This window comes from Rhizobium sp. NLR22b, from assembly GCF_019685295.1.
Taxonomy (GTDB): Bacteria; Pseudomonadota; Alphaproteobacteria; order Rhizobiales; family Rhizobiaceae; genus Rhizobium.
In genome coordinates, this window is the sequence record NZ_JABDWM010000012.1 from 55,063 (window position 1) to 228,715 (window position 173,653).

General features: G+C 61.3%; 163 protein-coding genes, 9 pseudogenes and 3 riboswitches. Of the genes and pseudogenes, 90 read left to right on the forward strand and 82 right to left on the reverse strand.

The features are described 5' to 3' along the window. Window positions 1-188 precede the first annotated feature (188 nt). On the reverse strand, window positions 189-1,580 hold the full coding sequence (gene fumC / locus HJC00_RS19690; protein ID WP_210631069.1) for a class II fumarate hydratase: 1,392 nt from the start codon (window positions 1,578-1,580) through the stop codon (window positions 189-191). Between fumC and HJC00_RS19695 the strand changes: the two genes are divergently transcribed. Together HJC00_RS19695 and HJC00_RS19700 are read left to right on the forward strand one after the other, a co-directional pair. Continuing rightward, window positions 1,579-1,908 carry a hypothetical protein gene (locus HJC00_RS19695; protein ID WP_221164542.1) on the forward strand — a complete coding sequence of 110 codons (330 nt, stop codon included), beginning with the start codon at window positions 1,579-1,581 and terminating at the stop codon, window positions 1,906-1,908. The two genes, fumC and HJC00_RS19695, sit on opposite strands and share 2 nt — an antisense overlap. Before the next feature lie 75 nt (window positions 1,909-1,983). Continuing rightward, entirely contained in the window at window positions 1,984-3,885 is a 1,902-nt protein-coding gene (locus HJC00_RS19700; protein ID WP_221164511.1) for a murein L,D-transpeptidase, read from the forward strand. A gap of 318 nt (window positions 3,886-4,203) precedes the next feature. Here the strand turns inward: HJC00_RS19700 and HJC00_RS19705 are convergent, their stop codons facing one another. Then, on the reverse strand, window positions 4,204-4,908 hold the full coding sequence (locus HJC00_RS19705; protein WP_210631071.1) for an HAD family hydrolase: 705 nt from the start codon (window positions 4,906-4,908) through the stop codon (window positions 4,204-4,206). A gap of 267 nt (window positions 4,909-5,175) precedes the next feature. Here HJC00_RS19705 and rpiA point away from each other — a divergent pair, with 267 nt between their 5' ends. From rpiA to HJC00_RS19720, 3 genes are all read left to right on the forward strand, one after another. After that, entirely contained in the window at window positions 5,176-5,874 is a 699-nt protein-coding gene (gene rpiA, locus HJC00_RS19710) for a ribose-5-phosphate isomerase RpiA (protein WP_221147595.1), read from the forward strand. 15 nt (window positions 5,875-5,889) lie between these two features. Then, window positions 5,890-6,447 carry a DUF2059 domain-containing protein gene (locus HJC00_RS19715; RefSeq protein ID WP_210631073.1) on the forward strand — a complete coding sequence of 186 codons (558 nt, stop codon included), beginning with the start codon at window positions 5,890-5,892 and terminating at the stop codon, window positions 6,445-6,447. A 94-nt stretch (window positions 6,448-6,541) separates the two neighbouring features. Continuing rightward, on the forward strand, window positions 6,542-6,826 hold the full coding sequence (locus HJC00_RS19720) for an acylphosphatase (RefSeq protein ID WP_221164512.1): 285 nt from the start codon (window positions 6,542-6,544) through the stop codon (window positions 6,824-6,826). A gap of 39 nt (window positions 6,827-6,865) precedes the next feature. Here the strand turns inward: HJC00_RS19720 and HJC00_RS19725 are convergent, their stop codons facing one another. Next, window positions 6,866-7,084: a hypothetical protein gene (locus tag HJC00_RS19725; RefSeq protein ID WP_247241728.1), complete on the reverse strand. Its 219-nt coding sequence runs from the start codon at window positions 7,082-7,084 to the stop codon at window positions 6,866-6,868. Window positions 7,085-7,286: 202 nt separating this feature from the next. On the opposite strand from HJC00_RS19725, the gene gor reads away from it, so the two are divergent. Further along, window positions 7,287-8,672 (forward strand): glutathione-disulfide reductase, encoded by a 1,386-nt coding sequence (gene gor / locus HJC00_RS19730; protein WP_221147597.1) that lies wholly within the window; start codon window positions 7,287-7,289, stop codon window positions 8,670-8,672. Window positions 8,673-8,681: 9 nt separating this feature from the next. Here the strand turns inward: gor and HJC00_RS19735 are convergent, their stop codons facing one another. Beyond that, window positions 8,682-9,971, reverse strand: a complete 1,290-nt coding sequence (locus HJC00_RS19735) for a VWA domain-containing protein (protein ID WP_210631077.1) — start codon at window positions 9,969-9,971, stop codon at window positions 8,682-8,684. Window positions 9,972-10,159: 188 nt separating this feature from the next. On the opposite strand from HJC00_RS19735, the gene HJC00_RS19740 reads away from it, so the two are divergent. Then, a complete protein-coding gene (locus tag HJC00_RS19740) occupies window positions 10,160-11,533 on the forward strand; it encodes a class II 3-deoxy-7-phosphoheptulonate synthase (protein ID WP_210631078.1) in 1,374 nt (457 codons plus the stop codon). Window positions 11,534-11,587: 54 nt separating this feature from the next. On the opposite strand, the pseudogene HJC00_RS19745 reads toward HJC00_RS19740, so the two are convergent. Next, window positions 11,588-13,413, reverse strand: a pseudogene (locus HJC00_RS19745) (ABC transporter ATP-binding protein). Window positions 13,414-13,719: 306 nt separating this feature from the next. On the opposite strand from HJC00_RS19745, the gene HJC00_RS19750 reads away from it, so the two are divergent. Next, complete coding sequence (locus HJC00_RS19750) at window positions 13,720-14,121, forward strand: GFA family protein (RefSeq protein ID WP_210631080.1); 402 nt, start codon at window positions 13,720-13,722, stop codon at window positions 14,119-14,121. Between the two features lie 17 nt (window positions 14,122-14,138). On the opposite strand, the gene HJC00_RS19755 is transcribed toward HJC00_RS19750, so the two are convergent. Beyond that, complete coding sequence (locus HJC00_RS19755; RefSeq protein WP_221164513.1) at window positions 14,139-14,669, reverse strand: DUF1003 domain-containing protein; 531 nt, start codon at window positions 14,667-14,669, stop codon at window positions 14,139-14,141. 189 nt (window positions 14,670-14,858) lie between these two features. Here HJC00_RS19755 and HJC00_RS19760 point away from each other — a divergent pair, with 189 nt between their 5' ends. Both HJC00_RS19760 and HJC00_RS19765 read left to right on the forward strand, forming a co-directional pair. Further along, on the forward strand, window positions 14,859-16,538 hold the full coding sequence (locus HJC00_RS19760; protein ID WP_221147600.1) for an NAD+ synthase: 1,680 nt from the start codon (window positions 14,859-14,861) through the stop codon (window positions 16,536-16,538). Between the two features lie 26 nt (window positions 16,539-16,564). Next, window positions 16,565-17,395 (forward strand): hypothetical protein, encoded by an 831-nt coding sequence (locus HJC00_RS19765; RefSeq protein WP_221164514.1) that lies wholly within the window; start codon window positions 16,565-16,567, stop codon window positions 17,393-17,395. Between the two features lie 678 nt (window positions 17,396-18,073). Here HJC00_RS19765 and HJC00_RS19770 read toward each other — a convergent pair. The 3 genes from HJC00_RS19770 to HJC00_RS19780 all read right to left on the reverse strand — a co-directional run bounded on the left by HJC00_RS19770 (window position 18,074) and on the right by HJC00_RS19780 (window position 21,991). Next, on the reverse strand, window positions 18,074-19,141 hold the full coding sequence (locus HJC00_RS19770) for a 3-deoxy-7-phosphoheptulonate synthase (RefSeq protein WP_221164515.1): 1,068 nt from the start codon (window positions 19,139-19,141) through the stop codon (window positions 18,074-18,076). A 332-nt stretch (window positions 19,142-19,473) separates the two neighbouring features. Further along, entirely contained in the window at window positions 19,474-20,055 is a 582-nt protein-coding gene (locus HJC00_RS19775) for a hypothetical protein (RefSeq protein ID WP_221147603.1), read from the reverse strand. A 58-nt stretch (window positions 20,056-20,113) separates the two neighbouring features. After that, a complete protein-coding gene (locus HJC00_RS19780; RefSeq protein WP_221155837.1) occupies window positions 20,114-21,991 on the reverse strand; it encodes a HAMP domain-containing methyl-accepting chemotaxis protein in 1,878 nt (625 codons plus the stop codon). Window positions 21,992-22,313: 322 nt separating this feature from the next. Further along, a riboswitch (cobalamin riboswitch) is annotated at window positions 22,314-22,501 on the forward strand. A gap of 41 nt (window positions 22,502-22,542) precedes the next feature. On the opposite strand from HJC00_RS19780, the gene bluB reads away from it, so the two are divergent. After that, complete coding sequence (bluB, locus tag HJC00_RS19785) at window positions 22,543-23,232, forward strand: 5,6-dimethylbenzimidazole synthase (protein WP_221155811.1); 690 nt, start codon at window positions 22,543-22,545, stop codon at window positions 23,230-23,232. Between the two features lie 3 nt (window positions 23,233-23,235). Here the strand turns inward: bluB and HJC00_RS19790 are convergent, their stop codons facing one another. Continuing rightward, window positions 23,236-24,333: a DUF2865 domain-containing protein gene (locus tag HJC00_RS19790; RefSeq protein ID WP_210631089.1), complete on the reverse strand. Its 1,098-nt coding sequence runs from the start codon at window positions 24,331-24,333 to the stop codon at window positions 23,236-23,238. 259 nt (window positions 24,334-24,592) lie between these two features. On the opposite strand from HJC00_RS19790, the gene HJC00_RS19795 reads away from it, so the two are divergent. The 3 genes from HJC00_RS19795 (at window position 24,593) to HJC00_RS19805 (ending at window position 26,638) form a co-directional block, all read left to right on the forward strand. Continuing rightward, window positions 24,593-24,955 (forward strand): YciI family protein, encoded by a 363-nt coding sequence (locus HJC00_RS19795; protein WP_221164516.1) that lies wholly within the window; start codon window positions 24,593-24,595, stop codon window positions 24,953-24,955. After that, the gene (locus HJC00_RS19800; protein WP_221155809.1) at window positions 24,952-26,187 is read left to right on the forward strand and encodes an RNA polymerase sigma factor; all 1,236 of its coding nucleotides are present in this window, start codon (window positions 24,952-24,954) and stop codon (window positions 26,185-26,187) included. Before HJC00_RS19795 ends, HJC00_RS19800 begins: the two co-directional genes overlap by 4 nt. Window positions 26,188-26,266: 79 nt before the next feature. Beyond that, the gene (locus HJC00_RS19805; protein WP_210631092.1) at window positions 26,267-26,638 is read left to right on the forward strand and encodes a VOC family protein; all 372 of its coding nucleotides are present in this window, start codon (window positions 26,267-26,269) and stop codon (window positions 26,636-26,638) included. 102 nt (window positions 26,639-26,740) lie between these two features. On the opposite strand, the gene HJC00_RS19810 is transcribed toward HJC00_RS19805, so the two are convergent. Beyond that, window positions 26,741-27,337, reverse strand: a complete 597-nt coding sequence (locus HJC00_RS19810; protein WP_221155807.1) for a demethoxyubiquinone hydroxylase family protein — start codon at window positions 27,335-27,337, stop codon at window positions 26,741-26,743. Between the two features lie 151 nt (window positions 27,338-27,488). Here HJC00_RS19810 and HJC00_RS19815 point away from each other — a divergent pair, with 151 nt between their 5' ends. Next, window positions 27,489-28,019, forward strand: a complete 531-nt coding sequence (locus tag HJC00_RS19815) for a ribonuclease H (RefSeq protein ID WP_221155806.1) — start codon at window positions 27,489-27,491, stop codon at window positions 28,017-28,019. A 171-nt stretch (window positions 28,020-28,190) separates the two neighbouring features. On the opposite strand, the gene HJC00_RS19820 is transcribed toward HJC00_RS19815, so the two are convergent. Continuing rightward, window positions 28,191-28,832 (reverse strand): GntR family transcriptional regulator, encoded by a 642-nt coding sequence (locus HJC00_RS19820; RefSeq protein ID WP_221164517.1) that lies wholly within the window; start codon window positions 28,830-28,832, stop codon window positions 28,191-28,193. A 175-nt stretch (window positions 28,833-29,007) separates the two neighbouring features. Here HJC00_RS19820 and HJC00_RS19825 point away from each other — a divergent pair, with 175 nt between their 5' ends. From HJC00_RS19825 to HJC00_RS19850, 6 genes are read left to right on the forward strand one after another with little or no spacing between them, the layout of a single operon-like run. Further along, window positions 29,008-30,432 carry a M20 family metallopeptidase gene (locus HJC00_RS19825; protein ID WP_221147611.1) on the forward strand — a complete coding sequence of 475 codons (1,425 nt, stop codon included), beginning with the start codon at window positions 29,008-29,010 and terminating at the stop codon, window positions 30,430-30,432. Continuing rightward, a complete protein-coding gene (locus HJC00_RS19830) occupies window positions 30,392-30,736 on the forward strand; it encodes a hypothetical protein (protein ID WP_221164518.1) in 345 nt (114 codons plus the stop codon). The genes HJC00_RS19825 and HJC00_RS19830 overlap by 41 nt, the downstream gene beginning before the upstream one ends. Further along, window positions 30,733-31,452, forward strand: coding sequence for an ABC transporter permease (locus HJC00_RS19835; RefSeq protein ID WP_210631098.1), 720 nt, complete (start codon window positions 30,733-30,735; stop codon window positions 31,450-31,452). The genes HJC00_RS19830 and HJC00_RS19835 overlap by 4 nt, the downstream gene beginning before the upstream one ends. Then, the gene (locus tag HJC00_RS19840; protein WP_210631099.1) at window positions 31,452-32,192 is read left to right on the forward strand and encodes an ABC transporter permease; all 741 of its coding nucleotides are present in this window, start codon (window positions 31,452-31,454) and stop codon (window positions 32,190-32,192) included. The genes HJC00_RS19835 and HJC00_RS19840 overlap by 1 nt, the downstream gene beginning before the upstream one ends. Continuing rightward, window positions 32,189-32,956: an ABC transporter ATP-binding protein gene (locus HJC00_RS19845; protein WP_221164519.1), complete on the forward strand. Its 768-nt coding sequence runs from the start codon at window positions 32,189-32,191 to the stop codon at window positions 32,954-32,956. Before HJC00_RS19840 ends, HJC00_RS19845 begins: the two co-directional genes overlap by 4 nt. Before the next feature lie 34 nt (window positions 32,957-32,990). Then, window positions 32,991-33,848: a transporter substrate-binding domain-containing protein gene (locus HJC00_RS19850; protein ID WP_221164520.1), complete on the forward strand. Its 858-nt coding sequence runs from the start codon at window positions 32,991-32,993 to the stop codon at window positions 33,846-33,848. Window positions 33,849-33,927: 79 nt separating this feature from the next. Here HJC00_RS19850 and HJC00_RS19855 read toward each other — a convergent pair whose 3' ends face one another. Then, entirely contained in the window at window positions 33,928-36,240 is a 2,313-nt protein-coding gene (locus HJC00_RS19855) for an NADP-dependent malic enzyme (RefSeq protein ID WP_210631102.1), read from the reverse strand. 240 nt (window positions 36,241-36,480) lie between these two features. On the opposite strand from HJC00_RS19855, the gene HJC00_RS19860 reads away from it, so the two are divergent. Then, window positions 36,481-37,920: an FAD-binding oxidoreductase gene (locus HJC00_RS19860; RefSeq protein ID WP_210631103.1), complete on the forward strand. Its 1,440-nt coding sequence runs from the start codon at window positions 36,481-36,483 to the stop codon at window positions 37,918-37,920. A 202-nt stretch (window positions 37,921-38,122) separates the two neighbouring features. Here the strand turns inward: HJC00_RS19860 and HJC00_RS19865 are convergent, their stop codons facing one another. The 3 genes from HJC00_RS19865 to HJC00_RS19875 form a co-directional block, all read right to left on the reverse strand. Then, a complete protein-coding gene (locus HJC00_RS19865; RefSeq protein WP_311044184.1) occupies window positions 38,123-38,947 on the reverse strand; it encodes an SAM-dependent methyltransferase in 825 nt (274 codons plus the stop codon). Between the two features lie 271 nt (window positions 38,948-39,218). After that, complete coding sequence (locus HJC00_RS19870; RefSeq protein WP_210631615.1) at window positions 39,219-39,968, reverse strand: histidine phosphatase family protein; 750 nt, start codon at window positions 39,966-39,968, stop codon at window positions 39,219-39,221. A 184-nt stretch (window positions 39,969-40,152) separates the two neighbouring features. Next, complete coding sequence (locus tag HJC00_RS19875; RefSeq protein WP_405047674.1) at window positions 40,153-40,641, reverse strand: hypothetical protein; 489 nt, start codon at window positions 40,639-40,641, stop codon at window positions 40,153-40,155. Window positions 40,642-40,758: 117 nt separating this feature from the next. Here HJC00_RS19875 and HJC00_RS19880 point away from each other — a divergent pair, with 117 nt between their 5' ends. Both HJC00_RS19880 and HJC00_RS19885 read left to right on the forward strand, forming a co-directional pair. After that, complete coding sequence (locus tag HJC00_RS19880) at window positions 40,759-41,571, forward strand: UDP-2,3-diacylglucosamine diphosphatase (RefSeq protein ID WP_210631617.1); 813 nt, start codon at window positions 40,759-40,761, stop codon at window positions 41,569-41,571. A 164-nt stretch (window positions 41,572-41,735) separates the two neighbouring features. Continuing rightward, entirely contained in the window at window positions 41,736-42,953 is a 1,218-nt protein-coding gene (locus HJC00_RS19885) for an MFS transporter (protein WP_221164522.1), read from the forward strand. On the opposite strand, the gene dgcA is transcribed toward HJC00_RS19885, so the two are convergent. Continuing rightward, window positions 42,905-43,888 carry an N-acetyl-D-Glu racemase DgcA gene (dgcA, locus tag HJC00_RS19890; protein ID WP_210631106.1) on the reverse strand — a complete coding sequence of 328 codons (984 nt, stop codon included), beginning with the start codon at window positions 43,886-43,888 and terminating at the stop codon, window positions 42,905-42,907. The genes HJC00_RS19885 and dgcA overlap by 49 nt on opposite strands. Window positions 43,889-43,985: 97 nt before the next feature. Here dgcA and HJC00_RS19895 point away from each other — a divergent pair, with 97 nt between their 5' ends. The 5 genes and pseudogenes from HJC00_RS19895 (at window position 43,986) to HJC00_RS19915 (ending at window position 49,417) form a co-directional block, all read left to right on the forward strand. Then, complete coding sequence (locus HJC00_RS19895) at window positions 43,986-45,155, forward strand: MlaE family lipid ABC transporter permease subunit (protein WP_210631107.1); 1,170 nt, start codon at window positions 43,986-43,988, stop codon at window positions 45,153-45,155. A 1-nt stretch (window position 45,156) separates the two neighbouring features. After that, window positions 45,157-46,002: an ABC transporter ATP-binding protein gene (locus tag HJC00_RS19900; RefSeq protein ID WP_210631108.1), complete on the forward strand. Its 846-nt coding sequence runs from the start codon at window positions 45,157-45,159 to the stop codon at window positions 46,000-46,002. A gap of 8 nt (window positions 46,003-46,010) precedes the next feature. Next, a complete protein-coding gene (locus HJC00_RS19905; RefSeq protein WP_210631109.1) occupies window positions 46,011-47,381 on the forward strand; it encodes an MlaD family protein in 1,371 nt (456 codons plus the stop codon). A gap of 25 nt (window positions 47,382-47,406) precedes the next feature. Next, entirely contained in the window at window positions 47,407-48,018 is a 612-nt protein-coding gene (locus tag HJC00_RS19910) for an ABC-type transport auxiliary lipoprotein family protein (protein WP_221147617.1), read from the forward strand. Window positions 48,019-48,164: 146 nt separating this feature from the next. Then, window positions 48,165-49,417: pseudogene (locus HJC00_RS19915) on the forward strand (sensor domain-containing diguanylate cyclase). 37 nt (window positions 49,418-49,454) lie between these two features. Here the strand turns inward: HJC00_RS19915 and HJC00_RS19920 are convergent. The 3 genes from HJC00_RS19920 to HJC00_RS19930 form a co-directional block, all read right to left on the reverse strand. Further along, a complete protein-coding gene (locus tag HJC00_RS19920; protein ID WP_210631112.1) occupies window positions 49,455-50,330 on the reverse strand; it encodes a D-alanyl-D-alanine carboxypeptidase family protein in 876 nt (291 codons plus the stop codon). A gap of 358 nt (window positions 50,331-50,688) precedes the next feature. Then, window positions 50,689-51,249, reverse strand: coding sequence for a cysteine hydrolase family protein (locus HJC00_RS19925; RefSeq protein WP_210631113.1), 561 nt, complete (start codon window positions 51,247-51,249; stop codon window positions 50,689-50,691). A 104-nt stretch (window positions 51,250-51,353) separates the two neighbouring features. After that, window positions 51,354-58,460: a hypothetical protein gene (locus HJC00_RS19930; protein WP_221164523.1), complete on the reverse strand. Its 7,107-nt coding sequence runs from the start codon at window positions 58,458-58,460 to the stop codon at window positions 51,354-51,356. 463 nt (window positions 58,461-58,923) lie between these two features. On the opposite strand from HJC00_RS19930, the gene HJC00_RS19935 reads away from it, so the two are divergent. Both HJC00_RS19935 and HJC00_RS19940 read left to right on the forward strand, forming a co-directional pair. Then, window positions 58,924-59,307: an Hpt domain-containing protein gene (locus HJC00_RS19935; protein WP_210631115.1), complete on the forward strand. Its 384-nt coding sequence runs from the start codon at window positions 58,924-58,926 to the stop codon at window positions 59,305-59,307. 206 nt (window positions 59,308-59,513) lie between these two features. Continuing rightward, window positions 59,514-59,834, forward strand: coding sequence for a 2Fe-2S iron-sulfur cluster-binding protein (locus HJC00_RS19940; protein ID WP_009993280.1), 321 nt, complete (start codon window positions 59,514-59,516; stop codon window positions 59,832-59,834). A 357-nt stretch (window positions 59,835-60,191) separates the two neighbouring features. Here the strand turns inward: HJC00_RS19940 and HJC00_RS19945 are convergent, their stop codons facing one another. Then, window positions 60,192-60,818, reverse strand: coding sequence for a DUF922 domain-containing Zn-dependent protease (locus HJC00_RS19945; protein WP_210631116.1), 627 nt, complete (start codon window positions 60,816-60,818; stop codon window positions 60,192-60,194). Between the two features lie 102 nt (window positions 60,819-60,920). Between HJC00_RS19945 and folP the strand changes: the two genes are divergently transcribed. The 3 genes from folP to folK are packed head-to-tail and all read left to right on the forward strand — an operon-like array spanning window position 60,921 to window position 62,663. Then, window positions 60,921-61,790, forward strand: a complete 870-nt coding sequence (gene folP, locus HJC00_RS19950; protein ID WP_221155795.1) for a dihydropteroate synthase — start codon at window positions 60,921-60,923, stop codon at window positions 61,788-61,790. Next, complete coding sequence (gene folB, locus HJC00_RS19955) at window positions 61,787-62,152, forward strand: dihydroneopterin aldolase (protein WP_008525873.1); 366 nt, start codon at window positions 61,787-61,789, stop codon at window positions 62,150-62,152. The genes folP and folB overlap by 4 nt, the downstream gene beginning before the upstream one ends. After that, entirely contained in the window at window positions 62,145-62,663 is a 519-nt protein-coding gene (gene folK, locus HJC00_RS19960; RefSeq protein WP_221164538.1) for a 2-amino-4-hydroxy-6-hydroxymethyldihydropteridine diphosphokinase, read from the forward strand. Before folB ends, folK begins: the two co-directional genes overlap by 8 nt. Window positions 62,664-62,724: 61 nt before the next feature. Here folK and HJC00_RS19965 read toward each other — a convergent pair whose 3' ends face one another. The 4 genes from HJC00_RS19965 to HJC00_RS19980 form a co-directional block, all read right to left on the reverse strand. Further along, window positions 62,725-63,276, reverse strand: a complete 552-nt coding sequence (locus HJC00_RS19965; protein WP_011425593.1) for a hypothetical protein — start codon at window positions 63,274-63,276, stop codon at window positions 62,725-62,727. Between the two features lie 209 nt (window positions 63,277-63,485). Then, window positions 63,486-64,565 (reverse strand): YcjF family protein, encoded by a 1,080-nt coding sequence (locus HJC00_RS19970; RefSeq protein WP_210631118.1) that lies wholly within the window; start codon window positions 64,563-64,565, stop codon window positions 63,486-63,488. Further along, window positions 64,562-66,037 carry a YcjX family protein gene (locus tag HJC00_RS19975; RefSeq protein ID WP_210631119.1) on the reverse strand — a complete coding sequence of 492 codons (1,476 nt, stop codon included), beginning with the start codon at window positions 66,035-66,037 and terminating at the stop codon, window positions 64,562-64,564. Before HJC00_RS19975 ends, HJC00_RS19970 begins: the two co-directional genes overlap by 4 nt. Before the next feature lie 75 nt (window positions 66,038-66,112). Continuing rightward, window positions 66,113-66,607 (reverse strand): histidine phosphatase family protein, encoded by a 495-nt coding sequence (locus tag HJC00_RS19980; RefSeq protein WP_210631120.1) that lies wholly within the window; start codon window positions 66,605-66,607, stop codon window positions 66,113-66,115. A gap of 275 nt (window positions 66,608-66,882) precedes the next feature. Here HJC00_RS19980 and dksA point away from each other — a divergent pair, with 275 nt between their 5' ends. Continuing rightward, window positions 66,883-67,302, forward strand: coding sequence for an RNA polymerase-binding protein DksA (dksA, locus tag HJC00_RS19985; RefSeq protein WP_008525884.1), 420 nt, complete (start codon window positions 66,883-66,885; stop codon window positions 67,300-67,302). A 91-nt stretch (window positions 67,303-67,393) separates the two neighbouring features. On the opposite strand, the gene HJC00_RS19990 is transcribed toward dksA, so the two are convergent. Together HJC00_RS19990 and HJC00_RS19995 are read right to left on the reverse strand one after the other, a co-directional pair. Next, the gene (locus HJC00_RS19990) at window positions 67,394-68,029 is read right to left on the reverse strand and encodes a DUF1062 domain-containing protein (protein ID WP_221147622.1); all 636 of its coding nucleotides are present in this window, start codon (window positions 68,027-68,029) and stop codon (window positions 67,394-67,396) included. A 401-nt stretch (window positions 68,030-68,430) separates the two neighbouring features. Continuing rightward, window positions 68,431-69,459: a flagellar biosynthetic protein FliO gene (locus HJC00_RS19995; protein ID WP_221164524.1), complete on the reverse strand. Its 1,029-nt coding sequence runs from the start codon at window positions 69,457-69,459 to the stop codon at window positions 68,431-68,433. A gap of 305 nt (window positions 69,460-69,764) precedes the next feature. On the opposite strand from HJC00_RS19995, the gene cckA reads away from it, so the two are divergent. After that, window positions 69,765-72,365: a cell cycle histidine kinase CckA gene (cckA, locus tag HJC00_RS20000; protein ID WP_210631123.1), complete on the forward strand. Its 2,601-nt coding sequence runs from the start codon at window positions 69,765-69,767 to the stop codon at window positions 72,363-72,365. A gap of 262 nt (window positions 72,366-72,627) precedes the next feature. Here cckA and HJC00_RS20005 read toward each other — a convergent pair whose 3' ends face one another. After that, the gene (locus HJC00_RS20005; RefSeq protein ID WP_064806159.1) at window positions 72,628-73,554 is read right to left on the reverse strand and encodes a pseudouridine-5'-phosphate glycosidase; all 927 of its coding nucleotides are present in this window, start codon (window positions 73,552-73,554) and stop codon (window positions 72,628-72,630) included. A gap of 89 nt (window positions 73,555-73,643) precedes the next feature. Then, entirely contained in the window at window positions 73,644-74,588 is a 945-nt protein-coding gene (locus HJC00_RS20010) for a carbohydrate kinase family protein (protein WP_221147624.1), read from the reverse strand. Window positions 74,589-74,818: 230 nt separating this feature from the next. On the opposite strand from HJC00_RS20010, the gene recA reads away from it, so the two are divergent. After that, window positions 74,819-75,907, forward strand: coding sequence for a recombinase RecA (recA, locus tag HJC00_RS20015; protein ID WP_011425583.1), 1,089 nt, complete (start codon window positions 74,819-74,821; stop codon window positions 75,905-75,907). 155 nt (window positions 75,908-76,062) lie between these two features. Further along, the gene (gene alaS / locus HJC00_RS20020) at window positions 76,063-78,717 is read left to right on the forward strand and encodes an alanine--tRNA ligase (RefSeq protein ID WP_221123381.1); all 2,655 of its coding nucleotides are present in this window, start codon (window positions 76,063-76,065) and stop codon (window positions 78,715-78,717) included. Between the two features lie 91 nt (window positions 78,718-78,808). Here alaS and HJC00_RS32700 read toward each other — a convergent pair. Next, window positions 78,809-78,919, reverse strand: a pseudogene (locus tag HJC00_RS32700) (LysE family translocator); the annotation flags it as partial. A gap of 1 nt (window position 78,920) precedes the next feature. Here HJC00_RS32700 and HJC00_RS20025 point away from each other — a divergent pair. Then, window positions 78,921-79,319 (forward strand): annotated as a pseudogene (locus tag HJC00_RS20025) (GyrI-like domain-containing protein); the annotation flags it as partial. A 49-nt stretch (window positions 79,320-79,368) separates the two neighbouring features. On the opposite strand, the gene HJC00_RS20030 reads toward HJC00_RS20025, so the two are convergent. From HJC00_RS20030 to HJC00_RS20040, 3 genes are all read right to left on the reverse strand, one after another. Next, on the reverse strand, window positions 79,369-79,995 hold the full coding sequence (locus tag HJC00_RS20030) for a glutathione S-transferase family protein (RefSeq protein WP_221164525.1): 627 nt from the start codon (window positions 79,993-79,995) through the stop codon (window positions 79,369-79,371). A gap of 88 nt (window positions 79,996-80,083) precedes the next feature. Next, window positions 80,084-80,530 carry a GNAT family N-acetyltransferase gene (locus tag HJC00_RS20035; protein WP_210631127.1) on the reverse strand — a complete coding sequence of 149 codons (447 nt, stop codon included), beginning with the start codon at window positions 80,528-80,530 and terminating at the stop codon, window positions 80,084-80,086. 69 nt (window positions 80,531-80,599) lie between these two features. Further along, window positions 80,600-81,811 carry an NADP-dependent isocitrate dehydrogenase gene (locus tag HJC00_RS20040; protein ID WP_088674229.1) on the reverse strand — a complete coding sequence of 404 codons (1,212 nt, stop codon included), beginning with the start codon at window positions 81,809-81,811 and terminating at the stop codon, window positions 80,600-80,602. A gap of 193 nt (window positions 81,812-82,004) precedes the next feature. Here HJC00_RS20040 and HJC00_RS20045 point away from each other — a divergent pair, with 193 nt between their 5' ends. The 10 genes and pseudogenes from HJC00_RS20045 (at window position 82,005) to HJC00_RS20090 (ending at window position 92,182) form a co-directional block, all read left to right on the forward strand. Then, a complete protein-coding gene (locus HJC00_RS20045; RefSeq protein WP_221123380.1) occupies window positions 82,005-82,547 on the forward strand; it encodes a hypothetical protein in 543 nt (180 codons plus the stop codon). An 88-nt stretch (window positions 82,548-82,635) separates the two neighbouring features. Further along, window positions 82,636-84,416: pseudogene (locus HJC00_RS20050) on the forward strand (FUSC family protein). Window positions 84,417-84,420: 4 nt separating this feature from the next. Further along, window positions 84,421-85,251 carry an RNA methyltransferase gene (locus tag HJC00_RS20055; protein WP_210631131.1) on the forward strand — a complete coding sequence of 277 codons (831 nt, stop codon included), beginning with the start codon at window positions 84,421-84,423 and terminating at the stop codon, window positions 85,249-85,251. Next, a complete protein-coding gene (gene murI / locus HJC00_RS20060) occupies window positions 85,232-86,032 on the forward strand; it encodes a glutamate racemase (protein ID WP_210631132.1) in 801 nt (266 codons plus the stop codon). Before HJC00_RS20055 ends, murI begins: the two co-directional genes overlap by 20 nt. 128 nt (window positions 86,033-86,160) lie before the next feature. Then, entirely contained in the window at window positions 86,161-87,672 is a 1,512-nt protein-coding gene (locus tag HJC00_RS20065) for an ATP-binding protein (protein ID WP_221123378.1), read from the forward strand. Between the two features lie 225 nt (window positions 87,673-87,897). Then, window positions 87,898-88,515 carry a 30S ribosomal protein S4 gene (rpsD, locus tag HJC00_RS20070; protein ID WP_064685423.1) on the forward strand — a complete coding sequence of 206 codons (618 nt, stop codon included), beginning with the start codon at window positions 87,898-87,900 and terminating at the stop codon, window positions 88,513-88,515. A 72-nt stretch (window positions 88,516-88,587) separates the two neighbouring features. Then, the gene (locus HJC00_RS20075) at window positions 88,588-89,517 is read left to right on the forward strand and encodes a glutaminase (RefSeq protein WP_210631134.1); all 930 of its coding nucleotides are present in this window, start codon (window positions 88,588-88,590) and stop codon (window positions 89,515-89,517) included. Between the two features lie 58 nt (window positions 89,518-89,575). Beyond that, window positions 89,576-90,460: a tRNA 2-thiocytidine(32) synthetase TtcA gene (ttcA, locus tag HJC00_RS20080; RefSeq protein WP_210631135.1), complete on the forward strand. Its 885-nt coding sequence runs from the start codon at window positions 89,576-89,578 to the stop codon at window positions 90,458-90,460. Window positions 90,461-90,496: 36 nt separating this feature from the next. Next, the gene (locus HJC00_RS20085) at window positions 90,497-91,324 is read left to right on the forward strand and encodes an inositol monophosphatase family protein (protein ID WP_210631136.1); all 828 of its coding nucleotides are present in this window, start codon (window positions 90,497-90,499) and stop codon (window positions 91,322-91,324) included. A gap of 33 nt (window positions 91,325-91,357) precedes the next feature. Continuing rightward, complete coding sequence (locus tag HJC00_RS20090) at window positions 91,358-92,182, forward strand: inositol monophosphatase family protein (protein ID WP_221123377.1); 825 nt, start codon at window positions 91,358-91,360, stop codon at window positions 92,180-92,182. A gap of 43 nt (window positions 92,183-92,225) precedes the next feature. On the opposite strand, the gene HJC00_RS20095 is transcribed toward HJC00_RS20090, so the two are convergent. The 5 genes and pseudogenes from HJC00_RS20095 to HJC00_RS20115 form a co-directional block, all read right to left on the reverse strand. Beyond that, window positions 92,226-92,699, reverse strand: coding sequence for a GNAT family N-acetyltransferase (locus HJC00_RS20095; RefSeq protein ID WP_221147626.1), 474 nt, complete (start codon window positions 92,697-92,699; stop codon window positions 92,226-92,228). Window positions 92,700-92,733: 34 nt separating this feature from the next. Further along, window positions 92,734-94,014 (reverse strand): multidrug effflux MFS transporter, encoded by a 1,281-nt coding sequence (locus HJC00_RS20100; RefSeq protein WP_210631139.1) that lies wholly within the window; start codon window positions 94,012-94,014, stop codon window positions 92,734-92,736. 35 nt (window positions 94,015-94,049) lie between these two features. Further along, window positions 94,050-95,257, reverse strand: a pseudogene (locus HJC00_RS20105) (multidrug effflux MFS transporter). Between the two features lie 142 nt (window positions 95,258-95,399). After that, on the reverse strand, window positions 95,400-95,735 hold the full coding sequence (gene grxD / locus HJC00_RS20110) for a Grx4 family monothiol glutaredoxin (protein ID WP_210631140.1): 336 nt from the start codon (window positions 95,733-95,735) through the stop codon (window positions 95,400-95,402). A 169-nt stretch (window positions 95,736-95,904) separates the two neighbouring features. Continuing rightward, on the reverse strand, window positions 95,905-96,135 hold the full coding sequence (locus HJC00_RS20115; RefSeq protein WP_210631141.1) for a hypothetical protein: 231 nt from the start codon (window positions 96,133-96,135) through the stop codon (window positions 95,905-95,907). A 164-nt stretch (window positions 96,136-96,299) separates the two neighbouring features. Here HJC00_RS20115 and HJC00_RS20120 point away from each other — a divergent pair, with 164 nt between their 5' ends. Then, window positions 96,300-97,490 carry a hypothetical protein gene (locus HJC00_RS20120; protein WP_210631142.1) on the forward strand — a complete coding sequence of 397 codons (1,191 nt, stop codon included), beginning with the start codon at window positions 96,300-96,302 and terminating at the stop codon, window positions 97,488-97,490. A gap of 92 nt (window positions 97,491-97,582) precedes the next feature. On the opposite strand, the gene HJC00_RS20125 is transcribed toward HJC00_RS20120, so the two are convergent. The 4 genes from HJC00_RS20125 to HJC00_RS20140 are packed head-to-tail and all read right to left on the reverse strand — an operon-like array spanning window position 97,583 to window position 100,781. Further along, complete coding sequence (locus HJC00_RS20125; protein WP_221147629.1) at window positions 97,583-98,299, reverse strand: transporter substrate-binding domain-containing protein; 717 nt, start codon at window positions 98,297-98,299, stop codon at window positions 97,583-97,585. 13 nt (window positions 98,300-98,312) lie between these two features. Next, window positions 98,313-99,077, reverse strand: coding sequence for a 4-hydroxy-2-oxoheptanedioate aldolase (gene hpaI, locus HJC00_RS20130; RefSeq protein WP_210631144.1), 765 nt, complete (start codon window positions 99,075-99,077; stop codon window positions 98,313-98,315). A 7-nt stretch (window positions 99,078-99,084) separates the two neighbouring features. Then, window positions 99,085-99,867, reverse strand: coding sequence for a 2-oxo-hept-4-ene-1,7-dioate hydratase (hpaH, locus tag HJC00_RS20135; RefSeq protein WP_210631145.1), 783 nt, complete (start codon window positions 99,865-99,867; stop codon window positions 99,085-99,087). Window positions 99,868-99,887: 20 nt separating this feature from the next. After that, complete coding sequence (locus tag HJC00_RS20140) at window positions 99,888-100,781, reverse strand: dioxygenase (RefSeq protein ID WP_221164526.1); 894 nt, start codon at window positions 100,779-100,781, stop codon at window positions 99,888-99,890. Between the two features lie 252 nt (window positions 100,782-101,033). On the opposite strand from HJC00_RS20140, the gene HJC00_RS20145 reads away from it, so the two are divergent. The 10 genes from HJC00_RS20145 to HJC00_RS20190 are packed head-to-tail and all read left to right on the forward strand — an operon-like array spanning window position 101,034 to window position 108,400. Next, the gene (locus HJC00_RS20145) at window positions 101,034-101,768 is read left to right on the forward strand and encodes a GntR family transcriptional regulator (protein ID WP_210631147.1); all 735 of its coding nucleotides are present in this window, start codon (window positions 101,034-101,036) and stop codon (window positions 101,766-101,768) included. Continuing rightward, window positions 101,768-102,589, forward strand: coding sequence for a sugar phosphate isomerase/epimerase (locus tag HJC00_RS20150; RefSeq protein ID WP_221164539.1), 822 nt, complete (start codon window positions 101,768-101,770; stop codon window positions 102,587-102,589). Before HJC00_RS20145 ends, HJC00_RS20150 begins: the two co-directional genes overlap by 1 nt. Before the next feature lie 48 nt (window positions 102,590-102,637). Then, a complete protein-coding gene (locus HJC00_RS20155; RefSeq protein WP_210631149.1) occupies window positions 102,638-103,306 on the forward strand; it encodes an amino acid ABC transporter permease in 669 nt (222 codons plus the stop codon). A gap of 9 nt (window positions 103,307-103,315) precedes the next feature. After that, entirely contained in the window at window positions 103,316-103,966 is a 651-nt protein-coding gene (locus HJC00_RS20160) for an amino acid ABC transporter permease (protein WP_221164527.1), read from the forward strand. A 42-nt stretch (window positions 103,967-104,008) separates the two neighbouring features. Beyond that, window positions 104,009-104,833, forward strand: coding sequence for a transporter substrate-binding domain-containing protein (locus HJC00_RS20165; RefSeq protein WP_210631151.1), 825 nt, complete (start codon window positions 104,009-104,011; stop codon window positions 104,831-104,833). Window positions 104,834-104,840: 7 nt separating this feature from the next. Then, entirely contained in the window at window positions 104,841-105,614 is a 774-nt protein-coding gene (locus tag HJC00_RS20170; RefSeq protein WP_282615049.1) for an amino acid ABC transporter ATP-binding protein, read from the forward strand. An 18-nt stretch (window positions 105,615-105,632) separates the two neighbouring features. Continuing rightward, window positions 105,633-106,493, forward strand: coding sequence for a shikimate dehydrogenase (locus HJC00_RS20175; RefSeq protein WP_210631152.1), 861 nt, complete (start codon window positions 105,633-105,635; stop codon window positions 106,491-106,493). A gap of 15 nt (window positions 106,494-106,508) precedes the next feature. Then, window positions 106,509-106,877, forward strand: coding sequence for a 5-carboxymethyl-2-hydroxymuconate Delta-isomerase (locus HJC00_RS20180; RefSeq protein WP_210631153.1), 369 nt, complete (start codon window positions 106,509-106,511; stop codon window positions 106,875-106,877). Window positions 106,878-106,909: 32 nt separating this feature from the next. Beyond that, window positions 106,910-107,359 (forward strand): type II 3-dehydroquinate dehydratase, encoded by a 450-nt coding sequence (aroQ, locus tag HJC00_RS20185; RefSeq protein ID WP_210631154.1) that lies wholly within the window; start codon window positions 106,910-106,912, stop codon window positions 107,357-107,359. 3 nt (window positions 107,360-107,362) lie between these two features. Further along, on the forward strand, window positions 107,363-108,400 hold the full coding sequence (locus HJC00_RS20190) for a Gfo/Idh/MocA family protein (protein ID WP_210631155.1): 1,038 nt from the start codon (window positions 107,363-107,365) through the stop codon (window positions 108,398-108,400). 237 nt (window positions 108,401-108,637) lie between these two features. On the opposite strand, the gene HJC00_RS20195 is transcribed toward HJC00_RS20190, so the two are convergent. From HJC00_RS20195 to HJC00_RS20210, 4 genes are all read right to left on the reverse strand, one after another. Continuing rightward, entirely contained in the window at window positions 108,638-108,871 is a 234-nt protein-coding gene (locus HJC00_RS20195; RefSeq protein ID WP_210631156.1) for a BolA/IbaG family iron-sulfur metabolism protein, read from the reverse strand. Window positions 108,872-108,889: 18 nt separating this feature from the next. Next, entirely contained in the window at window positions 108,890-111,121 is a 2,232-nt protein-coding gene (purL, locus tag HJC00_RS20200; RefSeq protein ID WP_221164528.1) for a phosphoribosylformylglycinamidine synthase subunit PurL, read from the reverse strand. Between the two features lie 121 nt (window positions 111,122-111,242). Beyond that, window positions 111,243-111,821 (reverse strand): acyloxyacyl hydrolase, encoded by a 579-nt coding sequence (locus tag HJC00_RS20205; RefSeq protein ID WP_221164529.1) that lies wholly within the window; start codon window positions 111,819-111,821, stop codon window positions 111,243-111,245. Window positions 111,822-111,943: 122 nt separating this feature from the next. After that, window positions 111,944-113,362, reverse strand: coding sequence for a PLP-dependent aminotransferase family protein (locus tag HJC00_RS20210; protein ID WP_210631159.1), 1,419 nt, complete (start codon window positions 113,360-113,362; stop codon window positions 111,944-111,946). A gap of 80 nt (window positions 113,363-113,442) precedes the next feature. Here HJC00_RS20210 and HJC00_RS20215 point away from each other — a divergent pair, with 80 nt between their 5' ends. After that, a complete protein-coding gene (locus HJC00_RS20215; protein ID WP_221124333.1) occupies window positions 113,443-113,697 on the forward strand; it encodes a DUF1127 domain-containing protein in 255 nt (84 codons plus the stop codon). A gap of 21 nt (window positions 113,698-113,718) precedes the next feature. Here the strand turns inward: HJC00_RS20215 and HJC00_RS20220 are convergent, their stop codons facing one another. From HJC00_RS20220 to HJC00_RS20250, 7 genes are all read right to left on the reverse strand, one after another. Beyond that, window positions 113,719-114,117, reverse strand: a complete 399-nt coding sequence (locus HJC00_RS20220; protein ID WP_210631161.1) for a hypothetical protein — start codon at window positions 114,115-114,117, stop codon at window positions 113,719-113,721. A gap of 89 nt (window positions 114,118-114,206) precedes the next feature. Further along, window positions 114,207-114,878, reverse strand: coding sequence for a phosphoribosylformylglycinamidine synthase subunit PurQ (purQ, locus tag HJC00_RS20225; RefSeq protein WP_221124335.1), 672 nt, complete (start codon window positions 114,876-114,878; stop codon window positions 114,207-114,209). Next, window positions 114,875-115,429, reverse strand: a complete 555-nt coding sequence (locus HJC00_RS20230; RefSeq protein WP_210631163.1) for an RNA 2'-phosphotransferase — start codon at window positions 115,427-115,429, stop codon at window positions 114,875-114,877. Before HJC00_RS20230 ends, purQ begins: the two co-directional genes overlap by 4 nt. Window positions 115,430-115,477: 48 nt before the next feature. Then, window positions 115,478-115,720, reverse strand: coding sequence for a phosphoribosylformylglycinamidine synthase subunit PurS (gene purS / locus HJC00_RS20235; protein ID WP_011425539.1), 243 nt, complete (start codon window positions 115,718-115,720; stop codon window positions 115,478-115,480). Between the two features lie 35 nt (window positions 115,721-115,755). Continuing rightward, entirely contained in the window at window positions 115,756-116,520 is a 765-nt protein-coding gene (purC, locus tag HJC00_RS20240; RefSeq protein ID WP_085780082.1) for a phosphoribosylaminoimidazolesuccinocarboxamide synthase, read from the reverse strand. A 293-nt stretch (window positions 116,521-116,813) separates the two neighbouring features. Continuing rightward, window positions 116,814-119,108 (reverse strand): bifunctional diguanylate cyclase/phosphodiesterase, encoded by a 2,295-nt coding sequence (locus HJC00_RS20245; RefSeq protein WP_221164530.1) that lies wholly within the window; start codon window positions 119,106-119,108, stop codon window positions 116,814-116,816. A 94-nt stretch (window positions 119,109-119,202) separates the two neighbouring features. Further along, on the reverse strand, window positions 119,203-119,757 hold the full coding sequence (locus tag HJC00_RS20250) for an alpha/beta hydrolase (protein WP_210631165.1): 555 nt from the start codon (window positions 119,755-119,757) through the stop codon (window positions 119,203-119,205). 172 nt (window positions 119,758-119,929) lie between these two features. Between HJC00_RS20250 and HJC00_RS20255 the strand changes: the two genes are divergently transcribed. Together HJC00_RS20255 and HJC00_RS20260 are read left to right on the forward strand one after the other, a co-directional pair. Continuing rightward, entirely contained in the window at window positions 119,930-120,733 is an 804-nt protein-coding gene (locus HJC00_RS20255; RefSeq protein ID WP_210631166.1) for a DUF2189 domain-containing protein, read from the forward strand. Between the two features lie 100 nt (window positions 120,734-120,833). Further along, complete coding sequence (locus tag HJC00_RS20260) at window positions 120,834-121,316, forward strand: low affinity iron permease family protein (RefSeq protein ID WP_221164531.1); 483 nt, start codon at window positions 120,834-120,836, stop codon at window positions 121,314-121,316. A 269-nt stretch (window positions 121,317-121,585) separates the two neighbouring features. On the opposite strand, the gene purB is transcribed toward HJC00_RS20260, so the two are convergent. The 5 genes from purB to HJC00_RS20285 form a co-directional block, all read right to left on the reverse strand. Then, window positions 121,586-122,893, reverse strand: coding sequence for an adenylosuccinate lyase (purB, locus tag HJC00_RS20265; RefSeq protein WP_221155785.1), 1,308 nt, complete (start codon window positions 122,891-122,893; stop codon window positions 121,586-121,588). A 150-nt stretch (window positions 122,894-123,043) separates the two neighbouring features. Continuing rightward, window positions 123,044-123,529, reverse strand: a complete 486-nt coding sequence (locus HJC00_RS20270; protein ID WP_210631169.1) for a hypothetical protein — start codon at window positions 123,527-123,529, stop codon at window positions 123,044-123,046. 17 nt (window positions 123,530-123,546) lie between these two features. Further along, window positions 123,547-124,269: a DUF2259 domain-containing protein gene (locus HJC00_RS20275; RefSeq protein WP_210631170.1), complete on the reverse strand. Its 723-nt coding sequence runs from the start codon at window positions 124,267-124,269 to the stop codon at window positions 123,547-123,549. Then, window positions 124,266-124,943, reverse strand: coding sequence for a ribulose-phosphate 3-epimerase (gene rpe, locus HJC00_RS20280; protein ID WP_210631171.1), 678 nt, complete (start codon window positions 124,941-124,943; stop codon window positions 124,266-124,268). Before rpe ends, HJC00_RS20275 begins: the two co-directional genes overlap by 4 nt. A gap of 63 nt (window positions 124,944-125,006) precedes the next feature. Beyond that, complete coding sequence (locus HJC00_RS20285) at window positions 125,007-126,089, reverse strand: ABC transporter substrate-binding protein (protein WP_210631172.1); 1,083 nt, start codon at window positions 126,087-126,089, stop codon at window positions 125,007-125,009. A 286-nt stretch (window positions 126,090-126,375) separates the two neighbouring features. Here HJC00_RS20285 and HJC00_RS20290 point away from each other — a divergent pair, with 286 nt between their 5' ends. After that, a complete protein-coding gene (locus HJC00_RS20290) occupies window positions 126,376-126,870 on the forward strand; it encodes a flavin reductase (protein ID WP_210631173.1) in 495 nt (164 codons plus the stop codon). A 31-nt stretch (window positions 126,871-126,901) separates the two neighbouring features. Then, a complete protein-coding gene (locus HJC00_RS20295; RefSeq protein WP_038689192.1) occupies window positions 126,902-127,222 on the forward strand; it encodes a TfoX/Sxy family protein in 321 nt (106 codons plus the stop codon). A 41-nt stretch (window positions 127,223-127,263) separates the two neighbouring features. Here HJC00_RS20295 and HJC00_RS20300 read toward each other — a convergent pair whose 3' ends face one another. From HJC00_RS20300 to HJC00_RS20320, 5 genes are all read right to left on the reverse strand, one after another. Beyond that, a complete protein-coding gene (locus tag HJC00_RS20300) occupies window positions 127,264-127,692 on the reverse strand; it encodes an NUDIX domain-containing protein (protein ID WP_210631174.1) in 429 nt (142 codons plus the stop codon). Between the two features lie 7 nt (window positions 127,693-127,699). Continuing rightward, the gene (locus tag HJC00_RS20305; RefSeq protein WP_210631175.1) at window positions 127,700-129,199 is read right to left on the reverse strand and encodes a DEAD/DEAH box helicase; all 1,500 of its coding nucleotides are present in this window, start codon (window positions 129,197-129,199) and stop codon (window positions 127,700-127,702) included. 157 nt (window positions 129,200-129,356) lie between these two features. Next, the gene (locus HJC00_RS20310; RefSeq protein WP_210631176.1) at window positions 129,357-130,670 is read right to left on the reverse strand and encodes a M23 family metallopeptidase; all 1,314 of its coding nucleotides are present in this window, start codon (window positions 130,668-130,670) and stop codon (window positions 129,357-129,359) included. Between the two features lie 139 nt (window positions 130,671-130,809). Then, entirely contained in the window at window positions 130,810-131,637 is an 828-nt protein-coding gene (locus tag HJC00_RS20315; protein ID WP_221164532.1) for a ferritin-like domain-containing protein, read from the reverse strand. Further along, window positions 131,634-132,107: a peroxiredoxin gene (locus HJC00_RS20320; RefSeq protein ID WP_210631178.1), complete on the reverse strand. Its 474-nt coding sequence runs from the start codon at window positions 132,105-132,107 to the stop codon at window positions 131,634-131,636. The genes HJC00_RS20315 and HJC00_RS20320 overlap by 4 nt, the downstream gene beginning before the upstream one ends. A 125-nt stretch (window positions 132,108-132,232) precedes the next feature. Between HJC00_RS20320 and HJC00_RS20325 the strand changes: the two genes are divergently transcribed. After that, a complete protein-coding gene (locus tag HJC00_RS20325) occupies window positions 132,233-135,631 on the forward strand; it encodes an AsmA-like C-terminal domain-containing protein (RefSeq protein WP_221164533.1) in 3,399 nt (1,132 codons plus the stop codon). Between the two features lie 12 nt (window positions 135,632-135,643). On the opposite strand, the gene HJC00_RS20330 is transcribed toward HJC00_RS20325, so the two are convergent. Then, window positions 135,644-137,305 carry an alpha-amylase family protein gene (locus HJC00_RS20330; protein ID WP_210631180.1) on the reverse strand — a complete coding sequence of 554 codons (1,662 nt, stop codon included), beginning with the start codon at window positions 137,303-137,305 and terminating at the stop codon, window positions 135,644-135,646. A 13-nt stretch (window positions 137,306-137,318) separates the two neighbouring features. Here HJC00_RS20330 and HJC00_RS33035 point away from each other — a divergent pair, with 13 nt between their 5' ends. Beyond that, window positions 137,319-137,783, forward strand: coding sequence for a hypothetical protein (locus tag HJC00_RS33035; RefSeq protein ID WP_311043531.1), 465 nt, complete (start codon window positions 137,319-137,321; stop codon window positions 137,781-137,783). Window positions 137,784-137,848: 65 nt separating this feature from the next. On the opposite strand, the gene tyrS is transcribed toward HJC00_RS33035, so the two are convergent. Next, on the reverse strand, window positions 137,849-139,105 hold the full coding sequence (tyrS, locus tag HJC00_RS20340; protein WP_210631181.1) for a tyrosine--tRNA ligase: 1,257 nt from the start codon (window positions 139,103-139,105) through the stop codon (window positions 137,849-137,851). A 131-nt stretch (window positions 139,106-139,236) separates the two neighbouring features. Here tyrS and HJC00_RS20345 point away from each other — a divergent pair, with 131 nt between their 5' ends. After that, the gene (locus HJC00_RS20345; RefSeq protein WP_221164534.1) at window positions 139,237-140,349 is read left to right on the forward strand and encodes an anhydro-N-acetylmuramic acid kinase; all 1,113 of its coding nucleotides are present in this window, start codon (window positions 139,237-139,239) and stop codon (window positions 140,347-140,349) included. A gap of 61 nt (window positions 140,350-140,410) precedes the next feature. Here HJC00_RS20345 and HJC00_RS20350 read toward each other — a convergent pair whose 3' ends face one another. Next, window positions 140,411-141,088: an alpha/beta hydrolase gene (locus tag HJC00_RS20350; protein ID WP_064705075.1), complete on the reverse strand. Its 678-nt coding sequence runs from the start codon at window positions 141,086-141,088 to the stop codon at window positions 140,411-140,413. A gap of 217 nt (window positions 141,089-141,305) precedes the next feature. On the opposite strand from HJC00_RS20350, the gene HJC00_RS20355 reads away from it, so the two are divergent. From HJC00_RS20355 to sufA, 8 genes are all read left to right on the forward strand, one after another. After that, a complete protein-coding gene (locus HJC00_RS20355; protein ID WP_221123371.1) occupies window positions 141,306-142,472 on the forward strand; it encodes a cysteine desulfurase family protein in 1,167 nt (388 codons plus the stop codon). 162 nt (window positions 142,473-142,634) lie between these two features. Beyond that, complete coding sequence (gene sufB, locus HJC00_RS20360; RefSeq protein ID WP_064705073.1) at window positions 142,635-144,104, forward strand: Fe-S cluster assembly protein SufB; 1,470 nt, start codon at window positions 142,635-142,637, stop codon at window positions 144,102-144,104. Window position 144,105: 1 nt separating this feature from the next. After that, window positions 144,106-144,375, forward strand: coding sequence for a hypothetical protein (locus HJC00_RS20365; RefSeq protein ID WP_210631184.1), 270 nt, complete (start codon window positions 144,106-144,108; stop codon window positions 144,373-144,375). Window positions 144,376-144,504: 129 nt separating this feature from the next. After that, window positions 144,505-145,260 carry a Fe-S cluster assembly ATPase SufC gene (gene sufC, locus HJC00_RS20370; protein WP_210631185.1) on the forward strand — a complete coding sequence of 252 codons (756 nt, stop codon included), beginning with the start codon at window positions 144,505-144,507 and terminating at the stop codon, window positions 145,258-145,260. Between the two features lie 24 nt (window positions 145,261-145,284). Continuing rightward, window positions 145,285-146,559, forward strand: coding sequence for a Fe-S cluster assembly protein SufD (gene sufD / locus HJC00_RS20375; RefSeq protein WP_210631186.1), 1,275 nt, complete (start codon window positions 145,285-145,287; stop codon window positions 146,557-146,559). 13 nt (window positions 146,560-146,572) lie between these two features. Then, window positions 146,573-147,814: a cysteine desulfurase gene (locus HJC00_RS20380; protein WP_221164535.1), complete on the forward strand. Its 1,242-nt coding sequence runs from the start codon at window positions 146,573-146,575 to the stop codon at window positions 147,812-147,814. Window positions 147,815-147,826: 12 nt separating this feature from the next. Then, entirely contained in the window at window positions 147,827-148,207 is a 381-nt protein-coding gene (locus tag HJC00_RS20385) for an SUF system Fe-S cluster assembly protein (RefSeq protein ID WP_210631188.1), read from the forward strand. 113 nt (window positions 148,208-148,320) lie between these two features. Then, window positions 148,321-148,713, forward strand: a complete 393-nt coding sequence (sufA, locus tag HJC00_RS20390; RefSeq protein WP_210631189.1) for a Fe-S cluster assembly scaffold SufA — start codon at window positions 148,321-148,323, stop codon at window positions 148,711-148,713. 677 nt (window positions 148,714-149,390) lie between these two features. Here the strand turns inward: sufA and HJC00_RS20395 are convergent. The 5 genes from HJC00_RS20395 to HJC00_RS20415 all read right to left on the reverse strand — a co-directional run bounded on the left by HJC00_RS20395 (window position 149,391) and on the right by HJC00_RS20415 (window position 152,914). Next, window positions 149,391-149,696 carry a flagellar basal body rod protein FlgC gene (locus tag HJC00_RS20395; protein WP_210631190.1) on the reverse strand — a complete coding sequence of 102 codons (306 nt, stop codon included), beginning with the start codon at window positions 149,694-149,696 and terminating at the stop codon, window positions 149,391-149,393. 192 nt (window positions 149,697-149,888) lie between these two features. After that, the gene (locus tag HJC00_RS20400) at window positions 149,889-150,680 is read right to left on the reverse strand and encodes an amino acid ABC transporter ATP-binding protein (RefSeq protein ID WP_210631191.1); all 792 of its coding nucleotides are present in this window, start codon (window positions 150,678-150,680) and stop codon (window positions 149,889-149,891) included. Further along, window positions 150,677-151,345 (reverse strand): amino acid ABC transporter permease, encoded by a 669-nt coding sequence (locus tag HJC00_RS20405; RefSeq protein WP_210631192.1) that lies wholly within the window; start codon window positions 151,343-151,345, stop codon window positions 150,677-150,679. The genes HJC00_RS20400 and HJC00_RS20405 overlap by 4 nt, the downstream gene beginning before the upstream one ends. After that, window positions 151,342-151,983 (reverse strand): amino acid ABC transporter permease, encoded by a 642-nt coding sequence (locus tag HJC00_RS20410; protein ID WP_210631193.1) that lies wholly within the window; start codon window positions 151,981-151,983, stop codon window positions 151,342-151,344. The genes HJC00_RS20405 and HJC00_RS20410 overlap by 4 nt, the downstream gene beginning before the upstream one ends. Before the next feature lie 97 nt (window positions 151,984-152,080). Next, a complete protein-coding gene (locus tag HJC00_RS20415; RefSeq protein WP_405047675.1) occupies window positions 152,081-152,914 on the reverse strand; it encodes a transporter substrate-binding domain-containing protein in 834 nt (277 codons plus the stop codon). A gap of 223 nt (window positions 152,915-153,137) precedes the next feature. Between HJC00_RS20415 and hutC the strand changes: the two genes are divergently transcribed. The 4 genes from hutC (at window position 153,138) to HJC00_RS20435 (ending at window position 156,810) form a co-directional block, all read left to right on the forward strand. Further along, window positions 153,138-153,845: a histidine utilization repressor gene (gene hutC / locus HJC00_RS20420; RefSeq protein WP_221164540.1), complete on the forward strand. Its 708-nt coding sequence runs from the start codon at window positions 153,138-153,140 to the stop codon at window positions 153,843-153,845. 29 nt (window positions 153,846-153,874) lie between these two features. Further along, the gene (locus HJC00_RS20425) at window positions 153,875-154,804 is read left to right on the forward strand and encodes a LysR substrate-binding domain-containing protein (RefSeq protein WP_221147770.1); all 930 of its coding nucleotides are present in this window, start codon (window positions 153,875-153,877) and stop codon (window positions 154,802-154,804) included. Between the two features lie 114 nt (window positions 154,805-154,918). Continuing rightward, window positions 154,919-156,274: an LLM class flavin-dependent oxidoreductase gene (locus HJC00_RS20430; protein WP_210631196.1), complete on the forward strand. Its 1,356-nt coding sequence runs from the start codon at window positions 154,919-154,921 to the stop codon at window positions 156,272-156,274. Beyond that, the gene (locus HJC00_RS20435; protein ID WP_210631197.1) at window positions 156,271-156,810 is read left to right on the forward strand and encodes a flavin reductase family protein; all 540 of its coding nucleotides are present in this window, start codon (window positions 156,271-156,273) and stop codon (window positions 156,808-156,810) included. The genes HJC00_RS20430 and HJC00_RS20435 overlap by 4 nt, the downstream gene beginning before the upstream one ends. Here HJC00_RS20435 and HJC00_RS20440 read toward each other — a convergent pair. Then, a complete protein-coding gene (locus HJC00_RS20440) occupies window positions 156,787-157,950 on the reverse strand; it encodes an aminotransferase (RefSeq protein ID WP_210631198.1) in 1,164 nt (387 codons plus the stop codon). The genes HJC00_RS20435 and HJC00_RS20440 overlap by 24 nt on opposite strands. 96 nt (window positions 157,951-158,046) lie before the next feature. Here HJC00_RS20440 and HJC00_RS20445 point away from each other — a divergent pair. Continuing rightward, window positions 158,047-158,358, forward strand: a pseudogene (locus HJC00_RS20445) (arginase family protein); the annotation flags it as partial. Here the strand turns inward: HJC00_RS20445 and HJC00_RS32705 are convergent. The 5 genes and pseudogenes from HJC00_RS32705 to gcvT all read right to left on the reverse strand — a co-directional run. Then, window positions 158,294-158,518: pseudogene (locus HJC00_RS32705) on the reverse strand (hypothetical protein); the annotation flags it as partial. The pseudogenes HJC00_RS20445 and HJC00_RS32705 sit on opposite strands and share 65 nt — an antisense overlap. After that, the gene (locus tag HJC00_RS20450) at window positions 158,517-159,557 is read right to left on the reverse strand and encodes a GH25 family lysozyme (RefSeq protein ID WP_210631199.1); all 1,041 of its coding nucleotides are present in this window, start codon (window positions 159,555-159,557) and stop codon (window positions 158,517-158,519) included. The pseudogene HJC00_RS32705 and the gene HJC00_RS20450, both read right to left, overlap by 2 nt. Before the next feature lie 209 nt (window positions 159,558-159,766). Beyond that, complete coding sequence (gene gcvP, locus HJC00_RS20455) at window positions 159,767-162,631, reverse strand: aminomethyl-transferring glycine dehydrogenase (RefSeq protein ID WP_221123370.1); 2,865 nt, start codon at window positions 162,629-162,631, stop codon at window positions 159,767-159,769. Then, window positions 162,631-162,993 (reverse strand): glycine cleavage system protein GcvH, encoded by a 363-nt coding sequence (gene gcvH, locus HJC00_RS20460; protein ID WP_210631201.1) that lies wholly within the window; start codon window positions 162,991-162,993, stop codon window positions 162,631-162,633. Before gcvH ends, gcvP begins: the two co-directional genes overlap by 1 nt. A gap of 27 nt (window positions 162,994-163,020) precedes the next feature. Next, complete coding sequence (gene gcvT, locus HJC00_RS20465; RefSeq protein WP_221164536.1) at window positions 163,021-164,157, reverse strand: glycine cleavage system aminomethyltransferase GcvT; 1,137 nt, start codon at window positions 164,155-164,157, stop codon at window positions 163,021-163,023. 75 nt (window positions 164,158-164,232) lie between these two features. Next, window positions 164,233-164,313, reverse strand: a riboswitch (glycine riboswitch). Beyond that, a riboswitch (glycine riboswitch) is annotated at window positions 164,314-164,406 on the reverse strand. It lies immediately after the preceding riboswitch. A 158-nt stretch (window positions 164,407-164,564) separates the two neighbouring features. Between gcvT and HJC00_RS20470 the strand changes: the two genes are divergently transcribed. Together HJC00_RS20470 and HJC00_RS20475 are read left to right on the forward strand one after the other, a co-directional pair. Beyond that, a complete protein-coding gene (locus HJC00_RS20470; protein WP_221123368.1) occupies window positions 164,565-164,945 on the forward strand; it encodes a hypothetical protein in 381 nt (126 codons plus the stop codon). A gap of 72 nt (window positions 164,946-165,017) precedes the next feature. Then, complete coding sequence (locus HJC00_RS20475) at window positions 165,018-166,085, forward strand: copper chaperone PCu(A)C (RefSeq protein ID WP_221164537.1); 1,068 nt, start codon at window positions 165,018-165,020, stop codon at window positions 166,083-166,085. A gap of 62 nt (window positions 166,086-166,147) precedes the next feature. On the opposite strand, the gene HJC00_RS20480 is transcribed toward HJC00_RS20475, so the two are convergent. After that, complete coding sequence (locus HJC00_RS20480) at window positions 166,148-166,414, reverse strand: hypothetical protein (RefSeq protein WP_210631205.1); 267 nt, start codon at window positions 166,412-166,414, stop codon at window positions 166,148-166,150. Window positions 166,415-166,533: 119 nt separating this feature from the next. Between HJC00_RS20480 and crcB the strand changes: the two genes are divergently transcribed. The 7 genes from crcB (at window position 166,534) to HJC00_RS20515 (ending at window position 172,047) form a co-directional block, all read left to right on the forward strand. Next, window positions 166,534-166,911 carry a fluoride efflux transporter CrcB gene (crcB, locus tag HJC00_RS20485; protein WP_210631206.1) on the forward strand — a complete coding sequence of 126 codons (378 nt, stop codon included), beginning with the start codon at window positions 166,534-166,536 and terminating at the stop codon, window positions 166,909-166,911. A gap of 87 nt (window positions 166,912-166,998) precedes the next feature. Continuing rightward, entirely contained in the window at window positions 166,999-167,997 is a 999-nt protein-coding gene (locus tag HJC00_RS20490; protein WP_210631207.1) for an RluA family pseudouridine synthase, read from the forward strand. Continuing rightward, a complete protein-coding gene (locus HJC00_RS20495; protein ID WP_210631208.1) occupies window positions 167,994-168,647 on the forward strand; it encodes an HAD-IA family hydrolase in 654 nt (217 codons plus the stop codon). The genes HJC00_RS20490 and HJC00_RS20495 overlap by 4 nt, the downstream gene beginning before the upstream one ends. 9 nt (window positions 168,648-168,656) lie before the next feature. After that, on the forward strand, window positions 168,657-169,442 hold the full coding sequence (locus HJC00_RS20500; RefSeq protein ID WP_221147769.1) for an ATP12 family chaperone protein: 786 nt from the start codon (window positions 168,657-168,659) through the stop codon (window positions 169,440-169,442). 66 nt (window positions 169,443-169,508) lie between these two features. After that, window positions 169,509-169,967: a hypothetical protein gene (locus HJC00_RS20505; protein WP_210631210.1), complete on the forward strand. Its 459-nt coding sequence runs from the start codon at window positions 169,509-169,511 to the stop codon at window positions 169,965-169,967. Window positions 169,968-170,003: 36 nt separating this feature from the next. Further along, a complete protein-coding gene (locus HJC00_RS20510; protein WP_210631211.1) occupies window positions 170,004-171,536 on the forward strand; it encodes an acyl-CoA carboxylase subunit beta in 1,533 nt (510 codons plus the stop codon). A gap of 118 nt (window positions 171,537-171,654) precedes the next feature. Beyond that, window positions 171,655-172,047 carry a DoxX family protein gene (locus HJC00_RS20515; RefSeq protein ID WP_210631212.1) on the forward strand — a complete coding sequence of 131 codons (393 nt, stop codon included), beginning with the start codon at window positions 171,655-171,657 and terminating at the stop codon, window positions 172,045-172,047. 48 nt (window positions 172,048-172,095) lie between these two features. On the opposite strand, the gene sugE is transcribed toward HJC00_RS20515, so the two are convergent. The 4 genes and pseudogenes from sugE to HJC00_RS20535 form a co-directional block, all read right to left on the reverse strand. Continuing rightward, entirely contained in the window at window positions 172,096-172,410 is a 315-nt protein-coding gene (gene sugE / locus HJC00_RS20520; protein ID WP_210631213.1) for a quaternary ammonium compound efflux SMR transporter SugE, read from the reverse strand. 165 nt (window positions 172,411-172,575) lie between these two features. After that, window positions 172,576-173,043 carry a YaiI/YqxD family protein gene (locus tag HJC00_RS20525; protein ID WP_210631214.1) on the reverse strand — a complete coding sequence of 156 codons (468 nt, stop codon included), beginning with the start codon at window positions 173,041-173,043 and terminating at the stop codon, window positions 172,576-172,578. A gap of 10 nt (window positions 173,044-173,053) precedes the next feature. Next, window positions 173,054-173,527: a GNAT family N-acetyltransferase gene (locus HJC00_RS20530; RefSeq protein WP_210631215.1), complete on the reverse strand. Its 474-nt coding sequence runs from the start codon at window positions 173,525-173,527 to the stop codon at window positions 173,054-173,056. Beyond that, window positions 173,527-173,653, reverse strand: a pseudogene (locus HJC00_RS20535) (S-(hydroxymethyl)glutathione dehydrogenase); the annotation flags it as partial. The pseudogene HJC00_RS20535 and the gene HJC00_RS20530, both read right to left, overlap by 1 nt.

Consider the following 173,653-nt stretch of genomic DNA (forward strand, 5'->3'; position numbering starts at 1 on the left):
GGGGTTCCCCGTCCGATGCCAGCAGGGGCGACCGCGATGGCAAGAAATATGAGGGCGCCTACTCACCCCCTCATTCCTGTGCTCGTCACAGGAATGAGGGAGCAAGTGCCAAGCTTGCCCGCTCCCTCTTGCTTCGACCATGGAGAAGAAGGAACGAGTGGAGAAGAGGAGCAGACCTCCTTAACCGATTACTTCGGCCCGATCATCGTCTCCGGACGCACGATCGCGTCATATTCTTCCGATGTCACCAGTCCGCTGGCAAGTGCCTCTTCCTTCAGCGTCGTGCCGTTCTTGTGCGCCGTTTTGGCGATCTTGGCGGCGGCGTCGTAGCCGATCTTGGGGGCGAGGGCGGTGACCAGCATCAGTGAGCGTTCGAGGCCGGCCTTGATGTTGTCCTCGCGCGCCTCGATGCCGACGACGCAGTTGTCGGTGAAGGAGACGGCGGCGTCTGCGAGCAGCTGCACCGACTGCAGGAAGTTATAGGCCATCATCGGATTGTAGACGTTGAGCTCGAAATGGCCCTGGCTGTCGGCGAAGGTCAGTGCGGCGTGGTTGCCGAAGATGTGGATGCAGACCTGCGTCAGGGCTTCGCATTGGGTGGGGTTCACCTTGCCGGGCATGATCGAGGAGCCGGGCTCGTTTTCCGGCAGCGCCAGCTCCCCCAGGCCGGCGCGCGGGCCGGAGCCAAGCAGGCGGATGTCGTTGGCGATCTTGAAGAGAGCGGCAGCCGCCGCATTGATGGCGCCGTGGCTGAACACCATGCTGTCATGGGAGGCGAGCGCCTCGAATTTGTTCGGCGCGCTAACGAAGGGCATGCCGGTGATATCGGCGATCTCCTCGGCGACTTTCTCGGCAAAGCCGACCGGCGCGTTGAGGCCGGTGCCGACGGCGGTGCCGCCCTGGGCGAGTTCGCAGAGGCCGGGCAGGGTCATCTCGATGCGCTTGATGGCCGAGCCGAGCTGGGCGGCGTAGCCGGAAAATTCCTGGCCGAGCGTCAGTGGTGTGGCATCCTGAGTATGGGTGCGGCCGATCTTGATGATATGGCTGAACTCGGTGACCTTCATGTCGAGGGCGGCATGCAGGTGCTTCAGTGAGGGCAGCAGGTGGTGAGCGATCCGCTCGGCGCAGGCGATGTGCATGGCCGTCGGGTAGGTGTCGTTCGACGACTGGCTCATATTAACGTGATCGTTCGGGTGCACGGGCTTTTTGGAACCCATGACTCCGCCGAGCATTTCTATGGCACGATTGGAGATGACTTCATTGGCGTTCATGTTGGATTGCGTGCCGGAGCCGGTCTGCCAGACGACCAGCGGAAAATGGTCGTCGAGCTTGCCGTCGATCACTTCCTGGGCGGCATCGACGATGGCGTTGCCCAGCGCCGGATCGAGCTGGCCGAGCGACATGTTGGCGCGGGCGGCCGCCTGTTTGACGATGCCGAGCGCGCGAAGGATCGACAGCGGCTGCTTTTCCCAGCCGATCTTGAAATTGCCGAGCGAACGCTGCGCCTGGGCGCCCCAATATCGGTCGGCGGCGACTTCGATGGGGCCAAAAGTATCGGTTTCGGTGCGGGTTGCGGTCATGAGCCTTGCCTTCCTGTCACATGCTGTTTTCTGGCATCTTCGAAAGATGTGGTCTTATAGGTTGGAAACCAGAGCAAGAAAACCGAATGCCGTGCGAAATATTGATGATCACAGTCATGTTTGTGCCTGCCGGGTGGCGTGCTTTTTCGGCCACGTTGGAAATTTTATGCATCGGCGCGTTTTTGCCACACTGGTCCGGCGGCGAAAATTCGGTAAAAAATTAACTAATAATTTCATAATTTTGTGTGAACTGCTGTGCGGCGCCGCGCAGGATTCCTCTCACATGAAATTGAGTCCGCCGGCGCTGGCGGCGAAGGCCGGTTTCTGATCAATGAGGCCCTACGCTGCTTGAGTTTCGCGGGATTTGAGCTGAGAACAGCATGACATCGGGACTGGAATATATATGACGTTCGTTTTGAAAAGCGCGGTATCCGCATTGGCAGTTTCCTGCGGTCTGGCAATGATGGCCGCTCCCGCGCATGCCTATACGCTGATGGATATGCTTCGCGGCGACAGGCAGCGGACCCAGAGCACCATTTTCATGGATCAGATGCCGCCCGGGCGTGTGGCGCCGCGTGGCGGCGAAGGTGGATCGCTTGGCGGACTTGACCCGGAGGCGCCGCTGCCGAAGGTGAGCGGTCCGCGTTATTATACCTACAAGACCGAAGCCCTGCAGTTCGTCGATACCAGCAAGTTCGCCGATCCGATCGTCACTGGTGCGGTTGCTGAGGTTTCGCCGGCGGGCGATTCCGAACCGGTGGTGCAGCGCCGTTTCCTGGCGCAGGCCAAGGTTCGCGCCAATTCCGACGTCGCCAAGGCACTCGAAACCTATTACAGCGATAGCCGTAATCCGCTCGTCTGGGTCGACGGCAACCAGATCAGCGAACGCGCCCAGTCGGCAATGGCGGCGCTGGCCGATGCGGCTTCCGTGGGCCTCGACCCTGCCGATTACGCCGTGCAGGCGCCGGCGGTCGATCCGGCCAATCCTGATCCTGCCGCGCGTGACCGGGCGCTGACGCAATTCGAGCTGGAACTTTCGGCCAAGGTGCTTGCCTTCGTGCAGGACACGGTCCGCGGCCGCATCGATCCGAACAAGATTTCGGGTTATCACGATTTCCAGCGCAAGGCGGTCAAACTGGCGCCGGTGCTGAAGCTTGCCCGCATGAGCCCGAATGCCGGCGCCTATATCGCCAGCCGGTCGCCCGATAGCCCGCAGTTCGAGGCGCTGAAGGCGGAGCTCGCCAAGCTTCGCGCCGCTGATAGCAATGAGGAGCAGGTCGTCATTTCGCTCCAAGGGCTGCTCAGACCCGGCGACAGCTCGTCCGAGATCGCCAATATCGTCAAGGCGCTGCAGAAGCACGGGTCCGAGACGCTGAAGGCTGATCACGCGGCGACGTTTGCAGCCTACGCCGGCGGCAGCGACTATTCGCCCGACATCGTCTCGCTGGTCGAGGACTTCCAGAAAGAGCACGGTCTGAAGCCAGATGGCGTCATCGGCCAGGCGACGGTGCGCGCCATGACCGGCGGCGACACCAATGCCTCGAAGATCGACAAGCTCGTCGTTGCCATGGAACAGGTGCGCTGGCTGCCGGAAGATCTTGGTTCCCGCTACGTCATGATCAATCAGCCGGCCTACATGGCCTATTACCATAATGACGGCAAGGAGCAGCTGTCGATGCGCGTGGTGGTCGGCGGCAAGAACAACCAGACCTATTTCTTCAACGACGAGATCGAGACGGTGGAGTTCAACCCGTTCTGGGGCGTGCCGCAGTCGATCATCATCAACGAAATGCTGCCGAAGCTGCGCTCGGACCCCAACTACCTCGATCAGCTCGGTTATGAGGTTGAGGTGAATGGCCATGCTGTCGCCTCGTCCAGCGTCGACTGGTACGGCTCGACCGCGAATGTTTCGGTGCGCCAGCCGCCAAGCGGCGATAACGCCCTCGGCGAACTGAAGATCCTGTTCCCGAACAGCCACGCGATCTATATGCACGATACGCCCTCGAAGAGCTTCTTCAAGCGCGACATGCGAGCGCTGAGCCACGGCTGCGTGCGCCTTGCCAATCCGCGCGCGATGGCAGCCGCCGTGCTCGGCACGACGGCGGACGATGTCGCCAAGCAGATCGCGAGCGGCCAGAATCATGCGGTGAAGGTGCCGCAGAAGATCCCGGTCTACGTCTCCTATTTCACCGCCTGGCCGAACAAGGATGGCGTGGTGGAGTATTTCGACGACGTCTACGGCCGTGACGCCTATGTCGACAAGGCTTTCGATGCGACGACCAAGGCGCGTGGGGCGCAGATCTGACGCCTAATTTTGTGATGGTTTGACGGGCGGTTTTCGGGCCGCCCGTTTTGTTTTTGAGGTTGTGAGTAGTGAGCCTTGGCAGATTGGCGCCACAAACTCGTCCCTCATTCCTATGCTTGTCACAGGAATCCAGCAGACGCGTTTCCACGCGGCGGAAGAATCGCAGCCTGTCGGTACATGGTTCCGCTGCTGCCAGCGATCTCCCCAGCAAGTCGCGCGTATTGTTCCCGACTCTAAAGTCTTATCGGCTTGCGGACGGAAGCCGGCTGGATTCCTTTGACAAGCACAGGAATGAGGGAGGATAGGCGAGCGGAGAACTCAAACAGCAATCTTCTCCGCAAACTCCCGCAGCAATCTCTCCACCAGTTCCGGCGTCAGTTCATCGTAGTGGGTGATGATGACATCCGGATCGAGGCTTGAGACCGGTACATCCGAATAGCCGAAAGGCACGGCGATCGACGGCACGGCGGCGTTTCTGGCCACGGCGATATCGTTGATGCTGTCGCCGATCATCACGGTTCGGGAAATATCGCCGCCGGCGCGCTCGATGGTGCCGGTGAGATGGCGGGCGTCGGGTTTGCGGTATTGGAAGGTGTCGCCGCCGGTGACTGCTTCGAAATAGCTGTGGAGGTCGAGCTTGTCGAGTAGGCCGAGCGCGAGGCTCTCCATCTTGTTGGTGCAGACGGCGAGGCGGTAGCCAGCGGATTTCAGGCGGTTCATGGCGGCGACCAGACCGGGATAGGGTTCCGTATGGCCGGGCATGTTGCCTGCATAATGGGCGACGAAGCGTTCCACCAGCAGCGGCAGGTCGTCTCCAGCGAGCGAATGGCCGCGCAGCCGGCAGGCGCGCTCGATCATAACCCGCGCGCCCTGGCCGACGAGATGGGTAAGATCGTCATAACTGACCGGGTCGAGGCCGAGGGCTGCGACCGTATGATTCAGGCTTTCGACCAGATCGGCATGGGTGTCGAGAAGGGTGCCGTCGAGATCGAAGACGACGAGCGGAGCGGGGGCAGGGGTCAAGGGTTTGCCTCTTTGTGCGATGGGCGTCTTGCGAGCGGCGTTCGATCGACGAGGTGTCATTCCTGGGAAAGACGCGTCATTCCCGAGAACGATGATATTGCTCCTGAGGTAGGCGATCGCGCGACGGAAAGCAACGGCCTGAGGATTAGCGGGAAGGCCGCAGGCGTTTGTTTCGGCTTTTCATTTTCCGTGATGATTTTGACTTTCGTTTGCCAGGCGAGCCGTGTAAACAGCACATCCAACGCAATAATTCGGAGCTGGCGGCGCATGGATGCCCGCGAAATGAAGATCAAGGCCGCCGAGGCCGCGCTCGCCCATGTCGAAAGCGGGATGCGTCTCGGCATTGGAACCGGGAGTACGGCGGAAGAATTCGTCCGCCTGCTGGCGGAGAAGGTCGCAGGCGGCTTCCAGGTCGAAGGTGTTCCGACGTCCGAACGAACGGCGCGCCTCTGTGTCGAGCTCGGTGTTCCGCTAAAGTCGCTTGACGAGCTGCCGGCTCTCGATATGACGGTCGACGGCGCCGATGAGATCGATCCGGCGCTCAGGCTGATCAAGGGCGGCGGCGGCGCGCTGCTGCGCGAGAAGATCGTCGCTGCGGCTTCGCAGAGGATGATCGTCATCGCTGACGAGAGCAAGCTGGTCGAGACACTCGGCGCCTTTGCGCTGCCGATCGAGGTCAATCCGTTCGGCCTCGTCTCGACGCGGATGGCAATCGAAAAAGTTGCGGCCCGGCTCGGCCTTTCCGGCGAACTCAGCCTGCGCCAATCCGGTGACGGAGAGTTTACCACGGACGGCGGCCATCACATCATCGATGCATTTTTTGGCCGCATTCCTGATGCAGAGGCGCTGTCGAGCGAGCTGAATTCCATACCCGGCGTCGTCGAACACGGGCTCTTCATCAATATGGCGGCACTTGCGATCATTGCCGGTCCTGCGGGTGCGCGCACGCTGCAGGCAAACAGATAACAGGAGCATACACTCATGATGAACATTGCAGGTCTTGGCCGTCTTGCCGCTGCGACCGTGGTTCTTTCCGGTCTTGCCTTCGGCTCCGCCGTCAAGGCGCAGGAAGTTTCCGAAGAGCAGCTGAAGGCTGCGCGCGCGGCGATCGACGCGATCGGTGCTACGGCCCAGTTCGACAATATCCTGCCCGGTCTTGCCGAACGCCTGAAGGCCGGCCTGATCCAGGATTCGCCGAACTACCAGGACATCATCTCGTCGACCGTTGATGCGCAGGCGCTGGCACTGGCGCCGCGCCGCGGCGATCTCGAGAAGGAAGCAGCACTTACATACGCCAAGGCCTTCACGGTCGATGAGCTGAAGGCGATCGCCGCCTTCTACACGTCCGACGTCGGCAAGAAGCTGCTGAAGGACGGCCCGGTCGCCTCGCGCGAGACAGCCAAGGCCGCGGATATCTGGGCCCAGGGCATTTCGCGCGACCTGGAAAAGCAGAGCAACGCCGAGCTGTCCAAGGTCATCAAGGCACCGCCACCGGCGACCGACAGCCCGGTTGCTCCGGCTCCCGCTGCCCAGCAGTAAGGCCTGCCTCATCGAATTTGCAAAAGCCCGGCATCGCCCGGGCTTTTTTGTTATGATGGATCCGGCAATAGCGGCGAGCTCTTGGTGAGGCTACATGTCCGATCATTACGAGGCAGTGCGAGTGCGGATATCGGGCAGAGTCCAAGGTGTCGGTTTTCGCCTGTGGACACGCGATCAGGCCTTGCAGCTCGGAGTAACGGGTTGGGTGCGCAATGAAGCGGACGGATCCGTCTCCGCTCTGATCGCCGGAGCCGGTAGCGCGATCTCGACGATGTTGGAGTGCTTGAAGCGTGGTCCTGCAGGGGCATCGGTCTCAAGCATAGAGACGGAAACGGCTGAACTTGAGGATATGCTGACGGGTTTCCGCGTTACCGGCTGACGGCCGCAAATCCCCGAGAGCCAAACACGCTGCTGGCGATCAGCCCCAATCCTTGGAACTCTTGGCCAATCGCCACATGCCAGTCTCATCCGGCTCCACGCGTTTGTTGCCGCGGTAGAAGATCGGCAGTCCGGTTTTCTTGTCCATGGCAAAGCGGCTCGGCGTAAATTTCTCGTTCTCGTGGCCCTGGATGGCGAGGTTCAGCGCTTCCTTGAATTTGCCGGCCTTGCACAGGTTGGCGAAGAGAGTTTGATCCATCTTTTGCTCCGGCATCCTTTCAGTCTCGTGCATTGCCTGCCAGCCTCCGTCGACGGGGTCAACCGTAAACGGTGACCGGGTCAGATTCCGGCCAATATTCGGCAATGGAGTACAGGAAGACGCGGGAGCGGGGCTTTTGTTTTCGTGACGATCGCCCCTATATCAGGAACGTCCTTCCTGCGATTCCCTTCCGGAGCTTCTTATGTCTTCCTATGATTACGACCTTTTCGTCATCGGCGGTGGTTCCGGAGGCGTGCGCGCTGCGCGCGTTGCCGCCTCGCTCGGCAAGAAGGTGGCGATCGCCGAGGAATACCGCTATGGCGGCACCTGCGTCATCCGCGGCTGCGTGCCGAAGAAACTCTTCGTCTATGCTTCGCAGTTCCACGAGCACTTCGAGGATGCAGCGGGTTTCGGCTGGACGGTCGGCCGAAGCAGCTTCGATTGGAAGAAGCTGGTCGCCGCCAAGGATGCGGAAATCGCGCGGTTGGAAGGCCTCTACAAGAAGGGGCTCGCCGGCGCCAATGCCGAGATCCTGGAAACGCGCGCCGAACTCGTCGATGCCCATACGCTGCGGCTCGTGAAAACAGGGCAGACGGTGACGGCCAAGACGATCGTGATCGCGACCGGCGGACGCCCGAACCCGCATGTCGCGCTTCCCGGACACGAGCTTTGCATTTCCTCCAATGACGCCTTTCATCTCGAGGAACTGCCAAAATCGATCGTGATCGCAGGCGGCGGTTACATCGCCGTCGAATTCGCCAATATCTTCCATGGTCTCGGCGTGGCGACGACACTGATCTATCGTGGCGCCGAAATCCTGTCTCGCTTCGACGAGGATCTGAGGCGGGGCCTGCACGAGGCAATGGTCGCCAAGGGCATCCGCATCCTCTGCCACGATACGCTGCGGCAGGTTTCCAAGGCCGACGATGGACTGGTGCTGGAGACGCTGAACAGCGGCACGCTGCAGGCCGATGTCGTCATGCTGGCCCTCGGGCGCGATCCGAATACGGAAGGTCTCGGTCTCGAGGCAGCCGGCGTAGCCGTCGACGAGCGCGGCGCCATCATCGTCGACGATTATTCCCGTACCAATGTCGAAAATATCTATGCTCTCGGTGATGTCACTAATCGAGTACAACTGACGCCGGTGGCGATTCACGAAGCGATGTGCTTCATCGAGACCGAGTACAAGAACAATCCGACCCGGCCGGACCATGAACTCATCCCCACCGCCGTCTTCTCACAGCCCGAGATTGGCACCGTCGGCCTGTCGGAAGAAGAGGCGGGCAAGCGGCACAGTGAGCTCGAAGTATACCGCGCGCAGTTCCGACCACTGAAAGCGACGCTTTCCGGCCGGCCCGAGCGGATGATCATGAAACTGATCGTCGATTCTGCGAGCCGAAAGGTTGTGGGGGCTCATATCCTCGGGCACGATGCCGGCGAGATGGCGCAGTTGCTCGGCGTCACGCTCAAGGCCGGCTGCACCAAGGACGATTTCGACCGGACGATGGCGCTGCACCCGACAGCGGCCGAAGAGCTCGTCACCATGTATGCGCCGAGCTATCGAATCCGCGACGGAAAGCGCTTCTAGGCAAGACTCTCAACTGGTGATGCGCGGCGCACGGATGACTTTGAGGAAAAGAGCCTTCATAGCATCGGCGATGCCTTCGGTCGGCGTCACCTCGAAATAGAGGCCCGGCGAGGCGCATTCCTGCATCTTGGTCGGGATCTGGCTCTGGAAGGGGCTGATCCAGGTATTGTACCAGCTGTTTTTCGGGAGAGGCAGGTAGGTCGTGTAAAGTACCGCGATCCTTATGCCCTTATCCTTCAGCGGCTTGCAGAAGGAGGTGTCGATCGGTTCCTGGCAACGCTTGCCGGTGAGTTTCTTGGTGCAGCCCTTCGGCTTCTCGCTGTCACCGACCCCATCCGAGACAAAGAACAGGATCTTCTGCGGCGTCGTTGAGGTGCTGCCGTCTCCGGGGGTAGTAATGATGTCTTTCATCTGTGTCAGCGCGTTGTCAAAGCTCGTCTGCTGGTCGTTGTTGTAGCCCTGATATGGAATGGTCATCAGGTCGACGGCGTCGGTGTAGGTGCGCACCTTGTCGAGGTCATCCGTCGGCTCGGATATGGTCGTGAGCTTCGCATCTTCGGCCTTGGTGCCGAAAGTATAGACGCCCATTTGGAATTGATTGGAGGAAACCCGCGTCGCTTTTGCGGTCTGCGTCAATTCCTTGGTCGCCTGGCGCACGACGTCGATACGCATGCTGACGCCGAGCTTCTTGGCAAGATTGTAGTAGTTGTTTTTGTTTTGAGTTTCGTGGCAGGCGAAGGCGCAGCTGTCACTGGTGTTCTTTTCCATCGTCGAGACGTCTTTGGCGGTGGCGCCGACGCCCATCGACGGCGTGTTGTCCAGCAGGATGTAGAAATCCATGAAAGAAGCCGTCTGATACTCGGCTGTCGCCGTGCCCGAGATTGTGATCGAATCCCGGCCGAGAACGCGCATGAAGGTGGTCGGCACGTTCGCCGTAAAAGAAACCTGAGAGTTCAGCTTGTTTGCGGCCTTGGTGACGTCGATGCCGAGATCGACTTGAATGCCGGTCAGCTCGCCTGACATCTGGGACATGAATATGTTACGGGCGTCGGTGCTGCCAAGCGATATCGTGCCGTTGCCGCTCATCGTCATCGCGGCGGCGACCGCGCCCGATTTTTCGGCGATCGAACCGACGGCAGCGGCATCGGCGGCGGCGTAGAGCTGCGTCCTCAGACTCAGTGCGTGGGCCACATCCACCGCCATGCCGGCCGCACCCACGAGCGGCACCATAAGCAATGCGGTCATGATGCCGAAATTGCCCGAGCGGTCCAAAATGAAGCCGGGCGGAAGGATCGCCATGACATGTCCCCAATGTTGAAACTCCTTCGGGTTCTACATGCAAAATCTGAAATATGGGGAAATCGACATGGTATATGCTGGTTTAAAGCGGCCGGTGATTGGCCTTTGCAAGCTTGATCTAAAGGTCTATAAGCCGCCGGATATTAAGACAGGGCATCCGAGGATTGGATGTGAGTGAGGTTAGTAAGATGGCAGAGAACTGGACCCCGAGCAGCTGGCGGCAAAAACCGATCCTGCAGGTTCCCGAATATCCCGATGCAGCCGCTTTGGCGGCAACAGAGGCCACTCTCGCCAGCTATCCGCCGCTCGTCTTCGCAGGCGAAGCGCGCCGTCTGAAGAAGCATCTCGCCAATGTCGCTGAGGGCAATGGTTTCCTGCTGCAGGGTGGCGACTGCGCCGAGAGCTTCGCCGAACACGGCGCCGACAACATCCGCGACTTCTTCCGCGCTTTCCTGCAGATGGCCGTCGTGCTGACCTTCGGGGCGCAGCTGCCGGTCGTCAAGGTCGGCCGCATCGCCGGTCAGTTCGCCAAGCCGCGCTCCTCGAATGTCGAGAAGCAGGGTGACGTGACGCTTCCGGCCTATCGCGGCGACATCATCAACGGCATCGAGTTTACCGAGGAGTCGCGGATTCCGAACCCCGAACGCCAGGCCATGGCCTACCGCCAGTCGGCCGCGACGCTGAATCTTCTGCGCGCCTTCGCGATGGGCGGCTACGCCAATCTCGAAAACGTGCATCAGTGGATGCTCGGCTTCGTCAAGGACAGCCCGCAGGGCGAGCGTTACCGCAAACTTGCCGACCGCATCAGCGAAACCATGGATTTCATGAAGGCGATCGGCATCACTTCGGAAAATCACCCGAGCCTGCGCGAGACCGATTTCTTCACCAGCCATGAGGCGCTGCTGCTCGGCTACGAGGAGGCGCTGACCCGCGTCGATTCCACCTCGGGCGACTGGTATGCCACGTCGGGCCACATGATCTGGATCGGCGACCGCACGCGCCAGGCCGACCATGCGCATGTCGAATATTGCCGCGGGATCAAGAACCCGATCGGACTGAAATGCGGCCCGTCGCTGCAGGCCGACGATCTGCTGCAACTGATCGACATTCTGAACCCCTCGAACGAGGCCGGGCGTCTGACGCTGATCTGCCGCTTCGGACACGAAAAGGTCGCCGAAAACCTGCCGCGCCTCATCCGCGCCGTCGAGCGCGAGGGCCGCAAGGTCGTCTGGTCGTGCGATCCGATGCACGGCAACACGATCACGCTTAACAACTACAAGACACGTCCCTTCGAGCGGATCCTGTCGGAAGTCGAAAGCTTCTTCCAGATCCACCGCGCCGAAGGCACGCATCCCGGCGGCATCCATGTCGAGATGACCGGCAAGGACGTGACGGAATGCACCGGCGGTGCCCGGGCCGTCACCGCCGACGATCTGCAGGACCGCTACCACACGCATTGCGATCCGCGCCTCAACTCCGACCAGGCGCTCGAACTCGCCTTCCTGCTTGCCGAGCGCATGAAGGGCGGCCGAGATGAGAAGCGCATGGTTGCAAACGGCTAAGCCAGCCGGAAACGTGATAAAAAACCCGGCGCGATGCCGGGTTTTTTGTTGCCTTCAGATGCTCGCCTGAATGCTGTGCAGGTTGGCATAGACACCGCCCTGCGCCATCAGATCATCATGCGTGCCCTGTTCGACGATGCCGTCGCCGGTCAGGACCAGGATGCGGTCGGCATGTCGCACTGTCGACAGCCGGTGGGCGATGACCAGGGTGGTGCGGCCGTTAGCGCCTGCTGCACCGCCCGTTCGCTCTCGTTGTCGAGGGCGCTGGTCGCCTCGTCGAAGATCAGGATTTCCGGATCTTTCAGGAAGGCGCGGGCGATCGTGATGCGCTGGCGCTGGCCTCCTGACAGTTTGACGCCGCGCTGGCCGATATCGGTATCATAGCCATTGGGCAGGGCCATGATGAAGTCGTGCGCATTGGCGGCGCGGGCAGCCGCCTCCAGCTCGGCATCGGTCGCATCCGGCCTGCCGTAGCGGAGGTTTTCCGCGACGGTGCCGGCAAAGAGATAGACGTCCTGCTGCACCACGCCGACATGGCGCCGGAGCGAGGCCAGCGTCACGTCGCGGATATCGATTCCGTCGATGCGGATCGCTCCGGCGTCGATATCGTAGAAGCGCGGTATGAGCGCGCAGAGCGTGCTCTTGCCGACCCCCGAAGGCCCGACCAGGGCGACGAATTCTCCGGGGGCGATGGTGAGGGAAAGCCGCTCCAGCACCCTGGGACCATCGGCTTCGTAGCCGAAGGCGACGTCGGAAAAACTGATCTCGCCCCTCGGCACCGGCATCGGACGGGCGTTCGGCCGGTCGGTGATATCGGGATCGATCTCCAGGATTTCCATGGCTCTGATGAAGCCGGTATAGCCTTCCTGCCAGAGGCGCACGAAATTGGCGAGCCGCTGCACGGGATCAACCAGCACGCCGACGCAGAGCAGGAAGGTCAGCATATCCGGGACGGTCAGGTCCGCCGCCAGGATGCGCAAGCCTCCTGCGATGATTACCAATATGGTAACGAGCTGGGCGAAGGTTTCGGTGCCGACCGAAAACCACGCCTCGCTGCGGTAGCCTTCGGCGCGGCTTTGCAGAAAACGCTGGTTTTGCGCGGCGAAGCGCTGCCGTTCCAGTGCCTCGTTGGCGAAGGACTGGACGACACGGATGCCGGCGAGCGCATCTTCGACACGCTCGTTGACGGCGGCGATCTGCCGCTTGCTGGCTTCGAGCGCACGGTTCATGCGCCGGTTGAAATAGAGCGCATAGACCACTGCCACCGGAGTGAGCAGCAGGATGAGAGTCGCCAGCAGCGGATCGATGAAGAACAAGACCAGCATGGCCCCGCCATATTTCAGAACGGCAATGGAGAGATCCTCCGGGCCGTGGTGAAAGAGCTCGCCCAGCCAGAGGGAGTCATTGGTGATGCGGCTCATTAGCTGGCCGGTGCGCTGGCGGTCGTAGAAGCTGAACGAGAGTTTCTGGCAATGCTCGAAGAGTTCCTGCCGCACTGTCGCTTCGATGCGGGCGCCCATGACATGGCCGCGATAATCGACGAAGAAGATCGCCGCTATCTGGACCGCGAGAACGGCAAGCATCACACCGCCCATCGCAAGGATCTGAGCGAAGGCCTGCGGGGTGTCCGGTAGAGCAAGAAGCCGGCTCGTGACGATGTTGGCGCAGAGCGGCAAGGCAACCGCCGTGCCGGCGACGAGGATGGCGCAAAGCAGATCCGCAAGTAGCAACGGCAGATGCGGACGGTAATAGGAGATGAATTTGCGCATTCGCGACCGGCGCCGCTCGCGGTCGGCGGCGTTCCAATCGTCCCGGAAGAGGTTCAGAAAGAGGTTATGGCGTCGCGAGCTTTTCCTCGCGCGGGAGAACGGAGTATGCATGAAGCAGAATGTCCTTGTGGGCGATGTTTCCTTTCTGTTTGGACAGGGTCGCTCTCATTTCAGTCTCCCGGCGGTTGAATAAATCGAGGCTATAGTATCACCGAGAACGGCGTCCGGTTCAACGCGGTGACGATAGGAGATGGGCCGGTGTGGTCGATGGGCAACAGCGAGGGGTCGCCAGCCATGCTTGGGCGAGTGCCGCTTTTGGCGTGCACCTTCAAGATTTCTGATCGCTCGTTCAGGGGAATGGATTTGACGGCAGGGCCGAGTGGCCGCACTTTCTCCAGGAGCGAGGAGAGAACGATCATGCGCGAACAAAACACAGGCGGCTGCCTTTGCGGCGCCGTGCGATATTCAATCGCGGCGAAGCCAGGACCGGTGGTTGGCTGCCATTGCTCGCAATGCCGCCGGCAGACGGGATTTTACTATGCCGCGGTCAACGTGCCGCGCGCCTCTCTTTCGATCGAGGGAGCAGAAGCCATCCGCTGGTATCGGTCCAGCGAAGAGGCGCAGCGCGGCTTCTGCTCGAATTGCGGCTCGGCATTGTTCTGGCAGGGTGACGGACGATCGGAAGTCTCGGTGATGGCAGGCACTTTCGACGAACCGAGCGGCCTCACCTTCAGCCACCATATCTACTGCGCCGACAAGGGCGATTTCTACGAGATATCAGACGGTCTGCCGCAATATGACAGGTATCCGCCTGGTTGATGTGAGGATGCCTCGCGTCAGGTCTTGGTCGCGAGCGCGGCAGTGAGACGCGCGACGTCTTCGCGCAGCGCCGTCAGTTCGGTCAGCACGCTCATGTCGATCTTCTGATGCAGCGAGAGCACTTCGAGTTCGGCCTTGAGGTTGACTTCGTAATCCTTGGCGGCCTCGAAGCGGTCGCGCTCGGCCTGGCGGTTCTGCGACATCATGATGATGGGCGCCTGGATGGCGGCGAGCATTGACAGGATCAGGTTCAGGAAGACGAAGGGGTAGGGGTCGAAAGCGCCACTCGCCAAAACGATGGTATTGATCACCGTCCAGACGACGAGGAAGGCCAGGAAGCCGAGGATGAATGACCATGAGCCGCCGACACGGGCGATGCTGTCGGCGACACGTTCTCCAAACGAGGCCTCGGCAGAAAAGGCGGCGTTGACGTCGGTCGAGATGATCTTGCGCTCGTGCGCTTTCGCCAGCACGCGCTTTTCGGTGTCGCCGAGTTCTTCGGCCGGTTTGTCGAAATGATGGTGCACGAAATTCGAGAGATTATTCATGGCCTGTTTCCGATGACCGTTATCGATGTTGCCGCTTTCGCGCGTCAGTATTCCGCTCCGCCGGTAAATTGCAATGCATCGGTGCCGTAAGCCTTCAGCGCGCCTGTTCACAAAAAATTCGTGAGCCCGATGCAACGCTTTGGCCGCGAACGTGTTGCGGTAACGGGAGCCGCAGGCTAAACAGATGACATGACACAGGAAAACGCTCTCTCCGATATCTTCCGCATCGCGATCGGCCAGCTCAATCCAACGGTCGGCGATGTCGCCGGCAATCTTGCCAAGGCACGTGAAGCGCGCGCCGAGGCAGCCCGAGAGGGCGCGCACCTACTCGCGTTGACCGAGCTTTTCATCTCCGGCTATCCGCCGGAGGACCTGGTGCTGAAGCCGGCCTTCATCCGCGCCTGCTGGAACGCGGTGGAAAGCCTTGCGGCCGACACCGCCGATGGCGGGCCGGGCGTCATCATCGGATTCCCCAGGCAGGATGAGACGGGGCGCTATAATTCTGTTGCCGTGCTCGACGGCGGCAAGGTCGTCGCGGTGCGCGACAAGGTCGATCTGCCGAATTACGGCGAGTTCGACGAGAAGCGGGTCTTCGTGCAGGGGGCCATGCCGGGGCCGGTGAATTTCCGCGGCGTGCGGCTCGGCATTCCGATCTGTGAAGATATTTGGGGCGAACTCGGCGTTTGCGAGACGCTTGCCGAAAGCGGGGCGGAGATACTGCTGTCGCCCAATGGTTCTCCCTATTATCGAGGCAAGGTGGATATCCGGCATCAGGTGGTGCTGAAGCAGGTGCTGGAGACCGGCCTGCCGCTGATCTATGCCGCCCAGCTCGGAGGCCAGGACGAGCTCGTGTTCGATGGGGCGAGCTTCGCCTTCAACGCCGACAAATCGCTCGCCTTCCAGATGAGCCAGTTCGAGACGGCGCTTGCAGTGACGACCTGGAAACGTCGGGAAGCAGGTTGGCACTGCGCCGAAGGGCCGATGGCGCGTATCCCCGAAGGCGAGGAGGCCGATTACCGCGCCTGCCTGCTCGGCTTCCGCGACTACGTCAACAAGAACGGCTTCAAAACCGTCGTTCTCGGCCTTTCCGGCGGCATCGACTCGGCGATCTGCACAGCGATCGCGGTCGATGCTCTCGGAGAGGAGCGGGTGCGAACGGTCATGCTGCCCTATCGCTACACCTCGGAAGATTCACTGAAGGATGCAGCCGACTGCGCCAAGGCGCTCGGTTGCCGTTATGACATCGTACCGATCGAGCAGCCAGTAACCGGATTCAGCAGCGCGCTGTCCAACCTCTTCGAGGGTACAGAGAGTGGTATCACCGAGGAGAACTTGCAGAGCCGCGCGCGCGGCGTCATCCTGATGGCGATCTCCAACAAGTTCGGCGCGATGGTGGTGACGACGGGCAACAAATCGGAAATGTCGGTCGGCTACGCCACGCTCTATGGTGACATGAACGGTGGCTTCAATCCGATCAAGGACCTCTACAAGATGCAGGTCTATGCGCTGGCGCGCTGGCGCAACGAGAATGTGCCGCCGACTGCGCTGGGGCCGTCGGGCGAGGTAATCCCGCAGAATATCATCGACAAGGCGCCATCGGCCGAGCTGCGTCCCGATCAGAAGGACCAGGACTCGCTGCCTCCTTATCCCGTTCTCGACGATATTCTCGAGTGCCTGGTGGAGAAGGAGATGGCGGTTGAGGAGATCGTCGCGCGCGGCCATGACGTCGCGACCGTTCACCGGGTAGAGCACCTGCTCTATCTCGCCGAATACAAGCGCCGGCAATCGGCGCCGGGCGTGAAGATCACCAAGAAGAACTTCGGCCGCGACCGGCGCTATCCGATCACCAACCGATTCCGCGATCGCTGACGTAATCGACATATCGGGGAGGCAATATGCGAAGCTCGGTCGAGATCTACAATGTCAGGACGGGCAGGGCTCGCGAGGTCTGGCAGACGGACAGGCTGGTGGAAGCGCCGAACTTCTCGCCCGATGGTTCCTATCTCCTGCTCAACGGCGACGGGCTGCTCTTCCGGCTGCCGCTCAATGGCGGCGAGGTAGTCAAGGTCGATACCGGCTTTGCCGTCAACTGCAACAATGACCATGGTATCTCGCCTGATGGCACCGAGATCGTCATCTCCGACAAGACCGAATTCGGCAAGTCAGCGATCTATATCCTGCCGATCGAAGGCGGCACGCCGCGGCTCGTCACTCAAAACCAGCCATCCTACTGGCACGGCTGGTCGCCGGACGGGCGTCAGCTGGCCTATTGCGGCATTCGCGACGACCTCTTCGATATCTATACCATCTCCGTCGATGGCGGCGTCGAGACGCGGCTGACCCATGGCGAGGGCCGTAACGACGGGCCGGATTATTCCGCCGACGGGCAATGGATCTATTTCAACTCCAGCCGCACCGGGCTGATGCAGATCTGGCGCATCCACCCCGATGGCACGGGTCTCCAACAGGTGACTTCGGATGATCAAGGGAACTGGTTCGCCCATCCGTCACCCAGCAATGACAAGGTGCTGATCCTGTCCTACGATCCATCGGTTTTCGACCATCCGCGCGACCTCGACGTGCGGCTGCGGCTGATGGATATGGACGGTGGCAACCTGAAGACGCTGTTCGAGCTATTCGGCGGGCAGGGCACGATCAACGTGCCGAACTGGTCCCCCGATGGCGAGGAATTCGCCTATGTACGGTATTTTCCGGCGAAATCTTGAGAGGGCGCACCGCCAGTTCATGATGGCGGGATGGGCAGTCACTGATTAGCGGGGGCCGTTTCGGCCGGACACAATGTTTCAGAAGCGCGGTGCACAGTAACTCTTGAGTGCCCTCCGATGCTTTGTAGTTGCACCGAAACAGACTCACCCCCGGAAGGGGGAAATTTTGAATCAATACTTGAAACTGTGGTCGGTCCCGACTGAAATGCCACTACGGTCGTCTCCGGTCGACCATACTTGGATGTGAACGAATAGAACACGATCGAGGCGAACTCATCAACGCCTCCATCTCGTGTTTTCGTCACCGCGACGATTTGGTTGTTATCGCAAACGACAAGACTAACTTCTGCGCCATCAACATACCATTGACCGGGCAGCTCAGGTGAAAGCACCCTTACGTTCCAACCCCGCTCGCTTGAGATGCGCCTGGCCTCATCTAACGAGCTACCTAATTTAAAAACGCTTGGGCTATCAGCTGTGTCAGCCTTGGCGAGCTCGGCACTGAATCCCAAGGTTGACGCTATACAACAGGCTAAAAGCAAGCGAGCAGGAGCGGCAATCAAGTTTCTTGTCCTCAAAATATTCAGTCATACGGCGTACGATTGCATCGATGCCGCCGACTCCACAAGCCATTTTTGAATGGGCGGCGGGTCTGCCCGCCGCGTTGAATGCGGCCGCCTAAGCCGCAACAACGGCCTTGCGGCGGTCGCGGACAGCCTTGGCGAGATCCTCAAGTACTTCCACCGACATATCCCAGCCGATGCAGCCATCGGTGATGGACTGGCCGTAGACCAGCGGCTTGCCGGGCGTGAGATCCTGGCGCCCGGCGACGAGGTTGCTTTCGATCATCATACCCTTGATGTGGTGATTGCCGGCGGCAATCTGTCCGGAAACGTCCTTAACCACTCGTGGTTGGTTCATCGGATCCTTGCTGCTGTTGGCGTGACTTGCGTCGATGAGGATGCGTGGATCGACATCAAACTTGATGGCATCACCGACAACGGCTTCGACATCGGCCGCCTCATAGTTCGGGCGCTTGCCGCCGCGCAGAATGATATGGCAGTCCTCATTGCCCTTTGTCGAGGCGATTGCCGCCTGTCCGTCCTTGGTGACGGCCGGGAAGTGATGCGGTTGTGAAGCAGCCAGGATCGCGTCGATCGCGACGCGAGCGCCTCCATCGGTGCCGTTCTTGAAACCGATCGGGCAGGAGAGTCCGGAGGCGAGCTGGCGGTGGATCTGGCTCTCGGTCGTGCGCGCGCCGATCGCACCCCAGCTGACGAGATCGGCGATGTATTGCGGCGTGATCGTCTCAAGGAATTCGACGCCGGCGGGTAGGCCCATCGCGTTGATGTCGAGCAGCAGGCGTCTGGCAATTCTCAGCCCTTCCTCGATACGGTAGCTGCCATCGAGATGCGGGTCGTTCATCAAGCCCTTCCAGCCGACCGTGGTGCGGGGCTTTTCGAAATAGACGCGCATGACGATTTCCAGATCGCTGGAGAAGCGCTGTCGCTGCTCGGCCAACCGCGCGGCATATTCGCGTGCGGCAACCGGATCGTGGATGGAGCAGGGGCCGATGACGACGATCAGGCGATCGTCTTCACCCTTGAGAATTTGATGGATGGCATTGCGATTGCTGGTCACCGTCTCGCTGACTGAAGCGGTTCGGGGAATTTCCGCGATGATATCGGCGGGTTTGGTCAGCGGGGTGATCTCGAGAATACGCAGATCATCGATGGTGTCGGGCACGGCATGGCTCCTGTTTGGTCGTACCGTGCGGAAGAAAAAAGCCGCCAGGTAGACTAGCGGCTGTTCGGGTGGTCGTCGCGTCGAATTCAGTTACGCACGGGCCCGCATCCGCTGGGAGCAGCGGTACGAATAAAATCGCGAGGCGTAGATTGAAGTCGTGGACATGGCGCGTATGTAGCGTCGCCGCCGTCCATTGTCACGCAAAATTTGCAAGCTGAAACCACCGTTCGAGGGAGCGGCTTCCTGGTTCGGGAGGCAAAGCCTATGGCCCGGAAGCGTCCACTTCCGGGCCATATGGTCTATAATTCGCGCGAAAAATGCGCATGCCGCAATCAGAGGGCGTCGACGTTCACGCCGACGGTGACCGCGCCGATCGGCGTTCCCGCTTCGTCCGAGATCGTGATGCTTGCCTGCGACTGCAGTGTCTGGGTCGATTCGTCCTTCTCGATCTCGTCGACGAAGACGGCATCCTTGCCGGCGCCGAAGGACTTCTGGAATTTCGCCTCGTCGCCCTGCCAGTAGTCGGAGGTGACGTCGCTTTGACCGACATTCAGCCCTTTTGCGTCCATGACAAAGATCTCGGTAATCTTGCCGCCAGACGCTTCTTTCTTCGCCTGAAGGAATTTCGACAGCGCATTGCCAAGCACGCCATCGATCATGGAATGGTCGGAACCGTCGACCTCGCCACGCCATTTCTTGTCGAGAGCGTCGATGTCGGCTTCGCTCAGCTTGGCGTTCGCAGTGTCCTGCGCCTTGATGGCCTCGATGATGGCGGGATCGTTCAGCCAGGGCTTCACGTCGCTCTTCACGTAGTCGGCGATAGGGGCAAGCTTGGCATCCTCAGCCATCGATACGCTCATGGGCGCGACGATAGCGGCAGAGGTGAAAAGCAATGCGGTCACAACTCTCTTCATAACTGTTCCCTTCCTGTGATCAGTTGCTGAAAAATAAAGTCTCGTCGGGGGGGCGGCGTCAGAACTCCTCCCAGGCACCGGGAGAAGCGGCAACGGCTGCATTTCCTGCAAGCCGCGGCACGACGGTTCTGGTTTCCGGACGAGATTGACTGGCGCTCGGCTGGACCGGCCTGGGCTGACTCGCCAAGGATGCGCCGACGAGGAACCGGCCGGCCGAATCCTGCAGCCGGCGTCCCTGCGACAGCAGTTCCTGGCAGGCCGCGTTCGTTTCTTCGACCATCACCGCGTTCTGCTGCGTCGCATGATCCATCTGGTTGATCGCGCCGTTGATTTCCTGCAGACCGGTCGCCTGCTCGCGATAGGACTGAACGAGGGTAGCGATGCTGTCGCTGATGCGGTTGATCTGCTCCTCGATCTTCAGGAGAGCGTCGCCGGTCTCGTTCACCAGCCCGACGCCGGCAGCAACCTCTTGGCCGGAAACGTTGATCAGGTTCTTGATTTCCTTTGCCGCATTTGCCGAGCGCTGGGCGAGTTCACGAACCTCCTGTGCGACAACCGCAAATCCCTTGCCGGCCTCGCCGGCACGTGCGGCCTCGACGCCGGCATTCAGCGCCAGCAGATTCGTCTGGAATGCGATTTCGTCGATGACGCCGATGATGCGGCCGATCTGACTGGAGGAGGTTTGGATCCGGTCCATCGCGCCGATCGCGTCGCGCACCACCGTCGCCGAGACGTGAGCACCTCGCTTGGTTTCCTCGACCAATTGTCCAGCATTTTCAGCCCGCTGCGACGATGTTTTGACTGTCGTCGTCACTTCATCTAGTGCCGCAGCGGTCTGTTCCAGTGCTGCCGCCTGCTGTTCGGTCCGTTTGGCCAGCTGATCTGCGGAGGAAGCCAGCTCGCTCGATCCGCCCTCAACCGCGACGGAAGCGATCTTTATCTCTGTCAGCGCGGCTGCGACGGCCTGGACCATGTTGTTGAAGTCCTGCCGCAATTTATCGAATTCAGGGCCGAGATCGGCAAGCTGGATCGAGAAGTCGCCGGCGGCCAGTCTTTCCAATGCGTTCGCAAGAGTGGTCATCACCAGCCGTTGCCTGTTGCCGGCTTCTTCCGTCAGCAATGCGTTGCGGGCCCGTTCGGCGTCGAACGAGGCGGTCTGCTCGGCAGTGACTTGCTCTCTTTCGACCTTTGCGATCGCCTCGTGACGGAAGACCTCCAGCGCACGGGCGAGGAAGCCGATTTCGTCGCCATTCTCCTTGTAGGCGACGGAGGAGGCGAGGTCGCCATTCTGCAGCGCGCCAATTCGTTTGCTGAGGATCCTGAGCGGCCTGCCAACGAGGCTGCGCATGGCGAGGAGGAAAGCGATGACGGCGAGAACGGTGATGGCGGACTGCGTGAGCAGCGAAACGAGGACCTTCTGGCGGACTTCGGAAGTGATTTTTTCGACAGACCAGTTCGTGACGATGTAGCCGGTTGTCTTGCCCGACTTGTCCAGCGGCAGCGGCGCGATAATCGTGACCAAACCGGCGGACATTCCGCTGTCATCGATCGTCGTTTTGTCGGGTTTTGCGCTGAGGCGGGTCGCCAGGTCGGCCGGCGTTGGCAAACCGGAAACGCCGTCGCGGGTCCAGCTGTCGACGGCAGCGAGCTCTGCGTTGAATGCGGCAAATTGCACAAGATCGAGCGAGGGATCGTCACGATACAGCGAATAAGCCTCGCGAACGGCGTTCGCCTTGCCCCATTTGACGCCGCCGGCGGCCAGAGATGCAAACTGCTCCGCATCCTTGGACCAATTTGCGTGGGCGCCGTCAACCAGCGCCCGGGTTTCATACATCCATGTATAGGTGGCCAAGGCGGAAATGCCGCAGAGATTGACGGCAACGATAATCGCCGCCAGCTTGGCTGTCAGGGGCATCGTTTTCAAGAATTGGAACATCCGTGGAGCCTGGAATTGCGGCTCGGTCGACCATCTTCGCGACCGGCACATCAGCGCGGCATCGACGCTGACGGTCACATCACGAGCGCTCATGCCCATGTCGGAGTTTGCGACCCAAAACGCGCAAAGGCAGTGTGGATTTGATGTGTGAATAAATCATAAAGTAGAGGAGGATGGGCGGGCACACAGAGGCTGTTTCCTCCTGCGACCAAAAGATCGCCGAGGAGGGGGTTGTCTGCCCGGTGATCCGCCCCTCGATCAGCCATATGCAGCCGTGGTTTCAGGTTCGGTCTGCGTGCACTTGCCGCCGCGTCGGTTTCCTGAAATAGATGCGCCGTCAGGTGCCCGCCGTCCAGGCGGGAGAATCGGGAATCCGGTGCAAGGCCGGAACGTGCCCAACGCTGTAAGGCCGACGTCTGCCGCTTCATCGCGCCACTGGCTTTTGCCGGGAAGGCTGCGGCAGATGGATGAAGCCAAGTCAGAAGACCGGCCTGGCGAGATAGACCCAACCCGCGCGGACGGCGGGCGGTTGCGTTGTTGGGGATTTGACGATGCGACCCTTTGATGCGGATGCCCTTTCGGCGGCGTCCGGTTTTTCGCTGGCCGAGCGCGAAGCCGTGTATCACGCGATCATGACGCGGCGTGACGTGCGCAGCCAGTTCCTGCCCGATCCGTTGCCCGACGACGTCGTGGCGCGGCTCCTGACAGCCGCCCATCATGCGCCGTCGGTCGGCTTCATGCAGCCATGGAATTTCATTCTGGTGAATAGTCCAGCTGTCCGTGCGCGCGTGCGCGACGCCTTTGCCAAGGCCAACGAAGAGGCGGCGTCGATGTTCGAAGGCGAGCGGCGGCAGGCCTATCGGTCCCTCAAGCTCGAAGGCATCGTGGAGGCGCCGCTCGGCATATGCGTGACCTGCGATCCCACTCGCGGCGGCAGCGTGGTGCTGGGACGGACGCACAATCCGCGGATGGATTCCTATTCGACCGTTTGCGCCATCCAGAACCTCTGGCTTGCGGCCCGCGCCGAAGGGGTCGGCATCGGCTGGGTCAGCATCTTTCGTGAAGGCGACCTGAAATCAATTCTCGGCATACCCGAGCATATCGAGGTGGTCGCTTGGCTCTGCGCCGGCTTTGTCGATCGGCTTTATGATGAACCGGAACTCTCGGTCAAAGGCTGGCGGCAGCGGCTGCCGCTCGAGGAACTGGTTTTCCACGACGGATGGGGACGCAACGACCCTTAGCAATTACTGCTGTTGTGGTTGCGGGCCCGGCGTCGCCGGATTGGCAAGGTCGATCGAGCCCTGGTCGCCAGCAAGGAATTGCGGGCCGACCTGACGGACCTTGTTCTGCGTGGGGTCGTAGGGACGCTCGGGAACGGATGGCTGCGGCGGGACTGCTGCTGCCGCAGTATCTTTCGCCGGCGGATTGGTGCGGACCGTCGTGATCGAGCCCTGCTGCGGCGGTTCGCCCAGGGTCTGCTTGCCGCGCATCTCCTCGTAATAGGCGGTCAGATTGCAGGCGCAGGTATTTTTCTCGCCGGGAGCGCGGTTCTTGTAGGCAAAGGCGTTCTTCATGGCGCTATAGGGCGCGCCTGTTGCGACCGAGATCATGTTCGAGGCTTCGGTGCTGGTCACGTCGCGATAGAAGAGCTCGGTCTCGATGCCGGGGCACATCTTGGCGCAGGTCTGCGCATCGCGGCCGAAATCGACCGAGGTGGTGTTCGAACTGATCGGGAAGAAGCCGCCGTCGCAGCTGCGAACGCAAATGGTGCTGACCGGCGAAAACATTTCGGCCCTCGGCAGGCCGTAAAATGGATCGGCCTCTTCACCGCCGCCAAGCGGGATGAAGGTGTCGGTGCGCATCGCCTGTTCCTCGACGCTTGGGGCAGGATCGCTGGCGCTGCGCTCGGTCGGGGCATAGAAATTGTCGCTGCTGCAGCCATTGCGTTCGAGGGCCGCCGTCAATTCCCGGCGCGCGTCGTCATCGCCGGCCTGGCTGCGCAACTCGTCGCGCTGATCCTGGAGATAACGGATATTGTCGACCATCCGGGCTTCGGCATCAGAAAGCTCGGCGCAAAAATCGGCATTCTCGCCGCCGATCACCACCATGCTACCCGAGGTGCAGCCATAGCTGCGCAGATCGTTGCGGACCTTGCGCAGCTCGAGGTTCTGCTCGGCGATTGCGCTGGCATATTGGCGCGCTTCCTGCCCGTTATTGTTGCCGATCGATCGTGGTAGGTCGGCCAGGCGACCACGCAGGTCGTTGCAGACGGCGCTGCTCTGTGCGGCAGCCGGCGATGCCAGCGCAAGCACAAGAGCAAGAGACAGGTTTCGGCGTTTCACGGCATCGTCCGGAAGTGAGAAAGTGTCGATCGGTCAAAGGTGGCGTCCATTCGCCGTACCTTGTCTCTTAAGGTATTTCTCTTAATAAGCTTGGATCAATTCCTAGCGCATTTTCGGGATTTTATCCAGAAGATGCGGGCAACAGCGTTGCCCCGGCGACGGACACTGCAGCCGTTAACAGCAGTTCCCTTCTTCATCCGAATTGTTATTCTCCCAGCTCGCTCCTGCTGGGGATTGGTTTTCACTGGGGATAAAGCAAATGCGCTACATGCTGATGCTGCATGCGGACGAAGCTGCCGGGAAGTCCATAGCGCCCGAGGACATGGCGCGCTTCATGGGCCAGATGTATGCCTATCAGCAAGCGCTGGAGAAAGCGGCAGCATTCGTCTCCAGCAATGCCCTGGTCGGTTCCTCTGAGGCGAGTGTCGTTCGCGTTCAAGGGAATGACGTCAGTGTTCTGGACGGCCCTTATGCGGATATTCGCGAACAGTTCGGTGGGTACTTTATCATAGACGTTGCCGATATGGACGAAGCCAACAAATGGGCGGCGCGCTGCCCTGCTGCGTCCTGGGGAACGGTTGAGGTTCGTCGCATCAGGGATGCGTCGGAACATGCAGGATGACGGTTTCGGGTTCCACCGTTGCCCGAGGTGTAGCAGAGCGAGTGGCGCGCGAGAGCTATGGTCGCCTCGTCGCCTATCTTGGCGCGCGCTTGGGTGATATCGCGTCCGCCGAGGATGCGCTCGCGACTGCTTTCCTCACGGCTCTCGAAAAATGGCCTGTCGATGGCGTGCCCGATAACCCCGATGCCTGGCTGTTGACGATCGCGCGCAGGCGCAAGCTCGACGACTGGCGCAAGGACAAAGTGAAGGCGAAGAGCGCCGATCGTCTTACCCTCATCGCCGAGGAACTCTCGGCAGCGGCGGAAATGGATGAGGAAATTGCGGACAGGCGACTGGCGCTCATGTTTGCCTGCGCACATCCCGGCATCGATGCCTCCGCGCGAACGCCGCTGATCCTCCAGACCGTGCTGGGCCTGACCGCTGCAGACATCGCCGCGCGGTTTCTCGTCTCTCCGAGGGCCATGGGCCAGAGGCTCGTAAGAGCCAAGGCGAGGATCAGGGATGGGAAAATTCCGTTCCTCGTGCCGGAAAAGGAGGAACTATCGCACCGGCTGCCGCCGATACTCGCCTCCATCTACGCCGCCTATACCAGCGGGTGGATGGACATCGACAGGGCGGAAGCGCTTGGACAAGAGGCAATCTGGCTTGCAAGCGTGGTTGTATCCCTGCTTCCGCATGAGCCGGAGCCGAAAGGTCTTCTTGCGCTGATGCTTTATACGGAGGCGCGGCGATCATCCCGCAGGGCCCCCGACGGTGCATTCGTACCGCTGGACAGCCAGGATGTCGGACTTTGGGATCACGATCAATTGCGCCTCGCCGAGGGTCTCCTGCGAGAAGCCAACGCAAAGGGTCCGACTGGCCGCTACCAGATAGAGGCGGCCATCCAATCTGCCCATGTCGCGCGCCGTTTGAGCGGCATCTCAAACTGGCAGGACGTCGTTTCCCTCTATGACGTGCTGGGCAGGATTGCTCCGTCGCCCGTCGTGACGCTCAATCGGTCCGTGGCTCTCGTGCGGATAGGGCAGGCAGACGCGGCTCTTGGTGACATACATGCGCTTGCCGGCGATCCGCGAATGGCCGACTACCTGCCGTACTGGACGGCCCGCGCGCAGATTTGCGCCGAGCTAGGCAGGCATGTCGAGGCGGCGGAAGCTTTCACGGTCGCTATCGGATTGTGTTGGTCGGAGGCAGAACGGCGCCACCTCGAAGAACAGCGCTCAAAAGTTTTGTGATGACCGCAAGCTTTTTTGCGCGGCCTGTCGAAATCGAGAACTCCTGCACGACATCCATTTGTCCAACAAGGAGTACAACATGACCACCACTTCAATAACTGTCCAGAGCATCTTCGCCTCCGCCACCGTTTCCAACTTTGACGAGGCGCTCATCTGGTATGAAAAGCTCATGGGACGCCCCGCAGATAGCAAACCGATAGCGGGCATGGCTCAGTGGCGTAACATGGGCGGGGCCGGCCTGCAGGTCTGGAAGGATGACAAACGCGCCGGCAACGGGATCATAACGATCGTCGTCCGCGAGCTCGAGGTTGAGCTCGAAAGGCTTTCGCGTCAGGGCTTGCAACTCGCCAACAAAATCGAAGGCGACTTTGGGCTCGTGGCTCAGATATTCGACGGTGAGGGCAACCGGATCAACCTGGCCGAGCCTCCCAAGCCACCTGCGAAGAACTGACTTCGCCGTCTCCAGACCATTGAGCCCTTTGGCCCAGAGCAATGCCTGCTTTGGGCCAAGACCGGTGATGACTGAATGGCGCCAGAAGCGGCTGCCAGACCATCAAACACCCTTGGAGCGGGCTATTTCGGCACGCATCCAGCTTGAGTCTCCCCATGTCGAGAGCCAGATCATCTGGTCCGTGAGCGCGGCGATGACTGGCAGAAGCAGGGCGTGGCCGATGCCGCGTTTCGTCTGGTTCCTCTCGGCCTCCCTGAGATGCGCCAACTCCTCTTCTTGGATCGAAGCGATGAGGCCGTGAAGCTGTGGATCGCGGCTCTTGAGGAAGATCAATTGATCTTCGAGATGGCGGTGAACTGTGCTTTCAACCGCCTCGGTGCAGACCCAGATCATGTTACGCCCGCCGAGGGCCGTCAGGAAACCGAGCAGATAACCGCCGAGGCTCCAGAATGCCATGACGCGACATGGCTTGGCATTCCTGGATGGCATCGCGTCGCGAAACAGGCGGCAATGCTCGATCTCGTCGTCCCGCATTTCGCGAAGTGCGGGCCCGATCTCAGGAAACAGCCGACGGGCCATCCAGATCTGTGCCCCGTAGATGCGAATTGCGCCGAATTCGCCGGCGTGATTGACCTTGAGAATACGGCGAACGGTTACGGCATGATCCCGCTTGCCGGCCCTGCTCAACGGATTGTCCATGGCGCTGCCCCTCACAGTTTCCCATCGGCAGTAGGCGCTGTCGGCCCCACGGTCGTCAATAGTTGACACAAGGGAACGTTCAATTCCAATGTCGGCTTCGGGTGGCCGTCGCAAATCGCGCCGGTCCGGGCGGGGCGCAGCGAAGGCGAAAATGGCGGGCATTTCCAATGAGCTAGGCTCCCCCACAACGACGGCCGGACTACCGAAAAGCCACGGTCTCCACGTCTTTGTGGACGGTTGTTATGACCCCGGTTCCGGGCACGGAGGCTGGGCCTTCGTCGCCTATCGCGAGGCTGCGGAAATCGCGTCCAGCTTCGGCGGTATGCGTGATTCCGCCAATAATTCGATGGAATTGACCGCCGTCTTGAAGGCAATCATGTGGATCAATAGCGAAGCAACGGGCGAAGCCGCGACCATCTGGTCGGATTCGATCTATGCCGTCAAAGGCTGCAACGACAGGCGGCACATTTGGAAGAATAACGGCTGGAAGAAAAGCAGTCCGAATGGGAACGCCCGAAGCCGGACGATCGCTAATGCGGAACTCTGGAAAGCGGTCGATCTTCAATTCTCGCAGAACGCCCTGGTGACCATTGCCTGGTGCAAGGGCCATTCCGGCATAGCCGGCAACGAACGCGCGGATGAGCTTGCGTATGGAGGGCGGCTGTCGGTACGAGGTGCATGATATGGGGATATCAACTGGCTGCGGATGGTTGAGATGGCACGGCGCCAAAACTCCAGGCGGTTCCATTGCATAAAAGCCACGAGGTCATGCCGGAGGTGGCGAAAAATGCACCCTCCAGCGATTTCCGGTTATCCCAAGTTCCAGCAACAGCTGCCGCGTCATCGAGGCCGATCAAGCTTGAAGAATGTGCCTGCGCGTCAGCTCCATCAGACCATCGGTGTCGCGTCTCTCTATCGCATCGACCATCTGTTGATGTTCGCGACCGGATTGCTCGATGCGGGCGCGCGTTCGCCACTGCGACACCGGCGCAGAGGATGTCCGCTGCCGAATCTCCGTGATCAGTTCCACGAGTTCCTGGTTGCCTGCGAGAGCAAGCAGATGGCGGTGGAAGGCGAGATTGGCTTCGTAAAGTTCAAGCATGGTGCCGTTCAGCACCAGATCGTCGAAGCGTGAAGCTAGAACCCGCAAGTTCGCAATATCCGTCTCGCTCGCATTCGCGATGATGCGGTCGCTGACGGCGACTTCGAGGATGACGCGAATGTCGCTGACCTCCTGGGCGCGGCGCCCGTCTTGCTCATGGACATGATAACCTCGATTGGGGACATGCTCCACCAGTCGCTTCTGCACCAATCTGTCGAGAGCTCTGCGGACCTCGGGTCGCGTACAGTTATACCGCCTTTCGAGATCGATCTGCTTCAACCAGGTTCCAGGCGGGAGACGGCCGGCAAGGATATCCTGGAGAATGAGTTCGGTCACATCGGAGGTTTGCGGCTCTTGTGCTTGCGCCGTCGCTCCGCTTTTCAGCGAATTCATGTAGTTCTCCCCAGCCCGATTTCGGCGATGACTATCATAGCTCTCCCCAGGCCAACAACGAGGCCGATTGACAGCCTGAAAAATATTCCAAGCTCATGGCTTGCGTGTCCGATTCAATTGGAGCATAAAATTGGCGCCAATTTGATTACCATTATACGAGGCGGATTGTATATCCATGCAGAACTCCGATGCGGTTTGGGAAATAGTCGAGAGAAAGCGCGCGTCGTTCTTCGAGTTGAGTGATCGCATCTGGGATATTCCCGAGACCAATTACCTCGAATATCAATCCGCCGAAGAGCACGCCCGCATGCTGGAAAGGGAAGGCTTTCGTGTCGAGCGCGGCATTGCCGGTCTGCCGACAGCAGTCATGGGAGAGGCAGGCGAGGGTGGCCCGGTCATTGCAATTCTTGGCGAGTTCGACGCGCTGCCGGGACTGAGCCAGGAGGCCGGTATTGCCGAGCAGCGCCCCTTGGTCGACGGCGGCAATGGTCATGGCTGTGGCCATAACATGCTCGGAGCCGGATCCATGCTCGCTGCCGCCGCGATCAAGGATTTCCTGGCCGAAAGCGGCTTGAAGGGAAGGGTGCGCTATTACGGATGCCCGGCCGAGGAAGGCGGCTCTTCGAAGGGCTTCATGGTGCGCGCCGGCGTTTTCAACGACGTCGATATCGCGATCTCCTGGCATCCGGCAGCCTTTGCCGGGGTCAATAACCCCATTTCGCTCGCCTGCAATGAGATCAATTTCCATTTTTCGGGCCGCGCATCGCATGCCTCCGCCACACCGCATCTCGGCCGTAGCGCTCTCGATGCGGTGGAGCTTATGAATGTCGGCGTCAACTATATGCGCGAGCACATGCCTTCGACCGCGCGCATCCACTATGCTATCACTGATGCGGGCGGCGGGGCGCCTAACGTCGTGCAGGCGCGCGCGACGGTACGCTATCTCGTCCGCGCGAGGACCTTGCCGGAACTCCTGTCTCTGGTCGCCCGCGTCAAGAAGGTTGCCGAAGGTGCGGCTCTGATGACCGAGACGGCCGTCCGCAGTGAAATCGTCAGCGGCGACGCCAACCTCGTCGGCAATACACCACTCGAAGAATGCATGTTCTCGCATCTGCAGCGCCTTGGCCCGCCCGTGTTCGATGACGCGGATCGAGAAATGGCCCGCAAGTTCCAGCAGACCTTCAATGCAGAGGATATCGCAGCGTCCTATGGTCGTTTCGCGCTGAAACCGAAGGAGGACCAGCCGCTCTGCGAGGAGATTTTTCCGTTGAATGCCGGTGACGGCACATTGGTCGGTTCCACCGATGTCGGGACCGTCAGCTGGGTGGTGCCGACCGTGCAGATGCGAGGAGCTACCTATGCTGTCGGAACGCCAGGACATTCCTGGCAGCTGGTTGCGCAAGGGAAGCTGCCGGCTGCCCACAAGGGAACCGAACACGCGGCCAAGGTGATGGCGAGCACGGCCGCCGATCTCATCGGTAACCCCGGATTGATCGAAGCTGCCAAGGCCGATCACAGGGCGCGTCTGGAGCGTACGCCTTTCATCAATCCGATCCCGGATGACGTTGAGCCGCCATTGCCGGAGCAGGCTGATGCCTAACCAGGACTTGCAGCCCGATCGTGAACGCCTGACAGCGCTTATCCGCGAGTTTGCCCGTCGGGTGAAATTGTCCGGAACGCGGGAGGAGCTCGTGAGCTTTCTGCATCTGAAGGACCGGCCGGTGTCTCCTCTGCCGATGCTCGGCGAACGGCCGAATTTGAACGACAAGTCCAAGGCCGATCCGGTGATTGCCGGAATCGGCGAAGCCCTCAAAGGCAAGACGGTCGGCGTCGTTCAGTCAACCAGCCACGCTATGACAATGTCAGTTCCTGCAAAAACATGCTCTTCCGGGGCAGCAACATGAGCCAGCCTGGTTTTTTCGAGCTTGCCGGCTTCGGTCCGGATGGCTGGGGCCATGCTCTTCTAGCCGGAGCGTGGATGACCATCCTTGTTGCAATCGCCGGCTATGCCGTCGGCGCCTGTATTGGGACGCTTGGGGCATGGGCCAAGATTGCAGGTAACGGCTTTGCTCGCGCAGTCGCCGACGCTTATACAACGGTGCTGCGGGGCATTCCCGATCTGCTGGTCATCTATCTCTTCTATTTCGGCGGTAGCGCCGTGGTTACGGCGGTGGGCCGGCTTTTCGGCGCCGAAGGTTTCCTCGGCTTTCCGGGCTTTCTTGCCGGCTCCCTCGCCGTGGGCGTCACCTCCGGCGCTCAGTTCACGGAAGTGCTGCGAGGTGGTTTCAAGGCGGTCCATCCGGGTGAGATCGAGGCGGCTATCGCCTGCGGCATGCCGCGCTGGCTTCGTCTGCGGCGGATCGTTGCGCCGCTGACCCTACGTCACGCGCTTCCCGGTCTCGGCAATGTCTGGCAGGTCGTCCTGAAGGAGTCGGCACTGGTATCGATCACCGGTGTTGCCGAGCTCCTGCGCCAAGCCCAGGTCGGCGCGGGGTCGACCGGGCTTCCATTCGATTTCTACCTGATGGCCGGCGCGATCTACCTGATGATCTCGACAGTTTCGAGCCTCGTCATCCGGCAGGCGGAGCGGCGCCTGTCGCGCGGCGTGAGGAGGGCGTGATGGACTGGCCCTTTCTCCAGGAAACATTTCTGAGCCTGGTCTTCGCAATTCCGCTGACGCTCGAGCTTGCCGTGACGTCGATCTGCCTTGGGGCCATTCTGGCGATGCTGCTGGCGCTTGCCCGCCTCTCCTGTGTGGCAGCGCTGGACTGGTTCGCGCGGCTCTATGTCTTTGTCTTCCGCGGCACGCCGCTCTTGGTGCAGATATTTCTCATCTATTATGGTCTCGGTCAGTTTCCAGCCATACGGCACAGCGTCTTCTGGCCGTTTCTCCGCGATCCTTACTGGTGCGCGGTTCTGGCGCTGACCTTGAATACCGCGGCCTACGCCAGCGAGATCATTCGCGGCGGCATGCTCTCGGTACCGCACGGTCAAGTCGAGGCTGCCCGCGCCTGCGGCATGAACCGTTTTCTGATGTTTCGCCGGATCGTCCTGCCGCTGGCAATCCGACAGGCATTGCCCGGATACGGCAACGAGATGATCTCGATGGTCAAGGCGACATCGCTTGCCTCGATCATTACGCTGATGGAGGTAACCGGAGTTGCCGCGAAGATCATCTCCGAGACCTACCGGGCAATCGAGGTCTTCGTTGTCTCCGGGGCCATCTATCTCGCCCTCAATTTCTTGCTGACGCGTCTCATTCAATTCGCCGAGTACAGGCTTAGCCCGCATTTGCGCGCGCCTCCTCCCGTCAACCGAGAGAATGCCGTTGTGGCGACCCCTGCAGGAGAACATCGATGACGGCTACACCAATCGCCCTCAGCGTGCGCGACATGCACAAGAGCTTCGGGCCTGTACAAGTCATCAAGGGCATCTCCCTTGATGCTTTGGAAGGCGATGTCGTCTCCATTGTCGGTTCGTCCGGCTCCGGGAAATCGACGTTCCTGCGTTGCATCAATCTGCTGGAAACGCCGGATTCCGGTGAAGTGACCGTTGCCGGCGAAACGATCTCGATGCAGCGCAGTGCCGGCGGCGCACACCGCGCGACGGATCGATGGCAGGTCGACCGTATCCGCTCTCAGCTCGGCATGGTGTTCCAGAGTTTCAATCTCTGGTCTCACAAGACGGTCCTGGAAAACCTTATCGAGGCGCCGATCCATGTTCAGCGCCGTTCACGCGCCGAATGCATCGAGGAAGCTGAAGCTTTGCTCGCTAAAGTCGGCATCGCCGATAAACGCAATTTCTATCCCGCTCATCTTTCCGGCGGCCAGCAGCAGCGCGCCGCCATTGCCCGCGCGCTGGCCATGCATCCAAAGGTGATGCTCTTCGATGAGCCGACATCGGCGCTCGATCCGGAGCTTGTGGGAGAGGTTCTGCGCGTCATGCGCGCCTTGGCAGAGGAAGGGCGCACCATGCTGGTCGTCACACATGAGATGGGATTTGCGCGCGACGTCTCCAGCCGCGTTGTCTTTTTACACAAGGGTGTGGTCGAGGAAGAGGGCAAACCTCAGGATGTCTTCTCGAATTCGAAGTCGGAGCGCTTCCGCCAGTTCATCAATCAATAGTTCATCAGGCTCAATCAAGAAGGGGAACTCAAGTATGAAATACCTGACCGCAATCATGGCCGCGATCACTATGGTCGCCACCTTAGCCATTTCCACGGCGGCACGCACCGAGGAGAAGAACTGGACACATGTGACGATTGCGACCGAGGGAGCGTTTCGGCCGTGGAACTTCACCAAGGCAGACGGTAGCCTGGATGGTTACGAAATCGAGCTGATCAAGTATTTTTGCGCCCATATGAAGGTCGAATGCACGACCGTGATCCAGCCTTTTGACGGTATGATCCCGGCCCTGAATGCCGGAAAGTTCGACGCAATCATTTCGGGGATGTCTGCAACCGCCAAGCGTGAGGAGGTCATTGCCTTCAGTGATTCCTACGGCACGACCGGGCAGACCTTTGCGACATTGAAAGACTCCCCGCTTGCCACTCTGCCTTTGAAGGGAGAGGTGTTTTCGCTCGCAACGGACGAGGCCGGCGCTGTCGCTGCGCTGAAGCAGCTCGAGCCGTTGCTCAAGGGCAAGACAATCGGCGTGCAGACTGCATCGATCGCCGCGACCTTCCTCGACAAATATTTGAAGGGCGTCGTCGATATCCGTGAGTACAAGACGACGGAACAGCACGATCTCGATCTGAAGGCCGGTCGCGTCGACCTCGTCATGGCGTCGATGGCATATCTCTCGACAGCGGCGGCAAAGCCGGGCAACGAGGACTTGATCGTCACAGGCCCTCGTTTCCAGGGCGGCATGCTCGGGCGAGGCAGCTCGGTTGGTTTGCGTAAGGAGGATATCAAACTGAAAGCCATGTTCAATGACGCGATCGCAGCAGCCAAGGCGGACGGCACGATCGTCAAGCTATCGCAGAAGTGGTTCGGCTTTGACGTAACGCCGAGGTAAAACGCGGCAGGATGCCAGCACTTGCGAAATATCTCGGCGAGTGCTGGTTATCCGTGAATCTCCTGGTCGCAAAGCCGGCTTATGCCGGCTGCGATGCCTCGACGACGGCGAGTGCGGCCATGTTGACGACGCCGCGGGAAGTGACCGAGGGAGCAAGAATGTGAGCGGGCAGGGCGGCGCCGAGCAGGATCGGGCCGACATGCAGTCCGTCTGTCATCGACTTCACCACGCCGAAGGTAATGTTGGCGGCGTCGAGGTTCGGGAAGACGAGCAAGTTCGCCTCGTCATGCAGCGTCGTATCCGGCATGACCCGCTTGCGCAGCGCTTCGGTGATGGCGCTTTCGCCGTGCATTTCGCCGTCGACTTCAAGATCGGGCGCGGTTTCACGAATGAGTTGCAGGGCGTTGCGCATCTTGGTCGCACTTTCGGATTCGCGCGAGCCGAAATTGGAATGCGAGACGAGGGCGGCGCGCGGCGTGATGCCGAAGCGGCGAATTTCCTCGGCCGCCATCACCGTCGCCTCGGCGACCTCTTCTGCGCTCGGGTTGAAGGTCACGTAAGTGTCGGTGAAGAAGGTGGCGCCGCGCTGCGAGATCATCAAGCTGAGGGCCGAGAAATCGCGGACATTCTTGCGCTTGCCGATGATCTGGCGGACGTCGCGGAGGTGCTTTTCGTAGCGGCCTTCCAGGCCGCAGATCAGCGCATCGGCCTCGCCGCGCCTCAGCGCCAGCGCGCCAATGACGGTCGTGTTGGTGCGCACGATGGTGCGGGCGGCTTCCGGAATGACGCCGCGGCGGCCGACGAGCGAGAAATAGAGATCGACATATTCGCGGAAGCGCGGATCGTCTTCCGGGTTGATGACCTCGAAATCCTGCAGTGGCCGGATGCGCAGACCGTAGCGCTTGAGGCGTGTCTCGATGACCTGCGGGCGGCCGATCAGAATCGGTTTGGCCAAGCCTTCCTCAAGCAGCACCTGGGCGGCGCGCAGCACGCGCTCATCCTCGCCTTCGGAGAAGATGACGCGCTTGCGCTCGGCGGCCTTTGCCGCAGTGAAGATCGGCTTCATGACGAAGCCGGAGCGGAAGACGAAGCGGTTCAACTGATCGAGGTAGGCGTCGAAATCCTGGATCGGGCGGCGCGCGACGCCGCTCTGTTCGGCGGCCTTGGCGACGGCAGGGGCGATGCGCAGGATGAGGCGCGGATCGAAGGGGGAAGGGATCAGATAGTCGGGGCCGAAGACCGGGGTCTCGCCGGAATAGGCGCGAGCAGCGACATCGGAGGGTTCTTCGCGGGCAAGCGCTGCGATGGCGCGCACGGCGGCCATCTTCATTTCCTCGTTGATCGTCTCGGCGCCGCAATCGAGCGCGCCGCGGAAGATGTAGGGGAAGCAGAGGACGTTGTTGACCTGGTTGGCGAAGTCCGAGCGGCCGGTGCAGATCATTGCGTCGGGGCGGGCAGCGCGGGCGAGATCCGGCATGATCTCCGGCGTGGGATTGGCGAGCGCCATGATCAGCGGCTTGTCGGCCATCTGCGCCAGCAGCTCCGGCTTCAGGACGCCGGCGGCCGAGAGACCGAGGAAGACATCGGCGCCGCCGATATTTTCGGCGAGCGTGCGCGTGTCGCTCTTCTGGGCATAGACGGACTTCCATTCGTCCATCAGTTCGGTGCGGCCCTCATAGACGAGGCCTTCGATATCGTGGACCCAGATATTTTCGCGCTTGGCGCCGAGCGTCACCAGCAGATTGAGGCAAGCAAGGGCGGCCGCACCCGCGCCCGAGGCGACGATCTTGACGTTATCGATCGCCTTGCCGGCGAGTTCCAGCCCGTTCAGGATCGCGGCGGCAACGATGATCGCGGTGCCGTGCTGGTCGTCGTGGAAGACCGGGATTTTCATCTTCTCGCGCAGGCGCCGCTCGACCTCGAAACATTCCGGCGCCTTGATGTCTTCAAGGTTGATGCCGCCGAAGGTCGGCTCCAGCGAGGAAACGGTCGAGACCATCTGTTCGACGCTCGCGGCGTCGATCTCGATGTCGAAGACGTCGATACCGGCGAATTTCTTGAAGAGCACGGCCTTGCCCTCCATGACCGGCTTCGAAGCCAGCGGCCCGATATTGCCGAGTCCGAGCACGGCGGTGCCGTTGGAAATCACGGCGACGAGATTGGCGCGCGAGGTATATTCGGCTGCCATTTCCGGGTTGTCCCGGATGGCAAGGCAGGGGGCGGCGACACCCGGCGAATAGGCGAGCGCGAGATCGCGCTGGTTACCGAGCGGCTTGGTCGCCTGGATCTCCAGCTTGCCGGGGCGGGGATAGCGATGGAAGAAGAGCGCCTGCTCGTCGAGATCGCCGCCCGGCAGGTTCTTGTCCGTCTTGGATTTATCCTGGTGATCCATTGCCGCCTCCGTGCACGTCTTTTTCTGGAGTTCCCTCCATACATCAATCGGATACGGGCGACAGTATGGAAATGAGGGCTGGAAGAAGTTTTCGCGAGACGGGCGTGTCCCACGACGCCGCAGGCCGGCCGAGTATCGGCATCGCCAGTACTAATCCTTTTGGAAAACTTGTTTGACGCCCCCTGCGAGCGCAAGATGCTGGCCGCGACGGTGCGGGGCGCCGGTCGCATGGAGGAAATCATGGACAATTTGAACCTCACGACCCTGCAGCGGGGTCAGACGATGGTCAATGACGTGGCCATGGATGCGTTTGCCGCCGGTTTTCGCGGCAGTCTCCTGACCAGCAACGACGTGAATTACGGCGAGGCGCGGGCGATCTGGAATGCGATGATCGATCGCCGGCCGGGGCTGATTGCGCGCTGCGCAGGGGCAGCTGATGTCGTGCGCGCGGTGCGTCTTGCGCGCGATAACAATCTGCTCGTTTCGGTGCGCGGCGGCGGGCACGGCATTGCCGGCAATGCCGTCTGCGAGGGTGGTGTTGTCATCGACCTGTCGCCAATGAAGTCCGTGCGGGTCGATCCCGAGACGCGCCGCGCCAGGATCGAGCCGGGCGCTACGCTCGGCGACGTCGACAAGGAAACCATGGCTTTCGGGCTGGTGCTGCCGACCGGCATCAATTCCACGACCGGCATAGCCGGCCTGACGCTCGGCGGCGGTTTCGGCTGGCTCACCCGGAAATTCGGGCTGACCCTCGACAATCTGATTTCGGTGGATGTGGTGACGGCCGATGGCGAACTGGTGAAGGCGAGCGAGACCGAGCGGCCGGACCTGTTCTGGGCCCTGCGCGGCGGCGGCGGCAATTTCGGCGTCGTGACCTCCTTCGAATTCCAGCTCAACCCGCTCCATCCCGAAGTTTTCGCCGGACTGGTGGTGCATCCCTTCGCCGATGCGGAAAAAGTTCTCAGAGAGTATCGCGAGGCGCTGGAAACAGCACCCGACGAGCTGACCTGCTGGGTGGTGATGCGCCAGGCGCCGCCGCTGCCGTTCCTGCCGGCTGAATGGCACGGCAAGGAAATCGTGGTGCTCGCCATGTGCTATTGCGGGGACATGGCGGCGGGCGAAAAGGCGGCGGCGAGATTGCGTGGGATCGGAAAGCCGATCGCCGACATCGTCGGCCCGATGCCATTCATCGGCTGGCAGCAGGCATTCGACCCGCTTCTAACGCCCGGCGCCCGTAACTACTGGAAGAGCCAGGATTTCGCCTCCCTCTCCGATGCGGCGATCGAGGTTCTCACCAATGCCGTGCGGAAGTTGCCAGGGCCGGAATGCGAAATATTCATCGGCCATGTCGGCGGCGCCGCCGGCCGCGTGCCGACCGAAGCCACAGCATTTCCACAGCGCAGTTCGCATTTTGTCATGAATGTCCATGCACGCTGGCGGGAATCCGAGATGGACGGAAACTGCATCGGCTGGGCACGCGAACTCTTTGAGGCAACCAAACCGCATGCTGTGGGTACTGCCTACATCAACTTCATGCCGGAGGACGAGACCGATCGGGTCGAAATGGCTTACGGGGCCAATTATGCGCGCCTTTCCGAAATCAAGCTGCGCTACGATCCGAACAATCTGTTCCGGATGAACCAGAATGTGAAGCCGATGGCGGCCGTGCGGGCTGCGTGACGGGCCGCGACGCGCGTCGGCTCAAGCGGTCTGGTCAGGCACGAGTATTGGACCGATGGAGGCAGGTGATTGGCAAGCCACCAATGTCGACGCTGTACCTCAATTGGAACGCTTCTTGTCGCAGGAGACAGGCCTTTGCGACAGGTTTGCGAAATTAGGCTGCCGCACTTCAAGCGCTGGCAGCTTTTCGCGGAATTGCGAATTACGCGGCAACTGTGGTTGGAGCTGCGGAATCGTTGGAGAACCATACGTCGCGGAAGATCGCGGCGGCGCTTTCGTCGGGTTTGCGATCTCTGGTGAGCCAGGCGGAGCGGATGGTTCGTGCGCCGGTGCGATCCGGGACTCTAAGGCTCTGGCGAGGGTCACTTGCGCCAATGCAGGGAATGAACCAAGCTGGCATTAATGGCTGCGCCGAGAATTCCGATTGACCTCGAGTGATGAGCATCGTGACGGCAACATCCTCGTTCGGGCGCCAAGGAAAGATCATACGACCGCCTGGACGCAATGATTCGAGCCAATGTGCTGGCGGGGCCACAACGCCGGCATTCACGTAGATCACGTCGGATGACGGCAGCGTCAGCACAGTAGCGTCACCATGAGTAACCGAAACCCCTTCGAAGGGAACGAGGTTCTCACGCGCACGCTCAGCAAGATTGTCATCGATTTCAAAGGCATGCACGCTGCCGTATGGGAGCGTCAACATCGAGAGCATTGCGGTGTAGTAGCCAGTGCCTGCTCCGATATGGGTCACCACTTCGCCGCGCTGTGGATTCACGCTCCCGAGCCAACCTGCATGCAACAGGGGCTCGCCGTTGTTGATGCCCTTCGTCCGATCAAGTGCGACCAGCACGTTCTGATTAACATGCACCGGATCGTCGCTCGGAGTTTCAATGTAGCGATGCCGGTAGGATTTCTTCCAAGGATGGACGGCGATATGCCACGGACCGGGACCAAGGAAGGCTTCGCGGGGTACAAGGTCGAAAATGCGTTCATACCGTTCATTCGGCGAGCCTGTGGCCGCGGCCATCATCCTTGCGTTTAGCCGACGGACTTCTTGCAGTACGAGACTTGATCTCCTCGTCATTTCGACATCTCTCCTTCATCGTCTCCGAACCGTCATGCGGATGGCAGTGTTGAAATAGAGCTTTCAGAATGTCTCACGAGCTATTTCGGGAAAATGAACCATCTGCAACTCTGTGCCGCAAGTGAATATGGCACCAATCTCTGCTTGAATTCACATTTGCCTGGGACTGGCCGAACCTCGTGCACATGGATGAGTGCGCGAACTCAGAAACGGTTTACCCACCGCACTTCGGCGTCATCGTCACGTCAGCGCCATAGGCATCGCGCAGTTTATCCTCCTGTCCCGGCTGCCGGTCGGCGGCCTGGTGGAGCAGGATCGTGTCGTAGCCCTGCAAACGCGTTCCCTCGATCAGCGTGACGTCGGAATTCCCAGGATTGTCGGATCGCTCGAACCAGTCGACGGAGTGGTGCAGGAAATTCATTTCGACCGCGCGGTTGGTGACGCCATGGCCGACGATCGCGACATTGTGGTCGCCGGTCTCGGCTTCGCGCATGACGGTCTGGAGGAAGAGACGCACCCGCTGCGCCACGTCCGCCCGGCTTTCGCCGTCCGGCGGCCGTGCATAGAACTTGCCGCTGTTGTTGCGGAGCCTCGCCCATTTTTCGAATTCCTCGGGGAATTTCTGTTTCTGCTCGGCATGATCGTAGATTTCGGTGAAGAGGCCGAAATCCTGCTCGCGCAGAAGATAATCTTCCCTGACATCGCCGACGAAGTTTTCCGGCAGCACTTCGAGCAGCGCATCCTTGCTCTGGCGCGTGCGCAGGAACGGCGAATACCAGATATGCAGCTTCTGGAATCCCTCGCTCGGCAGCCCTCTCAGGTACGAGGCGATGACAGCGCCTGCCTCCGCCGCCTGGCGATAGCCCCACTCGGTCAACGGCACGTTATGATCGCCGAACTGACGGTAGGCCTGTTCGTTGATGTTGCCGAGGGATTCGCCGTGGCGAACGAGAAAGAGACGCATCGGCCATCCCCGCTTCATCGGATATGGAATCGTCGTCATCATGAACGCGCTCGATTGGCAGGGCAATATCGTCGGTCGGAAAAGGGGGCGAGCGTCTGGTCGCCGCTTGCCCCAATCCGCTTGGCCCGTCGATCTTGTTCACTCGGTTCCAAAATCAAGGAGCGAGGGAGGGTCTTCCGCGCTATCAGCGGCCCTGGAAGATCTTGACGAGCTTTGGCGTAAACCGGTGAGCCTTGATGTCGAGCAGATCCTGATACGTGGCCCGACCGGAGATCGCGGCCGCCAGATATCGCTGGCAGGCGACCCTCGGAGCGTCCTTGTCAGAGACGTTTGTCACGATCCCGGCGGTGCGACGCGCATTTGCATCGAAATCCTTTGCGCACACTTTGACGAACTCATTTCTCGCTCTGGTGCTGCCTTGCAGCAACGTGACGGTCGCATCATAATCCTGCTGCGTCGGTGCACAGCCTGCAAGTATTGCAATAGAAATCATTATCGTCGCGGTGCGGACATGCATCATCAACCCCCAAGGATACGCCAAATCGGCACCTGCTGTTAATTTGATTCTCGGCATGCGGGAAAGATCTAGAACCTCGCGGCACGAAATTATGGTGATCGGATTTCCGATTTCGGTTTTGCGACCTTCGTGACCGACGGGATCGGCGTTTACCATCCAGACGGTATGGGTCGGTCTGCAGGGCTTTTCCCCAGCTTGTCATCTTCCTGAAACACGAGTCTGGTTTTGGAGGGCTAGATGAAAGATGGGGCACGAGCACTGTTCGTGACAAACATGATGGAACCCAGACATTTCCGCACGCTCTTCATTTCCGATATTCATCTCGGCTCGAAGGCCGCGAAGGCTGATTTCCTGCTCGATTTCCTGCGCTACCACGAGGCAGACACCATCGTGCTCGTCGGCGATATCGTCGACGGCTGGCGTCTGAAACGCAGCTGGTACTGGCCGCAGGTCTGCAACGACGTCGTCCAGAAGCTGTTGCGCAAGGCGCGCAAGGGCACGCGCGTCGTTTATATCCCAGGCAATCACGACGAATTTCTGCGCGACTTCCCGGGCATGCATTTCGGCGGCATCGAGGTCGTCGAGCGTATGATGTATGACGGCGCGGACGGCAAGAGATACCTGATCCTGCACGGCGACGAGTTCGATGTCGTCGTCCGCAACGCCCGCCTGCTCGCCTATCTCGGCGACTGGGCCTATGATACGGCGATCCGCATCAACATCCTGCTCGCGGCCGTACGCCGCCGCCTCGGCATGCCTTATTGGTCGTTCTCCGCCTGGGCGAAGCTGCAGGTCAAGCACGCGGTCAATTTCATCGGCGAGTTCGAGCGCGTCGTCGCCGAAGAGGCCCGCAAGAGCGGCGCCGACGGCGTGATCTGCGGCCACATCCACCACGCCATGATCCAGGATATGGACGGCATTCGCTACATCAACACGGGTGACTGGGTGGAAAGCTGCACGGCGGTTGCCGAACATGCCGACGGCACCTTCGAACTGATCACCTGGCGGGCGCTTGCCACCGCCGTACCGGCGCTTACCGCCATCGAGAGTACCGAAGAGGCGGAACTCGCCCCGCAGGCGGCGTGATTTTACGGCCGTCGCTGTCGCGGCGGCTCGCCGGCAATTTAGCCGTTACCGCGAGGTAACAGGCCATATTTATTTTCTAAAACGTTTCCGGACGGCTATTTCTCGCAATAGTCGCCCCCCGGGTGGTGTGTTAGGAAAACATCCAGTTTCCTTCAGGTCCACAGATGATTCCCGCTCAACATTCCCCGGGTGAGGGAGCGCCGCCGCGCTTCCGGCTGCTCAGTGCGCTGTCTTATTGCGCGCCGCTGCTCGTCAATGGCGTCGTGCTGCCATTCTTCCCGGTATGGCTGGAAACCCATAGTCTCAGCGACCATGAAATCGGCATTATCCTCGCCATACCGATGGTGGTTCGAGTCTTGGTGGCGCCTGTCGTCGCCATGATCGCCGACCGCATGAAGGAGCGCGCCACCGTGCTGCTCTGGTCGGGGAGCCTGTCGCTGCTGACGGCGATCGCACTTTACTGGTCGACCAGCTTCTGGCCGGTGACAATCGTCTTCGCGCTGCAGGGCGCCAGCTTTGCGCCCTATGTGCCCGTGGTCGAATCGATCGTCATTTCAGGCGTGCGGCGTTGGGGGCTCGATTATGGGTCGATGCGCGTGTGGGGCTCCATCGCCTTCATCGTCTCGACGCTGGTCGGCGGTCAGCTGATCAGCCGGTGGGGCGGCGGCATGGTGCTCATCGTCATGGTGTTCGGCTTCATGATGACGGTAGTGATGGCGATCTTCTGTCCGCGTATCGGGCCGACCCGGCGGCGCGGTCTGCCGATCGACCTTCCTGCCGCCACCGGCAGCGGCCTGCGCGAACCGCATTTGCTGCTGCTTCTGATCGGCGTCGCCATCCAGCAGTCGAGCCATGCCGTGCTCAATGCTTTCTCCTCGATCTATTGGCATCAGCTCGGCTTTTCCGGCACGCAAGTCGGCCTGCTCTGGAGCGCCGGCGTTGCCTCGGAGGTGACGGTGTTCTTTCTGTCGAAGCGGCTCAATCGGCGCTTCACTGCCTGGACCCTAATCCGCTTCGGCTGCGCCGTCAGCGTCTGCCGCTGGATCCTGTTTCCCATGAATGCCGGCTTTGCCGGCTTCCTTCTGCTGCAATGCTTCCACGGCTTCACCTATGCCTTCGTGCATACCGGCGTGCAGCGGCGGATCGTGGCGACAGTGCAGGAGACGCAGGAGGCCTCGGCGCAGGGCGCCTATTTCTTTTATGTCGGCATGGCGATGGGGTTAATGACCATCGCTTCGGGTTATCTCCACGCTTGGCTCGGTCTCGTCAGTTATTACGTCATGGCGCTCGTCGCTCTTACGGGCCTCGGGATCGTCATCTCAGCCTATTATCTTCAGCCCCAGAGGGCGCTTTCCGGCGGAAAGACCAGGGAAGCGGCGTAGCGCAGGCCGGGCTCGCGGTCGTGGGCAAGCAGCAGCGGGCCGTCGAGATCGACAAAATCGGCATTCTGCGCGAGCAGCACGGCCGGCGCCATGGCGAGCGAGGTGCCGACCATGCAGCCGATCATGATCGAAATGCCGAGTCTCTCGGCTTCGGTCTTCATTGCCAAGGCCTCGGTGAGGCCGCCTGTCTTGTCGAGCTTGATATTGATCGCATCATAGCGGTCGGCAAGGCTTGCGAGATCGCCGGTGTGGTGCACACTCTCGTCGGCGCAGACCAGCAGCGGGCGGCGGATTTCGGCAAGCAGCGCATCGCGGCCCGCTGGCAGCGGTTGCTCGACGAGGGCAACACCCGCCTCTGCGGCGATCTGCAGATGACGTTCCAGCACCGCCTCCGGCCAGCCCTCATTGGCGTCGAGAATGATCGCAGCTTCGGGTGCCGCCGCGCGGACGGCGCGGATGCGGCTTTCATCGTCGCCGGTTCCCACCTTGACCTTGAGCAGAGCGCGACCGGCATGTTCGCGCGCCTGCGCGGCCATTACGTCCGGCTCACCGAGCGAGATGGTGTAGGCTGTCGTGAGCGGTTTGAGCGATGTGAGGCCGAGGCGGGCGGCGACCGTTTGGCCCGTCCGTTTTGCTTCGAGATCCCAGAGAGCGCAATCAACCGCGTTGCGTGCCGCACCCGGCGGCATCGCCGACAAGAGATCGTCGCGCGAAATGCCGGATTCGATCAGCGGGCGCGCCGCCTCGATCTGGGCGAAGACGCTCTCCATGGTCTCACCGTAGCGGCGGTAGGGCACACATTCGCCGTGCCCTTGCGCGCCTTCTTCCGTGACTGTGCAGGTAATGACCTCGGCCTTCGTCTTCGCGCCGCGCGAGATGGTGAAGGTCCCGGCAATCGGAAAGGAATTCATCTGGATATCGAGGGTGCGCGGCATTATTGCTATCCTGCGAGCATGGAAATTGGACGTTGCTTCTGTATATTGACGCGCCGGCGGCGATCCGCTTCGCGAGTCGGCAATGTCGCCGTAAGCCTTGAAAGACACAAGTATCTTGAACGCCGAGAATCGCAACGCCGCCTCACTGCAAGTGGACGACCGGCCAGATGGTTCGGGGCAGCATGTTCGTCTCAGCGGCAATTGGCGCAGCGCCTATGTGCATCTTGTGCTGCGCGACTTCGATAAGCTTCGGCGAGAGAAGATCGGCAATCTGACGCTGGACCTTTCTGATGTATCGGACATCGATACTGCCGGTATCTGGCTTCTTTGCCGGCTAAAGAAGGAGGAGGAAGCGGCCGGGCGCACGGTGCGCTTCGTCGGCACCAATCCGCATATCGACGAAATGCTGGAGATGTTTTCGGAGGAGCCAGCCAAACCGGAGCCGGAACAGAAGGAGAAGGTCTCGCTTGCCGCGCGCATCTTGGCGCCGATCGGCAAGATGACTTACGACATCTGGGACAATCTCGCCGCCTCGATGTATATCCTCGGCTCGGCGGTGCGCGGCGCGCAAATGAAGCTCGGCCGCGGCAGCGGCGTCTCGCCGGCCTCGATCGTCAACCAGATCGATCACATGGGTGTGCGTGCCGTTCCGATCATTCTGCTGATGTCATTTCTGATCGGTGCGATCATCGCCCAGCAGGGTGCCTTCCAGCTGCGTTATTTCGGGGCGGAGGTGTTCGTTGTCGATCTGGTTGGAATTCTGCAGCTGCGCGAAATCGGCGTGCTGCTGACCTCGATCATGATTGCCGGTCGTTCCGGCAGCGCGATTACCGCCGAAATCGGCTCGATGAAGATGCGCGAGGAGATCGACGCGCTGAAGGTGATGGGGCTGAACCCGATCGGCGTGCTGATCTTCCCGCGGCTGGTGGCGCTGACCATTGCATTGCCGCTGCTGACGGTGTTGGCGAACTTCGCGTCGCTGGCGGGGGCTGCGGTCGTCGCCTGGGGCTATTCCGGCATCACTTTCGCCAATTTCCTGGCGCGGCTGCACGAGGCTATTACGCTGTCGACCGTGCTGTCGGGCATGATCAAGGCGCCGTTCATGGCGCTCGTCATCGGCATCGTCGCCGCCGTCGAGGGGCTGAAGGTCGGCGGCAGTGCGGAGTCGCTCGGTCAGCATGTGACGGCCTCGGTGGTGAAGGCGATTTTCGTCGTCATCCTGATGGACGGGCTTTTTGCGATGTTCTATGCAGCGATCGATTTCTAGCATGGCGGGCAGCGTGGACGAGCAACCGATAGAAAGCGAAGGACAGGGCAGGGATGTCGTGCTTTCGGCGCGCGACGTCACCGTCGCCTTTGGCTCCAAGGTGGTGCTCGACAAACTGAACCTCGATATCTATCGCGGCGAGATCCTCGGCTTCGTCGGCGCGTCGGGCACCGGCAAATCGGTGCTGATGCGCACGGTGCTGCGGCTGCTGCCGCGCCGCTCCGGCACGATCAAGATCCTCGGCCAGGACTTCGACGAGCTCAATGAGCCGCAGCGCAACGCGCTCGACATGCGGCTCGGCGTGCTCTTCCAGCAGGGCGCTTTGTTTTCGTCGCTGACCGTCAAGGAAAATATCCAGGTGCCGATGCGCGAATATCTCGACCTGCCGCGCTCGCTGATGGATGAGCTGGCGCACTTGAAGATCCGCATGGTGGGGCTTGCGGCCGACGCCGCCGACAAATATCCGTCCGAGCTTTCGGGCGGCATGATCAAGCGCGCCGCGCTTGCCCGCGCCCTGGCGCTCGATCCCGAGCTCGTCTTTCTGGACGAGCCGACTTCAGGTCTCGATCCGATCGGCGCGGCCGAGTTCGACGAACTCATCGCCAATCTGCGCGATAGTCTCGGACTGACCGTCTATATGGTGACGCACGATCTCGACAGCCTGTTTTCGGTTTGTGACCGTATTGCCGTGCTCGGAAAGAAGCGGGTAATGGTGGAAGGCACGATCGACGACATGCTGGCCTATGACGATCCGTGGGTGCAGGCCTATTTCAAAGGTAAACGGGCACGGTCGATCGTGCCGCAGGACAATGGCGCGCGGCACGGCAACGGCAGCGGCGGGAAGTGATCGGATAGATGGAAACCAAAGCCAATTATACGATTGTCGGTTTTTTCACGGTGCTGGTGATCGCGGCCGCCTTCGGCTTCGTCTACTGGATGGCCGAATATGGCCGCGGTGGCCCGATGACGGAGCTGATCGTGCGTATTCCCGGCTCGGCGAACGGGCTCAGCGTCGGCTCGCCCGTGCGCTTCAATGGTATCCAGGTGGGCTCGGTGCAGACGCTGTCGATCGATGCCGACGATCCGCAATATTCGCTGGCCTTCACCCAGGTGCGCGCGGACGCACCGATCTACCCCTCCACCAAGGCCGCCCTTGAAATTCAGGGCCTGACGGGGGCCGCCTATATCGAACTGTCGGGCGGCCGCAAGGGTGAGGAGAGTATCCTCAAACATGCGATCGAAAACGGCAAACGCGCCGTCATCGTGGCCGACCAGTCGAGCGTCACCAATCTTCTGGCGACCGCGGACAAGATCCTCGATCGCGCCAATGACGCGGTCGGCGAACTTCAGGGTTTCATCGAAGATTCGCGTGCTCCGCTGACCCAGACGTTCAAGAATGCCGAAACCTTCTCGGATGCGCTGGCCAAGAATTCCGACAATATCGACTCCTTCCTGCAGAGCGTCGGTGAGCTCTCCAATACGGTGAAGGCGGTTTCCGGGCGTCTCGATTCGACGCTCCAGGCTGTGGAATCGCTGGTCAAGGCGGTCGACGCTCAGAAGATCGACAATATCGTCTCCAATGCCGAGAAGATCACTGCCAATGTCGCCGACGCCTCGGGCGATCTCAAGGGCGCGATCCAGAAGTTCGACGAGACGGCCACCACCTTCAACGATTTCGGCAAGCAGGCGCAGGCGACGCTCGATCGCGTCGACACGCTCGTCGCCCAGATCGACCCGGCGAAGATCAAGGGTTCCGTCGACGATATCTCGCAGGCCACAAAGGATGCACGTGCGGCAGTCGCCTCGATCCGCGACGTCGCCAACACGGTTTCGTTGCGCCAGAAGGATATCGACCAGACAATTCAAGACGTGTCGCAGCTTGCCAACAAGCTGAATTCAGCCTCGACACGTATCGACGGCATTCTCATCAAGGTCGATGCGTTGCTCGGCACCGACAATACGCAATCTCTGTTTACCGAGGCGCGCGCGACGCTCGAATCGTTTAAGAAGGTCGCGGACAATCTGAATTCGCGCATCGGTCCGATCGCCGACAATCTACAGAAATTCTCGAGCGGCGGCTTGCGCGACGTGCAGACTCTCATCAATGACATGCGCGGAACCGTGAGCAATCTCAACGATACGATCAGCAACTTCGACCGCAATCCGCAACGCCTGATCTTCGGCGGGGACACGGTCAAGCAGTACGACGGCCGGACGCGGCGTTAACAGGGGAAGTCAGGGGTAGCCTAATATGGTCGCATCGCATCTGCTGTCGCGCCGTTCTTGGATCAGGGGAACGGCGATCGCGCTGCCGCTGACGGCGCTGATCCTTTCCGGGTGCGGTACCACTGCCAAGAACGACACCTATGACCTGTCGGGCGCCGTCGATGGCGATGGGCCCGCGGCCAAATCCCGCCAGATCCTGATTGCCACCCCGACGGCGCTGAGGGCGCTCGACAGCGACCAAATCGTCATCCGCGTCTCGTCCTCGGAAATCCAGAATCTGTCGCGAGCGCAGTGGGGCGACAAGCTGCCGCGCATGGTGCAATCGAAACTGGTCGAGGCCTTCGAGAATTCGGGCAAACTCGGCGGCGTCGGGATGCCGGGCCAGGGGCTTGCAATCGATTACCAGGTCGTCACCGACATCCGCTCATTCGAGATCGACGCTTCGAGCGGCAACCTGGCGGTGGTGGAAATTTCCGCCAAGATTCTGAACGACCGAAATGGCTCGGTGCACGCTCAGAAGGTGTTCCGCGCCACGGCCCCGGCGGGCGGCGACAATACGGGCTTTGTCAAAGGTCTCGACCGCGCCTTTTCGGCGGTAGTTTCGGAGATCGTAAGCTGGACCCTGCGTTCAATCTGAGAGGGCGTTTCGCGACTGCCGCGTCAACATCAAGGGTTGCGGGTTCCAAAAAAATTGGGCGCCACGAGGTTGAGGCGTTCGTCGTATTAAATTTCTTCACGAATTTGTGGAATGCCTCGTGTTAGCGCTGTCAGGAGGCATGCTGCATGGTGGTCGCACGAGTATTCGGAAAGTCGTCATCGGAAGCGCTTCAGCGAGAAAAGGACCGGCTGGCCGCGTTGCAGCAGCTCGATCTGCTCGACACGCCGAGGGACGAGGGATTCGAGCGGATCGTCCGCCTGATAAAGCAGATCTTTTCCGTCGACATCGGCATCGTGTCGCTGATCGATGCGCACCGGCAATGGTACAAGGCCTGTTCCGGCATGTCGGCCGACGAGGTGTCGCTGGAAGACACGTTCTGCCGCTGCGTAGTCGACTGTGATGAGCCCGTTATCGTTCCGGATGCCAGCAAGGATCTCCGCTTTGCAAGGCATCCAGCGGTCACGGGCGAGGACCATATCCGCTTTTATGCCGGCGTTCCGCTTAGAACGAAGGCTGGCCACATGATCGGAACCGTGTGCGCCATCGATCGCCGCCGAGATCATTCGGCAGCAAGGACCTCGGTCTTCTCGAGGAATTGGCGGGAGCGGCGATGGACCGCATCGAGCTCGTGCAGTCTGCCGCCACCGACAGTCTGACCGAGGCGATGACGCGGCGTGCATTCAAGCAGGAAGCCGATCAGCTGATTTCGCTCGCGCTGCGGCGTCAGCACGACCTGTCATGCATCGTTTTCGATATCGATCACTTCAAGCAGGTGAACGATGGGCACGGGCATGCCACAGGAGACGCGGTTCTCAAGGCGGTCGCATCGATCTGCAGGTCGACGCTTCGCGCCGGTGATTTGTTTGGCCGTATCGGGGGCGAGGAATTCGCCGTCGTTCTGCCGCATGTCGATCGGGAAGGAGCGGCGGCCGTCGCCGAAAAACTCAGGGCCGCCATCGCCTCGCAGGTCATTTTCGGCCATCACGGCTCTCTGAACGTCACGGCAAGCCTCGGAACGTCGGCGCTTTCGATCGTCAGCAAAGACATCGAAACGCTGCTCGCTCAGGCGGATGCGGCGATGTATCAGGCAAAGCAGAGTGGGCGCAACCGCTGCGTCTCATCGAGTTCCATTCACGCCGACCACGCCATCGGCGCGCGGCGGCGCGTGCTGAAGGCAGGTGCGATCCTGTTCAACGACCGGCGCTCGACCATCGACTGCACGGTGAAATCGATCGGCGTGGAGAGCGCCGGCATTTCGGTCTCCAGTACAGCGGGCATTCCTTTGGAATTCATTCTTGCCATCAAGGGCGAAGGTTTTGAAACCAATTGCCGGGTAATTGCGCAAGACCGGCAAAACCTGGAGGTGGCTTTCCGGTAGCGAAAGTGCGCCGCGCCCTTTCAGCTTGGCTTGCCGGTTATTTCGTCGGTTGCGCGTCGGTCATCGTCGCTGCAGGCTGGCTGCCTGGGGTGGTGGAGGCGGTGGCGGTTGGTGATGAGGGCAGGGTGCTGTCGAGGAGGCTCGCCATTTTGTCGTCGCGCAGGCTTGCAGTCTTTTCACCCATGACGACGCCGACGACGCGGCGGCCATCCTTCAACGCCGAGGTCACGACATTGTAGCCCGATGCATCGGTATAGCCTGTCTTGATGCCGTCGACACCGTCATAGCGATACATCAGATTGTTGTGGCCGCGCAGTTTCATGCCTCGGAACTGAAAGCCGCGCATCGAGAAGAGCTTGAATTCCTCGGGGAAGTCCCGCATCAGCGAAAGGCCGAGCGTGGCCATGTCACGCGCCGTGGTAACCTGCTCCGGATCGGGAAGGCCCGATGGGTTCTTGAAGACCGTGTCCTGCATCCCCAGCTGGCGCGCCTTGTCGGTCATCGCTCTGGCGAAAGCCTGTTCGGAGTCGCCGAGCTGTTCAGCGATTGCCACGGCGGAATCGTTGGCAGACAGCACGACGATGCTTTCGACCGCTTCACGCAGCGTCACCTTGCGGCCAGCGCCGACGGCAAGCTTGAAGGGTTCCTTGCTCTCGGCGTTTTCCGACATGGTGAGCTTCTGATCCCAGGTGAGGCGTCCATCATGCAGCGCCTCGAATGCGAGATAGAGCGTCATCATCTTGGTCAGCGACGCGGGATAGTTGAGATCGTCCTGGTTGGAAGCTTCAAGAACCTTGCCAGACTGCGCATCGATGACGAAGCTTGCCTGACCGGCTTCTGCCGGAATGAAAGCGCCCATCAGCAGGGTGGAGGAGAGCGCGATGGCAAGGAGCCGGGATGTCGTCGTGGTCATCGGTATTGCTGTCTCTTTCGTTGCACGGCCGAGGAGCCGTTGGCTTTAAACGCAAGCGGATCGAAAAAGTTTGTGACGGAATGAAGGAAGGCGGGCAAATAAAAAAGGCCCATCCACAGATGATACCTTTTGTCCCGGGCCCTGCGGTTTTGACAATCGCGCGCATGGCACGTCTAAATTCGTCATGAGCATGAAGCGCGCCTTTCACACGAATTTTCCGCTGCACTTCGAATTGCTGCAGGCGTGGGGGGGGCGATCATGGTCGAAACGGCTGCAGGAGGCGCCAGGAGATCGACCAGGCGCTGATCGGACCGATTACCTGCTTCCGATTTGATGTCAGGCGTTGTTGCCAGAGCCTTTACGAAAAGGCAATGTCGACGGCGGGGCGGACCTCCACCGTCGCGTCACCCGCATCGAAACCATCAAGCGTTTCGTTGTGGTGGGCGACAATCTCGGAGAAACTGAAGGTCGCCGTGTCGCCGGTTGTGTGGCCGTCGGCAACCAAGGTCACGTCATAACCGAGCGAAACGGCACGCCTGACGGTCGTGTCGACGCAGAATTGCGACATGCAGCCGCCGACAACGAGGTGGGTAATCGAACGTTCTTGCAAGCGGTCGGCAAGATCGGTCCCGAAGAAGGAGTCGGCGCTCGTCTTGCGCACGACGACCTCACCTGTTTGCGGTGCAATTTCGCGGCGCAGCGCCCATCCTGGCGTGTCTACGGCCAATCGATGGCCGCTATCGCCATCATGTTGCACCAGCACGATCGGCACGCCCGCCTGTCGCGCCTTTTCCTTGAGCAATGCCAGTCGAGCAACGGTCTCATCAAGTGCGGAATCGACCTGTGGTTGGCGGTCCGGCATGGCCTTTCCCGAGAGAATTGCATTCTGCACGTCGATAATCAAAAGGGCCTTGGTCATTTCGTTCGCGGTTCCGGGCTGGGGAGCAGAGCATACCCCCGTCATCAGTGAAAGCCGCCTGACACATGTTCAGGCGGCTTCAGCTCCACGATATCGGCCAGACTCTATCTCAGCCTGCCCGCTGCATGGGCGAGCATGGTGTAAACCTTCCCCGTATCCGAGGTCAGATAGGACTGTGTGACTGTCTGGTTCGGGTCGGTTCGGGCGACGTCGGCGAGCAGCTTTTCGAAATCGCCGATATAGCGGTCGACAGCGGTGCGGAATTCCGGTTCGCGGTCGTATTTGCGCTTGATCTCGTCGAAGGTCTGCTGGCCCTTCAGCGTGTAGAGGCGGCGGGTGAAGACGTCGCGCTCACCGCGCTGGTAGCGGCGCCAGAGATCGACCGACGCATCGTGATCAATGGCCCGGGCGATATCGACGGAGAGCGAATTCAGCGATTCCACGACATGGCGCGGATTGCGGCTGTCGTTGCTGCGTGCGGCCGGTGCGGCGGTTTCCGCCGGGCGGGCGGGAGCACGGGTCGGCGCTTGGTCCGCGGCCTCTTCACGGGATGCGCCCCGCAGAAGATCGCTGATCCAGCCGCCACTTTCCCGGGCCGGTTCCTGGCGGCCCAATTCCTGGCGAGTGGGAGCTGGCTGCTGAGCGGCCCGCTGAGGAGCGGCGGCCGGAGCGGACGGCGCAATCGTACCGCGCAGACCCGCCGCTTCGATCGGCGCAGGCGCTGACGGCTGCGGCGGCTGAGCTGCGACCGGCGGAGTCGGGCGCGGAGCCGGCTGCGCCTGGGCAAGCGAGCGGGCGGCAGGCTCGGAGATTTCCAGCTGCTGGCTGGAGCGGCCGACAAGCTGCGAGATATCCTGCAGGGCCTTGATCTGTTCGGCGACGGCGCGGCGCATGGCCGAGGCGCTTTCCTTGGCTTCCTCGGGCAGGTCGAAGGCGCCGCGCTTCAGTTCGGCGCGGGTGGCGTCGAGCTCGTTGCGGATGTCGGCAGCGGAGCGGCGGATGTCCTCGGTGGCGCCGGAGAAGCGGCCGACGGCATCCTCGATCGCCTCGCGCAGCGATTCCCGCATGTGCTGGGCGGCACCGTCGGAGGCGCGGCCGGCTTCGCCGAGCATGCGCTCGACTTCCGACAGCGAGGCGGTGAGGCCGCCGCGAATACGGTTGGAGAGATCACCGGAACGGCGCTCGACATTGGCGAAGGTGCTGTCGATCGTCGTGTTGGCCTCGTCGCCGGCGCGGGTGATCGCCTCGCGCATCGTCTCGGCGGCCTCCTGTGCGCGCTTCTCGGTTTCCGTCAGAACGCGGCCGATATCGGCGAAGGACGACTGCACGCCCTGGCGCAGATTGCCGGTGACCTGGTTGGAGCGCTGCTCGGCCCGCTCAAACACGGTTTCAATCATGCCGCCGAGGCCGCGCATGGTCTTTTCGATCTCGTCGGAGCGCTGGACCAGGCTGACGGAGAGGGCCTGCAGCGCACCTTCACGCTCCTCGAGCGTCGAGGCGAGGTTGGATTGGGCAGCACCCAGAAGCTGTGAGGCCTGAGTCAGAACCTTGGAGTGTTCGTCGAAGCGGCCGATGATGCTGCCGACTTGGGCCAGCGTCTGGCCAGATATGTCGGATAGGCGGTCGACCTTGCCTTCGAGAAGCCTGGTCGAGGCATTGACCATTTCGGCAGCCTTGGTGGCGGAGTCGGCAAAGCGGGTCGTGGTTTCGCCGAGACGCCCGTCGACGCTCGTCAACTGTTCGGCGGCGCGGTTCATCATCATCGCCATCGCCGCGCTGCTTTCCGACATGCGCTGAACCAGGCCGTTGACGTTGCCGACCAGGCTGTTCTCGATGGCGCTGACGGCGTTGGCGACATTCTCGGTGCGGGCGGCAACGGCGCTGGCGAGCGCTTCGTTCTCGGCGCGCAGGCGGTCGGCGCTGAGATTGGCTGCGGCGGTAATGCGGGCAGCGGCCTGCTCGCCGGCATCGGTGTAGCGATCGATGATCGGGCGGGCGGTTTCGTCGAGAATGCGGGTCAATTCGACAGAGCGGCCTGATAGCATCGAGTTGAGGTCGCGGGTGCGTTCCTCAAGCGTCGAGCGGATCGAGTTGCCACGCGCTTCGAGCGCCCGGTCGACGTCGGAGAGGGAAGTATCGATCTCGCGGACGCGCTCCTCGAGATTGGAGCGAATGGCGCTGCTGCGGGCTTCGAGCGCCCGCTCGACATCCGCCATGGTGGCGGAAATCTCGCTGCCGGCCCCGGACAGGGTCGTGCGGATGGCATTGCCGCGTGCCTCGAGCGACTGGCCGGCATCCGACAGGGCCTTGGAAATGGCATTGACCTGGGTCCCGACGACCGTCTCGGCCTCGGCGACCTTGTTGACGATTGCATTGCCGGCTTCCGAGAAGGTCTGGGCGACGGCAGCGGCCTGAGTTGCCAGGCGGTTCTGCGCTTCGGCAACCCGCGTGACGATCTGCGACGAGCGCTCATCCATGGTGCGGGTGAATTCGTCGCTTTTCGCATTGAGATCCTCGGCGAACTGCTGGCCGGTCTTGCCAAGCAGTTCCGTCGTTCTCGTCGCTTCGCCTTCCATTCCCTGGGCTGCTTCGGCCACCGCGCTGCGCAACGTCGAGGCGAGGCCGGCGGCCTTGCCCTCGATGGTGCGGTTGACGGCTTCGAGGCCGACGGTCAAGGCACGATCCATGGTGGACAGGCGTTCCTCGATGCGTTCGTTGCCGCGGTCAAGGGTTTCGCCGAGACTTGCCGTGCGGCCCTCGATGGCGCCTGCAAGTGTGGTCGTGCGGCTGTCCAGCGTCTCGGCCAGACTGGCCGTGCGGCTGTCGATTGCCTGCGTAAGATTGGCGGCGCTGCCTTCGAGCGTCGTCGAGATGCGTTGAGTGGCGTCGTCACCGAGTGCGCCAAGTCGGGAAATGCCGTTGGCAAGCACGCCGGAGAGCTGGCTGCTGGCGGCTTCGATCTTTTCGGCAACGCCGCCGACGCCGTCGCGGATGCGGGTCTCGATCGCTGTAAGGCCGGATTCCATGCGAGAACCTGTTTCTTCAAGGCGTCCAGCAAGGTTCTCGACCGACTGGTCGAGATGGGCGGAGAGGTTCTGTGCGGAGCTCGAGATCGTGTTCGCCGCCTCCTGGAAGCGGCCGGCGATCTGGCCGGCGCCGGCGCGCATGCGATCTTCCAGCGTCTGGGCGCCGGCATCGATCGCCTGGCGGATCGAGGCTTCTCGGTCTTCCAGCGACATTTCGAGCATGCTGACGCTCGTCGCCACCGAAGTGCCGATGTTGGTCGCCTGTTCGGTGAGTGTATCGCTGATCTGCGCATGCGCCTGGCTCAGCGACAGCTCGATGGCATTGCCGCGGTCCTCGAGCGTCGTGCGGATCCGCTCATGGGCGGAAGCAAGCCCGCCTTCGATGCGTGCCGCGGCCTCCTCGGCCAGACCCCCAAGCCGCGCATGGGCGTCGCTGAGGCGGCCCTCGATGCGGCCGGTCAAGCCGCCGACGAGATCCTCAAAGCGGGCGCCGCCCGCATCGAGAATGCCCGAAAGAGCCGCGCTGTGCTCGGAGAGCGCCGATTCAAGCCGCCGCTGATTGTCGGCATAGGCGTTGTGGATGGCATCCGTCTTGTCGGCAAACGCGCCGGCAACACGGGCCTCGGCACTGGTGACGGCCTCCATGATCGCATTGCTGCGGGCTTCGAGGGCGCTGTCGAATCGGCTCTGGTTGTCATCGAGCGAAATGGCGAGCGCCATGGTCTTTTCGTCGAGCCTATCTGTGAGCCGGTCATGGCTTGCCGTTACGGCACCGACAAGCGCGGCTGCGCGATGTCCCAGGGCTTCCTCGAGGCGGACCTGCCCTTCGTTCAGCGAGGCGGCCAACGCGCTGGCCTTCTGGTCGAGCACGCCATTCAGGCGTTCATGTGTGCCGGAGACCGCATTGGTGATCGCATCGGCGCCTGATGTCAGCGTCTCCTCGAGACGGCTCTGGCTCTCGTTCAGCGATATGGCAAGGGCCATCGCCCGATCGTCGAGCGTCTCGGACAGGCGGTCATGGGTGGTGGAAACCGCATTGAGGAAGGATTCCGAGCGGCTCTCCAGCGTGTCCTGCAGGCGGCTCTGGCCTTCGTTCAAGGAGGCGGTCAGTGCCGATGCCTTCTCGTCAAGGGTTTCGGCGATGCGCTCATGCGTACCGGAGACGGCCTTGAGGAAAGCTTCGGAGCGGGCTGCCAGCGTGTCTTCGATCCGCGTCTGATTCTCATTGAGCGAGATTGCGAGCGCCATCGCTTTCTCGTCCAGCGTTTCCGACAGGCGATCATGGGTGCCGGAGACTGCATTCAGCAGCGCTGCCGACCGGGTCTGCAGCGTGTCCTCGATGCGGGCCTGGCCTTCGGTCAGTGACATGGCAAGCGCCATCGCCTTTTCGTCGAGCGTCTCGGCGAGGCGGTCATGAGTGCCGGATACAGCATCCAGCAGGGCCGCGGAGCGGCTTTGGAGCGTATTTTCGATGCGTGACTGGGTCTCGCTCAGCGAGTTGGCAAAAGCTGCCGCCTTACCTTCCAGCGTCTCGGCAAACAGGTCATGAGTGCCGGAAACGGCGTTCAGCAGGCCCGCCGAACCGGTTGCGAGCGTTTGCTCGATGCGGGTCTGGCTCTCGTTCAAGGAAATGGCAAGCGCCATCGCCTTTTCATCAAGGGTTTCGGCAAGCCGGTCGCTCGTGCCGGACACACTGTTCAACAATGCTTCGGCGCGGGTTCCAAGCGCGTCTTCGATGCGGGCATGGCGCTCGTCGAGCGAAGCCGTCAGGGCTGCTGCCTTGGTATCCAGCGTTTCCGACAGCCGATCATGCGTGCCTGAGACGGCGTTGAGGAAAGCCGCGGAACGGGTCTCCAGCGTGTCTTCGATGCGGCTCTGGCTTTCGTTCAAGGAGATGGCGAGCGCCATCGCCTTTTCATCAAGGGTTTCGGAGAGGCGGTCATGGGTGCCGGAAACGGCGGTGAGCAGCGCCTCGGAGCGGGTTTCGAGCGTATCCTCGATGCGGGCCTGGCTCTCGTTCAGGGAAATGGCAAGTGCCATCGCCTTTTCGTCAAGCGTTTCCGCAAGACGGTCATGGGTGCCGGAAACGGCGTTGATGATAGCGTCGGAGCGGGTCGTCAGCGCTTCCTCGAAGCGGCCGTGATGGGTGGTTAGCGCGTCGATCAGCGCTCCGCCGCGCTCCGACATGACGCTGTCAATACGCTCATGGGCTGTGCCAACCGCGTCCCGGATTTCTGCTGCGCGCGCTGTCAATACGCTGGTGAGTTCCTCTGCGCGGCCGCCGAAGGCCGTCGTGACCTGCTCGGTGCCGGCGGCAACGGCGGCGGTCAAATCGGTAGTGGTTGTGCGCAGCGTATCGCGGAATTCGGCCGAGCGGGCCTGAAGATTGTTCTGCAGATCGGAGGTGCCTGATGCAAGCGCCAGCGCGATGTCCGACGTGGCGCTCTGCAGCGCCGAGGTCAGCTCGCCGGTGCGGCTGGTGAGTGCGGTGGTGATTTCTTCCGTGCGGCTGTTGAGCGTGCTCTCCAGCACTTCATGACCGGTTGCGAGCGCAGTCGCGAGCGCCAGCGACTGGTCGGTCATCGAGGAGCCGAGCCGGTCGATGCTGGAAGTCAAAATGCCCTCGATCGAATCCGAACCGCCGGTCAGGGTTTCGTTGATGCGGGCAAGGCTCTCCATCAGCTTGGTGTCGAGCGAGCCGGTGCGCTTGTCGAAAGCGCTGGTGAATTCGGCGACACGCTCGTCGAAGGCGGTCGACAGCTGGGCAACGGTCGTCTGCAGGCGTTCTTCGAAGAAGCCCGAGCGCAGGTCGAGATCCATGACGGCGTCGTCGGCGGTGCTCTGCAGGCTCTGGCGGAAGCTTGCGCCCTTCTCATCGAGCGCGCTGTTCAGCTTGGACAGCACGTCGTCCAGCGTCCCGCCGATGGTGCGTTCGCCCGATGTCAGGCTCTCGTTGATCTCGCGGGTGCGGGCGATCAGGATCTCGTTCAGCTGATGCGTGCGCTCGTTCAGCGCCGCGTTCAGCTTCTCGGTGCTGCTGTCCATGGTCGAGGCGCGCGTCTCGAACTGGCTGAGCAGTCTTTCGCCGTGTTCGTTGAGGTTGACGGAGAGCGCCTCGAGGCGGTTATCGAATTCGGTGGCGAGCGCAAAACCGGAGGCGTTCAGTGTCTGGAGGAGGCTGTCGGTCTTGGCGGCAAGCAGGCTGCCCATCGACTGCAGGGCGCTGTCCGATTTTTCCAGGATCGTCGCTGCGCGCGTGTCGATCAGCGAGGCAAAGGCTTCACCCGATGTGGCGAGCCGCACGGCGATCTCTTCGGTCGCCAGCGACAGTTCTTCCTTCAGCTGGTCGTGGACGCTGCCGATCGAGGTGCGGATGCGGTCGGCATGATTGACGATCGCCTCCCGCTCCGAGCCGAGTTCATGGACAAGACCGCGCACGCGCAGCTCGTTGTCCGCATAGGAGCGTTCCAGCGCGTTGACTTCGGAATGGACCAGCGTTTCCAGCTCGGAAGCGCGCGCGATGGTGCGCTCGATGCCTTCGTTCATGGCCGAGACCTCGCGGCGCACCGCCTGGCCAACGGTCATGATGCGTTCGGAGGCGATTGTTTCCGGCTCCGCCAGGCGCAATGCCACCTCTGCCATGGAGCGGGCGGCGTTGCGCATGTCCTGGGCGCGGGAGATCATGATGGCGAAAGCATAGAACAACATCACCGGAATGATGATGCCGACCAGGCCGGCAATGACGCCGGGCAGGGCGACGAGATCGGCGATCGAGCGGATCTGCCAGATCTGCGGCGCATAAAGCAGCGACATCAGGCCGAGGCCCGCCATGACCCAAAGCACGGAAAACAGGGTAGCGGTGCGCATGGCCGAGCGGCTGGAAGCGCCGTCGAAGGATTTCAGGATCGAGGCGGGCGTATTGCGGCTGGCATCATTGGCGGGCGCGAAGGCCGAAGCCCTGGAAGCCTGCTCGGCCCCGGCGCCGCGGCGGCTGCGGCGCCGCGCTTCTTCCTGGGCCTGCTGATTGCGCGCATTCGATGGATCAGACACATTACCCTCCGGCGCCTGGGGCGCGTCGCCGTGGCGAGACGGCACATTGTCCTTGCCAAAGTCGATCTGGAGCGCCTCGTCCAATGCCTTGAACGCCTTGTCCTCGATCGACTCATTATATTTGTTATTCGCCATTCGGTTACGCCTCGTTACTGTCGGCCGGCCCGGCAGCGCACCCCCGGCTTCCGCCTGCCCGGGAACAACTTTGCCGTTGCGGCCCTCCATCCCAACCGCGGACGGATAAGCATGTCATTTCAGAGTAGATAGCCGCTTTTTCAAACGGAAGGTATCAAAACACTACCATTATCCACTCACTCGGCAAAGGCGCGTGCCATAAACCCGCTCCACCAGTATCGTAGTGACACATCTGGGCTCTGCACACAATTAATGAAGGCTTGAGATTCATGGCTCGTTAACCCGTTGTTAACACCTTTGAATCCGAGGCCCTGCTTAAAAACCAATAATTTAGTGATATTTAACGGATGTTAACCATATGGTGAGATTTTCGCGCCCGATGTGCCGGAATTTAACGCGATGGCCACCCTCCCGACGCAGAACTGTAGCAAGTGCGGACGACCTGAGACGGGAGAAATGGCAAATGGCGGCCCAGCTGGCAGCATTGAAGATCGTATTCGAGGCGCCTGATAATGCAAAGGGGCCGTGCCCCTCGAAGGTCCGGCCGATCGATCTCGTCCATCTCGCAAAGCAGACGATGGGCGACAAGTCTCTGGAAATCGAAGTCCTTCAGATGTTTGCGCGCCAGGCGCGGGCGTGCCTCCAGGATATGGCGAGCGGTGAGACCGTGCGTGTCGGCGCGGCCGCGCATCGGCTGAAAGGTGCGGCGAGTTCGGTTGGCGCATTCCACGTGTCGCAGACGGCTGAAGTCGTCGAGGAGACCGGCGGCGATGCCAGCGCGATGGCGGCGCTCGGCGCTGCCGTTCTCGATGCCGAGAATTTCATTCTCAAGCTCTGCCGCGGCTGACCTCCAACTTTTCTTTCGTTGATCGAGCGAGGCCCGTTGCTTCATTGCGGAACCACGGGTCTTTTTGCGACGCCCCAGATGACGCTTTGAAGACGGCGGGCGAGGGCCGGATCTGCGAGGTTAGGGTGGATTTCCGAATGTTGACTGACGCGTCGAATTGTCGGAAGAAACTCCGCCCACCCATTTGAAGACCGGAAATAGTCCTGATGCCCAAACTTACCATCGTCGCCTTCGACGGCACGCGCTTCGACCTCGACGTCGACCAAGGCTCCACCGTGATGGAGAATGCCGTGCGCAATTCGGTGCCCGGCATCGAGGCCGAATGCGGCGGCGCCTGCGCCTGCGCCACCTGTCACGTCTATGTCGACGAGGAATGGACGGAAAAGGTCGGCCAGCCGGAAGCGATGGAAGAGGATATGCTCGACTTCGCCTTCGACGTGCGCCCAACCTCGCGGCTCTCCTGTCAGATCCGGATGAAGGCCGCTTATGACGGGCTCATCGTGCACGTGCCCGAACGCCAGGCCTGAGGCGCTCTGCGTTTCGGGCCAGCGCATCGGTCCGAAAATCGGAATCGATTTTCGGAGGCGAATATCCGGCATCATCACCACAAAAAAGACGCCTCGCGCGCTGGTGCGAGCGAGGCGAGGCGGGCGCATTGCCAACGGATGAGGGAGGAACATCCGCGGCTTCGGAACGCGCCAGGAGAACCCAACGAGGAAAGTCCAGATGCCGTACCTGAACTTTCGAATGTGTTCATATTAACGCGTTCCGGTTGAGTCTGCCAGAATGAAAAATGACCATTAAAACGCTGGGGAAGGGGTAAGTTTCGCACAAGTTTCGTTGCGCAGCTAAGTTTTTCCGCTCGTCACCAGCTCGAAAAGGCCTTAATTTCCGCCGGCTCGACCATTGATTCGATTTTTCAGCAATCTCAGCATGCGCTTCTGGAAGTTGACCGCCTCAACCCGATCGAATCGCGCCTGCAGCCGATCGTGCTCCTCTATGCCGCGAGTTGATTCGTTGGAGACGAGCTCCTGCATGGCCTCGCAGTTGCGCTGCTGCGGCAATGCGCGGATGGCGCGCTCCATGGCGCGGGCCTGGTCTCTGGCGATTTCGGCATGACGCTCCTCATGGCGCTTGATGTCGCTCGACAGTGCGTCCCATATCATCGACAGTTCCTTGCTGGCGCCTCTGCGGCTGTTCCAGCGCGGCAGTATGACCTGGGTGTGAACGGTGACCTTGACATTGCCGACGCGGCATCGGCCATTATCCTGGATATAGGTGGCCTCGCCGCCGAAGCGGATCTTGGTGGCGCCGGGATGGCGTGCCGACGAACCGCTCGCCGTCGGGCCGCGCCGGCTGAGCTCCCGGTCGAGCTCATCGGCGGTTTTGCCGCGGATGTCGAAATAGGAATAACTTTTCGATGCGATCACTTCGGCTGCCGCTGGACTGCTGACGGAAAGAGCAATGGAAAAGGCGACAGGAAGGCACATATAACGCATTGCAAGCGGCATTCTGAACGCAACCCATGTTGAAATCGGCAGGAGCTTGGGGCATAGCCACCGTAAGCGCAATATCGGATGGCGGCTTTTTTCGTCATCAATAGGACAAGTCTGGTGACAGGGCTCGAAGGCAGTTTCTGGCGTGTCGGCCATGGCCGGGAAATCGAACTCGGCGGTCGTTCGGCGATCATGGCGATCATCAATGTTACGCCGGACTCCTTCTCCGACGGCGGACGTTTTGAAACCGTCGATGCCGCCGTCGAACATGCATTGCAGGCGGTCAGCGATGGTGCTGCGATCATTGACATCGGTGGCGAATCGACCCGGCCTGGTGCGTTGTCGGTCAGCCCTTCGGAAGAGCAGGCGCGGGTGTTGCCCGTCATCGAGGCGCTGCGCGGTCGCACCGAGGCGCTGATCTCGATCGATACCTATCGTGCCGAGACGGCGCGGCTTGCCGTCGGCGCCGGCGCCCATATCGTCAACGACGTCTTCGGACTGCAGAAAGATGCAGGTATTGCGGATGTGGCCGCGGCCAGCGGCGCGGGGCTCTGCATCATGCATACCGGCCGTGACAGGGTTAAACTTGCCGATGTGATCGCGGACCAGGCGCATTTCCTCGAACGGTCGCTGGCGATCGCCGCCGCGGCCGGAGTCAACATCGACCAGATCGTGCTCGATCCGGGTTTCGGCTTCGCCAAGGAGATGGCTGAGGAGAACCTGGAGCTGATGGCGCGGTTTTCCGAACTGTCGCGCTTCGGCCTGCCGCTGCTTGCCGGCACGTCACGCAAGCGCTTCCTTGGCGCGGTGACGGGGCGCGAGGCGCTGGAGAGGGATGTGGCGACAGCCGCATCAAGCGCGCTGCTCAGGCTTCAGGGGGCTGCGGTTTTCCGGGTGCACAATGTCGCAATCAACAGGGATGCGCTTGCTGTCGCCGATGCTATGCTCAATGCGCGCCAGGAATTCGAGAGGAAGCGGCCGACATGACCACCTACACGATCACGCTGCAGAACTGCGCCTTCTTCGCGCGCCACGGCGTGCATGACGAGGAGGAATTCCTCGGCCAGCGCTTCTTCGTCGACGCCGAGCTCGATGTGGTTGCCGGCGAAGCGCTGGAAAGCGATTCGATCAACGACACCGTCAATTACGGCATTGCCTTCACGGTGATCGAGGAGATCGTCACTGGCAAGCGCCGCTACCTCATCGAAGCCCTGGCGCTCGATATCGCCAAGGGCCTCTGTCAGACATTCCCGCAGGTGCGCCGGGCGAAGATCACGGTGCGCAAGCCGAATGCGCCAGTGCCAGGCGTGCTCGATTTCGTGCAGGTGAGTGTTGAACATTTTGCCTGAGGCTGAATCACAATCGGCCACACTCGGCCTCGGCGGCAATATCGGCGATCCGGTAAAGGCGATGGCCGCGGCGCTGCAGAGGCTGGACGGGCGCGACGACTGTCGTGTCACCGCCGTATCGCGGCTCTATCGCACGCCGCCTTGGGGCAAAACGGACCAATCGTTCTTCTTCAACGCCTGCGCAGCCGTCGAAACCCGGCTCTCTCCGGAGGCGTTGCTCGATGTCTGTCTTTCGATAGAGCGTGAGATGAAACGCGAGCGTATCGAGCGCTGGGGACCGCGCACGCTCGATATCGACGTGCTGACCTATGGCAATGTCGTCCAGCAGGCGCCGCGGCTGGAGCTGCCGCATCCCCGTATGACCGACCGCGGTTTCGTCCTGATGCCGCTTGCCGATATCGCCCCGGGCCTTCTCGCCAAGGGCAGGACAGTCAGTGAGTGGCTGCAGGAGGCCGATGTGGCCGGCATCGAGGTCGCCGATGATAGCGGCGACTGGTGGCGCAGCGCCTGAGGCTCTGAAACGCGAACGGCGGGAAACCCGCCGCTTCAGGAAAACCCGTCATCCAGTCGGTCTACTGGATGGAGCCGACGGCCATTTCGTCGACCTGACGAGTCAATGTCAGGCCGATAACCGGGATCATCTGGCTTTCGACCTTGACCGACACGGTAACGTTCATCGTCTTGTCGTCACGCACGCGGGCGATCATCGCGCCATTCAGCTTGGCGCGGTTAATGCCGACCACGACCGTATCCTCGGTGACGGCGCCGGAGACGACGTCAAGACCCTTGCCGGCGGCGCCGTCGAGGAACTTGCCCTTGTAGGTGGAGCCCGACTGCGAGATGACGGCGCTCATCGGCTGCTTGAAGACGCCGACGCGGCAGGTTCCATCGAGCTTGATGCCGGCAGTGCTGTCGCCGGTGGGTTCACCGGTCAGGTTGCAGGTGAATTTCGTGCCCTTGTACTTGCCGGCGACGATCTCGCCCGGGCCCTTCCAGGAGCCGGTGACGGATTCGAAGAAGGCCTTGTCGCGGGTTGCGGCAGTGGCTGCCGGAGCGACGTCTGCGACAGGAGACAATGCCGCGGCGGCGAGGCCGCATAAGAAGAGAAACTGGCGCGAATACATGGATTTTCCTTGGCAAACACCACTCACGAACTGGTGCCAAGTTTTGCCGAAGAATGGTTAATCCTTCCTTTCGATTGTGCCGAAATGCGAGTGATTGGATTTCTGTCGTGCCGCGCGGATTTTAGGATCCGGCGGCTACAGTGTTGAATCTGCTTAACTTCGCCAACTTCACCTACGGGAAGGTGAGAGCTGCGGAATCACCTCGTCGCTTAAGGATTGTTGCCGCGCGGCGACATTGAAGGTGTGAGGTCGCCGATAAAATCGCCGATTCCCGGTCGCTTCACCGCACGAAAGGCAAGCGGGCGACAGAGATCCATCGCCGCGATTCCGATGCGAGCGGTCATCAGGCCGTTGATCACGCCTTCGCCGAGTCGAGCCGATAGCTTCGAGGCCAGCCCATGGCCGAGCACCTGCTGGACGAGACTGTCGCCGACAGCGATCGAGCCGGTGACGGCGAGATGGGCCAGCACGTCACGCAGGAGGCGGCACATGCCGAGCGTGCCGGGGCGGCCTCCGTAAAGCTCGGCCATGGCGCGGATGAGGCGCACGGACTCGTAGAGCACATAAAGCAGATCGACGATCGCGCGCGGGCTGACGGCGGTAACGATCGAGACGCGCTTGGAGGCGTTGACGATGAGCGCCCGCGCTTTGCGGTCGAGTGGGGCCAGGAGTTCGCGTTCGGCCAAGGCGATCAGATGCGGGGGGTCGATGACCTCGCCCTCGGTCGCCTTCAGCGTCGCGCGGCCCTTCGATGTCTCGGGGCTGGCCGCAAGAAGCGTGGTGAGGCGCGCAACGACGGCGCGCGCTTTCGCCGGCCGTGTTTCGAGGATCGCCGCCTCTGCTTCCGCCTTGATCGCTTGAACAGCGGCAAGGCGCATCATGCCCGCGGTCTCGCGGATGACGAGGGCAAGAACGGCGAGAATGCCGATCGCCAGCACGCCAAGAGCTGCATAACCCAGCCAGTCGGCGCGGGTGAAGAGATTGCGGATCAGCCGGTCGGTCCAGAGGCCGATGCCGAGCGATAGCAGGATCCCGAAGGCGCCTAGTGCGATCTTGCCGAAGGAGGTGCGCCGCTTGCGTGGCGTCGCCACCGGCACTGCGCTCGCATCCCTGTCGGGATTGATGAAGGGATCCTCCTCGTCAGGCGTCAAGACGATGTCTTCCGAGAAGCTTTCCGGTCTGCGTCGGCCTTGCTGTTGCCGACCATTGTCGCGCGGCACGGCAGCCTCATCCTCATAGGCGAAGGCGGCGGGTGGCCGTTGCGGCAAATCGGAGGGGGGCTTACTCATGCGAGACGGTCTCCGAACAGGAACTGCATGGCGCGGTCAAGGCGGATATGCGGCACCGACAGCTTGATGCCGCCGCCGGTCTCCTCGAGATGCGGCGGGCGGAATCGGACGACGTTAACGTCGGGCAGGGTATCGGCGGTCTCGCCGGAAGCGATGCGGTCGAACAGGCTTTCCGGATCCAGCGGCAGGTCTCCGGGGAAGATCGCGGTCTTTTTCTGGCCGTCGAATCGCTCGCCGGCAATGGTTTCACCCTCCATCGGCGTGCCGACGATGACAGGCAGTTCATGGCCGTCGCGTTTGACCGATGCCTCGCGCGTGGCGCGCACGGAAGCGAGCGCCATCACGTCGATTCCGGCTCCGGCCATGCCGATGCGGGCGATGGCGCGATCGACGAGGCGGCGGGTCAGCGCATCGAGCCGATCATGGCTCTCATGATGGAGATGGTCGGCCTTGGTGGCGGCGACCAGCACACGGTCGATACGGCGCCCCAGCAGCGACGAGAGCAGCGAGTTGGTGCCGGGGCGGAAGCAGGCGAGCACGTCGGTCAGCGCGCGCTCCAGATCCTGGACGGCTTCGGGGCCGCGGTTCATGGCCTGCAGCGCGTCGACCAGCACGATCTGCCGGTCGAGCCGGGCGAAATGCTCGCGGAAGAACGGTTTGACGACCACGGATTTATAGGCCTCGTAACGCCGCTCCATCATCGTCCAGAGCGAGCCGCGATGGGGACGCGCGCCCGGCGGCAGGACGAGCGGGGCGAAAGTCAGTGCCGGCGAGCCGTCGAGATCGCCGGGCAGAAGCAGACGCCCGGGCGGCAAAGTGGAGAGTGAGCGTTCGTCGGCCTTGCAGGCCTTGAGGTAATCGGCAAAGGCGGTGGCAAGCGCGCGGGCTGCCATCTCGTCGGCGCCGGCATTTATATCGGCGGCACGTGTCAGAGCCAACCATTCCCGCGACAGTTCGGAGCGCACGCCGTTTTGCGCAAGCGCAATCGTTTCCTCGCTGAACGTGCGGTAATCCTTGCCGAGCAGCGGCAGGTCGAGCAACCATTCGCCTGGATAATCGACGATATCGATTGACAGCCTGCCAGGCGAGAACAGGCGGTTCCACCCGCTGGCGCTCTGATAATCGACCGTAATGCGCAGTTCGGAAATGGCGCGCGTGGAATCCGGCCAGACGCGGTCCTTCACCAGCGCCCGGATATGATCCTCATATTGGAAACGGGGCACGGCATCATCGGGCTGAGGCTCCAGCCGCACGGCCGAAACGCGTCCCGACTGCACCGGCTCGAACAGCGGCAGCCGGCCGCCATGCAGGAGATTGTGGACAAGCGAGGAGATGAAGACCGTCTTACCGGAGCGGGAGAGGCCGGTGACGCCGAGCCGCACGGTCGGATTGACGAGGCCGCTTGCCCTGTCGGCGAGATTATCAAACGCGATGCGGGCGTCGTCGGCGAGGGATGTCAGGCGTGGCGGCAAGGCGCAATTCCGGTTGATGACTGCCGGCAATATAGGAAGACTGCACCGCCCGAAAAAGAAGCGGAGCGAAAGACTTCAGACGACGAGAAAATCGATCAGGCGCCAGCCGCTGGCGGAAGCATCGAAATCGACAACGGCAAGACCTGCCGTTGGAAAGCCGGCGGGAAGGGCGTTTACCATGGCCTCGCGGCCGATCAGCGCCTCGAGCGCCTGCTCGATCGTCGGGTTGTGGCCGACCAGCATGACGGCGGCATTATCCTGCGCATCGACGATTTCGACATAGGTATCGACCGTGGCGTTGTAGAGCGCGTCGATGTAACTCACGTCGAGTGTCAAACCCATTGCCCGATGGACGGCGTCGGCGGTGTCGCGGCAGCGAAGCGCCGTCGAACTGATCAGAAGATCGGGACGGTAGCCCTTGGCGGCGGCTTTGTCGGCGATAACCTCGGCATCGCCGTAGCCTTTTTCGTTGAGCGGGCGGTCGAAATCGCGCTGTCCGGGTTCGGCCCAGGCGGCCTCGGCGTGACGCAGGAGATAGATGCGATTGGGCGGAGGCAGGGGTACGGTCATGGGTAAATCCGGGATCGGCGGGTCTTTTCAGTAGCGGTTGCGATCATCCGCCGTCAACCGCCAGCCATGCCGCAACGGCCCAAAACGTGGGCGACCACAAGGCGTTTTGAAGACGAGACGAAAATTGCGAACGCGAATAATCATGAGAAAATAGTCCCTTAGCCAAAAATTGTAACAGATTTAAAAATCTGTTTAGCTGTCGTATTTGGCTTGAATCGCGGCTAGCGCTTGGGATATACACCCGCCCAGATGAGATGTTCTTCAGGAGAATCGCGTTGAGTGAGAAGATCGATCTTAGCAATTACGTTCCCTCGGAAGAGGAAGAATTCATGAACGTAAACCAGCGTGCCTACTTCAGGGCAAAGCTGGTCGCCTGGAAAAACGATATCCTTAGAGAAGCGCGCGAAACACTCGACCATCTGGCCGAAGAAAGCGCAAACCATCCCGATCTCGCCGACAGGGCGTCGTCGGAAACCGACAGGGCGATCGAACTTCGCGCCCGCGATCGGCAGAGAAAACTGATCTCCAAGATCGACGCGGCGCTGCAGCGCATCGAAGACGGCACCTACGGCTATTGCGAGGAAACCGGCGAACCGATCGGTCTCAAGCGTCTCGACGCCCGTCCGATCGCGACGCTGTCGATCGAGGCGCAGGAGCGCCACGAACGTCGCGAAAAGGTCTACCGCGACGAATGACCATTCCCATGCAGAGATGAGACACATTCAGCGCCGCGATCCGATCGCGGCGCTTTTTGTTGAGCCATCTCCCGATGTGTCGAAGAGGCGGTTACGGGAAAGCGTCCGTCGCCAGAGCTTTCCAGAATGGTTCCCGCTCCGCCTCCGTGGCGAGATCGATTGTGACGAGGGTGCCATTCATGATCCGCCGCCGCATGATGTCGGCCCGCTCGGGCTCTGTTCGACAGAGGCCCCGATCGTGAAGAGCCTGCAGGCGGGAGCGTGATATCTTCAACTCGCTGGCCAGCAGCCGATCCAGGCGCATGCTTGCTGGAAACGGGGCCGTAAGTTCGATTTCCAGGCTCGTCCAGCCTGTGGTCTCGTGCCGAATCTCCTTGGTGATGTCGAATTCGGCGAACTCGTCCACACGCTGTGACTTGCGCCGCAGCGCATCAAGATTGAAGGTTTCCGCCCGAATCCAGCTCGGGTCGTTGGACTGCAGCGCGTCGAGAATCATCGGATCGACGTCTCGAATATTTCGGCGTTCGAAGATCGGGCGGTTCCATGTCCTTTCGCAGATCAGGCATTTGTAGATCAGCCAGGCGTCGAGCTTGCGACCGTTTGCATTAAGCCGGATCTTGCCGCTGGATCGGAAAGCTCTGAGGCCCCCGCATCCGCCGCAGGCAATCCATGGCTGCGGCGCCGTCTTGGGAGTGATGGTCCATCGGACCCGAAGTGTCTTGCACATATCGTCTTGGTCTTCCGTTCGGAAGTCCACCAAGATGGTGCATGAGAAAACCCTTGCGGGCGCGGTATGGCGATGTCGTGGGCGGCTGAAGAGCTGAGACAGCGGAGCACATGGCACATTGTAACAATGCCAAACCGGTCTCTCGCCACCACCCGATGAACATGTTCGCATGCCGCCAGCGCGTCGCTTGCGACAATACGGGTAAAACTGGGGTGAGACCGGTATTTACTTAGGCAAAGTCTACCTCGAATGCGCCAATGCTCTTCAGCCCGATCGATAGCAAATGATCAGCGTGATAGGGAGTCCCCGAGGCATCGGTGACGTGAAAGCCGCAGCATTGCGGCTTTTATGCAACTTCATGACGAAGGCTGAGCGACAGCAACCGGATGTAAGCGTTTGTCTTACTTGTCGCGATTGACGCTCATTTCGCCGAAGATGCGGGCAACTTCTTTCTGCAGTTCGGTATCGGCACCGGTGATGGGGGCAAGTTCGGGATCACGGCGCGGCTGGTTGGCCGGCTGCGGCGCGGCCTGACGAGGGCCCTGATTTGCCGGGGCCGGCACGATGCGCTCGGCCGTCAAATTGTTTGACATTTCCTCTTCCAGCACCCGTTGGAAATCACGGCGGATCGCCGCTGCCGATTGCACAGCCGCATCGTCCTCGGCCGTAGCGGCAGCGGCGCGCGGCGCCGGCATATCCGGGGCGGAGACCTCGGGCTCGATGCGCTGCTGAGGCAGCACGCGCTGGCGGGCGGCATCCAGGATTTCGGCGGCGCTTGCGGTATCGCGGAACGATGCCGGCTGCGCGCCGGCGGCAGCAGAGGGGCGCTCCGGGGTGCGCGCTTGGGGCGGGACAGCGCGTAGGGATTGGTCGTGTTCGGTCGATAGAGGTACCGTCGCCGGTTCTGGCGGAAGAGGGCCGGTGGCCACCGGCGGCGGCATGGTGGGCGCGGCCGATGGTTCGGGGCGCGGCCGCGGCTCCGATGCGGTGGGCGCAGCGAAGGGGGGGCCGGCGGCCGGCTCGGCGCGGGGTGTGACCGGCGCACGGGCGGCGGAAACAGGCGGTGTTTCCGGCCGCGGGACTGAAATCGGCCGCTCGGCGGCAGGCTCCGGGCGTGAGAGGCTTTCCGGCTGCTCGGTCGTCTGCGGCAGGATCCGGCTTTCAATGACGATATCGGTCGGGCCACCGATCATGATAAGATGCTCGACATCATCTCGGCGCACCAGCACCAGCCGGCGGCGGGCGTCGACGGCTGCCGCGTCCAGCACCTGCAGGCGGGGCTGACGGTTGCGACCGCCGCGTACAAAGGGCGACGGGGCGCGGCCTCGCATCAGCCAGAGTGCCAGAATGAGCAGGAGGAGCGCCAGGCCAACGCCACCGGCCGCAAGCAGGAAACGGCTGCCATAGGCTGCGACAAGATCATCGAACATAGTCACTCACTCCATTTCACATTCGGCACATATTGACGACTTTTCCGTCCCTTAGGCAAGGGCAGCCGGCCCTGTCCAGCCATGCACGAATGCGATTTCGTGTTATGCCGAATTGCAGCTGCCGGCGTCGCGCGCAGGCAGCTGCCGCAGGCATCAGCCGCAGATGGCGCTCTTGCCTGTGAATTCAAGCGGTCTTGCCGGCGACCGGTGTTTTTGCCGGCTTGGCAAATTGCTAAGAAGGAAAGAGCGCCTGATTCCCGCTTCTTATTCGTGCTACGAGGTGGGGGGGCATATGCGAGGAATATATGACGAAACCGCGTCAGGTCGACGACTATAACGCACCGCTTGTGGATCGTGGGGGGCGTTCTGGCACGGTTTTGCGCATTCTTCTCCTGGCGCTCGTGCTGATCGCGGCCGCCGGGGCTTTTGTCGTCTTCAAGCGATCGCTCGACAACGAGATGGTGCTCGGCGGTCTAGGCGTTCTCGCCATGGTCGGCATCTTCTTCCTGGTATCTTCCGTCATCGGCTTCATCGAGGTGATGCCGCAGCGCCAGTCCGACAGCCTGGCGCGCGCCTTCCTCAACAGCCACCCGGATGGCACGCTGATCACCGACGAAAAGGGCCGTATCATCTATGCCAACGCCGCCTATGGCGCGCTCACCGGCGCGCGCAAGGCAACAGAAGTGCAGACGCTGGAAACGCTGCTGTCGCGGCATCGCGAATCCAACGAGGCGCTCTACCGGCTGGTCAACGGTCTGCGCGAGGGCAAGGAGGGCCGGGAGGAATTCCGCCTGCTGCGCGCCGTCGGGCCCGGCAGCAACAGCTCGGGCGCGCATTGGTACCGGCTGAAGGTGCGGCTGCTGCAGCCGGAGGATGATGGCGGCAAGCCGCTTCAGATCTGGCAGATCACCGACATTACCGCCGAACGCGACGATCAGGAGCGCTTCTTCAAGGAGCTGCAGAATGCGATCGACTATCTCGATCACGCTCCGGCCGGTTTCTTCTCTGCCGGCAGGAAGGGCGAAATCTTCTACCTGAACGCGACACTTGCCGAGTGGCTGGGCCTCGACCTGACCAAGTTCCTGCCCGGCTCGATGTCGATTGGCGATCTGGTGGCGGGCGAGGGGCTGGCGCTGATCCAGTCGGTGCAGGCCGAGCCCGGCCTGAAAAAAACCGTGACGCTGGATCTCGATCTGCGCAAGACCAACGGCCAGAGCCTGCCGGTGCAGATCATCCACAGCGTCACCTCGATGCGCGACGGCGCTCCAGGCGAAAGCCGGACGATCGTGCTGGCGCGCGGAAAGAGCAGCGAGAGCGGCCAGTCCGCTTCGGCCGCCGCCATGCGCTTCACCCGCTTCTTCAACAATACGCCGATGGCGATCGCCTCGGTCGACGGCGATGGACGCATCCTGCGCACCAACGCTCCGTTCCTGAAGCTGTTCTCCGGCATCGTCTCGCGCGACGACCTGGAAAAGGCGCCGTATCTCGAAACCATCGTGCAGGAGAGCGACCGGCCGCAACTGGCCGCGGCGCTGACGGCCGCCAAGGACCGGCAGGGTGACATCCCGCCGCTCGACACCCGCACGCCGACCGACGAGGCGCGCTATTTCCGCTTCTATGTCAACGCCGTCATCGACCAGAGCGACGAGGCGCCGGAAGAAGCGGCGATCGTCTATGCCGTCGAGGTGACCGAGCAGAAGGCGCTGGAAGCGCAAATGGCGCAGACGCAAAAGATGAACGCTGTCGGAACGCTCGCCGGTGGTATTGCACATGACTTCAACAACGTCCTGACGGCGATCCTGCTTTCTTCCGATCACCTGCTGCTGCAGGCGCGTCCTTCCGATGCAAGCTTCGCCGATCTGATGGAAATCAAGCGCAACGCCAACCGCGCCGCGGTGCTGGTGCGCCAGTTGCTCGCCTTCTCACGTAAGCAGACGATGCGGCCCTCGGTGCTGAACCTCACCGATGTCGTCGGCGACCTGCGCATGCTGGTCGACCGGCTGCTCTCCGGCACCAATGTCAAGCTCGATGTGCAATATGGCCGCGATCTCTGGCCCGTCAAAACGGACCTTTCGCAATTCGAGCAGGTGCTAATCAATCTCTGCGTCAATGCGCGCGACGCAATGCCCGACGGCGGCACGCTGACGCTGCGCACCCGTAATCTGACTGCAGCCGACGTCGCGGCCTTCAACTATTCCTACATGCCGGCCGAGGACATGGTGCTGGTCGAAGTCGCCGATACCGGGACAGGCATCGCGCCCGAGATCATGGACAAGATTTTCGAGCCCTTCTTCACCACCAAGGATGTCGGCAAGGGCACCGGGCTTGGTCTCGCCATGGTCTACGGCATCGTCAAGCAGTCCGGCGGCTACATCCAGCCAGAATCCGAAGTCGGCAAAGGCACGACCTTCCGGGTCTTCCTGCCGCGCCACATCCCGGAGCCGGCGATTGCCGCGGAGGCGGGTTCGATCGACAGTGCCATCAATGAAGTCCCAGCCGCGCCCGCGGTGACCGCGCAGCAGCCGGAGGACCTGACCGGCTCGGCCGTCGTCCTTCTCGTCGAAGACGAGGAAGCGGTGCGCCGCGGCGGCAAGCGCATGCTGGAAACGCGCGGCTACACCGTGCATGAGGCGGGCTCGGGCGTCGAGGCGCTGAGCATCATGGAGGAGCTCGAGGGCAAGGTCGACATTGTCGTTTCCGACGTGGTCATGCCCGAAATGGACGGCCCGACGCTGCTGCGCGAGTTGCGAAAGAATTATCCCGACCTGAAATTCATCTTCGTCTCCGGCTATGCCGAGGACGCCTTTGCCCGCAATCTGCCCCCGGATGCGAAATTCGGATTTTTGCCCAAGCCGTTCTCGCTGAAGCAGCTTGCCGTGGTGGTGAAGGAAACGTTGGATAGCTAATTACGGCTTGATGGTTTCCGGAGAGAGCACACTGTGTGGCACCCGCTCTGTCCTGCCGGACATCTCCCCCACAAGGGGGGAGCTCGATGAGCGGCTTAGCCGTCCCACACAGCCACCGCTTTGCCGAGCTACAACGCCTATTGTTTTGGTAAACCTTGGGTCCAGCCAATCTCCCACCTGTGGGGGAGATGCCCGGCAGGGCAGAGGGGCGGCTCAACGGCACTATCTATCTGTATGGCGGGACCGGCCCGGCCGTCAAAAATTACTCACCCAAAGCCACGGCAATCTCCGCCGCAAGCCTTGCATTGTTCTCCACCAGAGCGATGTTCGTCTTCAGGCTCTGACCATCCGTCAGGTCGAAGATGGTCGAGAGCAGATAAGGCGTCACCGCCTTGCCGGTCACTTCGTCGCGCTCGGCGCTATCAAGTGCCCGCTCGATATAGATTTCCATCTCTTCACGCGCGATTTCGTCGGCTTCCGGCACCGGATTGGCGACGAGCATGCCGCCGTCGATGCCGAGCTGTTCGCGCACCGTCTGGAAATTGGCGATGGCCGCCGGGCTGTTCAGCGAGAGCGGGCTGCGGATACCTGATGAACGCGACCAGAAGGCTGGGAATTCTTCGCTCTCATAGGTGACCACGGGCACGCCGCGCGTCTCCAGCACTTCAAGCGTCTTTGGAATGTCGAGGATTGCCTTGGCGCCGGCGCAGACGACGATAACGCCGGTGCGCGCGAGCTCTTCGAGATCGGCTGATATATCGAAGCTTTCCTCGGCGCCGCGATGCACGCCGCCGATGCCGCCTGTGGCGAAGACACGAATGCCGGCGCGGGCCGCCGCGATCATCGTCGCCGCGACCGTGGTGGCGCCGGTGCGGCGCTCGGCGATCGCGAAGGCGAGATCGGCCCGCGACACCTTCATCACCTCAGTTGCCTTGGCAAGCTGCTCCAGTTGCGCAGCTTCAAGGCCGATATGCAGCGTGCCGTGGATGACCGCGATCGTTGCCGGCACGGCGCCCTGTTCGCGAATGATCGTCTCGACGCTGCGCGCCATTTCGATATTGCCGGGATAGGGCATGCCATGCGTGATGATGGTCGATTCCAGCGCCACCAGCGGTGCGCCGCGCTGCTTGGCGCTGGCGACCTCCTTCGAATAGGCGATCGGCAGAAGAGGGGAGATGGGCTTGGTCATGATCTTGTCCTGTGATCGGCGGAGCATGAAACCGAAAAGCGTGGGCGGTTTTCGAACGGCATCATGCTCAACTCTTTAATTCAGTCGCTTCAATGTAGAATTCTGACCTCGGGAACAAGGGCAAGTGCCTCGTTCAAGAGATCCGGCGTCAGATTTTCGTTGACGGCGTGCCGTGACTGCACCGTGAGCGCTGCCGCCGCCGCGCCGTGGCGAATGGCCTCCTCAAGCGGCAGGCCAAATATCAAGGCGGCGAGCGTGCCGGCGGCAAGGGAATCGCCGGCGCCCGTGACATCGGCGACGGTGTCGGCGATTGGCGGCTGCAGCGCCACGGCGCGGTCTTTGCAAATCGCAACAAGCTCGCGCCGGCCGCGGGTGACCACGGCGTTTCTGATGCCGATCTCGTTCAGGAGCGGCGGCCAACCGCCCGAATCCTCCGGCTGCACGCCGGTAACGGCAGCGGCTTCGGCCTCGTTCAGGAACAGATAGTCGATATCCGCGATGCAGGGTTTCAGCCGGACCACCTTGGCCGGCGAGATTGCGATGGCCGCGACGGGTTTGGCCAGGGAGTTCGCCTTGGCGACGATCGCCGCGATCGTCTCTTCCGGCAGATTGGCGTCGACGAGAATGAAATCATGCGCGGCGAAGGCCTCGCGCACCCAGCGGATGGACAGGCGCCGCGGCACGAAGAAGCGGTAGAGATCCATGTCGGCAAGGGCGATCACGAGGTCGCCGTTCTTCTCGATGATCGCTGTGTAGCTCGGCGTCTTGCGGTCGAGGAAGACGAAGGGCCGGTCGTCGATGCCGGCGAAATCGGCGGCTTCGCCGACCATTTCGCCGAAGGGATCGCCGCCGCGCGGCGAGATCATCGTCACGTGAAAGCCCAGTCTTGCAAGGTTGCGCGCCGCATTGAAACCGCCGCCGCCCGGCTCCTCGATCCAGGTGCCGGGGTTGCTGGCCCCTGGCGCCGTTTCGCCGGAGATGCGGCCACGCCTGTCGATATGGGCGCCGCCGAGAACGAGAATCTTTTTCATCAACTCACCCGCTTCTCATAACCCGGGAAAGGCGAATCGAAGCGGTCCGCCTGGCTGCGACAAAGCCGGCTCATAAGGCCTAAGCCGTTGCTTTGCATTGATAAAACAAATGTAGAACACGGGCCGTTTTACCTTTTTCTTTCAAATGTTTGTACGCCTATTGCGGGAATGGAACAAATAGGGTACAAACTCGACATTGCTTGAGCGGCTTCAATAACCTAAAGGTGGATCGGATGTCTCAGAATTCATTGCGGCTGGTAGAGGACAAATCGGTGGACAAAAGCAAGGCGCTTGAAGCGGCACTCTCACAGATTGAGCGGTCGTTCGGCAAGGGCTCGATTATGAAACTCGGTTCCAACGAGAACGTTGTCGAGATCGAGACGGTTTCGACGGGCTCGCTTGGTCTTGATATCGCCCTCGGCATCGGCGGTCTGCCGAAGGGCCGTATCATTGAAATCTATGGGCCGGAAAGCTCGGGCAAAACAACGCTTGCGCTGCAAACCATTGCGGAATCGCAGAAGAAGGGCGGCATCTGCGCTTTCGTCGATGCTGAACACGCGCTCGACCCGGTCTATGCCCGCAAGCTTGGCGTCGATCTGCAGAACCTTCTGATCTCGCAGCCAGACACCGGCGAGCAGGCGCTCGAAATCACCGACACGCTGGTGCGCTCCGGCGCCGTCGACGTTCTCGTCGTCGACTCGGTCGCCGCGCTGACGCCGCGCGCCGAAATCGAAGGCGAGATGGGCGACAGCCTGCCGGGCATGCAAGCCCGCCTGATGAGCCAGGCGCTGCGCAAGCTGACCGCTTCGATCTCCAAGTCGAACTGCATGGTGATCTTCATCAACCAGATCCGCATGAAGATCGGCGTCATGTTCGGTTCGCCGGAGACAACGACGGGCGGCAATGCGCTGAAATTCTATGCGTCCGTGCGCCTCGACATTCGCCGCATCGGCTCGGTCAAGGAGCGCGAAGAGGTGGTCGGCAACCAGACCCGCGTCAAAGTCGTCAAGAACAAGATGGCGCCTCCCTTCAAGCAGGTCGAGTTCGACATCATGTATGGCGAAGGCGTGTCGAAGACAGGCGAACTCGTCGATCTCGGCGTCAAGGCCGGTATCGTCGAGAAGTCGGGCGCCTGGTTCTCCTATAACAGCCAGCGTCTCGGCCAGGGCCGCGAAAACGCCAAAACCTTCCTGCGCGACAATCCGGATCTCGCTCGGGAGATCGAGCTGGCGCTGCGCCAGAATGCCGGCCTGATCGCCGATCGTTTCCTGCAGAATGGCGGTCCGGATGCCGATGACGGCGATGCCGCCGCGGAAATGTAATTTTCGCGCTTGAACTTGATCTGATATCTCAGCCGGCTGCATTCCCTTATCAGAATGCGGCCGGTTTTGTTTGTCGGCTGGACAGTGGCGGAGGCGAACGTTAAAAGCCGATGGATTTGTATTTACCGGCCTCGGGCAGCATTGAAGGGCATAGAATGAGCGGCGTGAACGATATCCGGTCGACCTTCCTCGACTATTTCAAGAAGAACGGCCACGAGATCGTTCCGTCCAGTCCGCTCGTGCCGCGCAACGACCCGACGCTGATGTTCACCAATGCCGGCATGGTGCAATTCAAGAACGTCTTCACCGGCCTGGAAAAACGTCCTTATGCGACGGCGACAACCTCGCAGAAGTGCGTGCGCGCCGGCGGCAAGCATAATGACCTCGACAATGTCGGCTATACCGCGCGTCACCTGACCTTCTTCGAAATGCTCGGCAATTTCTCCTTCGGCGACTATTTCAAGGAGAATGCGATCGAGCTTGCCTGGAAGCTGGTGACCGAAGGGTTCGGCCTGCCGAAGCATCGTCTGCTGGTGACCGTCTATTCCGAAGACGAGGAAGCTGCGGCTTTGTGGAAGAAGATCGCCGGTTTCTCCGACGACAAGATCATCCGCATCCCGACCTCCGACAACTTCTGGCAGATGGGCGATACCGGCCCCTGCGGCCCGTGCTCGGAAATCTTCATTGACCAGGGCGAGAATGTCTGGGGCGGCCCTCCCGGTTCGCCCGAGGAAGACGGTGACCGGTTCCTGGAATTCTGGAACCTGGTTTTCATGCAGTTCGAGCAGACCGAGCCGGGGGTTCGCAATCCGCTGCCGCGTCCGTCGATCGACACCGGCATGGGTCTGGAGCGCATGGCCTGCATCCTCCAGGGCGTTCAGAGCGTCTTCGATACCGATCTTTTCCGCATGCTGACCGGCACCATCGAGGACACGATAGGAGTCAAGGCGGAAGGCAGTGCCAGCCACCGCGTCATCGCCGACCATCTGCGCTCCTCGGCCTTCCTGATCGCCGACGGCGTGCTGCCGTCGAATGAGGGCCGAGGCTATGTGCTGCGCCGTATCATGCGTCGCGCCATGCGGCACGCCCAGCTTCTCGGCGCCAAGGAGCCGCTGATGTACAAGCTGCTGCCGACGCTGGTGCAGGAGATGGGCCGCGCTTATCCGGAACTCGTGCGCGCCGAGGCGCTGATCTCAGAGACGCTGAAGCTTGAAGAAGGCCGCTTCCGCAAGACGCTGGAGCGTGGCCTGTCGCTGCTGTCGGATGCGACCACAGATCTCGGCAAGGGCGACATGCTGGATGGCGAGACCGCCTTCAAGCTTTACGACACCTACGGCTTCCCGCTCGACCTGACGCAAGACGCCCTGCGCGCTCGCGAGATCGGCGTCGACATCGCGGGCTTCACCGATGCCATGGAGCGCCAGAAGGCCGAAGCCCGCTCGCATTGGGCCGGCTCCGGCGAGAAGGCAACCGAAACCGTCTGGTTCGAGCTTAAGGAAAAGCATGGCGCAACCGAGTTCCTCGGTTACGACACAGAGAGCGCTGAAGGCGTGGTGCAGGCGATCGTCAAAGACAGCGCCGTTGCCGACGAAGCCAAGGCCGGCGACAAGGTGCAGATCGTCGTCAACCAGACGCCGTTCTATGGAGAATCCGGCGGTCAGATGGGCGATACCGGCGTCATCTCCTCGGACCACGGCAAGATCGAGATATCGGACACGCAGAAGAAGGGCGAGGGCCTCTTCGTGCATACCGGCACCGTCGTCCAAGGTGCCTTCAAGACCGGCGATGCTGTCGTTCTGACTGTCGACCATGCACGCCGTTCGCGTCTGCGCGCCAACCATTCGGCAACCCACCTGCTGCACGAGGCGCTGCGCGAAGTGCTCGGAACCCACGTTGCCCAGAAGGGCTCGCTGGTTGCGCCCGAGCGCCTGCGTTTCGACGTTTCGCATCCCAAGCCGATGTCGGCCGAGGAGTTGAAGGTGGTCGAGGACATGGCAAACGAGATCGTGCTGCAGAATGCGCCCGTCACGACCCGCCTGATGAGCGTCGACGACGCGATCGCCGAAGGCGCGATGGCGCTCTTCGGCGAGAAATACGGCGATGAGGTGCGCGTCGTTTCGATGGGCACGGGTCTGCACGGCGCAAAAAGCAACAGGCCTTACTCGGTCGAACTTTGTGGTGGCACGCATGTGTCGGCGACCGGTCAGATCGGCCTCGTGCGCATCCTCGGCGAAAGCGCCGTCGGCGCCGGTGTTCGCCGTATCGAAGCGGTGACCGGTGAATCGGCGCGCGAATATCTCGCCGAGCAGGATGATCGCGTGAAGACGCTCGCTGCCTCGCTGAAGGTGCAGCCTTCGGAAGTTCTGTCGCGCGTCGAAGCGCTGATGGACGAGCGCCGCAAGCTCGAAAAGGAACTGGCCGACGCCAAGCGCAAGCTCGCCATGGGCGGCGGGCAGGGCGGCTCTGCCGATGCGGTGCGCGAGGTCGCTGGAGTGAAATTCCTCGGTAAGGCCGTGGCCGGCGTCGATCCGAAGGACCTGAAGGGTCTTGCCGATGACGGCAAGGCCAGCATCGGTTCCGGCATCGTGACGCTGATCGGTGTATCCGAAGATGGCAAGGCGAGCGCCGTCGTTGCGGTGACGCCGGATCTCGTTGAGCGTTTCAGTGCTGTCGATCTGGTGCGTGTCGCCTCGGCCGCCCTCGGCGGCAAAGGCGGCGGCGGACGTCCCGACATGGCGCAGGCCGGCGGTCCGAACGGCGCCAAGGCTGATGAGGCGCTCGAGGCTGTTGCAGCGGCACTTGCAGGCTGATCGTCGAGCGTGAGAACTGTTTGAAAGAGCAGCCGGCTGCGAGATCTTGGATTTCGCAGCCGGTTTTGTTTTCGCTGCGCGGCGGCGGCGGTCAGTTTCTCGTCTGCAGTGCGAAACGGCACGCGAGCCCGGTAAAGACTGTTGCGAGCATATATTGCGGCAGTTTCGGGAAACGGCGCATCGAGCCAAGCCGTGAACGGATCTACATGCAGATCGGCAAAGCCTTCGAGACGTTGTTCGGCACACTTTCCGCCCGCGGCCTTGGCAGACCCGCTATGCGGATGATCGGCGTCTATGTCGATGACCCGGACATCGTGCCGGCTGAGAAGCTGCGCTCGATCGCCTGCGTCACGAGTGGTTCGGACGTTCCAGCCGAGGCGCCGTTCGAGCGGCGCAGTTTCGACGGTGGCGACTATGCCGTGCTACGCCACAAAGGTCCCTATGCCGACATGTATAAGGCCTATCAGTGGCTCTACGCGGAGTGGCTGCCAAAGTCAGGACGGCAGCTGAAGGACAGCATCATGTTCGAGGAGTATCTGAACAACCCGCGCGAGGTGCCGCCGACCGAACTGATGACGGATATTCACATGCCGCTCGCCTGACGGCGGACATCCCCGACGCGGCGGCTTGGCCGTCGCGCCGGATTGAACGTCAGGCGGCCTGTATCGTCTTGCCGGCCTCGTCGTCCAGGTCATTGGCGCGTTTGTAGGCTTCCCGCTCGCTGATGCGGCCGAAATAATCGATGAAGGCCTGGCGCTTTTCAATGCTGCCGAAACCGAGGCCCCAGCCGATATGGGCGCCGACATAGACGTCGGCGGCGGTGAAGCGTTCGCCGGTGACATAGGTCGAGCCGGAGACGGCCATTTCGAGCGTGTTCATGACGTCGCCGAAACCGCCGCAGCCGGCCATGCGCAGGCGTTCGGCGGGAATTTCGAAGCCGAGCGCTTTCATCGTTACCGCCGATTCAAGAGGGCCGGCGGCAAAGAACAACCAGCGGTAATAGGCGGCGCGCTCCTCCGGCCTCGGCGCCAGACCCTTTTCCGGAAAGGTTTCGGCAAGATAGGCGCAGATCGCTGCGCATTCGGTGACGATGGTGTTGCCGTGACGGATCGCCGGCACCTTGCCCATCGGATTGACCTTGAGATATTCCGGCGCCTTCATGGTTTCACCGAAGGTCAGGAGTTCGGTGCGATAGGGCTGCCCGATCTCCTCCAGCATCCAGCGCGCGATGCGTCCGCGCGACATCGGGTTGGTATAGAATACCAGTTCTTCGGTCATGACATCCTCATCGTGTAGCGATTATTTCAGGCGTTTCCCGCTCGGCAGAATCAATAGAGCGGCAAGATCCTTGTGCAACCCCCGGCGTTCAAAGCGCCTTGCGGTACTGGATGAACCCCGAGCGTTCGGCGATCCTGTCGTAGAGGCGCCGGGCGGTGACATTGCCTTCATGGGTCATCCAGTAGAGCCGGCCGGCACCGTTTTGCCGTGCCAGCCCGGCGACAGCCTCGATCAGCGCGGCTCCGCTGCCGAGCCCGCGTTGGCTGTCCTCGACATAAAGGTCCTGCAGATAGCAGGTCCATTGCGGCAGCCAGCAGGAGCGATGGAAGATCGCGTGGGCGATGCCGACGAGGCGGCCGTCTTCGTCGAAGGCGCCGAGCGCGTGCATCGGTTCGTCGGGATCGTGGAAGCGGCCCCAGGTGAGGTCCGTGGTTTCAGGCGGGATGACTACTTCGTAGAAACGCTGGTAAGCCGCCCATAAGGGCTCCCAGGCGGCGCGGTCAGAGGGTTGGAGCGGGCGCACGGTCGCCGTCATTTTCAATTCTCCCAAAACGAAAAACGGCGGGGAAATCCCCGCCGTCAATGCTATTCCGAAAAGACCTGATTACGCCATGGCCTTCTGCAGGTTCTGGTCGATCTTGTCGAGGAAGGCGGTGGTCGAGAGCCACGGCTGGTCGGGGCCGATGAGCAGCGCCAGGTCCTTGGTCATGAAGCCGGATTCGACGGTATCGACGCAGACCTTTTCCAGCGTCGAGGCGAACTTGGCGAGTTCGGCATTGTCGTCGAGCTTGGCGCGGTGCGCGAGGCCGCGGGTCCAGGCGAAGATCGAGGCGATCGAGTTCGTCGAGGTTTCCTGGCCCTTCTGGTGCTGGCGGTAATGGCGGGTCACCGTGCCGTGAGCGGCTTCGGCTTCAACCGTCTTGCCGTCGGGCGTCAGCAGAACCGAGGTCATCAGGCCGAGCGAGCCGAAGCCCTGCGCAACCGTGTCGGACTGGACGTCGCCGTCATAGTTTTTGCAGGCCCAGACGTAGCCGCCAGACCACTTCAGGGCCGAAGCGACCATGTCGTCGATCAGGCGGTGTTCATAGGTGATGCCGACTTCCTTGAACTGGTCCTTGAATTCGGTCTCGTAGACTTCTTCGAAAATGTCCTTGAAGCGGCCGTCATAGGCCTTGAGGATGGTGTTCTTGGTCGACAGGTAGACCGGCCACTTGCGCATCAGGCCGTACATCATCGAAGCGCGGGCGAATTCGCGGATCGATTCATCGAGGTTGTACATGGCCATGGCAACGCCGGCGCCCGGAGCGTTAAAGACTTCCTTCTCGATGACCGTGCCGTCTTCGCCGACGAACTTGATCGTCAGCTTGCCCTTGCCGGGGAATTTGAAGTCGGTGGCGCGATACTGGTCGCCGAAAGCGTGACGGCCGACGACGATCGGCTGGGTCCAGCCGGGAACCAGGCGCGGCACGTTGCGGCAGATGATCGGCTCGCGGAAGATGACGCCGCCGAGGATGTTGCGGATCGTGCCGTTCGGGCTCTTCCACATTTCCTTGAGGTTGAATTCCTTGACGCGGGCTTCATCGGGCGTGATGGTCGCGCACTTGATGCCGACGCCGTACTTTTTAATGGCGTTGGCGGCGTCGACGGTGACCTGGTCGTTGGTGGCGTCGCGGTTTTCGACCGAGAGGTCGTAGTAGTCGATGTCGAGGTCGAGATACGGATGGATCAGCTTATCCTTGATGAGCTGCCAGATGATGCGCGTCATTTCATCGCCGTCGAGATCGGCGACGGGATTGGCGACCTTGATCTTCTTCATGTATCTGCCTCGTTAAGCTTGGAATGGGGCGGTTGCCCCGGCTGGGTGATGTAATCCGGAGCGCTATAGCATTGTGAGCCGGGAACGCAAAGCTGCAACGGGCAGGGACATGACGTTTTTGCCGCCATTGCCAAGGGCCGGAAAATGGCTAACCTCCGCGGCATAAGCCCGACCGAGTCCCGGACATTTTGCCATGAAGAAGATCGCCGTTCTGTTCGCCGGCCTCGTTGTCGCCGTGTCTGTTGCACCTGGCCTTTTGCTTGCGGCCGATGCGACTGAGCCGGTCAAGGAAATCATGAAGGACACGCAGACAAACTGGGCGAGCGATGTCAGCGACTGGATCGATATTTTCGAGGAAAGCGTGCTCGGCCGGCTCTACAGCAAGGACTTCGGCGACAAATACAAGGCAGCCGCCCAGAACCCGGCGGCCGACGAGGATGGCATTTCGCCCTTCGACTATGACGTCATCGTCAACGGCCAAGATGCCTGTCCGCTGCAGGACCTTTCCATCGAACGCGGTCAGCCGGCAAACGGCACGACAGAGGTGACGGTGAAATTCAAGGCGGCGACCTGCATGGAAGGCGCACCTAACAAGGATGACTTCACGACTGTGCGTTTCGAGGTCATTGAGGAGAACGGCAAATCCGTCATCGACGACATCATGATTCAGGGTGAAGAGGGGCAGGGGCCGACCTCGCTCAAGGAAACTATGGTGCTGATCGCCAAGGGCGAGTAAGCGCGACATTCGATCGGCATTGGGTGTCAGCGGTTTGATTTCCGCTCCGGCGGCGGTATCTATCGATGCTTCATGGCATGAGGGGCTCATGCATTTGTTTTCCCGTTTTCAGTTCCGCGACTGGCTGCATGCCAATGATCCGGCGCTTTCGCGCCTGCGCATGGCCTCGCGGGTGACGCTGACCATCGTCCTCGTGTTCCTGACCCTGCTCGCATCGGCGGGCCGCGTGTTCGGGCCGCGCGGATTTGCGATCGGCATGTTCGCCTTCACCTCCTATTTCATGGGGGCCTATTTCCAGCCGCCGCTTGCCGAACTGCCCGAGGTGACGATCGGGCCGGTCGTCTCCGTGCTTGTCGGCCATGTGGTAAGGGTGGTGCTTCTACCTGATGACTGGCGGCGCGATCTGCTGCGCTCGCTCGAAAGTGTCAGCGGGCGGATCAATCAGATCCTCTTCAAGCTCGCTGCCCTTGCCGCCAGTGGCGACATCGGCGATGCCGATCGGCAGGAACTGCGCCAGCTGGAAGACCGGCTGAAGGAAGTGGTGCTGATGGCCGAGACCTTCATCCCGCGCCCATCAGCGGGCGTCTTCGACGGCGCTTCCGATCCCGCTGCGGAGCTGGCGATCCGGCTCTTCGACGCGCATCTTGCCGCCGAAAGCGCTATCGTGCTGAGCTTCCAGAGTCTGAGGCGGCGGAACTCAAAAGATATGAGGGAATGGCCGAGGCCATCAAGGATCAGCCGCAGGGCGAAACCGTACGGGCGCTGCTCTGGCTGGGCGAAGCGCGGCGGCAACTGGTCGAGGCGATCAACAAGGGACGGGCATCCGGTTTCTCCGGCATTGATGCGGCCAAGGATATCGCGCAAGTTCAGGCGATCGATTTTTCGCTGGCCAATCCGCTGTTGCGTTCAGCGCTGCAGATCACGCTCGCCTCGGCGATCGCCATGGGCTTTGGTTTGCTCTTGTCGCGCGAGCGCTGGTTTTGGGCGGTGCTTGCCTCTTTCCTTGTCTTTACCAACACCAATTCGCGCGGCGATACAGCCATGAAAGCGTTATCGCGTTCGCTCGGCACGGTGTTCGGCATCGCCATGGGCCTCCTCCTGGCGACGTTGATTTCGGGCGTGCCCGGTGTCGCTATTCCGGTCATGGCCATAGGCATCTTTCTCGCCTTCTATTTCCTGCAGGTTTCCTACGCGACGATGACCTTCTTCGTTTCGATCGTGCTCTGTCTGGTCTACGGCATGACCGGCGTATTGACGCTCGATCTGCTCAAACTGCGCATCGGGGAGACGATGATCGGCGCGGCGGCCGGAACGGCAGTCGCTTTCGTCGTTTTCCCGGCGCGCACGCGTGGCGCGCTCGATACGGCGCTCGCCCGTTGGTTCCAGGCGCTGCGCGAGCTGCTAGGCGCAATCGGCGCGGGCAAGAGCGGTTTCGAGTTGATCGAATTGTCGCAGAAGATCGACGCCTGCTATCGCGACGTGACGGTGGCGGCTCGCCCGCTTGGCTCCTCCTGGTCGGTGGTGACGCGGCCCGGCCAGATCCGCCAGACATTGGCGATCTTTCTTTCCTGCACCTATTGGGCGCGCATCCTGGCGAGGAGCTACGAAGCACCGCCTGCCGACAATGATCAGAAGAGGCTGATCGCGGCGGATCTCGCGTTGATCGCTGACGCGGCGCCGCGCGGCTCTGCTTGTTTCTTCGTCAGGCGCAAGGCGTCGCGAACGACAGGGCGGCATTTGCCAGTGTCGCGAGAAGGCGCCCGGGTGGGGCTCGAGATGATCGGTTCGGCGCTGGAAAGGCTCTATCCGCAGGCAGACACCTTGCCGTTTGCGTCGGGCGAGGCTATTGCGCGCTCGAAACAGGGATAAGACTATGGCAGGCACGAACAGCGAGCGTCAACTTGTGGCCGAAGGGCCGGCCATCATTCTGGTCGAGCCCCAGATGGGCGAGAATATCGGCATGGTGGCACGCGCCATGGCGAATTTCGGCCTGGCCGAACTGCGTCTCGTCAATCCGCGCGACGGCTGGCCGAACGAGAAAGCGCAGGCGACCGCCTCCAAGGCCGATCACGTGATCGAAGCGACGAAGGTCTACGCCACGCTGGAGCAGGCAATCGCCGATCTCAATTTCGTCTATGCAACGACGGCGCGCAGCCGCGACAACTATAAGCCGGTGCGCTCCCCGGTCTTTGCCGCGCAAACGCTGCGCACAAAGTTCCGGGCAGGCGAGGCAACGGGCATTCTCTTCGGTCGTGAGCGCTGGGGTCTGACCAATGAGGAAGTGGCGCTGGCTGACGAGATCGTGACCTTCCCGGTCAATCCCGCCTTCGCGTCGCTGAATATTGCTCAGGCCGTGCTTCTGATGTCCTATGAATGGATGAAGTCCGGCATGGAAGATCTGGAAGCCGTGCCGTTCCAGGCGCTCGGGCAGCGGCCTTCCACAAAGGAGCAGCTCTTCGGCCTGTTCGACCAGCTGGAAGAAGCGCTCGATTCGCGCAACTATTTCCATCCGCCCTCGAAAAAGCCGAAAATGGTGGACAACCTTCGCGCTGTTCTCTCCCGCCGGGCCTTCACGGAACAGGAAATCAGCGTGCTGCGCGGCGTCATCTCCTCCCTCGATCGCTTTTCGCGAAACAGTCCGCGCAAAGGCGGTTTCACCAGATCCGGCAAGGAAGCGCCAACCGATGACAGCGCCGACCAATGAGCTGAAACCCGTCCTCATCTTTGATTCAGGCATAGGCGGGCTGACCGTGCTGCGCGAGGTGCGTGTGCTAATGCCGGAACGCGGCTTCATCTATGTCGCTGATGATGCGGGCTTTCCCTATGGGGGGTGGGAAGAGCAGGCGCTGAAAGAGCGCATCATCGGGCTCTTCGGCAAGCTGCTTCAGGAGCACGATCCAGAAGTCTGTATCATCGCCTGCAACACCGCCTTCACGCTCGTTGGCGCCGACCTGCGGGCCGCCTTTCCCCAGATGACCTTCGTCGGCACAGTGCCGGCGATCAAGCCGGCGGCGGAGCGGACGCGCTCAGGTTTGGTTTCGGTGCTGGCGACGCCGGGGACGGTCAAGCGCGCCTATACGCGCGACCTCATCCAGTCCTTCGCGCAGCAATGCCACGTGCGGCTTGTCGGCTCGGAAAACCTTGCGCGCATGGCCGAAGCCTATATTCGTGGTGACGCCGTCTCCGACGAGGCGGTGCTTGCCGAGATCGACCAGTGCTTCGTCGAGAAGGGCGGCCAGAAGACAGATATCGTGGTGCTTGCCTGCACACACTATCCTTTCATGGCCAATCTTTTCCGCCGCCTTGCGCCCTGGCCGGTCGACTGGCTCGATCCAGCCGAGGCAATCGCGCGGCGCGCCCGCACGCTGGTGCCGCTGGTTGCCGATGCAGTGCATCCTGATAATTTCGACTTTGCAGTCTTCATGTCAGGCAATCCCGATTTTGCGACGCGGCGGCTGATGCAGGGATTCGGCTTGAGGGCATGAGCGGAATTGTCCTGTGGGTTGGCGAAATCCGGCCCTGAAAAACTGTCCATTCTTTGATAGACGGAGCGTTGCCGTTTCGGAAGAATGGCGCTTCATTCATGTGAGTCTCTTCGCCGCGAGGATCAGCATTGCAGGTTGGCATCGATATGGGATTGGCGTCCGGCGCTCCGGCGACACTTGATATCGAGGAGTTGCTGGCGACCCGTCTGCTCGTGCAAGGCAATTCCGGCTCCGGCAAATCGCATCTCCTGCGCCGCCTGCTCGAGCAGTCCGCCCAATGGGTGCAACAGGTCATCATCGATCCCGAAGGTGATTTCGTCACCCTTAGCGACAGGTTCGGCCATGTGGTCGTCGACGGCGAGCGCACCGAGGCGGAACTGGCAGGCATCGCCAACCGCATCCGCCAGCATCGAGTTTCCTGCGTTCTGACGCTCGAGGGCCTCGATATCGAGCAGCAGATGCGCGCGGCTGCCGCCTTTCTCAACGGCATGTTCGATGCCGATCGCGAATATTGGTATCCTGTCCTCGTGGTCGTCGACGAGGCGCAGATGTTTGCGCCGTCGGTCGGCGGAGACGTTTCGGAGGATGCGCGCAAGATGTCGCTCGGCGCGATGACCAACCTGATGTGCCGCGGCCGCAAGCGCGGGCTTGCCGGGGTGATCGCAACGCAGCGGCTCGCGAAGCTCGCCAAGAACGTCGCGGCCGAAGCCTCGAACTTCCTGATGGGCCGCACCTTCCTCGATATCGACATGGCGCGCGCCGCCGACCTGCTCGGCATGGATCGGCGCCAGGCGGAAATGTTCCGCGATCTGAAGCGCGGCAATTTCGTCGCTCTCGGGCCGGCCCTGTCGCGCCGGCCGCTGCCGATCCAGATCGGCGCGGTGGAGACCTCGGCGCGCTCATCGAGCCCGAAGCTGATGCCGCTGCCGGATGCGCCGCAGGATGTCGAGGACCTGATCTTCACGCCCGACCCGGAAGAGTTTCAGCGCCCGCTCGTGCGCCGCGCACCGCCGGCGCCGAGACCGACGACCGATATCCTGGCCGAACTCTCGCGCTCAGCGCCAGCCACATCCCCAGCGCCGGTGGAGACGAGGGCGAGCCAGGCGGAGATCTCCGCCGAGGAACGGGAGGAGCGCCTTGCCGGTGTGCTTGCCGAAATACTCGACGATCCCGCATCCGCCTTCCGCACCGATTCCGTGCTCTATCAGGACTTTCTTGTCCGGCTGCGCATGCGCCGCGTGCCGGGGCCGCCGATCGCGCTGCCGGATTTCCGCCGGCGCGTGGCGATCTCGCGCTCTGGCGTCGATGCGGCAACAGCGGCAAGCGATGAGTGGGCGACGGCGCTGTCGCTGTCGGCGGGCGTCACCGACGATTTGCAGGGTGTCTTCCTGATGCTGGCCAAGGCCGCCGTCCGCGCTGAGGCGTGCCCGTCGGATGCGCGCATTGCCCGCGCCTATGGCACACATTCGGCGCGGCGCGCGCGGCGCCTGCTCGGCTATTTCGAGGAGCAGGGTATCGTCGTCGTGCATACGGATTTCTCCGGCAAGCGCATTGTGGCGTTTCCCGACATGAATTGTCAGACGGCTCCAGGCGACGCCAACGCGCCGGATACGGGCGATCAGCCTCTGGCTGCGGAATAGTGGCGTTTTCGGGCTTTGGCTCAGTTGACATTTTCATAGCAGGCCTCTAAAGACCGCGCCAAGCACCGGGCAGCAATGTCCGGTGTTTCATTTGACATGTCCCGTGGATCGTTCCTGTTCGCGTAACCGGAACATCCTGTCAGGCCTCGGCAGAGGTCAGAGGAGGGCGTGTTTCCTTCGCACGGTTTGGCAACAAGCCGCCATAAACATTTGAAAGGAAATACGATGAGCAAGCGCGAATCGTCCAAATACAAAATTGACCGCCGTATGGGCGAAAACATCTGGGGTCGTCCGAAGTCCCCGGTGAACCGCCGCGAATACGGCCCGGGCCAGCACGGCCAGCGCCGCAAGGGTAAGCTGTCGGACTTCGGTGTGCAGCTGCGCGCCAAGCAGAAGCTCAAGGGTTACTACGGTGACCTGCGCGAGAAGCAGTTCCGCGCGATCTTCGCAGAAGCCGCCCGCCGCAAGGGCGACACCTCGGAAAACCTGATCGGTCTGCTGGAATCGCGCCTCGACGCGATCGTCTATCGCGCCAAGTTCGTTCCGACGGTCTTTGCTGCCCGTCAGTTCGTCAACCATGGCCACGTCACCGTCAACGGCGTCCGCGTCAACATCGGTTCCTACCGTTGCAAGGCCGGCGACGTCATCGAAGTTCGCGAAAAGTCGAAGCAGCTCGTGACTGTTCTGGAAGCCGTCAGCCTCGCCGAGCGCGACGTTCCCGACTATATCGAAGTCGATCACAACAAGATGGTCGCCACCTACGGCCGCGTTCCGACCCTCAGCGACGTTCCGTTCCCGGTCGTCATGGAACCGCATCTGGTCGTCGAATTCTATTCGCGTTAACAAAAACCAGGCGTTTTCGCATATGGAAAAGCCGCTCTTCCGGGCGGCTTTTTTGTTATTCGGAGAGAAGCGATGGCGGATTTGCAGGCGACCCTCGATAGCATTTACAGCGATATCCTGCCGCGTATCGGCGAGGGCAAGGTCGCCGACTATATTCCCGAGCTTGCCAAGGTGGACCCGCGGCAGTTCGGCATGGCGATCGTCACCGTCGACGGTCAGGTCTTTCGTGTCGGCGATGCGGATATCGCCTTTTCGATCCAGAGCATATCCAAGGTCTTTACGCTGACCTTGGCCCTCGGCAAGGTCGGCGAGGGACTGTGGAAACGCGTCGGACGCGAACCTTCGGGATCGGCCTTCAATTCGATTGTGCAACTCGAACACGAGAGCGGCATTCCCCGCAATCCCTTCATCAATGCCGGCGCGATCGCCGTCACCGACGTTGTCATGGCCGGCCATGCGCCGCGCGAGGCGATCGGCGAGCTGCTGCGTTTCGTGCGTTATCTCGCCGATGACGAGTCGATCACCATCGACGACAGGGTGGCGCGGTCGGAAACGCAGACCGGCTACCGCAATGTTGCGCTTGCCAATTTCATGCGCGCCTATCGCAATCTCGATCATCCCGTCGATCACGTGCTCGGAGTCTATTTCCATCAGTGCGCGCTCGCGATGAGCTGCGAGCAGTTGGCCCGCGCCGGGCTGTTCCTGGCGGCGCGGGGCAGCAATCCGATGACCGGTCATTCCGTGGTCTCGCCGAAGCGGGCGCGGCGCATCAATGCATTGATGCTGACCTGCGGCCATTATGACGGTTCGGGCGACTTTGCCTATCATGTCGGCCTGCCCGGCAAGAGCGGCGTCGGCGGCGGCATTTTTGCGGTAGCGCCCGGCATTGCCTCGATCGCGGTCTGGTCGCCGGGGCTGAACAAGGTTGGCAATTCGCAGCTTGGCGCCGTGGCGCTTGAGATGCTTGCGGCCCGCACCGGCTGGTCGGTTTTCGGCGATTGAGGCTGTGTTGCCGGATGACTTTCTGCTAAGGCAGGCAGACCTTCGATAGGACGGAGCAATGAATATCGCAGCCAACATCGCTGATGATCCGGAAACTGGCGAAATCGACGATGGCGCCGGCCCGGCACTCTTTGCCGATGCGCCACGTTCGGTCTCCTTCAACAAGCTGCGCAAGCGCCTGCTCAGGCAAATACGTGAGGCTTTCGATGACTTTGACATGCTGAAGGGGCAGAAACGCTGGCTGGTCGGCCTTTCCGGCGGCAAGGATTCCTACGGTCTCATGGCGCTGCTGCTCGATCTCAAATGGCGCGGGCTGCTGCCCGTCGAGCTTATCGCCTGCAATCTCGACCAGGGACAGCCGAACTTTCCAAAGCATGTGCTGCCGGATTATCTGACGAAGATCGGCGTCCGGCATCGGATCGAATATCGCGACACCTATTCGATCGTGAAGGAAAAGGTGCCCGAAGGCGCCACCTATTGCTCGCTCTGTTCGCGGCTGCGGCGCGGCAATCTCTACCGGATCGCGCGGGAGGAGGGCTGCGACGCACTGGTGCTCGGCCATCACCGTGAGGATATTCTGGAAACCTTCTTCATGAATTTCTTTCATGGCGGGCGACTTGCCTCCATGCCGGCAAAGCTTCTGAACGACGAGGGCGACCTGATGGTGCTTCGGCCGCTCGCCTATGCCGCCGAGGACGATCTTGCCAGGTTCGCCGTCGCCATGCAGTTCCCGATCATCCCCTGCGATCTCTGCGGCTCCCAGGACGGGTTGCAGCGCAATGCGATGAAGGACATGCTCGCCGATATCGAACGGCGCATGCCTGGACGCAAGGACACGATGCTGCGGGCGCTTTCGCATGTGAACCCGTCGCATCTGCTCGATCCGAAGCTCTTCGACTTTTCCAGCCTTGGCGTCACCGATCCTTCATCAAAGGGCGGCTAAGCAGGCTGGCTCTTTGCATGAAGGACAGCAATTCGCATGACTATTTCAGATCAGGATATTCTCTTTCTCGGCGAATGCGTAAAGGAGGCGGCGCGTGCGGAGATCATGCCGCGTTTTCGCAACCTCGGCGACACGGATGTTTCGGAAAAAACCTCGGCAACCGATCTGGTGACGCAGGCGGATCTGCTTGCCGAACACCGGATCACCGCGGCCCTGAAAGAGCGCTTTTCCTCTGCACTCGTCGTCGGCGAAGAAGCCTATGACGCCGATAAATCGGTGGTGCCGGCGCTTGCCGATGCCGAGCTTGCCTTTGTCATCGATCCTGTCGACGGCACGTTCAATTTTGCCGCCGGACTTCCCGTTTTCGGAACGATGCTTGCGGTTACCGTCAGGGGCGAGACCGTCGCCGGCATCATTCACGATCCCGCTCTCGGCGACACGGTGACGGCGATCAAGGGGGCGGGCGCCTTTCTGACGCGCCAGGACGGGCAATCGAGCAGGTTGACGGTGGCTGAGCCTGCCGCCTTGAACCAGATGGTCGGCGGCATGTCGTGGGGCCATATGGAAGAGCCCGATCGCTCGCGCATCTGCGCCAACATGGCAAAGGCGCGTATGACCTTCGCTTTCAACTGCTCGGCCTATGAATATTGGATGGTCGCGTCTGGCAAGATGCATTTCATCGGGCACGCGAAGCTGATGCCCTGGGATCACCTGGCGGGCGTGCTCGCGCATCAGGAGGCGGGCGGCCACACGGCGAAATTCGATGGCACGCCCTATCGTCCGGGCGAGACGGTCGGCGGCATCATCTCTGCGCCTGACAAGGAAAGCTGGCAGCTGATCAGGCGCGAGATCGTCGGCATCTGATATAAGGCCTCGGCCGAAGTGAGAGGATTTGATATGACAACAAGCGTTGACGTGACCGCTCTTGCCGATCTCTTGCGCCGCGCGGCGAAGGCCGAGATCCTGCCGCGCTTCCGCCGGCTCGGTCGGGATGAAGTGCGCGCCAAGAGCGAGGCAACCGATCTTGTCACCGAGGCCGACGAGCAGGCCGAGCGGATGATCAAAGCGGAAGCGCAACGGCGCTGGCCGGACGCGCTGTTCCTCGGGGAAGAGTCGGTCGCGGCCGATCCGACCCTGCTTGGCAGGCTTGCCGATGCCGATCTCGCGATCGTAGTCGATCCGGTCGACGGAACGTTCAACTTCGCCGCCGGCATCCCGGCCTTCGGCGTCATGGCCTCGGTCATTTCAGGCGGCGAGACCATTGCCGGCATTATCTACGATCCGATGGGCGACGACTGGGTGATGGCGGAGAAGGGCGGTGGTGCCTGGCTGCGCAGGCCGGATGGCGAGGCGCAGCGGCTGCAGGTCGCCGACCCTGTCGCGCTCGACCAGATGGTTGGCATGGCTTCGACCGGCTACCTGCCGGTGGCGAAGCGTGCCGAGGTCCTTGGCAATCTCGCCAAGGTGCGTTTCCTCACCAACTACCGCTGTGCTGCCCACGAATACCGCACCCTTGCCGGCGGGCACGTCCATTACCTGATGTACAACAAGCTGATGCCTTGGGATCATCTTGCCGGCACGCTGATCTCGCAGGAGGCCGGCGCGTATGCCGCCCGCTTCGACGGCTCGCCCTACCTGCCGCAGCATCTCGACGGTGGACTGCTGATTGCGCCCGACAAGGCATCGTGGGATACGCTACGGCGTGAGGTCGTTACCATCTAAATCTATGCGACCGGCCGTCGCAAAGCCGGTCGCAAATGACAATTCAGGCGTAGAATTTTTCCATCAGGAAGTTTTCCAGGCCCTGTCCGCGCTTCTCGACGATTTGCCGGGTTATCACGCGAAATCCTTTGCGTTCAAAGAACGAGCGAGCAGTTCTGCTTGCTTCCGTATGTATTCGGCGAAACCCCAGCCTGAGAGCCTCTTCTTCGACCCGGCCCAATAGGCGGGTTGCTGCGCCGACCCCTTGATAGCCAGGGTGCACGAACATCATGTCGACGCACCCATCGCTGGTGAGATCTGAAAAACCCACAGGGTTTCCGGCGATCTCTGCCATCCAGGCCGGTCTGCTCATCCTTCGCTTTGCCCATAGGCTGCGATCTTCCACCTTCGCCCAAGCTTCGATCTCGGCGGCGGAATAGTCTTTCGACGAGACTTCCCGGATGGAGCGCAGAAAAATCTCGATTGTGGCGTCCACGTCACCCGGCGCATAAGGCCTGATCAGAATTCGCTCGTCCATCAAGACCGCCTTGAATTGATCCGGTTCACCTGCCTCAGAAATGGGCGGCGCCCGGATCGAGCTGCGGACTGTCGCCGGGATGGGTGAAGAGCTTGCCGTTCTCAGCCCACAGCGTGGCTGCGATCGTCACCAGACCGAACAGCGCGAATCCGCCGAAGAGCGGCTGCACCGTGCCGTTGAACATCTGGCCGACCAGGCCGCCGAGAATAGCGCCGAAGGTCGTCGAGACGAAGCCGGTGATGGCGGTCGCCGTGCCGGCGAGATTGCCCATCGGTTCGAGGCTGATGGCGGTGAAATTGGTGGCGATCACCGCAAACATCATCAGAACGATAGTGAAGATGCTATAGGCGGTGGTGAAATCCGGCGTGCCCGCCAAGGCGATGACGAAGCCGAGAGCCGACAGTGCCGTGAAGATCAGCAGGGCGGCATGCGAGATCCGGCGCATGCCGAATTTGCGGACGAAGAAGCCGTTGGCGAAATTGGCGACGGCAATGCCGCCGGCGGTCGCCGCAAAGGCGATCGGCAGCCAGTCACCGAGGCCATAGACCTCGCCGAACACCTGCTGCACGGAAATCACATAGGCGCTGATGACGCCGGTGAACATGGTCAGACCGATCATGTAGCCGCAGGTGATGCGGTTGGTCAGCACGGTCCTGAGGCCGTCCGCGACCGAGCCGACCGACAGCGGCAGGCGTTCTGCCGGAGGAAGCGATTCCTTCAGCCGCAGAAGAGCCCAGACGAACAGGATGCTGGCGACGGCGCCGAGCAGGATGAAGATCCAGTGCCAGTTGGCATAGAGAATGATGAGCTGGCCGACCGAAGGGGCGACGATCGGCACGATCATGAAGACGATCATGACATAGGACATGACGCGGGCCATTTCGCGGCCGCCGAAGCAGTCGCGGACGATGGCCATGGTGGTGATGCGCACGGCCGCGCCGCCCACGCCCTGAACGAAGCGCATGAGGAGCAGCATTTCGAAGCTCGCTGTTGCGGCAGCGGCAAACATCGCGACCACATAGCAGGCGAGGCCACCGAGCAGGATATTGCGGCGGCCGAATGTGTCGGAAAGGCTGCCGAAGAATATCTGCGAGACGCCGAAGCCGAGGAAGAACACGCCGATGATGAGCTGGGCATCGTTGGTGTTGGTAACGCCGAGGGAATGGCCGATATTGGGCAATGCCGGCAGCATGCTGTCGATTGCCATGGCAATGCTGGCGGTCATGATGGCGATGGTGACGACGAATTCGCCGAAGCCCATGCCGATGCGGCGGGAACCCTGGTTTTCCTGGTGCGGTTTATGCGGCGGCGTCATGTGGTGAAATCCTGGATGCGGAAGGGACCGGCCATTCAAACGGCCGGGTTGTGCTGATGGAAGAGGCGGCCCTTTTCAGCAATCAGCACGAAGACGAGCCCGACGATCGATACGGCAAAATAACCGGCCACCATCGGCAGCGCCGTGCCGTCGAAGGCCTGGCCGATGCCGGCGCCGATAAGGGAGCCGCCGACCGTGCTCATGAAGCCGAGAACGGAGGAGGCGGTGCCGGCGACGTGCCCGAGCGGCTCCATGGCAAGCGAATTGAAGTTCGAGCCGATCCAGCCGAACTGGAACATGGCGAGGCCAAAGAAGGAGATAAACAGCGCAAACGGCATCGGCTCGGAGCTTGCCGTCTGGACGATCAGCCAGATGGTGTTGATGGCGATGAAGCCGAGGAGTGAGCCGTGTGACAGGCGGCGCATGCCGAGCTTGCCGACAAAACGGGAATTGAAGAAGGACGACAGCGACATGAAGATCGCCACGCCGGCAAAGGCGAACGGGAAATAGACGCCGAGGAGCCGTAGATGCCGACATAGATCTGCTGGGCGGAGTTGATGAAGCCGAATAGCGCGCCGAAGATGAAGGTGCTGGCGATGGTGTAGCAGAGCGCCACGCGGTTGGTCAGCACCAGCTTGAAGGCGCCGAAGATCGCGCGGGCGGTGAAGGGGCGGACATTCTGCGGATGCAGGGTTTCCGGCAGGCGGACATAGGCCCAGACGCCGATCGCCGTTGCCATTGTTGCGATGAAGAGGAAGATCAGGTGCCAGTTGCCGAAGAACATGACGACCTGGCCGGTACCCGGCGCAATGACCGGCACGATCATGAAGACCATCATGATGAGCGACATGACTTCCGCCATCTGCCGGCCGCCATAGATGTCGCGGACGATGGAGATGGTGATGACGCGGGTGGCGGCCGAGCCGACGCCCTGGATGAAGCGCAGCACCAGCAGCCCGGCGAAGGAGGGAACGAAAACGATTCCGATGGCGGACACGATATAGACGACGAGACCGATCAGCAGCGGTGTGCGACGGCCGAAACGGTCGGAGAGCGGACCGTAGAACAGCTGGGCGCAGCCGAAACCGAGCAGATAGGACGAGACGACGAACTGCCGGTGATTCTCGCTTTCGACGCCGAGGCTCGCGCCGATCTGCTGCAGGGCCGGGAGCATGATGTCGATGGCAAGCGAGTTGATGGCCATCAGGAAGGCGGCAAGCGCGATGAACTCACGCTTGCCCATGGGCAGGCGGCCCGCGGACACGGCTTGTAATGAATCTGTCACAATGAAATTCCCATAAACAGGCCAAGGCGCTGCTCACCGCAGCGCCTCGGACTCGAGAAACAGATTTGGAAACCGGGCGGACGCCCGGTGACCGGTCAGGTCAGGCGGCGCCGCGCACGGTGATGCCATTTTCCTGGAGATGCTGCTGCAGCTCGCCAGCCTGGAACATTTCCCGGACGATGTCGCAGCCACCGACGAACTCGCCCTTTATGTAGAGCTGCGGGATCGTCGGCCAGTTGGAATAATCCTTGATTCCCTGGCGGATTTCCGAATCGGCGAGCACATTGATGCCCTTGTAGTCGACTCCGATGTAATCGAGAATCTGCACGACCTGGCCGGAGAACCCGCACTGCGGAAACTGCGGCGTGCCCTTCATGAAGAGGACGACGTCGTTGCTCTTGATTTCGTTGTCGATGAATTCGTGAATGCCGCTCATGGGACTTGATCCTTTCAACAGGCGAGTTAAAGGCCCGCCGTTTCAATCGTTTCCCTTAGATAGCATGTGACAGCAGGAATTCCAGCCGCCGCAGCCAAAAAAAGACTATCCGGTCAGACCACTTTGCGATTGTTGCCGTCGCGTTACGGTCGGAAGTCTGCTTCGCGCCTCAGACGCCACGCTGACGGCTGCGGCCGGCGGCGGTGCGGCGCTTGCTGACCTGTTTGCGGGCGCGCTTGCGCTTGGCCGTGGCCGTCTTCCGGCCAGCCGTCGTCGTCGCGGCGGGGCGGGCCTTGCGCCTCCTGCGCTTCGTCGTGACGCGACCGGTGGTCTTCTTCAGGATTTCCTTCAGCACGCTGTCGACGACACCCGATATCAGTTCTTTTACAAGATCGGCCACAAAACCCCTCCGTTCGCTTTGAAAAACGACGTGCTCGCTATTGAATTCCGGATGAGTTCGGTTAGCAAGACGGCTTTGAAATCATACCTGCTTTTTCGCTATATCGGCGGCCAGCAGGTGGTTTGCAGCAATATGCCGGCTATTTGCCCGGCCGGAACAGCGGAATGACATTGATAAAGAAGCGGGTCGTCCTGCATTTCCCGGGCTTCGAGCCGCTCGACGGTCTTGCCCATAGGGCGCGGTACGAACGCTCCGCCAGACAGAGTGCGGCCGCCTGGGGCTACTCCGTCGAAACCGGCGCGCCGGAGGCGGGAAGCGATCCTCTCAGCTTCGAGGTCACGACGGGCAGCGCAGGAACGCGCGAAACGGCGTCTGCCGCGGAGACCGGTTCCGCCGGCTGGTGGACGATGAGCCGGATCCACATGGTTGATCACGACATGCTCGTGCGCAGGCTGCGTGGGCGCAACATGCTGAGCCGGATCATTGCAGGCTTTCGGAGCTGCGCCGAGATCATGCTTGAAGGTGGCATGCGGGGATATTTCAGGCATGCGTGGCGTTTCGGCCTGTTCTTCCTCTTTCCGTTCCTGCTGACGGCGCTGGCAATCGCGCTGACCGCCGAGATGGTTATCCTGCCCTTTTGTCTCGGCTTCTCCGCCTGGCACGTGCTCTGGAGCGGGCCACTGGCGCTCTGCTTCTTCATCTTCGCCTTCCTGCCTTTTTCCGAGCGCTTCCATACGCTGCACCTTTTTGCCGATTGGGAAATGGCAGTGGCGCTCGGCCGTATGGATCGGGCCGACTTCAACGACTGGCTGGAAGAGCGGGCGACTGCGGTGCGCAAGTCTCTCGCCGAGGAGGCGGACGAGTACGTGATCTCCTCGCACAGCATGGGATCGAGCGTCGCCGCCCATGTCATCGGCATATTGCTTGAAAGGGAGCCGGAGATTTTCAAGGGCAGGCGCGTCGTGTTTGCCACGCTCGGCAGCGCCATTCTGCAATGCGCCCTGCTGTCATCGGCAACATTGCTTCGCGCCCGCGTCGGCCTGATCGCCCGCTGCCCGGAGATCTCCTGGCTTGACGTTCAATGCCTGACGGATTCGATCAATTTCTACAAGGTGCCGGTCGTTGCCGTCGCAGGCCATGCGGACGCGCCTCCGGCGAAGATCCTTCTTATCCGCGTCAAGCAGATGCTGACGGGCGAGCACTACCGGAAGATCCGCAAGGACCAGCTGCGCGTCCACCGGCAATATGTGCTGGGGCCAGATCTCAAGGCACCCTTTGATTTCACGCTGATGACGTCAGGTCCGATGCCGGCGTCGGTCTTTGCATCTCCGGATCAGAACAAGCTGCCGACTTGAGGGCTGGGTTCCGTCGGCAGCGTAGACTGAGGGGGACGTGGTTGTGTTGAATTGCTCCGTGAAGGAGCTCGACCCATTTCCGCATGCCGCCATCATGGGAGATTCTCTTCACCGTCGCCGGCCATGTGAACGTCTCCCGCAGCAGTTTCGTCCAGACGCCGTACGAAGTCCGCAAAGAAGGCCGAGGCATAAATGGATCTTCGGTGCACGGCGATCGTCTGGGGAATTTCGGAGAACGCTCCCTCCACCAGTCGGAAGCCGGAAATCCGCTCCGACGTCCGAACGAGGAATTCGGTCAATCCCGCAGCCGCGTCGCATTGCGACCCGACAAGGAGATCGATGGCAGCTGCCGGGCTGTCAGTAAGCGAGACAGTGGCTTCTTCAAGGATACGTTCGAGCTGCTTCGTATAGGCGGCGCTTCTTGCGGAGGCTATCCGCACTCCTTCAGCATCAACGTCTCCGACCGTTCGAAACGCTGAGTCCTCCGGCACCAAATAGGTCGCTCTGACCGAGATGTAGGGAGGTGAAAAGGAAAACCGGTCGGCTCTCGAGGGATCCGAGGCAATGAAAGCAATGTCCCACTCGCCGCGATCCGCAGCCGCGAGGATGTCGGCGGCCGAACCGTACTGGATCAGCGACACTCTGCGATCCAGCTGTTCGGCAATTTGGTGGCCGATCCGAGCGCTTGGACCGACCAAGGCGCCGGCCTGATCGTCCCAATGGACCAATGCTGCATTCGACATGTTGACGGCGGCCCGGATTACGCCCGCGGGCGCTATCTCGGACAGAACCTTCTTCCGCGTCGACATCGGCGCGAACTCCCTAAGATGCAAACCGAGATGCGAGCGCTTCCGATCCTCTCGCAAGGAGGGCGACGTCTACGCCAACGGCGGTGAACAACGTCCCGAGCGAAATGCAACGGGCTGCGAACGACTCGTCCGGCGTGAGGATGCCTGCCGGCTTTCCAAGAATTTTCAGACGTCCGATCGCGTCCTCGATCGCCGCGATCACCTCGGGATGCCCCGGTTGGCCGGGATGGCCGAAGCTAGCCGCCAGGTCGGCGGGGCCGATGAAGATGCCGTCGACGCCTTCGGTCGCTGCGATGGCCTCCAGCCGACCGAGTGCCTCTCGGGTCTCGATCTGCAGAAGCAGGCAGATCTCCTGTTCGGCAATCCGCGCGTAGTTCGGCACGCGCCCGAAGCGGGTGGCGCGCGTCAAGGCGGAGACCCCGCGAACCCCGTGCGGCGGATACCGTATGGCGGCGACCGCCGCCTTCGCTTCCTCTTCGTTCTGCACATAGGGAACGAGGAGCGTCTGGACGCCGATATCCAGAAAGCGCTTGATCAGCACCGGATCGTTGAATGCCGGGCGTACGACCGGGGAAACGTCGTAAGGCGCGACCGCCTGCAATTGCGGCAGGACGGTGAGGACGTCGCTTGGAGAGTGCTCGGTATCGAACAGCACCCAATCGAAGCCTGACGGCGCGACGATTTCTGCCGCGTAGCTTCCGGGAAGGCCGCACCAGAGACCGATCTGGCTTTCACCGGCTCTCAGTTTCCGCTTGAAGTGATTGACGGGAAGTTCCATCGGCGCCTCACACGAACGAGACGCCGATGGAGCCGACCGGACCGTAGTCGGCCTGGATGACATCGCCCTTGACGATGTCCACGGGGCGGGTGAACGAGCCGGCAAGCACGATCTGGCCCTTCTTCAAGCCGCCTCCGACGGCATGGAGTTTGTTCACGAGCCAGGCGACACCCGCGGCCGGATGCCCCATTATAGCTGCGGAAACACCAGATTCCTCGATGATGCCGTTTTTCGAAAGCGTCGCGCCGACCCAGCGGATGTCGATATCCATCGGCCGGATGATGCGGCCGCCCACGACGATCGCTCCGAACGCGGCGTTGTCGGCGATCGTATCGGTGATCGCTCTGGGCACCTCGGTTCGGTAGTCGATGATCTCAAGCGCGGGAACGACAAATTCAGTCGCGCGCATGACATCATAGATCCGAGCGCTCGGTCCTTCGAGATCCTCTCCCATTACGAAGGCGAGCTCGACTTCCAAGCGAGGCTTGATAAACAGCTCCGCCCTGATCTGCGCGCCGTCGTTATAGAGGGCGTCGTCGAGAATGACGCCGTAGTCGGGCTCGGTCATTTTCGAGGCCATCTGCATCGCCCGAGATGTCAGCCCGATTTTATGACCCGCGATCCGCGCGCCCTTTGCAATCCGTGCCTGCGCCCAAAGCGCCTGGATCTTATATGCGTCTTCAAGTTCGAGATCCGGGTATGTCTTACTTGGCTGGACGATGGGTCTGCGGTCAGTTTCTGCCCTCAGCAGCGCGTCGGCTGCGGCCTGGCGTTCCTTTTCGGTGATCATTATTTAGCTCTGCTGGTTGCTTACTTGATCGGGGGACGCGGCAGGATGGCCTCGCCCGGCTCCATGACGTAGGTGTAGTCGAGCGAGAACCACGGGCCAGTGACGTCCGCGTTGGACGGGTGCGGCTCGTCATGACGGACAAAGTCGCCTGTCAAAGCCGCGGTGACGCCGAACTGCACATCGGAATCAATGTTCGGATCGCTCGGGTCGAAGACCTGGGAGATGAGAGTTTTGTATCCCTCTTTGAAGATCAGGGCGTGCAGATGCGCAGGTCGGTAAGGGTGGCGGCCTTGCACTTGGAGAAGCCGACCTACGACCCCGTCGACAGGGATGGGATAGCCCACCATCTTGACCGTTCTAAACCAGAACCGACCCTCGTCGTCCGTGGTGAACTTGCCGCGCAGGTTCATTTCCGCCTGATCAGGATCCTGGTTCTCGTAAAGGCCGACAGGAGAGGCGTGCCATACGTCGATTTCGGCGCCCGGGATGGGCTTGCCACCCCGATCAACCACCTTCGCGCGGACGAACAAGGGTGTTCCCGGCGTTTCCGACCGGATGATGGTTCCGCCGTTTTCGACCCGCGGAGAGTTGAGCCGCCAGAACGGCCCGAGTAGCGACTGTGAAGTCTCGGTTTGCCCGTTGTCGCCGTTGTTGAGCAGGCACACAAGCGAGGAGACGCCAAGCGATCCGGCCATGAGCACGAATTCGTTGTGGCTGTCGGTCTGCAGCCGGCCGATTTCGTTGAGGATGGCGGTCGCTTCGCGAAACTCGACTTCCGACAGCCTGACTTCCCGCACGAATGCGTGGAGATGCTTCACCATTGCGACGAGTATGTCCCGCAACCGTGGATCTTCGGTGCGGTTCATCACGGCGAGGACGGCCGGCGTCAACTCGCTTTCCGTTCTGATTGTCATAAGGCTACCTCCCAATGAGGTTCGACTATCAAAATAATCGATTATCTGTCAAGCTGTAACTGTACATTCCATCCTGACGGCTAATGTAAATACGCCTGAATATGGCAATAAACCTCTGAAATATCATGATTAAAATGGCGTTCTAAAGGCGCGGCCACGGAAGCTCAATGCTTTTCGGTGCGTCCGGGTTGACACGAATAATCGTTTATTGTACCGATAATCGAAACTTGCGCTGGATTGCTGGGAGGAAGAATGGACACGGCCGACGACAGCTCTCTTGGGCCGTTGACAGAAGATGTGCCGTCAATCGGCTTTCTCGACGATGGCAAGAACACCATCGGCAGCCAACTCGCATCGCGCCTTCGGGAGGCGATTATCTCCGGTGAGCTGGAAGCGGGAAGCAAGATCAATCTCGACAAGGCGCGGAAGACTTTCAACGTCAGCCTAAGCCCGTTGCGGGAGGGCTTAGCCCGGCTCATTTCAGACGGCCTGGTCGAGTTTCAGGACAACAGAGGCTATCGCGTCGCGCCAATCTCGCTGGCTAATCTCGAAGAGGTCACGAGCCTGCGCGAGGAGCTCGAGGTTTTCGCGCTGCGTGAATCCATGCGTCTTGGCGACGTCGAATGGGAGGGCAACATCATGCGTGCGCTTCATCGTCTTAACCGCACGGAGCGCGACGCCGCGCGTCCCGAAACGCTAGAGCACTGGGAAGCGCTTCATCGCGAATTCCACCTCACCTTGATCTCTGGCTGTGGCAAACCTCTGCTATTTCACTTCTGCAGTCTTCTGCTGAATCTCAATGACCGATATCGCCGCGTTTTCCTGATCCGTACATCGGGAGACCGCAATGTAGGGCAGGAGCACAGCGAGATTGCCCAGGGAGCGGTCGCGCGTGATGTCGACTATGCCTGTGAGAAGCTCCGCCAGCACATCCATCGCACCGGCACCAATCTCCGCAACCATCTCGCGACGAAAGGGATCGCATGATGGCCGCCGCGACATCGAAATCGGCGCCCCTGATTGGCGTTGCGCATTTCTCATCGATATTGCTGCCTCCCGTGCAATTTGCGAAGGTCGCCGCCCGCGCAGGGTTCTCCAGGATCGGGCTCAGGCTGAATCCGGCGTTCCCTGGTGCGCCTTACTACGAGCTGCCTGTCGGTGGTTCGGCTGCAGGCGATCTGAAATCCGTGCTTGCCGGCGAAGGCGTCGAGGTTTTCGATATCGAATTCTTCGTAATCGACCCCTCATTCAAGGCCTCGTCGGTCGAGGCCACCATCGCTGCGGCTGCAAACATTGGAGCGCGCCGTCTCAGTGTCTGCGGCGACGATGCTGACCAAGCCAGATTGGTATCGAACTTCTCGGATTTCTGCGGCCTCGCGGGCCAGTACGGCTTAGCTGTCGACATCGAGAACATGGGTTGGCGGGTGATTAAAACCTTTCAGGACAGCGTCAATCTTGCGAAGGCGAGCGGTGCCCGCAATGCCGGTGTCCTCGTCGACGGAGTCCATTTCTTCAGGAATGGCGGCACACTCGCCTCGCTCCGAACCGAGATCGGCTGGGTAAAGCACGTTCAGTTGTGCGATGTCGCTGGACCGGCGCCGGTGACAGCAGAGGAGATGGTCGCTGAAGCTAGAGGTGGGCGGCTCGCACCGGGGGAGGGCGAATTGCCGTTGAAGGAACTCGTCGCAACGGTCGGTAGCTCCGCGGCGATCTCGGTGGAAGTCCCACTCGCAGGGTCTGTCCCGCCTGAGACGCATTTGAAACATCTGTACGACAACGCCGAAGGATTATTCGGGCCGGATCGCTGATCCGGCGCCGGCGAGGCGTGAGCCGCGTCGGAGGGAGGAAGTCAACATATGGGTTATACGTTCGATTTTGGTGCGGTCTTCGACCGCGCCCCGGAATTGCTGTGGGGTTCGCTTGGAACGCTCGGTCTGGCGGTTGTCGGAATGATCCTTGCGCTCGCGATCGGTATTGTCGGCGTCGCTGCGAGAACGTCCAAGAACAAACTCGTTCGGGCTCCGGTGATTGCCTTTGTCGAGATTGTCCGAAACACACCGTTTCTGGTGCAGATATTCTTCATCTACTTCGCGCTTCCGCTCATGGGTATCCGTCTCAACCCCACCGCTACCGCCATCATCGCGCTGGGGATCAACGGGGGCGCCTATGCGATTGAGATCATACGAGGCGGCGTGGAAAGCGTGAGCAAGGGGCAGGTCGAGGCGGGCTTTGCGTTAGGCCTGCATAAAACCGATGTGTTCCGGCTGATCGTTCTGAAGCCGGCTCTCCGGGCGATCTATCCGTCCCTGACCAGCCAGTTCGTGATGCTGACCTTGACGACTTCGGTCTGCACTTCGATCGCCGCCTACGAGCTGACCTCGGCGGCGCAGCGAATCGAATCCGACACTTTCCGGAGTTTCGAGGTCTATTTCAGCGTGACCGCAATCTATCTGCTCATCTCGAGCCTGATGATGGGCATCTTCGCCCTTATCTCCCGTTCCTACTTCAACTACCCGACCCGATAGGAGGCGTTCATGGGTCCCATCGGTGAAAACGAGCTGTTCTTTCTCTTGCAGGGTCTGAAGTGGACTGTGCTGCTGGCCATCATCGGGTTTGTCGGAGGAGGTGTATTTGGAATCCTGATCGCTCTGGTGCGCACGTCGCAGAACCCTGTCGCACGCTACGCATCGTCGGGCTACATAGCGCTCTTCCAGGGCACGCCGCTCCTGATGCAGCTCTTCGTCGTCTACTACGGCGTCGCGCTATTGGGCGTCGACGTCAATGCATGGATCGCTGTGGCCATCGCGTTCACCCTCCATGCAAGCGCCTTCCTTGGCGAGATCTGGCGCGGCTCGATCGAGGCCGTTCCGAAGGGCCAGACCGAAGCCGCGAACGCACTGGGGCTGCATTACGTCTCCCGGATGAAGGACATTGTCCTGCCGCAGGCGCTGAAGATTTCGATGCCTGCAACCATCGGATTTCTCGTTCAGCTGATCAAGGGCACATCGCTCGCAGCAATCGTCGGCTTTATCGAGCTTACCCGTGCCGGACAGATCATTTCAAACCAGACCTACCGTCCACTGCTCGTCTTTGGAATCGTCGGAATGGTCTACTTCATTATTTGTTGGCCTCTTTCCCACATCGGGAGCGGCCTCGAAAAACGGATGGCGAAAGCTGCCCGGTAACCTTGCTTCGCCCGAAGCAAGACCACAGAGGAGGAGAACGTAATGCATAGCAATCGCAGACAATTTCTTGGAATGGCCCTGGCTACGGCCGCCTTCGTCACGGTGGGCGCAGCTGCGGCTTCCGCGGCGACCGTCGAGGAGATAAAGGCCAAGGGCACGATCGTCGTCGGCATTCAGGGCGACAACGCACCATGGGGCTTCGTCAACACGAGCGGCAAGCAGGACGGGTTCGATGCCGATGTCGCGACACTTTTCGCCAGGGAACTCGGAGTTAAAGTCCAGTTCCAACCGCTTGCCGTCGCCAACCGCATTCCGGCCCTGACCACCGGCAAGGTCGACATCCTGTTCGCCACGATGGCAATGACGGAAGAGCGCGCCAAATCGATCCAGTACAGCAAGCCATACGCGGCGAACACGATCTCGCTTTATGCGGCAAAGGCCGACACCGCGAAAACGCCTGCCGATGTTGCTGGGTGGGAAATCGGCGTGCCGAAGTCCAGCTCGCAGGACAAGGCCATTACCGACGCTGTGGGATCGACGGCGACCGTCCGCCGCTTCGACGACGACGCTTCAACCATTCAGGCGCTGGTCTCCGGACAGGTCAAGGCCGTCGGAGGCAACATGTTCTACGGACAGCGGCTGGATGCCGCCAGCCCAGGCACCTACGAGCGGAAGATCGACTTCCTGACGACTTACAATGGCGTCGGAACGCGACTGGGCGAGAAGGACTGGAACGAGGCCGTCAATGCCTTCCTCGACAAGATCAAGGCTAATGGCGAACTTGCAGCCATCACCAAGAAGTGGATGAAGATCGATCTGCCGACGTTCCCGGAATCCATTCCCAACATCCCGTTCACCGTCAAGTAAAGCATAAATGGAGGGCGCCGTGCTCAGTTCCGCTAACGACCAGCCGACATTGATATCGCTTGAAAAAGTGGAGAAGTGGTACGGCTCCTTCCATGCGCTGAAAAACATCAGCCTGTCGGTTCGCAAAGGCGAGAAGATCGTCCTCTGCGGGCCTTCGGGTTCCGGCAAGTCGACGTTGATCCGCTGCATCAATGCCCTCGAGCTAATTCAGGAGGGCAGGATCGTCGTCGAGGGGCAGTTGCTCGACGGCACCAGCAAGGCGGTTGATGCCATTCGGCGCGAAGTCGGGATGGTGTTCCAGAACTTCAATTTGTTCCCGCACATGACCGTTCTGCAGAACTGCGCGCTCGCGCCCATGAGGGTCCGCGGAACGAGCCGCGCTGACGCCGAGCGACTGGCGAGAAAATACCTCGAACGGGTTCGAATCCTTGATCAGGCGGAGAAGTATCCCGCGCAGCTCAGCGGAGGGCAGCAGCAGCGTGTCGCTATTGCCAGGGCCCTTTGCATGGAACCCAAGGCGATGCTGTTCGACGAACCGACATCTGCGCTCGATCCGGAAATGGTCAAGGAAGTGCTGGACACGATGATCGGACTGGCACGCGACGGCATGACCATGATCTGCGTCACCCATGAAATGGGCTTCGCCCGCCAGGTTGCAGACAGGGTCATCTTCATGGCTTCCGGCGAGATCGTAGAGGAGGCCGAGCCCGAGGTCTTCTTCAAGTCTCCGAAGCATGAGCGCACCAAGGCTTTCCTTGGCGAGATCCTCGCACATCACTGAGGTGATTGGGTTATTGAAATGAATAACAAAAAATTTCTCGTCGGTCTCATCGGGGCCGACATCCAAATGTCGAAGTCTCCCGCACTGCACGAAACCGAGGCGCGGCACCTGGGGCTGGATTACCATTACGAACTCTTCGATTTCGCCGAACGCGGTCTAACCGCTTCTGCGCTGCCTGAATTGCTCGCCGAACTTGAGGACCGCGGCTTCGCTGGAAGCAACATCACGCACCCGTGCAAGCAGACGGTCATCGCTCATCTCACAAGCCTATCCGAGGACGCCGAGATGCTCGGAGCAGTCAACACGGTCGTGCTTCGGGACGGAGAGCGGATCGGGCACAATACGGACTGGTATGGATTCTACAAGAATTTCGAGCGCGGTATGGCTGGTGTCGCCAAAACTCACGCCATCCTGCTCGGGGCAGGCGGCGCAGGGGTCGCCGTCGCGCATGCGGCAATCAAGCTCGGCATCGGGATGCTCTCGATCTTCGACCAGGACGCACATCGCGCCGCCACACTTGCCGATCAGCTCAACCGACGCTTTTCAAGAACCTGCGCCCAACCGATCAGAGACGTCGGTGCGGTGCTCGCTTCGGCCGACGGGCTGATTCACGCTACGCCGACGGGCATGCGAAGTCATCCGGGTCTCCCGATCGAACCGGAATGGCTTCACCCACGTCACTGGGTCGCCGATATCGTCTACATGCCGCTTGTGACCGAACTTCTGGCTCTGGCAGAGAAGAAGGGGTGCAGGACCTTGCCGGGAGGCGGCATGACGGTGTTCCAGGCGGCGGCGGCCTTTGAACTGTTCACGGGTGTAAAACCGGATGCGGAGCGCATGTCGCGCCACTTCGAAGAATTGTGTAGAGCTACAGCCTGACCGGGAGGACACGCCTTGCCGCACATCATTATCGACTATAGCCAGGGTGCTGCCGAACGGGTGGCGATCGATGAATTGACCAGAGCGGTCCACCACCGGGTGCGAGACGGAGGCCTGGTGAAGCCCACTGCCGTGCGGACCTTCGCCAGGGAGGCGACCTTCTCCTGCGTCGGCGACGAGCATCCGGAAAATCACTTCATCCAGATAATCGTGCGCATGGCGCCAGGCCGGCCGGCAGAAACCAAGCGGGAATTGTTGAAGTCGGTCCTCGAAGCTGCGCGCGCTGTCGCAGCTCCCGCGCTGCAAGCAGGCCGGCTGGGGCTGCGGGCCGATCTTTACGAATCCGATCCGAATTTCGCATTCCAGGAAATAGCGTTCGCCTGAGCTTGGCAACGCCTTACACAAGGAAAATCGCAATGAGCCTGATCTACGTTCTTAATGGCCCAAACCTCAATTTGCTCGGCAAACGTCAGCCTCACATCTATGGTCACGAGACGCTGGCCGGTGTCGAGGCAGACTGCCGGAAACTGGCCTCGGAACTCGGCCACGAGATCCGTTTCCACCAGAGCAACCGTGAATACGAAATCATCGACTGGATCCACGAAGCGCGCGAAGACGGAGCCGGTATCGTCATCAATCCGGCCGCATTCACCCACACGTCGCTTGCGATACTCGATGCCTTGAACACGTTCGAAGGTCCAGTCATCGAGATCCATATCTCCAACATGTATAAGCGCGAAAGCTTCCGTCATCATTCCTTCGTTTCCCACCGCGCCGACGGCATCATCACCGGTCTTGGTACGGAGGGCTATCAGCTCGGAATCCGGCGCGTCGCGACGATGCTCACGGCAACGACGAAGGACTGACAAATGACTCCTCCGGTCAAACTGGCGGTCCTCGGCGCGGGGCTTATCGGGAAGCGCCACATCAAACACGTGCTGGACGAACCGATGGCGGAGCTTGTCGCTATCGTCGACCCGAGCCCGGTTGGAGAGGCGATCGCCAGCGAGGTCGGCGCCAAATGGTTTTCGACCTTCGCTGAGATGGTCGCCGCAGCGCGCCCTGACGGCGTCATCATTGCGACACCCAACCAGATCCACGTCAGAAACGGTTTTGAAGCCGTAGAGGCCGGCATCCCGGCATTGATCGAGAAGCCAATCGTCGACGATATTGCCGCTGGCGAGAGGCTCGTTGAGATGGCCGAGGCCAAAGGGGTTCCGCTGCTGACCGGGCATCATCGCCGACATAATCCGATGATGCAAAAAGCTAAACAGGTTATCGAAAGCGGAAAGCTCGGGCGAATACTGATCGTGAATGCCATGTTCTGGCTATTCAAACCGGAGGAATACTTCGACACTTCCTGGCGGCGCGAACGCGGCGCGGGACCAGTCTTTCTCAATCTGATCCACGACATCGACAACCTCCGCTATTTATTCGGGGATATCACGGCGGTCCAGGCGCTCGAATCCAACGCAGTTCGCGGAAACGCCGTTGAGGAGACCGCAGTGATCCTGATCGAGTTCAAAAACGGAATTCTCGGCACTGCTTCCGTTTCGGATTCCGTCGTCGCGCCATGGAGTTGGGAGATGACGACCGGCGAAAACCCCGCCTATCCTAAAACTGAGGAGGCCTGCTACATGATCGGCGGCACGCACGGGTCGCTGTCGGTGCCGTCACTCAACATGTGGAGCAATCCCGGCAGCAGGGGCTGGACGGAACCGTTCGAATGTCATCGCGCCAAAATCGAAAACCAGGATCCGCTGGTCCTGCAGATACGCCAGCTTTGCAGGGTCATTAGAGGGGAAGAAGCGCCGCTGGTCAGCGGACGTGAGGGACTAGAAACCTTAAAGGTTATCGACGCCGTGAAGCGATCCGCCGCAGCGGGCAAGCGAATCAGCCTGACCTAAATGGTTGCGTGCCAGCTCACGGCGGTCGGGAGCGTTACGCGCGGTGGCGGCATCCCTGGGACATCCCTCGAGTCAGGCCCGAGGACAGGAATGAGGGAGGTTGAAGTACGGCGCACAACGAGGCCGGACACCTTTGTCATCCAGAACCGCTTTGCAGAGAACTAAAGACCCGGCAGGAAGGAATCCTTCCATCCGGGTCTCTTTATTTCAAAGCTTCAACCGGCCGAAGCCGGTATGTCAATCCGGCGCGGATGTCTGCAGAGCGAGAGCGTGCAATAGGCCGCCCATGTTGCCCTTCAGCGCCTCGTAGACCATCTGGTGCTGCTGCACGCGGCTCTTGCCGCGGAAGGCTTCGGCGACGACTTCGGCGGCGTAGTGATCGCCGTCGCCCGCGAGATCGCGGATCGTCACCCTGGCACCGGGAATCCCAGCCTTGATCATGTCTTCGATATCGCCGGGTTTCATGGCCATGATGTTACTCCTTGCGCATCATTCCGCGGCAAGTTCGCCGCGGCCTTCCATGAAATCAGGGAACCACGATTCATGGGCATCGCGCAATTGCTGAATCGGCAGTGAAATAAGATCGCCGACATCAAGTGCATCTCCACCGACCGTGCCGAGGCGACGGAAGGGAACGCCGGCACCTTCCGCATTGACGCAGACGAAATCGGCAACATCGGCCGGCACAGCCAGCACGTAACGGGCCTGGTCTTCGCCGAAGAGCAGCGCATGCGCAGCACCCTTGCCTTCGCCCAGATCGATCTTCATGCCCTTGTTCGAGGCCATGGCCATTTCGGCGAGCGCGACGGCCAGGCCGCCCGAGGAAATGTCGTGGCAGGCGGTCGCCTGGCCGTTGCGGATGACGGAGCGGACGAAATCGCCGTTGCGGCGCTCGGCGAAGAGATCGACTTCCGGCGCCGGCCCTTCACGGCTGGAGAGCAGGTCCCTGAGATAGACGGACTGACCGAGATGGCTGCCGTCCACGCCGATCATGATCACCTTGTCGCCGTCATTGGCGCTGCCGATGCGGACCATCTTGCGCCAGTCCGGCAGCAGGCCGACGCCTGCAATCGTCGGGGTCGGCAGGATGGCGACGCCATTGGTCTCGTTGTAGAGCGAGACGTTGCCGGAGACGATCGGGAAATCGAGCGCCCGGCATGCTTCGCCGATGCCCTTCACCGCCTGAACGAACTGGCCCATGATCTCAGGCTTTTCGGGGTTGCCGAAGTTGAGATTGTCGGTGGCGGCAAGCGGCTCGGCGCCCGTCGCGGTGATGTTGCGCCAGCATTCGGCGACCGCCTGCTTGCCTCCCTCGAACGGATCGGCCTCGACATAACGCGGCGTCACGTCGGAGGAGAAGGCGAGCGCCTTGCTCTTGTGGCCATCGACGCGCACGACGCCGGCGTCGCCGCCGGGGAGCTGCAGCGAATTGCCCTGGATCAGCGTGTCATACTGTTCGTAAACCCAGCGGCGGCTCGACTGATTGGCGGAGCCGACGAGCTGGAGCAGCGCCTGGCCGTAATCCTTGGGGGCGGCGACGAGAATGGCGGGCAGGGGCGCAGGCTTGCCGGATTCGCGCCAGGGGCGATCATATTCCGGCGCCTGGTCGCCGAGATCCTTGATCGGCAGGTTGGCGACTTCTTCGCCCTGGTGCATGACGCGGAAGCGCAGGTCGTCGGTGGTCCTGCCGACGATGGCGAAATCGAGGCCCCATTTGACGAAGATCGCCTTGGCTTGCTCTTCCTTCTCCGGCTGCAGCACCATGAGCATGCGCTCCTGGCTTTCCGACAGCATCATCTCGTAGGCGGTCATCCGCTCTTCACGGACCGGCACCTTGTCGAGTTCCAGAAGAATACCGAGATCGCCCTTGGCGCCCATTTCGACGGCCGAGCAGGTGAGGCCGGCCGCACCCATATCCTGGATAGCGATGACGGCGCCGGTCTTCATCAGTTCGAGGCAGGCTTCGAGCAGGCATTTTTCGGTGAAGGGATCGCCGACCTGAACCGTCGGGCGCTTCTCCTCGATCGATTCGTCAAATTCAGCCGAGGCCATCGTCGCGCCGCCGACGCCGTCGCGGCCGGTCTTGGCGCCGAGATAGACGACCGGAAGGCCGACGCCCTTGGCTTCAGACAGGAAGATGGCATTCGATTTCGCGATGCCGGCGGCAAAGGCGTTGACCAAGATGTTGCCGTTATAACGCGCATCGAACTCGACTTCGCCGCCGACGGTGGGAACGCCGAAGGAATTACCGTAGCCGCCGACGCCGGAGACGACGCCGGAGACGAGATGGCGGGTCTTGGGATGATCCGGCTCACCGAAGCGCAGCGCGTTCATCGCGGCGATCGGCCGCGCGCCCATGGTGAAGACGTCGCGAAGGATGCCGCCGACGCCGGTCGCAGCACCCTGATACGGTTCGATGTAGGAGGGGTGATTGTGGCTCTCCATCTTGAAAACCACGCAATCGCCGTCATCGATATCGACGACGCCGGCATTCTCGCCGGGCCCCTGGATGACGCGCGGCCCCTTGGTCGGCAGTGTCCGCAGCCATTTCTTCGAGGATTTGTAGGAGCAGTGCTCGTTCCACATGGCCGAGAAGATGCCGAGCTCGGTGAAGGTCGGCTCGCGGCCGATCAGATCCAGAATGCGCTGATACTCATCCGGCTTCAGGCCGTGGTTTGCAATGAGGTCCGGCGTGATCGGGATGGTGTTTGGAATGGTCATGAGCGGAAAGTCCCTGGCGCGTTTTGCGCTGTCTTTAGCTTATGTAGCGGCGACGCGCGACAGAAAAAAGCCCACCCTCAACAGAGGGCGGGCAGGCTTTTCTCGTAAAGGCGGCAATCGCTCAGAACTTGTAGCCGATCTGGATGCCGGCGCGCGTCATGCCGTCGTTCGGGCCGTCGCAGAGATTGGCATGAGAGGAGTGGGCGATCTGGGCCATCACGTTCCAATTGCGGGTGAAACGGTAACCGGTGCCGACATATTCGTGGAACAGAACGCGACAGCCGAGTTCCGGGCCGTCATCATTGTCGTCCAGCTCGCCGGTGTGGATGACGCCGCCGAATCCGGTTTCGGCAAAGAGCTTTTCGTTGAGATCGACCGTCCAGGTGAAGCCCGTGAAGAATTGCGTTGCTTCACCCGAGGTGCCGATCGAGGTCCCGAGATGGACGCGGGGATGCAGCAGCTGTTGTTGCCAGCCGACAGCCCCCTCATATCCGAAAGGATCGAAGAGAGCGGTAATCTCCGGAAAGACGCCATCTTCCCCGGCCCGACCCGATTGCACCGAGGCGGAAGCCCCGAAACGCAATTCATCGAATATCTGCTCGCTGGCATTGGCCGAATCCACCATCGAGGCGGCGGCTACGACTGCCACGGATGCCAGCCCCAAGAAGCGTAACGCGATCCTTCCGAACTCGACCCTCATCTGCCGTCCTTTGATTCGCACCAAGCGGGAATAACAAAGAGGTAGCACGGGGGGCGAGGCGGTAAAGCGCTCTCGTCAGGCGTGTGCGTTTTTTCGAAATTATGGCGTGCATTTGCAACAGATCATATTTCGCCGTCATAGGCGGAACCGCCATTTTCCAGCAGCCGGCGCAGGATCATCAGGCCTGCGGTCAATTCCTGGCCTGTTTTGGGTGAGGAGAAGCCGATGCGAATGCGGTAGTAGGTTTTCTCGCCGCGGGCCGCCTTGAACTCGTCTTCGTCATCGACCAGCACGCCGTCGCGAAAGGCGGCATTCTTGAAGGTGCCGGACATCCAGGGCTCCGGCAATTTCAGCCAGAGGAAGGGCGCATGCGGATGCGACGCGAAGTCGAAACCCTGCAGATGTTCGCGGGCGAGATGGGCGCGCCGGGAGAGTTCCCCGATAACCTCCTTGCGGATGTCGTGCGCCCGGCCGCTTTCGACCAGGCGGGCACAGGTCTCTGCCAGGATGAAAGGCAAGCCGCCAGTGACCATCCTGTGCGTCACCTTGATGCGCTGGGCAAAATGCGGCGGGCAGGCGACCCAGCCGCCGCGCACACCGGCGGCGACTGATTTCGACAGGCCGTTGACCAGAAAGGTGCGGTCGGGCGCAAGGGAGGCGATGAGCGGCGTCTCATCGTCGGCCATGCCGCCGTAGAGGTCGTCCTCGATCAGCCAGACGCTGTGCTTTCGGGCGATTGCGGCAATTGCCGCGCGCCGCTCATGGGGCATGATCGTCACTGTCGGATTGTGGACAGTCGGCATCAGGAAGGCGATCTTCGGATGCTGCTGCTGGCAGAGCCGTTCGAAATCATCGGGAATGACGCCGAATTCGTCGGATGCGACCGTTACCGTGCGGCGGCCGAGAAGGCGGGCGCTGCGGCTGACCTGGGTGTAGGTCAGATTTTCGAAAACGATCTTGTCGCCCGGCGCCGAGACAGCGGCAATAACGGCGACCGCCGCGGCATGGGCGCCGAGCGTCGGCACGATGTTTTCGACTTCCGGCGTCCAGCCGCTGCGGGCAAGCCAGCGGCGGCCCGCCTCGAACCAGTTGCGCGGAAAACTTCGGGAATAGGAGGAAATCTCGGTGAGATGCTGTTCGCCGATCTCGGCGAGGATGGCTGAGATGATCTTGCCCTGGCCGAGGTCGGGGGCGGCTGTCGTATCGAAACGGATCTTGTCGGCAGGCGCGTCCTGAAAGCGAGTGCCGCCGAGCGAGACGGCCACTGGATCGGCTTGTTCACCGGGCGGCGTCTCGGCGCGGTTCAGCACATAGGTGCCGCGGCCAACCTCGCCGGCAACCAGGCCGCGCTCGTGCACCAGCGCATAGGCGCGGCCGATCGTGCCGATCGTCACGCCGATATCATAGGCAAGATTGCGCTGCGGCGGCAGTTTGCTGCCGGCGGGCAGGGCGCCGCTCGCAATGGCGGATTCGATGCTGTCGGCAAGCCGGAGATAGACCGGCCCGGAGCCGCGGGAAAGATCTGGAAGCCAATTTGTCATGGTGACAATTGCTATATTGTCACCATGTCCCTGTCAAGATTAAGAGTCAATTCCAAGGACGAACCGAGAGGATTCCTGGAATGTCTGCATTGCCCGAAATCAATACGCCAATTGTGCCGATTGTCTCTTATGAGGACCGGCGCGTCGTCCTTCCCAGTCCGCCTGCCGAGGCGACGACGCGTCTGGGATGGATCTGGGCTGCCATTCGTCTCTGGCATCAGAAGCGGGAGGGCCGCCGCGCGCTCAGGGAGCTTTCGGCGGCGGGACTCAAGGACATCGGGGTATCGCAGTCCGAAGCCGCACGCGAAATCAGCAAGTCATTTTTCTGGGACTGACGCTGCGGATGATCACAGCGATCAATTGCAGGCCCTGTTGCCGCCGGACCAGCGGTTGACGTCGGCGGCGATGCGGCCGGCGACAGGCTCCTGCATCATCGGACCAAAGGCCTGCAGATGGGCAGGGCTTCCCTCGGCCTGGACGACGAGCAGCGGCCGGCTTTCCGGGCTGCCCTTGTGGACGAGCAGGATACGCGGCCGACCGGAGAAGGAATTGAGTTCCGGAGCGAGCTTATAGGCTGCAAAGGCCGGATCGCCCGATTTGAACCAGCAGGCATTGGCGCCGAGCGCTACGCGCTCCATCGTCGGCAACGCCGCCCGGTTTGGACCTGCTGCCGGTGCCGGCGACTGGCAGGCCGCCACAATGGTTGCCAGAGCAGTCAACAAAGCGGTGTTTGCGACGGTGAGGCGAGGGCGCATTGATCTTGCTCCAGTGATCCGGATGAAAGTCTTCTGAGTTACATGCCGTTGCCCGCGGCGCGCCTACGGGCGGCATGGCTGAGGTGGGGTCAGGCGGCGACGACGTCGAGCGCCGAGGCGAAGAGGCCTCGGCCATCCGAACCGCCATGGGCGGTCTCGATCAGGTTTTCCGGATGCGGCATCATGCCGAGCACATTGCCCTTTTCGTTCATCACGCCGGCAATGTCGTTGATCGAACCGTTCGGATTGGTGCCCTCGGCATAACGGAACAGCACCTGACCATTGCCCTCGATCTTCGCCAGCGTCGCTTCGTCGGCAAAATAATTGCCGTCGTGGTGGGCGACAGGGCAACGGATGACCTGCCCTTGCGCGTAGGCGCGGGTGAAATCCGTCTCGGCATTGACGACTTCGAGCTTGATCTCGCGGCAGACGAATTTCAGCGAGGCGTTGCGCATCAGCGCGCCAGGCAGCAGGCCCGCTTCGACGAGGATCTGGAATCCGTTGCAGACGCCGAGGACCTTCACGCCCCTTGCAGCCTTGTCGATGATCGCCTGCATGACCGGCATGCGGGCGGCGATCGCGCCGCAGCGCAGATAATCGCCATAGGAGAAGCCGCCGGGGATGACGATCAGGTCAACGTCAGGGATTTCCGTCTCCGTCTGCCAGATCGTCACCGGTTGGTGACCCGAGATCTTGGTGAGAGCTGCGATCATGTCGCGATCGCGGTTGAGGCCCGGAAGTTGAACGACGGCTGATTTCATAGAGTCCCCGCATTTCGCGAAAGATATTGGACTGGAACGCTCTCGGCGAGCCATACTCCATTGTCCGCGACAAAGAAAGAATGGCCTTCTGAAAACATGGCGGCTGCGTCGACACGCAGAATGATATAGTCGCCCTTGCGGCGCACGGCGACTATTTTCGCCGTATCGATGTCAGCCGACAGATGGACGTGGTGCCGCTCCATCTTCTTCAGGCCTTCGCGCTTGATCGACGGCCAGTTCGTGAGTGACGTGCCGTGAAAGAGAACTGCCGGCGGTTCAACCGGGGTCAATCCCAGATCGACCTCGACACTGTGGCCCTGGTTGGCGCGAATCCTGTTATCGACAAGCGTGAAGCGTTTCTTCGGACTGTTGTCGATGATCTCGACGATATCGGCGCGGGAGATGCCGTATTTCGACGTCAGCACCCTTTCGAGATCATCGAACGATACCCAACCCTCGGCATCAAGCGTCAAGCCTGCGGCATCCGGCGCATGGCGCAAAACATAGCTCATGAATTTCGAGACTTCCGTCTCCAGCTTTGCCTTCAGCATGACGCTCAATCCATAAGACCCGCCGGTTGACGGGCAGGTCAGCAATGGTCAGTCGATTGCGATCGCGTAGTTCTCGATGACCGTGTTGGCGAGCAGTTTTTCGCACATCGCCTTGAGGTCTGCCTCGGCCATGGCCTTGTCGGCGCCTTCGAGCTCCAGGTCGAAGACCTTGCCCTGCCTTACATGGCCGACGCCCGAAAAGCCGAGGGCGCCGAGCGCGCCTTCGATGGCCTTGCCCTGCGGATCGAGAACGCCGTTTTTCAGCGTGACGGTGACACGAGCCTTGATCACTTTGTCTTTCCTGCCTTACTTGACCAGACGAATTTTTATTTAACCAAAACGGGGCCGGTGCCGCGCACAGGCTCATTTTCATTGATGATGCCGAGACGGCGAGCGACTTCGGAGTAGGCTTCGAGCAACCCGCCGAGGTCGCGGCGGAAGCGGTCTTTGTCCATCTTCTCGCGGGTTTCGATGTCCCAGAGCCGGCAGCTGTCCGGCGAGATCTCGTCGGCGAGGATGATGCGCATCAGATCGCCTTCGAAGAGGCGGCCGCATTCGATCTTGAAATCGACGAGCTGGATGCCGACGCCGAGGAAGAGGCCGGTCATGAAATCGTTGACGCGGATGGCGAGCGCCATGATGTCGTCGAGCTCGGCCGGATTGGCCCAGCCGAAGGCGGTGATGTGCTCTTCGGAGACCATCGGATCGTCGAGCGCGTCGGACTTGTAATAGAATTCGATGATCGAGCGGGGCAAAACGACGCCTTCCTCGATGCCGAGGCGTTTGGCGAGAGAACCGGCGGCGACATTGCGCACGACGATCTCCAGCGGGATCATCTCCACTTCCCTGATCAGCTGCTCGCGCATGTTGAGCCGGCGGATGAAATGGGTGGGAATGCCGATCTTGTTCAGATGGCTGAAGATATATTCGGAAATGCGGTTGTTCAGGACACCCTTGCCGTCGATGACTTCATGTTTCTTCTTGTTGAAGGCGGTGGCATCGTCCTTGAAGAACTGGATCAAAGTGCCCGGCTCCGGACCCTCATACAGAATCTTTGCCTTGCCCTCGTAGATACGGCGGCGACGGTTCATCTTGGTCATTCTCTGTTGTTGGCGCTCTTGGGATAGCGCGAGTGGATCGATCTCGTGGCGTCCCCTTAAAGGAAAAGAGAGTGTTTCACAATCCGCCTGTCGCTCCTTCCCCGGTTTCCGGATTTCGTGGCCCCGGTTTCCGGATTTCGTGGCCCCGGCTGCCGGTTTTCATGGCCCTGTTTCCGGATTTTACGGAATAGCGCGAAGAGAATCGAATGAATTCGCTTTACGACTCTAGCCGCTTTTTCTCTACGGTGGAATGAAGGCGAAATGGCGGGCCGCATATACAGGTTTTATTTGGCGGTTCTGCTTGGCGTCGCGCGGAGAAGATGCGTCTGCAAGCCGCGCGCGGCGGTCAGATGGCGCCAGCTTCCGGCGCGGATGAAGGAGGGGATCTGTATGGCCGGCATCGGCCGGGCGAGCGCATAGCCCTGCAGCGTGTCGCAGCCGAGTTGCTCCAGAATGCGCACATGATCCGCCGTTTCGACGCCCTCAGCGATGACGAGAATATTGAGCGAGCGGCCGATATCGATGATGGAGCCAACGAGTTTACGCTGCTCGGCAGATTGCGGCAGCATGCGGATCAGCTCGCGATCAATCTTCAGCGTGTTCGGGCTCAGGCGCAGAAGGCTGACGATCGAGGCGTGGCCGGTACCGAAGTCGTCGATATGGATGTCGATGCCGAGCTTGCGCAGCTTTTTCAAATTGGCGGCCACCGCCTCGTCGCAATCGTCGAGCGAGATCGATTCCAGCAGTTCGAAGGCGATGGCGCCGGGTTCGATTTTCAAGGCGCGCAGCTTCTTGCCGAGGTCGGGATCGGTCAGCCGGCGGGCGGAAACGTTGACCGATATTTTCGGGATCGACAGCCCATCCTTGATCCAGGCACGGCGGTCTGCCAGCGCGCGCTCCAGGATCAGGGCGTCGATCGTCGAAACGACGTCGAGATCCTCTGCGATATCGAGAAAGCGATCTGGCGTCAGCAGGCCGTGTACGGGGTGTTGCCACCGGGCGAGCGTCTCGACGCCCGTGACATCGAGCGTGCGGGCGTCGAATTGCAATTGATAGAACGGCACGAATTCATTGCGCTCCAGGCCGATCAGGATTTGGTCGGCGAGTTGCTTGGCCGAGACGATATCGTTGCGGGCCGATGCCGAGAAGAATTCGAAGCGATTTCGGCCGAGCCCTTTGGCGCGATAGAGCGCGATGTCGGCGTCGAGCAGCGTCTGCTTGGCGTCGAGCTTGGTGCCGCCATTGACCGCGATGCCGATGCTGGCGCCGAAACGGCAGTCATGCCCCTCGTATCTGACGGGCCGGCGCAATTCGCGGATCAGGCGTTCGGCCAGGCTGGCGATCTTCTTCGATGCAGCATCGACGGCGCAGAGGACGACAAATTCATCACCGCCGATACGCGCGACAAAATCGGCGGCGCGGACCGAATGTCTGAGCACATTTGCGGCGTGCTGCAGCATGGCGTCGCCCGCCCGATGGCCGAGGGTATCGTTGATCTGCTTGAAGCGATCGAGATCGATATGCAGAACCGCCAGAGCAAGACCGCTGGCCCGGCATTCCGCCGCGCGGTCGTCCAGCATCTTGTCGAGATAACGGCGGTTGGGCAGGCCGGTGAGGTAATCGTGCAATGCCAGGTGCTCGATGTTTTCCTTGACGGCTTCGAGTTCGCGGTTGCGGGCTTCCGCCAGTTCCTTGGCGCGCTGCAGCTCGTTGCGAAGCGCGACCTCCTCGGTGACGTCCCAATTGGCGCCGATCAGCTTGCGTTGGCCGTTGCCGTCGACGAAGAAGGCCGAGCGGGCACGGATGATCCGTTCGACGCCGTCGCCGCGGATGATGCGGTATTCCTGCTGAAAGTCGCTGCCGCTTTCGACGCTGCGATCGGCGAGGCCGAGCACGCGCTCACGGTCGTCCGGATGCAGGCTTTTGGCCCAGGCGTCGGCGCCGATCTTGCGCGCCGCACCCTGCAAGCCGTAGATGGCAATCAGGCGATCGTCCCATTCGACGACGTCATTTTCGATATCGGCCTCGAAGACGCCGATGCGGGAAACTTCCAGCGCCAGGTCGAGCCGGCGCGACAGACGCGACAGCGTCTCCTCGGCTTCCTTGCGGGCGGTGATATCTGTATCCGTTCCGACGATGCGCGTCGGGACCCCGTTCTCATCCCATTCGACGCAGGCGCCACGGCAATCGATCCAGACCCAATGGCCGTCCCTGTGGCGTTCACGATATTGGAAGATCTGATAGGCCGGATCGCCGGCATTCTGCCGCTCGATCGCATGAGCAACGAAGTCGCGGTCGTCGGGATGGACGAGTTGCAACCAGGCCTCATAGTCGCCGGCGACGTCCTCGTCCGGCGCCATTCCGCGGATGGTTTTCCACGTCGGCGAATAATATTTCCGGTCGAGACGGTAATTGTGATCCCATACGCCGAGGCCGGAACCAACAAGCGCATGGTTCCAGCGGCTCTCGCGCTCAGCCAGATCGGAACCGTCGGTTGACCCGTTGCCGACGCCGGCCTCAGCCGCTGCGAGATCGCCATGCGGTTCATCGGCCTCCGGGCGGGCTTTCTTCACGGGCATTCTCGCTGATTTCATCTCGGCGCAGTCTGCGGGCTTTCTATTAAGAAAGGCTTAGAAAGCGGTCGCTGAAAAGGCGAGGGCCGGGTTTTCCAAATCAGGCAGAAAGGCGACTGAGGAACTGGGCGAAGACCATTGTTCCTTCGGGCCACGGGCCATGCCCGGAATCAGCATTGATATGCCCCGCCTCGCCGGCATCGACGAGGAAGGAACCCCAACTGCTGGCGATATCGTCAGCATGGTCGTAGCTGCCGAACGGATCGTTGCGGCTGGCGACGGTGATCGAAGGGAAGGGCAGCGGGTCACGCGGATAGGGGCCGAAGGTCATCAGGTGCTTGGGGCGAATGTCTGGATTGGTGACTTCAGGCGGAGCGACAAGGAAAGCGCCTGCCACCCGCTTTCGGAAATGCGGGATGGCATGGATTGCCGAGGGCACGCCGAGCGAATGGGCGACGAGCACGACCGGGCGGGTCGAGGCGTTCACCTCTTCGGCGATGCGGGCGATCCAGTCCTCGCGGACCGGCTTCGTCCATTCGGCCTGTTCGACGCGCCGCGCCGTGCTGAGCTTCGCCTGCCAGCGGCTCTGCCAATGGCTGGGGCCGGAATTGGTGTAGCCGGGGATGATGAGAATATCTGCGTCTGAGGCTTTCATAGTGCCGCCGATGTGAGAAGGCTTGACCAAGATGTCAAGAGGGGGCGGCAAGGGAGCGACACGGGCGCTGAAGTTTGTTATGTTGCTCCAGTGCCGGTTGCGGATTTCGTATCGGCTTATCCGCCGATGCATGTCCGCGGCCGACCAAGTCTCGGCTGAGGAGGAGAAAGCCATGGCGGCATTTCATGTCATGACGGGTGCCAGCGAAAATTTTGTTTGGCCCGTGGTCAACCGCATCGGCATCGCCGATGTTTTCGATGCGCTGAAGCGCGGGCTCGACGATTTCAGTGAAAAGCCTTCGCACTACGTGTTCCTGTGCCTGATGTATCCGATCGCCGGCATCTTCCTGACGCTGTGGACCTCCGGCGCCAACCTTCTGCCGATGGTCTTTCCGCTGATGTCCGGCTTCGTGCTGATCGGTCCGATCGCGGCGATCGGCCTATATGAGATCAGCCGCCGCCGGGAGGAAGGCCTCGACACCTCATGGACGCATGCGCTCGAGGTGCGCCGTTCGCCGGCGCTGCCGTCGATCATCGCGGTCGGGCTGATGCTCTTTGGCCTGTTCGTCGTGTGGCTTGTGACGGCGCAGACGCTGTACACCAATCTTCTTGGCGACGTGTTTCCGCGCACCATGGCGGATTTCAGCCGCCAGGTCTTCGGCACGGCCGAGGGCCTGCAACTGATCATCTGGGGCAATCTCATCGGTTTTGTCTTCGCGCTTGTTGTGCTGGCCATATCGGTCATCACCTTTCCGCTTCTGCTCGATCGTGACGTCGGAGCGGTTGCCGCCGTCGTGACCTCGATCCGCGCGACGATCGCCAATCCGGTGCCGGTACTGCTCTGGGGCCTGATCGTCGCCGCACTTCTCGTCATCGGCACGATCCCGGTCTTTGCCGGGCTCGCGCTCGTCATCCCGATCCTCGGCCATGCGACCTGGCATCTCTACCGCAAGCTGGTCGCTCGCGAAGCCGTATGATCACGGCTTCTCCCGGGACCTCAGCCCAGACCGGGGTCCCGGGGGAACATACGAACCTGCCACGGCGTTTTTAGCATGGACTTCGATTTCAGAGGTGACGATGAAGCATCTGTTCGCCCGCTTCGCAACCAAGATATCGGAATGGGCGGGTAAGCCCGTCATCTTCATCCTGGCCCTGAGCGTCGTCATCATCTGGGCCGTGCTCGGCCCCTTCTTCAACTATTCGGAAACCTGGCAGCTCATCATCAACACGGGCACGACGATCATCACCTTCCTGATGGTCTTCGTGCTGCAGAACGCCCAGACGCGCGACACCCGGGCGATCCAGGCCAAGCTCAACGAAATCATTCTGACAAGCCATGCGGAGAACCGCTTCATCGGCATCGAAAATCTCGACGAGGAAGAGCTGAAACATCTGGACGAACTGGTCGCCAAGGCGGCCAAGGGACGGGGGCAGACGGAGGCCTGCCAAACGACCGAGATCGCGCAAGCGACGCCGCCGCCGAAAAAAGCGCAGGCGCGCAAACGCTCTGCCAATGCCAAAGCATTGAAGCAGAAACAACGGCCACTTGAGAAAAGCTGACCATCATCCATTCTGCAATCACAAAAATAACAAGGCACAATTGAAAACGACGCCCTGAAGGACCGTCAGTTTGTTGGAAAAATCTCCTCAGTCATGCTCGGCCTTGCGCCGAGCATCTTACCTCTGCAATTTCCTAACGGGAATTTCAGCCACTTATTGGGTCAGCGCAGTTCCTCGGCACAAGGCCGAGGATGACGTCGCGAGTCTCGCAGTGGTTTGTCAACAGCCTGACGACGCCTGAAAGACGCCGTCATATCGTTGCAGCCCACTCAAGCGTTGCCGAAGACGCGGCGGAAGATCGTATCGACATGCTTGGTGTGATACCCAAGGTCGAACTTCTCCCGAATATCCTCTTCGGACAACGCAGCCCTGACCTCGGCATCAGCCAGCAGCTCTTCCAGGAAATCCTTGCCCTGTTCCCAGACCTTCATGGCGTTGCGCTGGACGAGGCGGTAAGCATCCTCGCGGGAAACACCGGCCTGGGTCAGTGCAAGGAGAACACGCTGGGAGTGGACGAGGCCGCGGAACTTGTTGAGGTTCTTCTCCATGTTCTCCGGGTAGACCAGCAGCTTTTCGATGACGCCGGCGAGGCGGGAGAGGGCGAAGTCGAGGGTGACCGTCGCGTCGGGACCGATCATGCGTTCGACCGAGGAATGGGAGATATCGCGCTCGTGCCAGAGGGCGACGTTTTCCATGGCCGGCACGGCGTAGGACCGGACCATGCGGGCGAGGCCGGTGAGGTTTTCGGTTAGCACCGGGTTACGCTTGTGCGGCATCGCCGAGGAGCCCTTCTGGCCGGGCGAGAAGTATTCCTCGGCCTCCAGCACCTCGGTGCGCTGCAGGTGGCGGATCTCGGTCGCCAGACGCTCGATCGAGGAGGCGACGACGCCGAGGGTGGCGAAATACATGGCGTGGCGGTCGCGCGGGATGACCTGGGTCGACACCGGCTCGGCCTTCAGGCCGAGCGCTTCGGCGACATGTTCCTCGACGCGCGGATCGATGTTGGCGAAGGTGCCGACGGCGCCCGAGATGGCGCAGGTCGCGACTTCCTCGCGGGCGGCGACGAGGCGCTGGCGGCAGCGCTCGAATTCGGCATAGGCAAGCGCTAGCTTGACGCCGAAGGTGGTCGGCTCGGCATGGATGCCGTGCGAGCGGCCGATAGTGACCGTGTCCTTGTGTTCGAAGGCCCGGGTTTTCAGCGCTGCGAGCAGCCGGTCGAGATCGGAGATAAGGATGTCGGTGGCACGCACCAGCTGGACGTTGAAGCAGGTGTCGAGCACGTCGGACGAGGTCATGCCCTGGTGGACGAAGCGCGCATCCGGGCCGACGATCTCGGCGAGGTGGGTGAGGAAGGCGATGACGTCATGCTTGGTGACGGCCTCGATCTCGTCGATGCGGGCGACGTCGAAGGTGGCCGCGCCGCCTTTTTCCCAGATGGTCCTTGCCGCCGATTTCGGGATGACGCCGAGTTCGGCTAGCGCGTCGCAGGCATGCGCCTCGATTTCGAACCAGATGCGGAACTTGGTTTCGGGAGACCAGATGGCGACCATTTCGGGCCGGGAGTAACGCGGGATCATGGGCGGCTGCCTTCACTTCGAGAGGTTTGAACGTCTAAGACGCAATTCCCGGCAAAACCGCTTCGCGCTTTGCCTAGCAAAACCGCTGGGCACTTTTGCTGAAATTGCTGCATCGAGCTAGCGCCCCTTTAGCAAAGACGGGCGGTAATCTCAACGCATGCGTTTGGCGAGATGATAGCTGCTGACGACAAGGCAGGCGAGGCCGAGCGGCAGGAAAAGGCGAAGGCCGATCACCAGGAACTGGTAGACGGCACTGATGCCGGTGAAGACGAACTGGAAGGCCCAGGCGATGCTGCCGAAGGGCGCGTGCCAGCGCGAATAGAAGATCCGGTATTCCATGGCGAACAGGAAGGCGGTCATCAGGATCGTGGCTGCCGTCAGCGTCACGAAAAAGGCGGCGAAGCGCGCTTCCGGTGGCCTGTTAAAGGCACAAAAGCGAGCGACCGGCAGGGCGAAGGGCCAGGAGAGCAGGCCGCCGAGAAAATAGAGTGCCGCCACCTCGGCGAGCCGGCTCGTCTCGAGGCCGTTGCGGAGGTAAAGGCCGAGCATGGCGGCGGCCAGCATCTGCACGCCCCAGAGCAATGCGCCGGCAAAGAGATCGGAGGAGGGCGGCTTTGCCGCCCTTAGACGATCCATCCTGGGGCGATCCATGCTCAGGGATGGACCGGAACGGCGATCCAGCGTCCGTTCCTTTCAGCATCGAAGGCGAGGACCAGCGCAATGTGAATTTGATTTCCGCCTTCCGGCTGGTAGACCACCGCGCCGCCGATCCTGAATTCGACCGAGCATGTCCGCTCGGCTGGAACAATCGTTGCCTGCCGCGCTGCCTGACGGTTCGGGACACCTTCCTTCTCGATCATCTGCAGGCTGAAACCAAGGACCCGCTTGTCGACTGTCGCGCATTCCTTCGGCGTCGGCACCGGCATCTCGCCGAGTGAGAGCGTATAGGGTGTTTTCGGCGGCCCATCGATTGCGAGTGTGGTGTAGCGAAGCGTCTTCGAGGGCGAGCCGAGCTCGGTTGGCGGGTTGAAGGCGGCAATCAGACCCGGATTTGTCAGAAGGTCGTACTTATCCATCTGGCTGCGCGCCGCCGTCAGGTTCTGGCGTCGGGCCTTGGAAAGATTGGCGTTCTTATCCGTCAGTTCGGTACGAAAGGGGGTGCCTTCGAGATATTGGCCGCTGTCGGTATCGATGAAATAGGTTTCCGAATAGGGAGTCTTGCTGTTCTCCTTGATGCCGAATTCCTGAAATGCGAAAACCTTGCCGTCGGCGGAAAAACCGATCGGCTGGATGCTGGCAATGTCTCCGGCCAGTGACAAGCCAGGCAGGCCGGCGACTGCTGCTAGCATGCCGCCAAAGATCAGACGCTTCGTCATGTACGTGCCCCTTCGGCTGCCTGACGCAATTCGGCGACGGTCTTGCGATAGTTGTCGACCGTACCACCCTTGAAAATTGCCGAGCCGGCGACGAGGACGTTGCCGCCGGCGCGCGCGATATCAGGCGCCGTTTCCACGGTGACGCCGCCGTCAACCTCGAGTTCGATCGGCCGGTCACCGATCAGAGACCTTGCCGCGGCGATCTTGGCCGTCATCGCGGGAATGAATTTCTGTCCGCCGAAACCGGGATTGACCGACATGATGAGGATGAGGTCGACGTCGTCGAGCACGTTCTCGATGGCGCTCAGCGGCGTCGCCGGATTGATCGTCACGCCGACCTTCTTACCGAGATTGCGGATCGTCTGCAGCGAGCGGTGCAGATGTGGCCCGGATTCGGCATGGACGGTGATGCGGTCGCAGCCGGCCTTGGCGAAGGCTTCGAGATAGTCATCGACCGGAGAGATCATCAGATGGCAGTCGAAAGTGGCTGGTGTGTAGGAACGCAGCGACTTGATGACATCGGGACCGAAGGAGATGTTCGGCACGAAATGTCCATCCATCACGTCGAGGTGGATCCAGTCGGCGCCGGCGGCCGTGACGTCGCGCACCTCCTCGCCGAGCCTGGCGAAATCCGCCGCGAGGATCGAAGGGGCAATGCGAATGGGCAGCTTCATCAAGTCTTACTCCCGTAGGGGCGCCATCTGCGCACGGCGCCGGAATTCAGTGCTGGCGGCCGCTCATTGCGTCGGCGCAGCAGGTGGAAAAAAGCCATTGCCCCGCCATTCAAGCAGGCGGTAGGGGTTTTGCGAAAGTTCATGCGCGCCGGTGAAGGCGACGGCGCCGATCGGTGTCTGGAAAGTAGCGCCGACAAGGGTTTCCCGCGGCGGCTTGCCGGCGGCAGCGGCGGCTTCGGCCGCCCGACCGGCAATCAGCGCGGCCGCCAGGGATGGCAGGACATAACCTTCCGGCTCGGTGCCCTTGGCGCGCAGCGCGTCGGCCGCCGGCGCGCCTTCGGGCGAAAGCGCATATTCGGGTAGGGCGACCGCACGCACGCCGGGAGTGAGAGGCAGCGGCTGATCGGCGGCGCGCATGGCATCGCCGCCGAGGATCGACAGCGGAATGTTTTCCGCCTTGGCGTCGCGGGCGATGACGGCGACATCGTTGCGATCGCCGCCGACGAAGACCCTGGTGGCGCCGGCCCGTTTCAGTCGGCGCACGAGGGCGATCTGCTGCTCCTGTCCCGGCCGGTAGGTATCGGTGAAAACCGGCTTCAGGCCGTTCTGCTCGAGCGCATTGCGCACGGCTTCCGTCAGTTCGCGGCCATGAATGGTGCCGTCCTCGATCAGCGCGATCGGGTCGGCGGCCCAGTCCTTGAGGATCACCTCGATGATCTTTGCCGCCTCAGTGCCATCGGCAGGTGCCAAGCGGAAGAGTGGCCAGCCGTTTTTCAGCGCATCCTCCATCAGGATGCGCGAACGCGCCGAAACGGTGATCGCCGGAATATTGGCGTCCTTCAGCTTCGGCAGTGCGCCCTCCAGCGTCTCACTGCAGAGAAAACCGACGGCAATCTGCACCCTGGCACTGACGAGCGCATCGGCAACCGCCGCGCCGCTATTGTCCTCGCAGGTCTCGTTGACGGCGACGAGCGTATTGCCGGATTGCTGGATCTCGAAACCGGCGCCGGCGGCGATCTGCGCGCCTAGCAGGCCGAGCGGCCCGCCCTGCGGGGCGACGACGCCGATCGTCACACCGGCCGCATGGCCTTGCGCCGCCGTTCCGAGCAGCGTCAGAAAGGCTGCTATGCCACGCAGGTTGATCATGAAAGGCGAAGATCCCTAGCCATCGTCCATGCCCTTTTATCCGCAAGGCCGCAATCGTCAAAGAAAAACAAGCGGAACCCAGCGCTTTTCACCGGTCCTATTGTAGAAAAGGTAACCGATGCTCGCCATATTGGCGCGATAAAGCGCATGGCGATCTTTCAGATTCGCTCCTCGAGCTTTACGTCTTTGTTTTTACGCATGTCGTTGTCGCAAAACCGCCGCACGCTTTTCGGCGATATGCTCTAGCAAGATGATCCAGGCAGATGAACGTGCATGGGAGAAGCAGGTGTTGAACAGACAGCATATCGATCCCGGCCTTTATCGCGATGCCATGAGCCGTTATGCCGGTCATGTGCAGCTCGTGACGACGGCGATGGAAGGTCTGCGCCGCGGCGTCACCATCACTGCCGCCTGCTCGGTCTCGGACAATCCGGCTTCGGTGCTGATCTGCCTCAACAACACCAATCCGAAAAACGAGATCTTTTTCCGCAGCGGCATCTTCGTGCTCAACACGCTCGGCGCCCACCATCAGGCCGTCGCCGACGCTTTCTCCGGGCGCACCGCGATTGCCAATGACGAGCGCTTCGCCAGCGCCCGTTTCGACACGCTCGTCACCGGCGCGCCCGTTCTTGCCGATGCGCTTGCCGCCTTCGATTGCCGGGTGACCGACATCAAGGAAATGCCGACGCACAATGTCATCTTTGGTGAGGTTGCCGCCGTCCGCTTCAGCGAGAAGCACCCGGCGCTCATCTATATGAACCGGGATTATCACACGCTGTAATCCGGCTGGCAGGTATGCGAGGAAACAGAGAATGGATAATGCCGGGATCGAGGAAATGTTTCAGGGGCTCGGCCCCGTCACGATCAAGCGCATGTTTGGCGGCAAGGGCATTTATCATCTCGGGCGCATCGTTGCCGTCGAAGTGCGCGACGAGATGCTGCTGAAAGCCGATGAGACGAGCGCTCCGGAATTTGCTGCCGCCGGCGCCACGCAATGGGCCTATGAAGGCAAGAAGGGCAAGCCGGTGAAAATGCCCTACTGGTCAATCCCCGAAGAAGCCTACGACGATCCCGATCTGATGGCGAAGTGGGTGCGGCTTGCCTATGAGGCGGCGCTTCGCGCCGAAGGTTGAGCGGGCTAGAGCTTTTCCGTGCTCCGGCAGAATGCTTCAATCTAACCCGGAAAGCTCAAGCCTGGCGGCAAGGCAGCGATCGCCGCCTTGGTGAAGGCTGACAGCGGCTCGGGCAAATCAGTCAAGGGAAACCAGCCGAAATCCGAAAGCTTGTCCGGCTCGGTCAATTGCGGCTCGCCATCGACGTCGCGCGCGAGATACAGGATGGAGATCCAGTGCTGGCGGTCGGCATCGATGATTTGTTCGGTCATGCCGATGCGCTCAATCCCGCCGATCGTGAGGCCGGTTTCTTCTTCGGCCTCGCGGCGCGCAGCTTCTTCAGCCGGCTCCATGTGATCGACCTTGCCGCCGACGATGTTCCAGTAGCCGGCTTCAGGCGGGCGTATGCGCCTATAGAGAAGGATCCTGCCCTGGCGCAGAATCACCAAACCTACCCCAAGGCCCGGGAAGTCGACGCCAGGCCTACCCATGGGATGCTCAGACCTTGGCGCTGCCGGCGATCAGCATGAAGGCGGGGATATCGTCGCCGAAACCGACCGGGGTCGGCCCGTCGTCGTGATCGCGATGACGGCGGCGATCGCGGCTGTCGTCATTTGCCGGATAGGGCCGATTGTTGCGCGCATTGTTTTGCGGCTTCTGCTCTGCTTTGCGCTCGTTCTTCACGACTTCGGCCTTTGCTGGTGCTGCTGCGATCACTTGGACGTCACTATCCTGTATGTCGTTATCAGATTTATGACTCGCAGCACTGTGCCTGCCGCGTCCGCGCCCGCGATCCTTGTCGCCACGTTCGCGTCCGTTGCGGCGCGGACGGTCGCTGTCCTTGCCTTCTTCCGCCGGTGGCAGCGAGTTCAGGTCGCCATTCAACCATTCGACATTTTCGCCGATCAGCTTCTCGATCGCGTCGACGAATTTCGTGTCGCGCTTGGTGACGAGAGTGAAGGCGGCACCGGAGCGGCCGGCGCGGCCGGTGCGGCCGATCCGGTGGACATAGTCCTCGGAGTGGATCGGCACGTCGAAATTGAAGACATGGCTGACATCGGGAATGTCGAGACCGCGGGCGGCAACGTCGGAGGCCACCAACAGCTGGAGGTTGCCGTCACGGAAATTCTGCAGCATCGTCGTGCGGGAACGCTGGTCCATGTCGCCATGCAACGCCCCGACGTTGAAGCCGTGGCGTTCGAGCGAACGGAAGAGATCGGCGACATCCTTCTTGCGGTTGCAGAAGATGATGGCGTTCTTGAGCTCAGTCTGTGCACGGACGAGTTCACGCAGAACCGCGCGTTTCTCGTAATCCTTGCTGTGCGAGGCGACGAAGCGCTGCGTCACGGTCTTTGCGGCCGAAGCGGGCTTTGCCACTTCGATGCGCTCCGGGTTCTGCAGGAACCGGTCGGCCAGCTTCTGGATCTCCGGCGGCATGGTCGCCGAGAAGAACAGCGTCTGGCGGGTGAAGGGGATGAGCTTGGCGATGCGCTCGATATCGGGAATGAAGCCCATGTCGAGCATGCGGTCGGCTTCGTCGATGACGAGGATTTCGACGCCGCTCATCAAGAGCTTGCCGCGCTCGAAATGGTCGAGCAGGCGGCCGGGCGTGCAGATCAGAACGTCGGCGCCGCGCTCGAGCTTGCGATCCTGGTCCTCGAAGGAAACGCCGCCGATCAGGAGGGCGACGTTGAGGCGGTGGTTCTTGCCGTATTTCTCGAAATTCTCGGCAACCTGGGCGGCGAGTTCGCGCGTCGGCTCGAGGATCAGCGTGCGGGGCATGCGGGCGCGGGCGCGGCCCTTTTCAAGAAGCGACAGCATCGGCAGGACAAAAGATGCCGTTTTGCCGGTGCCCGTCTGCGCGATGCCGCAAATGTCGCGACGCTCGAGCGCAAAGGGAATAGCCCCCGCCTGGATAGGTGTGGGGATCGTATAGCCCGCGTCTGTGACAGCGGATAGCACTTTTTGGCTCAAGCCAAGGTCAGCGAATGTCGTCAAAGGGAAAACAGTTTCCGTTCCGGTTCGGCCGAGCTCTGAACGAGTCGGCGGGATTGCATGCCGCAATGCAGCGCGACATAGCCCCGAATGGCCGGCAAGTCAAGAAATACAAAGGCCGCACCCCGTGCAGAGTGAAGCTTTGGTTACCAGGCGGGTATTACTTGATATAGGTGGCGAGTTTAAGGCCTGCATTCATGAAATATACTGGATCGACCGCATGGCCGTTCTGGCGCACTTCATAATGCAGATGCGTGCCAGTCGAGCGGCCGGTGCTGCCGGCAAGGCCGATGACGTCGTTGCGGTCGACAGTATCGCCGGCCGTGACCAGGACCTGGGACATGTGGCCGTAACGCGTCGAGATGCCGTTGCCGTGATCGATCTCGACCATATTTCCGTAACCGCCTGTCCAGCCGGCTGATATCACCTTGCCCGGCGCCGTCGGGCGGATCTTTTCGCCCGGCGAAAAGCGGAAGTCTATGCCGGAATGCAGCGCCAGGCGGCCGAGGAAAGGGTCCCGGCGGTTGCCGAAGGGGCTGGTCATTTCCTTGCCGACGGCGGGGTTGCGGAAGGGCAGGGATTCGGCGGTGCTGCGTACAGCTTCGAGCCGTGTCAGTGCGCCGTCGAGAGCGATCAGCGAATTGTTGAAATCGTCATTGCTCTCCGGCTCGACATAGGGGCCGCCGACGGCGCTGTCATCCAAGTCCTGCTTGGCTGCGGTCTCGGGCATGGCGATCTTGAACCGGGTCAGCACGCTCTCGATGGCGTTGGCAGCGTTGCCGGCGTCGCTCGTCAGCTGCTCGACGCGGTTGCGCTGGTCCTGTTCGACATCCTTCAGCGACAGCGTCACCTTGGAGAAGATGCGGTCGGCGCGGTCGCCGACCGTCTCGGTGGCCGGGACGTAGGCGAGGGTCGTATTGTCGGGAGTGGCGTCGGCTGGTGCGCCGCCTGCCAGCTGTTTCTCGATCGCCTCGATGCCGCTTTCGCCGAGCGAAGCGCGCTTGTCCTTGATGGCGGGGGCATAGGATTGCGCAGGCGAAGACGGCGCGCTGTCCTTGTCCGTGAGCCCGGAGCTTTCGGCACGGTCGAGCAGGTTGTCGAGCTTGCCGTGGCGAGAGGTGAGCGCCATCTGCTGCTCCATCAGCTTGTCGACCTTGTCTTCCACCACCTGCTGATCGAGAAGCTGGCGGGAGGTGATGCGATCGACCTGGGCGCGAAGGGCGGCGATGCGGTCCTCATAGTCGTGCTGCATGCGGGCCTGGCGCGCCATGGTGGCGCCGATCAGGTCGTCGCGCAGCACGAGATAGGAGGTCGCCAGGAGATAGCCGATGGAAAAGACGCCGACGAAGCAGAATGCGAGGGCGGCCATCCACGGCCGGACCGTCATGTGGCGGACCTTGTCACCGCTTGCCAGGATGAGAATATGCTCCTGCGCCCGCCTGCCGAATACCCGGTGCTGATGTCCGCCGTTCACGCAGGCTCTCCCGATTGATGCTCCACGCCTCTTTCGGAAAATTAGACACGTTTATGGTTAATGAACGCTTACTCTGCCGTTATGCGGGTCGAAATGGTGCATCAATTCCAGGTGCTACAGCGTCCTCACCGGAATGTTCTCACGCATGGCTGATCGATGCCAGGGAGCGGTAGAAGGATGGCGTCAGCCCGGCCTCGGCGCGGGCGAGATCGTTGAAAGGCGGCTTCAGCGGCCCGCGGAAATTGGCGCGCACCAGTTCCTGAAAGGCCTTCGCCGGATCGCGCTTCTCCCGCGCACAGAGGAAGCGAAACCATTTGGCGCCGACGGCGACGTGACTTTTCTCGTCGTTGTAGATGACATCAAGCACCGCAGCGCTTTCGAGATCGCCGGTCTCACGCATCTTCGCCTGCAGCGATGGCGTGACGTCGAGACCGCGGGCTTCGAGAATCAGTGGCACGACGGCGAGCCTTGCCGTCAGGTCGTTGCGTGTCGAATGGGCCGCCTGCCACAGCCCGTCATGGGCGGGAAGATCGCCGTAATCGGCGCCGAGATCGTTGAGGCGGGCGCGCACGATGCGGAAATGCTTCGCCTCCTCGAAGGCGACCTGCATCCAGCCGTCGAAGAAGGAATTCGGCACCGGCTCAGTCGCGAATCGCGCGACGATATCGAGCGCGAGATCGACGGCGTTGAGCTCGATATGGGCGATGGCATGGAGGAGGGCAATGCGGCCTTTCAGCGTGTGCAGCGAGCGTTTCTCCACGTGGGTCGGCGGTGTCAGCACCGGTCTCTCGGGCCGGCCAGGCCTCTCCGGCAGGGCTCCGTCGAGCGGTGATCGCAGCGACACCCGGCGGGCGAACCAGCGGGTGGCGCTTTCCTGCGCAAGGGCGGTCTTGCGGTCGAGGTCGGCCGAGCGGATGGCGTCGATAGCGCCGCCGCGCAGCGAGCTTATCGCGAGATCACCGGTCACGCGGCCAGATTCCTGACGGCCTCGAGGACGGTCTCGGCATGGCCCTGTACTTTCACCTTCTGCCAGATTGTCGCGATCGTGCCATCCTGGCGGATAAGGAAAGTCGTGCGTTCGACGCCCATGAAGTTGCGGCCGTACATGCTCTTTTCCTTCCAGACGCCATAGGCCTGCAGCGTCGTCTTGTCCTCATCCGAGGCGAGCGCGACCGAAAGACGATGCTTTTTGATGAACTTGTCATGGCAGGCTGCCGAATCGGGCGACATGCCGACAACGGCAGCACCTGCTGCTTCAAACTCCGGCGCCAGCGCTGTGAAAGCCAGCGATTCGGCCGTGCAGCCCGTCGTGTCGTCCTTGGGGTAGAAGAAGATAACGAGCGGCCTGCCGTGAAAATCCGAAAGCGACACACGGCCGCCGCCATCGCGGGGGAGATTGAAGTCGGGGGCCAGGGCACCGATGCCGGGAACCGCCATTGGGAAAACCTTTCTTTTGCCGGGTTTATGGATGACACTCTCCGTCCCCGAATTATATAGTGGACGGAAACCCGTCCAGCATGGCCGGGTTCAATTCTTCGATTTATGGGAGAGCCCGAAGGCGCATGTCAGCCATCCGCGGCGAAAAGGTCACGTTTCGCAAGAAGGATATCGTTGCGCTGGACCGCTTGCCGTCCGCTCAGGCCGAGGATCCGATCATCGTTCATTGCCCGCCGCCGCGTTCGCCGATGCGCCGGACGGCGAAGCTGACGTCAGTTTTTCTCGCACTGATTCTCCTCATCATTGCTGCCATCGTGTTCACCATCGAAAGCGGCATGTTCGACAAGCCGCTGTCTCAGCAGGCGCAGGCGGCGCTTGATGGCGTGGCGGGACCGCGTTACCGCGCCGAAGTCGGCTCCACCGTTATCCGTTTCACCTCCGACTTCCGGCTGGCGCTGGAAGCGCGCAACGTCAACATGATCGACCAGAAAAGCGGCCAGCACCTGTCGACGACGGGTTCGGTGCGCCTGGGCCTCGATCCGCTGCAGCTTTTCCGCGGCCGTATCGCCGTCGCGGATATCGAAGCGGAGGATATCGCGCTCGACACCGCGCTTCTGCCCTCCGGCAACCCGGTCAAGCTTGACGATCTGCGCATCGACGCCATGCCGGCGGCGATGGAGACGATCTTCGAGCAACTCGACATGTTCGACAGCATCGTGACGCGCGGCTCGACGAATTCCGTGCGCATCTCCGGCATTGACATCAAGCTTGCCGATACGGCGAATGGCCCGCTGTCGCTCGTCGTCGACAATCTGGTGTTCGCTCATGCCGGGCCATCCTCGCTGCAATTGAGAGGCGAAGTTGCGCTCAACGGCGAGGTGGCGGAACTCGACGTGCTGGCCGAGAAGGAAAACGGCCAGGTGTCGAAGGTGGTGGCGACGCTCGAGCATGCGGACCTGACGCCATTTGCGCTGAAACGCAACGATCAGGGTGCGATACGGCAGGGGCTCAGTGCCTTTGCCGATCTGACCGTGTCGGCGACCAGGGCGCGCGATGGCGTCGAGCCGGCGCTCGCGGCGACGATCGACGTCGATCCCGGTCTGATCTATGCGGACGGCGATCCGCAGGAACTGTCGGGCGGGCAAATCAACCTCACCTACGATTTCGCCAAGCAGACGCTGGAGATCGCTCGGTCGAACGCCCGGTTTGGCGCGACCATACTGCCCCTTAACGGCGCGCTGATCGATCTCGACAAACTCGATCCCAAAGCCGGCAAGGGCTTCGGTATCGATCTGCTCGTCAGCGGCGGCACCGCCGCCCCGAGCAGCTCCGGCGAACAGCCTGTTGCTTTCGACATCCAGGCGACCGGACGCTATCTGGTCGCCGGCCGGGAATTCCTGTTTCCCAACATGACCGTCTCCAGCCCGCTCGGCGCACTTTACGGGGCGTTGCACGTCAGGCTCGGCGACAAATCGCCGGAAATCAGCTTTGCCGGCCAATCCAGAGAGCTGCAGATGACGGCGATCAAGCAGCTGTGGCCGTTCTGGATGGCGCCCAAGGTGCGCGCATGGGTTCACGGCAATCTCTTTGGCGGCACCGTCACTGACGCCGCCATCTCCGTCTTCATCCCCTTCGGTCGGCTCGACGAGGCAGCCGGCGGCAAAGGATTGAAGCTCGATGCCAGTCAGATCCGCATCGGCTTCGATATTGCCGGTGCGCGGATGAACGTTGCCGGCGACATTCCGCCGGTCCGCGATACGGCGGCGCATTTCGACCTGACCGGTCCCGTTGCAACGATTTCGATCAAGAGCGGCGTGTCCTATTTCCCCTCCGGCCGGTCCGTCGACCTCGGGCAGGGAACGTTCGTCATACCGTCCGCCTACGACAAACCGCTCATGGCCGATATCGACCTGGCGGTATCGGGTGCGGCGGACGCCATAGGCGAGCTCCTGACCTACAAGCCGATTCGGGTGCTGCAGCGCGCCGGCTTTACGCCCGACGATTTCAAGGGGCACATCGACGCGAATGTGAAGGCGCATTTCGGACTGCTGTCGTCACAAAACCCGCCGCCGGCTGAGTGGAAGGCCGCCATGAAGCTCGCTGACGTCGATCTTGCCAAGCCGTTTTCCGGCCGCACGATCAGCAATGTCAGCGGCATGCTGAATGGCGATCCGAAGCAGATTACGCTCGACGCCAAGGGTGAGATCGACGGCATTCCCGCCGACATCGACCTGACCGAGCCGGTCGAGGCGTCGTCCGGCGTTGAGCGGCAGCGCGTGATCACGGCCACGCTCTCCGATGAGCAGCGCAGCAAGGTGATGCCCGGGCTTTCCGATATCGTCAGGGGCAACCTGAAGATGGTGATGACGCGGATCGACGACGACCGGCAAGACGTTCAGCTCGACCTCACCAAATCGATGCTCGACCTGCCGTGGATCGGCTGGTCGAAAGGCAGCGGCATTGCCGCCTCCGCGGAATTCGAGATGTCCGGCCCGCCCGAGAATACTGAGATCAAGAATTTCCGGCTGAAGGGCGACGGCTTCGGTGCCAGCGGATCGCTTGTTGTCGGTAAGGCCGGCCTTCTCTCCGCGGATTTCGACAGCGTTCGGCTCTCCTCGCTCGACGATTTCGCTCTGTCGGTCAAGCGCAGCAAGGGTAATTTCGACGTCTCCGTTTCGGGCGACAGCGCCGATGCGCGGCCCGTCATCGCGCGATTGAAATCGGGCTCGGAGGGCGGCGAGGACGGCGACAACGACAACACCGGCGTGTCGGTGCGCGCCAGACTGAAAAATGTCGTCGGCTTCAACGATGAGAAGGTCGGCAATTTCCAGGCGCAGGTGTCGCTGCGCGGCGACAAGCTGCAGACGCTGAATTTTTCCGGCATCACGGACAGCGGCGAGGCCGTTGTCAGCCAGATGAAGGACGGCGGTGTCATCAATATCACCAGCGGCGATGCCGGTGCGGTGTCACGTTTTGCCGATCTCTATCAGCACATGCAGGGCGGCCTGCTCAACCTGGCGATCCGGCTTTCGCCGCAGGGCGGATGGGACGGCTCGCTCGATGTGCGCCGCTTCTCGATCGTCAACGAACAGCGCCTGCGTTCCATCGTCTCAACACCTGTCGGCAACGAGCAGCGCAGCCTCAATGAGGCGGTCAAACGCGACATCGATACCTCGTCGCAACGCTTCCAGCGCGGCTTTGCCCGCATCGTCTCGCGCAACGGCATGGTCGGTATCGAGAACGGCGTGCTGCGCGGCGACCAGATCGGCGCGACCTTCCAGGGCGTGGTCCGCGACCGCCGAGGCAATATGGATATGACCGGCACCTTCATGCCGGCCTACGGCCTCAATCGCCTCTTTGCCGAACTGCCTCTGATCGGCGTCATCCTCGGAAATGGCAGCGACCGCGGTCTGATCGGCATCACCTTCAAGCTCACCGGCAAGTTCGACCAGCCGAACCTGCAGATCAATCCGCTGTCGATCATTGCGCCGGGAGTCTTCCGGCAGATTTTCGAATTCCAGTGAGGGAAAGCAAGATTAAATATCCTTCCGCCTGAGGAGATAGTCGAGGCCGCCGACCCGATACCAGCGGTAGCCATAGGCATCGAGCATGACCGTATGGCGCCCCTTGTCGTCGGCTTCGCTACTTGCCCCATCGGCAATATCGATCAGCGATCGCCCGAGTTCACCAACATTAGGATCGAAGGTCACTTCCATCGGGTGCGGATGCAGGTTGTGCAGGATCAGCACCGAATTGCCGCGCCAGTCATAACGCAGCGCCAGGACGCCGTCGTCACCTGTGTCGACCGCTGAGAAATCGCCCCAACCGATCTCGGGAGCCTCCTTGCGCATCCGGATCATCCGCTCGGTCCAGTTCAAGAGCGAATTGGGGTCGCGCCGCTGGACGGCGACGTTGATATGTTCGAAGCCGTAGGGGCCGTCTTTGATAACGGGCGAAACGGGCTTCGCGCTTTTGGTGAAACCGCCTTCCGGTTCCCTCGACCATTGCATCGGGGTGCGCGCGCAATTGCGCTCCGGCAGGCACAAATCATCGCCCATGCCGATTTCATCGCCGTAGCGGATGACCGGCGTTCCGGGCAGCGAGAACAGCAGGCTGTAGGCCAACTCGATCCTGCGACGGTCGCCGCCGAGCATGGGTGCCAGGCGCCGGCGAATGCCCCTGTCATAAAGCTGCATGCCCTTCTCGGGTCCAAACGCGGCGAATACCGCGTCGCGCTGCTTATCCGTCAGGCGACCGAGATCAAGTTCATCGTGGTTGCGAAGGAACAGCCCCCATTGCGCGGTCGCCGGGCGCGGCTTCGTGGCCTCCATCGCTTTCTTCAGAGGCCGCGTGTCGGCCGTGGCGAGAGCATAAAACAGCGTCTGATTGACCTGGAAATTGAACATCATCTGCATGCGGTCGCCATCGTCGCCGAAATATTCGAAATTGTCCTTCGGCAGGATATTGGCCTCCGCCAGCACGATGGAATCTCCCATGCGCCATTGCAGGAATTCGCGAAATTTCCTCAGCATTTCGAACTGCTCGACCGGCTTGGTGACCTCGGCGCCCTTGGTGGCGATGATGAAGGGGGCGGCGTCCATCCGGAAGCCCGAGACGCCGAGCTGGATCCAGAAGCCCATGATCTTGAGTATCTCGGCCTGCACTTCGGGATTGGACGTGTTGAGATCGGGCTGATGATCGTAAAAGCGGTGGAAATAATAGGCCTTGGCTCTTTCGTCATAGGTCCAGGTCGTCTTCTGGACGCCCGGGAAGACCATGCCCTGATCTGAGTTTGCAGGCTTTTTGTCTGACCAGACGTACCAATCGCGATAGCGTGAATGCGGATCGCTCCTGGCGTCTTCGAACCAGGGATGATCCTTGGAGGTGTGATTGATCACCAGATCGATCAACACCCGTATGCCCCGCTGTTTGGCACCATGGGTGAATTCGACGAAATCGCCGAGCGAGCCATACCGCGGGTCGACATTATAGTAATCCGAGACGTCGTAGCCATCGTCGCGACCGGGCGAAGTCTGGAACGGCATGAGCCAGATTGCCGTCACGCCGAGGCCGGAGAGATAGTCGAGACGGCGCATCAGGCCCTGAAAATCACCGACGCCATCGCCGTTCGCATCCATGAAGGTCTCGACGGACAGGCAGTAGATGACGGCGTTCTTATACCAGAGGTCGTTGATCATGCCGGCGCTCCAAATGCATCTGGTCGCAAATCCCGTCGGGCGGAAAATGTTCCGCAAGGCGATATTGTGCGCGGCCAGTTGGATAATTCCGACCTATAGCGACAGGCTGGTCATTGATGCTTTGCTTATTTTAGATAATTCTGATGTAATGTGGGTGCCAGCTGCAACAGCGATCGGTGCAATGTCGGAGGATGCCATGCAGTGCGCTCGGACGGTCTCTTTCCTATCGGCCACCATGATGGCCGTGACAGTTGGCGAGGCCTCGAATTCTGCAGAAAAAGGCGGACGGCTGAAGCCGGTGAAGAGCACCCCCTCTGAGCATGTGCTGCTGGTTCCCCTCGACGCAAAGATGACGCCGCCGATCTTCTCGATCAGCTGGTGGTCGCGCGTAAGGCCCACTTCGGACGTCAATCCGCCCGGATCGCTCTTTCGCGAGACGAAACAAAAGGACGCGGAATACGGCTGGCGAGCTGACTGATCACGTTCAAAAGGAAAGGCCGGCGCGGGGCGCCGGCTTCAAAGATCCGTTCGGTTTGAAGCAACCTAGGCCGCGCGGCGGATCAGGATGTGCTTCTTCTTGCCGAGGGAGAGCTTGATGACGCCGTCGGAGGTGATTTCGCCGCTGCCGATCAGGCGGCGTTCGTCGCTGACAGCCTCGTCATTGATGCGCACTGCGCCCCCCTGGACGTGGCGGCGGGCCTCGCCGTTGGAACCGGCAAGGCCGGCGCGGACCATCAGCGAGAGCAGGCCGATGCCGCCGTCGAGTTCGGTGGCCGGGATCTCGACCGAAGGCAAGTTTTCGGCGACGCGGCCTTCCTCGAAGGTGGTGCGGGCCGTTTCGGCGGACGCTTCGGCCGCCTCGCGACCGTGGACGATCGCGGTCGCTTCCGTGGCGAGAATCTTCTTCGCCTCGTTGATTTCGGCGCCGCCAAGGGCCTCGAGCCTGGCGATCTCGGTGAGCGGCAGGCGGGTGAAGATCTTCAGGAAGCGGCCGACATCGGCATCCTCGGTGTTGCGCCAATACTGCCAGAAATCATAGGGGCTGAAGACATCCTCGTTCAGCCAGACGGCGCCGGAGGCGGTTTTGCCCATTTTGGCGCCGGAGCTCGTGGTCAGAAGCGGCGTCGTCAGCGCGTAGAGCTGCGGCGTCCCCATGCGATGGCCGAGATCGACGCCGTTGATGATGTTGCCCCACTGATCCGAACCGCCCATCTGCAGGCGGCAGCCGTAGCGGCGGTTGAGCTCGACGAAGTCGTAGCCCTGCATGATCATGTAGTTGAACTCGAGGAAGGAGAGCGACTGCTCGCGGTCGAGGCGCAGCTTGACGCTGTCGAAGGAGAGCATGCGGTTGACCGAGAAATGCCGGCCGACATCGCGCAGGAATTCGACATAGTTGAGCTTCATCAGCCAGTCGGCATTATTGACCATGAGGGCATCGGTCGGGCCGTCTCCGAAGCGCAGAATGCGCGAGAATATCTTCTTGATGCCCTCGATGTTGGCGGAGATCGCCTCCGGCGTCAGAAGCTTGCGCTGCTCGTCACGGAAGGAGGGATCGCCGACCATCGAGGTGCCGCCGCCCATCAGCGCAATCGGCCGGTGGCCGGTCTCCTGCAGCCAGTGGAGCATGGTGGCGGAGATCAAATTGCCGATATGCAGGCTCGTCGCCGTTGCGTCGTAGCCGACATAGGCCGTCACGACCTCCTTCGCGAACAGGTCGTCGAGGCCGCTTTCATCGGAAACCTGATGAATGAAGCCGCGCTCTTTCAGCGTGCGGAGGAAATCGGACTTGAACTCGGACATGGCTTTCGTCTCTTCGTGCCTGCGCTGCGCCCACCGGGCTTCACGCAACTTCGTTGTTGTTGATCTGTCGCGGCGCGTTTAGCACTGTTTTTACAAAAGTGCATCCGGGAATCGCATGGGAGACAAGCCTCATGGATGTGGTCAGAACCGCGATTGGACTGATGAGCGGCACGTCAATGGATGGAATCGATGTCGCGCTCATCAGGACCGACGGCCGCGGCTTCATCGAGCGCGGGCCCTTCCTCGGCGCGCCCTATGAGGCCGATTTTCGCGGCCGGCTCAAACGGGCGCTGGAACTGGCGCGGCCGCTGACCAACCGGCGCGAGCGGCCCGCGGAACTCCGCGAAATCGAACTCGAGCTGACCGAACGGCATGCTCTTGCCGTTACGGCATTTCTGGAGCGTTACAGGCTCTCAGCCGGTGCCGTCGATGTCCTCGGCTTTCACGGTCAGACGGTGCTGCATCGTCCTGACGACGGGCTGACGATCCAGATCGGCGACGGCCGGGAATTGGCGCGCCGGACGGGCCTATCAGTGGTCTACGACATGCGTGCCAACGACATGGTGCATGGCGGGCAGGGTGCGCCGCTGGTGCCGGCCTATCACGCAGCACTGGCGGGAAAACTGCAGCAGGCGGGAGAGGCGGTGTGCTTCGTCAATATCGGCGGCATCTCCAACCTCACCTATATCGACGCTGACGGCCGGATTGCCGCCTTCGACAGCGGCCCGGGCAATACGCTGATCGACCAATGGATAGAGATGCGGACCGGCAGACCCTATGATCCCGGCGGGGAGATCGGCGGGCGCGGCAAGGTCGTCCCCGCCTTGGCCGAGCGGTATCTGGACAGCCCGTTCTTCCGCGGCAATATCCGTCGGTCGCTCGATCGCGGCGATTTCGCGCCGCTTCGGCCTGATGAGGCGAGCCTCGAAGACGGCGCCAGGACGCTTGCGCATGTCGCCGCAGCATCGATCGTCAAATCCGCCGGATTCCTGCCCGAGCGTCCCTCGGCCTATATCGTCTGCGGCGGCGGACGGCTGAACGGCACCTTGATGGCCGAGCTCTCGGCGATGGCCGAGGGATCGAGAGTGTTGAGCGCCGAGGCCGCGGGCTTCGACGGCGATGCGATGGAGGCCGAAGCCTGGGCTTATCTCGCCGTACGCTCGCTGGACGGGCTGCCGCTGACCTTTCCCGGCACGACGGGAGTTGCGGCTCCCGTCAGCGGCGGCGTGCTGGCAACGCCGTGACAGGCGAAAGAACCCCAGTGCGTCGTGACGATGGCGGTGGCAGACGTCGGTGCTCTGCCGGTCAGCGGATCCGCTTGGCCGCCGGCTCTGGCACCAGCTCGCCATTGAGGCGACGGTCGAGATAATCCTCGCATTCGCTCATCAGCGTCTCCACCTGACCGTTGAAGAAGTGGTTGGCGTTGGCGACCGTGCGATGGGTGATGAGGATGCCCTTCTGGGTCTTCAGTTTTTCGACCAGACCATTGACATCCTTTTCCGGCGCCACCTTGTCGGCCTCGCCGTTGATGATCAGGCCGGAAGAGGGGCAGGGCGCCAGGAAGGAGAAGTCGTAGGTATTCGGCTGCGGGGCGATCGACATGAAGCCCTCGATTTCCGGCCGGCGCATCAGAAGCTGCATGCCGATCCAGGCGCCGAAGGAATAGCCGGCGACCCAGCAGGTCTTGGAATCGGGGTGCAGGCTCTGCACCCAGTCGAGCGCGGAGGCGGCATCCGACAATTCGCCGGCGCCATGATCGAATTCGCCCTGGCTGCGGCCGATGCCCCGGAAGTTGAAGCGCAGCGTCGTGAACCCGCGCTTCTGGAACATGTAGAAGAGCTGGTAGACGATCTGATTGTTCATCGTGCCGCCGAACTGCGGATGCGGGTGCAGGATGAGCGCGATGGGCGCGCTTTTTTCCTTGGAGGGCTGGTAGCGGCCTTCAAGACGGCCGGCTGGGCCGTTGAAAATTACTTCGGGCATTGGTACTCCGGGTTTTATTTCGCGTTCGCGCTGCGTTGGACGACAACATGACTTGACTAACGTTGTCAGCTTTTCTAAAACGCAGTTTAGAACAATTCGAAACTTGCATGGCGATCCACGCTTCGTGGAACGTGTCATAAGGCAAGCCCGGCGGAAATTTCAAGAAAAATGCACCGCGGATGCTGAAGCAAGCTCGTCAAGCGCAGGACTGAAGATCATGGCGCCGCCACGCCTTTATCTCGACTGGAACGCCACAGCGCCGCTGCATCCCGCAGCACGCGAGGCGATCATGCGCGCCATTGACATATTCGGCAATCCGAACAGCGTGCATGGGGAGGGCCGCGCCGCCCGCGCCGCCATCGAAGGCGCACGGCGCAAGGTGGCCGCTCTTGCCGGCACCGATCCGGGCAATGTGATCTTCACCAGCGGCGCGACGGAGGCCGCCAACTTGGTGCTGACGCCGGATTTTCGCATGGGCCGCACGCCGCTTCAGCTCGGCCATCTCTATTTTTCCGCCGTCGAGCACCTGGCTGTACGAGAGGGAGGCCGATTCCCGAAGGACCGCACGACCGAGATCCCGGTGACGGACGCCGGTATCGTCGATCTGCAAGCGCTGGCCGCATTGCTCGATGCCCATGACACATCGACAGGCCTCCCGATGGTCGCGATCATGTTCGTCAACAACGAGACGGGCATTGTCCAGCCGGTCGAAGAAGCGGCCAGGATTGTGCGGGCGCACGGTGGTCTCTTTGTGGTCGACGCCGTGCAGGCGGCCGGTCGTCTGCCGATCGAGATCGAGCGCATCGGCGCGGATTTCATCATCGTCTCCTCTCACAAGATCGGTGGACCGAAGGGGGCGGGTGCACTGATCGCGCGCGGCGAGGCGCTGATGCCGAAGGCGTTGATCCGCGGTGGCGGGCAGGAGAAGGGTCACCGGTCGGGGACACAGAATTCGCTGGCGCTGATTGGCTTCGGAGCTGCGGCGGAAGCCGTGCTTCAGGATCTTGAGGAACGGAACGCTGCGATTGCTGCGCTGCGCGACAGGCTGGAAGCCGGCATGCACGCTACCGCGCCCGATGTCATCATCCATGGCGCCGGTGGTCCGAGGGTCGCCAACACGATTTTCTTCACGCTCCCTTGCCTGAAGGCGGAGACCGGGCAGATCGCTTTCGATCTTGAAGGCGTTGCCCTTTCGGCGGGCTCTGCTTGCTCATCCGGCAAGGTCGGCGAAAGCCATGTGCTGACGGCGATGGGGCGCGACGCCAAGCTGGGGGCGCTGCGCATCTCGCTCGGCTTTTCCACAACGGAAGAGGATATCGATAGGGCGATTGCCGCCTTCGCGAAGATAGCCTGCCGGCGCAGGTCGGCGGGCGAGGCGGCTTGACCGCCTCATAAACTTGCGGAAACACAAATTTCCGCTTGCCAATCGGGCTGAAAAGTTCCTTTTGGCCTCCTACATCAGGGCAAAGGATTTTGCCCGGGGCAAGTCAACTGCCCATACGCTACAAGCTGCCGGACCTTGTATCCGGCGAGATTGGAGAACGAAATGGCTGCCGTGCAGGAAACGATCGACCAGGTGCGCCTGATCGATGTGGACCAGTACAAATACGGTTTCGAGACCGTCATCGAAATGGACAAGGCGCCGAAGGGCCTGTCCGAGGATATCATCCGCTTCATTTCGGCCAAAAAGCAGGAGCCGGAGTGGATGCTGGAATGGCGTCTCGAGGCCTATCGGCGCTGGCTGACGCTGGAAGAGCCGACCTGGGCACGCGTCAATTATCCGAAGATCGATTTCAACGACATCCATTATTATGCCGCGCCGAAAAGCGCGCCGGGTCCGAAGTCGCTCGACGAGGTCGATCCGGAGCTCTTGAAAGTCTATGAGAAGCTTGGCATCCCGCTGCGTGAGCAGGAGATCCTGGCCGGCGTCGAGAAGCCGAAGATCGCCGTCGACGCCGTTTTCGACAGCGTCTCGGTCGTCACCACCTTCAAGGCGGAGCTGAAGAAGGCCGGCGTGATCTTCATGTCGATCTCGGAAGCCATTCGCGAACATCCCGATCTCGTGCGCAAATATCTCGGTTCCGTCGTGCCGACCTCGGATAATTATTATGCGACGCTGAATTCGGCGGTCTTCACCGACGGTTCCTTCGTTTTCGTGCCGAAGGGCGTTCGTTGCCCGATGGAGCTTTCCACCTATTTCCGCATCAACGAGAAGGGCACCGGCCAGTTCGAGCGCACGTTGATCATCGCGGAAGAGGGCGCCTACGTCTCCTACCTCGAAGGCTGCACTGCGCCGCAGCGCGATGAGAACCAGCTGCATGCGGCCGTGGTCGAGCTCGTGGCTCTCGACGATGCCGAGATCAAATATTCCACCGTCCAGAACTGGTATCCGGGCGACAAGGAAGGCAAGGGCGGCATCTACAACTTCGTCACCAAGCGCGGCGATTGCCGTGGCAATCGCTCGAAGATTTCCTGGACGCAGGTCGAAACCGGGTCGGCGATCACCTGGAAATATCCGTCCTGCATCCTGCGCGGCGACGACAGCCGCGGCGAATTCTACTCGATCGCCGTGTCGAACGGCCATCAGCAGATCGACAGCGGCACCAAGATGATCCATCTCGGCAAGAACACGTCGAGCCGTATCGTCTCCAAGGGTATCGCGGCCGGCGTTTCCAACAACACCTATCGCGGCCAGGTCTCGGCCCACCGCAAGGCGTCGAATGCGCGCAATTTCACCCAGTGCGATTCGCTGCTGATCGGCGACAAGTGTGGCGCTCATACCGTGCCCTATATCGAGGCGAAAAACTCGACGGCGCAGTTCGAGCACGAAGCGACGACCTCGAAGATCTCCGAGGACCAGCTGTTCTACTGCCTGCAGCGCGGCATCCCCACCGAAGCGGCGATCGCGCTGATCGTCAACGGCTTCGTCAAGGAAGTCCTGCAGGAACTGCCGATGGAATTTGCGGTCGAGGCGCAGAAGCTGATCAGCATCTCGCTGGAAGGCTCGGTCGGTTGATATGAACGAGACGGACAAAAAATGTATTTTTGGACGTCTGGAGAATATGCGCGGGGAAATATTGGCGAAAATTCGTCCCCGCGAGCAAAGGTACGAAACGGAAAAGCCGCCGGAGCAGCCTTACGTGTTTCTCCAGCAGCGCATGGAAAAACCGGCAAAGATCATTGGGGTTATCGGGCGGCCTATGGAGATCCCGGAATTTGTCGAGTGCCTTCGGTTGATTTTAAAGGCAGCGGGCGCAGTTTTCGCTGCCATCTGTTTTTGGCGATAACGCCGAGTACAACATGTCGACGCGCCCCCAAAGCGATCCTCGGGACGGGCCCGAGGATGACGGTTCGAGGCCGGTGCGAACGGTCAATCAGGCGGCACTTGAACCCGCTTTATGAACAGGAAGAACGAAATGCTTGAAATCAGAAACCTTCATGCCCGCATCGCCGAAGACGGCACCGAGATCATCCGTGGTCTGAACCTTACGGTGAAGGCCGGCGAAGTTGCGGCGATCATGGGGCCGAACGGCTCCGGCAAGTCGACACTCTCCTACGTGCTGTCCGGCCGCGAAGACTATGAAGTGACCGAAGGCGACATCCTTTATAACGGCGAGAGCATTCTCGAGCTCGATCCATCCGAGCGCGCCGCCAAGGGCATCTTCCTCGCTTTCCAGTATCCGGTCGAAATCCCGGGCGTCGCCACCATGCAGTTCCTCAAGGTGGCGATGAACGAGCAGCGCAAGGCGCGCGGCGAGGACGAGCTGACGACGCCGGATTTCATGCGCCGCGTCAAGGAAGCTGCGGCCAAGCTGCAGATCAATACCGAAATGCTGAAGCGGCCACTCAATGTCGGCTTCTCCGGCGGCGAGAAGAAGCGCGCCGAGATCCTGCAGATGGCGCTGCTGGAGCCGAAGCTCTGCGTGCTCGACGAAACCGATTCCGGCCTTGATATCGACGCGCTGAAGATCGTCGCCGACGGCGTCAACGCGCTGCGTTCGCCTGATCGCGCTGTCGTCGTCATCACCCACTATCAGCGCCTGCTCGACTATATCGTGCCTGATACCGTCCACGTGCTCTACAAGGGCCAGGTCATCAAGTCGGGCGACAAGACCTTGGCCCATGAGCTGGAAGCCAATGGTTACGCCGACATCATCGGCACAGCGGCCTGAGTTCGGGTGGAAAGGACGACGTCCATGAACATGCAGACGACGAGCCGCCAGACCGCGGCCGAAACGGCGCTGATCGAGGCCTTCAATCAGCAGATCGGCGACCTACCCGGCAATGGTGCAGTGACGGCGCTGCGTGACCGGCTTCTCGATGATCTGAAGAAGGCCGGCCTGCCGACGCGCCGCATCGAAGCCTGGCACTATACCGACCTCAAGAATCTGCTGCGTGCCGTACCGGCGCAAGTGGGTGATGCGGGCTCCAACGCGCTTGAGCCGGTCGTTGCCGGTTCCTCGGTGCTGGCGGTCATTCAGGGCCATGCCAATCAGAAGGCGGCCGTCGACGGTCTTGGCCTGTCGGCCTATTCCGAACGGCTGATCGACGGTTCCGCCGTCGAAAGGCTCGATGCGTTGGGCAGCGACGATGCGGTCGGGCGGATCAACGGCAGCTTCGTGCGCGACGGCTATGTGGTCGACGTGCCTGATGAAACCGAACTTGAAAATCCGCTGGAAATCCAGTTCATCCATGCCGGCGGGCAGACGCATACGCGTCTTCCGGTTTCCTTCGGCGCCGGCGTCAAGGGAACTGTCATCGAGCGTCACCGTGCGGTGACGGGCGATGCCGCCTTCGTGTCCCATATCAGTGACATCACAGTCAGCGAGGGCACGGAGCTGACCTGGATCATCCTGCAGCAGCAGGGTCCCGACGATACTCATCTTGGCCAGATCCGCATCGATCTCGGCGCCGACGCCAAGCTCCGGCTGTTCGTCATCAATGCGGGCGGCAAGCTGGTGCGCCAGGAACTGAATATCAAGGTGACGGGCGAGGGCGCCGATCTGACGCTGCGCGGCATCAACCTGCTCGGGGCCGATAGCCATACCGATGTGACGATGGTGCTCGGCCACGACGTCCCGCATACCGGTTCGACCGAAGTGATTCGCAACGTCGTCTTCGACCGCGCCAAGGGTGTCTTCCAGGGCATGATCCGGGTTGCGCCCGATGCGCAGAAGACCGACGCCAAGATGGCCTGCAACACGCTCTTGATGTCCGACGACGCCGAGTTTTCGGTCAAGCCGGAGCTCGAGATCTTCGCCGACGACGTGCAATGCGGCCATGGCGCGACGGTCACCGATATCGATGCCAATCATCTCTATTACATGATGGCGCGCGGCATTCCGGAGAACAAAGCGCGGGCGATGCTCGTCAACGCCTTCGTCGCCGAGATCGTCGAGGAACTGGAAGACGAGGCCCTGGTCGAGGCGCTGGAAAGCGTGATTTCGGCCTGGCTCGAAAAGCACGCCTGATCGGATGAATGCCATGGACAAGATAGTGCCAGCCACTGAGTACGACGTCGAAGCCATCCGCCGGGATTTCCCGATCCTGGCGGAGAAGGTGCACGGCAAGTCGCTGGTTTATCTCGACAATGGCGCTTCGGCACAGAAGCCGCGGTCGGTGATCGACGCCATCTCGCATGCCTATGCGCATGAATATGCCAATGTGCATCGCGGCCTGCACTATCTCTCCAATGTCGCGACGGATGCCTATGAGGCAGCGCGCGAGAAGGTTCGTCGCTTCCTCAACGCGCCCTCGGTCAACGACATCGTCTTCACTAAAAATTCGACCGAAGCGATCAATACTGTCGCCTATGGCTGGGGCATGCCGAAGATCGGCGAAGGCGACGAGATCGTCCTGACGATCATGGAGCACCATTCCAACATCGTGCCCTGGCACTTCATCCGCGAGCGCCAGGGCGCGAAGCTGGTCTGGGTTCCGGTCGATGACGAAGGCGCCTTCCATATCGAGGATTTCGAGAAAAGCCTGACGGAGCGCACCAAGCTCGTCGCCATTACCCATATGTCGAATGCGCTCGGCACGATCGTTCCGGTCAAGGAAATCTGCCGGATCGCGCATGAACGCGGCATCCCGGTGGTGATCGACGGCAGTCAGGGTGCCGTGCACCTGCCGGTCGACGTGCAGGATATCGATTGCGACTGGTATGTCATGACTGGCCACAAGCTCTACGGCCCGTCAGGTATCGGCGTGCTTTACGGCAAGAAGGAGCGGCTCTCGCAGATGCGCCCCTTCCAGGGCGGCGGCGAGATGATCTTCGAAGTCGCCGAGGACGCGGTCACCTACAACGATCCGCCGCATCGCTTCGAAGCCGGCACGCCGCCGATCGTCCAGGCGATCGGGCTCGGTTATGCGCTCGACTATATGGAGAAGGTCGGGCGCGAGGCAATCGCCCGCCATGAGGCCGATCTTGCGGCTTACGCAGCCGAGCGCCTCAGATCGGTCAATTCGCTGCGGATGTTCGGGACGGCGCCCGGCAAGGGGAGCATCTTCTCCTTCGAGCTTGCCGGCATCCATGCCCATGACGTCTCGATGGTGATCGACCGGCAGGGCATTGCAGTGCGGGCCGGCACGCATTGCGCCATGCCGCTCTTGAAACGCTTCGGCGTCACCTCCACATGCCGAGCATCGTTCGGCATGTACAATACCCGCGCCGAGGTCGATGCGCTGGCCGATGCGCTTGATTATGCGCGCAAGTTCTTTGCCTGAGGAGTGTCCGTGATGAGCCTGGACGAAAGCGAACAGAAGATCGACGTGCGCGAAGGCATCGTGCATTCCAGCATCCCGGCCGATGAACTGGCGCGGCTCAGTGATGACGTCATCGCCGCGCTGAAAACCGTCTACGACCCGGAAATCCCTGCCGACATTTTCGAACTCGGCCTGATCTACAAGATCGACATCGAGGACGACCGGATGGTCAAGATCATGATGACCCTGACCGCTCCCGGCTGCCCGGTCGCCGGCGAGATGCCGGGCTGGGTGGAGAATGCCGTCGGCGCCGTCGAAGGTGTGTCGGGCGTCGAGGTCGAAATGACCTTTGATCCGCCGTGGACGCCGGACCGCATGTCCGAGGAGGCGCAGGTCGCCGTCGGCTGGTACTGAGCAGGAGATGGTACCGGCGCAGTACCATAGTATTGATCCGTTTACCTCGCGCGATTACATTTGATTCATGAAGCACCGGATCTTGACCCCGGTTGTGGAAGGAGATTGAGCCGATGGGCTTTGCAGTGATGAGCATGACGGACGGGGCTGCGGCCCGCGTCAAGGCGATCGTCGAAAACTCCGGCCCGGAGGCGAAGGGCGTTCGCGTTGGCATCAAGAAGGGCGGCTGCGCCGGGATGGAATATACCATCGACCTGGTGACCGAGCCGAATGCCAAGGACGATCTGATCGAGCGCGACGGCGCCAAGGTCTGGATCGAGCCCTCAGCCGTGCTCTATCTTCTCGGCACCGAGATGGGCTTCGAGCAGACGACCCTGCGCTCCGGCTTCACCTTCACCAATCCGAACCAGACGTCGGCCTGCGGCTGCGGCGAATCCGTCGAGCTGAAACCTGCCGATCTTGCGGCTCTCGCCGCACAGCGCCAGAGCGAGCCGGCGCATTCGTGATACCGTTCAGGCTGTTGGGAAATTTCCTTAGCATCTGTTCAAGAAAGCGGATGCTGGTCAAACCCTTATTATCACGGGCTTGATCAGTGGCTTGGATGAAGGTGAGGCTTGTTGCTGAAAAGCGTTCGAATTCTTGCCGGACGTAGATTTATACCAAACCATGCCAAAGTGCGCTCGACGATTCACCGTTTGGGGCCCCACCTAAAGGCCGATTTGATTGAATTTAATGAGACGCCATATGGCAGAAAATCAAATCAATGATCCGTACTGCTCTCAAACTTGCTAAGATCCTTGGTGCGTTGACTGTGTTAGCCACAGGATTGCTCTCTGGCTGCGCCAGAATGCCACCAGTATTTTCGGACGATGGCGCGACAATTTCATTCAAGGGTGAAAAGTTTAAGTACCATGCTCCCGGTCAAGCGGAAGTGTCTTGCAGATTTGTTGATCGGCGAAAATCGGCAGTTTGTGACAATGGCTTAACCTCCGAGTTGGTAGTGGCTGGGCTTCCCTTCCACGGCGTCGTATTAGTTGAATTCGATGGGCGGCGGTTTAGGCCCGCAGAAAGTCCCTAAACGACGCCGCGGTTCGAAAGCTGATGATCGCAATTACGCTACCCCTTAGAACAGCGGCCACTCTCGGACGGCCGTTAGGCGATTGCTGATCGAGTGCCGGTGTGTTCAGTCGCGCTTGATGCTCATCAGCATTTCCCACATGTCGGCGCCGGTCTCGAAGACAGCGGCGTTCGCCTTGTAGCTCTGCTCGGCTTCGATCAGGTCCGTGAGTTCCGTGGCCGGATCGACATCGGATGCTGTCGGGCTGACGATGGCCTGAACGCCGCCTGATCCGACAGAGGTGAGGCTGGTGTTCAGCCTGTTATAACCAGGGGTGCTGCTGTTTGCGATGTTGCTGGCGATCGCGCCGATCCGTGTCGTCTGTGCCTGCATGCCCGAAAGAGCAGTGTTTGCGATACCCGATATGCTCATCAACCGTTTCCCCGGAACTGGATAGTCGTCTTTTACTCGCAAGGCTTTAGGGAATGCTGAAGGCGCTGCGTTAGCAAAGATCTATCGGCGCGTGGTCATGCCATCATATTTGCTCCGAAACGGCACGGCGCCATACGCGTGATCGACACTTGCGTGAGGCTTTGCCCGCTCCCGGATACGGAAAGAGGGGCATCACAGCAGCATCGAGGCTCCGCGATCGATGTAGGTATCAAGAAACTGTTCGAGGCGGGGATTTCGCGGTCGCTTGAAAACCTCTTGCGGCGGACCGGTGAACAGCACCTTGCCGTGATCGAGAAAGATGATCTGCTGGCCGACCGTTGCGGCAAACCCGATCTCGTGGGAAACGACGACCATTGTCATGCCTTCGGCGGCGAGATCGCGCATGACGTTCAGCACTTCGCCGGTCAGTTCGGGATCGAGTGATGAGGTTGGCTCGTCAAAGAGCATGATCTTCGGGTTGAGAGCCAGGGCCCGCGCGATAGCAACACGCTGCTGCTGTCCTCCCGAAAGTTGCGACGGATAGTGGTTTGCCCGACCCTCGAGACCGACTTTGGCGAGCTGGGCCATTGCCCGCTCCTCCGCGTCCTTGCGGTTCATCTTGTGAACCGTCTTCAGCGCCTCGCTGACGTTGCCGAGCGCCGTCATGTGCGGCCAGAGATTGAATTGCTGAAAAACCATGCCGATCTGGGCACGAATCCGCCGATTTGCGGCGGCCGGCAATCGCTCCCTTACGCCCTTCGCATTTTCCGCAAAGCCGAGCACCTCGCCATTGACGGCAATGGTGCCCTTTGTCGATTCTTCCAGAAACGCCATGCAGCGCAGCAGCGTGCTCTTGCCGGATCCTGATGGACCGATCACGCAGGAAACCTGTCCCTGGGCGATATCAAGATCGATACCGTTCAGCACGGTGGAATCGCCAAACGTCTTGACTAGATTTTTGACTGCGATCGCGGGAACGCTCATATGTTGAAAAACCTGAATCTGGTGAGTTTCGTTTCGGCGAGACGACCGAGCCAGCCGGTGATTTCGACCAGCGCCCAGTAGAAGAGGGCGAGGACAAAAAGCGCTTCGACAAAAGCATATTGCTGCGATCCGATGGCGCTCAGTGTTGCCGTCAGTTCCGGCACGGTGATGATCGACAACACGGCCGTCTCCTTCATGAGGATGATCGTCATGTTGAGCGAAGGCGGCAGCACCAGCATGGTCATCTCAGGCAGCAATATGCGCCTGACGATCTGCGTGTGTGTCAGCCCAACGCATAGACCCGCCTCGATATGCCCCTTCGGGACGGCGGCAAAGCCCGAGCGGAATATCTCGCTGAAATAGGCCGCGCCGTAGATGGACAGGCCGACGACGCCTGCTGGGATCGGATTGAGCGACAATCCAACGAAGGGGCCGCCGTAGTAGACGAGGAATATCTGAATGAGGAAGGGCGTGCCGCGCAGCACTGCGATGACAATCCCGAACGCCCTGTCGAAGAGCACCCCGCCAAAACGCCGCGCGACAGCGACAAGGAAACCCAGAACGGCAGCGGCAAGAGCGGCGACGATCCAGATAACGATTGTCACGAAGGCACCGCTGGCGATCTCCGGCAAATGGCTGAAAATCACATTGATATCGAACGTCATCGCGGTGCTCCCGGCAGGGAGCGCTCGATCAGACCGCCGGCAAGCGCTACGATCCAATTGATGGCGAGGTAGATCAGACCGGCGGAAGCGAAGATTTCGAGCGGCAGAAAGGTGCTGCCGGCAAGGTCCTGGGCCATGCGCGTCAGCTCAACGATCCCGACAACGGAGACCAGCGAAGAAGCCTTCAAAATAAGGATCGCTTCGTTGACGAGCGCCGGAAAGGTCAGCCGCAGAGCGATTGGCGCCTTGATCCGGCGGAAAATCTGCATGGGCGTGAGACCGACCATCTCGGCGGACTCGACAAGGCCCGAGGGGACGCTGGCAAAACCGCCGCGCAGATTTTCAGCCTGATAGGCAGCCGTGCACAGCGAAAGGCCAACGACGGCCGCAACGATACTCGGCACGTTGATGCCGATCACCGGCAGAAGGTTGTAGATCAGCAACAGCTGCACCAGCAGCGGTACGCCGCGAAAGAAGCTGATGAAAACCTGCCCCAGCAGCATGAAAAGCCGTTGCCGCGAAAGGAGCATGGCGGAAACAATGATCGAGATCGCAAAGCCGATCAGAATCGAAACCACGCTGATCGTGACCGTGTAGATCGAAGCTTGCAGAAGAAGTTCGAAAAGTTTGGTGGACATGGGCGGTACTTGCCTGCGTGCTGCGGCCGTGACGTCTGTTCGCACGGCAAATTGCGCCCCGACCGATGGCGGGGCGCGAGCATTTCACCGGCAATGATTAGAATGCCGGATCCTTGACAGCGTCCGGTGTGTCGAAAGACGCACCGAACCACTTCTTTTGCAGCTCTGCCATACGCCCGTCTGCCTTGATCTTGAGCATCGCGGCATCGACCGCGTCCATCAGCGGGGCGTGATCGGCGTCCTTGAGACCGATGAAGCCGAAATAGGACTTCTTTCCGAAAGGCGGCAGGACAACTTCGAAAGTGCCCTTTCGCTGGCTCGCGACAAAGGCGATGTTCGGGAGCGAATTGGCAACGCCGGCAATACGGCCGGCTGCGAGATCGGCGTAGGTCTCCGTGAAGGCAGGATATTCGCGCACATCGACTTTGGTCGGCAGCGTGTCGGAGAATTCCTTCAGCTGGTCGAGCTGGGCAGTTGCCTTGCCGACACCAATCGTCTTGCCGGCAATGTCTTCCGGCTTGCTGATCGTCGTGTCGCCGGCCTTCTTAAGGATGGCAATCGTCGCTTCGGCGATCGGCGGCGTGAAGCGATAGCGCTCCATGCGCTTCTTGGTGATCGTTGCAGGACCTGCGACGATATCGAACTTGCCAGCCTCAAGCGCGGGGAAGACGCCGTCCCAGGGAAGTGCCACCCACTCGATCTTGACGCCAAGTTCCTTGCCGATCTCGGCAAAAAGGTCGACGTTCAGGCCCGTATGTTCACCGGCGTCGATATAGTCAAACGGTGCGAAAGCCGTTTCGGTGCCAACCTTGAGCGTGCCGGCTGCCTTGACGGCCGCCAGCGTATCGGCTGCGTGGGCGGAAAAGGCTGCTCCTAACAGGAACGCAGCGCCGACCAGACCCGTCAGCAGTGACTTTGCCTTCATGATCATCTCTCCAGTTTTATTCCTCCGACGGAGGAGTTTTGTTCCCGATTTTGATTTCAATGCGCGGATTTTTATGCTCCGCTTTTGACTATACAAATAGATATAGGCTGGCCTAGAGTGTCAATGTAAAAGTCAAGGAACGCAAAAATTGTGCCGGGTGGCGGCAATCTTTGCCGGCGTGACGCGACCGCTCCGGCACTTTGATAGTGACGCCCAACGAGGTGTGGACTTGGTGTCGATTTATCAGCGCATTTACATGGATATCGAGGCGAAGATCATTAGCGGCAATTGGCGGCCCGGCCACCGTATTCCCATAGAACATGAACTGGTCGCGGAATATCAATGCTCGCGCATGACCGTCAGCAAGGCACTGTCGGCTCTGGTCGAGCGCGGCATGATCGTCAGAAGGCGCAAGACCGGTTCGTTTGTTGCGTCGCCCCAGATCGACCGCACGGTAATGGATATTCAGGATATCAGCACCGAAGCGGAACTGGCCGGGCACGAACACCGCTTCGAGCTTCTCACCCGTAAAGTCGAACGCCTTGGAGAAACGGACGCACAACAGCTGTCGGAAGCTCCCGATGCGGAGATACTCAGGCTTCAATGCCTGCATATCGTGGACGGCAGACCCAATGCCATCGAACGGCGGATCATCATGCTCGACGCCGTCCCACGTGCGCGCGACGAGAGCTTCGCCTCGATCCCGCCCGGCAAATGGCTGCTTGCAGAAGTTCCCTGGTCCAAGGCCAAACACGTCATCCGCGCCGTCTCGGCCGATACGGCGACGGCGCGAATGCTGGAGATAAAAAGAGGCCAGGCGTGCCTTAGCCTAATCCGGCAGACCTGGCAGAACGGCCGGACGGTGACATATGTTGAGATTACCCATCCAGGCGACCGGTTCCAGTTCGCAGGGACGTTTCATCCGATGGCAAATTGAGTTGGCGCACACCACGGGAGGTTCTGCAAGTGATCGATGAGCGCTTCAAGACGATCCCGCTCAAGGGTCTGCAAGCCTTCGAGGCGGTGGGGCGTTGCGGCGGCGTGACGGCTGCGGCACTGGAGCTCAAGGTCTCGCCGGGGGCAATCAGCCAGCAAATTCACAAGATCGAAAGTTTTCTTGGAGTTTCGCTGCTGGAGCGGAGCGGGCGAACCGTTGAGCTGACCGCCTGGGGCCGGCTTTATCATCAGGAGATTTCGAAGGGATTTGAGCAATTTGCGTTCGCTCAGCAGTTATTGGAAAGGGCACGCAACGAGACGCCGCTGGTCCTTAGCGCACTTTCTTCCGTCGTCAACAAATGGATCGGCAGGCGAATCTTCGACTGGCAGGCCCTACACCCCGATGTTCAAGTGAGAATTATTGGACGGGACAAGGAGCCCAGGATTGGTTTCGACGATGTCGATTTCCGCGTAAGCTACGGGTCGGACGTCCTGCAGCACGACCATTATACTGAACTGTTTCGCGATTGGGTCGTGCCTGTCTGCTCGCCGTCGCTAATGCAGGATCGCGCGCACGCGGCCCGAGATCTCTTCGAGCAGCCGCTTCTGCATGTCGAGTGGGAAAGGCACTTCACGCCTTACCCAAGCTGGGCGGAGTTTGCGGCCATGGCCGGTATACCGTTCGACGCGTCGACGCCCGGCCTCTCCTTTACCCTGTCGAGCAGCGCGATCGATGCAGCCGTCAACAAGCGTGGCGTCGTCCTCGCGCAGATGTCGATGATATCAGATGAGCTCGAGGCGCAGACGCTCGTCACTCCCGTCGATATGCGGATTCCGCTGCGCGAAAGCTACTTTCTCGCCTGGGACCGCGCGGCACTGCAAAAGCCGCGCGGCCGCGAATTCCGCGACTGGCTCGTCGCCATTTCCCGTCAGCAAGCTTTGGTGTCAGCCCCCAAGTGAACGTTTAGAAAATCTAAAACGGACCTTAGCGCCGCGATGTTGATGAAAATTTGCGCCTGGTGATAATTTGCGCGGCCACCTTCAATCGGCAGCATGCATAAGGGGGAGAGCTCGATGGCGCGAACTGACAAGATGAAACTTGGGACCTTCGTCTACACTTTCGGCTTTCATCCAGCCTCGTGGCTGCATCCGGCCAGCGATGTCGGCGGCGCCAATGACTTCGCCCATCTGCTCGATGTCGCCAAACGATCCGAGGCGGCCAAGTTCGATTTCATGTTCATGGCGGATTCTCCGGCTGCCGCCGTCGGTGATCCGAATGCGCTTGCCCGTATTCCGACCAAGATGAATCGCTTCGAACCCCTCTCACTGCTATCAGCATTGGCGGTCACGACCAGCAATCTCGGTCTCGTTGCGACGGTGTCGACAAGTTATTACGAGCCATACAATGTCGCCCGCCTGTTCGCCTCGATCGACCATCTGAGCAACGGGCGCGTCTGCTGGAATGTTGTCACCTCCGACCATGACGAAACCGGCTACAACTTCAATCGCGAGGGACTTGATCCGCACGCGCTACGCTATGAGCGCGGCAACGAATTCGTCGATGTCGTTTTCGGCCTTTGGGACAGCTTCGAGGAAGGTGCTCTGCTTCTCGACCGCGAAAACGGTGTCTATTATGACAAGGACAAGCACCACACCCTCAATCACAAAGGCAAGCATTTCCAGGTCCGCGGACCCCTCAACATTGCGCGAACGCCCCAGGGCCGTCCCGTCATCGCCCAGGCCGGCGGTTCAGAACCCGGAATGGACATGGCGGCGCGCACTGCCGAGATCGTCTTCAGCCTCGCGTCGAATATCGAGCGGAACAGGGCCTTCTACGAAAACGTCAAGAGCCGGATGCCGGCCTATGGGCGCGATGCCGACGACCTGAAGATCATGCCGGGCATCGTTCTCAACGTCGGTGAAACGGTAGCCGAGGCGAAGGCGAAGGTCGACTATCTGATCGACAAGATGCATCCTGATGTCGGCCGGTTAATGCTTTCCGAATTCCTGGAAGCGGACTTGCGCGACGTGCCGCTCGATAAGCCCTTCCCCATGGATCGGCTTCCGGCGGCGCCGAAGGGTTCACGCGCCTTGTTCGACGAACTGGTCGGTTTCGTCAGGAGCGGCCATACCGTCGGCGAGCTCATCCGGCACTATGCCGAGAAGCATACCGGAAATGGCATTACAGGTACGCCCACCCAGATCGCCGACTTTATGGAGGAATGGTTCGAGACGCGGGCCGCCGATGGCTTTATCCTGATGTTCCCGACTCTGCCGTCCAGCCTCGAGGATTTCGTGGGGCTCGTCCTGCCCGAGCTTCGCCGCCGCGGTCTGTTCCGCGAGGAATATGAGGGAAGGACCTTGCGCGAAAACCTCGGTCTTTCAATGCCGGCAAACCGTTTTGCCAAAACGCAGACGCCGGCCCGATGAGTGCAGCGGCTTTGATCAGCGAAGCAGATTTCAAGCTTTCGATGCGTCATCTGGCGGGTGCGGTCAGTGTGATCACGGTCGGCGACGGACAAGACCACACCGGCTTCACCGCAACCTCGGTCTCTTCATTGTCGGCGGAGGTGCCCTCCGTCATCGTCAGTGTCAACCGCGCATCTTCCTCGTGGCCGGTATTGCAACGGTACGGCTGTTTCTGTGTCAACGTGCTCGCGGCCGACCAGCAGCAGGTGGCGCAATCCTTTGCAGGTTTCGACGGACGCAAGGGCGTGGAACGCTTCGGTAATGCGGGATGGTATCGCCTCACGACTGGCGCGCCCGTTCTCGAAAACGCTCTTACCGTGCTGGACTGCAAGCTCGAAACGGAATTCCACCATCATTCCCATGCGATTCTGATCGGGCATATTTGCGCCATCCAAGTCCGACAAGGCATAGGGCCGCTCATCTATTGGCGCGGCGGCTATCGTGAACTTCCGGCGGAGGTCGATTGCCACGTTCTAGCGGAGCCGCTCCGACAATAGCCCTATCGAGGCAACATCCGCATTGGCAAAGGCAAGTCTGAGGTAATGCTCTTGTCTCTCGCCGAAATAGGCGCCGGGCAAACAGACGATGCCCGATTCCCTGGCGAGTCTTTCGGCGATCTCTGAAGATGATCGATCGGCGAAAGGGTGACGGACGAAGGCGAAATATGCGCCGATCGCTCCTATTTCCCAATCATGCAAGCTGGAAAAGACCAGCTTTAACGCATCCGCCCGGCGCGCGATTTCCAGCCGGTTGCCGGCCCGCCAATCGGCAAGCGCGGGGATAGCCGATGCAACGGCGATCTGAGCCGAGCGCGGTGCGCAGATCTGCATATTGTCCATCACCTTGGCGATCTCGGCGACGAGCTTGGGTCCTGCCGTGATGGCACCCAGCCTGTGGCCGGGGATGCAAAAGGATTTCGAAAAACTGTAAAGAAGGACGACCGTGTCCTCCCAACCCGGCTCGGACAGGAGTGAGTGCGGCCGGCCGTAATCCTCGCCCAGGAAATCGCGATAGGTTTCATCAAGGATCAGCCAGGTGCCATACTTCCGGCAAAGAACTAAAAGCTCGTGCAGCAGGCTTGGCGGATATACCGCTCCGGTCGGATTGTTGGGTGAGACGACTGCCAGCACCTTGGCGCCGGCCGCAAGTGCTGCTTCGGTCGAACTCGGGTTAGGCAGAAAACCGCTGGCAGGATCGCACTCAACCAATCGACGTCCGATTCCCAGCATCGACAGCGTCGTATCGTGATTGAAATAGAAGGGATTGGTGAGAGCCACCGTATCGCCCGCGCCAGCAAGGGCGATCGCCGCGCACATGAACGCCTGATTGCAGCCGGCGGTGATGTGGATATTGCCTTCGGAAAGGTCGGCGCCGTAAAGCGCGGCGAGATGTGCTGCATAGGCCTTGCGTAACAGGGGCTCGCCTTCGATTGGACCGTAGCCTGTCATCGCCTGTTGTCCGGCCGCCTCGGCAAGCCGGCGAAGCATCTCCGGATGGGCGGGATAGCCGGGTACGGCTTGCGATAGATCGATGAGCGGCCCCTTGTTGCCTTTATATTCGCGGCTCCAGGCAATGACGGAAGGAATGGGCGGGGCAGAGAGTCGGGAAACACGTAAATTGGGTTTTGCAGCGATCATGTCGATTTCTCATTGATAGCAATTGCTACAACGATACCAATTACCTTCTCAATCCCTTTGTCGCCTGAGACGGGACCGAAGCGAAGACATATGCTCATGGTGTGGGACAAAAACCGACTCGAACAGATGCGCGCAGATTTCGCGGACGCCAATGGTGGTGAGATATTCGATGAGAGGTTTCGGAAAGTGGCGGAGAAGATCATCTCCAAGAACGGCACGAGACTGGCGCCATATGCCGGCGTACCGACATTCCTCAGCGCACCCTATATGCAGGTCGCAGACGATGAGCCGGACTTCGGCAATCTCCAGGTTGCGATCACCGGGATACCCATGGATCTCGGCGTCACCAACCGCCCGGGCCCCCGTTTCGGACCGAGAGCGCTTCGCGCCATAGAAAGGATCGGCCCCTAATGAACTGGTGCGTATTGATTTTGAGGATTGAGGGGTCTTTTGTCCAGGCATCGCAGATTGCCTGGTAGGGCGTTCGCCACCGCAAAGCCTTGAGGTGCTTGGCACAGTAATAGGCTGTGACGAAGGCAAGGACATGGGCTTTCAGGCTGTCGAGATTAACGTGACACCACCCAGTTGTGCCAATCGCTTTCACTGCCGTTGAAGACGTTGAGGTCGATCTTGCCGTCGACGCCGTCGGAGAGGCCGGAGCCGGAATATTGCCAGAACAGCCATTTGCGGCCGGGATAGACCTTGGACGGGTGAGCGGCGACCGAGCGCAGCCAGAAGGGATAATCGAGCATCTGACCTTTCAGATTGTCGCGATAGAAATCCGGCGCCGTGTAGATGATCGGGCGCTGGCCGTAATGACGCTCGAGCTTGTCCATGAAGACCTGCATCTTTTCTCGAACCCGAGCCGGGGAGATGCGGCGCTTGCAGCTCGACTCACCGTTCCACTCGACGTCGATGACGGGCGGAAGCGCGTTGGCTTCCTTAGGAACGTTGCGGATGAACCAGTCGGCCTGTTCGCCGGCTGTCCGGCACCAGTAGAAGAAGTGATAGGCGCCGTGTTTCAGGCCTGCTTCCTTGGCCCGGCGCCAGTTCTTTCTGAACATCGGATCGAGGTGATCGCCGCCGTCGGTCGCCTTGATGTAGACGAAATTCGCGCCTTGCTGCCGCAGAGTGTCCCAATCGATCTCGCCTTGCCAGCGCGAGACGTCGACGCCATGCACGGCGAGCTTTCGGGGTGAGGTCGAGCCGAAGTTGATCGGTTTGGCGTCGCGGAATCGGTGGCTATAAATTCGCGAGCGCGTCGGTGATTTCGGGCCGGCATCCGGATCAATCCCCGGATTGGCAGGCATCAACATCGCAACCGGCCGTTCCGTCGGCATCGGCATGCCGACCGGTCTCTCCGTCGGCACCAGCGCCTGAGGTTCCGGAACCGGTCCGGTCCAGCTCAATGCTTCCTGCGGCGGGCTTGCCTGCGGGGCGGCGTCGCCAACGGCAGCGGCCGGTATCGGGCCGCTCGGCTTCGTGATGGCGTTGGTAGTTTCCTTCGACGGCACAGGGGTGAGTACATCTTCGGCGCCGGAACTTGTAGAGCATCCCGACAGGATCACGGCGGCGAGGAGAATTGCTGATACAGCCGATGGACGCATAAGAACCTGCACGCAAAACCAAGATCGATGGCGACGTTTCCGGTAGGGAAAACCGCCCATTTGAAATTGCTAACAGACACTTGCTAAGAAAGGTTAAATTTGAATCCAATGCCTTGAAAAGGGGCCGGGTTCAGTCCGCCGTTCGCCGCCTGTGCAATGCCGGCGTGCAAGCCCTCCCGAACGGCACGGGAGGGCTTGTGCAATTGCTGTTATTCCGCCGCCTCTGCGTAACTTTCCACCGGCGGGCAGGTGCAGATCAGGTTGCGGTCGCCATAGACATTGTCGACTCGGTTGACCGGCGACCAGTATTTGTCGACGCGGAAGGCGCCGGGCGGAAAGCAGGCCTGTTCCCGGCTGTAGGGACGATCCCATTCGCCGACAAGGTCTTCCACCGTGTGCGGGGCGTTCTTCAGCGGGTTGTCGGCCTTGTCCATGCGGCCTTCCTCGATGGCCCGGGCTTCCTCGCGGATCGCCAGCATCGCCTCGCAGAAGCGGTCGAGTTCGGCCTTGGTCTCGCTTTCCGTCGGCTCGATCATTAGCGTGCCTGATACAGGCCAGCTCATCGTCGGCGCATGGAAGCCGCAGTCGATCAGGCGCTTTGCGACGTCATCGACGGTGACGCCGGCGCTGTCGACCAGCGGGCGCGTGTCGATGATGCATTCATGCGCGACGCGGCCGGTCTTCGATTTGTAGAGCACGTCATAAGCGCCCTTCAGCCGGGCAGCGATATAGTTTGCGTTGAGGATCGCCACCTTGGTCGCCTGCGTCAGGCCTTCGCCGCCCATCATCAGGCAGTAGCTCCAGGAGATCGGCAGGATCGACGCGGAGCCGAAAGCGGCTGCTGAAACCGCGCCCGGACGACCGTCGGTTTCAGGGTGGCCCGGCAGGTGGGGCGCCAGATGTGCCTTGACGCCGATCGGGCCCATGCCGGGGCCTCCGCCGCCATGCGGGATGCAGAAGGTCTTGTGCAGGTTGAGGTGGGAGACGTCGGAGCCGATGTCACCGGGGCGGGACAGGCCGACCATGGCGTTCATGTTGGCGCCGTCGAGATAGACCTGGCCGCCGTGCTGATGCACCAGTTCGCAGATTTGCTTGACCGTCTCCTCGAACACGCCGTGCGTCGAGGGATAGGTGATCATGCAGCAGGAGAGATTGGCCGCATGCTCCTCGGCTTTGGCGCGGAAATCCTCCATGTCGATGTCGCCGTTTTCGCGCACCTTGATGACGACAACCTTCATGCCGGCCATCTGCGCCGAGGCAGGGTTGGTGCCGTGCGCCGAGGTCGGGATCAGGCAGACGTCGCGATGGCCTTCGCCGTTGGCGATGTGGTAGTTGCGGATGGTCAGCAGGCCGGCATATTCGCCTTGCGCGCCGGAATTCGGCTGCATGGAAAAGGCGTCGTAGCCCGTGACGGCGCAGAGCTTTTCCGTGAGATCATCAAGCATTTCGCGATAGCCGAGCGCCTGGTCTGCCGGCACGAAGGGATGGATGTCGGAAAATTCCGGCCAGGTGATCGGCAACATTTCCGCGGTGGCATTGAGTTTCATCGTGCAGGAGCCGAGCGGGATCATGGCGCGGTCGAGCGCAAGGTCACGGTCGGAGAGCCGGCGGATGTAACGCGTCATCTCGCTTTCGGCCCGGTTCATGTGGAAGATCGGGTGGGTGAGATAATCACTGGTCCTGAGCAGGTCCTTCGGCAGGCGGTAGGATGGCTCGAAATCAGCAATGGCAAAATTGCCGCCGAAGGCGCGCCAGACTGCTTCGAGCGTCGCGGGGCGCGTGCGCTCGTCGAGGCTGATGCCGATTCCGGTTTCGCCGACCTTGCGCAGATTGACGCCCTCGGCGACGGCGGCGCGCAGGATCAGGCCTTGCATGTGGCCGACATCGACGGTGACCGTATCGAAGAAGCTTTCGGGCTCGACCTTGTAGCCGAGTTTCTCCAGGCCCTTGGCCATCAGCACGGCCTTCTGGTGCACCTGCTGGGCGATTGCCTTGATGCCCTTCGGGCCGTGGAAGACGGCATACATCGACGCCATGACGGCAAGCAGCACCTGGGCGGTGCAGATGTTGGAGGTCGCCTTCTCGCGGCGGATATGCTGTTCGCGGGTCTGCAGCGACAGGCGATAGGCGCGGTTGCCGCGGGAATCGACGGACACGCCGACGAGGCGGCCGGGCATGGAGCGCTTGATGGCATCCTTGACCGCCATATAGGCCGCATGCGGACCGCCGTAGCCGACGGGAACGCCGAAGCGCTGCGAGGAGCCGATGGCGATATCGGCGCCCATTTCGCCAGGTGATTTCAGCAGCGTCAGCGCCAGAATGTCGGCTGCGACCACGGCGATTGCGCCGGTCTGGTGCAGGCGGGAGATCAGGCCGGTGAAGTCATGCACGTGACCATGCGTGCCAGGATACTGGAAGATCGCGCCGAAGACATCGACCGGATCGAGATCGGTGAAGGGATTGCCGACGATGACGCTCCAGCCCAGCGGCTCGGCGCGGGTACGGATGAGGGCGATGGTCTGCGGATGGCAGTCGGCATCGACGAAGAAGGCCTTCGCCTTCGACTTGGAGACGCGCTCGGCCATCGCCATGCCTTCGGCGGCGGCGGTCGCCTCGTCGAGCAGCGAGGCGTTGGCGACGTCGAGGCCGGTCAGGTCACAAATCATTGTCTGGTAGTTCAGCAGCGCTTCGAGGCGGCCCTGGCTGATCTCCGGCTGGTAAGGCGTATAGGCCGTATACCAGGCAGGATTTTCCAGGATGTTGCGCTGGATGACCGGCGGCGTGATCGTCCCGTAGTAACCCTGGCCGATCAGCGAAACGAGCACCTTATTCTTGTTGGCGGTCTCGCGCAGCTTGTCGAGCGCCTCGCGCTCGGTCATCGGCGCCCCCCAGACGAGCGGCGCCTTCTGGCGGATGGCGGGTGGTAGCGTCGCATCGATCAAGCCGTCGAGGCTGCTATAGCCGATCACCTTCAGCATCTCGGTCATCTCCGTCGGCGAGGGGCCGATATGCCGGCGATTGGCGAAATCGTAGGGCTGATAGTCGGTGAACTGGAATTCGGTCGGCGTCGTCATTACGCGGTGAGCTCCCTGTAGGCGGCCTCGTCGAGCAGGCCGTCGGCATCGGCTGGGTTCTTGAGCTTGAGCTTGAAGAACCACCCGGCGCCTTGAGGATCGGAGTTGATGAGCGAGGGATCGGCGACGATTGCCTCGTTGACCGCGGTGATCTCACCGTCGAGCGGACAATAGACTTCGGAGGCCGCCTTGACGGATTCGACGGTTGCCGCATCGTCGTTCTTCGCAAAGCTCTTGCCGACTTCCGGCAGTTCGACGAAGACGAGATCGCCGAGCTGTTCGACGGCATAGGTGGTGATGCCGACGGTTGCGACATCGCCGTCGAGCTCGAGCCATTCATGTTCAGCGGTAAATTTCAGCATGGAAAAATCCTTTCGGAAAACAGGGTTTCAGCGTTTGTAGGTCGGCGTGACGAAGGGCAGGGCGGAGACAGTGACGGGCAGGAACTTGCCGCGCACCTCGGCATAGACCTGGGTGCCCACCGCAGCATGGGAGATCGGCAGATAGCCCATGGCGACGGGACCTTCGACGCTGGGGCCGAAGCCGCCCGATGTGACTTCGCCGATTTCGGTCTTGCCCTCGGCATCGGCGTAAAGCTTGGCATGGCCGCGCACCGGCGCCTTGCCCTCCGGCTTCAGGCCGACACGACGGCGGGCCGCGCCGTTTTCGAGTTCGGAGAGGATGCGGCCGGAGCCCGGAAAGCCGCCGGCGCGTGCGCCGCCGGCCCGCCGCGCCTTCTGCATCGCCCATTCGAGCGCTGCCTCGACCGGCGAGGTGGTGGTGTCGATGTCGTTGCCATAAAGGCAGAGGCCGGCTTCCAGACGCAGGGAGTCACGGGCGCCGAGGCCGATCGCCTGGACGTCCGGATGTTCGAGCAACCGCATGGCGACATCTTCGGCCTTGTCAGCCGGGACGGAGATTTCGAAGCCGTCCTCGCCGCTATAGCCGGAACGCGAGACAAGGCAGGAAACGTCGTGCAGGCGGCAGTGGCGCACATCCATGAATTTCATCGCCGCGACGTCGGCCCAGAGTTCGGCGAGAACCTCGACCGCGCGCGGTCCCTGCAGCGCGATCAGCGCGCGATCCAAAAGGGTGATATCGCACTGGTCGCCGATATGGGCCTGCAGATGGGCGAGATCGGCCTCCTTGCAGGCGGCGTTGACGACGACGAAAAGGAGGTCGTCGAGATGGGTGATCATCAGATCGTCGAGAATGCCGCCGGTATCGTCGGTGAAGAAGCCATAGCGCTGGCGGCCTGCCGGGAGCCCGAGAATATCGACAGGCACAAGGCTTTCGAGCGCCAGCGCCGCATCCTCATAGCTGCCCGACTTCGCCTTCACGATGACCTGGCCCATGTGGGAGACGTCGAAGAGGCCAGCCTCGGCGCGGGTATGAAGATGTTCCTTCATGACGCCGGCGGGATATTGCACCGGCATGTCGTAACCCGCAAACGGCACCATGCGGGCGCCGAGCGAAAGATGCAGGGCATGCAGCGGGGTTTTCTTGAGGGCAGCAGTATCGTCCAAACGACGCCTCCGGGGTTTGCGCCTTTTGCTGAGGCGCGGGCTCAAATCTGAAGGCGCGGCTGCGCGCTTCTCTCCTGAGCCCCCTCTGTCCCTTTGCCTGAGATTGTTATCCCTTCGGCGAGCGTTTCGAGAACGCTTCTCTCCAGAGTTCCGTCTGCCCCCTTGCTGGTCCTTTGGCCTGAGAGTTTCCGGGGCGGTTGCTCCTTCGGCACCGGTGGCACAAGCACCGGATTCTCCCAACAGGGTTGGCCGCAATTATCCGGCGGGCGCAGCACTTGGCAAGGCCAAATGTCGTGACCTGACAAATTTTTGTCGCCATACTCACGGCAGGGCGCGATCTGCGGCAAATCTGCTTTTGCATTCGGCCGTGAAAACGGCTATCGCGACTTGCTGTTGAAGGGGATTTCATGCGGCGGACAGGACTGAAAGCGATGCTCTTCCTGCGCATGTTTTGCGCCTTGGGCCTGCTTTTGCTCGGATTCGCCCATCAGGCCCCGCAGGCTGCCGCTTCAGATGGTTATGATGCCGCGGCCTACATGCTGCCGGATGGCAGCTTTGCGTCGCTCTGCGTCACAGTGAAGGAGGCGGGAGGCAAGACTGTCGGCTTCAAGCCGAATTGCGAAGCCTGCCGGCTGTCTGCGTCGGTGATCCTGCCGATGCCGGATGCGGGTTCGTGGCTCGCGCGCAAGCTCGCCTCGCTCGTCAATGCCCCGATGGAGGCCGCGGCCGTTGCCGGCGTCAGCGCCGTCAGCCGGGCAAATTCGCGTGCGCCTCCTTCCCTCATCTGATCTGCCTCCGCAACCTAAGACGCAGAATGCCGGTTCGCCCAAAGAAGATAGCGACCGGCGAGGAGATATCCGATGAAAACAATCAAGACTTTCGCGCTTTCCGCGCTTCTTTCCGCTACCGCCTTCGCCGGCGCCGAGGCGCATGTCAGCTTCCTCGACCGCGAGGTGCCGCTGGACACCACGATTCTCGCCACGCTGCAGGTGCCGCATGGCTGTGATGGCAAGGCGACCACGGAAGTGCGGGTGAAACTGCCGGAAGGTTTCGTCTTCGCCAAGCCGCAGCCAAAGGCCGGTTGGGAGCTCGAAGTGATCAAGGGCGACTACCAGAAGACCTACGACAATCACGGCGACAAGGTGAAGACGGGCGCTATCGAGATCCGCTGGAAGAATGGCAATCTTTCTGATGATTTCTACGATGCTTTCGTCATCCAGGGGAAGGTTTCGGGCGTCGAGGCCGGCAGCTCGCTTGCCTTTCCGGTGACGCAGCTCTGCGGCGATGCGGTCACGGTCTGGGATCAGGTGGCAATGGCTGGCGGCGATGCGCATGAGCTAAAAAGCCCGGCGCCGCTGCTGAAGATCGTTGCCGGTGAAGATCATGGCCACGACCATGACGACATGGCTGGGATGAGCATGCCCGGCATGGACGCGACCGGCAAAGCCGGCATGGACGCGACCGGCAAAGCCGGCATGGACACGACCGGCAAAGCCGGCATGGACATGTCCGCTATGGCGGCTGGGGCCCCGGCCGGGGAAACGGTCAAGGCTGGCGACCTCGAAATCTCCGGCGGCTTCGCCAAGGCGATGCTGCCAGGCCAGCCGGTCGGCGGCGGCTTCTTCACGGTGAAGAATAACGGCCAGACGGACGATCGACTGGTGTCGGTAAGCTCGCCGGCAGCCGGTGAGGTTCAGATTCACGAGATGGTGACGAAGGACAATGTCATGCGGATGCGCCAGCTGAAGGATGGCATCGCCGTTACTGCAGGCCAGACCGTGAAGCTTGAGCCCGGCAACCTGCATCTGATGTTCCAGAAGGTGAAGACGCCGTTCAAGCAGGGCGATACGGTGCCGGTGACGCTGAGCTTCGAGAAAGCCGGCAAGATTGACTTGGTGCTGCAGGTACTTTCGGCGCAAGGCAAGTGAGCACAGGCTGGTTAAGACAGAAAAGCCCGCGACGCGGGCTTTTCGCTGGAGAGGCGGTTGCCTCAGACGTCTTCGTAGGACTGCAGCGCCTGCTTGAGGCCGGCCTGCGGCTGACGATTGCCCCTCTCCATCAGGTCGAGTGCCACTTCGGTCGACTGGATGATACTGGCGGGATCGTCGACTCCTTCGGTGCCTTCGGCCTTTAACTGCCGGTCAGCGAGCCGGCGCGAGTCGCGGGCGGCGGTGCTCGTGGCGACGCGCTGCGGTATTCTCAGCGTTTCCAGGGCAATGGCGGCGGTGCTTGCCGAAATGGACAGGAGCTGGGTCATGCCGGCACAGTATCGACAGGACCTTGGCGCCGGCATAAGAAAGTTGTTAGCATTTTACTGAATTTAAAGAATTTATTCCGTCACGATCGGCTGCGTTCTCAAACTCGGATATTCCGCCCATGATCCAGGCTCTCCTCGTCGCCGTCGGTGGCGCCATCGGTTCCGTCCTCAGATATTTTGTCGGTCAATGGGCGCTGAGGCTCCTGGGGCCGGCCTTTCCCTGGGGCACTCTCGCGGTCAATGTCGTCGGCTGCTTCGTCATTGGTGTCTTTGCCGAACTGGTCGCGCGGAAGTTCAACGCATCGGTGGAACTGCGCCTGCTGTTGATCACCGGTTTTCTCGGCGGCTTCACCACCTTCTCGGCCTTCTCGCTCGATGCCATCTCGCTCTTCGAGCGCGGCGAGGCTGTCGCCGGCGGCCTCTACATAGCAGCCAGCGTCGGCCTTTCGATGGCGGCAGTGTTCGCGGGCCTCGCCATCATGCGCGCTTTGGTCTGATTCCGGTTTCCGTTTTGCATGAAAATGCTCTAAGGCTGCGGCAAGAACGCCGGCTTGGCCCGCGCTGCAATTTCCGAAAGACTATTCATGGCTGGCATAGAACATATAAAGGTTGAACCTGACGAGGCGGGCATGCGGCTCGATCGCTGGTTCAAGGTGCATTTTCCCGGGCTGGGCTTCGGGCCGCTGCAGAAGCTGCTGCGCTCCGGCCAGATACGCGTGGACGGCGGACGCGTGAAATCGGATGCACGCGTGCAGCCCGGTCAGACGGTGCGCGTGCCGCCGCTCGATGTCGACGCCAGGCTGAAAACCGGGCCGATCGCCGGCAAGGATCTCAAACATTCCACGGATTTCGACCTCCTGTCACGCATGGTGCTGCATGAGGACGACAAGGTGATCGTCCTCAACAAACCGGCCGGCCTTGCCGTGCAGGGCGGTTCCGGTGTCGCCAGGCATATCGACCAGATGCTCGAGGCCTGGACCAGCCCGAAGGGCGAGAAGCCGCGCCTCGTTCACCGCCTCGACCGCGACACGTCAGGCGTGCTCGTCATCGCCCGCACCCGGGGCGCGGCACAGAAGCTGACGGCCGCCTTCCGCGAGCGCGATACGAAGAAGACCTATTGGTCTCTGGTGAAAGGCGTGCCGCGCAAGCGTGAGGACAAGATTTCGACTTGGCTCGTCAAGGAGCCGACGGCTGATGGCGACCGCATGCGCATCGCCAAGCATGGCGAAGAGGGCGCCGATCATGCCGTGTCCTATTACCGCATCGTCGAGACGGCGGCGCAACGTCTCGCCTGGCTGGAGATGGAGCCCTATACGGGGCGCACACACCAGCTTCGTGTTCACGCTTTGCACATCGGCCATCCGATCATCGGCGATCCCAAATATTTCGACGATGATCCGAACTGGGATTTTCCCGGCGGTATCCAGAAGCGGCTGCATCTGCACGCCCGCCATATCGACATTCCGCATCCCTCCGGCGGCCGGCTGCGCGTCACCGCGCCTTTGCCGCCGCATATGGTGCAGAGCTGGAATTTGCTCGGCTTCGATGAAAATTCGGCTCCCATCCTGGACGACGAAGCATGAAACTTGCGCTTTTTGATTGCGACGGCACATTGGTCGACAGTGCCGGGCTGATCCACGAAACGATGCGCCGCACCTTCGCGAAGTTCGGCAAGGCGGAACCTCGATTTGACGACACCAAGGCCATTATCGGCCTGTCGCTGGATATCGCGATCGCCCGCATGCAGGGCAGGCCGCATGTCGAGCAGGAAGACATCGACATGACGGCGCATTATAAATCGCTGTTTACGATCGTGCGTAGGGATCTCGACCACAGAGAGCCGCTGTTTGCCGGCATTCGCGAGATGATCGATGCGATCAGCGGCCGCGAGGATCTGCTGATCGGGGCGGTGACCGGCAAATCCCGGCGCGGGCTGAAGCTGGTGATGGAGACGCACGGCTTCGACAAGCATTTTGTCGTTGCGCGCACCGCCGACGACTGCCCCTCCAAGCCGCATCCGGCCATGGTGACGGAATGCTGCGACGAAACCGGGATGAATGCCGCCGATACCATTGTCATTGGCGACGCGGTTTACGATATGCAGATGGCAAAGGCTGCCGGCGCAAAAGCGATCGGTGTTGCCTGGGGTTATGCCAGCGTGGATGAGCTGATCGCCAACGGCGCCGATGCGATCGCCTACCATCCGAACGAGATATTGCGCCATTTTTCCTGAGGTGAGCCCATGCGCGATCTGCTGAACGATCTGTCCGAGGGACTGAGCCATCCCGATCCCATCCGTCGAGCCCAGATCCAGACGAAAAAGCCGCTGCCGAAGCGTTTCTACACCGACGTGGCGGTCGCCGAGCACGAGGGCAGTTTCGCAATCATGCTCGACGGCAAGTCGGTGCGCACGCCGGCACGGCAGGTTCTTGCCGTTCCCACAGAGGCGCTCGCACAACTTGTCGCCGCCGAATGGCGTGGGCAGGGCGAGGAAATCGATCCGGTCACTATGCCGGTGACCCGGCTGGTCAACACCGCGCTGGATGGTGTGACAACCAATACGCAGGCGATCTTCGAAGACATTCTCCGCTTTTCCTCGAGCGACCTCATCTGCTACCGCGCCGACGGGCCGGAGCTGCTGGTCGAGCGCCAGAGGGAACGTTGGGACCCGATCATCGACTGGGCGGCCAGCGATCTCGGTGCCCGTTTCATTCTCGTCGAGGGGGTAATGCATCACGAACAGCCGCGTGAGGCGACCGCTGCCTTCGCCGTGACGCTGGCGCGGCATCAGAGTGCGATGGCGCTCGCCGCCCTCCATACGATCACGACGCTGACCGGCTCGGCGATCCTGGCGGTTGCCTTGGCCGAGGGCCGGGTGACGGTGGAGGAGACATGGTCGCTTGCGCATCTCGATGAGGACTGGACGATCGAGCATTGGGGGCGCGACGAGGAAGCCGAAGAGCGGCGGGCCAAGCGCTTTGCCGAGTTCAAAGCGGCAGCGGACGTTTTTTTCGCCCTAAGCGCCTGAAACATATTGCCTTCTCAGACATTATGGCGAAATCTGCGACTCCAACGGGTGGTGCGGGATTTTGCGATGGATTGGCTGAGGTCGTGTTTTTGCCGGACCGTGCTCGTCTGTATCGCGCTGACGGCCTGCGGCAGCCTCTCGGCCAACAAGCCGAAGGCGCCGCTCTATGATGTGCGCAGCGCCGTCGTTCTTTCCGGCCCGAACATCCCGGCCGAGCTGCTTGCCGGGATCAACGACCGCGTCAATGCCGCGATCAATGCAACGATGCGCGACACCGTGCTGCCGCGGGTGGTGCTGACGATCCGCGTGGTCTCGATCCAGAAGGGACTCGGTTTCCAAAAGGATCGCAACGTCGCCAAAATCAGCGTCGACGCGGCTTCGGTCGAGGATGGCTCGGTGATTGCCGTCAGCGCCTTCGATGTGACCAGTATCGCCGCCGATCCGAAACTTGCCGACGACATCATCGCCGAGGACGTCGCTGCACGGATTCGCTCGGTTTTCTCGCTTAGCGGACGCAGCCGCTAGCGAATATCGGCCGCGAGAGCGGCGAGGGGAGATCGCATGAAGGAAATTCTCGAAGAACTGGAACGCCGCCGCGGCATCGCCCGCCTAGGCGGCGGCAAGGAGCGCATCGATGCTCAGCACAAGCGCGGCAAGCTGACGGCGCGCGAGCGCATCGACCTCTTCCTCGACGAGGGCTCCTTCGAAGAGTTCGACATGTTCGTGGAGCACCGCTCCACTGATTTCGGCATGGATAAGAGCCGTATCGCCGGCGACGGCGTCGTCACCGGCTGGGGCACGGTCAGCGGCCGCACGGTTTTCGTCTTCGCCAAGGACTTCACCGTCTTCGGCGGCTCGCTTTCGGAGGCGCATGCGGAGAAGATCATGAAGGTGCAGGACATGGCGCTGAAGAACCGCGCGCCAATCGTCGGCATCTACGATGCCGGCGGCGCGCGCATCCAGGAAGGAGTGGCCGCGCTTGGTGGTTATGCCGAAGTCTTCCAGCGCAATGTGCTTGCCTCGGGCGTCATTCCGCAGATTTCCGTGATCATGGGCCCCTGCGCCGGCGGCGACGTCTATTCGCCCGCCATGACCGATTTCATCTTCATGGTGCGCGATACCTCCTACATGTTCGTCACCGGCCCCGACGTGGTGAAAACGGTGACCAACGAGACGGTTACGGCTGAAGAACTCGGCGGCGCCGTGGTGCATACGGTGCGCTCGTCGATTGCCGACGGCGCCTATGAGAATGATGTCGATACGCTGTTGCAGGTGCGCCGGCTGATCGATTTCCTGCCGCTTTCGAACACGTCGCCGGTGCCTGAGATCGAATGTTACCAGTCAGTGACCGAGACCGATGCGTCGCTCGACACGCTGGTGCCGGCGAGCGCCAACAAGCCCTATGATATCAAGGAGCTGATCCGGAAGGTGGCGGACGAGGGGGATTTCTTCGAGATCCAGGAGAGCTTCGCCAAAAACATCGTCTGCGGCTTCGGCCGCGTCGAAGGCTCTACCGTCGGTTTCGTCGCCAACCAGCCGATGGTGCTGGCCGGCGTGCTCGACAGCGATGCCTCGCGCAAGGCGGCGCGTTTCGTGCGCTTCTGCGACTGCTTCAATATTCCGATCGTCACGTTCGTCGACGTGCCGGGCTTTCTGCCGGGCACGGCGCAGGAATATGGCGGCCTGATCAAGCATGGCGCCAAGCTGCTCTTCGCCTATGCGGAAGCAACGGTGCCGAAGCTCACCGTCATCACCCGCAAGGCCTTTGGCGGTGCCTATGACGTGATGGCGTCTAAACATCTGCGCGGCGATTTGAATTATGCCTGGCCGACGGCGCAGATCGCCGTGATGGGCGCCAAGGGCGCGGTCGAGATCATCTTCCGCAAGGATATTGCCGATCCGGAGAAGATCGCCGCCCATACGAAAATGTACGAGGACAGGTTCCTGTCGCCCTTCGTCGCTGCCGAGCGCGGTTATATCGACGAGGTGATCATGCCGCATTCGACCCGGCGGCGGCTGGCGCGCGGTCTGAAGATGCTGCGCAACAAGGATCTCGCCAATCCCTGGAAAAAACACGACAATATCCCGCTCTGATATCCGGCCGCGTGTTGCCTGCTGTCGAAAAAGTGAACGGCCGTCAGCGATCCGTGTGTTCAATCGCGGCCGGGGACGGGCTAACGCTCGGCTGCAATTTCTTTAATGGAGAGGTTTAATGTCAACTTTCGAGCGTCTTTCCGCCTATCGCCCCTATGGGCTGGCCGCTCTCAGAATCATCACTGCACTGCTGTTCATCGAGCATGGCACGATGAAGCTTTTCGCCTTTCCGGCTGCGCAGATGCCAGGCCCGCTGCCGCCATTGATGCTTTTCGCGGCTCTTCTGGAGCTTGTCGGCGGTCTCCTCATTCTGGTCGGCCTGCTGACGCGTCCGGTCGCCTTCCTGCTGGCCGGCCAAATGGCGGTCGCTTATTTCATGGCGCATGCCCCGAACAGCTTCTTCCCTGCCCTCAACCAGGGCGACGCCGCGATCTTGTTCTGCTTCGTCTTCCTCTACCTGTTTTTCTCCGGTCCCGGCGCTTTTGCGGTCGATAACCGCAAGATGGCTTGAAACGGACAATGACTGCGGGGCGTTTCGGCGCCCCGCAGCATTTCGGAATCAGGCGGTGAGCTTGAGGCCGGCGATGCCGGTGACGATCAGCGCGATGCAGGCGAGACGGGAGACACTTGCCCCATCACCAAGCAGCCAAATGCCGAGGAGCACGGTGCCGACCGTGCCGATGCCGGTCCAGACCGCATAGGCGGTGCCGATCGGAAGATACCTCACCGCCAGGCCAAGCAGGACGACGCTCACGACCATTGAAATGACGGTCAGCGCCGTCGGCAGCGGCCGCGTGAAACCCTCGGTGTATTTAAGGCCGATCGCCCAGCCACATTCGAAAAGACCGGCGAGAAAAAGCAGAAACCAGGCCATACGCCTCTCCTTGTTCAAGAGCGAGGCCGTCCCCGCGACGGTTGCATCCTCTGGACGCCGCAGTCGTCTGCGATAGTGCCTATATCAGTGAGGGAACGGCCGTCTTCAAGGTAGGAATCGGCATGGCTGCCATGCCACCCGTTTCTTGCCGGCCTGCGGAGGAGATCATGGCCGGCCGCCGGCCTCGCTGGAAAGGTTCTTGGCGCGGCGGCAGAGGCGATCGAAGGTCTCGAGGAATCGCGAGCGGTCTTTCGGGCTGAAGGCGGCGTTGTAACCTTTGCTTTCCCCGGTTTCGCGCAGATGCGCACCAAGATCGCGCATGGCGCTCGCCATGCCGATATTGGTTTCATCGAAGACACGTCCGGTCGGGCCGCTGACGAAAGCGCCGGTCGCGACGCAGCGTACGGCCAGCGGCACGTCGGCAGTAACGACGACGTCGCCCGCGCCTGCGCGCTCGGCGATCCAGTTATCGGCGGCATCGAAGGCGTTGGAAACGATGACGTTGTGGATCATGGGATCGCGGGACGGGCGCAGGCCGGAATTGGCGACGAAGGTAACTTCAAGGCCGTGGCGTTCGGCAACCTTCAGGATTTCCGGCTTCACCGGGCAGGCATCGGCGTCGACATAGATCATGGCGGTATCCTCATGCCGGATGAATGGCAGGCTGTCTGACCATATCGACATGGGGAATGCCGTCTTCCAGATATTCCTGTGACGTCCCGACAAAGCCGAAGGATTCATAGAAGCGGCGCAGATGGGCCTGCGCCGACAAGGCGATCGGATTTGCCGGATAAAGCCGCTCACAGGCGGTGATCGATTCGCGCACCAATGCATCGCCCAGACGTTTGCCGCGATGGGCAGGCGAGACGACGACGCGGCCGATCTTTGACGGCTCCTGTGGCTCATGTGGTTTCAGGATCCGCGCCGCCGCCAGGAGGTCACCGCCCTCCAGCAGTCGCAGATGCAGAGCATCGATGTCCTTGCCGTCGAGTTCCGGATAGGGACAGTTCTGCTCGACGACGAAGACATCGACCCGCATTCGAAGGAGGTCGTAGAGCTCCCGCGCGGGGAGCTCATCGAAATGCCTGAGATCGACCCGGTAGTTGGCTGCCGCCATCAGTACACCACCACGCCGCGGATGCTTTCGCCCTTGTGCATCAAGTCGAAGCCCTTGTTGATGTCTTCGAGCGGCATCGTGTGGGTGATCATCGGATCGATCTGGATCTTGCCCTGCATGTACCAG

Excerpts from the sequence above, each read along its gene's own strand:
- HJC00_RS20410 (WP_210631193.1), bottom strand. The coding sequence starts at position 151,983 with ATGTCCACCAAACTTTTCGAACTTCTTCTGCAAGCTTCGATCTACACG.
- sufB (WP_064705073.1), top strand. The coding sequence starts at position 142,635 with ATGGCTGCCGTGCAGGAAACGATCGACCAGGTGCGCCTGATCGATGTG.
- HJC00_RS19815 (WP_221155806.1), top strand. The coding sequence starts at position 27,489 with ATGGCGGGCATTTCCAATGAGCTAGGCTCCCCCACAACGACGGCCGGA.
- HJC00_RS19725 (WP_247241728.1), bottom strand. The coding sequence starts at position 7,084 with ATGGATCAAACTCTCTTCGCCAACCTGTGCAAGGCCGGCAAATTCAAG.
- HJC00_RS20480 (WP_210631205.1), bottom strand. The coding sequence starts at position 166,414 with ATGACCCAGCTCCTGTCCATTTCGGCAAGCACCGCCGCCATTGCCCTG.
- HJC00_RS19935 (WP_210631115.1), top strand. The coding sequence starts at position 58,924 with ATGGCGGCCCAGCTGGCAGCATTGAAGATCGTATTCGAGGCGCCTGAT.
- HJC00_RS20325 (WP_221164533.1), top strand. The coding sequence starts at position 132,233 with ATGTCAGCCATCCGCGGCGAAAAGGTCACGTTTCGCAAGAAGGATATC.
- HJC00_RS19860 (WP_210631103.1), top strand. The coding sequence starts at position 36,481 with ATGGACAATTTGAACCTCACGACCCTGCAGCGGGGTCAGACGATGGTC.
- HJC00_RS20145 (WP_210631147.1), top strand. The coding sequence starts at position 101,034 with ATGGACACGGCCGACGACAGCTCTCTTGGGCCGTTGACAGAAGATGTG.
- HJC00_RS20055 (WP_210631131.1), top strand. The coding sequence starts at position 84,421 with ATGGCAGGCACGAACAGCGAGCGTCAACTTGTGGCCGAAGGGCCGGCC.
- HJC00_RS20350 (WP_064705075.1), bottom strand. The coding sequence starts at position 141,088 with ATGCCCGAAGTAATTTTCAACGGCCCAGCCGGCCGTCTTGAAGGCCGC.
- HJC00_RS20210 (WP_210631159.1), bottom strand. The coding sequence starts at position 113,362 with ATGACAAATTGGCTTCCAGATCTTTCCCGCGGCTCCGGGCCGGTCTAT.
- HJC00_RS20090 (WP_221123377.1), top strand. The coding sequence starts at position 91,358 with ATGACAACAAGCGTTGACGTGACCGCTCTTGCCGATCTCTTGCGCCGC.
- HJC00_RS20035 (WP_210631127.1), bottom strand. The coding sequence starts at position 80,530 with ATGACGGCGACCGTGCGCCCGCTCCAACCCTCTGACCGCGCCGCCTGG.
- HJC00_RS19805 (WP_210631092.1), top strand. The coding sequence starts at position 26,267 with ATGACCACCACTTCAATAACTGTCCAGAGCATCTTCGCCTCCGCCACC.
- HJC00_RS19800 (WP_221155809.1), top strand. The coding sequence starts at position 24,952 with ATGACGGTTTCGGGTTCCACCGTTGCCCGAGGTGTAGCAGAGCGAGTG.
- HJC00_RS20530 (WP_210631215.1), bottom strand. The coding sequence starts at position 173,527 with ATGGCGGCAGCCAACTACCGGGTCGATCTCAGGCATTTCGATGAGCTC.
- HJC00_RS20525 (WP_210631214.1), bottom strand. The coding sequence starts at position 173,043 with ATGATCTATGTCGACGCCGATGCCTGCCCGGTGAAGCCGGAAATCCTG.
- HJC00_RS20250 (WP_210631165.1), bottom strand. The coding sequence starts at position 119,757 with ATGAAAGCCTCAGACGCAGATATTCTCATCATCCCCGGCTACACCAAT.
- HJC00_RS20260 (WP_221164531.1), top strand. The coding sequence starts at position 120,834 with ATGAAGCATCTGTTCGCCCGCTTCGCAACCAAGATATCGGAATGGGCG.
- HJC00_RS20155 (WP_210631149.1), top strand. The coding sequence starts at position 102,638 with ATGGGTTATACGTTCGATTTTGGTGCGGTCTTCGACCGCGCCCCGGAA.
- HJC00_RS19840 (WP_210631099.1), top strand. The coding sequence starts at position 31,452 with ATGGACTGGCCCTTTCTCCAGGAAACATTTCTGAGCCTGGTCTTCGCA.
- HJC00_RS20195 (WP_210631156.1), bottom strand. The coding sequence starts at position 108,871 with ATGGCCATGAAACCCGGCGATATCGAAGACATGATCAAGGCTGGGATT.
- HJC00_RS19870 (WP_210631615.1), bottom strand. The coding sequence starts at position 39,968 with ATGCGTCTCTTTCTCGTTCGCCACGGCGAATCCCTCGGCAACATCAAC.
- HJC00_RS20430 (WP_210631196.1), top strand. The coding sequence starts at position 154,919 with ATGGCGCGAACTGACAAGATGAAACTTGGGACCTTCGTCTACACTTTC.
- HJC00_RS20510 (WP_210631211.1), top strand. The coding sequence starts at position 170,004 with ATGAAGGAAATTCTCGAAGAACTGGAACGCCGCCGCGGCATCGCCCGC.
- HJC00_RS19940 (WP_009993280.1), top strand. The coding sequence starts at position 59,514 with ATGCCCAAACTTACCATCGTCGCCTTCGACGGCACGCGCTTCGACCTC.
- HJC00_RS20245 (WP_221164530.1), bottom strand. The coding sequence starts at position 119,108 with ATGCCCGTGAAGAAAGCCCGCCCGGAGGCCGATGAACCGCATGGCGAT.
- HJC00_RS19880 (WP_210631617.1), top strand. The coding sequence starts at position 40,759 with ATGATGGAACCCAGACATTTCCGCACGCTCTTCATTTCCGATATTCAT.
- sufC (WP_210631185.1), top strand. The coding sequence starts at position 144,505 with ATGCTTGAAATCAGAAACCTTCATGCCCGCATCGCCGAAGACGGCACC.
- purB (WP_221155785.1), bottom strand. The coding sequence starts at position 122,893 with ATGATCCCGCGTTACTCCCGGCCCGAAATGGTCGCCATCTGGTCTCCC.
- HJC00_RS20395 (WP_210631190.1), bottom strand. The coding sequence starts at position 149,696 with ATGAGCATATCGGGTATCGCAAACACTGCTCTTTCGGGCATGCAGGCA.
- HJC00_RS20220 (WP_210631161.1), bottom strand. The coding sequence starts at position 114,117 with ATGCGCCCTCGCCTCACCGTCGCAAACACCGCTTTGTTGACTGCTCTG.
- bluB (WP_221155811.1), top strand. The coding sequence starts at position 22,543 with ATGCGACCCTTTGATGCGGATGCCCTTTCGGCGGCGTCCGGTTTTTCG.
- hpaH (WP_210631145.1), bottom strand. The coding sequence starts at position 99,867 with ATGATCACCGAAAAGGAACGCCAGGCCGCAGCCGACGCGCTGCTGAGG.
- HJC00_RS20385 (WP_210631188.1), top strand. The coding sequence starts at position 147,827 with ATGAGCCTGGACGAAAGCGAACAGAAGATCGACGTGCGCGAAGGCATC.
- grxD (WP_210631140.1), bottom strand. The coding sequence starts at position 95,735 with ATGAGCGGCATTCACGAATTCATCGACAACGAAATCAAGAGCAACGAC.
- HJC00_RS20150 (WP_221164539.1), top strand. The coding sequence starts at position 101,768 with ATGGCCGCCGCGACATCGAAATCGGCGCCCCTGATTGGCGTTGCGCAT.
- HJC00_RS19900 (WP_210631108.1), top strand. The coding sequence starts at position 45,157 with ATGGCGGGCAGCGTGGACGAGCAACCGATAGAAAGCGAAGGACAGGGC.
- HJC00_RS19735 (WP_210631077.1), bottom strand. The coding sequence starts at position 9,971 with ATGGCGATCCTTCCGCCCGGCTTCATTTTGGACCGCTCGGGCAATTTC.
- gcvP (WP_221123370.1), bottom strand. The coding sequence starts at position 162,631 with ATGACGACGCCGACCGAATTCCAGTTCACCGACTATCAGCCCTACGAT.
- HJC00_RS19845 (WP_221164519.1), top strand. The coding sequence starts at position 32,189 with ATGACGGCTACACCAATCGCCCTCAGCGTGCGCGACATGCACAAGAGC.
- sugE (WP_210631213.1), bottom strand. The coding sequence starts at position 172,410 with ATGGCCTGGTTTCTGCTTTTTCTCGCCGGTCTTTTCGAATGTGGCTGG.
- HJC00_RS19835 (WP_210631098.1), top strand. The coding sequence starts at position 30,733 with ATGAGCCAGCCTGGTTTTTTCGAGCTTGCCGGCTTCGGTCCGGATGGC.
- sufA (WP_210631189.1), top strand. The coding sequence starts at position 148,321 with ATGGGCTTTGCAGTGATGAGCATGACGGACGGGGCTGCGGCCCGCGTC.
- HJC00_RS19825 (WP_221147611.1), top strand. The coding sequence starts at position 29,008 with ATGCAGAACTCCGATGCGGTTTGGGAAATAGTCGAGAGAAAGCGCGCG.
- HJC00_RS20435 (WP_210631197.1), top strand. The coding sequence starts at position 156,271 with ATGAGTGCAGCGGCTTTGATCAGCGAAGCAGATTTCAAGCTTTCGATG.
- HJC00_RS19875 (WP_405047674.1), bottom strand. The coding sequence starts at position 40,641 with ATGGTAAACGCCGATCCCGTCGGTCACGAAGGTCGCAAAACCGAAATC.
- gor (WP_221147597.1), top strand. The coding sequence starts at position 7,287 with ATGTCTTCCTATGATTACGACCTTTTCGTCATCGGCGGTGGTTCCGGA.
- sufD (WP_210631186.1), top strand. The coding sequence starts at position 145,285 with ATGAACATGCAGACGACGAGCCGCCAGACCGCGGCCGAAACGGCGCTG.
- aroQ (WP_210631154.1), top strand. The coding sequence starts at position 106,910 with ATGAGCCTGATCTACGTTCTTAATGGCCCAAACCTCAATTTGCTCGGC.
- HJC00_RS19765 (WP_221164514.1), top strand. The coding sequence starts at position 16,565 with ATGCGAAGCTCGGTCGAGATCTACAATGTCAGGACGGGCAGGGCTCGC.
- HJC00_RS19695 (WP_221164542.1), top strand. The coding sequence starts at position 1,579 with ATGAGCCTTGCCTTCCTGTCACATGCTGTTTTCTGGCATCTTCGAAAG.
- HJC00_RS20490 (WP_210631207.1), top strand. The coding sequence starts at position 166,999 with ATGGCTGGCATAGAACATATAAAGGTTGAACCTGACGAGGCGGGCATG.
- folB (WP_008525873.1), top strand. The coding sequence starts at position 61,787 with ATGACCACCTACACGATCACGCTGCAGAACTGCGCCTTCTTCGCGCGC.
- HJC00_RS19920 (WP_210631112.1), bottom strand. The coding sequence starts at position 50,330 with ATGACCACGACGACATCCCGGCTCCTTGCCATCGCGCTCTCCTCCACC.
- rpiA (WP_221147595.1), top strand. The coding sequence starts at position 5,176 with ATGGATGCCCGCGAAATGAAGATCAAGGCCGCCGAGGCCGCGCTCGCC.
- cckA (WP_210631123.1), top strand. The coding sequence starts at position 69,765 with ATGACGAAACCGCGTCAGGTCGACGACTATAACGCACCGCTTGTGGAT.
- HJC00_RS20100 (WP_210631139.1), bottom strand. The coding sequence starts at position 94,014 with ATGACGCCGCCGCATAAACCGCACCAGGAAAACCAGGGTTCCCGCCGC.
- HJC00_RS20040 (WP_088674229.1), bottom strand. The coding sequence starts at position 81,811 with ATGAAGAAGATCAAGGTCGCCAATCCCGTCGCCGATCTCGACGGCGAT.
- purQ (WP_221124335.1), bottom strand. The coding sequence starts at position 114,878 with ATGAAATCAGCCGTCGTTCAACTTCCGGGCCTCAACCGCGATCGCGAC.
- HJC00_RS19755 (WP_221164513.1), bottom strand. The coding sequence starts at position 14,669 with ATGAATAATCTCTCGAATTTCGTGCACCATCATTTCGACAAACCGGCC.
- ttcA (WP_210631135.1), top strand. The coding sequence starts at position 89,576 with ATGAATATCGCAGCCAACATCGCTGATGATCCGGAAACTGGCGAAATC.
- HJC00_RS20045 (WP_221123380.1), top strand. The coding sequence starts at position 82,005 with ATGAAGAAGATCGCCGTTCTGTTCGCCGGCCTCGTTGTCGCCGTGTCT.
- HJC00_RS19930 (WP_221164523.1), bottom strand. The coding sequence starts at position 58,460 with ATGGCGAATAACAAATATAATGAGTCGATCGAGGACAAGGCGTTCAAG.
- HJC00_RS20495 (WP_210631208.1), top strand. The coding sequence starts at position 167,994 with ATGAAACTTGCGCTTTTTGATTGCGACGGCACATTGGTCGACAGTGCC.
- HJC00_RS33035 (WP_311043531.1), top strand. The coding sequence starts at position 137,319 with ATGCATCTGGTCGCAAATCCCGTCGGGCGGAAAATGTTCCGCAAGGCG.
- HJC00_RS19775 (WP_221147603.1), bottom strand. The coding sequence starts at position 20,055 with ATGAAGAGAGTTGTGACCGCATTGCTTTTCACCTCTGCCGCTATCGTC.
- HJC00_RS19905 (WP_210631109.1), top strand. The coding sequence starts at position 46,011 with ATGGAAACCAAAGCCAATTATACGATTGTCGGTTTTTTCACGGTGCTG.
- HJC00_RS20500 (WP_221147769.1), top strand. The coding sequence starts at position 168,657 with ATGCGCGATCTGCTGAACGATCTGTCCGAGGGACTGAGCCATCCCGAT.
- HJC00_RS19980 (WP_210631120.1), bottom strand. The coding sequence starts at position 66,607 with ATGACCGTACCCCTGCCTCCGCCCAATCGCATCTATCTCCTGCGTCAC.
- HJC00_RS20005 (WP_064806159.1), bottom strand. The coding sequence starts at position 73,554 with ATGACCAAGCCCATCTCCCCTCTTCTGCCGATCGCCTATTCGAAGGAG.
- HJC00_RS20380 (WP_221164535.1), top strand. The coding sequence starts at position 146,573 with ATGGACAAGATAGTGCCAGCCACTGAGTACGACGTCGAAGCCATCCGC.
- murI (WP_210631132.1), top strand. The coding sequence starts at position 85,232 with ATGACAGCGCCGACCAATGAGCTGAAACCCGTCCTCATCTTTGATTCA.
- HJC00_RS20330 (WP_210631180.1), bottom strand. The coding sequence starts at position 137,305 with ATGATCAACGACCTCTGGTATAAGAACGCCGTCATCTACTGCCTGTCC.
- HJC00_RS19910 (WP_221147617.1), top strand. The coding sequence starts at position 47,407 with ATGGTCGCATCGCATCTGCTGTCGCGCCGTTCTTGGATCAGGGGAACG.
- HJC00_RS19925 (WP_210631113.1), bottom strand. The coding sequence starts at position 51,249 with ATGACCAAGGCCCTTTTGATTATCGACGTGCAGAATGCAATTCTCTCG.
- gcvH (WP_210631201.1), bottom strand. The coding sequence starts at position 162,993 with ATGCTGAAATTTACCGCTGAACATGAATGGCTCGAGCTCGACGGCGAT.
- HJC00_RS20475 (WP_221164537.1), top strand. The coding sequence starts at position 165,018 with ATGAAAACAATCAAGACTTTCGCGCTTTCCGCGCTTCTTTCCGCTACC.
- HJC00_RS20120 (WP_210631142.1), top strand. The coding sequence starts at position 96,300 with ATGACATTGATAAAGAAGCGGGTCGTCCTGCATTTCCCGGGCTTCGAG.
- HJC00_RS20345 (WP_221164534.1), top strand. The coding sequence starts at position 139,237 with ATGGATGTGGTCAGAACCGCGATTGGACTGATGAGCGGCACGTCAATG.
- HJC00_RS20300 (WP_210631174.1), bottom strand. The coding sequence starts at position 127,692 with ATGGGTAGGCCTGGCGTCGACTTCCCGGGCCTTGGGGTAGGTTTGGTG.
- HJC00_RS20405 (WP_210631192.1), bottom strand. The coding sequence starts at position 151,345 with ATGACGTTCGATATCAATGTGATTTTCAGCCATTTGCCGGAGATCGCC.
- HJC00_RS20270 (WP_210631169.1), bottom strand. The coding sequence starts at position 123,529 with ATGGATCGTCTAAGGGCGGCAAAGCCGCCCTCCTCCGATCTCTTTGCC.
- HJC00_RS20215 (WP_221124333.1), top strand. The coding sequence starts at position 113,443 with ATGTCTGCATTGCCCGAAATCAATACGCCAATTGTGCCGATTGTCTCT.
- HJC00_RS19750 (WP_210631080.1), top strand. The coding sequence starts at position 13,720 with ATGCGCGAACAAAACACAGGCGGCTGCCTTTGCGGCGCCGTGCGATAT.
- HJC00_RS20505 (WP_210631210.1), top strand. The coding sequence starts at position 169,509 with ATGGATTGGCTGAGGTCGTGTTTTTGCCGGACCGTGCTCGTCTGTATC.
- HJC00_RS20255 (WP_210631166.1), top strand. The coding sequence starts at position 119,930 with ATGGCGGCATTTCATGTCATGACGGGTGCCAGCGAAAATTTTGTTTGG.
- crcB (WP_210631206.1), top strand. The coding sequence starts at position 166,534 with ATGATCCAGGCTCTCCTCGTCGCCGTCGGTGGCGCCATCGGTTCCGTC.
- HJC00_RS20205 (WP_221164529.1), bottom strand. The coding sequence starts at position 111,821 with ATGAGGGTCGAGTTCGGAAGGATCGCGTTACGCTTCTTGGGGCTGGCA.
- HJC00_RS20355 (WP_221123371.1), top strand. The coding sequence starts at position 141,306 with ATGGCGCCGCCACGCCTTTATCTCGACTGGAACGCCACAGCGCCGCTG.
- HJC00_RS19945 (WP_210631116.1), bottom strand. The coding sequence starts at position 60,818 with ATGCCGCTTGCAATGCGTTATATGTGCCTTCCTGTCGCCTTTTCCATT.
- rpsD (WP_064685423.1), top strand. The coding sequence starts at position 87,898 with ATGAGCAAGCGCGAATCGTCCAAATACAAAATTGACCGCCGTATGGGC.
- HJC00_RS20165 (WP_210631151.1), top strand. The coding sequence starts at position 104,009 with ATGCATAGCAATCGCAGACAATTTCTTGGAATGGCCCTGGCTACGGCC.
- HJC00_RS19965 (WP_011425593.1), bottom strand. The coding sequence starts at position 63,276 with ATGTATTCGCGCCAGTTTCTCTTCTTATGCGGCCTCGCCGCCGCGGCA.
- HJC00_RS20125 (WP_221147629.1), bottom strand. The coding sequence starts at position 98,299 with ATGTCGACGCGGAAGAAGGTTCTGTCCGAGATAGCGCCCGCGGGCGTA.
- HJC00_RS20160 (WP_221164527.1), top strand. The coding sequence starts at position 103,316 with ATGGGTCCCATCGGTGAAAACGAGCTGTTCTTTCTCTTGCAGGGTCTG.
- HJC00_RS19740 (WP_210631078.1), top strand. The coding sequence starts at position 10,160 with ATGGCAGAGAACTGGACCCCGAGCAGCTGGCGGCAAAAACCGATCCTG.
- fumC (WP_210631069.1), bottom strand. The coding sequence starts at position 1,580 with ATGACCGCAACCCGCACCGAAACCGATACTTTTGGCCCCATCGAAGTC.
- HJC00_RS19865 (WP_311044184.1), bottom strand. The coding sequence starts at position 38,947 with ATGGCCGCGGCCACAGGCTCGCCGAATGAACGGTATGAACGCATTTTC.
- HJC00_RS19990 (WP_221147622.1), bottom strand. The coding sequence starts at position 68,029 with ATGTGCAAGACACTTCGGGTCCGATGGACCATCACTCCCAAGACGGCG.
- HJC00_RS20075 (WP_210631134.1), top strand. The coding sequence starts at position 88,588 with ATGGCGGATTTGCAGGCGACCCTCGATAGCATTTACAGCGATATCCTG.
- HJC00_RS20030 (WP_221164525.1), bottom strand. The coding sequence starts at position 79,995 with ATGACCGAAGAACTGGTATTCTATACCAACCCGATGTCGCGCGGACGC.
- HJC00_RS19850 (WP_221164520.1), top strand. The coding sequence starts at position 32,991 with ATGAAATACCTGACCGCAATCATGGCCGCGATCACTATGGTCGCCACC.
- HJC00_RS20190 (WP_210631155.1), top strand. The coding sequence starts at position 107,363 with ATGACTCCTCCGGTCAAACTGGCGGTCCTCGGCGCGGGGCTTATCGGG.
- HJC00_RS20415 (WP_405047675.1), bottom strand. The coding sequence starts at position 152,914 with ATGATCATGAAGGCAAAGTCACTGCTGACGGGTCTGGTCGGCGCTGCG.
- HJC00_RS20085 (WP_210631136.1), top strand. The coding sequence starts at position 90,497 with ATGACTATTTCAGATCAGGATATTCTCTTTCTCGGCGAATGCGTAAAG.
- HJC00_RS20470 (WP_221123368.1), top strand. The coding sequence starts at position 164,565 with ATGCGGCGGACAGGACTGAAAGCGATGCTCTTCCTGCGCATGTTTTGC.
- HJC00_RS19855 (WP_210631102.1), bottom strand. The coding sequence starts at position 36,240 with ATGGATCACCAGGATAAATCCAAGACGGACAAGAACCTGCCGGGCGGC.
- HJC00_RS19885 (WP_221164522.1), top strand. The coding sequence starts at position 41,736 with ATGATTCCCGCTCAACATTCCCCGGGTGAGGGAGCGCCGCCGCGCTTC.
- HJC00_RS19995 (WP_221164524.1), bottom strand. The coding sequence starts at position 69,459 with ATGTTCGATGATCTTGTCGCAGCCTATGGCAGCCGTTTCCTGCTTGCG.
- HJC00_RS20440 (WP_210631198.1), bottom strand. The coding sequence starts at position 157,950 with ATGATCGCTGCAAAACCCAATTTACGTGTTTCCCGACTCTCTGCCCCG.
- hpaI (WP_210631144.1), bottom strand. The coding sequence starts at position 99,077 with ATGGAACTTCCCGTCAATCACTTCAAGCGGAAACTGAGAGCCGGTGAA.
- recA (WP_011425583.1), top strand. The coding sequence starts at position 74,819 with ATGTCTCAGAATTCATTGCGGCTGGTAGAGGACAAATCGGTGGACAAA.
- HJC00_RS19715 (WP_210631073.1), top strand. The coding sequence starts at position 5,890 with ATGATGAACATTGCAGGTCTTGGCCGTCTTGCCGCTGCGACCGTGGTT.
- HJC00_RS20320 (WP_210631178.1), bottom strand. The coding sequence starts at position 132,107 with ATGGCGGTTCCCGGCATCGGTGCCCTGGCCCCCGACTTCAATCTCCCC.
- HJC00_RS20170 (WP_282615049.1), top strand. The coding sequence starts at position 104,841 with ATGGAGGGCGCCGTGCTCAGTTCCGCTAACGACCAGCCGACATTGATA.
- dgcA (WP_210631106.1), bottom strand. The coding sequence starts at position 43,888 with ATGCCGCGCACCCTCGATATCCAGATGAATTCCTTTCCGATTGCCGGG.
- purC (WP_085780082.1), bottom strand. The coding sequence starts at position 116,520 with ATGAACCGTCGCCGCCGTATCTACGAGGGCAAGGCAAAGATTCTGTAT.
- HJC00_RS19970 (WP_210631118.1), bottom strand. The coding sequence starts at position 64,565 with ATGAGTAAGCCCCCCTCCGATTTGCCGCAACGGCCACCCGCCGCCTTC.
- HJC00_RS20450 (WP_210631199.1), bottom strand. The coding sequence starts at position 159,557 with ATGCGTCCATCGGCTGTATCAGCAATTCTCCTCGCCGCCGTGATCCTG.
- HJC00_RS20140 (WP_221164526.1), bottom strand. The coding sequence starts at position 100,781 with ATGACAATCAGAACGGAAAGCGAGTTGACGCCGGCCGTCCTCGCCGTG.
- purL (WP_221164528.1), bottom strand. The coding sequence starts at position 111,121 with ATGACCATTCCAAACACCATCCCGATCACGCCGGACCTCATTGCAAAC.
- HJC00_RS20515 (WP_210631212.1), top strand. The coding sequence starts at position 171,655 with ATGTCAACTTTCGAGCGTCTTTCCGCCTATCGCCCCTATGGGCTGGCC.
- HJC00_RS19830 (WP_221164518.1), top strand. The coding sequence starts at position 30,392 with ATGACGTTGAGCCGCCATTGCCGGAGCAGGCTGATGCCTAACCAGGAC.
- HJC00_RS19820 (WP_221164517.1), bottom strand. The coding sequence starts at position 28,832 with ATGAATTCGCTGAAAAGCGGAGCGACGGCGCAAGCACAAGAGCCGCAA.
- HJC00_RS19810 (WP_221155807.1), bottom strand. The coding sequence starts at position 27,337 with ATGGACAATCCGTTGAGCAGGGCCGGCAAGCGGGATCATGCCGTAACC.
- rpe (WP_210631171.1), bottom strand. The coding sequence starts at position 124,943 with ATGAAGCTGCCCATTCGCATTGCCCCTTCGATCCTCGCGGCGGATTTC.
- HJC00_RS20095 (WP_221147626.1), bottom strand. The coding sequence starts at position 92,699 with ATGGACGAGCGAATTCTGATCAGGCCTTATGCGCCGGGTGACGTGGAC.
- HJC00_RS19700 (WP_221164511.1), top strand. The coding sequence starts at position 1,984 with ATGACGTTCGTTTTGAAAAGCGCGGTATCCGCATTGGCAGTTTCCTGC.
- HJC00_RS20275 (WP_210631170.1), bottom strand. The coding sequence starts at position 124,269 with ATGACGAAGCGTCTGATCTTTGGCGGCATGCTAGCAGCAGTCGCCGGC.
- HJC00_RS20175 (WP_210631152.1), top strand. The coding sequence starts at position 105,633 with ATGAATAACAAAAAATTTCTCGTCGGTCTCATCGGGGCCGACATCCAA.
- HJC00_RS20365 (WP_210631184.1), top strand. The coding sequence starts at position 144,106 with ATGAACGAGACGGACAAAAAATGTATTTTTGGACGTCTGGAGAATATG.
- HJC00_RS19720 (WP_221164512.1), top strand. The coding sequence starts at position 6,542 with ATGTCCGATCATTACGAGGCAGTGCGAGTGCGGATATCGGGCAGAGTC.
- tyrS (WP_210631181.1), bottom strand. The coding sequence starts at position 139,105 with ATGTCCGAGTTCAAGTCCGATTTCCTCCGCACGCTGAAAGAGCGCGGC.
- alaS (WP_221123381.1), top strand. The coding sequence starts at position 76,063 with ATGAGCGGCGTGAACGATATCCGGTCGACCTTCCTCGACTATTTCAAG.
- HJC00_RS20295 (WP_038689192.1), top strand. The coding sequence starts at position 126,902 with ATGGATAATGCCGGGATCGAGGAAATGTTTCAGGGGCTCGGCCCCGTC.
- HJC00_RS20285 (WP_210631172.1), bottom strand. The coding sequence starts at position 126,089 with ATGATCAACCTGCGTGGCATAGCAGCCTTTCTGACGCTGCTCGGAACG.
- HJC00_RS20230 (WP_210631163.1), bottom strand. The coding sequence starts at position 115,429 with ATGCTGAAGGCAAAGCTGGAGACGGAAGTCTCGAAATTCATGAGCTAT.
- HJC00_RS19795 (WP_221164516.1), top strand. The coding sequence starts at position 24,593 with ATGCGCTACATGCTGATGCTGCATGCGGACGAAGCTGCCGGGAAGTCC.
- HJC00_RS19780 (WP_221155837.1), bottom strand. The coding sequence starts at position 21,991 with ATGTTCCAATTCTTGAAAACGATGCCCCTGACAGCCAAGCTGGCGGCG.
- HJC00_RS20400 (WP_210631191.1), bottom strand. The coding sequence starts at position 150,680 with ATGAGCGTTCCCGCGATCGCAGTCAAAAATCTAGTCAAGACGTTTGGC.
- HJC00_RS19760 (WP_221147600.1), top strand. The coding sequence starts at position 14,859 with ATGACACAGGAAAACGCTCTCTCCGATATCTTCCGCATCGCGATCGGC.